Below are 230,686 nucleotides of genomic sequence, written 5' to 3' on the forward strand. Positions count from 1 at the left end.
CACACCAGCAGACCGCCACTCTCTCCCGCGGCCTGGGAACGTGAAAGCCGCCAGCCCCCCACGAGCCACGGCCAACCGTGCACGAGGTCGTTAGAGTGAGGAAACTCGCGAGACTCGGGGGACCGGGGGTGTGGCGCCCGTTGTGCAAGCCCGTCGCTTCAGCGACGGGTAGGTGACACGGAACTCGTCGACCGGCCGGTGCTCGCAGCCGCTGCCCGGAACTCCTGCTGAGGATCGGCGGTGGCCGCCCGGGGCCCCGACAGCGCGTACGTCAGCGCGAAGCCCACGCCCACCACCACCGCTCCCCCGGCCGCGTCGAGGACCCAGTGGTTGCCGGTCGCCACGATCGAGCAGGCGGTGAACAGCGGGTGCAGCAGTCCCAGGGCCCTGATCCACCAGCGGCGCGCCAGCACGGCGATCACGACGCCGCACCACAGCGACCAGCCGAAGTGCAGGGACGGCATCGCCGCGTACTGGTTGGTCAGGGCGGTGAGCGTGCCGTAGTCGGGCCGGGAGAAGTCCTGGACGCCGTGGACGGTGTCGATGAAGCCGAGCGCCGGCATCAGGCGGGGCGGGGCCAGCGGGTAGAGCCAGAAGCCGACCAGGGCGAGCAGGGTGGCGATGCCCAGGGCGGAACGGGCCCAGCGGTAGTCGGCGGGGCGGCGCCAGTAGAGGAGGGCGAGGACGATCAGCGGGGCGGCGAAGTGGAACGACTCGTAGTAGAAGTCGAAGAAGTTCCGCAGCCAGTCGACCTCGACGACGGCGTGGTTGGCCCAGTGCTCGATGTCGAGGTGCAGGGCGCGTTCCAGGCCGAGGATCTGCCGGCCGTTCTCCTCGGCCTCGGCCCGGTCGGCCGAGATGCTGCCCCCGGTGGCGGCGAGCCGGACCTGGGAGTATGCGGCGTAGGTGACCCGGATGAGGAGGAGCTCCAGGAGGAGGTTCGGTCTGGTGAGGACCCGGCGCAGGAAGGGCACGAGCGGCACGTGCTCGAAGCGGGCCGGGACGGTGGGGGCGTACTCGGTCGGTCTCGGCGACCGGTAGTGCGGGGAGGTGCGGGAGAGGAAGGGCACGGCCGTGGCGACGGCGAGGGCGGCCAGCAGGACGAGGTTGGTGCGCAGCGGGTCCAGCGACGGCATGTCCGGCAGCATCATCCTGGCCGGCAGGGTCATGACCAGGACGACGGCGACCGGCCAGACGTAGCGGTCCGAGGTGCGCCTGCCGACCCGGCCGACGACCGCGAGCAGCACCCACAGCAGCTGGTGCTGCCAGGCCGTGGGCGAGACGACGATCGCGGCGCAGCCGGTGATCGCGACGGCGAGGAGGAGCTGGCCGTCGTCGAAGTAGCGCACGGCGCGGCGCAGGGCCAGGACGGCGACGACCGCGCCGAGCGTCAGGAAGAGCGCGACCTCCAGGGGGCCGCTCAGGCCGAGCCGCAGCAGGGCGCCGTGCAGGGACTGGTTGCCGAGGTCGTCGGCCCGGCCGCCGAGGCCGACGCCGGCCATGTGGTGGACCCAGTAGGTGTAGGTGTCGTGCGGCATCGCCGCCCAGGCGAGCGCGGTGCAGGCGGCGAAGGTGACGCCGGTGGAGAGCGCGGCGCGTCTGCGTCCGGTGAACCACAGCAGGGGCGTGAAGAGCAGCAGGGTGGGCTGGAGCGCGGCCGCGACGCCGATGAGCAGGCCGCTGGTCCGCCGGCCGTGGGCGACGAAGCAGCCCAGCAGGACGAGCAGGACCGGGATGATGCTGGTCTGGCCGAGCCACAGGGTGTTGCGGACCGGCAGGGACAGCATGAGCAGGCCGATGGCGACGGGGGCGGCCGTCAGGGCCGTGCGGCGGCCGATGGGCTGGGGCAGGGCGCGCGCGGCGATCAGGCCGAGGGCGACGACCAGCAGCAGCGTGCCGAAGGTCCAGCCCCAGCCGAGGGCCTGTTCGGCCGAACGGGTGAGGGGCTTGAGGACGAGCCCGCCGAAGGGGGTGCCGGTGAAGCGGGTGGAGTCGTAGAGCGAGCCGGTCACGTGCAGCACGCCGTTCGGCCCGAGCCAGGTCTCCAGGTCCGTCAGCCGTTCGCCACGTGGGCTGCCGAGGACGACGGCCACCTGCCGCGCGGCGAGGGCCGCGACGACCAGCCACAGTCCGAGGCAGGCCACGCGCAGGCGTGTGTGCCCGCCGACGGCTTTCGCTCCGAAGGCTTCCGTCGGTCGCCCGCTGCGTTCCGCGTCCGTCACGCCCCGTCGGCCTCCCGCCCCGTACAACCCCGGACGTACGTCCCCCTTTGTCTCTTTTATCCGGATGACGATAGTGCGGAGCGCGTGCGGTCGCCTCTCATGAACGCGAGAAGGATCACATCAAGATCGCGTGGGAACCACTCCCGGCCGGGCAGATGTGCCTGCACAGCCAGGATTTAGATGCACCCTGCAGCGAAATGTGCACTGCCCGTAAACGGCCTTTATCCACCTATCGTCGCTTTTCGGCCCGTACGACAGCGCCGCCGCGCGGACCGCGTCCCTGTCACCGTCGAAAGGTAGGCGAGCGAGTCTTGTCGACTGTCTCAGTCGTCGTCCCCGCGTCCGGCCTGAAGAGCCGCGCAGCGAAAGCCCCCGACACCACCGTCACCGACCCCGCGCTCGTCAAGCGCGCCGTGAAGGCGGCCGCGCTGGGCAACGCGATGGAATGGTTCGACTTCGGCGTCTACAGCTACATCGCTGTCACGCTGGGCAAGGTCTTCTTCCCTTCGGGCAACCCCACCGCGCAGCTGCTCTCCACGTTCGGTGCCTTCGCCGCGGCCTTCCTGGTCCGCCCCCTCGGCGGCATGGTCTTCGGCCCACTCGGCGACCGCGTCGGCCGCCAGAAGGTCCTCGCGCTCACCATGATCATGATGGCCGCGGGCACCTTCGCGATCGGCCTGATCCCGTCGTACGCGACGCTCGGCGTCGGCGCGCCGATCCTGCTCCTGGCCGCCCGCCTCGTGCAGGGCTTCTCCACCGGCGGCGAGTACGCGGGCGCCTCCACGTTCATCGCCGAGTACGCCCCCGACAAGCGGCGCGGCTTCCTCGGCAGCTGGCTGGAGTTCGGCACCCTCGCCGGCTACATCGCCGGTGCCGGCCTGGTCACGCTGATGACCGCCCTGCTCTCCGCCGACGACCTGACCTCCTGGGGCTGGCGCATCCCGTTCCTGATCGCGGGCCCGATGGGCATCATCGGCCTCTACCTGCGGCTGCGCCTGGAGGAGACCCCGGCGTTCGCGGCCGAGCTCGAGAAGGCCGAGACCAACCGCCCCAAGGTGCCGCTGCGCGAGATGATCACCGGCCAGTGGCGTGCGCTGCTGCTCTGCGTCGGCCTGGTGCTGGTCTTCAACGTCACCGACTACATGCTGCTGTCGTACATGCCGAGCTACCTGACCGGTCAGCTCCACTACGACGAGACGCACGGCCTGCTCGTCGTCCTCGGCGTGATGGCCCTGATGATGATCGTCCAGCCGTTCGCCGGAGCGCTGACCGACCGGATCGGCCGCCGCCCGGTGATCGCCACCGGCTGCGCGGGCTTCCTGCTGCTGTCCGTCCCGGCCCTGCTGCTGATCCGCGAGGGCAGCCTGCTCGCGGTCGCGCTCGGCATGGGCGCCCTCGGCCTGCTGCTGGTCTGCTTCACGGCGGCCATGCCCTCGGCGCTCCCGGCGCTGTTCCCGACGAAGGTCCGCTACGGCTCCCTGTCCATCGGCTTCAACGTCTCCGTGTCCCTGTTCGGCGGCACGACGCCGCTGGTGGTCACGGCCCTGATCGGCGCGACCGGGAACATGATGATGCCCGCGTACTACATGATGGCCGCGGCCGTCATCGGCGGTTTCGCGGTGTGGCGCATGGCGGAATCGGCCGGGCGCCCGCTGCCGGGTTCGGCGCCGTCCGTGGCCGGCTGAGACACGCCGGGGGGAAATCCCCCTGACAGTGCACCGGTGCACCACGTATCTTCGTCACGCCAGTAGTTAGGGATGCTAACTATGCGTACGAAAGGTAGAGGTGCATGAGCGAGTCGCACGTCTGGGACGAGGTCGACGCCTACTTCACCGACCGCCTCGCCCCGGACGACGAAGCCCTGGCGGCCGCCCTGCGGGACAGCGACGCCGCCGGGCTTCCGCACATCAACGTCGCGGGCAACCAGGGCAAGCTCCTCCAGCTCCTGGCCCAGATCCAGGGCGCCCGCCACATCCTGGAGATCGGCACGCTCGGCGGCTACAGCACCATCTGGCTGGGCCGCGCCCTGCCCGCCGACGGGCGGCTGGTCTCCCTGGAGTACGACCCCAAGCACGCCGAGGTCGCCGTCCGCAACATCGCCCGCGCCGGCCTGGACAAGCTCGTCGAGGTCCGGGTGGGCCCGGCCCTGGAGTCGCTGCCCAAGCTGGCCGACGAGAACCCGCCCCCCTTCGACCTGGTCTTCATCGACGCCGACAAGGCCAACAACCCGCACTACGTGGAGTGGGCCCTGAAGCTCACCAGCACGGGCAGCCTGATCGTCCTCGACAACGTCGTCCGCGGCGGCCGCGTGACCGACGCGGCGACCACGGCCCCGGACGTGACGGGCATCCGCGCCGCGATCGAACTGATCGGCAGCCATCCGCGGTTGAGCGGTACGGCGATCCAGACGGTCGGCATGAAGGGATACGACGGGTTCGCGCTGGCACGGGTGCTGGCGTGAGCCCCAGGGCCTGTCGTTCGGATCAGGTCCTGGCTGTCACACCTCGTGGTAGAAGCCCACGTTGACGCTGCGCGGGGCGGTGCGGTCCTGGACGATGACCTCGCCGCTGCCGCCCCTGGGCAGCGGGACGGTGCCGCCGTAGACGAGAGGCTGGGCGTACTCCCCCACCGTGAGCCGGACTTCGGAGGACGGGTCGGGCTGGGAGCCGCGCAGCCACGTCAGCTGCCAGGTCCCGTCGGGCCCGCACAGGAACTCCAGGTGGACGCGGGAGACGAACAGCCAGTCGTCCGGCGTGGAGAGCCGGCACACCGACTTGTCGCGGCCCACCCGCAGCACGGCACCCGGCTCGCTGGGCGCGTCGGCCATGAGCATGCCGGCCGTGGCACCCTCCTCCGCCGCGGACACGGCGGCCATGGTGAGTTCGAGCACGTGCGCTCCTCCTGAGACGTCCTGGTGGGTCTGCAAGCCCGCCGCATGATAGAACGCCCGGCTGCGCGGTGTCCGGCACAATGGGTTCATGACCGAGCGAAAGCCACCTGGCGTCGACTTCGAGTCCTGGGTCGACAAGCAGATCCGTGACGCGGGGACACGCGGCGAGTTCGAGCGGCTGCCGGGGGCGGGCAAGCCGCTGCCGGCCGATGTGGACGCCGCCTACGACGAACTGTGGTGGGTCAAGCGGAAGATGGCCCGCGAGGGCGTCTCGGTCCTGCCGCCGACGCTGGCGCTGCGCAAGGAGGCGGAGGACGCGCTGTCGGCCGCGTACGCGGCTCCGTCGGAGCAGGCCGTCAGGAAGATCATCGGCGAGATCAACGACAAGATCCGCGACATGATGTTCAAGCCGCCGCCCGGCCCCCCGCTCGGTAAGAAGCCGTACGACGTCGAGGACGTCGTACGGCAGTGGCGGGAGCGCCGGGCGGATCGGTGACCGGGTGACCGGTAACCGGGTGGTTCACCCGGCTCACACGTGGAGCAGCCGTTCCGCCAGCTCCCGGTAGTCCTTCATCGCCAGACGGAGCTGCTCGGTGTCGCCGCTCGACACGGGCTTGCCCGCGCCGCCCTCCACCGACTGCCAGGAGTGGCGCAGGGTGCGGCGGCGCTGTGTCACGGCCTCGGTGAACCGGGCCGCGATCTCCTCCAGCACGTGGTCGGCCTCCTCGACGGCGGCCCGGGGCGCGTCGACGAACTCGGCGACCGCGTGGTGCAACTGGGAGACGAGTTTGTCGGACTCGTCGTGGGGGAGCAGGTGCGTGTCGTGTGTTTCAGGGGTCCCGGAGGCCCTGGGGGTTCCGAGGGCCCCAGAGGTTCCGGAAGTCCCGGAGGTTCCGGGGGTCCCAAATCCCTCGGGGGTCCCAGAGGCCTCGGCGGCCCGGGAGGTTTCAGGAGTCCCCTGTCCGGTGGCGCGGTCCGTCGGGCCGTCGATGCCGTGCGGCGTCGTGCCGTGGCCGGTGCCCAGGGCGGTCTCACCTCGGGCGTCGGGGCCTGCGGAGCCGCGGGCGTCAGGGGTGTCGTCGCCTGGCGGTCGGGTCATGCTGGACATCGAATCTCAACTCTCCTTCGCCTGACGTCGGTGGAGCGCCCACGGCATGTGCCCACCGCGGGCGGCCGGAGCCTTGCGGCCGCCGTTCAGCCCGGCCTTGTGCCGTCCGCCGTCATGGCGTCCGCCAAGGTGCGGGCCGGCGGCGTGGCCTCCGCCGTCGTGGCGGGCCGGCCGCACCAGCTCCTCGAACAGGGCGCGGGCCGCCACCATGGCCTCACGCATGTCTTCCGTACCGGTGCCGCCGTCCCGGGCGTCGTCCGCGCGCAGGTGCGCCGCGCGGTGCACGCGCCGGTAGCCGTCCACGTGGTGGGCGTGGTGCACGGACAGCGCGGCGAGCTGTTCCTCGTACTGCCCGCCGTCCGGGAAGCCCCGGGCGTCGGCGAGCTCCGCGAGCAGTCGGTCCGCCTCGGCGACCGCCTCCCGCGGCGAGTCGACGAACCGCTCCTGGGCGGCCGTCCAGCGCGCCTCGTACTGCTCGCGCTGCGCCGGCTCCAGCGCTCGTTCGCGCAGGTCGCCGTGGCGCTCCACGCGCTCGGCAAGCTCGCGCTCGGCGGCCTTGGCGTCGCCGTCGTGCCGGGCGACGGCCAGGTCGTACTCGGGTCCGAAGCGCCGCTTCAGGTTCGGGCCGCGCCGAGGCCCGCGGGCGCGCAGGGTCATGGCGGCCGCGATGATGACGACGACCGCCGCGATCACGATCAGAGCAATGATCAGGCCAGTGGACATGAATGCCTTCCGGGTTCTCGGCCCAACCGGCTCTCCTGTCGAGCCGGTTCGCCGACCGGGTAGCCCGGAAGCAGGCCCCCAAACGGCGCCCGGGCCGTACTCGGGGCGCGGACGCCCCTGGGTTATTCGGTTGCGGACCCGGTACGGCACCCGCCGAGAATGCCGGTCATGACCTGGACCGTGGCCCCGGAACCGTACGACTCCCCCGTCGCCGCCGCCCTGTGGCGGTCGTACTACACCGAGGTCAGCGACCGCTGGTACCTGCTGCACGAGGGCCGCCGGACCGACCCGGACGAGCTGGAGCGGGAGATCGCCGCACAGCCGGGCACCGAACTCGCGCCGCCGCGCGGGCAGTTGCTGGTCGCCCGGTACGGCGGTGAGCCCGCAGGCACCGCGGGCGTACGGCTGCTGGACGGCACGACCGCCGAGCTCAAGCGGGTCTTCGTGCACGAGTCGATGCGCGGCAAGGGCGGCGCCGCGCTCCTGGTCGGGGCCGCCGAGAACGCCGCCCGCGCGCTCGGCGCCGGACGGATCGTCCTCGACACCCGCGGCGACCTCGTCGAGGCCCGCGCCCTCTACGCCCGGCTCGGCTACGCGGAGACCGAGCCGTACAACGACGACACGTACGCCGAGCACTGGTTCGCCAAGCACCTCACCTGACCGCCCCGCCGACGGCGCCTCAGACGAGGCGCTCCACCGGACGCGCCTCGGACGGACGCTCCCGCCGCGAGCCGCACAGTCCGCCGTTCAGCTCCCGTACGAGCTGCACCAGATCGGTCGGCCGGTCCGGCCCCCACCAGTCCCCGAGCAGCTCGGCGAGGGACTCCTCACGGGCCTGTGCCAGCCGCTCGGCGACCTCGCGTCCCTGGTCGGTCAGCACCATGTCGAGGCCCGTGCGCACGGCGAGCCTGCGCTCCTCGACCTGGCGTACGGCCGCCATGATCACGGGCAGTGACACGGGCACCCGCTCGGCCAGCACGGCCGGCTCCACCGAGCCGTACCGCCTGATCCGCAGCAGCAGCCAGCTCGCCGCGGGCAGCATGTCGTAGCCCGCCCGGGCGGTGATCTTCCGGTAGATCTCGCGCCGCCCCGCGCGGGTGCCGAGCACCGACAGCGCACGGCACACCTCGTCGTACGAGGAGCGCTGGACGGGGTTGCTGGCCAGGGTCTCCGTGACGTCGGGCGCGGTGACGGAGCCGCGCAGCCGGTCCTCCTTAAGGAACCAGGCCAGCACGAAGCCGAGGAGCGCGACGGGGGCGGCGTACAGGAAGACGTCCGTGATGGACACGGCGTAGGCGTGCAGGGCGGGCGGGCGCAGGCCGGGCGGCAGGGCGGCGATGCCGCGCGGATCGGCCTCCAGCGCGGCCACGGAGACGCCGGGCGGCAGCTGGGCTCCCCGGAAGGCGTCCGTGAGCTGGTCGCCGAGCCGGTTCGCGAAGAGCGTGCCGAAGACGGCCACGCCGAACGAGGCGCCGATGGAGCGGAAGAAGGTGGCGCCGGAGGTGGCGACGCCCAGGTCCTCGTACGGGACGGCGTTCTGCACGATGAGCACGAGGACCTGCATCACCAGACCGAGTCCGAGTCCGAAGACGAAGAAGAAACCGCTCAGCTCGGCGGTGGAGCTGTGCTCGTCGAGCTGGTGGAGCAGGAGCAGCCCGAGGGTGGTGACGCCGGTGCCGGCGATCGGGAACACCTTCCAGCGGCCGGTCCGGCTGACGATCTGCCCGGAGGCCGTCGAGGCCAGCAGCAGGCCCAGCACCATGGGCAGCATGTGCACGCCGGACATGGTCGGGCTGATGCCCTGCACGACCTGGAGGAAGGTCGGCAGGTAGACCATCGCGCCGAACATGGCGAAGCCGACGACGAAACTGATCACGGCCGCGAGCGTGAAGGTGCGGACGCGGAAGAGCTTCAGCGGCAGGACGGGTTCGGCGGCCCGCCGCTCGACGGCCACGAAGACGACGGCGAGGCCGACGCCCAGGACCGCGAGCCCGACGATCTGCGCGGACCCCCATCCCCAGGTCGTCCCCCCGAGGGAGGCGACGAGCACCAGGCAGGTGGCGACGGCCGCGATGAGGAAGGTGCCGAGGTAGTCGATGACGTGCCGCTGCGCCCGGCGCGGGATGTGCAGCACGGCCGCGATCACGACGAGCGCCACGATCCCGACGGGCAGGTTGACGTAGAACACCCAGCGCCAGCTCGCATGCTGGGTGAACAGCCCCCCGAGCAGCGGCCCGAGCACACTGGTCGCTCCGAACACGGCCCCGAACAGCCCCTGGTAGCGCCCCCGCTCCCGGGGCGGGACGAGATCGCCCACGATGGCCATCGACAGCACCATCAGCCCGCCGCCGCCGAGCCCCTGCACGGCCCGGAACGCGATGAGCTGGGTCATGTCCTGCGCCGTGCCGCACAGCGCGGAGCCGACGAGGAAGATCACGATCGCCGTCTGGAACAGCCGCTTGCGCCCGTACTGGTCGCCGAGTTTGCCCCACAGCGGGGTCGCGGCGGTCGCGGCCAGCAGGTAGGCGGTGACCACCCAGGACAGGTGATCCATGCCGCCGAGCTCGCTGACGATGGTGGGCAGCGCGGTCGACACGATGGTCTGGTCGAGGGCGGCGAGCAGCATCCCGAGGAGCAGTGCGCCGATGGAGACCAGTACGTTCCCGGACACCTGCTCCTGGTCGGCGGCGCCCTGGTCCGGCGCTTTCGTGGCGCGCGCATGCCCGGCCATGAGACCTCCCGAGGTCCTGTGACATTTTCCATCGTGACCGGTGTGACGTGGTATGGCCCGTCGAGTCCTTTTGGAAGCTTTCATTCCGGGGCTCGTCGAACGCACTGTGGAGAAGATCTGGATAATCTCTGGAGTTCGCGAGGGGAGGGACGAACGCGTGGAACAGCCGAACGACCACCCGTGCCCGGAGTGCGGCACGCCCAGACAGCCGGACAACACCCCGTCCTGCACCTGCACCCACCGCACCGCAGAGGCCCTCCGCACCGCCCGCACGACCCAGGCGGCAGCAGCGGAGGACTTCGACCCGCTCCGGATCCGCCCCTACGTCGAACTCACGCCCGACATGCCCACGCAGCCCCCTGAGGACGAGGGCGCCCCACGACGCCCCTCTGCGAGCGGCCCGGCCACGCCCTCACAGGCGGAGGCCTTACACACCGAGCCCCCCGGGCGGGCATCCGAAGGCGTCCGGGGACGGTCCCCGGCCCACTCGCCCGCCGACACTCCCGCCCGGGCAGCCGAAGGCGCACCGCGGCAAACCCGCCCGGACGGCCCGGCCTCGCCCTCGCGCGCGACGGCCTCGGGCCCCGAGCGGCCCACACGGCCGTCCGGCACCCCGCGACCGGGCCGGGCCCACCCTGCGGAGCCCCCGCATGCCGACGGCCCCCCGCGGGCGGCCGAAGGCGCCCAGCGGCAGCCCGTGACGACCCCCGGGCAAGCCCCGCGCGCCGAAGGTGCCGCGCCACCGCCCTCCCCCGCCGAGGCGACCATGCCCCTGCGCCCGGTCGACCCGGACGCGACCACCGTGCTGCCGACAACGCCGGCCACCTCCGTGCTGCCGACCTCGTCGGCCACCGCCGCGCTCCCGACACCCCTGGCCCCGGCGGCGACCGAGCCCAGCGTCACCGACCTGCGGCTTTTCGACGGCACGGGGGGACCGGACCGGGGCCTGCCGGAACCGGGCGAGGCCGGGCGGAGGCCCCGGCGCCGGCGGCGTAACGCGCTGCTCTCCGCGGCCGCCGGGGCCTGTGTCGCCGTGGTGGCCGCGGCCGGGTACGCGAGCGGGCTGTTCTCCTACGAGGCGCCGTCCCGGAACACCGCGCTGCCGGACGACCTCCGGGCGAGCGTGCCGGACGCCCCGTCGAGCAGCGCGGCGTCCACGCCACCGGTGGAGAGCGCCCAGGCCGCGCCGTCAGCCCCCGCGGCACCGCCGCCGTCGGCCACCCGGAGCCCGTCGGCCTCCCCGTCGCCGTCCGCGTCGAGCGCCTCGCCGAGTCCGTCGCAGTCGGCCTCCCCGTCGGCGCCCCGGACGTCCGCCACGGCCACCGGCCCCGGGAACGCGCCCCCGGACAACTCCCGCCAGAACGGCGGTCCCACCGTCCTGCGTCTCGGCGACCGCGGCCCGGAGGTCACCGAACTCCAGCTCCGGCTGCGCCAGTTGCATCTCTACGACGAGGACACCGACGGCGATTACGACAGCCGGCTCGAGGAGGCCGTCCGCACCTACCAGTGGTCACGCGGCATCCAGACCGACGATCTCGGCGTCTACGACCCGGAGACGCGGACGAAGCTGGAGGCGGAAACCAAGGAGCCGTGACCGGCCCGACCGCCCTACTGTGACGCCGTGACCACTCAGGTGATCGTCCTCAACGGCGGTTCGAGCTCCGGCAAGTCCGGAATCGTACGGTGCCTGCAAGAGGTGCTGCCGGACCCGTGGCTGGCCTTCGGCGTCGACTCGTTCGTCGAAGCGCTGCCCGCGAAGACGCGGGGCTCGGACGGCGGGATCAGCTTCGCGGCGGACGGCGGGGTGAGCGTGGGCGCGGAGTTCCGCGCACTGGACGCGGCCTGGACCGAGGGCATCGCCGCGATGGCCAGGGCCGGCGCGAGGATCATCGTCGACGACGTCTTCCTCGGCGGACCGCACTCCCGGCAGCGCTGGCAGAAGGCCCTGGACGGGCTCGACGTGCTGTGGGTCGGCGTCAGGTGCGACAGCGCGGTCGCCGCCGGGCGTGAGATCGCCCGAGGCGACCGGGTCCGGGGCATGGCCGCGTCACAGGCACACCTGGTGCACGAGGGCGTGCGCTACGACCTGGAGGTGGACACCACACACACCGAGTCCCTGGTGTGTGCGCGCACCATCGCCGCCCACGTCTGACCGACCCCGACGACGCCCCCGAGCGTTCGTCACCCGGCGTAGCGTTCGTCACCCGACGTGCAGACGGATCGTCCCGTCTCCCACGACCTCCACGCGCACCCGCGTGAGGTCGTCCACCACCACGTCCGGCGCGTGGAACGCGGCCCGGGACCCGACCCCGACCACTGTCATCCCGGCGGCGCGCCCCGCCTCTATCCCGGCTCCGGAGTCCTCGAACACGACACAGTCCGCTGGCGCCACACCCAGCTCGGCGGCGCCCTTCAGAAAGCCCTCGGGGTCGGGCTTGCTCGCGCCGACGGACTCCGCGGTCACCCGCACCTCGGGCAGTTCCAGCCCGGCCGCGGCCATCCGCGCCGTCGAGAGCGGAACGTCTGCGGAGGTCACGAGCGCGTGCGGCAGCCCCCGCAGCGAGGCGAGGAACTCCGGCGCCCCGGGGATCGGGACGACACCCTCGGTGTCGGCCGTCTCCTCGGCGAGCATCCGGGCGTTGTCCGCGTAGTTCTGCTCCATCGGCCGGTCGGGCAGGAGCAGCGCCATCGACGCGTATCCCTGCCGTCCGTGGACGACCTTCATGACCTCGCCCCCGTCGAGCCCGTGCCGCTCGGACCAGCGCCGCCAGACGCGTTCGACCGAGGCGTCGGAGTTGACGAGGGTGCCGTCCATGTCCAGCAGGAGGGCGCGGGCGGTGAGCACGGCGGTGGCCGTCATCGGCAGCTCCAAGGCGCGGGGCACGGACGAGGGCACGCGACAGCCCCCGGAGGGACAAGGCGGCCCCGCCCGCCGGTCAGGGAAAACGGGCGAGGGCCACTTTGTTTCTCCACGGTACAAAACAATCCCGGTTTCGCGCCAGGGCCTCCCGCGGACGTTCACCCACCGTTCAGCTCGCGCCGGGTCAGCCGGTCACGGCCTCCCACAGGCTCCACACCCCGAGAGCCAGCATCACCAGCGCCGCGATCTGCGTGATCAGCCGCAGCGGCACCTTCTTCATCAGCGCCTTTCCGCCGACGATGCCGATCCCGGCCACCGCCCACAGCGCGAGCACCGCACCCAGGCCGACGGAGAGCGGGTCGTCGTAGCGGGCGGCCAGGTTCGCGGTCATGATCTGGGTGAGATCCCCGAACTCGGCGACCAGGATGAGCATGAAGCCCGCGCCCGACACCTTCCAGAAGGACTGGTTCTCCGGCCGGCGGACCTCCGCGTCGTCCTCGCCCTTCTTCAGCAGCAGCATCGCGGCCCCGCCCAGGAAGAGCACACCCGTGAGCGCGTGCACGAGCTGCTGCGGCAGCAGCGTCAGCACGCTGCCGGCCGCGACGGCGAGCGCGACATGCAGCGCGAACGCGGCGGCGACACCGGCGAAGACGTAGGAGGCGCGGTAGCGGGTGCCGAGGACGAGGCCGGCCAGGGCGGTCTTGTCCGGCAGTTCGGCGAGAAAGACGACGCCGAAGACGACGGCCGTCACGGTCAGGCTGATCAAGGGTTCCTCAATCGGTCGGGGCTGCCCCACCGAGAGTGCTGGACCTTCGCGCATGACACCTCGGCACGGCAGCACACTCGGCACCCGTGCCGTGGGGCACGGGCGTGCACTGCTTGCCGAAGGTCTCGCTGGCGGGTCTCTGGACGGACCAGTAGGACCTGCCTCCGGGCGCCGGCTCAGACGAGCTGAGCAGTATGTCGACGGTCCGGCGAAGAGCTACTCCCCTTCTGCGCCGTCCATGGTACGCGACACCCCTGGAGCGAAAAGTTCCGCCTCGAACCTTGTCATGTCATGACCGCGTCACTAACTTCTCACCGGGCGCACACCTCCCCGCAACAGGACGCGACGAGCATTCCCTCGCTCGCAGCCCAACGCCCCCACCCCACAAGGGAGTTCGCATGCCGAAGTTCTACGCGCGTCGACGGCTCAGCATACTCGCGGGCCTCACCGGTCTCATAGCCTCGGCCGGCCTTCTCAACGGCCCGGCCGCCTCCGCCGCCCTGCCCACCCCCGTCAGCGGGGCCACCGCCCGCTCCTACCTCGCCTCGCTCACGGTGGCCACCGAGGACCGCACCGGCTACAACCGCGACCTCTTCCCGCACTGGATCACCCAGTCCGGCTCCTGCAACACCCGCGAGGTCGTCCTCAAGCGTGACGGCTCGAACGTCCAGCAGGACTCCTCCTGCGCCGCCACCAGCGGCAGCTGGTACTCCCCCTACGACGGCGCGACCTGGTCCGCCGCCTCCGACGTCGACATCGACCACCTGGTCCCGCTGGCCGAGGCCTGGGACTCCGGCGCCGACTCCTGGACGACCTCCCGCCGCCAGTCCTTCGCCAACGACCTGACCCGCCCGCAGCTCATCGCGGTCACCGACAACGTCAACCAGGCCAAGGGCGACCAGGACCCGGCCACCTGGATGCCCTCCCGGACGGCGTACCGCTGCACCTACGTCCGCGCCTGGGTCCAGGTGAAGTACTACTACGGCCTCTCGGTCGACTCCGCCGAGAAGTCCGCGCTCCAGAACCACCTCGCGAACTGCTGACACGCGCGATTTTGTGTCGGGGCCTCCCCGCTGACCTCCGTCGTTCCGTACCGTACGGGGCGACGGAGAGGGGTTCACGATGGCCGGACTGCGGCTCGGACCGCTGCTGAGGTACACCGACGGCTCGTCCGCGACCGTATGGGTCGAGACGAGCCGTCCGTGCACGGCCGCGGTGCGCTGCGCCGACGGCGCCGGCGGCACGGCTCCGACCTTCCAGGTCGCGGGCCACCACTACGCGCTGATCCCGGTGACCGGCCTCACGGCCGGTACGTCCACGACGTACGAGGTCCTCCTCGACGACACACCCGTGTGGCCGCTTCCCGACTCCCCCTTCCCGCCCTCGGCGATCCACGCACCGGGCGACGAGGGCGGCCTCCGCGTCGCCTTCGGCTCCTGCCGCTGGGCCGCCCCTCCGGCCGGCGGGCACGACCCCGTGGGCCCGGATGCCCTGGACGCGCTGGCCACCCGGCTCGTGGCCGACCCGGAGGGCGAGCGGCCCGACGTCCTGCTCCTGCTCGGCGACCAGGTGTACGCCGACGAGACCTCCGACAGCACCCAGCGCTGGCTGTCGGCCCGCCGGGACCTGAGCGACCCGCCGGGCAGCGGGGTCGCGGACTACGAGGAATACACGCACCTCTACTACGAGTCGTGGCTCGACCCCCGCATCCGCTGGCTGCTGTCCACGGTGCCCAGTTTCATGATCTTCGACGATCACGACGTCATCGACGACTGGAACACCTCCGCCGCCTGGCTCGCCGACATGCGGGCCACCGACTGGTGGCGGGAGCGGCTGCTGAGCGGCCTGATGTCGTACTGGGTCCACCAGCACCTGGGGAACCTCTCACTGGAGGAGCTGGCGGCCGACCCGGTGTACGAGGGCGTCCGCAAGGTCCACGACGGCACCGACGTACTGCGCACCTTCGCCGCCCGGGCCGACGCCGACCCGGCCACGGCCCGCTGGAGCTACCGGCGCGACTTCGGGCGCGTGCGCCTGCTGATGGTGGACAGCCGGGCTGCCCGCGTCCTCGACGAGGGCAGCCGCGCGATGCTCGTCCCGGGCGAGGACGCCTGGCTGCGCGAGCAGGTGCTGGACGGCCCCGGGGCGTACGACCACCTCCTCTTCGGCACCTCGCTGCCGTGGCTGCTGCCGCATCTGGTGCACGACGCCGAGGGCTGGAACGCGGCGCTGTGCCGGGGCGAACGCGGCGAACGCTGGGCGCGGGTCGGGGAGAAGGTGCGGCGGGCCGCCGACCTGGAGCACTGGTCGGCGTTCCCGGAGTCCTTCGCCGGGCTGGCGGAGCTGATCGCCGAGGCCGGCTCGGGGCGGGACGCCCCGGCGACGGTGTGCGTGCTGTCCGGTGACGTGCACCACGCCTACATCGCCGAGCCCTCGTGGCCCGGCCCGGGGCCCGACGCCCGGGTGGTGCAGCTCGTCTGCTCGCCCGTCCACAACTCCGTCCCCATGTCGATCCGGATGGCCTTCCGCGTCGGCTGGAGCGGGGTGGCGCGCGCGTTCGGCCGCTGCCTGGCCCGGCACGGACGCCTCCCCCGGCCGCCGGTCGGCTGGCGCAAGACGGGCGGCCCCTGGTTCGGCAACCAGCTGATGACTCTGACCCTGCGCGGCCGTTCGGCACGGCTGCGACTGGAGCAGGCACGGGCGCGGGAAGGAAAGGGCCCAAGCCTGACGACGCTCCTGGACTCCGAGCTCGCCCCATAACAGAACCGTTCCGCCCGTTTGTTGCCGCTGTGACCCGTGATGCTCGTGACGCATCCCACAGCGGGCCTCAATCCTTGGCCAGGGACCTCGGTTCCCCCTCCCGGCGACGGCATGATGAGGCGGACCGTCCGCTTCCCCACCGACGGACCACCGCACGCGCCCCACACGCCCGGGAGTCCCACCCTTGTCTGCGTCGACCGAGGAATCCGTACCGACCGAGGAACCCGCACCGTTCTCCGTCGCCCTGGTCGGCGCCGGCCCGCGCGGCACCAGCGTCCTGGAACGCCTCTGCGCCTCCGCCCCGGAGCTCCTCCCGCCCGGGGCCCGGCTGACGGTCCACGTGATCGACCCGGATCCGCCGGGTCCCGGTCGCGTCTGGCGTACCGACCAGTCGCCCGAGCTGCTGATGAACACCGTGGCCTGCCAGGTGACCCTGTTCACCGACGACACCGTGGACTGCTCGGGCCCGATCCGCCCGGGCCCGAGCCTGTACGAGTGGGCGCGCGGCACGCTCGGCCCGGACGAGTACCCGACCCGGGCCGACTACGGCCGTTACCTGGAGTGCGTGTTCGCACAGGTCGTACGGGACGCGCCGACGGCCGTCCGCGTCGAGACGCACCGGGCACGCGCGGTACGGCTCGACGACACCCCCGGCGGCCACCAGGCCCTCGCCCTCGACGACGGCCGCACCCTGACCGGCCTGTCCGCCGTGGTCCTGGCCCAGGGGCACCTGCCGACGACCGCGGACCCGGTCCAGCGGCGCCTCGCGGCCCACGCCGCACACCACGGCCTGCGCCACGTCCCGCCCGCCAACCCGGCCGACGTCGACCTGTCCTCCGTACCGCCCGGCGAACCCGTACTGCTGCGCGGTCTCGGCCTCAACTTCTTCGACCACACGGCCCTGTTGACGACCGGCCGCGGCGGCCGTTTCGTGCGGGACGCCCAGGGTCTGCGCTATCTCCCCTCCGGCCGCGAACCGCGGCTGTACGCCGGTTCCCGGCGCGGCATCCCGTACCAGGCCCGCGGTGACAACGCGAAGGGGGCGTACGGGCGGCACGTCCCGCTGGTCCTCACACCGGATGTGATCGCGGGCTTCCGCAAGCGCGCCGACTCCGGGGAGGCGCCCGACTTCCTGGCGGAGATATGGCCGTTGGTCGCGAAGGAGGTGGAGACGGTGTACTGCACCGCGCTGCTCCGGCGGGCAGGAGCCTCCGCGCGACGCTGTCAGGAGTTCACCGATCACTTCCTGTCCGTACCGCACGGGGATCCCGAAGAGGCGGTACTGCTGGGCGAGTTCGGCGTGGCGGACGCCGACCGCTGGTGCTGGGAGCGGATCTCCCGGCCGTATGCCGGACGGGACTTCGCGCACCCCGGCGAGTGGCGCGACTGGCTGCTGTCGTACCTGCGCGAGGACGCCGCACAGGCCGCCCTGGGCAATGTGCGCGGCCCGCTGAAGGCAGCCCTGGACGTGCTGCGCGACCTGCGCAACGAGCTCCGGCTGGTCGTCGACCACGGCGGCCTCCCCGGCGCCTCCCGCCGGGACCACCTGGACCGCTGGTACACCCCGCTCAACGCCTTCCTGTCCATCGGCCCGCCCCGGCGCCGCGTCGAGGAGCTGGCGGCCCTGGTGGAGGCGGGGGTGGTGCGCGTGCTCGGGCCGCGCCTGAAGGTGACGGAGGTGGACGGAGCCTGGGCGGCGCACTCCCCCGACGTGCCGGGTTCGGTCGTCCGTGTGAGAACCCTCATAGAGGCCCGGCTGCCGGAAACCGATCTGCGAAAAACAACCGACGGACTCCTCACGGAGCTGCTGCGGACCGGACAGTGCCGTCCGCACACCGTCGACGGTTATGAGACAGGCGGGTTGGATGTGACACCACGCCCTTATCATCTGATAGACCGTCAAGGATCGCCGCACGCCAGGCGGTTCGCTTTCGGGGTGCCGACGGAGGGCGTGCACTGGGTGACGGCCGCGGGGGCTCGCCCGGGTGTGGATTCGGTCATGTTTTCGGACGCGGATGCGGTGGCGAGAGCGGCTCTACGTGCGGTTGCGGCTGAAAGTGGGCCCCAGCCGGAGGTAAATCGGTGGCCAAATGTTGAACTTGCAAGCATCTATTAGGCAGACCTAACGTGGGTTACTGATCGGTTCTGTCCCCCGACCGGCCCTCCCCTGGCCGGCCGACCGAAGGAGACCCCCACATGACCGCACGCCTCAATGGCGCGCAGCCGTACGCTCTCGGACTGTTCCGGATCGTCATCGGCCTCCTCTTCGCCTGCCACGGCGCCGTCGCGCTCTTCGGTGTCCTCGGAGGCGTGGACGGCAAGGGCGGCACGGCGGCGACCGGTGCCTGGCCGAACTGGTACGCGGCCGTCATCGAACTCGTCGGCGGCATCCTGGTGCTGCTGGGTCTGGGCACCCGCGCCGCTGCGTTCATATCCTCCGGAGCGATGGCGTACGCGTACTTCAAGGTCCACCAGCCGCAGGGACTGTGGCCGATCGAGAACAGCGGCGAGGGCGCGGCCATGTACTGCTGGTCCATGTTCCTGCTGATCTTCACGGGTTCCGGTGCGTTCGGAGTGGACCGGCTGCTGGCCAAGCGCACATCGTCGCAGGGACGGCAGTCCACCGACCAGACGCCGGTGGCGGCCTGAGCCGCCGCCCGGACAGCGTTGCGCAGAGCGGCGCCTTCCCTCGCATGAGGGAGGGCGCCGTTCCGGTATATGGGGGGGGCCGCTCCTGTGCAGTGCGGGGCGGGTGCCGTTCGGTGCGGGTGACGACTCGGGACGAGTTGAACAGTCGGTACCGAACATACGAGCCCCCCGTGAATCACCCGTCACACCCCAGGCGTACGCTGTACGGCTGTCATCGGCCACTCCTGCCGCTCCGCCGCGACACCGCGGCACGGTCTGGCCCACGGGGGACCAACGGGGAGTTGCGGTGCTGGAGCATGTGGGGTCGCTGTTCGGCAGCCCATGGATCTACGCGGTGGTGGCCCTGTCGGTCCTGCTCGACGTGTTCCTGCCGGTGCTGCCCAGCGGCGTCCTGGTGATCACGGCGGCGACGGCGACGGCCGCGGGTTCGGCGGCCGACGTGCCCGACATCCTGGTGCTGACCCTCTGCGCGGCCACCGCCTCCGTCCTGGGCGACCTGGCCGCCTGGCGCCTCGCCTGGCGCGGCGGCGACCGTCTGGACCGGGCGATCTCCCGCTCCCGGCGCCTGACCACCGCGCAGGAACGTCTCGGCGCGGCCCTCGCGCGGGGCGGCGGCGCCCTCGTCGTCCTCGCCCGCTTCGCGCCCGCCGGCCGCTCGGTCGTCTCCCTCGGCGCCGGCGCCGCCCACCGCCGCGCCCGCGACTTCCTCCCCTGGTCGGCCCTGGCGGGTCTCACCTGGGCCACGTACAGCGTCGCCCTCGGCTACTTCGGCGCCCACTGGCTGGGCGCGAGCTGGCTGGGGACGGCGGTGTCGGTCGGGGCGCTGTTCGGGGCCGGGGCGGGGGCGGCGTACCTGATGCGCAGGGAGCCGCGGGCGGCGGGGGTGTCGTAGCGCCAAGGCGTTCCGAGGTGCCCTGAGCGTCAGCCGGCGCCGACTGCCCGCTGGGCCCCGGCGCCACGGATCTCCAGCCCGTCCAGCAACTCGGCCGTGGCCTGCGCGACGGCCTCCACGGCGCGTTCGAACACCTCCTGGTTGTGAGCGGCGGGGGCGCGGAAGCCCGAAACCTTCCGCACGTACTGCAACGCGGCAGCCCGAATGTCCGCCTCCGTGGCCTCTTCGGGCATCGCGGGCGGACGAAGGGTCTTGATACTCCGGCACATGCTCCCAGTCTGACCCCTGCGCCCATCTGCGGGGAACGAAGCAGGAACACTCGTTCGCATGAACCACGGGAACGAACTCGCCCGCTCAATTCGAACAGGCGTATCATTGGGCCGTGGCAACGACCTATGACTTTCCGAGTGACCTCCTCGCCGGTCAGGAGGAACTCCATCAGGTCCGGGCCGAACTGTCGGCCCTGCTGAAGCGACTCCCCTGGTCGGTGGAACCACTGGACGGCTTCAGCGACGACAACGGCTGGCGCAAGGTGGAGCGCCCCGCCTCCCCCGGCTGGACAGCCGACGAACAGGCCGAAGTGGAGAAGCTCCGGCAGCGTGAACACGAGCTCGCGGTGTTCGTCAGCACGCACCGCTACTGGTCCGAACTATCCGGCCCCGAGCGGGTGGTGGCCCGCTCGGAGCTGAAGCACGCACACGAGGCCCCGCCGGAGGAGACCGACGGCGCCTCGTAGCGACTGAACGTCAGCCGTTCTTCCCGAGGAGCTTGTTCATCTCGCTGATCTCGGCGTTCTGAGCGGTGACGATGTCGTCGGCCATGGCCTTGGCGGGGCCGTAGCGGCCCTTGCTCTTCTCGGTGGTGGCCATCTCCACCGCACCCTCGTGGTGCTCCACCATCAGGGTCAGGAACTTCGTGTCGAAGGCCTTGCCCGAGGACTTCTCCAGTCCGGCCATGTCCTCGTCGCCCATCATCCCGGGCATCCCGGAGTGCCCCGAGGCCGAGTGGTCCATGCCGCCCCCGGCCTCGGGAACGTCCTCGCCCCAGGCCTTCAGCCAGCCGGTCATGGTCCTGATCTCCGGATCCTGCGCCTTCTCGATCCGCGCCGCGAGGTCCTTGACCGCACCGGAGGCGGCCCGGCCGTCGGCCAGTCGCGCCATCTCCAGCGCCTGCTGGTGGTGCGGGATCATGCCCTGCGCGAAGGAGACGTCCTGGGCGTTGTGGGCACCGGCGGTGGTACCGGCTTCGTCACCGGCAGACGGGGAGGCGGAGGCGTGCGCCTCGTGCCCGCTGCCACTACCGCTGCTGTCACCACCGTTCCCGCCACAGGCGACGAGAACGGCTCCGGCGCCGACGGTCGCCGCGACGAGGACGACCCGGCGGGTGAGGGTCCGAACACTGCTCATAGGTGAACTCCGGCTTCTGCTGCTTGTGTTACTGACGGACTCCGGACACGGCGACGCACCGCACCGGCGCTGACGCCGACACGGCACGTGCGAGGTGTCTAAATCCGCAGAAGCTGGAGTTCGGCGAGGGAGGGCGGGGCGCGCGCACTGTCCGGTTCCACAACCCCGCACGCCCGTACGACGGCCTCCGGCCCACACCCGGAAACCGGGTCGGCGACAAGCGAGGGCAACACCGGCCCGCCCCCGACGGCGCCGGAGGCACAGGTCGCGTCGGCATGCTGGGCATGCCCACCACCACAGTGCCCGTCCTGCGCCTCGGAACCGTGCGGGCTGACCTGTCCGTGCCCGCACGCCATGGCCTGGACATGCGTCATGGCCTGGACATGCGTCTGCTGCGTACGCGCCTGGAGCATGTGCTCCTGCTGCGGAACACCACCCCCGGGCGCCAGCCCGTGCATCCCGAGCAGCCCCACGAACAGCCCCAGCACACACAGCACACGCCACCGCGGGGCGGCTGCTCGCAGGGTGCGCCGTAGGGAGCTGTTCACGACGCCCATCGTAGGGCCCGATGTGGGCCCGGGCGCTTCTGACCATCCGGTACCCCGGACGCGTATGCGGGCCCCCGCCAGGCGTGCGGCGACCCGCGCCCCGATCGAGTGAACTCGTTCGGGCTTCTACAACTGCACTTCTCCTGCACAGGTCGTACGTCCGCACGCCGCGAATGATCTCGAGGGGAACCCATGAGCCAGCAGTACCCGCAGCAGCCGAACCAGCCCCACCCGCCCCAGCAGCCGGGGTACGGGGCGCCGGCGCCCCAGCCGCCGAAGAAGCGCAGCGCCGGCAAGATCGCAGGCCTCGGCTGTGCGGGCATCATCGCCCTCTTCGTCATCGCCGGCGTCGCCACGGGCGGCGGAGGCGCCGACAGCCCGCCGACACGTTCGACTGGAGTCGCCGCCTGCGGGCCGATCCTCCCCGGGCCGGGTCCCGTAGGTGACGACGAGCCTGTGTCAGGCGCGCGGTGGGGAGCCGCGCCGTCCTCGTCGTCTCTGGGAAGCGTAGATCTCACGCCCCGACGATCAGGTCGCCCGATCGGTGATGGAGAAACATGATCGTTTGGGGTTGTGGACTCTATGTGGACTTCGATCACGGGAAAGGCCCCCAGGGTAGTCCCTGGGGGCCTCTGACCTGCTACTCAGTACCGTGGGCGCGGACGGTTTCGAACCGCCGACATCCTGCTTGTAAGGCAGGCGCTCTACCCCTGAGCTACGCACCCGGCTCCCGGGCCATACGCCCAGGACGAGTCGACAGCCTACATTGCCTGGGGCACGGTCCCGCAAACCCGTATCCGTGGGTCGGGCCGGGGGCTAACCCCACCTTCGATCCGGGAGTGACCCGGATCCCCCGGCGGGCCCTGGGTCCATACGGTCGTAGAGCGCCCGAGAGCGCGCTCGTCGTCCGTCCAGGGGGAGATCGTCATGGCCCGCAGCACGCGCACCACTGGCACCACTGGCACCACCCGCACAGTCTCTGCCCGCGCGGTCGCCGTCGCCGGTGCCGTCGTGGTGCTGGTCGCCGGTCTCAGCGCCTGCGGCGCGTCCGCCGGGGACGACAAGGACCCTGATCGCCGGTCCTTCGACCTCCAGAGCCGCACGCTCACCGTCGACTCCGACGACTCGGCCCTCGAGATCGTCGCCGCCGACTCGAACCCGTCGGGCCGGATCGAAGTCACCCGGTGGTTCCAGGGGTCGGTCGTCGTCGGCAAGGATCCCAAGGCCACCTGGTCCATGCGGGACGACCGGCTGGTGCTGCGGCTGAAGTGCTCCGGCGTCGTCGTCGACTGCTCGGGCAAGCACCGCATCGAGGTACCACGGGGCGTCACCGTGAAGGTCCAGGACGACGACGGCAGCGTGCGCGCCCGCGGCTTCCGGGACCCGCTGAGCATCCGCACGGGCGCCGGATCGGTCCGCGTCACCGACACCACCGGCCCCCTGGAGCTGCGCACCGGCGACGGATCCATTCGCGTCACCGACACCACCGGCCCGCTGCGGATGCGCACCGGTGACGGATCCATCCGGGCGGACGTCTCCTCCCGTGACGTCCGCACCCGCACCGGCGACGGCTCGGTCCGTCTGGAGCTCGGCGCCGTACCGGACCGCGTGCAGTCCCGCAGCGGCGACGGTTCCGTGACCATCGCACTCCCCAAGGCCACCTACCGCGTGACCACCGCCACCGGTGACGGCGGCGTGAATGTGTCTGTCCCCCGCGACGAGAGCAGCTCCCATGTGGTGTCCGCCCACACCGGCGACGGCAAAGTGACGGTCCGAACGGCGAACTAACCGGCCCGTGTGTTCGTCCTTAACCGGTGGGAGAATGACACCGGGCAGGGTGGACCACAGCACGGGAGAGGGATGTGACGGCGACTCCAGCGCAGCCGTACTCGCCGTCGGTGCCGCGCGCTCACCGCCCGCGCCGCCGCCTCCCTCGTACCCCCGGCCCGCTCCGTGACGCTCTCACCCTGATGGGACTGCCCCTGCTGGCCGCGCTGTCGCTGCCCGCCGCCTTCGCGGGCGGGGGGACCCGGCGCTGGTTCGGCGGCCGTGCCGAGAGCCAGCGGGCCGAGGCACAGGCCGCGAAGGACGCCGCCGCGGCCGCCTTCTACGAGCTCGACACCGCGCAACGCGACCTGCGCATCTCGATCGAGACGATCACCGCGGTCGACGATTCCCCCGCCGCCCGGCGCGCCGTCACCGACTTCGACGCGCTCGGCCGGCGCATCGACGAAGCCAGCCACCAGTACATCAGCGCGGTCGACGCCCATGACCTCGACCGCGACGACCTGGAGGCCTCGGCTGCCTCCCGCGCCCGCGCCGAGCTGACCGCCGCCAAGGAGGAACTCGGCCGGGTCAAGCAGGAGCTGGACCGCTTCACCGACGGCCTGGGCCCGCTGCTCGGCAAGGCCGAGACCCAGCTGGCCCGCCTCGCCCCCGCGGTCGAACGCGCCCGCCAGGCCCTGCTCGCCGCCTCCAACGCCCTCGACTCGGTACGGGCGACAGGGCTGAAGGCCGACGACCTCGCCGCCCGTCTCGCCGCCCTGTCCCCCGAGCTCACCAAGCTGAATCAGGGCGCCGGGCAGCACGGCGTGCCGCAGACCCTGGAGCGGGCCGAGCGGGTCACGCGCGGGGCCGAAGCGGTCCGCGTGGAGGCCGAGCGGCTGCCGGAGCGCGCCGCCGAGATCGATCACCGGCTCGTCTCCCTGCGCACCCGCGCCCAGGCCCTCACCACCCGCTCCGAGCAGGTCGAGCCGATTCTGAGCGAACTGCGCCGCCGTTTCACCATGGCCTGCTGGCAGGACCTGCAACGCGTGCCCGGCGTCGCCGCCGAGAACGTACGCCAGGCCGAGACGAAGCTGGCCGAGGCCCACACCGCCCGCGAGGAACAGCGCTGGGCCGATGCCACGGCCCTGCTGTCGACGGTACGAGCCCTCCTGAACACCACCGACGAGGCCGTCTCGGCCGCCGGCGACCGCCTGCACCGCCTGAACGCCGTGCAGAAGGACCCCCAGCAGGAGATCGACCGCACCCGTTTCGCCATCCGCGACGCCCAGCGTCTCGCCATGGCCGGCCGCAACACCCCGGACCCGCGCCACGCCCGCCCTCTGGACGACGCGGTGTCCCGCCTGGAACGCGCCATCGCCACCCTCGACGGCCGCCACCCCGACTACTGGCACTTCCTCACGGAAACGGAGACGGTACGCCGGGCGGTGTCCCACGTGGTCTCCCAGATCCGCGAGGAGCGCGGGTCCGCCGGCCATTGACCGCGCCGGTTAACCTGTGCGCATGCCTCGCTACGAGTACCGCTGCCGGACCTGCGGCGACACCTTCGAACTCAGCCGTCCCATGGCGGAGTCCTCCGCTCCCGCGGCATGCCCCTCGGGTCACGACGACACGGTGAAGCTCCTGTCCACCGTCGCGGTGGGCGGCTCGGCCTCCGCCCCGGCACCGGCACCCCGCGCGGGCGGTGGAAGCAGTGGCGGCGGCTGCTGCGGTGGCGGCTGCTGCGGCTGACGCCTCTCCTCAGGAGGTCTTCAGCTTCGGTTTCCTAGCCTGGCGGCATGACAGCCATCACCGCGGACGCCGGACCGCAGTGGGTCAACGACCTCATGGACGCGCTGGGCGCGCCGGGTGCCGGTCTCGCCATCGCCCTGGAGAACCTGTTCCCGCCCCTGCCCAGCGAGGTGATCCTGCCGCTCGCCGGGTTCGCCGCGAGCAGCGGGCGGATGAGCCTGCTCGCCGTCCTGCTGTGGACGACGGCCGGCTCGGTGCTGGGCGCGCTCGCGTTGTACGGAGTCGGTGCGCTGCTCGGCCGTGACCGGACGGTGGCGGTGGCGGCCCGGCTGCCGTTGGTGAAGGTCTCCGACATCGAGCGGACGGAGGCGTGGTTCCTGCGGCACGGCACCAAGGCGGTGTTCTTCGGCCGGATGATCCCGATCTTCCGCAGCCTGATCTCCGTGCCGGCGGGCGTCGAGCGCATGCGCCTGCCGGTGTTCCTCGGGCTGACCACGCTGGGCAGCGCGATCTGGAACACGGCGTTCGTCCTCGCGGGCTACTTCCTCGGCGCGAACTGGCACCAGGTGACGACCGTCGTCTCGACGTATTCGAAGGTGGTCCTTGTTCTAGCCGGGCTGGCAGCGCTGGCACTTGTCGGGGTGCGGTTGCTGGGGCGCCCCGAAAGGGGCGCGGGGCTGTGTCGATCTGCGGCTCCGCCGCGGGGCGCGACCAGCCACGGCGAAGCCGCACCCGCGCGATCACCGCACCCCCCGAGCTCCTAGGCGAACCGGCCAGGCCCAGCGGCAGCGAGGAGCTCCCGCAGGATCCGCTCCCCCGCAAGGACGCCCCGCTCGGGAAGCGCCCTGAGCGCGGGGGCCGTCCAGCCGGTGTCGGCCAGCTCGCCGTGGCCGGGGCGCCAGCCCTGGTCGGCCGCGAGGAGCAGGTCGGCGTCGAGCAGGGAGTCACCGGCGGCGAGGGTGAGATCGGCCCCGGTCCGGCGGGCGACCTCGCGCATCGCCGCGCTCTTGGTGAGCGGCTTGGGCACGGCGTAGATCTTGCGGCCCTGGAGGGACACGGTCCAGCCGCGGTTCTCCGCCCAGACCGCCAGTTCCTTCACCCAGTCCTCGTTCAGCAGTTCACGCTCGACGACGAGGTAGGCGAAGAGGTCGTCGGCGACGCGGTGCTTGCGCACCCAGACCGGGTCGGCGGCCCTCAGCAGGTGCTCCTGCACCTCGGCCAGGGGCGCGCACTGGTCGGCCAGCCGCGCGGTGACCTGCGCGTGCCAGTCGGGGTCGGACACGCCGTCCACCAGGATGTGTCCGCCGTTCGCGCAGATCGCGTATGTGGGCTCCGGGCCCGGCAGGTTGATGCGCTGGTACTGCTTGCGCGTGCGGGTCGTCGTCGGCACGAACACGGCCGCGTCGCCCAGGTCGGTGAGGAGCTGGGCCGCCGTCTCCGTCATGTACGACAGCGGCTTGCTCTCGTGCACCTCCACGCACAGCAGCCGGGGCGCCCGTGCGTCCGGCATGGTCAGCGCCAGGGCGGCAGAGGAGTAGATCAGGGTGCGATCGAGGTCGCTCGCGACGAGTGCGGGCATCAGACCGTCACCGCCTTGCCGTCGGCGCCGGTCGCGCCCCGGGTGTACTTGGGGTGGATCAGGCCGACGCAGGTGTAGGGCAGTCCGTCGACCTCCTCGACGGGTACGCCGCGTTGCTCGGCCAGCAGGCGTACGTGGTCGAGGTCGCTGCCCGCCCCGGCGCGTGCCAGGACCTTCCAGGGCACGCGGCGCAGCATCACCCGGGTGGTCTCGCCGACGCCGGGCTTGACGAGGTTCACGTCGTGGATGCCGTACTCCTCACTGATGCGCTCGACGGCGGCCCAGCCCTCCCAGCTGGGCGAGCGGTCGGCGGCGAGCAGTTCCTTGGCCTGGGCACAGGCCGCGTCAGCGACCTCGGGGAAGCGGGCGGACACGGCGTCCAGGAAGGTCACCGAGACGTCGGTGCCTGCGAGTTCGCGGTAGAACTTCGCGCCGTGGAAGTCGTGCGGTCCGACCAGGTCCGCCCGCAGGACGGTCCGCGAGATCAGGCCGGACACGGTCGAGTTGAGGCAGGCGGAGGGGATGAGGAAGTCCTCGCGGGTGCCGTAGGTCCGTACGCAGGAGCCCGGGTCGGCCAGGACCGCGATCTCGGGGCTGAAGCCGGTGATGCCGTCGGACTTCTCGAACTCCTTCAGGGCCTGGGCGAGTTCGCGGGTGATGGCGCCCTTGCCGGTCCAGCCGTCGACGAAGACGACGTCCCGGGGGTCGTGGTGCCGGGCGAGCCAGCGCAGGGCGTTGGCGTCGATGCCGCGGCCACGGACGATCGACACGGCGTAGTGCGGCAGGTCGAGGCCGTGCCGGTGCTGGGCCCAGCGGCGCATCAGGATGCCGACGGGGGTCCCCGCACGGGCCAGGGAGACCAGGACGGGGCGGGGGCCCCGCTCCGCCAGGACCGTCTCGGTGACCACGCCCACCGCCTGGGCGATACGGGCCGCCGACTCCTCCAGCGCGGTGTGGAACAGCTTCTGGTACTGCTCGCTCGGCTGGTATTCCACGGGCAGCGACTCCGCGTAGTGCGCGCCGCCGCTCTGGATCGCCTCCTCGCGCTCCTCGGTCGGCGCCTCCAGCGTCACGTCCGAGAGGTCCTGGAGCAGCCAGCCGACCTCCTCGGGCGCGTACGAGGAGAAGGCGGGGCCACGGAGGGGCTCGGGCAGCATGGAGGGCCTTTCGGAAGGCTGCGGGGTCTCGCGGACGGGCGCGGTCTCGGGGGCGTACGACGGCACGACGGCGAGGAGAACCAGCGGCGTGTGCGCGGCGAGCCGGGCCAGCAGGCCGTCGGGCGCGTGCAGCGAGGGCGTGTCCGCAGCCGAGTCGACGACGGCGATCACCGCGTCGAAGCCGGCACCCGCGACGTTGTAGGCATACCGCTGGCCCGGGCCGTCGGCGGGGTCGTCGTGGGCGGGGAAGACCAGGCGGGTGCGTATCGCGTAACCGGGGTCGTCGACGGCGAGGACGGGCGAGCGGGTGGTGGTGGAGTAGCGCACGTCGGCGCGGACCGCCTGTTCCAGCTCCCGGGCCAGCCTCAGCGGGGCGTACATCAGCTCCTCGAAGCCGAGGACGAGCACGCGGCGGGCATCGGCGGGCAGTGCCTCGGCGAGCCGGGCGGCCATGGCGGGCAGGGCGGCCTCCAGGCGCTCCCGGTGCGCGGGGGTGAAACCGTGCCGGCCCCCGTCGGGCAGACCCTCGGGCCAGCGCAGGTCTATGCGGGTGACGTGGGGGTCGGTGCGCTCGCCTTCCGGGTGCAGGCCGGTGAGGGCTGTTCGCGCGGTTCCCCGAGCCTCTAGGGGCTCGGCAGCCGACGTACGACCCTCCGCGGCACTCTCGGACTCGTACCGCGCCACCAACTCCTGCCCCTTCTCCAGCACCCCCTCGGGCAGCCGCACGGTCCCCGAGGCCGCCGCCACCAGGTCGACCCGGGCGCCGATCTCCCGGGCGAATTCCGCGAGGCGGCTCGCGTCGGCCACCGACCGCATGTCCACCAGCGCCACCACGACATACCGCCGCCGCGGGTACCGCTCATGAAGATCGCGGATGGTGTTCAGCACCGTGTTCCCCGTGGAGAACTCGTCGTCGACCAGGACCAGCGGCCCGTCGCCGGTGAGCAGCGCGGGATCCTCCGGCAGCAGCAGATGCGAGGTCGCGTGCGAGTGGGATTCCTCGAAGCCGCCGGCCGGGACGAGACCGGCGACGGGGCGGCGGGTGGAGTGCAGGTAGGGGGCGAGGCCCAGGCCGTCGGCGACGGAGTGGCCGAGGCCGGTCGCGGTCTCCGCGTAGCCGAGGACGACCGCGCGGCGCGCCTCGTCGGCGCCCAGCAGTTCACGCACGCGGCGGCCCAGCTCGAAGCCGTAGCCGTAGACCGCGGACGGCGACTGCGGGACGTGCTTGCCGAGCACGTTGGACACCAGCAGGTGTGCCCGCTTGGGGTTGCGGCGCAGGGCCAGTCCCAGCAAGTCGGTCAGCCCGTCGTCGCCGACGAGCTCGACGCCGAGCCGCTCGGCGACCCAGCTGCCCGACCAGACGCCGTCGGCACCGCCGACCGTCCCGGCCCGCACCCCGTCGCGCACCTGGTGGTGCACCCGCTCGTTCACTGCCTTCTCCATGAATTCCCTGCGTCGAAGTCGCCGTTCTCTCCGGCGAGCCTGCGTTCCTCGGATGCCGTGCGTTCAGTCGCGCAAGCCGGCCGCGAGCAGTTCCACGAAGCCGATGTCCTCGTTCGCCACGCCGAAAACCTCGGCACGCAGCAGCGTCCGCTCGGCCCAGGCCCGATGCGGCTTCACCTCGTTCATCTTGTTCGTGTACGCCGACCTCAGCACACCCCCGCCGCCGCGCTCGGGGCGCAGGATGTCCTGGGCGTCCGAGAACTCCTCGTGGCTGACGACCGACAGGGCGTGCACGGGCAGCACGTGCGAGGGGTGGATGCAGGTCTTGCCCAGCAGTCCGTTGGCGTGGTCCAGGGAGATCTCCCTGAGCAGGCCGTCCATGGCGTGCTCAATCAGCTTCTCGCGCAGTTCCGCGGCCTGCACCTCAAGGAAGGGGCTCTGCCGCAGCAACGGCTTGAACATGCGCTCCTGGACCCGGAAGTACTCCCACACCGGCCCGGTCACGGTGAAGCCGGTCCCGTCGGCGCGGCCCAGCATGTTCACCACGTCGGCGATCACGGAGGCGACGATCTGTACGTCGTAGGCCGTCATGTCGGGGCCTCTGCGCAGCCCGTACGAGGAGCAGAAGTCCGTCACGCCGAGGCGCAGGGCGAGCACGCGGTCGCGGTACTTGTCGACCGCCCGGGAGATGCCCTCCAGGGTCGACACGCGCGACTCGCGGTAGAGCAGCTCCGGCGACTCCAGCACCGGCATGGCGAAAAGGCGGCGGCCGCTTTCGGCCTCGGCCCTCGCCAGCGCCTCCAGGAAGGGGATGCCGCGTTCCTCGGTGAACTTGGGCAGTACGAATCCGGACAGCAGCCGGGCGGCGGACCCGAGGCGTCGTACCAGGTCGGGGATCTGCTCGGGGACGCGGACCCGGATGAAGAGCAGCGGCAGGTCCGCGCCCGGGCGGTCGGCGAGGGCCGTGAGCTGGCGGACGAGGTTCTCCTCGCCCGGGCCTACGTCCGCGTCGTCGATCGAGTCCTCCAGGCACAGGACCATGGAGACCACGCCGCGACCGGCCTGCTTGAGGATGTCGTCGGCGAGGCGTTCCCGGGTGGCCGGGCTGTAGAGCGTGGCACCGAGGGCGGCCGAGAGCAGCCGGCCCGGCGAATCCGCGGTGAACGTGCACGGCTCGCGATAGAAGAGACGCTTCCGCACCTCAGGGGCGACGTGCCCGAAATGACGCATGGAACTCCCCCGTGTGGTTGTGCGACCTGCGAATCGTCGAAAGCTGGCCGGTAATAGTACGTAGAAGTCCTAGCAGAGGTTCCCGTCAGGCATGAATTTCAGGTAACGCGGGCAAACACAGCCGGACCCGGTCATGACGACGGTAGTCCGCGAGGGCCGTCGGCGCCCCTCGTGGCACCGCGGGCCCCGCGTTGTCGTGAGCAGGACCGAGAAGGCAGGATGACCGCATGACGCACGCGATGCTGAAGGGGTCGAACGTCCCGCTGGAAGTCACCACGGTGCGCGCCGTGCTGCGCTGGACATCCGGGCAGGGGGTTCCGGACGTCGACGCATCCGCGCTGCTCCTCGGCCCCGACGGTCGCGTGCGCTCCGACGAGGACTTCGTCTTCTACAACCAGCCCCGGCATCCTTCCGGGAAGGTGTGGCGGCTCGGCAAGAAGCGGGTCGCCGAGGGCCTGACCGACACGATCCAGACCGATCTCGCCGGTGTCGAGTCGGGAGTCAGCCGGATTCTGCTGGTCGCTTCGGCGGACGGCGTCACGTTCGACCGCGTACAGGCCCTGCGCATTCTGCTGTACGACGCGGCGGGCACCGGCGCGGAAGCGCTGGCGTACTTCGACGTCAAGCCGGAGACGGGTGAGGAGACCGCGCTGATCTGCGGCGAGCTGTACCGGCGCGGGGAGGGCTGGAAGTTCCGGGCGCTGGGCGAGGGCTATTCGAACGGGCTTCAGGGGCTCGCGACCGACTACGGCATCTCGGTGGACGAGTCGGAGGCGATCGAGGAGACGGCCGGGCAACCGACCACCGCCGGCGCGGCCCAGCCCGCGACCACCGGCTCCGCACAGCCCGCGACCACCGACCCGGCACAGCCCACGACCTCCGCCCCCATCCAGCAGCCCCCGGCCCCGGCCTCCCCCGAGGTGTCCCGGCCGCTGCCGCCGGAGCAGCCGACCGTGGTGCCCCCGCAGCCCGCGTACGGCTACCCGACCCAGCAGCCCCCGGCGACCCAGCCGGCGTACGGCTACCCGCATCCCACCAGCCAGCCCGCGTACGGCTACCCCCAGGCGCCGGCGACGGCGGGCGTCACGGGGGCGCAGTCCGGCTACGGCTACCCGCAGCCGGTCGCCGCCGCGGCCCTCGACCCGGACTTCCGCCTGCCCCCGCAGGGCCCGCAGTTCATCGGGCGCTAGGCGGAACCAGGGCCGGCACCCGCAAGGGCCCGGCCCGCAGCCCGGCCCTCAGCGCTCGACCTTCGTCTTGTAGCCCCGGCCCCACTGGAGCCCCCACCCGTACAACCGGTCCAGCTCGGCCTGGAATCCGTAGACGAACTTCGCCTCGCGGCGCACGATGATCTCGTCCTTGACCTTTTCGATCATGACGACGGCGCAGGAGCGGGCCTGGGGCTGGCGTTCGTCGAGGTGGATCTCGATGCGGGGACCGTTGCTCGGGTAGAGGGTGACGATGGCGTGGGCGCGGTCGAAGGCGGGTGTCGCGTCGTAGATGTAGACGAAGACCAGGAGCCGCTTGATGTTGTCGCGGTGGTCGAGGTTGATGTACATCGTCTCGCCGGACGCGGAGCCGAAGCGGTCGTCGCCGCTGAGTTTTACGTACGGCGGGGCGTTGACGTCGCCGAAGTAGCCGCCGAGGGGCTGGACGACGCCCTTGCTGCCGTCCTGGAGTTCGTACAGGCAGCCCAGGTCGAGGTCGACGTTGACCACGCTCTGGCTGTGGCCGATGACCTCCGGCGGTTTGAGGGCCCTGAAGGGGTGCCGCAGCAGACTCTCGCGCTGCGGGCCGCCGATGTCGGAGGTGCGCATCCGCCAGCTCAGGTTGACCCGGAGATGGCCGGTGGCCGCGCCCTGTTTGGTGAGTGATATCTGCGCGTGCCGCTTGGTCAGTTCGATCGCGTTGGTTGCCGCGTGGCCCGAGTCGAACTGCACATCGCGCCCACGCCGGAGTCCGTCGAACAGGCCCATTCCGCCCCCACGTTGACTTGGAGACCGCGGGTCCTCGCCGTACCCACGGCCCTTGACGACCGACGGGGCGGCCGCCGAGGACTCGCCTCGGTGGCCGCCCCGCACAGAGCGTTCCTCACCCGGAGGGGTGTCACACCCCGGACGAGACCTCGGTCTTGTCGTCCGAGCCCGCCGCTTTCCCCTCTGCCGCTGCCAGGGCGCGGTTGCGGCGGACGGAGGACCAGAAGGACCAGGCGATCAGGATGACGCCGACCGAGCCGGTGATGAACTCGTTGATCTCGTACCGGATGGTGACGAGCAGGATCATGGCGAGCGCGCCGATCGCGTAGTGCGCGCCGTGCTCCAGGTAGACGTAGTCGTCGAGGGTGCCCTCGCGGACCAGGTAGACCGTGAGCGACCGGACGTACATGGCGCCGATGCCGAGGCCGAGGGCCATCAGGACGATGTCGTTGGTGATGGCGAAGGCGCCGATCACACCGTCGAAGGAGAAGGACGCGTCCAGGACCTCGAGGTAGAGGAACATGAAGAACGCGGCCTTGCCGGCCACGACGACCGCGGAGCGCGGTTTGCCGGCGCGGGCTGCCTCTTCCTCCTGCTCGTTTTCGCGTTCCTCCTCCTCTTCGAGCTTGTCCTCGAAGTAGCCGGAGAGACCGCCGACGATCATGTAGGTGATCAGGCCGCCGATACCGGAGAGCAGAACCGTCTCCGCCTTGTCGACGTGCGTGCCGCCGTGCTGGTGGGCGTGGGTCGCGAAGGTGATCGCCGAGATCAGCAGGATGATCAGCGCGATGCAGACCGACAGCATGTCGACCTTGCCGAGCTTGGCCAGCGGGCGCTCCAGCCAGCCGAGCCACTTGATGTCCCGGTCCTCGAAGATGAAGTCAAGGAAGATCATCAACAGGAACATGCCACCGAACGCGGCGATCGCCGGGTGCGCGTCGGTGACGAGCTCCTGGTAACGGTCCTTGTCGGTGAGCGCGAGGTCGACGGCCTCGATCGGCCCGAGCTGTGCGCTGAGAGCGACGATCACGACGGGGAAGACCAGCCGCATGCCGAACACGGCGATCAGGATGCCGATCGTGAGGAAGATTTTCTGCCAGAAGGCACTCATCTTCTTCAGGATTCCGGCGTTGACCACCGCGTTGTCGAAGGACAGCGAGATCTCGAGGACGGACAGGATCGCTACGAGCCCGAGGGCGGCCCACCCTCCGTAGAGGACCGCTGCGACCAGGCCGAGCGCGGTGACCGCGAACGACCACCCGAAGGTTTTCAGAAGCACTGGCTACCCAATCGTGTGTGTACGGGTCTCTCCCGTGCCGTACCCGGCTTTACGAACTTTTGAAGCCGAAGTCTAGTCGGCCCCCCTTCGCACCCCACCGGGCCCCGGGTTTTGCTCATATCGCGTTACGAGACGCTGACCCCGAAGTCCAGTGCGATGCCTCGCAGCCCCGACGCGTACCCCTGTCCGACGGCCCTGAACTTCCATTCGCTCTGGTGGCGATAGACCTCGCCGAAGATCATCGCGGTCTCCGTCGAGGCGTCCTCGCTGAGGTCGTAGCGGGCGAGTTCCTGGCCGTCCGCCTGGTTCACCACGCGGATGAAGGCATTGCTGACCTGGCCGAAGGTCTGGCCTCGTTCGTCGGCCATGTGGATGGAGACGGGAAAGACGATCTTGTCGCACTGGGGCGGCACCTTGGAGAGGTCGATCAGGAGCGACTCGTCGTCGCCGTCGCCCTCGCCGGTGAGGTTGTCACCGGTGTGCTCCACGGAACCGTCCGGGCTCTTGAGCTGGTTGTAGAACACGAACCACTCGTCCCCGAGCACGCGCCCGCCGCTGCACATCAGCGCGCTGGCGTCGAGGTCGAACGGGGCTCCGGTGGTCGAGCGTGCGTCCCAGCCGAGCCCGATCATCACCTGAGTGAGGTTCGGTGCGGCCTTGGACAGGGAGACGTTGCCTCCCTTGGCGAGCGTGACGCCCATGATTCCCTCCCCGGGTGGTGTTTCTCAGGTGGGTCCTGCACGTCCGGCGCCGCACGTAAACCGTGCGGCGCCGGACAGAGGGACCTTTGAGTGGCTCAGACGTTCACGCCGAAGTCCTGCGCGATGCCGCGCAGGCCCGAGGCGTAGCCCTGGCCGATGGCGCGGAACTTCCACTCCGCGCCGTGCCGGTAGAGCTCACCGAAGACCATGGCGGTCTCGGTGGAGGCGTCCTCGCTCAGGTCGTAGCGGGCGATCTCCGTGCCGCCGGCCTGGTTCACGACGCGGATGAACGCGTTGCGCACCTGGCCGAAGGACTGCTGGCGGGTCTCGGCGTCGTAGATCGAGACCGGGAAGACGATCTTCTCGACGTCGGCCGGGACACCGGCGAGGTCGATCTTGATCTGCTCGTCGTCGCCCTCGCCCTCGCCGGTGAGGTTGTCACCGGTGTGCTCGACCGAGCCGTCGGGGCTCTTGAGGTTGTTGAAGAAGATGAAGTGCGCGTCACTGGCGACCTTGCCGGAAGAGTTCAGCAGCAGCGCGCTGGCGTCCAGGTCGAAGTCGGTGCCGGTCGTGGTGCGGATGTCCCACCCCAGACCCACGATGACCGCGGTCAGGCCCGGGGCCTCCTTGGTCAGCGATACGTTGCCGCCCTTGCTGAGGCTGACTCCCACGAGTCCTCCATAGGTGTTCAGGGGCGGGATGCCCCGTGTTGCTCGGATGTCGGATCAACGAGTCGATCCTAGTGACGGGTTCCCGTCCCTCGCAGGCCCTGGAGCCGACAAATCAGCGGGTGTCGAGCGCATGACGCCCGACCGGCGTCACAGGGTGTCGAGCGCCTTCACGTAGTCGTTCAGGTCGCGCGCGTCCGGCAGGCCGTTGACGACGGTCCAGCGCACGACGCCCTCCTTGTCGATGACGAAGGTGCCGCGCACGGCGCAGCCCTTGTCCTCGTCGAAGACGCCGTAGGCGCGTGAGACGTTGCCGTGCGGCCAGAAGTCCGACAGCAGCGGGTACTCCAGGCCCTCCTGCTCGGCGAAGACGCGCAGCGTGTGGATGGAGTCGTTGGAGACGGCGAGCAGCTGGGTGTCGCGGTCGGAGAACTGCGGCAGGTTGTCCCGCAGCTCGCACAGCTCGCCCGTGCACACGCCGGTGAAGGCGAAGGGATAGAAGAGCAGCACCACGTTCTTCCGACCGCGGAAGTCGGACAGCTTCACGCTCGCGCCGTGGTTGTCCTTGAGCTCGAAGTCGGGGGCCTTCTCGCCGACCTGGATCGCCATCGTTGTGGGTGTCCCTTCATGGGGCTTCTCGAATGGGCCCCACCCTACGCAGGGACCGGCGCAGACCGGTGGGCGGGCCGACGATGCCGGCCCGCCCCTTCCGTACGACCGGCGCGTGAAAGCGCCGTACGGCTAACGCTTGGACTTGGCCGCTTTGGGCGTCGCCAGCCGGCTGCCGCTCCAGTCCTTGCCGACGCTGACGCTCTTCGACGCCGTCAGGCCCGCCGTGGTGGCGGCTTCCGAGATGTCGCTCGGCTCCACATAGCCCGAACGGCCCGTCTTCGGCGTGAGGAGCAGGATCGCCCCGCCCTCTTCGATGTACGTGGTGGCATCGACCAGCGCATCCGTCAGGTCGCCGTCGTCGTCACGGAACCACAGCACAACGGCGTCGGCCACGTCGTCGTAGTCCTCGTCCACCAGGTCGCCCTCGACGATGCCCTCAATGGCCTCGCGGAGTTCCTGGTCCACGTCGTCGTCGTAGCCGATCTCCTGGACCACCTGCCCGGGCTGGAACCCCAGCCTGGCGGCAGGGTTCGTCCGCTCCTCCGCGTGGTCCGCGGTCGCGCTCACGGGGTGCCTCCTGATCATGTCTTGGGAAATATCTCAGCCACGCGCGTGCGCGAAGCATTGGCCGTAGTCCACACGGGCGGGACGGATCGCGCAAGTACCCGGCCGTTGAGACCGCCGAAACGGTGACGATCCTGGCGGTGTCACCGCAACTCCAGGCACACCATCATGGACCTAGGTGACGCACACCACACCTTTCTGCCCTGTTTGGGCGTTTGGGAATCGTCTATGGGTACGAGACTCGAAGGTATTCACCCCATACGTCACGGAGTCGGTCCCACGCCCGGGTTACCGCTGGGTAGAGATGACGTTTACGGCCCCGAGGTGGACCATGGGGAGCGGCGCGGCCAAAGCGACACGCCCAGCGACCACAGCGAAACAGCGGCCCTCGCAGGCCCTCTGACAGGTAAGGAACAGCGTGGCTTCCGCATCCGATCGCAACCCGATCATCATTGGCGGCCTTCCGAGTCAGGTTCCTGACTTCGATCCCGAAGAGACACAGGAGTGGCTCGACTCCCTCGACGCCGCCGTCGACGAGCGCGGCCGCGAGCGCGCCCGCTACCTGATGCTGCGACTGATCGAGCGGGCCCGCGAGAAGCGCGTGGCCGTGCCGGAGATGCGCAGCACGGACTACGTCAACACCATCCCCACCAAGAGCGAGCCGTTCTTCCCGGGCAACGAGGAGATCGAGCGGAAGATCCTCAACGCGACCCGCTGGAACGCGGCCGTGATGGTCTCGCGCGCCCAGCGCCCCGGCATCGGCGTCGGCGGCCACATCGCCACGTTCGCGTCCTCCGCCTCGCTCTACGACGTCGGCTTCAACCACTTCTTCCGCGGCAAGGACGAGGGCGACGGCGGCGACCAGGTCTTCTTCCAGGGGCACGCCTCGCCGGGCATCTACGCCCGCGCCTTCCTGCTGGACCGGCTCAGCGAGCCGCACCTGGACGGCTTCCGCCAGGAGAAGTCCAAGGCGCCGTACGGCCTGTCGTCGTACCCGCACCCCCGCCTCATGCCGGACTTCTGGGAGTTCCCGACGGTGTCGATGGGCCTCGGCCCGATCGGCGCGATCTACCAGGCGCGGATGAACCGCTACATGCACGCGCGCGGGATCGCCGACACCTCGAAGTCGCACGTGTGGGCGTTCCTCGGCGACGGCGAGATGGACGAGCCGGAGTCGCTGGGCCAGCTGTCCATCGCCGCCCGCGAGGGTCTGGACAACCTCACGTTCGTGGTCAACTGCAACCTCCAGCGCCTCGACGGGCCGGTGCGCGGCAACGGCAAGATCATCCAGGAGCTGGAGTCGATCTTCCGCGGTGCCGGCTGGAACGTGATCAAGCTGGTCTGGGACCGCACCTGGGACCCGCTGCTCGCCCAGGACCGCGACGGCGTACTGGTCAACAAGATGAACACCACGCCGGACGGACAGTTCCAGACGTACGCCACGGAGACCGGCGCGTACATCCGCGATCACTTCTTCGGTGACGACCACCGCCTCCGCGCGATGGTCGAGGGCATGACCGACGACCAGATCCTGCACCTGGGGCGCGGCGGTCACGACCACAAGAAGATCTTCGCGGCGTACAAGGCGGCCGTGGAGCACAAGGGCCAGCCGACGGTGATCCTCGCCAAGACGATCAAGGGCTGGACGCTGGGCCCGAACTTCGAGGGCCGCAACGCCACGCACCAGATGAAGAAGCTGACGGTCGACGACCTCAAGCGCTTCCGCGACCGTCTCCACCTGCCGATCTCCGACAAGGAGCTGGAGTCCGGCGTGCCGCCGTACTACCACCCCGGCGGGGACTCGGAGGAGATCCAGTACATGCACGACCGCCGCAGGTCGCTCGGCGGTTACGTCCCCACGCGCGTCGTACGGTCCAAGCCGCTGTCCCTGCCCGAGGACAAGACGTACGCGACCGTGAAGAAGGGTTCGGGCCAGCAGTCGATCGCCACGACGATGGCCTTCGTACGCCTGCTCAAGGACCTCATGCGGGACAAGGAGATCGGCAAGCGGTTCGTGCTGATCGCGCCGGACGAGTACCGCACCTTCGGTATGGACTCGTTCTTCCCGAGCGCGAAGATCTACAATCCGCTCGGCCAGCAGTACGAGTCGGTCGACCGTGACCTGCTGCTCGCCTACAAGGAGTCGCCGAACGGCCAGATGCTGCACGACGGCATCTCGGAGGCGGGCTGCACGGCGTCCCTGATCGCCGCCGGCTCGGCCTACGCGACCCACGGCGAGCCGCTGATCCCGGTCTACGTCTTCTACTCGATGTTCGGTTTCCAGCGCACCGGCGACCAGTTCTGGCAGATGTCCGACCAGCTGGCGCGCGGCTTCGTCCTGGGCGCGACCGCCGGCCGTACGACCCTGACCGGCGAGGGCCTCCAGCACGCCGACGGCCACTCCCAGCTGCTGGCCTCCACCAACCCCGGCTGCGTGGCGTACGACCCGGCGTTCGGCTTCGAGATCGCGCACATCGTGAAGGACGGCCTGCGCCGGATGTACGGCGGCTCCGAGGAGCACCCGCACGGTGAGGACGTCTTCTACTACCTGACCGTCTACAACGAGCCGATCCAGCACCCGGCCGAGCCCGAGAACGTGGACGTCGAGGGCATCCTCAAGGGCGTCTACCGCTTCAGCGAGGGCACGGCCGGCTCGATCCCGGCGCAGATCATGGCGTCGGGTGTCGCGGTGCCGTGGGCGGTCGAGGCGCAGAAGATCCTCGCGGAGGACTGGAACGTCAAGGCCGACGTCTGGTCGGCGACCTCCTGGAACGAGCTGCGGCGCGAGGCCGTGGCCTGCGAGGAGCACAACCTGCTGCACCCCGAGGAGGAGCAGCGGGTGCCGTACGTGACGCGGAAGCTGGCCGACGCGCAGGGCCCGGTCGTGGCCGTGTCCGACTGGATGCGATCGGTTCCGGACCAGATCGCGCGCTGGGTGCCGCAGACGTACCAGTCGCTCGGCGCGGACGGCTTCGGCTTCGCCGACACGCGGGGTGCGGCCCGGCGCTTCTTCCACATCGACGCGCAGTCGATCGTGGTGGGAGTGCTGACCGAGCTGGCCCGTGAGGGCAAGGTCGACCGGTCGGTGCTCAAGCAGGCCATCGACCGGTACCAGCTGCTCGACGTGTCGGCGGCCGACCCGGGGGTTGCGGGCGGCGACGCATAACGCGCGGGCCCTCAAGGGGTGGTGAGCCTCACGGGTACACCGTGGGCACACCACCCCTTCACCTTTTCTACGATTCGGCCATGCAACAGCAGTCGGCCCAACTCCGTTGGGAACAGCACACGCAGCGGCCCCTCTTCGGCCTGGCCCTGGTTTTCGCCGTCGCCTATGCCGTGCCGATCGTCCGGCCGGACGCGAGCCGGGGCGTGGTGGACGTGTGCACGGCCGTCGAGTGGGTGGTGTGGGGCGCGTTCGCGCTCGACTACGCCATACGGCTCGCGCTCGCCGAGCAGCGGCTGGTGTTCGTACGGACGCACTGGCTCGACCTGGGCGCGGTGTTGCTGCCGATGCTTCAGCCGTTGCGGTTGCTGCGGCTGGTGTCGACGCTGCTGCTGGTCGGGCAGCGGGCGCGAATGGCCTCGCAGATAAGGCTCACGACGTATGTCGTCGGGGCGGTGGTCGGGCTGCTGATGTTCGGGTCGCTGGCGGTGCTGTCGGTGGAGCGGGGCTCGCCGGACGGGAACATCCGGACGCTGGGTGACGCGGTGTGGTGGTCGTTCACGACGATGACGACCGTGGGGTACGGGGATCATGCGCCGACGACCGGGTTGGGGCGGATGCTCGCGGTGGGGCTGATGCTGTCCGGGATCGCTCTGCTGGGTGTGGTGACGGCGAACATCGCGGCGTGGTTCATCGCGCGGTTCGAGAAGGACGATGTGGAGGAGCGGCGGCAGACGGAGGCGATTCGGGAGCTGACGGAGGAGGTTCGGGCGTTGCGGGGGGAGGTGGCGGCGTTGAAGGGGACGCCGGCTGAGTAGCACTGTCCTCTGCGGCTGAGCTCGGGGCGTTGCGCAACCCGGCGGAGCGGGGTGCCTCCCCGCAAGCTCTTCGAGCAGGGGGTACCCCCTGCGCCCACCCGTGCCGCCCTGGGGGCACCTCCCAGGCCCTTGAGGCGCTGGGGGGAGGCACGACTTGCCCGCAGCTGAGGCGGTTCGCGCCTGCGCGCAGCTGAGATGGAGCACAAAGGTGGGCCCCCGGCCTGTGGCCAGGGGCCCTTCCCTCAGTTCCCCGGGTCAGAACAGCATGCCGTTGCCCGGAGTTGTTGCTCCGGCCAGCCAGATGATGGCCAGGAGCGTGTCGATGGCGCCCAGGACCAGGGCGACCACGGCCGTGGCCGGGCGGGAGCCCGACCAGGTGCGGCCCATGGCGAGCCAGCCGCAGACGATCGCCACGGGGCCGAGGATGATCCCCAGCACGAAGAATCCGGCAATCGCGCAGATGACACCGATGATTCCGAGCGTCGCGCGATCCGGCCCGGTCCGTGACCACGTCCGGCCACGTGAGCGGGGGTGCCTGCGCGTACCGTGTCCGAAGCTCGCCATCATCAACTCCCGTAAACCCTCGATCGGTTGGGGTTCGGTTCGGGTACGACATGGCGAGTACCCCCAAAACGGGCCTCAATCCCGCTGCTTGCGCGCTGCCCCCCTCCAGCAGCGCGCCGCAGCGTCCAGCCTCCATGCCCTGCGGAGGACGTCACCCACTGTGACCTGCGATGCCCGCCGGAGGGGAGGGGTCGGCGGTCTTGTTCACCCTGATAGGCGAACACCCGGGAAAGACCGTCAGATGTGCGCCGCGCCCGCGCCGGCGCCCGCGTTCTCACCGCGCTTGGTGAGGAACGCCACCAGCACCGCGACCACGGCGACGCCGGCAGCGACGAGGGACGCCGCGCTCATGCCGGAGATGAACGTGTCGTGCGCGACGCCCGCGATCTTCGCGGCGATCGCGTCCGGCGTGCCCGGCGCCACCGGCGGGACACCGACCTGGACGGCCTCGGACGCCTGGTGCTCCTGCTCCGGCGTCAGCGGCGGAAGGCCCGCCTTCGTCCAGTTGCCCGCGAGATCGCTGTTGACCTTGGAGGCCATCACCGCGCCCAGCACGGCCGTACCGAGGCTGCCGCCGATCTGCATGGCGGCCTGCTGGAGACCGCCCGCCACGCCCGACAGCTCCATCGGGGCGTTGCCGACGATGACTTCGGTCGCACCGACCATGACCGGCGCGAGGCCGAGGCCCAGCAGGGCGAACCAGAGCGACATGACGCCGCTGCCGGTGTCCGTCTCCAGGGTCGACATCCCGTACATGGCGATCGCGGTGAGCGCCATACCGCCCGCGAGCGGGACACGGGGACCGACCTTGGTGATCATCGCGCCGGCCAGCGGCGAGCCGACGATCATCATGCCGGTGAGCGGCAGCAGGTGCAGACCCGCGTCGATCGGGCTCATGCCGTGCACGTTCTGGAGGTAGAAGGTCACGAAGAACAGGCCGCCCATGAACGCGATGGCCATCAGCACCATCAGCACGACACCGGCGGACAGCGCCACGGAGCGGAACAGCGCGAGCGGGATCAGCGGCTCCTTCACCTTCGTCTCCCAGAAGGCGAACAGCGCGAAGCCCAGCACGGAGGCACCGAGGAACGCCAGCGTCTTGGCGTCGCCCCAGCCCCACTCGGACGGCGGGGCCTTGATGAGCGCCCACACCAGGCAGAACACGGAGGTCGACAGCAGGGCGATGCCCAGGATGTCGAAGGAGCGCGGGGCGTTCTCGGCGCGGTGGTCGAGGAGGATCCAGACGCCGAGGACGACGGCGAGGACACCGACCGGCACGTTGATGAAGAACACCGACTGCCAGTTGACGTGCTCGACGAGCACGCCGCCGAGGATCGGGCCGCCCGCGGTGGACGCGCCGATGACCATGCCCCAGATGCCGATCGCCATGTTGAGCTTCTCGGCCGGGAAGGTGGCCCGCAGCAGGCCGAGCGCGGCCGGCATCAGCAGCGCGCCGAACAGGCCCTGCAGGACGCGGAAGACGACGACGAAGGCGATGCTGTCGGACAGGCCGATGGCGCCCGAGGCGGCGGCGAAGCCGACGACGCCGATGAGGAAGGTCTGCCGGTGACCGAAGCGGTCACCGAGCTTGCCCGCGGTGATCAGGGAGACCGCGAGGGCGAGGAAGTACCCGTTGGTGATCCACTGGACCTCGGCGAACGTGGCGCCGAGGTCCTTCTGTATGGCCGGGTTGGCAATGGCCACGATGGTGCCGTCGAGGGCCACCATCATGACCCCCACAGCGACGGTGATGAGGGTGAGCCAGGGGTGCCCTCGCAGCCCCTTGCCCGGCGTCGCGCCCGACGGCGACGCCGGTGTCCTGCCCCCCGACCCCGTCGTGTCGATGGTGGTCTGACTAGTCATGCCGCGAGGCTAATGACAGCCACTGACAATTGACAAACCAATTCACTAGTCGGTAACTGACACGACACCGTCCCTATAGCCTGAACAGGGCAAACCCTTCAGAGAAAGGCACCTCTTGAACCTGCGCGAACGCAAGAAACGGCGCACCCGGGACGCGCTGCTGCGGGCCGCCCTGGAACTGTTCGCCACGCGCGGGTACGAGGAGACGACCGTCGACGACATCGCCGCCGCCGTCGACGTCTCGCAGCGCACCTTCTTCCGCTACTTCGCCGGCAAGGAGGAGACGGCGTTCTACGTGACGCGGCTCGCGGAGACGCAGGTCGTCGAGGCCGTACGGGCCCGCCCACCGGGCGAGGCCCCGCTGGAGGCGCTGCGCCGGGCCCTGCTGGAGAGCTGGGACGCGATCAACGAGACGATCGAGGAGATCGTGCCGGTCGACCTCCACATGCGCGTCTACCGGGTGATCGAGTCGACTCCCGCACTGCTCGCCGCCCATCTGCGGCGGGCGGCGGAACTGGAGGAGGAGCTCGCGCGCATCATCGCCGAGCGAGAGGGCCTCGACGTGGACGCGGATCCGCGGCCCAGGATCATCGTGGCACTCTTCGGCGGGGTGATTCGCGTCACCGAGCGACTGTGGTCCGCGGGGGACGACCTCAGCCTCGAGGGAATGCGCCAACTGACCGCCACCTACCTCGATCAGGTGGGCCCCGCCCTGGCCGGGAACTGGCGTACGGAGCAGTCCCCTTAGCACATACACCGAAACGTGATCCCGGTCACTTGGTTAACGCGAGACCCCTTCGTTCTCCTAGTGTGTCCTTTCAGTGACTTCCTTCGACACCACCCCGCAGCTGAACGTCTGGCGCGCACTGCTCGCTCTGGCCGTCGTGTTCGTGATGCTGGCGACCACCGGCTGGACCGCCCTGCGCAACCAACGGGGCGACACACCGCTCCAAGCCTCGCTCTCCGCCTGGGAGCACGGGCGCATCGGCGGTCACCGGCTGCCGGACCCGCAGTCACAGCCGACGAAGCTGGCCCGTTTCTTCTCCTCGCTCACCGAGCGGGACCGCGCGAGCCTGGTCCGCGAGTACCCGCTCGCGGTCGGCAACATGAACGGCGCACCGGTCGAACTGCGCTACCGCGCCAATCGCATCGCGCTCGGCCAGGCACGCGAGGTCGAGCGGGAACGCCTGCACGACAGCCGTCTCACCGCGGCCGGGAAGCACGAGGCGAGCCGCCGGATGCACCGCTTCGACGACCTCACGGAGAAGGGCCGCCACATCCTCGCCTTCGATCCCGAGGGCTCGGGGCGGGTGGCGGAGGTCTTCGGCGACCTGCGCGAGGCGGACCGGGTCTCGGTCGTCGTGCCCGGCGTGGACACGGACCTGCTCACCTTCCAGCGCACCCGCCGCAAGTACTCGGCGCCCGTCGGCATGGCCGAGTCCCTGTACGCGGCCGAGCGGACGGCGAGCCCCTCGACCCGTACGGCCGTGATCGCCTGGGCCGACTACACGGCGCCCAGCGGACTCGGCATCGACTCGGCCACGGCGATGCGCGCCGAGGAGGGAGCCGTACGGCTGAACGCGTTGGTGCGGGCGCTGCCGGGCAGCTCTCCGGTCTCGCTGTTCTGCCACAGCTACGGCTCCGTGGTGTGCGGGGTCGCCGCTCACTCGCTGCCGGACCGGGTGTCCGACATCGCGGTGGCCGGCAGCCCCGGCATGCGCGTCGAGAAGGCCGCCCAACTGCACACCACCGCCCGGGTGTGGGCGATGCGGGACGCCGACGACTGGATCCAGGACGTGCCGTACCTGGAGGTCGGCGGGCTGGGTCACGGGGCCGACCCGGTGTCCATCGGGTTCGGTGCGCGGGTGCTGTCGGCGCAGGGTGCGAAGGGTCACGCCGGCTACTTCGAGCCGGGCACGGCAAGTCTGATGAATTTCGCAGAGATCGGCGTTGGCGCATACCGCTCGGTGCACTGCGCGCACGAAGACGGCGTCTGCCGGACCGGTTTGTCCGGCACGGCGGCGGCCTGACGCGCGTAGAGGCGAAGGAACTGCGGTCTGCTCGGGAGGGGGACGGAGGAGCGCGTGCCGCATACGATGAGCCGCATGGGTGACGTACTGGCCGGAATTCATGCCGCCTGGGAGTTCGAGTCCGACTCCATGCTCATCCGTTACGAGCGGGGGATACGAACACCCAAGCTCTTCCAGGCGCTGGGGGAACGTCGTGTGCCTCTGGAGGCGATCGCCGGGGTGACACTGACACGCGGGAAACGCGGCACGGTGGTGCTGCGCGTCGAGCCGCGGCCCGGTGCGGACCCGTTGATGGAGGCGGCCGCCGGGCAGCTCAAGGACAACGGCGATCCCTACCGGCTGGTGCTTCCCGCCGAGCGGGAGGTCCTCGCGGAGTACTACGCCGAGGAGCTGCAAGCCCTGCTGACGGAGTCCGGGCCGGCCGAGCGGTTCCTCGTGGAGCCGCCCGAGGGGCCGTTGTCGTTCAAGGCGTACGACGGGAAGGCCTCGTTCGACGGGCGGACCGTGAACTTCCGGTGGTTCTGGACGGGGGCGTCGTCGGCGAAGTGGAAGGCCGGGGACCAGAGCTTCTCCGTCGGGGAACTGAACGGAGTGGAGTGGCGGTCGCCCGAGGTCTTCGAGGGGCATCTGCGGTTGTTGCGGCGCGACGAGACCGGGGCAGCTGCGCAGGCTGACCAGGATCCCGCCGCGGTGGTGTTCGGGCTGGGGTACGGGCCTGTGCACGAGTCACTGCCGTTCGCTGCGGCGGTGTTGGCGGCGGTGCGGGCGTCGAGTCCGGTGGCTGCCGTGTCCGCGGCTGGGCCGCGCCGGGATCCTGCGGATATCGCCGAGCGGATTCGGCACCTTGGGGAACTGCATCAGGCTGGATTGGTGACCGACGAGGAGTTCTCGGTGAAGAAGGCGGAGTTGCTGGCGGAGCTGTAGCTTACGCCGGGTTCCGTGAGTGGGCGGGCGCGGGTTGTGCGTGGTTGTTCGCGCACACGCGGCGGAGCCGCAGATCGTCACTGCCCCGCGCCCCCAAAAACCTCTACTCCCTGCCCGCCGAAGTGAACGCCATGTCCGCGTAGCGGTTGCCCGCCACCTGGGCCGCGATGCCGTCCAGCAGATCCAGTTGCTCGTCCGTCAGGACGATCCTGGTCGCCGCCGTGTTCTCCTCCACCCTGGACGGCTTGCGGGTGCCCGGGATCGGGATGACCGGGAGGTCGTGGACCGTCGCCTGCTGGTGGGCCCAGGCCAGGGCGATTTGGCCGAGGGAGGCGTCGTGGGCCTTGGCCACCGAGCGGATCAGTTCCAGCAAGGCCGCGTTCGACGTCGCGTTCTCGCCGGTGAAGCGGGGCTGCTGGCGGCGGAAGTCGTCGGAGGACAGGTCCTCGGCCTTGGCGAAGGAGCCCGTGAGGAAGCCGCGGCCGAGCGGGGAGTAGGGGACCAGGGCCACGCCCAGGTCACGGGCCGCGGGGACGACCTTCGGCTCGATGTCACGGCTGAACAGCGACCACTCCGACTGCACGGCCGCGATCGGGTGCACCGCGTGGGCGGCGCGGAGTTCGTCCGCCGTCACCTCGCTCAGGCCCAGGTGCTTGACCTTGCCCTCGCGGACCAGGTCGGCCATGGTGCCGACGCTCTCCTCGATCGGCACGTTCACATCGCGCCGGTGCATGTAGTAGAGGTCGATGACGTCGACGTCGAGGCGCTTCAGGCTCGCCTCGACGGCCTGGCGGATGTAGGGCGGGTCGTTGCGGATGACGCGTCGCGTCGGGTCGTCCGGGGGGATCGACAGGGCGAACTTGGTCGCGATGACGACCTCGTCGCGGTGTGCCTTGAAGAACGGCGAAAGGAACCGCTCGTTCTCGCCGGCGCCGTACGCGTCGGCCGTGTCGTAGAAGGTGACGCCCAGTTCGAGCGCTCGTTCAAGGGTGGTTCGGGACGCGTCCGCGTCCGAGGGGCCGTAGCCGAAGCTCATGCCCATGCAGCCGAGGCCCTGGACGCCCACCTCGGGACCGTGGTCGCCGAGCTTCGCCGTCGTGATCCTGCCGTCCGTCATCGGGACCTCTCCGACGCCAGGGCACGCCCGGCGTCCGCGTAGAAACTGATTTTCCGGTCGAGCACGGCGAGCGTGCCCCGGAGTTCGTCGATCCTGGCCAGCACGTCCTCGCGGGTCGTCTTCAACAGCTCGAAGCGCTCGCTGTAGGTGTGATCGCCCTCACGCACCAGTTCCGCGTACCGGACCATGTCGGCGACCGGCATGCCCGTCAGGCGGAGCTTGCCCACGAGGTCGAGCCAGTCGAGGTCGCGGTTGGTGTAGCGTCGCTGGCCGGTGTGGGACCGGTCGATGTGCGGCATCAGGCCGATGCGCTCGTACCAGCGCAGGGTGTGCGCCGTCAGGCCCGTCAGGGCGACGACCTCGCTGATCGTGTAGCGGTCCTCGCCGTCCGGACGCCGGTTCTGCTGGGGCGGGCCGGCGCAGCTGTCGGTCCTGGTGCCCGTGGTCTCCATCACCGTCATGACCCCAACGCTAGAACCTTGGAGTGCACTCCAAGCAAGCGCGGACGGTAAGGAATCGGCAGGACGGTTCTTGATCCGGCTGGTTAGCGTAGGGCGTCATGAGTGCCGTACGCCGCGCCCTGCCCGAGGACGCCGAGGAAGTCCTCCGCCTGCGCCAGATCATGATCGACTCGTTGTTCGGTGACCCCTCCGCCGTCTGGCACGGGGAGTCGCTCCCCACACTGAGGGCCAAACTGGGCGCATCGGACGGGGACTTCACGGCGTTCGTGGTGGATCACCCCGAACGGCCGGGGACGCTGGCCTCGCTGGTGGCCGGGACGATCGACTACCGCATCGGCAAGCCGGGCGATCCGCGGGGCATGGTGGGCTTCGTCTTCAGTGTCGCCACCGACCCGTCCGCCCGACGCCGTGGGTACGCGCGCGCGTGCATGACCACGCTGCTGGAGTGGTTCCGCGAGCGCGGCGCCCGGCGCGTGCAGCTCACCGCCTCCCCGGAGGCCCAGCCGCTGTACGTCTCCCTCGGCTTCCGCCCCAAGCCCGACCCCTTGCTGGAGCTGACGCTCTGAGCGCATAGGCTCGAACGCATGTCGCTGAAGAGCCTCGCGCTGATCGAGAACTGGCCAGTTCCCACCGCCGCGGCGGGTGCCGTACGGGCGGACGGCACCGTCCTCGGCACCCACGGACCGGCCGGACAGCGGTTCCCGCTCGCGTCGGTGACCAAGCCGCTCGCCGCCTACGCGGTCCTCGTCGCGTACGAGGAGGGGGCCGTCGAACTCGACGAGCCCGCCGGTCCGGCCGGCTCGACGGTCCGGCACCTGCTCGCGCACACCTCGGGCCTCGCCTTCGACGAGCACAAGGTCACCGCCCCGCCCGGGGAACGGCGGCTGTACTCCAACGCCGGCTTCGAGCAGCTCGGCGACCATGTCGCGACGGCGACCGACATCCCGTTCGCGGAGTACCTGCGGCAGGCCGTGCTGGAGCCGCTGGGCATGGCCTCGACGACCCTGGACGGCTCTCCCGCCAAGGACGGCGTGTCCACGGTCGAGGACCTGCTGCGGTTCGCGGCAGAAGTGCAGGCCCCGCGGCTGCTGGACCCCCGTACGGTCGCCGAGGCGATGACCGTGCACTACCCGGGTACGAAGGGCGTCCTGCCGGGGTACGGGCACCAGAACCCCAACGACTGGGGGCTCGGCTTCGAGATCCGCGACTCCAAGTCCCCGCACTGGACGGGCTCCTCGTCCTCGCCGCGCACGTTCGGGCACTTCGGGCAGTCCGGAACGTTCCTGTGGATCGACCCCGACGCGCGGGCCGCGTGTGTCGCGCTGACGGACCGGGCGTTCGGGCCGTGGGCGATCGAGGCGTGGCCGGCGTTCACGGACGCGGTACTGGCCGACCTCTAGGACATCTCCCGGACCAGCGACTCGGCGTCTAGGACATCTCCCAGACCAGCAACTCGGCGTCGGTCACGCCCTCGGCCTCCAGGCCCTTGGCGTCGGTGATCCGGGCCGCGTCGCCGGCGCCCAGCGTCTCGCCGTCCAGGCGTACATCACCGCGCACGACGTGCACGTACGCGAACGCCGCGTCCGGTACGGCCGTCCGCTCCCCCACCACCAGGCGCCGGACGTGCAGCATCGCTCCGGCCTCCGGGACGGCGTAGGGCGTCGAGTCGGCGATGCCGTGGACGACCTCGTAGTACGGGTCGCCGCCAGGTCGGAGCGGGGCCAGCCACATCTGGACGAAGGTGAGTGGACCGGGGCCGTCGTTGCGCTCCACGTGGCGCACCCCGCCCGCCGAGCTCAGCCGCTGCACGTCTCCATGGCGCACCACCGACTCGTGCCCGGTGGAGTCCCGGTGCGTCAGCTCGCCCTCCACCACCCACGTCACGATCTCGGTGTGGCTGTGCGGATGCTCGTCGAAGCCGGCGCCGGGCGCCAAGTGCTCCTCGTTGCAGGCGATCACCGAGCCGAAACGGAGGTTGTCCGGGTCGTAGTGGGGGCCGAAGGAGAAGGCGTGCCGGCTCTCGATTCCGGCCGCCGGGTCACCGCCCTGGTAGCGCTGATCAGCGCGCCGAATGTCCATCACGGAGTCCACCGTAGACCCGGCGACGCACCTTCCCGTCCGGATAAGGCAGTCTTGTCCCCGTGCCCGAACCCGAAACCGGCAAGAACGAAGCCGCAGCCCACGACGTCCACCCGCATGCCGCCACGCTGAAGCGGCTGGAGAAGTCGTCCGGATCGCTCGCCGCGCAGGCCATCGCGCGGATGGACGAGACGCTGCCCTGGTACCGGGCCATGCCCCCTGAGAACCGTTCCTGGATCGGTCTGGTCGCGCAGGCGGGTATCGCCGCCTTCACCGAGTGGTTCCGCCATCCGGACGCCCCGCAGGCCATCTCCACCGACGTGTTCGGAACCGCGCCACGAGAGCTGACCCGGGCGATCACGCTGCGGCAGACCGTGGAGATGGTGCGCACCACCATCGAGGTCATGGAGAGCGCGATCGACGAGGTCGCGGCACCGGGCGACGAGAACGTGCTGCGCGAGGCCCTGCTCGTGTACGCCCGGGAGATCGCCTTCGCCACCGCCCAGGTGTACGCGCAGGCCGCCGAGGCGCGCGGTGCCTGGGACGCCCGGCTCGAGTCCCTGGTCGTGAACGCCGTGCTCAGCGGTGAGGCCGACGAGGGTGCCGTGTCGCGGGCCGCCGCCCTCGGGTGGAACTCGCCCGAGCATGTGTGCGTGGTGCTCGGGACGGCGCCCGACGGGGACAGCGAGTTGACCGTCGAGGCCATACGGCGCGCGGCCCGGCACGCCAAGCTCCAGGTGCTCACCGGGGTGCTCGGCGAGCGGCTGGTCGTCATCGCGGGCGGCAGCGACAACCCGCTGGCCGTCGCCAAGTCGCTCATCGGCCCCTTCGCGGCCGGGCCGGTCGTGGCGGGCCCGGTGGTGCCGGATCTGCAGGCCGCGACCCGGTCCGCGCAGGCCGCCGCGGCGGGGCTGAAGGCGTGTTCCGCCTGGCAGGACGCCCCGCGTCCGGTGCTGGCGGACGACCTGCTGCCGGAGCGGGCGATGGCAGGCGACCCCTCGGCCCGTGAGCAACTGGTGGAGGAGATCTACAGACCGTTGGAGGAGGCCGGGGCCGCGCTCCTGGAGACCCTCAGCGTCTATCTCGAACAGGCGAGCAGTCTCGAAGGCGCCGCCCGGATGCTTTTCGTCCATCCCAACACCGTCCGCTACCGGCTTCGACGTGTGACTGACGTCACCGGCTGGTCACCCTCCGATGTACGCTCTGCCTTCACGCTGCGGATCGCGCTGATCCTGGGGCGTCTGGTCGATGGAGATCTCCAGCCCTAAGGTTTTGTGGAAGCTCGACAAAACCCCCTCGTGTTCTTCGTCCCTGTCCTCACGGGCGGCCGTGCCCGTACCCAAGAGAGAGTGTGAGAGTGCTCGTACTCGTCGCTCCCGGCCAGGGCGCCCAGACGCCCGGCTTCCTGACTGCATGGCTCGACTTCCCCGGTGTCCGCGGTGCCCTCGAGGCCTGGTCCGACGCCGTGGGACTCGACCTGATCCGTTACGGCACCGAGGCAGACGCGGAGGAGATCCGCGACACCGCGGTGGCGCAGCCGCTGCTGGTCGCGGCCGGCATGGCGTCCGCGGCCATGCTGTTCGATGACCCGGTCGACGGCCGGCGGAAGATCGGCGCCATCGCCGGGCACAGCGTCGGCGAGTTCACCGCCGCCTCGATCGCCGGGGTCCTCCCCCACGAGGAGGCCCTCCGTCTGGTCCGCACCCGCGGGCTCGCCATGGCCGAGGCCGCCGCCGTCACCGAGACCGGCATGGCCGCCCTCCTCGGCGGCGACCCCGAAGTGACGGTTCCGCACCTGGAGAAGCTGGGCCTGACCCCGGCGAACATCAACGGCGCGGGGCAGATCGTCGCGGCCGGCACCAAGGAGCAGCTCGCCGCTCTGGAGGCGGACAAGCCCGAGGGCGTGCGCAAGGTCGTCGCGCTGAAGGTGGCCGGTGCCTTCCACACCCACCACATGGCCCCCGCGGTCGAGACGCTGGCGAAGGCCGCCGCCGAGGCCCGGGGCACCGGTGACCCGAACATCACCTACGTGTCGAACAAGGACGGGCAGACCGTCGCCACCGGCACCGAGGTGCTCAACCGTCTGGTCGGCCAGGTCGCCAACCCGGTCCGGTGGGACCTGTGCATGGAGACCTTCAAGGAACTCGGCGTCACGGCCCTGATCGAGGTGTGCCCCGGCGGGACCCTCACCGGCCTGGCCAAGCGTGCCCTGCCCGGTGTGAAGACGCTGGCTCTGAAGTCCCCCGCCGACCTCGACGCGGCTCGCGAGCTCATCGTCGAGCACAGTGCCTGACAAGGAGCCCGAGAGCATGGCGAAGATCAAACCCAGCAAGGGCGCCCCGTACGCGCGCATCCTCGGTGTCGGCGGCTACCGCCCGACCCGGGTCGTGCCGAACGAGGTGATCCTGGAGACGATCGAGTCGTCCGACGAGTGGATCCGCTCGCGCTCCGGCATCGAGACGCGGCACTGGGCCTCCGACGAGGAGACCGTCGCCGCGATGTCGCTGGAGGCCTCCGGGAAGGCCGTCGCGGACGCGGGCATCTCCGTCGAGCAGATCGGCGGCGTGATCGTCTCGACTGTCTCGCACTTCAAGCAGACCCCGGCAGTCGCCACCGAGATCGCCGACAAGCTGGGCACCGACAAGGCCGCCGCCTTCGACATCTCGGCGGGCTGCGCCGGCTTCGGCTACGCCCTCACGCTCGCCAAGGGCATGATCGTCGAGGGCTCGGCGGAGTACGTCCTGGTGATCGGCGTCGAGCGGCTGAGCGACCTGACCGACCTGGAGGACCGGGCGACGGCCTTCCTGTTCGGCGACGGTGCCGGCGCGGTCGTGGTCGGCCCGTCCCAGGAGCCCGCGATCGGCCCCACGGTCTGGGGTTCGGAGGGCGACAAGTCCGACACCATCAAGCAGACCGTGCCGTGGACGGACTACCGCGACGGCACGGTCGAGAAGTTCCCCGCGATCACCCAGGAAGGCCAGGCGGTGTTCCGCTGGGCCGTGTTCGAGATGGCGAAGGTCGCCCAGCAGGCGCTGGACGCGGCCGGGATCACCGTGGACGACCTGGATGTCTTCATCCCGCACCAGGCCAACGTGCGGATCATCGACTCGATGGTGAAGACGCTGAAACTGCCGGAGCACGTCACGGTCGCCCGTGACATCCGCACCACCGGCAACACCTCGGCCGCCTCGATCCCGCTCGCGATGGAGCGGCTCCTGGCGACCGGCGAGGCGAAGAGCGGCGACACCGCGCTCGTCATCGGCTTCGGGGCGGGTCTCGTCTACGCCGCGACTGTCGTTACCCTCCCCTAGGCACTCTGTGCCGGATCATGCGATCCGGCACAGGAGAAACACCTGCCACACCCTCTGGAACATCTACGAAGGAGCGCCGACATGGCCGCCACTCAGGAAGAGATCGTCGCCGGTCTCGCCGAGATCGTGAACGAGATCGCCGGCATCCCGGTTGAGGACGTCCAGCTGGACAAGTCCTTCACCGACGACCTGGACGTCGACTCGCTGTCCATGGTCGAGGTCGTCGTCGCCGCCGAAGAGCGCTTCGACGTCAAGATCCCGGACGAGGACGTCAAGAACCTCAAGACCGTCGGCGACGCGACCGACTACATCCTCAAGCACCAGGGCTGATCGACCGATCAGGCCTTTGGGCTGACTGCCCCGCCACCCGGCGGTGGCGCCGCTTAATCCTCGTATCCGTTGGAGAAAGAATTCCCGTGAGCTCGACCAATCGCACCGTGGTCGTCACCGGTATCGGCGCAACCACACCGCTGGGTGGCGACGTAGCCTCTACTTGGGAGGGCCTGATCGCCGGACGTTCCGGCGTCAAGCCACTGGAGCAGGAATGGGCCGCCGAGCAGGCGGTCCGGATCGCTGCCTCGGTCGCCGTGGAGCCGACCGAGGTCATCCCCCGGCCGCAGGCCCGCCGACTGGACCGCTCTGCGCAGTTCGCGCTGGTCGCGGCCAAGGAGGCCTGGGCGGACGCCGGTTTCGAGGCGAAGGCCGGCGAGGACCCGGCCGTCGACCCGGACCGGCTCGGCGCGGTCATCGCCTCCGGCATCGGCGGCGTGACGACGCTGCTCGACCAGTACGACGTGCTCAAGGAGAAGGGCGTCCGCCGCGTCTCCCCGCACACCGTGCCCATGCTGATGCCCAACGGCCCGTCGGCCAACGTGGGGTTGGCCGTGGGTGCCCGGGCAGGCGTGCACACCCCGGTCTCCGCCTGCGCCTCGGGCGCCGAGGCCATCGGCTACGCCATCGAGATGATCCGCACCGGCCGTGCCGACATCGTCGTCGCGGGTGGTACGGAGGCGGCGATCCACCCGCTGCCCATCGCCGCGTTCGGCAACATGATGGCGATGTCCAAGAACAACGACGACCCGCAGGGTGCGTCGCGTCCCTACGACGTGGCCCGTGACGGCTTCGTCCTCGGCGAGGGCGCCGGTGTCGTCGTCCTGGAGTCCGCCGAGCACGCCGCCAAGCGCGGTGCCCGGGTGTACGCCGAGGCCGTCGGGCAGGGCATCTCCGCCGACAGCCACGACATCGTGCAGCCGGAGCCGGAGGGGCGGGGCATCTCGCACGCCCTGCAGCACCTGCTGGAGCGCACCGACCTGGACCCGGCGGAAATCGTGCACGTCAACGCGCACGCGACGTCGACGCCGGCCGGTGACATCGCCGAGTTGAAGGCGCTGCGGAAGGTGTTCGGTGACGACACCGACCACTTCGCGGTGTCCGCGACGAAGTCGATGACCGGGCATCTGCTGGGTGGTGCGGGTGGTGTGGAGACGGTGGCGACCGTGCTCGCGCTGTACCACCGGGTGGCTCCGCCGACGATCAACGTGGACAACCTCGACCCCGAGGCCGAGGCGAACGCGGATGTGGTGCGTGGTGAGGCCCGGAAGCTGCCGGTCGACGGGCGTATCGCCGCGTTGAACGACTCGTTCGGCTTCGGTGGGCACAACGTGGTGCTGGCGTTCCGGACGATTTGAGAAGGCCTGCTCTCCACCCGTACGACGTGAAGGGCCCTCACCGAGCGGTGAGGGCCCTTCACGCATTCCGAGAGGAAATCACACCACCTGGTGGAGCCAGCGGACCGGGGCGCCTTCGCCTGCGTAGCGGAAGGATTCCAGCTCGTCGTCCCAGGGCTTGCCCAGGAGTTTGTTGAGCTCGGCCTCCAGGTCCGTTTCCCCGCGCTGGCTGCGTTGCAGGGCTGCGCGCAGGCGGTCCTCGGGGATGAGGATGTCGCCGTGGATGCCGGTGACGGCGTGGAAGATGCCCAGGTCGGGCGTGCAGCTGTAGCGCTCGCCCTCCGCGGTGGGGCAGGGTTCCGCGGTGACCTCGAAGCGGAGCAGGTGCCAGCCGCGCAGCGCGGAGGCCAGCTTGGACGCCGTGCCGGCCTGGCCCTGCCAGGAGAACTCCGAGCGCCAGGTGCCCGGGGCGGCGGGCTGACGGATCCAGTCCAGGCTGACGCGCGTACCGAGCACCCCGGCGACGGCCCACTCGACGTGCGGGCACAGCGCGCGCGGCGCCGAGTGCACGTACAGAACTCCACGTGTCGTCACCGGAACCTCCGGGCAGAGCGGGACATCTTGGAAACGGGCGGAACGGCTGTGACCGGGCGGGTCACGTTGATGGCGAGGCTACCGTGCGGTGACGCAAGGAGTGTGACGTACGGTCGGTCCCGGTGCCGGGAAACGCCCGCCATTCACCCGGGGGGACGCTTGTACGGGTGTGAGCCGTTGCACCTGATCGGTCGGGAACCCTCGTGCGTTCTTATTGGTTGGGGAGACAGGCACGGCGCGGCGAGGGGATGGACCAGGGATGCGGAAGCGAAGCCACCGCTCATGGGTCGTTGTTGCCGTGGCCGTGGCGGCTGCCCTGGGGGTCGCCGGATGTGACGCCGTCGGGGGCGACTCCCCCGCCCCGTCCCGTACCGCCAAGCCGTCCCCCAAGCCCACGCCCCTCTGGGACCGCAGCCCGAGTTCCGTCGCGGCTGTGGGCGACTCCATCACCCGTGGGTTCGACGCCTGTGACGTGCTGTCGGACTGCCCGGAGGCGTCCTGGGCGACCGGTGCGAGCCCCGAGGTGGACTCCCTCGCCGTACGGCTGCTGGGGCGGGCCGGGGCCGCGGAGCGGAGCTGGAACTACGCCGTGACCGGGGCGCGGATGGCGGACCTGCCCGGGCAGGTCGCCCAGGCGGTGCGGCGGAAGCCGCAGCTGGTGACGGTGATGGTGGGGGCGAACGACGCCTGCCGGGCCACCCCCTCGGCGATGACCCCGGTCACCGAGTTCCGCGCCGACTTCGAGGACTCCCTGCGCAGCCTGCGCAAGGCGCTGCCCAAGGCCCAGGTGTTCGTGGCGAGCGTGCCGAACCTGAAGCGGCTGTGGTCCGAGGGCCGCACCAGCCCGATGGGCAAGCAGATCTGGCAGCTGGGCATCTGCCCGTCGATGCTGGGTGACGCGGATGCCCTGGACTCGGCGGCGAACCTGCGGCGGAACACGGTGCAGAAGCGGGTGGAGGACTACAACAAGGTCCTGAAGGAGGTCTGCGCCGAGGACAAGCGGTGCCGCTACGACGGGGGCGCGGTGTACGACTACCGCTTCGGCACCGCCCAGTTGAGCCGCTGGGACTACTTCCACCCGAGCGTGAACGGACAGGCCCGGTTGGCGGAGATCGCGTACCGGACCGTCACGGCGGAGCGACCCTGACCCGAGGCCTGACTTAGAGTTCCGCACATGAACGAACTCTTCGGCACACTTTCCGACGGCACTCCGGTGCACCGCTGGACCCTGGAGCGGGCGGGCGTCCGGGTGCGGATCCTGTCGTACGGCGGGATCGTTCAGTCCGTCGAGGTGCCGGACCGGGACCAGCGGGCCGGGAATGTGGTGCTGGGGTTCCCCGGCCTCGACGGCTATCTCACTCATCCGGATCCGTACCTCGGCGCCCTGGTCGGGCGGTACGCCAACCGGATCGCCGGTGCTCGATTCCCGCTGGACGGGCGGACGTACGCGCTCGAACCGAACAACGGGCCGAACGCGCTGCACGGTGGAGTGCGCGGCTTCGACAAGCGGGTGTGGGAAGGGACGCCCGTCGAGCACGGTGTGCGGCTCGCGCGGGTCAGTCCGCACGGGGAGGAGGGTTTCCCGGGGCGGCTGGAGGTCTCGGCGACGTACACGCTCCAGGAGAGCGGGGCGCTGCGGATCGTGTACGAGGCGGTGACGGACGCGCCGACCGTGGTGAACCTGACGAACCACAGCTACTTCAACCTGGCCGGTTCCGGTGACGCGGGCGGTCACGAGCTGCGGCTGGCCGCCTCCCGGTACACGCCGGTGGACGCGGACCTGATCCCGACCGGCGACCTGGACGACGTGACCGGCACCCGCTTCGACTTCCGTGAGGCCCGCAAGGTCGGCGCCGGCTACGACCACAACTTCGTGCTCGACAAGGGTGCGACGGACGTACCGGCGCAGGTCGCGGAGCTGCACGACCCGGCGTCCGGGCGGGTGCTGACGGTGGCGACCACCGAGCCCGGACTCCAGCTGTACACCGCCGACCATCTGGGCGAGCCCTTCGCGCCCGGCGACGGCATCGCGCTGGAGACCCAGCACTTCCCCGACTCCCCGAACCGGCCGGAGTTCCCGAGCACGGTGCTGCGGCCGGGTGAGGTGTACCGCTCGGAGACGGTGTACGGGTTCGGCACCCGCTAGGGGCCGGGCAGGGACGAGCCCCGGTCCAGGGGTCAGGTCCCGGACCGGGGCTGCTCGGTGGGGAACTTGTCCCGGATCAGACGTTAATCGTCGCGGTGATCCTGCGGTCCATGATCGAGCGCCCCACCTGGATCTCGTACGAACCCTTCACAAACGACCACGACATGGTCGTCTCGTCCCAGATCTCGAAGGCCCGGCGCGGCAGTTCGACCCTCGCTTCGGCGCTTTCGCCGGGTCCGGCGTCCACGCCCGCGAAGCCGGCCAGCCAGCGTGCCGGGCGGGTGGGGTCGGGCTCGCTCGGGGCGAGGTAGAGCTGGACGACCTCGTGGCCGGGGCGGTCGCCGGTGTTGCGGAGGCGGACCTTCGCGGTGGTTGCGCCGGCGGCCCCTTCGACCTCGACCGACTCGTAGGTCCAGTCGGTGTAGCCGAGGCCGTGGCCGAAGGGGTAGGCGGGGGTGCGGCCCTGCTTCTCCCAGGCGCGGTAACCGATGAAGACGTCCTCGTCGTACGGGAGTTCGCCGTTGTCCGGGACGACCCGGGTGACCGGGGCGTCGGTCAGGGAGCCCCAGGTGGTGGGCAGGCGGCCGCCGGGCTCGTGGGCGCCGGTGAGCACGTCCGCGAGGGCCGCACCGCCCTCCTGGCCGGGGAACCAGGTGAGGAGCACGGCGGCGACGTCGTCGCGCCACGGCATTTCCACCGGGGAGCCGGAGTTGACGACCACGACGGTATGGGGGTTGGCGGCGGCGACGGCGCGGACCAGGTCGTCCTGGCGGCCGGGGAGGCGCAGGTCCGTGCGGTCGAAGCCCTCCGACTCGACGCGGTCGGTGGTGGCGACCACGACGACAGCCGTGTCGGCGGCCCGGGCGGCCGTGGCGGCCTCGGCGATGAGCTCGTCGGGGTCGCGCTGCGGGTCCTGGTGGGCGAGGGTGAAGCCGATGGTCCGCATGGGGTGGTCGCTGGTCGGCGGGACGGTGTAGGTCAGGGAGACCTCGACCGGTTCGCCCGTGGTCAGGTCGACCCGGGCGTGGGGCACCGGGGACCCGAAGAACGCCGCGAAGGGGTCGCCGTCCTCGGCGGGGCGCTGGACGTCGTCGAAGTACGTGGTGCCCGCGACGGTCAGCCGGAAGGGGCCGAGGCCCTTGATGCCGAAGGTGTGCGTGCCGGTCTCGCGCGGGGTGAAGGTGCCCGTCAGCTCGACGGTCGTCAGGGTTTCGTGGGTGACGCCGTCCGGGAGGTCGTCGCCCATCCACTGGATGTGGCCGCCGGCGGCCGAGCGGGTGCCGAGGACGGTGCCCGCGCTGTCGCGGCAGACGGCGCGCAGGTCGAAGCCCTGGTCGGCGACGGGGAGTTCGGTGTTCGGGTCGGCGCCGAGGGCGTAGGTGAGGCTGCCGTCGGGGAGGGCGGCGGTGAGGCCGTCGAACGGGGAGACGGTCCGGGCGGGGAAGACGGTGGCGGAGCCACCGCCGAGGACGCGGGCATCGCGGGCGGCGGCGCCGATCAGCGCGATCCTGCCGGGCTTCAGCGGCAGCGCGCCGTTCTCGTTGCGGACGAGGACGAAGGAGCGGCGGGCGATCTCACGGGCGAGCGACTCGCCGTGGACGGGCGCGGGCAGGTCGGTGACGGCCGGTTCGGCGCCCTCCAGGATGCCGACGCGGGCGGCGAGGCGCAGTACGCGGCGGACCGCCTGGTCGACCCGGGCCTCGTCGGCCTCACCGTCCCGTACGGCCTGCGCGAGGGCCTCGCCGTAGACGGTCCCCGGGCCGGGCATGGCGATGTCGAGGCCGCCGGCGAGGGCGCCGGTGGTGGAGCGGGCGGCGGTCCAGTCGGAGACGTTGATCCCGTCGAAGCCCCACTCGCCGCGCAGGACCTCGTTGACCAGGTGGTGGTGCTCGGTCATCGTCGTGCCGTTGACCGTGTTGTAGGCGGTCATGATGCCCCAGGGGTGGGCGTTCTCGACGATCGCCTCGAAGGGGGCCAGGTACAGCTCGCGCAGGGCGCGTTCGCCGACGAGGTTGTTCACCGTGAGGCGGTCGGTCTCGGCGTCGTTGGCGACGAAGTGCTTGACGGTGGTGCCGACGCCGCCGGACTGGACGCCCCGGACGTATTCGGTGCCGATCCGCCCGGTGAGGTAGGGGTCTTCGCTGTAGGCCTCGAAGTGGCGGCCGCCGAGCGGGGAGCGGTGCAGGTTGACCGTGGGGGCGAGCAGGACGTGGACGCCCTTGCGGCGGGCCTCCTGGGCCAGCAGCACACCGGCCCGGTGGGCGAGCCCCGGGTCCCAGGTGGCGGCGAGGGCGGTCGGTGAGGGCAGGGCGACGGACGGGTCGTCGGCGCTCCAGTGCACTCCGCGGACGCCGATCGGGCCGTCGGACATGACCAGTGAGGCCAGCCCGGCCTCCGGCAGCGCGGGCAGGCTCCACATGTCCTGGCCGGCCAGCAGCCGCGTCTTGGCGTCCAGGTCGAGTTTGCCGAGGGCCGCCTCGACGGCCGCCTCGCGTCGTACGTCTGCTGTCTCCGCCACGTCGCCACCTCCACGTCGAGAGTCGCTGGATGCCGACATCGTGCCCGCGTTACCTGTAATGCGGTAGGTTTCGTTATCTTCTCGCAATAATTCGGCGTTCGTCATGTCGTACGGTGACGCCATGACGGCCAGGACCAGAAGCGAGGAACGGCGCGCGGAGATCGTGCGGGCCGCTCTGGAGGTGATCGCCGAGCGCGGTTACCGGGGAACGAGCCTGGCAGCGGTCGCCGAGCGGGTCGGACTCACCCAGCAGGGGCTGCTGCACCACTTCCCGGCCAAGGAAGCGCTCCTGGTCGCGGTGCTCCAGGACCGGGACCGCTGGGACGCGATGCCCGCCGGCCGGCTGCGGCTGGACCTGCTGGCCTCGCTCGTCGAGTACAACGCGATGCGGCCCGCCATCATCCAGACCTTCTCGGCACTGCTCGGCGAGAGTGTCACGGAGGGCCATCCGGCGCGCGCGTACTTCACGGAGCGCTACACCGACGTCCGCGCCGCCATGGCCGAGGTGCTGCGCGCCGAGTACGGCGACCGCCTGCCGAGCGGCCTCACCCCCGAGCGGGCCGCACCCCTGCTCGTGGCGATCCTGGACGGCCTTCAGTACCAGTGGCTGCTGGACCCGGAGTCGGTGGACATGGCGTCCGCGTTCCGGGACTTCCTGACGCTGCTGGGCGAGAGCACCGACTGAACTCGCCACGCGGGTCCCGCCCATGGCGTGGGCCCCGCCCGTCACGCGATACTGCGGCCTTCCGGCACCTCGCCACCGCAGACCCCACCGCGACGGAAGGCCTGAACCCCCTTGAATTCCATACGCGTTCGCCTCGGCGTCCTCGGCCTCGCCCTGCTGACCGGCTTCGCCACCCCGACGGCCGCCGGCGCCGCCGAGGCGGCCCCCTCCCCCACCGTCGAGGAGCAGCGGCTCGGCAGAGCCGTCCCGCAGGAGGTCCTGCGCCGTTCCGGATTCGACACCGTCGCCCCGCGGTTGGCCCGGGCACTCGATGCGGCCCGCTCCTACGGGGAGGCCCGCCGGGCCGTGACCCGCGAGGGAACGGAGCTGTGGCGGCGGGCCGTCGACAGGGCGCAGGGGCGTGGTCCGGCGGGCGGGGACCTCAGCCGGGACGACGACCGGCCGCTGTACTGGGCGCGGCTCGGCATGACGCGTGACGTGCGCACCTGGGAGCCGGAGTTCGGCCTGACGGGTGGTCAGCGCGCCGCGCTGCTGGATGAACTGGAGCGCACCTCGCGCGGCCAGACGGCCCTGAGCTACCCGCACGGCAAGGGCCTGAAGCGGATCCTGGTCACCGGCTTCGACCCGTTCACCCTGGACCGGGACATCCGTATCTCCAACCCGTCCGGCGCCACGGCGCTCGCCCTCGACGGCACGGTGGTCGAGACGGCGGACGGCCCGGCCCGGATCGAGACGGCGGTCTTCCCGGTGCGCTGGCAGGACTTCACGGAAGGCACGGTGGAGCGGACGCTGCGGCCGTACCTGCCGAGGGTCGACCTGTTCGCGACCGTGAGCCAGGGGCGGGTCGGGCGGTTCGACGTGGAGCGGACCAACGGGGCCTGGCGGGGCGGCTTCGCCGACAACGACGACATCGGCCGCACGGAGACCGTCCCCGTCACCGACCCGGCCTCGCAGCCGCAGTGGACGACGACCACGCTGCCGTACCGGGCGATCGTCGCCGCGGACACCGGCCGTTTCCCCGTGTACGACAACACCGGTGTCACCGAGATCCCGGCGGGCGGCACCGGGCCCGTCGTCCGCCCGGACGGGCCGACCCCCGGCTCGACCGCCCGGCAAGGCGGCGGCGGTGACTACCTCTCCAACGAGATCGCCTACCGGGCGACGCTGCTGCGGGACCGGCTGGGGCTGCACGGCGTCCTGCCGGGCGGGCATGTGCACACGCCCGTGCTCCAGTTCGGCGCCGGGAACACCACTGAGGTCACCGACCCGGAGTTCGTGCGGAACCGGCTGGACATCATCAGGCAGGTGAGGACGATCCTGAAGGTGGCCGCTGAAGAGTCGTGACGGACTGATCGTCCTCCTCGCCACCCTCTTGGATCTCCTCGCCCAGCAGGTCCCGCGCCATGAGGGTGGCGCCGGCGACCGCGCCGGGCATCAGGAACACCGCGACGAACGGGACCAGGAAGGCCACGGCCAGCGGCGTGCCGAAGCCCCAGACCAGGGTCTTGCGGGAGCGCAGCAGGCCCAGGCGGGTGCGCAGTTCGACGCTGCGGCGCTGGAGGGCGACGGCGGTCAGTTCCTCGGTGAGGAAGAACCCGGTGACGAAGAACCCGATCACCGGTACGACCGTCTGGCCGACGACGGGGATGAAACCGCACGCGAACAGCAGCACGCCCCACAGGGCGGCCCGTACGACGATCCGGAGGCTGTCCCGGGCCGAGATCCACAACTCGCGCCAGAGCGGCAGGCCCGACTCGGGGGCGTAGCCGTCCGGGGACACGTCCCGGTCGACCTTCTCGGAGAGGTTCTCGTAGAAGGGCTGCCCGACCAGCAGCGTCACCGCGGTGAACGTCACGACGGCGAGGAGCAGGGCGAGGGCGAACAGCACGGCGGTCAGGAAGCCGCGGAAGAGCCCGAGCCATGGGCTCGACCAGTCGTCTGCGAACGGAGTCGCCCAGGCGACGGCGTCCTCGCCCCACAGGGCCAGCCCGACGAGCGCCGCCGCGTACAGGACGAGGGTGATCAGGCCCGGGAGCAGCCCGAAGCCGTAACTCTTGCCGTGCCGGGCCACCCATCGCTGGCCCTTCAGCAGGTACCGGAAACCCACCCTGAGATCGCGCATGGGAAAACCCTATCGGTGCTGGTGTCGCACCCTTGACGCGTTCCGGTCACACCGAGGTCACAGGCCGCCCGGGAGGGGCCATCCGGGTCACCGGTGACACCAAGGCGGCCTTGTTGCCGTTGAGTCGAACCGGTACACCTCGCCGTACCGATCTCAGGAAGCCCCGGAGGAGGTACGCGTGCGCACCACGAGAACCGTTCCTGCGAGACCTGTACTGATCGTCACCCTCACGCTCGCCACGGCGGGTTCACTTCTGCTGGGCCCCGACGCCGCCGGCGCGGACCCGAAGCCCGTCACCCGCGAGGGCGCCGCCGTGGACGACCACGCGGCCCAGGCTCCGGCGAGCGCGGCCCGGCGCGCACTGGCCGCGGAGACACCCGCCGGGGCCTCCACCGCGGCGCCCGCCCGCGGCTACCCCCGCCGCCAGATCCTCTCCCCCGACCCGCGGAACCCCGGCGACAAGTCCCTGAAGCTGGGACTCACTCCGTACCACGCGATCGCCCCGAAGCTGAACTCTCTGCAACGCCTCGGCGACCGGGTCAGCGTGGAGGTGACCGGCCGCTCGTCCGGCGGCCACCGCCTCTACCTCGTCACCGTCACCGCCCCGGAGACCACCCGTCAGGCCCGCGCCCAGGAGCGCATGCGCGAACTGATCGAGAACGCGCCCGCGGCGGCCGCCAAGTCCCCTGAGATCAAGCGCGCTTACAAGACCCCGGTCTTCGTCAACAGCAACATCCACGGCAACGAGTGGGAGGGCACGGACGCCTCCCTGAAGCTCGTCGAGCAGCTCGCGACGGCGAAGGACGCCAAGACCCGCGACCTGCTGGCGCACAGCCGCCTGTACTTCAACATCACGGCCAACCCGGACGGTCGTATCGCGGGCACTCGCGCGAACGCCAACGGCTTCGATCTGAACCGGGACTTCGTCACCGCCTCCCAGCCCGAGACCCGCGCGATGCGGCGGATCGAACTGGACAAGCAGCCGGCCGTCCTGCTCGACCTGCATGGCTACGTCAACGGCACCCTCATCGAGCCCACCACTCCCCCGCACGGCGAGAACTACGAGTACGACCTGTTCCTGAAGAACAGCTACGCCAACGCCCTCGACATGGAGTCCGCCGTCAACGCCCTCGGCTACACACCCGCGAAGGACGGCGTCGAACCGGCCCAGATCCCGTTCCGCGACCAGGAGGAGGGCTGGGACGACTGGCCGCCGATCTTCACCCCGCAGTACGCGGCCTTCCACGGCACGGTCGCCGCGCACACGGTGGAGATCCCGCTGGCCGTGAACAACGAGGAGTACGACGAACTCCCCGTCGCGGAACTGCGCCGCCGCTCGGCGGTCAACACGGCCGTGGCGGGCGCGGCGATCCGCGCGACCCTGGACCACGTCCGGGAGCACCGCAGCTCGCTCATCGCCGACCAGATCGAGGTCTTCCGCCGCGGCGCGGCCGGCGTCCCGCAGGTACCGGTGTCACCGGAGACGGTCCCCGGCGTCCCCGGCATCGGCCCGGAGGACGTCTACACGACCACCTTCCCGCGCGCCTACGTCATCCCGCCCGGCGACTCCCGCACCCAGCGCTCGGCCCCGGCCGCGGCGCGCCTCGTCGACCACCTCCTCGCCAACGACGTCCGCGTCACCCGCGCCACCCGCCCCTTCCGGTTCGCCGGACGGACGTATCCCCGGGGCTCGTACGTCGTCGACATGCGCCAGCCCAAGCGCGGCATGGCGAACGTCCTGCTGGCCGACGGCCGGGACATCAGCGACAAGGTGTCGGTGATGTACGACATCTCCGGCTGGAGCCTGGGCCGCCTGTGGGGCGCCACGGTCGAGCAGGTGCCGTCGGGCAGCCTGCGGGGCGCGCCCCTGCGCCCGGTCACCGAGGCCACACCGGTCGCCCATGTGCCCGCTCACGGCAACCTCCGCCTGCGCCTGACCGACCCGCGCGAGGTCGCGGCCCTCAACTCCCTCCTCCAGCAGCGCGTTCCGGTACGCCAGGCACCGGACGGCAGCGCGATCGTCCCGGCCTCGGCCCGCCGCGAGGCGGTCGCGGCCGCCCGCACGCACGACGTCTCCTTCACGGCGACGCGGCTCAACGGCGGCACGCCTCTGCACCGCCTCCGGGTCGCCGCCGCCGTCACGCCGGGCGAGCTCTTCGCCCTGCGGGAGATGAACTTCGACGTCACACCGGTCTCGACGGCCGTCCTGAACGCGGGCTTCGACTGGTCCGGCACGGATGTGCTGTTCGTGTCCGCCGGCCTGGACCACTCCGCCCTGACCGCCCCCGCACGCAGGGCCCTGGACGCCTTCCTCGACGACCACGGCCTGGTCGGCCGGGGCGCGAGGGGAGCGGCGCTGAACGCGGCGGCGGACCGGCTGCCCGTCAAGCCTGTCGAGGGCAACACGGACGCGAACGGCGTCGTACGAACGGAGAACACCGGCCGCCTCACGCACGACGCTCCCGCGCACGCCTTCGTCTACGCCCCGTTGTGGTTCACCGACCTCGGCCCCGGCGTGCGAGTGGAGCAGTCGTACGCGACCGGGAATCCGCTCGTCTCCGGACACTGGCGCCCGCTCCGGGACGGCACCGGCGGCCCCGCGGCGGCAGCGGGACAGGCCTCGGTGGTCAGCGGTGGCCGGACGGTCCTGTTCGGCACCGAACCCCTCTTCCGACACCACCCCAAGGGGGAATTCCCGCAGGTGGCGAGGGCATTGTTCACAGTGGCACACAGCGGTTCAGTTGAGGAGAGCGGATGACGCAGGAGATCCACGGCACGGTAGCCGACGGCTTCCAGGGGGTGCGCGAGGAGTTCGCCGCGTTCGTGGCCGGGGAGCGCCCCGACTACGAGGGCCAGCTGTGCGCCTACGTCCATGGCCGCAAGGTGGTCGACCTGTGGGCGGGGACCGACGCGGACGCCCTCTACGGCGTGTTCTCGTCCACCAAGGGAGCCGCCCACCTGGTCGTCGCCCTCCTCGTCCAGGACGGCACGCTCGAACTGGACCGCAAGGTGACGTACTACTGGCCGGAGTTCGCGGCCGAGGGCAAGGGCGCCCTGACCCTGCGCGATCTGCTCGCGCACCGGGCGGGCGTGGTCGGCACGGACACCGGCTTCACCCTCGCGGAGCTGGCCGACGACCGCCAGCTCGCCGAACGCCTCGCCGACCAGCGGCCGTTCTGGCGCCCCGGCACGGCGTTCGGCTATCACGCGCTGGTCAGCGGGGCGCTGGTGGGCGAGGTCGTACGCCGGGCCACGGGCCGCACGCTCCAGGAGGTCTACCAGGAGCGGATCAGGGCCCCGTACGCCCTGGACTTCCACCTCGGCCTGCCCGCACCGCACGAGCCCCGCTTCCGCAGCACCCAGCCGATGGCTCCGACCCCGGACCAGCAGGCCCTCCTCGACGCCACGCCCACGGGTCCGCACACGCTCGCCTCGATCGCCTTCAACCGCAACGCCACGGAACCGACCGACCTCGCCTCGCTCCCCAACATGCCGCTGATCCGCGCCAAGGGCCCGGCGTCGGTGGGCGGAGTGGCGTCCGCGCGGGGCCTGGCCGGGATGTACGCGGCGGCGATCAGCGAGGTGGGCCAGCAGGCGCCGCTGCTGAAGCCGGACACGGTGGCGGAGTTCGGCCAGTTCCACTCGGTCGGCTACGACCTGGTGGCACGTGCCCACAAGTCGTTCGGCCTCGGCTTCCAGACCACGTCCGACGTGGCGCACCCGTTCCTCGGCGCCGGGACGATCGGGCACAGCGGCGCGAGCGGCTCGCAGGCCTTCGCGGACCCGTGGAGCGGCCTGGCGTACGGCTACACGCGCCGCCGTTTCGCCTTCCCGGGCGGCGCGGCCCCGGAGAACGACCGCCTGGCGCAGGCGATACACAGGGCGGCGCTCGCCCTCTGACGCCCGGGCACGGGCGGAGGCCGCACCCCACGTCCAAGGGTGCGGCCTCCGGTTACGCAACGACTGCGGTCAGACCAGCGTCACGGTGATGTTCCCGCGGGTCGCCTTCGAGTACGGGCACACCTCGTGGGCCTTCTCGATCAGCGACCGGGCGGTCCCCCGGCCCACCTTGGGAATGTCGGCGGAGATCTCGACGATGATCCCGAACCCGTCCCCGTTCTTACCGAGGCCGACCTTCGCGGTCACGGTCGAACCGGTGAGGTCGGCGCCCTCCTGACGGGCGACGACACCGAGCGCGCCCTGGAAACAGGCGCTGTAGCCGGCGGCGAACAGCTGCTCCGGATTGGTCCCGGCGCCGCTCCCGCCCATCTCCTTCGGCGGGTTGACGACGACGTCGAGCTGACCGTCATCGGTGGCGACCCGGCCGTCGCGCCCGTTCTCGGCGGTGGCGACGGCGGTGTACAGGACGTCGGACTGCTGGATCGGCATGCGGTTGTGTTCCTTCGGTCGTCCGCCGCGACTCGCGCCCGGGCCGGGACGGATTCGGAAATAAGTTACCGCATGCCGGAATCCTGAAGGAAGGCGTCAGAGCTTGACGATCATCTTCCCGGTGTTGTCGCCGCGCAGAACGCCCAGGAACGCCTCCAGGTTGTTCTCGATGCCCTCGACGACGGTCTCCCGGTACTTGAGCTCACCGGAGGCGACCCAGGGGGCGACCTCGCGCACGAACTCCGGCTGGAGGTCGTAGTGGTCCCCGACCAGGAAGCCCTCGATACGGCCGCGGGTCTGGATCAGGCGGGCGAGGTTCCTCGGGCCCGGGGCGGGCTCGGTGTTGTTGTAAACGGAGATCATCCCGCAGACGGCGATCCGACCGCCCTCGTTGAGGGACCCGATGGCGGCCTCCAGGTGATCACCACCGACATTGTCGAAGTACACGTCGATCCCGTCGGGAGCGGCGGCGCGGAGCTGCTTGCTCACGGGCCCGTCCTTGTAGTTGAAGGCGGCATCGAAGCCGTACTCCTCGACGAGCAGCTTCACCTTCTCCGCCGACCCCGCGGACCCGATGACCCGCGAGGCGCCCTTCAGCTTGGCGAGCTGCCCGACCTGGCCGCCCACGGCGCCGGCGGCACCGGACACGAAGACGGTGTCGCCCTCCTTGAAGGCGGCTGTGCGCAGCAGCCCCGCGTAGGCGGTGAGCCCGGTCATGCCCAGTACACCGAGGTACGTCGACAGCGGCGCGGCGTCCGGGTCCACCTTGACGGCGTTCTTCGCGGCCACGACGGCGTACTCGCGCCACCCGAGGAAGTGCAGCACGTGGTCGCCCACGGCCAGCCCCTCCGCGTTGGAGGCCACGACCTCGCCGACGGCACCGCCCTGCATGGCCTTGCCGAGTTCGAACGGGGCGATGTAGGACTTCGCGTCGCTCATACGGCCACGCATGTACGGGTCCACGGAGAGGTACTTGTTCCGCACGAGGACCTGCCCCTCACCCGGCTGCGGGACCTCCGCCTCGACGAAGGCGAAGTCCTCGGGCTTCGGCCAGCCGACGGGGCGGCTGGCCAGGTGCCATTCGCGGCTGACGGCGGGAAGGGTGGGCGTGTCGGTCATGGTGCGCCTTTCCACTGACTCGGTTGACTCGGTACAAATGTTTCAGCACCTGAAACAACCATGCTCCTGAAAATTTCAGCTTGTCAAATAACCGGGTACCCTCGATTCATGGCCTCCACCACATCCACCCCCCGGAACAGTCACCGCCACCGCCCCGATCCGCTGACGCTTGAGGTCGTCGAGCTCATCGGGGAGGTCGTGGCGCGGTTCCATGAGGACTACGAGGAGGCGGCGGCGGAACATGCGCTGACCGGGGCGCAGGCGCGGTTGCTGAGCCTGCTGTGCCTTGAGCCGCTGCCGATGCGGAGGCTTGCCAAGCGGTTGAAGTGTGAGCCGTCGAACGTCACGGGGATCGTGGATCGGCTGGAGGCGCGGGGGCTGGTGGAGCGGCGGCCGGATCCTGCGGACCGGAGGGTGAAGGTGGCGGCGGCGACGGATGAGGGGCGGCGGGTGGCTCGGAGTCTGCGGGAGTCGTTGCGGTTCGCCCGGGAGCCGCTGGCTGGGCTTTCCGAGGGGGAGAGGGTGGCTCTGCGAGATGCGCTGCGGGGGATGTTGGAGTGAGGCCGGGTGGGTCCGCAGCCCGGCGGAACGGAGTGCCTCCCCCAAGGCGGCTGAGCGGGACCACCACGTGCCCACAGGTGCCGACGCACGGAAGGGGCCATGTCGGGGGCTGTCCGCCCGCGGCGCGGTTGGCGCGTCACCCTACGGTTGGTCGGTCACCCACCCCATCGCGCCGTTCCGAGTACGGACACCCCCCGGCGCGGCCCCGCCCCACAGCCACGTCGTAGGCGCTACGTGCACCACCACAGGAAGCGGTTGCAGGTCTCAGAGGGGGACGGTTCCGGTTTCGGGGGCGGGGTCGTCGGGTCCGTGGTTCGCGTCGGAGCCGGGGCCGGCTCCGGTGGGGCGGCCGTAGGGGCCGGTGCCGGGCGGGTGGGGGACGTGTCCGCCGGCGTCGCGTCGGAGCCCTTCGGCGTCTCGCCGTCCTTCGCGTCCTTGGACTTCTCGGCCTTCGGGGACTCAGAAGCCGACGGCGAGTCAGACACGCCGGGCGAAGGGGAAGCTGACGCCCTCTCAGCCCCGGAACCCTCGCCCTGGCCGCCTGTCCCGCCCGCCTCCGTCGACGCGTCGCCGTCCGCCGACTCACCCCCCGCCGCCGCCGGCTTCGGCGACGACTTCGGCGCGTCCATGCCGAGCTCCGCGAGGCTCAGCCCACCCGCCGCCAGCACGAATCCCGCCGCCACGAACAGCGTCCGGCGCCGCCGCCGACGATGCGCCGCGGCCTTCCGGTCCCGCCGGCTCGTCCCCCCGCCCGGGCCATCGGCGACCGGCCCGTGCTCGCGCCCACGCCCACGTCCACGCCGTCGAGCAGCACGCCCCGACGGCTCACCGTCGTCGCCGTGTTCACCATCGGACCCGTCGGGCTCATCGGGCCCATCCGACCCGTCGTGCACGCCCTGCCCGCCCTCAGGAACGGCGTCGTGTCCGCCGTACTCCGGCTCACGCCAGCGCAGCGCATCGGCTGAGGTGCCACACCCCGGGCAGGCGAGCGCGCCGTTGAGGTGCCGTCGGCACGGGTCGCAGTAGTCCATGACGCGGGAAGATTAAGTTCCGCGCCGGTCACGTTCCTAGATCCAGCTGTGAAGGTTCTGTAGGGACACGCCGCCCCCATGGTTTCGAAACTGTCGAAACCGTTATGCGCGCGACCCATTGACACTCGCACCGCCCCGTCCTTACTGTCACGCCAGCATTTCGAACGTGTGCCGAAATCTCGAACACGTCGAACTGAATGACTGACGGAACTGAGCCGACGAAGCTGCGAGGGACAACCGCCGTGCGCATCACCGGAATCAGCACACACGTGGTCGGGACGCCGTGGCGCAACCTGACGTACGTCCAGGTGCACACCGACGAGGGCATCACCGGAGTCGGCGAGACCCGGATGCTGGGACACACCGACGCCCTTCTTGGTTATTTGAAGGAAGCCGAGGTCAATCACATTCTCGGCTCCGACCCGTTCGCTGTCGAGGACCTCGTCAAGCGGATGAAGTACGGCGACTACGGCCGTGCCGGCGAGATCGTGATGTCCGGTATCGCCGTGATCGAGATGGCCTGCTGGGACATCAAGGGCAAGGCCCTCGGCGTCCCCGTCTGGCAGCTTCTGGGCGGCAAGGTCACCGACAAGGTCAAGGCGTACGCCAACGGCTGGTACACCACGGAGCGCACCCCGGAGGCGTACCACAAGGCCGCTCAGGGCGTCATGGAGCGCGGCTACCGGGCGCTCAAGATCGACCCCTTCGGCACCGGCCACTTCGAGCTGGACCACAAGGAGACCCTGTACGCCGTCTCCCTGATCGAGGCCGTCCGGGACGCCATCGGCCCCGAGGCCGAGCTGATGCTGGAGATGCACGGCCGCTTCTCCCCCGCCACGGCCGTACGCCTGGCCAAGGAGCTCGCGCCGTTCAAGCCGGCGTGGCTGGAGGAGCCGGTCCCGCCGGAGAACCTCAAGGCCCTGGAGAAGGTCGCCGCCAAGGTCGACATGCCGGTCGCCACCGGCGAGCGCATCCACGACCGGATCGAGTTCCGCGAGCTGTTCGAGAGCCAGGCCGTGGACATCATCCAGCCGGACGTCGGCCATATCGGTGGAATCTGGGAGACCAGGAAGCTCGCGGCGACGGCCGAGACCCACTACATGCTGGTGGCCCCGCACAACGTCGGCGGCCCGGTGCTGACCGCCGCCTCGCTCCAGGTCGGCTTCACCTCCCCGAACTTCAAGATCCTCGAACACTTCAACGACTTCGCGGACGCGGAGATCAAGAAGGTCGTCAAGGGCGCGCCGCAGGTGAACCCGGAGGACGGCTGCTTCCACCTCTCCGACGCCCCGGGTCTCGGCGTGGAGCTGGACGTCGACGCCGCCGCCGAGTTCCCACAGCAGCAGGCCCGCTTCGACCTGTGGGCGGAGGGCTGGGAGCAGCGCAAGCCCAAGGGCGCCCAGTGACCGTCCGGCCCCCGGAAACCCGGAACCGGCAACCGAAAGCTTCGAAACTCCCAGGAGCGACGTGAGCACCGCCGTAGTGATCGACGCCCCGGGCGAGCACCGTCTCGTCCCGCACGAGCCCCGGCAGCCCGAGGCCGGCGAAGCGCTCGTCCGTGTCCACGCCTCCGGCATCTGCGGCAGCGACCGCGAGGTCTACCAGGGCAACCGCCCCGAGGGCTACGTGCGCTACCCGCTCACCCCGGGCCACGAGTGGTCCGGGACGGTCGAGGCCGTGGGCGCCGGTGTCCCCGGGTCCCTCGTCGGCCGCAAGGTCGTCGGTGAGGGCTTCCGCAACTGCCAGGTCTGCGACCGCTGCCACGCGGGCGACACGACCCTGTGCACTGCCGGCTACGAGGAGACCGGGTTCACCCAGCCGGGCGCGATGGCGACCACGCTGACGCTCCCCGCCCGCCTCCTGCACGCCCTCCCGGACGACTGCGACCTCACGGCCGCGGCCCTCCTGGAGCCGGCCGCGTGCATCGCGGCGGCCGCGCTGAAGGGGAACGCACAGCCCGGCGAGCGCGTCGCCGTGGTCGGCACCGGCACGCTCGGCATGTTCGCCGTGCAGTTCCTGAAGGCGAACTCGCCGGGCGAGCTGCTGGTCGTCGGCACCCGCCGGGACCGGGAGGCGCTGTCGCGGCAGTACGGCGCGACGGACTTCCGGACGAAGGACCAGGAGCTCCCGGACGACTTCGACGTGGTGATCGAGACGGCCGGGTCCGCGGACGCCGCCCGGATCTCCGCCGCCCTGCTCCGGCGCGGCGGCCGGCTGGTCCTGACCGGCATCCCGGCACCGGGAGCCGACGGTCTGGACCCGACCGACCTCGTCGTGCGGCAGCTGGAGGTGCACACCGTCTTCGGTGCTCCGCCGGACGCCTGGGCGCACACGGTGCGGGTGTTCGCCGCCGGTCTGCTCGATCCGCTGCCGCTGGTGACGCACGAGCTGCCGCTCACCGAGTTCTCGCAGGCCATCGAGCTGGTGGGAGCCGGTGATCCGAAGGTGGGCAAGGTGTTGCTCCGCCCCTAGACGTACGCCGGTACGGGGGCAACCTGACGGCTCCCGTACCGGCGTACACCCAGCCTTGCCGTAAGTCCTGGCGTCACATTCCCGCCCGCCTGCCGGGCGGACGACGGGAATGTGACGCCAGGACCTACCCAGAGCCGCGAACCTCGTCCGAAATATCGAACCGAAGGACATTCCTGTGACCGACGCTTCCGCCACGGCAGCCCGCAGGCCCGGTGAGCAGGCGCTCACCACGCTGGGCCTGAACGCGCCCGCCCTCGACCCCGCCGACACCTCGCCGCACTCCTTCCCCGGCGGCGGCCGCTGGCGCACCGAGATCCCCTCGTGCGAGGGCCCCGAGGCACTGGCGGTGGTGCTGAAGGAGGCCTCGCGGCTGGACGTGCCGATCCACCGGATCAGCCAGGGCAGCGGCATCTGGATGCTGACCGACGCCGAGATCACCGAGATGGTCGAGGCGACCGGCGAGCGCGACATCGAGCTCTGCCTGTTCACCGGCCCGCGCGGCACATGGGACATCGGCGGATCGACGCGCACCGACTCGCGGGGGGCCGGCCTGCGCGCCCGCGGCCACGACGCCGTCGCCGGGTGTGTCGAAGACGCCGTGCGCGCCACCGAGTTGGGCGTCAAGTGCCTGCTCGTCGCCGACGAGGGCGTGCTGTGGACGCTGCACCGGGCGAGAGCCGCCGGCATCATCCCGGCCGACACGACCCTCAAGGTGAGTGCGCTCATCGGGCCGGTCAACCCGGCGGCGTACGCGGTGTACGAGCGGCTCGGCGCCGACTCCGTCAACGTGCCGAGCGACCTGACGCTCGATCACCTCACCGAGATCCGCCGGGTTTCCGGCGCTCCGATGGACATGTACATCGAGGCCCCCGACGACCTCGGCGGCTACGTCCGGATGTACGAGGTCGCCGAGCTCATCCGGCGCGGCGCACCGCTCTACCTTAAGTTCGGCCTGTCGAAGGCGCCCGGAATCTACCCCTACGGGCACCACATGCGGGAGCTGACCCTGGCCACGGCCAAGGAACGCGTGCGGCGCGGCCGGCTCGCTCTGGATCTTCTGGCCCGCCACGGGGCCGACGGTGACATGGCGCCGCTCGGTTCGCGGCTGCCGGGCGATCTACAACGGTTCGAAATCTCGTCATAACGTTCCGGATACTCGCCTTCACAAAAGAAGACACAGCCGACCACAATCCGACACATCTCTTCTCGGTCTTTCCGGCCCGACCCCCCGGAGCGACTTCGCGCCCCCAGACCGAGCCCTGCACACACATCAAGGATGATGATCATGCGTAACCGCAGAGCCGCCCTCGCCGCCATAGCCGGAGCCGCGTCCCTCGCCCTGACCCTGTCCGCCTGCGGGCAGAACAGCGAGGGTGGCAGCGAGGAGAGCGGGGACAGCGCCAAGGGCGGCACCATCGGCATCGCGATGCCGACGAAGTCCTCCGAGCGCTGGATCGCCGACGGCAACAACGTCAAGAAGGACCTGGAGTCCAAGGGCTACAAGACCCAGCTGGTCTACGGCGAGGACGACCCGGACCAGCAGGTCTCGCAGATCGAGAACCTGATCACCCAGGGTGTGAAGGCGCTGATCGTCGCGGCCATCGACAACAAGTCGATGAACAACGTGCTCCAGCAGGCCAAGGACGCCGACATCCCGGTCATCTCCTACGACCGCCTGATCCTCGGCTCGCCGAACGTCGACTACTACGCCTCCTTCGACAACGAGAAGGTCGGCGAGCTCCAGGGCAACTACATCGTCGAGAAGCTCGGCCTGAAGGACGGCTCCAAGAAGGGCCCGTTCAACATCGAGCTGTTCGCCGGCTCCAACGACGACAACAACACCCGCTACTTCTTCCAGGGCGCGATGAACGTCCTCCAGCCCTACATCGACAAGAAGCAGCTCGTCGTCCGCTCCAAGCAGACCAAGCTGAACCAGGTCACCACCCTGCGCTGGGACGGCGGCACCGCCCAGAAGCGCATGGACGACATCCTGACCTCGGCCTACAAGCGCGACCGGGTCGACGCGGTCCTCTCCCCCTACGACGGCATCTCCATCGGCATCCTCTCGGCGCTGAAGTCGGACGACTACGGCTCCAAGAGCAAGCCGCTGCCGATCGTCACCGGCCAGGACGCCGAGCTCGCCTCGGTGAAGTCGATCATCGCCGACCAGCAGTCGATGACCGTCTACAAGGACACCCGCCAGCTCGCCAAGGTCGCCTCGAACATGGTCGACGCGCTTCTGAACGACAAGAAGCCCGAGGTCAACGACACCAAGACCTACGACAACGGCTCGAAGGTCGTCCCGGCCTACCTGCTCGAGCCGGTCGCCGTCGACAAGACCAACTACCAGAAGGAAGTCGTCGACTCCGGCTACATCAAGGCAAGCGACCTCTAGAAACCGCCGGCACACTCTGATTGGAAGGCACGACCATGGCGGGACCCGTCCTGGAAATGCGCTCGATCGTCAAGACCTTTCCCGGCGTCAAGGCGCTGTCGGACGTCACGCTGACCGTCCAGCAGGGCGAGGTCCACGCCATCTGCGGGGAGAACGGCGCCGGCAAGTCGACCTTGATGAAGGTCCTCTCCGGCGTCCACCCGCACGGCACCTACGAGGGGGACATCCTCTTCGAGGGTGAGGTCTGTGAGTTCAAGGACATCCGGGCGAGCGAGCAGCGCGGCATCGTCATCATCCACCAGGAGCTGGCGCTTTCGCCGTACCTCTCCCTCGCGGAGAACATCTTCCTCGGCAACGAGCACGCCAAGGGCGGGTTCATCGACTGGAGGGAGACCCTGCGGCACGCCACCGAGCTGCTGCGGCGGGTCGGGCTCAACGACCACCCCGACACCCGCGTCGCCGACATCGGCGTGGGCAAGCAGCAGCTCGTGGAGATCGCCAAGGCCCTGTCGAAGAAGGTGAAGCTGCTCATCCTGGATGAGCCGACCGCGGCCCTGAACGACGAGGACAGCGACAAACTCCTGGATCTCATCCTGGAGTTGAAGAAGCAGGGCATCACCTCGATCATCATCTCCCACAAGCTCAACGAGATCCGCAAGGTCGCCGACTCGGTGACGATCCTCCGGGACGGCCGGACCATCGAGACCCTCGATGTGAAGGCCCCGGAGACCACCGAGGACCGGATCATCAGCGGCATGGTCGGCCGCGACCTGGAGCACCGCTTCCCGGAGCGGTCGCCGCACGAGCCCGAGGAGGGCGTGGCGCCCGCCCTGGAGATCCGGGGCTGGACCGTGTTCCACCCGATCGACCAGCAGCGCAAGGTCGTCGACGATGTGTCCCTCCAGGTGCGGCGCGGCGAGATCGTCGGCATCGCGGGCCTGATGGGCGCCGGCCGCACCGAACTCGCGATGAGCGTCTTCGGGCGGACGTACGGCCGGTACGCCGACGGCACGGTCCTCAAGGACGGCAAGGAGATCCGTACGAAGTCCGTCCCCGAGGCGGTCAAGCACGGGATCGCGTACGTCACCGAGGACCGCAAGCACTACGGCCTCAACCTCATCGACACCATCAACCGGAACATCTCGCTGACCGCCCTCGGCAAGGTCGCCAAGCGCGGTGTGGTCGACGAGCACGAGGAGCGGCAGGTCGCCGAGGGCTTCCGCAAGTCGATGAACATCAAGGCGCCGACCGTGTTCGAGCCGGTGGGCAAGCTGTCCGGCGGCAACCAGCAGAAGGTCGTCCTCAGCAAGTGGATCTTCTCGGGTCCGGAGGTGCTGATCCTGGACGAGCCGACGCGCGGGATCGACGTCGGCGCCAAGTACGAGATCTACACGGTCATCGACCAGCTGGCCGCCCAGGGCAAGGCGGTCGTCTTCATCTCCTCCGAGCTGCCCGAACTGCTCGGCATGTGCGACCGCATCTACACGATGGCCGCGGGGCGGCTGACCGGTGAGTTCTCGCGGGCCGAGGCCTCACAGGAATCGCTGATGCGTCAGATGACGAAGGACAAAGAGGTAACCCGATGAGCACGGACGTGACCGCCAAGACGCCGGCCCCCGCGCCGCCCGGCAAGGGAAAGGCGGCCACCGGCGACGGACTCCTGCAGCTGGTGCTGGACGGCATGCGACGCAACATGCGCCAGTACGGCATGTTGATCGCGCTCGGCCTGATCGTGGCGCTGTTCGCCGTGTGGACCGACGGCGACCTCCTGCTGCCGCGCAACGTCTCCAACCTGGTCCTCCAGAACAGCTACATCCTGATCCTCGCGATCGGCATGATGCTGGTCATCATCGCGGGCCACATCGACCTGTCCGTCGGCTCGCTGACGGCGTTCGTCGGGTCGATGGCCGCCGTGTTCATGGTCAAACAGGACATACCCTGGCCCCTGGCCGTGGTGCTGTGTCTGGCGGTGGGCGCGGCCGCGGGTGCCGTCCAAGGGTTCTTCATCGCGTACGGCGGCATACCGTCGTTCATCGTGACCCTGGCGGGCATGCTGATCTTCCGCGGTCTGACCGAGATCTTCCTGGAGGGCCAGACCCTCGGCCCCTTCCCGGAGGGTCTCCAGAAGGCCGCCAACGGCTTCCTGCCCGAGGTCGGCCCGAACACCAACTACCACAACCTCACGCTGCTGCTGGGCTTCGCGATGATCGCTCTGGTGATCTTCCAGGAGGTCCGTGACCGCAGGCGGCAGCAGGAGTTCAACCTGGACGTCCCGCCCGCCAAGCTGTTCCTGCTGAAGCTGGTCGCGATCTCCGCCGCCGTGCTGACGCTGACCATGCTGCTGGCCAGCTACAAGGGCGCCCCGATCGTGCTGCTCGTCCTGGGCGTGCTGCTCGTCGGCTTCGGCTACGTGATGCGCAACGCGATCATCGGCCGCCACATCTACGCGATCGGCGGCAACCTCCCGGCGGCCAAGCTGTCGGGTGTGAAGGACAAGAAGGTCACCTTCCTGGTCTTCCTGAACATGGGCATGCTCGCGGCCCTGGCGGGTCTGGTCTTCGCCGCCCGCTTCAACGCGGCCTCTCCCAAGGCCGGCCTCAACTTCGAGCTGGAGGCGATCGCGGCCTCGTTCATCGGCGGCGCGTCGATGAGCGGCGGTGTCGGCACCGTCCTCGGCGCGATCATCGGTGGCCTGGTCCTGGGCGTGCTGAACAACGGTATGAACCTCGTCGGCATCGGCACCGACTGGCAGCAGGTCATCAAGGGCCTGGTCCTGCTGGCGGCGGTCGGGTTCGACGTGTGGAACAAGCGCAAGGTCGGTTCGTAAGTCAGCTCGGGGCCCCGCCGGAAGGCGGGGCCCTCTCCTTATGCGGGAGCCGCACACATGGAACTGAACAGACGCACGATCATCGCCGGAGCCGCGGCGGCGGGCATAGCCGCCACCACGCTCGGCGGCACGGCGCACGCCACGGGAGGCAGGAAGCCGGTGAAGACGCTCTTCGGCAAGCTCGCCGACGGCACCAAGGTCTACAGCTGGTCGCTGGAGAACGGTGGCACCCGCCTGAAGGTCCTCTCCTACGGCGGCATCGTCCAGTCGCTGGAGATCCCCGACCGCCGCGGCCGCTACGCCAACGTCTCCGCGGGCTTCGACAACATCGACGACTACGTCGCCAAGAGCCCGTACTTCGGCGCCCTGATCGGCCGCTACGGCAACCGCATCGGCAAGGGCAAGTTCACCCTCGACGGCAAGGACTACCAGCTCTCCGTCAACGACGGCGAGCAGAGCCTGCACGGCGGCGCCAAGGGCTTCGACAAGCGCGTGTGGGACATCGAGCCGTTCACCAAGGGCTCCGACGTCGGCCTGTACCTGTACTACACGAGCGTCGACGGCGAGATGGGCTACCCGGGCACGCTCAAGACGAAGGTGACGTACACGCTCACCCGGCACGGCGACTGGCGCATCGACTACGAGGCCACCACGGACAAGGCCACCGTCGTCAACCTCACCAGCCACGTCTACTGGAACCTGGCCGGCGAGGGCAGCGGCACGATCGAGGACCACGAGCTCCGGATCGCGGCCTCCCGCTACACGCCCACCGACTCGGGCCTGATCCCCACCGGCGAGCTGGCCAAGGTCGCGGGCACCCCCTTCGACTTCCGCAAGGCCAAGCCGATCGGCCGGGACATCCGCGTCTCCCACCCGCAGCTGGTGACCGCCAAGGGCTTCGACCACAACTGGGTCCTCGACAAGGGCATCACCTCCCGCCCCGAGCACATCGCCACCCTGCGTGACCCGGCCTCCGGCCGCACGATGAAGATCGCCACGAACGAGCCGGGCCTGCAGTTCTACTCCGGCAACTTCCTCGACGGCACGCTGACCGGCCCCTCCGGCCGCACCTACCGGCAGGGCGACGCGCTCTGCCTGGAGACGCAGCACTTCCCGGACTCGCCGAACAAGCCGTCGTTCCCGTCGACCGTGCTGCGGCCCGGGCAGACGTACCGGACGACGACGATCCACACGTTCGGCTGCTGACCGGCTCCTGACCGGCTCCTGATCCTGGGGCCACTGACAAGCCTTCACAGATAGGACACAAGTTCTGGCCGGTTTCACGACGGTTGAACGGTGTCACTGTGGCCTCCGTATCTAAGGGCGGCCCGCGCTCCCCCGCGCGGGCCGCCCTTAAACGTCGGGTCCGGCCGTCCCCAACGGGCCCGCCCTATACGGAGGTTCCATGGCCGACAACGTCACGTCGCTGTTCCGCAGCACCGCGGCGCACAGCCCGTCGATGGCGGCGTTGACACGTGAGGGCGGCGACGGCGCCGGGCCGGTGGACTTCTGCATCCCCTGCAACCCGTACTTCCCCACCCCGGCCATGTTCGACGACATGTCGGCCAGACTGCGCGACATCATCACGTACTACCCGAGCAGCGCCGACACCATCACGGCCGAGCTGTGCAGCCTGCTCCAGCTGCCGCCGCAGTGCGTGGCGATGGGCAACGGCTCCACCGAGCTCATCACCTGGATCGACCACCTGCTCGTCCGCGAGTCCCTCGCCGTCCCCGTCCCCACCTTCGGCCGCTGGACGGACCAGCCCATGGAGACCGGCAAGCGGGTCGACATGTTCCCGCTCCAGGAGTCCAGCGGCTTCGCCCTCGACCTCGCGCAGTACGCCGAGTTCATCCGCGCCCGAGGCACGCGCGTCGCTGTCATCTGCAACCCCAACAACCCCGACGGCGGTTTCCTGCACAAGCACGCCATCGTCCAGTTCATGGACGCGATGGCCGACCTCGACCTGGTCGTCATCGACGAGTCGTTCCTGGAGTTCGCGGACGCCGAGGCCGAACCGTCCGTCGTCCAGGAGGCGATGCTGCGGCCCAACGTCATCGTGCTGCGCAGCCTCGGCAAGAACTTCGGCCTGCACGGCATCCGCTTCGGCTACCTGGTCGCCAACCCGGCCCTCGCGGGCCGTATCCGCTCGATGCTCCCCAAGTGGAACCTCAACTCCTTCGCCGAGCATGTCGTCTTCATGCTCAAGGAGCACGGCGCCGAATACGCGCAGAGCCTCCAGCAGGTGCGGCGCGACCGCCTCGACATGGCGAGCCAGCTGTCCTCCCTGCCGGGGCTGACGGTCTACCCGTCGCAGGGCAACTTCCTCTTCGTGCGCCTCCCCGTGGGCGCCGAGGGCACCGTGGTCCGGGACCGGATGCTCACCGAGCACCGGATCCTGGTCCGCGAGTGCGGCAACAAGATCGGTTCGTCCAGCCGCTTCCTGCGTCTCGTCGTGCGCCCCCAGGTGGACGTGCGTCGCCTGGTGTCCGGCCTGGAACAGGTGCTCTACGGGACGTCCAGGAGGGGAGCCGCCGTACCCGAGCTGGGCAACGGGACCAGCTACAGCTCGGGTACGGCGGCAGTGGACCGTCTGGTGAGCGAGACCAACGGATCCGGCATGCGAGGCCTTGCCGCTCAGGCCGTCGGTGCGGGTGGCCCGGGGCCCTCGGCCCCGGGCACCGGTACCGGCATGCCGCTCCCCGCCGCCGCGTCCGCCGTGCCGGCGGGTGCGGGTGCCGTGCCCGCCGGGCCGGGCGGTGGGATGCCGATGCCGGCGGCGGCGCAGGTTGGGCAGATGGGCCATGTTGGCCAGATGGGCCAGATGGGCCAGATGGGGCAGCAGCAGATGCCTCAGTCCGTGCCCCAGTCCGTCCCTCAGCCTGCGCCGCAGCCCGTGCCGCAGCCGGCGCCTCAGCCCATGGCCGCGCCGGCGCCGCCGCTGGCGCCTGTGGCGCAGGCGCCGTTCCCGGCTCCGGCACCTGCACCGGCTCCCGTGCCGACCGCCACCGGGCCCACCCCGCCGGGGGTTCCCGCGCGGGGTGGGTTGACCGCCGCGCAGGTCAGGGGGACGAACGGGTTGTCGCCTGCGCCGGCGACCGGGTGGCCGGGGGCGCAGGCGTGGCCCAACGCGGCGGGGATGGGGCAGGCCGGGTAGTGCCCTCTCGCCGTAGGTGGATTCCGCAAGTGGGTGGGTGCGGGTCTGTTGTGGTTGATCGCGCAGTTCCCCGCACCCCTGAAAGGCCGATCAGACTAAACCGGGTTCAACCTCCACTGTTGGCAAGCGTTGTTGAGCCATGACCACTGGCGTACGTCCGCGCTGTCTGTCGTCGAGCAGTTGGCCACGTCGGCTACTTTGCCCGTGGCCTTGTTGACGATGCGGACGTAGCCGCCGTCCGTGGCGACGAACTGGAACCGCTGGCAGGTGTTGTTCAGCCACGACCACTGGCGTAGGTCGGCGCCGTCGGCGGTCGAGCAGTCTGCCGTGTCGAGGACCTTGCCGGTGGCGGCGTTCACCAGGCGGTGGGTGTCGTCGCCCAGGTCCTCCAGGCGCCAGCGCTGGTTGGTCCCGCCGTTGCAGGTGTACTGCACGACGCCCGCGCCGTCGGCCGACGAGCTGCCGGCGGCGTCCAGGCACTTGCCGCTGTTGCGGTTGGAGACGGTGTAGGTCGTCGAGGCGGACGCCGGTTCGCCGGACGGCCCGGGCATGCTCGCCCCGAGTCGGACCGGTGTGCCGAAGTTCGGGGTGCCGTCGGAGTTCCAGGTGAACTTCTGGGCCCGGGTCGTACGGCCGTTGTCGCAGCCGTCGGAGGCGGAGTCGTTGGCGTGGTAGACGATCCAGTTCTCGCGGCCGTCCGGGGAGGTGAAGAAGCCGTTGTGGCCGGGTCCGTACACCCCGCCCGCGTCACTGCGCTGGAAGACGGGCGTGGACTTCTTCGTCCAGGAGGAGGCGGACAGCGGGTTGGAGCCGGTGAGCTCCAGTTGCCCGAGTTTGTAGTCGGGCGTCCAGCAGCCGCTCGCCGAGTAGATCAGGAAGGTCCGGCCGCCGCGTTGCAACACCTCCGCGCCCTCGTTGACGGTGCCGCCCTGCCGCTCCCAGGCGTGCGTCGGCGTCGAGATCGTCGAGTAGGAGCCGCTGACGGTGTACGGGTTGGACATCGGCGCGATGACGAGGTTCTGCGTGCCGCCCGTGACCGCGCTGCCCAGCATGTACAGCCGGCCGCCCACGTTCATCAGGCTCGGGTCCAGCATCCAGGTGGAGTTGAGCTGCCCCTTGTAGGTATAGGGGCCCATGGGGTCGGACCCGGCGCTCTCCAGCACATGGCTGCGCTGCGTGGGGTTGTAGTCGGACACGTTCTGCCCGGCGACGTAGTACAGGTACCAGCGGCCGTTGACGAAGTGCAGCTCGGGTGCCCAGATGTTGCAGCACCGGGAGGCGGCGTCGCCCTTCCACACCTGGACGCTGGGGGCGGTGGAGAGCCCGGCGAGGGTGGCGGACTTGCGGATGGTGATGACGTCGGTCCAACTGGTCGTCACCAGGTAGTAGTTGCCGTCGTGGTACGAGATCCAGGGATCGGCGCCCTTGACGGACTTGACCGGGTTGGCGAACGAGGCGGCGCTCGCGGTGGGCTGGCCGAGGCTGAGCGCGAGCAGCAGTACGGCCAGCAGGGTCAGTAGGCGACGGGCCATCCGCTGCTCCAGTTCAGGAGGTTGACGCCGAGCTTGGGCGTGCCGTTGGCGTTGCCGTCGTAGTAGTGGTAGACGATCAGGTCCCCGTCGGAGTCCTTGGTGATCGACTGCCCGCCCGGGCCGATGACGTTGCCGTGCGACTCGAGCACGGGCGTGCCACCGTTCTTCATCAGGTCGACGCCGTTCTTGTCGCGGTACGGCCCGGTGATGCTGGAGGCGCGCCCGACCTTGACCTTGTACGTCGAGCTCGTGCCGCTGCAGCAGGTGTCGTACGAGGCGAAGAGGTAGTAGTACCCGTTCCGCTTCACGATGAAGGGCGCCTCGACGGCCTTGGTCCCGGTCGGCCGGGAGGCGAGCGAGTACCGGGTGGTGTTGGAGGAGAGCTGCTTCCCGGTGGACGGATTGATCTGGATCATCTTGATCCCGGTCCACCAACTGCCGAAGGACAGCCACCACTTGCCGTCGTCGTTCACGAAGAGGTTCGGGTCGATGGCGTTGAAGTCGCTGGAGGAGTTCGACGTGTAGACCGTCCCCTGGTCGGTCCAGCTGCCCGGCTGGCCGGTGCTGGAGGTCGCGAGGCCGATGGCGGACGTGTTCGAGCCGAACTTCGAGACGGAGTAGTACATCAGGTACTTGCCGCCGTGGTACGAGATGTCCGGCGCCCAGGCCTCCGGGACGGAGGAGTAGTTCCGCCACCAGCCGGGCCTGCCGGCGAAGGCGTCGCCGCCGTTCCGGAAGGCCGTGCGGTCGCTGGACGTCTTGTTGGCGATGCCGCCGCCGGTCGCGTAGAGCAGGTACTGACCGGACGAGGTGCGGATCACCGACGGGTCGTGGGTGACGACGTCGCCGGTGACCCGGCCGGGGTTGGGGTACGCGGACGCCGTGCTCGGTACGAGGGCGAGCAGGGCGGCGGCGGGGAGGGCTAGCAGGGCGGTTTTCCTGCGGAGGATGGAGCGGCTCATCTGGTCCTCCTTGCGGTGGGGGTGACGGTGCCGACCGATGTCTTCGAAATGACCGATATATCGAACAGCGCTCGCAAGTTCGAACGGAACCTAGAATCGAACAACGTGCGCGTCAATGGTCCGCGCAGCACCAGTCCTCACACCGCCCCGCCGCCCGTCCGGCTCCCCACCGGACGGGCGTTGCCGCCTACAGCACGCGCAGGGCCTGGTCGGCGTCACGTTCGCGCCTGGCCAGCGCATGCAGCACAGCCTGATCGCCATGCCGGTCACGGGCAGCCGCGACGAGAACGTCGACCGCGATGGCGAGTGCGGCGTCGGGCGCCTGGCATCGAAGGCCCACGCTCAAGGCCAAGTCGTCGAGGTGGACCGCCAGTTCGACACAGCGGGTCTGCAGATAGCCGTCGAGCAGCATTTCCTCTCCCGGCCGGTGGAGGACGGCCACCCGCCGATCGGCCGGCTCCTCGTCCAGCCGCTGCGCCAGCCGCCGCCACGCAGCCTGCGCCTGTTCGGCCACGACGGCGGGACCGGCCGCGGCCGTCTCCTCGCTCCGCGCCCGCACGCCGACGTTGAGCGCCGAGTCGGGCACGGACGTGCCGACGAGCCTGGCGTAGTAGCGCACCGGGGACACCGGCTCCGCGCCGACCACCTCACCGTCGAGGAACCACTCGACCTGCAGAACGCTGCGCGCAAGGTGTCCAGCCAGTCCGCCCACCGACATCCCCGGCAGCACGGACTCGTCCCCCCAGCAGCGCGCCACCTCTTCCGTCGCCAGAAGTTGCACACCCCGTTCGGCAGCCAGGAGGTATGCCTGCCGTATCTCCGTAGTCATGCCGACATCTTGCCCGTACGAAGATCACGCCAGACGGTGTGTCCATATAGTGAACCGGAAGCCCACTATATGGACCCCTCGCCACCGGTCAGCGCCCGCTGGAGAGTTCGCCTCCGAAGCCGACGTCGTGCTGATCGGAAGCGGGGTGAAGACGCGAGACGTGGTCGCCGACGCCGGCTGACCTCCCGGCTGCCGCTCGGCCCTTCACGGGCCGCTCGTCACCGCCGTCCGCCGAACTCCCAAGCATGCGCCTCGATATCGTCGTACCTCTCCTGGCTCAGCACGGCACGCGCCGTCTCCGAGTCCGGGGCCCGGACCAGCGCCGCCGTGCCCAACCACACAGCACCGTCGTCGGACAGCAGCGGCCCGTACGCGATCAGTTCGTCCCGGTCGGCCGACACGTCGAGGTCGGCGGCGGGCCCAGAGCCGAGGCCCAGCACGAGGTAGCGGTTCCCGCTCGTCCGTCCGCCGGGAAAGTCCCACATGGCCCGCCCCAGCAGATTGCGCCACCGCCGCAACAGCACATCCCGGTACACCCCGGCCTGGTAGTTGGGCTCGTCGAAGGCGAAGGCCCGGGCGGCGGCGGCATCCGGCAGGTCGACGATGTGCACGCTGCCGGTCGGCGTTTCCCCGTCACTGCCGAGGGTGGGCCCACGGGCGATCAACTCCGCGGCGTACTGGTCCATATAGGCCCATGGCGCATCCATCCCGGGTAGCCGATCTCGCCTCTCCCGTTCGTCGCTGCGCCCCCCATGACGCGGGGCGCAGCACGTGGCGGGACGACGTCAGTTGCAGGAGCCCACAGTGAGGATGTTGTCGACGACGACCTTGCTCCCGGACTTCATGTAGGAGTACGCCTCGCCGCAGTAGCCGCGCTTCTGATAGACGGGCCCGGCGTAGGTGCTGAACGTGCCGAAGTCCTCGGTGTGAGGCGTGTCGGTGTAGTTGTCCTTCAGCCGGATGCCCATGTAGTGCGCGGAGCCGGTGTCGTTGAAGAACACGGCGCAGATCGGCTTGTCGTAGTACCGGTCGCCCGTGGTGGTGCCGTTGGTCCACGTATAGGTGGTGCCGTAGGTGCCATAGCGGGCAGCGCCGGTCGAGATGGTGTAGCCGGATCCACACACGTTGGCGGCGGCTGCGGCAACTCCCACGTTGGCCTCGACGATGCGCCGCGTCTCGGCTGATGCCTCCTTGGCGACCTTGACGCCCTTGACGTCCACGGTCTCGATCGCCGTGCCGCCCTTCAGATCGGGCTGGTCAGCCGCCGACGCGGCGGGCGCGATCATCGTCGCGGTCAACAGGGCGGCACAGACGCCCCCCAGGCGCATCACGTTCTTCACTTTCTCCCCTTAAAGTGACAGTCAGGTGATCCTGACGCACTGACCGTATCCCATCGAACGTGTAAGCGGTCAGGGTTTTGAATCTCACGGACAGTGAGGGGCTCACGCGACCGCGTGGACCTTGCGAGGAGAAACCGGCGGTGCGCCGCCGCCCGAACGCAGCACCCCAGGGGCAGGAATCGGCCAACGTACGGAACTGCCCTCTCCAGTCGACCCCGCTCTACCTCCACAAGAAAACCACAGCTCAGGAGGCGGGGGCACACTCCTCCCCGACGCTTCGTCCCCATGACTTGTTTTTGCCATGTCCCCGACCAGTGCTTATTTCTGATGGTGCCTCGTGTCTACAGTGACCCGGCACTCAGACGACCTGGTCTCACCACCCGGGTCTCTGTGTGTCGCTCGGGGGGAGCATGTGCTGCTGATGCAGCACCACATACGACCGCGTTCCTCCCGTCGCGTCGAGACGGGGGAGGCGGGAATGTGACACCTGCAACGAAGGTACCGGCGCTGCGGCCTGAGCCATTTCGGCCATCGAGCCCGCCGCACATCACATGAGCCGATGCTGTTCCGCGTAGCGGGGCCTGCGGACCATCGTCGTCCGCGTCTCCGCGACAGCGCAGGAGCTGCCCGCGTTGCTGCTCGCGGTCGGCGGCAACAGCCCCTGCACTGCCTTGTTTTCCGGTCTCACCACCGCACCGGCATCCACGCGTGCGAGTGACCGGTCGGCCTTCTCTTCCGGAGCGTTCCCATCCGCTCCATCGACGCATTCACCCTCGTGCGGAGGCTCCGCTGTGCCGCAGCACGAGCATTTCCTCACCGTTTACTCAAGGAGACCAGCGCTTTGAGACGTGTCAGCAGACACACGTACGCGCGTGTTCCCATAAGCTGCGCCATCGCCACCGCGATAGCGTTCGGAACCGCGACCCAGGCGCAATCCGTCCCGGAGGCGCCGACGCCACCCCCGAACGCCGCCGAAGGCTGGTCCGACGCCGCCGCACCCGGTGTGAAGGCCGACAAGGACGGCAACAAGGACCGCGTGCCCGCCAAGAAGCGCGGCAAGGTGCTCGGCAGCGGCTACACCAAGTCCTCCGACACCGCGTGGACCACCATCGGTGACGCCACCGGCTTCCACCTCATGACCGCCGACGAGGCCGACGGCTACCGCTGGAAGACCGCGGCGTCCCTCGTCGAACCCGGGTTCTCCGACACCGACACCTGGATCGGCAACGCCTGTGTCACCGCCTCCGGTGACCGCGCCCTGGTCGCCTACGCGCCGCGCACCTTCACCAACAAGCCCAATCTCATGGCCCGGGGCGCGTTCACGGCTGCCGTGGATCTGAACTCGGGCGAGGTCACGAAGCTGCCGTTCCAGGCGAGCCTCGCCTACTTCTCGCCCGGCTGCGGCGACGGCGAGCAGGCGGTTCTGTCGCAGTTCACCGACGAGAACACGTCGGACAGGAACGAGACCCGCCTGATCACCGTCGATGCCCGTACGGGCAAGACGAAGAAGAAGACCACGGTGAAGGGCCAGGTCACCTCCGCGGTCCCGACCCGCAACGGCATCGTCGCCGCGCAGGGCAACGCGATCGTCCGGATTACCGGGAGCGGGAAGTCCGAGCTGGTCACGCGCACGGACAACACGCCCTTCAGCCTGTCCGTCACCAAGGACGGCGGCATCGCCTTCCTGGACCGCACGCACGACGCGCGGGCCGCGAAGAAGGTGCTGGCCCACGCCGCCGACGCGAAGCCCGCCGAGGTCGCGTCCGCCGGCAACACGTCCCAGGTCAAGTACCTGACCGGCGGGCAGCTCAAGGGCAAGGCCGTCAAGGCCCGGACGGTCGCCGAGGGCGATCTGACCGGCATGGACCTCACCCGCGCCGCCGACGGGACCGCGGTCGTCACCGGCGCGGCGAAGACCGTCGGCACCCTGCCCAAGGACGTGCGGAACCCCGGCGGGATCGACAAGGACGCCACCGCCTCCACCAAGGCACGCGCCGTCGTGAACGCCGCATGGGCCGACGGCAAGGACAGCCGTATCCGCCCCTCCGAATACGAGACGGCGCGCACGGCCCGCATCGAGATGAAGCACCTGCCCACCGGCAGCAAGCCCGTGTTCGAGGCCAACCCGGCCGCGTCCCCGGTCAATCCGGACCGGGCCGAGGGCGAGGGCCGCTCCCCGGCACTCGGCACCGCACCCTCCGGAAGCGGTGGCACCGTGGGCGGCAAGAAGACGCCCCTGCTGAACATCGCCGAGCCGGAGTCCGAGCGCACCTGCGCCGTGGAGCGGGGCAACCCGCAGAAGCAGGCCTTCCAGCCGAAGCCGCGGCAGATCGAGTGGGCTGTCAACCGGTCCATCGAAGGCACCCTGGACAAGCACGTGTCCCGGGCCGCCAACTGGAAGAACATGGGCATGGGCGCCTACTCGCCGCAGGCCCTCATCGGCGGCCTCACCCCGCTGTCCGGCGGCGGGCGCATCCCGGCCCAGGTGTTCCTCGGCATCACCGCCCAGGAGTCCAACATGTGGCAGGCCACCCGCTTCGCCGCACCGGGCACCACGGCCAACAGCCTCATCGGCAACTACTACGGCCTCGTCCACGACGAGCACGGCCAGGTCAACGACCCGTGGGCCATCAACTGGCCCGCCGCGGACTGCGGTTACGGCATCACGCAGGTCACCGACGGCATGCGGCTGCCCGGCAAGCCGTACCCGAACGGCGAGGTCCGGGCGGCCAAGCCGCGCGCGTACCAGGAGGCCGTCGCGCTGGACTACACCGCGAACGTCGCGGCCGGCGTGAACATCCTCGCCGAGAAGTGGAACCAGACCCGCAACGCCGGCCTCACCGTGAACAACGGTGACCCGAAGGGCATCGAGAACTGGTTCTTCGCCCTGTGGGCCTACAACTCCGGGTTCTACCAGCAGTCGGCCGCGGGCCAGAACGGTGGCAAGTGGGGCGTGGGCTGGGCCAACAACCCGGCCAACCCGACCTACAAGCCCAACCGCACTCCGTTCCTGGAGAACGACAGCGGCGGCGACGACTACTCCCACGCCGCGAAGCCGCAGTTCTGGCCGTACCCGGAGAAGGTCATCGGGTGGGCCGCGCGCCCGCTGGAGGCCCTGGAGGCGCCGGGGACCCTCGTCCACGGCTTCCGGCCGGCCTGGTGGACCGAGCCCATGTTCCGCACCCTGGCCAAGCCGCCGGTCGCACTGTTCTGTGACGGCTCCAACGAGTGCGACCCGAACAAGATCAAGGAAGGCGCGTCGAACGACTCGCCCTCGTCGGGTCCCTGCCAGCGTACGGACTTCAAGTGCTGGTGGAACAAGAAGGTGGAGTGGAAGAACTGCCCATCCGGTGCCTGTGGCAATGAGATCTTCCGCTTCAACAACACCTACCCGGAAGAGGCGGACGGCAACTCCCACCCGCCTCGGTGTGAAGCCGGAATCCCGGGCACTACGCACATCGTCGACAACGTGAACTCCGGTCAGCGGATCGCGGGCAAGGACGGCAGACGCTGCTTCGACACCGGCAAGTCGGCCGGATCGTTCAAGTTCAACTTCGCCACACCCTCGGCGAAGATGGACACCCATCAGCTCGGTGTGGGATACGGGAACCACATCTGGTTCTCCACCACCCGTAAGGCCAGTTCCCCGGGGACGGATCAGCGGCTGAAGGCCACCGGCACCTGGACCGGCCCCAGCGCCGTCAAGGGCTGGACCCGAGTCCTGGTCCACATGCCGAACGTGGCCGCACGGTCCCAGCAGGCGACGTACTCGGTGTCGGGCACCGACTCCAAGTCTCCGCACCGTGTCGCCCCGCAGCGCATCCGCAGCAACGAGTGGCGGTCGCTCGGCGTCTTCAACTTCACCGGAACCCCGTCGGTGGCCCTGTCCAACATCACCGATGAGGCTCCGGGCGTCGACATCGCCTGGGACGCCGTCGCCTTCCAGACGCTCGGCGCCAACCCCACGCACGTGGTCGGCATGGGCGACTCCTTCGCCTCCGGCGAAGGCGCCGACAACGAGGGCGGCAAGGACTACTTCCGGGAGACGGACTACAAGGAGGACCTCGGCAACAGCGAGGTCGTCAACAAGTGCCACCGCTCCAAGCAGGCCTGGATCCGGCAGGCGACCCTGCCCGGCAGGTCCGAGTCCATCGGCAAGATCTCCGACGACTACGGCAATGTCGACCTGAGCTTCATCGCCTGCTCGGGCGCCCGCACCTACCACATCTGGACGGGCGGCAAGGTACAGCAGAACTCGCTGCCGCAGATGGACCTCGGTTACCTCGACCAGAACACGGACATCGTGACCATCGCCATCGGCGGTAACGACTCCATGTTCTCGGACGTGTTCCAGGAATGCGTCCTGTTTTCCAACCTGCAGGTCTGCCAGAACGACGATATCGACAAGCGGAACCCGGACACGGGCGACAAGACCGGCGAGTCGACCGGTCCGCTCAAGGACTTCATGCCGGGTTGGATCACCAATGAGGTCAAGCCGAGGATCGTCAAGGTGCTCAACCAGATCAAGGCCCGTGCGCCGCAGGCCAAGATCTACCTCGTGGGCTACCCCCCGCTTCTGTCCAGAAACGGCCAGTGCATGCCGGGTATCGGCACCGAGGAGGCACCGTGGCTGAACAACGAAATCGCTCCGAAGCTGACCCAGGAGATGAAGGCCGCCGCAACGTCGACGGGAGTCACGTTCGTCGACCCCACGTCCGACTTCAAGGACAAGGCGATCTGCGGTGACCCCGAATCCATCCACGGTATCGTCAACGACGGTCGGTCCGAGGCGGACGCCGAATTGCCCAACCCGTCGATGAAGTCGTTCCACCCGAAGATCTCCGGCGCCCGGCTCTATGCCAACGCCCTGGAGCGCGCCCTGTAGTAAGTGAGGGACAGGCCACCTGGTCGGTCTCCGTCCGCACACACCGTGGGCCCTGACGCACCCGCGTTGGGGCCCATCGGCCTGCCGAGAACGAGGATTCCCGCCATGGGGTACGTACGATTCGTCAAAGGCGCGGTCACCGTCGTCGCCGCCACCGCGGCCTGCCACGCCCTCATGTCCGCCGGTTTCGCGTCGGCACGCGAGAGCGCCGACGCGAGCGACGACGAGCCGTTCGCCGGCGCCTTCGAGTTCATACTCACCACGGCCGCTTCCTGGATCCTCATGCCCCTCCTGCTGTGGGCCGGAATGCGGGTGATGAGCGAGACCGGCAACGCATTACTCGTGCTCATCGGTGGGCTGGTCTGGTTGGGGTTGTCCGGGTACTTCACCGACGACATCGACCGCGCGGGCGGGCACATGCCGATCCCCGCCCTCGTTGTATTCGTTCTTCTCGGTACAGTGCTGGCCGGAGCCGACACAAGCCGCCGCAGCTGAGCCCCGGGCCATGTCCGCGCTCTGGGAGATCATTTGCCTTCTTGGTCTCGACCAGCCAGGACACGTTCGTCTTGACCGAGTGCGGGGCGTCGAAAGGTGACGACGCCTGGACGGGCTCGGTGGCGGCGCGGTGCCGGTCGGCCAACTGCGCGCCGGCCGCCCAGTCCAGGGCGTCACCGGGTCTTCGAAGTCGGGCGGGTAGAGGCGTCGACCGTCCTGGCTGACCACGCGCCCGATCTGTCCACCGCGCTGGAGCGGGCTGCCGCGGCCGCCGGCCCGAACGGCGCCGAGCTTCGGTGGTCTGGGAAACACGAGCATCACAGCGCGAACGCGCAGGTCGTCTCGGCCCCGGACGGCTGGCCACTGTGGGTCTCCCCGGTCCGGCCGGGCCACGAGCACGACACCAACGCGCTCGCGCCCACGGCCTGGTCGACACCCTGAACCGGCCGGCCGCCACCCTGGGCATCCTCACCCTGGCCGACCTCGGCTACGGCGTCCATCCCGTCGCCGAACGCGCCAACGCCCTGCTGAAGGTCACCTCCACCAGGGCCCTCACCGAGGCCGGGGTGTCCGTCGCCGCGATTCCCGACTGCGGACACAACCTCGTGCTGGACAACCCGGAGGCGTTCGTGAAGGCGACCGCTGCGGCGCTCGCAGAGCGGTAGCCGAGCGCGGCCCACGGCACCGGTGGGCCGCCCCCGTTCACTGTCAGGACTTCCCCGGGCACTCCTTCCACGCCATGTGGTACACCGTGCTGATGTCCCCGTCCGTCGAGTCCATCGTCATGAAGCTGACCTTGTCGGCCGACTGCGTGCCGGCGTTGACCCGGAGTTCGGTGTTGATGTTGAAGTTGCGCTGGACTCCGCAGGGGGCGTAGACCAGTTGGGCCCAGTCCGTCTCGTCGGTGGCCTGCCAGTTGTCGTTGTAGGGACCGCTGAAGGGATGGTTCCTGGACACCGTGCTCGAGGAGCCCTGGAAGTAGTACGAGGCTCGCTGGGAGCCGCTGGCGCCACGCTGGAGTGAGGCGAAGCCTCGGTAGTCGGCGCTGGCGATGGCGTACGTGAAGCCCTGGGGCACGTGGACGATCAGACTGAGCTGGCAGTTTCTGCGGAACGCGGTCGGGTCGGAGCCCCCGCCGGCCTGAGCGAGGTAGTCGCTGTAGGTGACCGTGAACGCCGTGTTGTCCTCGGAGACGGCGACCGCTGCCGTGCCCTGCGGACAGCCGGAGCCGTTCACCGTGGCGACCTTGATGACGATCTTGTCCGGGGGCGGGTCGACGAACCCGGAGGACGGGGATTGTGCGGGGAGTGCGCTGGTGAGGAGCGCGGCGATCGCGCCGCTCAGAAGCAGGCCACCGGCCATGGTTCTCCCATCCGTTCGTGGGGGGTGGAGCTTGGAATGGACATGAGCATGTCAAGACGACAGCGCATGTACGCCCGACCTGTGACCATTTCATGAAGGAGCCGTGAAGGCCGGGAGCGGTCGCATCGTACGCAGGGCGGAAGGAGTCGGCCAGGGCGGTCTCCGGCCATTCACAGTGGCGGGATCACACCAGCGGAGGGGCGCGGGGCCCGTCCACGAGGGCCCCGTCGGCACCAGCAGTACCGGCGGGCGCATATGGTGCGTTAGCAGTGCGTCAGACCAGGACACCCCGAGGACGCGATGAGGACCACCCACCGACTCCCCCGCGGACGCGGCCCGTCACGGGTTCTCCCAGGCCGCCGGTTCCGCCGCCAGCCGCTCCACCGGCTCGGGCAGCGTGCCGGCCGCGAGGTCGGCGATCGTCACGCCCTCCAGGATCCTGCGCACATTGGCCCGCAGGGCGATCCACAGCGGCAGCAGCGGCTCGGCGGTGCCGGAGTAGGCGAGGCCGGTCGGGCGCTCGCCGCGCACCGAGACGATCGGTCCGTCCACGGCCCGGATCACGTCCGCGATCGTGATCTCCGCGGCCTCCCGGGCCAGCCGGTAGCCGCCGCCCCCGCCGCGCCGGCTGCCGACGACACCGCCGCGCCGCAGATCGCCGAGGATCCCTTCCAGGAACTTGTGGGGGATGTCCTGCGCGGTGGCGACGGCCTCCGCCTTGACCGGCCCTTCGCCCTGCCGGACGGCCAGCTCCACAACCGCTCGTACCGCGTAGTCCGCACGTGCCGAGATCCTCATACGGCCATTGTCGCGGTCGGCCTGTGGACAATGACGCACCAGCACCACGTAAGCACCACGTACGGCACGGCAGCACAACAGGAGGCGCTCCCTTGGAGCTCAGCAGGCGTACCTTCCACGCTCTCGCCGGCACGGCGGCGCTCGGCTTCGCGCTGACCGGCAGCGGGTCGCCGACCTCCGCCAACCCGGCACGGAGCGTGCCCACGGGCCCGCCCCCACCGGTGCCGGGCGCGGACGGCAGGCGGCACGAGGTCGGCTTCGACCGGTACTCGCTGCTGGTCGACGGCCGCCGCCTGGTGCTCTGGTCGGGCGAGATGCACCCCTTCCGGCTGCCGAGCCCGTCCCTGTGGCGGGACATGCTGGAGAAGATGCGCGCCCACGGCTACAACGCGGTCAGCGTCTACGTGGCCTGGAACTACCATTCCGCCGCCCCCGGCCGGTACGACTTCACCGGTGTGCGCGACCTGGACCTGTTCCTGCGCATGGCCGCCGAGACCGGTCTGTACGTGATCCTGCGGCCCGGCCCGTACATCAACGCGGAGGTCGACGCCGGCGGCTTCCCCGGCTGGCTGACCGCGACCGAGGGCACGGCCCGGACCTCCGACCCGACGTATCTGCGCTACGTCGACGAGTGGCTGTCCGCCGTCAACGCCATCGTCGCGCGACGCCTGTTCACCCGGGGCACGGGCACGGTCCTGCTGTACCAGATCGAGAACGAGTACGACGCCCACGTCGACGAGCCGACCGGGCGCGCCTACATGTCCTACCTGTACGAGAAGGCCCGCGCCGACGGCATCGACGTGCCGCTGTTCCACAACGACAAGGGGCGGAACGGGGACTGGGCCCCGGGGTCGTTCGCCACCGGCGGGGAGAAGGGGCGCTGGCTGTACGGATTCGACGGGTATCCGGAGCCGGACGAGGTGCCGCCCGACTGGGGGCACTTCGGGACCGGCGGGGCGAAGGGCGGGGCCACGGCCAGTCCGCGGACCCCCGGGTTCGTGCCCGAGTTCGGCGGTGGCTGGTTCGACCCGTGGGGCGGGTCCTGGTTCGGCGGGAAGGGGTACGCCGAGTCGCGCCGGACCCGGGACGCGGCGTACGAGCGGCGCTTCTACCTCACCAACCTCGCCAACGGCATCACGCTGCACAACGTCTACATGACGTTCGGCGGCACCTCCTGGGGCTGGCTGCCCGCGCCGGTCGTCTACACGTCGTACGACTACGGCGCGGCCTTCGACGAGGCCCGCAACGCCACGCCCAAGCTCGCCCCGATGCACCAGATCGGGCAGTTGCTGCGCCACGTGCCGGACCTCGCCAAGCTGAACCGGGCGAAGGCCGTACGGGCCGCCGACGAGCGGATCAAGGTGTACCACCTGGTCAACCCCGACACCGGCGCCCACTTCTACGTCCTGCGCAACGACTCCGAGGAGGCAGTCACCTCGACGCTGCCCGACGCCGGGATCGACGTGCCGGTCACGGTCCCGGCGCGGGACGCCAAGCTGATCGCCGCCGGGCTGAGACTCGGGAAGCGGACGCTGGTGCACGCCACCGTGCAGCCCATGCTGAGCCTGACCGCCGGGCGGCAGGACATCGCCGTGTTCGCGGGCCGGCGGGGTGATCTGGCGCAGGTCGTGCTGGACTCCCCGGACGAACCGACGCCCATGCGGCTGGACGCGGAACCCGCCTGGGCCTACAACCTCGGCAAGCTGTACATCACAGCCCCGCTCGGCGCCGGCGGGCTGAGCCGCGTGCGGGTCGAGGGCGACGGCGTGGACACGCCGATGCTGCTGCTGTTCGCCGACGACGCGACGGCCCTGCGGCTGTGGCCGTACGAGACACCGTCCGGCCCGCTCCTCGTCTACGGCCCGGCGCTGCTGCGCTCGGCCACCCTGCGTGGCTCCACGGTCCACCTCACCGGCGACACCACCGGCGAGACCGGCCTGGAGGTGTGGGGGCCGCGCGGGATCACCCATGTCACGTGGAACGGGCGCCCGGTGCCCACCCGGATCAGCGCCTCCGGCAGTCTGCTGGCGCTCCGCCCGCTCGCCGGCGTGACCGCGCCGGCCCTGCCCGCCCTCGACGGCTGGCGGCGGCGGACCGAGAACCCGGAGGCCGAGCGCGGCTTCGACGACTCCGGCTGGACGGCGGCCGACAAGAAGACGTCGTTCAGCACGACGCCCGTGCCGGACGGGCAGCCCGTCCTGTTCGCCGACGACTACGGCTTCCACTACGGCGACGTCTGGTACCGGGGCGAGTGGACGGACGCGAGCGGCCCGGAATCCGTCTCCCTCGACTACAGCACGGGCACGCAGGGCCTGCTGATGGCCTGGCTGGACGGCGAGCCCCTGGGCACACACCGGATGCCGGTGCCGGACAAGGACCGGGCGCGGCAGGGCACTTGGACCGCCAAGGCCACCTTCGCCCTGCCGAAGGAACTGCGGAAGAGGTTCCGTGAGGACCGCCGTGAGCGTGGTGACCGGCACGTCCTGTCCGTGCTCGTCCGGCGGATGCAGCACGACATGGACGGCACAGCGCTCGACACGCACAAAGCGGCGCGCGGGCTGACCGCCGTCACCTTCGAGGGTGCCTCCCCGAAGGTGACCTGGCGGATCCAGGGCGCGTCGGCGCCCGATCCCGTGCGCGGGCCCATGAACAACGGCGGGCTGTACGGGGAGCGCGAGGGCTGGCATCTGCCGGAGTACGACGACCGGGACTGGCAGGACGCGGAACTGCCGCGTGCCGACCGGCGGCAGGGCGTCACCTGGTACCGGACGGACTTCCGGCTCGATGTCGAACCCGGTGTCGATCCCTCCATCGGGCTCGTCCTCGACGACGACCCGAAGCGGGCCTACCGCGTCCAGATCTTCCTCAACGGCTGGAACATGGGCCAGTACATCAACGACGTAGGGCCGCAGCACACGTTCGTGCTGCCGAACGGGATCCTCCGCACACGTGGTGCCAACACACTGGCGTTGGCGGTGTTGTCCGACGGGACCACACCCTCGGGGCCGGGGGATGTGCGACTCACCGTGCTGGGCGCGGCGGCGGGAGGGGTGCCGGTCAAACCGGTGTGACCGGATCGAGCCGTCCGTGTGCATTGCCTTCTCGGGCAGGCTGGTTCACGGTGTTGGCCCTTCAGGGCTGCCGACAGGGAGGGGAACCTCGTGCGAAGACGGCGTTTCATCGGTGGATTGGGCGGACTGGTCGGGGCCGGGCTCGGGCTCTCCTCGATGCGGGGCGGAACGGCCTGGGCGGCTCCCGGTCTCCTGGGTGAGGCCCGCGAGTGGCAGGCCGTCCCCGTCCCGGAGGCCACCCCGGCCGCGCAGTTGCTCGATGTGGCGGCAGCGGGTCCGGACCTCGCCTGGGCCGTGGGCGAGGAGGACCGCGGCGGCAGTGCCCGGGGCACGGCGCTGGCCCTCGTGTGGGACGGCACCGCCTGGCAGCGCACCGACCCCGGCTTCGGCGGCTATCTGGGCTCCGTCGCCGCCGCGTCCGACGGCCGCGCCTGGGCCGTCGGCACCGACACCTCCGGCACCGCCCGGCTGCTCGCCTGGGACGGACAGACGTGGCGGGAGGCCGACTTCCCCGGGCGCGGGGCGCCCGGCACGTCCCTCGCCGCCGTCACGACCGGCCCCCGGGGCCACGTCTGGGTCTCCGGCCGGAACAGCGACGGCTCGGTGCTGCTGCACGGCCACCGGGGCAAGTGGGCCTGGCTGGAGGCACCCCCGGCCACGACCACCATCCCGCCCTACGGCATCCACCGCGCGCCCTGCGGCGACGTCTGGGTCTACGGCAGCGAGCTCGTCGCCCGCTGGGACGGAGCGGCCTGGACCATGCTGCCGGCGCCCGGCGGGGTCCGTGCCGGCTTCACCGGGCTGCTCCCGGTCGCCCGCGACGACATCTGGATGACCGGCTACGACTACGGCATCGGCGGCCCGCCAGGCAAGCCCCCCGCCGTCCGGCTGCTGCACGGGGACGGCACCGGCTGGGAGTACGTCACGGCACCGTTCGGCGTGGGAGTGCTGACCGGCATCGTGGGCGACGCCCAGGGGCGTCCCGACCGTATCTCCGGGTGGGACTTCTGGGACCAGACCCGGGCCCACTACCTGCGCTGGGACGGCACGGCGTGGGTGAGCGAGCGGGGGCCGGTGGCCACGACCCCCGTCGTCGTGAACGCCCTTGCGACGGTGCCGGGCTCGGACGGCTACTGGGCGGTCGGCACCACGTCGCCTCCGCCGTCCTCGACCGCCCGGCTGCGCATCGAACGCTGACGCGTCGGACCGGCTGTCAGGCCAGCCGGATCACGTTCCAGGACAGCGGCTCCAGGACGGTGCTCAGCGTGCCGTCCTGGAGGGCCGTGCCGTCGGCCGGGTGCGGGGCGACCCGCTCGGGGGCGTCGAGGGTGTTGCGGGCGTCGGGGTCGGCGTCCGCGAGAACGCTGTGCTCGGCGACCCGGGTGAGGTCGAGGCCGTTCAGGGCGACGTCGAGCGGGAGGGCTTCGGTGCGGCTGCGGTTGACCGCGAAGACCGTGACCGTGCCGTCCTCGGCGCGTACGGCGGTGGCGTGCAGCAGGTCGGTCTCGCCGTACTTCTTCGTCTCGTGCGTCGGCGAGTCCACGCGGACGTCGAGGACCTGGCCGCGGCCGTACCGGGCGGCCTGGGCGAAGGGGAAGAACGTCGTCTGCCGCCAGGCCGGGCCGCCCGGCTCGGTCATGATCGGCGCGATGACGTTGACGAGCTGGGCGAGGCAGGCGACCGTGACGCGGTCGGCGTGCCGGAGCAGGGCTATGAGGAGCGAGCCGAAGACGACGGCGTCGGTGACGCTGTAGTTGTCCTCCAGGAGGCGAGGGGCCTCGGGCCAGTCATCCTGCTCGAATTCCTTCGCGCGCGCCTCCCACTCGGGCAGGTACCAGACGTTCCACTCGTCGAAGGAGAGGTTGATCCGCTTCTTCGACTTGAGGCGCGCGCCCACGTGGTCGGCGGTCGCGACGACGTTGTCGATGAAGGACTCCATGTCGACGGCGGAGGCCAGGAAGGAGTCGATGTCGCCGTTCTCGGGCCAGTAGTAGGCGTGCAGCGAGATGTAGTCGACGAGGTCGTACGTCTCCTCGAGGACGGTCGCCTCCCACTCGGCGAACGTCGGCATGGACTGGCTGGAGGAACCGCAGGCGACGAGTTCGACGCCGGGGTCCATCTGGCGCATGGCCCGGGCCGTCTCGGCGGCGACCCGGCCGTACTCCTCGGCGGTCTTGTGGCCGGTCTGCCAGGGGCCGTCCATCTCGTTTCCGAGGCACCACAGCTTGATGCCGAAGGGGTCCTTGTCGCCGTGGGTGACGCGAAGGTCGGACAGGGCGGTGCCCTCGGTGTGGTTGGCGTACTCCTGGAGTTCGAGGGCTTCCGCGACGCCTCGGGTGCCGAGGTTGACGGCCATCATGGGCTCGGCCTGGGGGCCGATCTTGCGGAGGAAGTCGATGTACTCGGAGAGGCCGAAGCGGTTTGACTCCGTCGAGTGCCAGGCGAGGTCGAGGCGGCGTGGGCGTTCTTCGGCCTGGCCCACCGAGTCCTCCCACTTGTAGCCGGAGACGAAGTTGCCGCCGGGATAGCGGACGGCGGTGACGCCGAGTTCGCGGACGAGGTCCAGGACGTCCTGGCGCAGGCCCTTGTCGTCGGCCGTGGGGTGGTCGGGTTCGAAGATGCCGGTGTAGACGCAGCGGCCGAGGTGTTCCACGAAGGAGCCGAAGAGGCGAGGGTTGACCTCGCCGACGGTGAAGGCTGGGTCGAGGGTGAAGCGGGCCTTGTGCATTTTCGCCTTTCGGGGTGGGTGGTTCTTTGTTGCCGGCGACTGCGGGTTCGTGGGGGTTGTTCGCGCAGTTCCTCGCGCCCCTTTCAGGTCCGTTACTGCCCGGCCAAGCCCGTGTGGGCCACGCCCGCCACTATCTGCCTCTGGAAGAAGACGAAGACGATGATCAGGGGCAGACCCGCCATCAGGCCGCCGGCCATGAGCTGGGCCCACTGGATGCCGTAGGAGTTCATGACGGTCGCGATGCCGTTCGGCATGGTCATCAGGTCGGGGTTGTTGGTCACCATGTACGGCCAGAGGAAGTTGTTCCACGAGGCGATGAACGTGAAGATGCCGACGGCGGCGAGGGAGGGGCGGGAGAGCGGGAGGACGATGGTGAAGAAGACGCGCCAGCGGCCCGCGCCGTCGATGAAGGCGGCCTCCTCCAGTTCGCGCGGGATGCCCTGGAAGAACTTGTAGAGGATGTAGACCATCGCGGCGGGTGCGCACTGCGGCAGGATCATGCCCCAGTAGGTGTCGACCATGCCCATCTGCTGCACGGTGGTGAAGAGCGGCACGCCGAGGACGGCGGGCGAGATCATCAGGCCGGCCATGACCAGGCCCATCAGGGGCTTCTTGCCGCGGAACTCGGTGCGGGCGAAGCCGTATCCGGCCAGTGCGCTCACGAGCAGCACCACGGACGTCACACAGACGGAGACGACCACGGAGTTGACGAACCAGTTGGTGATGTTGCCGGTCTCGAAGAGGGCCTTCCAGGCCTGGCCCGTCCAGTCCTGCGGGAGCCAGTGCGGCGGGACCTCCACCGCCTCGGTCTCCGACTTGAGGGAGGTGAACAGCGCCCAGGCGAAGGGGGCCAGGAAGGCGGCCGAGACGGCGGTGCCGAGGAGGGTCAGGACGATCTGGCTGGGGGTCCACGGCTTACGGGGCTTCACCGGTACGGCGGTGGTCATCGGGCGTTCTCCTCACGGGTGCGCAGCAGCCACATCCGCGCGAGGGCGACGGCCGCGATGATCACGAAGAAGATGACGGAGATCGCGGAGGCGTAGCCCACGCGGTAGCTGGTGAAGCCCTCTTCGAGGGTGTACTGCACGAAGGTGCGGGTCGATCCCTCGGGCCCGGGGAGGAAGTCCATCATCACGACGGCCTGGTCGAAGACCTGGAGCGAGGCGAGGATCTGGAGGGCGACGACGAGGCCGGTGATGTTGCGCAGCATCGGCAGGGTGATGTGGACCATGCGGTGCCAGGCGTTCGCGCCGTCCAGTTTGGCGGCCTCGTAGAGGTGGCCGGGGATGCCCTGGAGCGCGGCCAGGTAGAGCAGGAAGCTGAAGCCGACCGTCCACCACAGGGTCTGGATGACGATGGCGAGCATCGCGTACGACTTGTCGGTCAGCCACGGCGTCTCGCTGCCGAAGACGTAGTTGATCATTCCTGTGCCGGGGTTGAAGAGCCACTGCCACAGGTTGGCCGCGACGGTGGACGGCAGCAGGAACGGGGCGAAGAAGCACAGCCGCCACAGCCACTTGCCGCGCTCGATGTGGTGGGCGAGCATCGCGAGGAGGAAGGCGAGGACCGTGATGCAGGGGACGACCAGGAGCGTGAAGTACGTGCTGTGGCCGAGGGAGTCCCACACCAGCGGGTCGTCGATGGCCTCGCGGTAGTTGTCGAGGCCGATGAAACTCGCGCCCTCGCCCGAGATGTTGGCGTCCGTGAAGCTGAGGTAGACGCCGCGCAGCAGCGGCCAGATCACGAAGAGCGTGAACAGGAGGAGGAACGGGGCCACGAACCAGCCGCCGTGCTGGAAGCCCTGCCCGCGGCGGAGTCCGGCGCTGTCGGCGACGGTCCTGGCGCGGGCGGGTGCGGCGATGGTCTGGGCGCTGGTCGCCATCATGCGGTCGCACCTCCTTCTGCGGCTGTCCTGCCGTCCATGGGGTTCTTCATGGCGAGCAGTTGGGTGAGTGCGCCCTGCATCCGGCGGGCGGCGGTCTCCGGCTTGGCGGAGCCCATCGTCGAGGCGACGACGATCGGGCCGACTCGCTGGGCGAGGATGCCGGTGGAGCCCGCGAACCACACCTTCGGCTCGGTGGCCTGGTGTTCCATGGCGGAGACGTACTCGCTCTGCGGGTTCAGCGCCTTGTACGCGGCCGTGGAGAGGGTCGGCGTGTAAGCCGGGATGTGGCCGCCGGCGGCCCACTGCCGGGCGTGCCGGACGACGTAGGCGGCGAGCCGGTGGGCCGCCTCGTTGGTGGCGCCGCCGCGGTCGGACTGGTGCGGCAGGACGAAGGCGTGCGACTCGGCGTGGGTGGCCGGCTTGCCGAAGACGGGCGGCAGCGGGGTCGCGCCGTAGTCGACCTCGGCCCCGGAGTAGACCGGCACCGACCAGTTGCCCTCCCAGACGAAGGGAGAGCCGTTGACGAACTGTTCGGCGCCGGCGAGGCCCGCGAAGCGCGGGTTGGAGTACCCGTCGGTGATGTGCCGGCGCAGGAACTCCAGGACCTGGGTGGCCTTGCCGGTGTCGAAGGTGACCTCGGTGTTGGCCGCGTTGAACCAGGTGCCGCCGAGCTGGGTGTAGAAGGCGACGAAGAACCACCACTGGAAGTTCTGGTCGGTGGACCACATGCCGATGGTCTGGAGCCCCTTCTTCGTGGCCTTCTTCGCCTCCTTCAGCACGTCGAACCACTCGTCGGCGGAGGTGACGGGCACGATGCGGCCGTCGTCGCCGAGCAGCCCCGCCTTCTTCAGCACGTCCTTGCGGTAGAAGCAGAGCTGAACGTGGATGTCGAGCGGGAGGGCGTAGAGCTTGCCGTCGATGACGGCGCGCTTCCACAGCGCGGGGTTGAAGTCCACTTCCCGTACGCCGTACTTGGCGAGCAGGTCCAGGTCCCAGGGGTCCAGGAAGCGGCCGGGTGAGAAGCCGGTGACCCGGCCGAGGTGCATGACGCCGAGGTCGGGTGCGCGGTTGCCCGCGGCGGCCATGGCGAGTTTGGTGTAGAAGGGGCTGCCCCACTGGAGGGTGGAGTCCTTCACCGCGATGTCGGGGTTGGCCTTACGGAAGGCGTCCAGCATCGCGATCATGTTGTATCCGTCGCCGCCGCTGAAGAGGTTCCAGTAGCGCACGCGGGTGTCGGCGTCGGCGGCGAGTGCGTCGGCGCCCGTGCCGAGCGCGGCGAAACCGAAGCTGCTCGCGACGAAGAGTCCTCCGAGCCCGCCGAGAAGCTGCCTGCGATTCAGGTCAGGTCGTCCCATGCCCTGCCCTTGCTGTCGTGTTCGATATATCGGTAGGTGCTCGTGACTTCGAACGGGACCGTAGGTTCGAAGCGCTTGCGCGTCAATGGTCGGCTCGGAACTTCGGTCACGACTTTCGGGCAGGAACGGTCGTTCCCCGTTGAACTACGGGCGCCGGATCTCATGACGCGAACACTTTCGGGCGCGTAGTCTCGGACGCGCGGCCAAGCCGTCGGCCGGCGGTGAGAAGGGGGAGCGATGGACATCGCGGGCGCGCGGACCAGGGCCCTTGTCGCCGCCGCGCTCAGGTGGTCGCGGACTGGGCCCGCCATGCGAGGCCTGGCCGCCGAGCTCGCCGCCGCGGTCCGGGCGCGGGAGCAGGTCCCGGACGGCGTACGGTCGTTGTGCCGGGCGCTGTGCGAGGAGATGAGCGCGCGGCGGGGCGGGCGTCCCGTCGAGCTGCGTTTTGAACGGTTTCCGGACGAGATCGAAGTGACCGGGCTGTGGGTGGAGTTCCAGGACTTCGACCTGGTCATCGTCGAGGAACGGGCCGAGGCGGTGCAGCAACTGGTCATCCTCGGGCATGAGTTGTGGCATCTGCACGCGGGGCACGGGCACCACCATGTCGCCGGTGCGGCGGCGGCCCGGGCCCTGGACCGCGAGCCCGGCTGGAAGTCCGTGGTGCTGGCCGTGGCGGCCCGGGACGGCTCGCGCGAGCGGGACGAGGCCGAGGCCGACGAGTTCGGGCACCGGCTGGCGGCCGTGTTCCGCACCTTCGCGGACAGCACTGTCCCGGACGATCCGGATGCCGCGCTCGACCCGGTGCGGCGGTCGATGGGCTACCGCGGACGCCGAGGCGGCGCGCGATGACCCACGCGCGGGACGGCCTCGACGCCTTGTCCGTCTCCTTCTGGCTGCCGATCGGGGCGCTGACGATCGCCCTGGTCATGAAACTGCCCAGCCTGGTGAGGATGTGGCGGGACCCGATGCTGCGGGCCGTCGGCGGACTGCTGCTGTTCGCCTGTGCCGTGTTCGTCTTCGCGTCCCCGTCGGTCATCGGCTGGACCAACCGCGTCACCGGCGTGCCGAACATCGCGGCCCCGCTGGTGTACTCGCTGCTCACCGCGCTGTGTGCGTCCTGGCTGCTGCTGATCGTCGCCTGGCGCAACGGCCTGTCCGACCGCTCGGCCTCGACCCGCCGCGCCGCCCGCTGGGTGGTCTTCGCCTACGCGGGCGTGGTCGTCGCCCTGTGGATGCTGTTCTGGCTCGCGGACGTCCCCGTGGAACGCCGCCGGGACCTGGACACGTACTACGCCAACACGCCCTTCATGCGCGAGGAGATCCTGCTCTACCTGCTCGCGCACACCGTGGCCTGCTCGGTCACGGCCCGGCTGATCTGGAACTGGGTCCGCACGGACGGCCTCGACGCCTGGCTGCGCTGGGGCCTCAGGTTCCTCGGCGTCGGCTACGCGACGAACCTGCTCTTCGACGTCGCCAAACTCACCGCCGTCACAGCCCGGATGACCGGCCACGACCTGGACTGGCTGAGCACCTACCTGGCGCCCTCGGCCGCCTGCCTGTCGGCCACCACGGTCGCGATCGGCTTCATCATCCCGCACGGCGGCCAGTACCTGCACGAGCGCTGGCGCATCCGGCTCGCCCACCGGCAGCTGCGCCCGCTCTACCTGCTGCTGCGCACCGTGAACGGCGGCGGGGCCCCCTTCACCCCGCGCGCCACCGGCGAACTGCGCCTGATCCGCCGCGAGACGTACATCCGCGACGTGCTCCTCCAGCTCTCCCGGCACCTCGACGAGGACCTGCGGGAACGCTCCCACGACGCCGCCCTGGGCCTCGGGTTCGAGCCCGGCCGGGCGAAGGCCCTGGCCGCCGCCGTCACGATCCTGGACGCCGTCGCCGCTCGGGAGCGGGCCCCGCAGACCGACAGCGCCGCCTCCCCGTCCGGTCCCGACACCGCCTACCTGCTCCAGGAGATCCAGGCCGTGTCCCTGGCCCTGCGTCACCGCGACCACATCGAGGCGGTACGCTCACGCGCGGCCGCCCCCGGGAGAGAGAACGCCCGCGCATGACTGACCGTCCCACCCCCGCCAGAACCGCCGTCGTCCTGGGGGGGTCCCACTCCGGCATGCTCGCGGCCCGCGCCCTGGCCGACGTCGCCGACCGGGTCGTCGTCGTGGAGCGCGACGCACTGCCCACCGCCCCCGGCCCCCGCAAGGGACTGCCGCAGGCCCGGCACGCGCACATGCTCTGGTCGGGCGGTGCGCAGGCCATGGAGGAACTGCTGCCGGGGATCACCGGGGTGCTCCGGGAGGCCGGGGCGAACCGGCGGCCGGTCACGACGGACGTCGTCGCCCTGGGGACGCGCGGCTGGTTCCGGCGCTGGGCCGAGTCCCACCACGTGATCCTCGCCGGCCGGGACCTGCTGGACGCGACGGTCCGCGCCCGGGTCCTGGCCGACCGGCGGATCGAGGTCGTCGAGCGGGCGGAGGCGGTCGGCCTCACCGGCACGGACGCGGCCGTCACAGGCGTACGGATCCGGCCGAGCGAAGGCCCCGAGCAGACCCTCTCCGCCGACCTGGTCGTCGACACCTCGGGCCGCGGCTCCCAGGCCGCCCGGTGGCTGACCGCCCTCGGCCTGCCCCCGGCGGAGCGACGCGAGGTCGACGCGGGCCTGGCGTACGCCAGCCGCCTCTACCTCGCCCCCGAGCAGGCCCGCGACGGCTTTCCCGTCATCAACGTGCAGCCCGACCGGCGGGACGGCGGACCGGGCCGGGCGGGCTTCCTGCTGCCCATCGAGGAAGGCCGCTGGATCGTCACCCTGTGCGGCACCCGGGGCGGCCGGCCCTCCCCGGAGAACGACGACTTCGTCCGCTTCGCCCGCGAGGAACTGCTGCACCCCGTCATCGGCGAACTCCTCGAACGGGCCGAGCCGCTGTCCGACGTGGCGTTCACTCGCACCACCGTCAACCGCCGGTACTTCTACGAGCGGATGCCGGTGTGGCCCGCGAACTTCGCCGTCCTCGGCGATTCCCTCGCCGCGTTCAACCCGGTCTACGGGCACGGCCTGGCCGTCGCAGCGCAGAGCGCCCTCCTCATGCGGGACACGGTACGGCGGCACGGCTGGGCGGCTCCCGGGCTGTCCCGGCTGATCCAGAAGGCGGTGTCCCGCCCGGTCGGCGCGGCCTGGGACCTGGCGATCGGGCAGGACGTCTTCTACCCGGGCGCGACGGAGCAGGGCCCCACGCTCCGGGACCGACTCGTGACGGCGTACGTCGACCGGCTGATGTACACGGCGACGGGCAACGGCCGCATCGCCCGCCGGGTGACGGACGTGACGTCGCTGGAGCGGGGAGCGGGGGTGTTGCTGACGCCTTCGGTGATGGTGGCGGCGGTGGTGGGGCCGCTGAAGCCGGCGCTGACGGCTCCGCCGCTGACGCCCGAGGAGCGGAAGGCCGTCGGGTTGGTCTAGGCGGGTGCGCAATCCGGCGCTGCGAGGTGCCTAGCCGGCGAACGCGGGCTGCACCAGCCCCTTCCCGGCCCCCGGCACCACGAACACCGACCCCGCCAACGCGGGCGGCTCCGTCAGCCCCGTCCTGGCCGTAGTGATGTACAGATCACTCAGCCCGGCTCCACCGAACGCACAAGCCGTAACCAAGGGCACAGGCAACTCGATCACCCGATCCAGCTGTCCCTCCGGCGTGTACCGCCGTACCGCCGCCCCCTGCCACAGTGCCACCCACACACAACCGTCGGCATCCACGGTCAGCCCGTCGGGCAACCCCGCGCCGTCCTCGATCTCGGCGAGGGTCCGCCGCCCGGACAGCCGCCCGTCCGCGTGGTCGAAGACGTCGACCCGCCGGGTAGGAGAGTCGATGTAGTACATGAGCCGACCGTCGGGGCTCCACCCCGTGCCGTTGCTCACCGCCACGTCGTCGCGGACCAGCTCGACCGAGCCGTCACCGGTGATCCGGGACAGCGTGCCACCCCCGGGTGCCTCGTCGTAGCGCATCGTGCCGGCCCACAGCGAGCCGTCCGGCGCGACGGCGGCGTCGTTGGCGCGGCGGCCGGGCACGGGCTCGTGGTGCAGCCAGCGGAAGCCGCCGTGGGAGTCGCCGTCGGGGTCGCCGTCGGGGTCGAGAAGGCCGACCCCGTCGCGCAGGTTCAGCACCAGTCCCCCGCCGGTGCGCGGCTTGACGGCTCCCACGTGCTGTTCCGTCCGGCGGACCGTGCGGCGCCCGGTGACGGGGTCGTACGTGTGCACCCGGCAGCCGAGGATGTCGATCCAGAGGAGCCGGCCGGCCGCCGCGTCCCAGGTCGGCCCCTCGCCGAGCTCGGCCTCGGCCCGTACGGCGACCTCGTACGGCGTCGTCGTCATGCCACGCTCCGGTGACCGAGGTGCTCGGACAGCTCGGCGGCGCCCTTCACGGCGAGCTGCTCCAGCTCGGCGCGGCGCTCCTCGCTCCAGCGGATCATGGGCACGGAGATCGACAGGGCGGCGACGACCTGGCCGGTGCGGTCGCGGACCGGCGCGGCCACGCAGCTCACGTCCGGGTTGGACTCGCGGTTCTCGACCGCGAGGCCCCGCTGACGGATCTCCGTCAGGGTCTCGCGCAGGGCGGCCGGGTCGGTGATGCTGTTGGGGGTCATCGCGACCAGCTCGGCGTCGTCGGGGAACCGCGCGGCGAGCTCGTGCTCGGGAAGGGAGGCCAGCAGCATCTTGCCGACGGAGGTGCAGTGGGCGGGCAGCCTGCGCCCGGCCGCCGACACCATCCGCACGGCGTGTGTGGAGTCGACCTTGGCGATGTAGATGACGTCCGTGTCCTCGAGGATCGCCACGTGCACCGTCTCGTCACAGGTCTCGGCGACGGACCGGGCGACCTGCTGCCCCTCGGCGGCGAGGTCGAGCTGCTCGGCGTAGCGGGCGCCGAGCTGGTACGGGCGTACGCCGAGCCGGTAGCGTCCGGGCTGGCCGGGCACGGGGACGATGTACTTCCGGGCGGCGAGCGTGGTCACCAGCTCGTGCACGGTCGTGCGCGGCAGTTGGAGCTTGCGCACGATGTCGGGGGCGGAGAGCGTCCCGTCCCCGTCGAGAAAGAGCTCGAGAATGTCGAGAGCCCGGGTCACGGCTGGTACGAGGCGTCCCACGACCGGCCCCCTCCCTATATGTCTCAGGCGCCTGTGTTCGCGATATCAACGTTCGAGATATCAACAGGCGATCGGCATGACGAACACAGGCTAGCCATAGAGGTTTGCCCGGGCAATGGGCAGAGACCTGGCGGGCGGAAACCCACGAGCACACCACCGGCACGTTCAGTGCACATTAAAGTGCCCTGTGTGCGACACGTCACAGGTGTCGCAAGGGTGGGGGGATCTCTGTGCGCGATATGACCATGGGCTCGAACGTGTCTCTGACGGCCCTGAGCGAGAACATCGAATCCGCGATCGTCAGTCTGGGCTGGTCCAGCCCGACCGGTGAGGGCGACGCCGACGTGTCCGTCCTGCTGCTGAACGCGGACGGCAAGGTACGCAGCGACGCCGACTTCTACTTCTACAACAACCCGGTGGCCGCCGACGGCAGCGTGCAGCTCCTCGGCAAAGAGCCGACGGGAGACGGCAGCGAGGACCGGATCAGCTTCGACCTGACCGCGGTCCCGGCCGAGGTGGAGCGGATCGTCGTGGCCGCGAGCCGGTACGAGGGGGCGCGCTTCGGCGAGCTGGACGACCTGAAGGTGACGCTGGCGGACGCCGGCGGCGAAAGCCTCCTCCGGTTCGTCATCGAGGACGCCGGACCGGTGAGCGCGATCATCTTCGGCGAGCTGTACCGGCGCGGTGAGGAGTGGAAGTTCCGGGCCGTCGGGCAGGGGTACGAGAGCGGGCTGGCGGGGCTGGCGACGGACTTCGGCGTCGACATCGAGGACGACGAAGCGGAGTCCGCGGAGGCCGTCGAGGAGGAATCATCCGCCGTCGTCCCTCCCGCCGCCGAGCCGCGGACGACGCTGGAGGCCGTGCCGGCACCGCGCCCGCCGGCCGACGAGGAAGCCGCCCCGAAGAAGCGGACGGCCCGGCCCCGGACCGCGAAGAAGAAGGTCACGCCGCCCAGGGCGCCCGTGAAGAGCCTGGCGGAGAACGAGTCCTGGAAGCAGGCCCGGCTCTTTCCGGTGTCGGCGCTCAAGAGCGACCGGGACCGGGAGATGCGCTCCACCTCGGTGCTGTTGTCGGTGATGGCCCAGGTGCCTCGGTTCGGCAGGCGGATCACCGCTCCCTTCGGTGCGCCGTCCGGCCGTATGGAGACCTTCACCGAGGTGTCCCTGCCGCACGGCGACACACCTCGGCGCCCCGACGGAGTGATCCGCGTGGAGCGCGCCGGGAAGCTGTGGACGGCGCTCGTGGAGACCAAGACCAACGGCAATCCCCTGAAGTCCGATCAGGTGCAGGCCTACATGGACATCGCGGCCCGCCGCGGCTACGAGGCCGTGATCACGCTGTCGAACGACGTCGCGCTGGAGGGCAGCCCGCTGGTCGACGTGAAGATCGACCGGCGGCGCAAGCATCAGGTGGCTCTCTGGCACCTGTCGTGGGCCGAAGTGGCCCATCAGGCCCAGATGCTGATCCGTCACGAGGGTGTCGGGAACGCGGCGCGCACCTGGCTGCTCCAGGATCTTCTGCACTACCTCCAGCACGAGAACTCCGGTTGCCACGGGTTCCAGAACATGGGCTCGGCCTGGGTGCCGGTCCGCAACGGCATCAGTGACGAGACGCTCTGCCAGGGCGACCCCCGAGCCCTGGAGGTCGTCGAGAGCTGGGAGCGGCTCATCCGCCAGGTGTGCCTGCGGCTCGGCGGTGAGCTCGGGCAGAAGGTACTGCCCGCCCAGCGCACCAGGCGCGGAATCGATCCCGGGGCCCGCCGCGCCCGCCTGGCCGACCAGTTGTGCGTGGAGGGCAGGCTCCAGGCGGAGCTGCGCGTCGAGGGCGCGCCCGGCCTGCTCACCGTCAGCGCGGATCTGCGGACCGCCAAGCTGCGTGCGTCCGTGGAGATCCCGGCACCCGAGCAGGGCTACCCCCTGACCTGGGCCAAGCGTCTGGTCCGGCGCCTCGCCGAGGCGCCGGCGGATCTGCACGTCGAGACGCTCGTGGAAGGCGGGGCAGGCGGCCCCCGGGGCACGCTGGAGCGGCTGCGGCCCGAACCGGCGGACCTGCTCCCGAAGGACAGCGCCACCCGCATCACCGGTTTCCGCCTGTCCCTCTTCAAGGGCATGGGCAGCGGGCGCGGCAACGCCGAGTCCGGCTTCGTCCGCAGCGTCGACGACGCCGTGCACCGGTTCTACACCTCGGTGGTGGCCCATCTGGACGCTCCGGCATCCGGGCGGGCCACGGCGAAGGAGCGGGCCGCGGTGTGACACCAGGGCGGCGGTGATCATCGCCGGGTGCGCAGCCCGGCTCACCGCCGCGGACGCACTGCCCCCAACTCCCCCCGCAGCCGCTGCGCCCGCAGCACCAGTTCCAGTTCGAAGCGCCGGTCGGGGTCGTCGATCTCGTCGCCCCACAGTTCCCGGATCTGGCGGAGCCGGTAGCGGACGGTCTGGGGGTGGACGCCGAGCCGGGCCGCGACCTCGGGCGCTCCGCCCCGGGTCTCCAGCCAGGCCAGGAGGGTTTCCGCGAGGCGGCGGCCGTGGGTGGGGCCGCAGTGGGTGAGGGGGGCCAGGCACCTGAGGGCAAGGTCGTCGATGAGTTCCTCGGGCTGGAGGAGGACCAGCGCCTCGGTGTGCTCGGTGCAGTGGAGGACCTCGCCCGAAGGGAGCAGGTCCCGTTCCATGAGGCGTACGGCGGCCTCGGCCCAGCGCAGCGACTTCGCCGCGTCGGTGAGCGGCACGGGCGGGCCGATCGCGCCGGACCAGCCGGCCAGGGCCCGGTGCAGGAGCTCGGGGCGGCCTGCGGCGTCCGGCTCGGGCACGACCATGCGGGGCTGCTCGTACTCCATGTCGAGCAGCACGCCCTGGCCGACCGCGGGCGCCATGGCCTCCCGGGCGGGGCGCAGCAGGACGCCGACCGCGACCTTCGCGGGTAAGGGCCAGCCGATCCGGGCGGCCCGTTCGGTCAGGGCCTCGACGGGGTCGCCGCGATGGTGCTCGGCCAGGAGCAGTTCCATCAGGCGGCGTTGCAGGCGCAGGCGTTCGCCGGCCTGGCGGGCCGCGGCCTCGGCGTAGCCGCGTACGGACTGGTCGACCAGTCCGTCCAGGTACTCGTAGCCCGCGTCGACGAGTTCGTACATCGCCGGGGGCGGGATCTCCACGCGCTGGCCGATGTCGGCGAAGCGGCGCCAGGCCAGGCGTACGCCCATGCGGTAGATGGCCTGGAGGGAGTCGAGCGAGCGGCCGTTCAGGCCCTCGCCGCGGCCGAAGTCCTGGAAGACACCGGGCGGGACGGTGGGCCGGCCCTCCGAGTGCTCCAGGTGCTGCACGAAGACCTCGATGGCGCGGCGGATGCCGACCAGGGCCATGGGCTCGCCGGAATCGTCGAGGACGACGGGCAGATGGGGGTACTCGCGCTGGATCTCGCAGAGGATCTCCTCGGCGAGCGCGGGCGCCTCGGCCATGGCGATCGCCGCGAACCGGCGCACCTGGAAGCGCGGTACGTCGTGCCAGGCGGAGCGCGTGGTGACGGTTCCGGTGCGGGCGGCCGTCACCGTCAACTCCCCTGCCCGGTCTGCTCGTAGGTGATCAGGGGGGTGTTCGGCTGGTCGGGTGTGGCTTCGAGCAGCGCGACGACGCCCAGCGCGGCGCACACGGCAAGGGCGGCGGCGAGCGCGACGGTCAGCGCGGCAGCGAGCAGTCTCGACATCGCAGGGTCAGCCTCTCTGTCCGGATTCGCCCGGAGATCGTCCGGAGGTTGCCCCACCCCGGCACCCCGTCCCTGCCTGTCGCGCCCCAGTCTCGACAAGCATTGACACCCCGTCAAGAGCCGCCTACGGTTCCCGGCCCAGCCGCACGCGCTGTTTTCTCCGCCGTGCCGGCCCTCTCGTACGTCGAGCCGTCCCAAGCCACTGGAGTGCCCGGATGCGCCGTACAACCTCTCCTTTTTCCCTGATCCTGCTGGGTCTCGGCACGTTCCTCCTGGTGCTGGCGCCACTGCTCGCCTGGTACGTGCAGCCGCGTGCCGCGGTGAACCCGATCGACATCGACACGACCGCCGTCTACACCGGCCGGGGCAGCGTCTTCGACACTGACCGGATCGAGACGGTGCCCGACCGGAAGATCACGGTGACCCAGCGGGTACGGGGCAACGTCGAGGACAGCGAACGCAGCGGCAAAGCCGTCTGGGACGTGACGACCACGGTCGACACCGACAAGTCGCTGCCGGCCGCCGACCCGCACGACGCGCTGGACTTCACGCCGCACCGCTGGGTGATGGACCGGAAGACCACCCGGCCCGTGCACTGCTGCGGGGAGAAGCCCTACATCGAGGGCGAGGCCTATCTGAAGTTCCCCTTCGACGTGCGGAAACGCTCGTACCAGTGGTGGGACAACACCCTCGGCGACACGGTCGTGCTGCGCTACCGGGGCACCGAGAAGGTCCAGGGCTACACGGGCTACAAGTTCACCGGCTCCGTGCCGCCGACGAGGACCGGCACGCGGATGGTGCCCGGCAGCCTCGTCGACCAGCCGGGGCGACCGCAGGTGCTGGCCGAGGAGTGGTACTCCAACCACGGCTTCGAGCTGGTCGTCGACCAGGCCACCGGCCGGGTGATCTACGCGCAGACCGGGCCCAAGCGGACCCTGCGGGCGCCGGGCGGGAAGAAGGACGCGGCGGTGCTGCTGGACAGCCGGAAGGTCTCGTTCACGGCCGAGACGCAGAGGGAGGCGGTGCGGCAGGCCAAGCGGGACAGCGGTCAACTGCGCCTGGTGGGAACGACGTTGCCGATCGGGGCCGGTGTGGCGGGTGCGCTGCTCGCGGTGGCGGGTGGCGTTCTGGTGGCGCGTGGGCGGAAGGAGCCGGAGCAGCCCACTCCATCCGATACGTCCAGTACGCCCCAGCCCACCCTCACGATGTGATGTGACGTCAGCTCTAACAAAGCCCGAAATTGTCACGCCGGTGAGTAGCCGTGGAGAACGTCCGGGCGAAAACTGTCCAACCCCACCCCAGCACAAGCCGTCCACACTCCCCTCCCAGGAAGGGCTCAGGCCCCCCACAGCAAGACCCCCCAGAGCCAGACCTGCCCCCACGCTGAGTTCCGCACCCCGAGACGAGTTGGAGCACCCATGCCCCAGCACGTGCCGTCCCAGCTGCGCGCCGCGTCCCCCAGCGCGCCGCAGCACCTTCCGGCGCTTCCCCCACATCCGCGCCGGATCGTCTTCCTCGCCCATCGCGATCTGGACAATCCGTCCGCCGGCGGCTCCGAGCTGCTGGTCGACAAACTCGCCGACGGCCTGACCCGGCTCGGCCACCAGGTGACCCTGCTGTGCGGGGGCCCTGCGGCCTTCCGGGACTACCGGGTCGTGTCGGCGGGCGGCCCGTACGGGCACTACCTGCGCGCCCGGTCGGCCTTCGCCCGCCAGGTCGGCGACTGCGATCTGCTGGTCGAGGTGTGCAACGGCATGCCGTACCTGGCGCCGTTGTGGCACTCCGGGCCCACGCTGTGCCTGGTCAACCACGTCCACACCGACCTGTGGAAGATGCGCTTCGGCGGGCCGCTGGCGCCGGCCGCGCGGATCGGCCGAAGACTCGAACACTGGGCCCTGACCGGGGCGCAGCAGCGCAGTCTGCTGGTCGCGGTCTCCTCCTCCACCGCCCACGCGCTGCGCGCGATCGGCGTCGAGCGGGACCGTATCCGGGTCGTGCACAACGGCGTCGAGGAGCCGGCGCCGCGGGCCGAGCGCTCCCCCGAGCCGTTGTTCGTCGCCATCGGCCGGCTGGTCGAGTACAAGCGGATCGATCTGCTGCTGCGGTTGTGGGAGCGGGTGCGGCCGGTCACCGGCGGGCGGCTCGTCATCGTCGGGGACGGACCCGAGCGAGCAAGACTGGAGCAACTCGCCGGGCCCGGTGTGGAGTTCACCGGCTATGTCTCGGAGGCCGAAAAGCATCGGCTGCTGTGCGCGGCCTGGTTGTTGCTGCATCCCTCCGCCGTGGAGGGGTGGGGTCTGGTCGTGACGGAGGCCGCGGCGCGGGAGACGCCGACCGTGGCCTTCGACGTGCCGGGGCTCAAGGACTCCGTGGTGGATGGTGAGACCGGAGTCCTCGCGCGCGGTGAGTCCTCGTTCGCCGCCGCGTGGTGTGCGCTCGGCCTGTCCGGGTCGCGGCGGGAGTTGATGGGCAAGGCGGCCCGGGAGCGGGCGGCGCAGTTCCGGTGGGACCGGACTGTGCGGCAGTTTCGGGCGGTGGCCGCGGAGGCGGTGAGGGGCTGGGCCCCGTGATACCGCCCAAGCGCCCACGCGGCGGAGCCGCCCATGCCACAGCCGCGCGCCCCCATGGGAGCGACCCCTCCTTGCGCCGGTCTCTCGCCCTGTTCCGTGCCTTCCTCCACGAACAGGACGATCCCGAGAGCTGCTACTCGCTGCTCGCCCGGGACGCCGCCGATCAGGTCGAGGCCTACGACGGTCCCGTCGCCGGGCGTACCGTCATCGACGTCGGCGGCGGCAACGGTTACTTCACCGAGGAGTTCCGGCGACGCGGAGCGCACGCGTTCCTCTTCGAGCCGGACATGGCCGAACTCGGCGAGAAGCCCCCCGACTCGGCCGTCGTCGCCGACGGATACCTGCTGCCCCTGCGGGACGGCGTCGCGGACGTCACGTTCTCCTCCAACGTGCTGGAGCACGTGGCCGACCCGGAGACGTTCCTGAGTGAGCTGGCCCGGGTGACACGGCCGGGCGGGCTGATCTACGTGTCGTTCACCAACTGGCTGTCGCCGTGGGGCGGGCACGAGTGGGCCCCGTGGCACTACTTCGGTGCCGAGCGGGCCCGGGCCCGCTATCTGCGGCGGACCGGCAGGCCCGCCAAGCACACGCTCGGCGAGAACCTGTTCGCGGTGCACATCGGATCCACCCTGCGGCAGGTGCGTGCCCGGGACGACGTCACGGTCGTCTCGGCGCGCTCCCGCTACTGGCCGTTCCTCGCGGAGGCCGTCGTCAAGGCGCCCGGCATCCGCGAGTTCGCCACCTGGAACCTCCTCCTCATCCTGCGGCGGTGTCCTACATGACAACCACGGTCCAGGCTCCTCCACCGGCAGCCGTCCCCACCACCGCGACCGCGGCGGGCCCGCCCGAGGGCCCGCGGTCGCGGCGCTGGCTGCTGGGTTTCTGGGCCGTGGTGTTCGTGCTGTTCCTGGCGGTGCAGCCGGGACGGCAGACGTTCGACACCAAGCTCGGTGTGACGGTCGACCCGGGTCAGTTCCTCGCCGACCTGGGGCAGTTGTGGCACGACCGGGCCGGGTTCGGTGGGATCCAGGACCAGTACGTCGGTTATCTGTGGCCGATGCTGCCGTTCTACTGGCTGTGCGACCTCGTGCAGTTGCCGGTGTGGCTGGCGGAGCGGCTGTGGCTTTCGATCGTCGTGTCGGTCGCCTTCTGGGGTGCGCTGCGGCTGGCCGAGCGGCTGCGGGTGGGAAGCGGGGCGTCCCGGTTGCTGGGTGCCGTGGCGTACGCGCTGTGGCCGGTGTTCACCACCGTCATCGGGTCGACGTCGGCTGCCGCGCTGCCCGGCGCGTTCCTGCCGTGGGTGCTGCTGCCGCTGACGAACGAGCGGTACGCGGCCCGGGTCGCGGCCCTACGGTCGGCGCTGCTGGTGCCGTTCATGGGCGGCGTGAACGCCTCGGCGACGCTGGCGTCCCTGCTGCCGGCCGGGCTGTATCTGCTGTCCCGGCCGCCCGGGCCACGGCAGCGCAAGCTGATCGCCTGGTGGGCCCCGGCCGTGATCGTCGTGACGGCCTGGTGGTGGGTGCCGCTGCTGCTGCTCGGGGTCTACGGCGAGAACTTCCTGCCGTACATAGAGACTTCGCAGACGACGACGGACACCATGTCGGCGACCGAGGCGCTGCGCGGCGCCGGGAACTGGGTCGCCTATCTGCACTTCGGTGAGGCGTGGCTGCCCGCGGGGTGGGCCGTGGCCTCGTCGGTCGTCGTGATCGTGTGCTCGGCCCTGGCAGCCGGGCTCGGTCTTGCCGGGCTCGCCCGGCGGGACATGCCCGAGCGGCGGTGGCTCGTGCTGACGGTGCTCGTCGCGGCGCTGGTGCTGCTCGCCGGGTACGGCGGGGCGTTCGGGGCGCCGTTCCACGGGGTCGTGCAGGGCTGGCTGGACGGGTGGCTGTCGCCGTTCCGGAACATCTACAAGTTCCAGACCGGCCTGGCGCTGGCGTTCGTGCTGGGCCTCGCCCATCTGGTGGGTGTGGCCGCCGAGCCGCGCGGGGCCCGCCCGGTACGCGGCCGGCGCTTCGCCCCGCTGGTCGTGGCGGTGCTGATGCTGCCGGGGCTGCTGTGGCCGTACCTCAACGGCTCGATCCTCAACCCGGGTTCCTTCCAGAAACTCCCCACCTACTGGCAGGCCACGGCCGACTGGCTGGAGAAGTACTCGCCCGACTCACGCGCCCTGGTCGTCCCGGCGACCGCCCACGGCGTCTACACCTGGGGCTCGCCCATCGACCAGCCGCTCGACGTGCTCGCCGAATCGCGGTGGGCGCAGCGCGACTACGTCCCGTTCGGCACGCCCGGCAACCGGCGCGCGATGGACGCCGTCGAGCAGGCGCTGATGTCGGGTGCCGAAGTCCCGGGTCTCGCCGACTACTTGAGCCGGGCCGGGCTGTACTACGTCGTCGTACGCAATGATCTCGATCCCGACCAGATCGGCTACGTGCCGACCGCGACCGTCAAGCGCACCCTCGAACAGTCGGGGTACGAGCGGGTGACGGGGCTGGGGCCGGTGATGACCGGTGGCCGGATCGCGCGGGACGCCCCGCTCCAGGTCGAGGGACTGTACCCGCGGCAGCGGGCGGTGGAGATCTACCGGCCGGCCGGGGACGACGTGCTCCGGCCCGGGCAGGCGGGACTCATGCCGGTCTCCGACACGGCCGTGGTGTCCGGCGGCCCGGAGGCGCTGCTGCCGCTGGCATCGCGACTGCGCGGGCGGGCGACCGTCCTGACCGGCGACAACCACCCGGGGCTCGGCACCCCGGCGGTGCAGGTGGTGGGCGACGGCATGCGGCGCGCCGACACCCGGTTCGGCGTGGTCAACGCCGGTACGTCGTACACGTACACGCGGGACGAGCGCAACGCGCCCGACGCCCAGCAGGACCCGGGCGAGAAGCCGCGCCAGATCCTGCCGACCGAGGGCGCGGACCACCAGACGGTGGCCGAACTGCGCGGCGCCCGCTCGGTGACGGCCTCCTCGTACGGCAACTGGCTTTTCCATCTGCCGCAGTTCGAGCCGGTGAACGCCTTCGACGGCAACCCGGACACCGCGTGGACGGAGGGCTCGCCGGACACGCCGGACGGGCAGTGGCTGCGCATCGGCTTCACCGGCTCCTACGACATGCCGTCGTCCTTCAAGGTCACGCCGCTGCCGCAGGAGGGCGTGCGGGCGGCCGCGACGAAGGTGCGGGTGGAGACTGAGAAGGGCGAGCGGACGAGCTTCCTCCGGCCGAACGGCACGGCGCAGAGCGTCAAGGCGCCAGAGGGCGGCACGCGGTGGATGAAGCTGACGATCGTGGACTCGGTGGAGCGCCGGGCCGGACTCACGGGCGCGGGCTTCTCCGAGATCGACCTGCCGGACGTCCAGGTGACGCGGCTGCTGCGGCTCCCGACGGACGCGGAGGACGCGACGTCGGACGCCACGGTCGTCTCCCTGCACCGGGCCTCCGACCCGACCGGCCTCTCCGCGGCCGGCACCGAGGCCGGACTGCACCGCCGCTTCACGACACCGGCCGCCGGGACGTACGAGGTGACGGCGAGCGCGGTGCCGGTGCCGGGCGAGGAACTCGACCGGCTGCTGTACGAGGCCGCGCCCGAGCAGCAGTCCCGGATCGTCGCCACCGCCGACTCCACGGCGGGCCTCGGCGCGGGCCTCGCGGCACGCAACCTCACCGACGGCGACCTGACGACGGCGTGGATCGCGGGCGACCGGCCGACGATCCACCTGCGCTGGGAGGGCAAGCAGCCGGTCGGCGAGCTGGTCCTGGCCCCCGCGGGGGGCCTGTCCACCCGCGCCTCCCAGGTGCACATCAGCTCCCCGGACGGCGCGACGATCGCCGGCGTCGACGAGAACGGCTGGGTCCGCTTCCCGCCGATCACCACGGACCGCCTCGACATCACGATCACCGAGACGGCCCCGCTGACCCTGCACAACCCGGTCGCCGACGAGGATCTGCGGCTGCCCGTGGGCCTGACGGAGGCGTACCTCCCGGCCCTCGACCAGTACCGCACCCCGCAGCCGGACGGCACTCGGAAGTTCTCCCTGCCGTGCGGCAAGGGCCCCGACGTGGCGCTGGACGGCGAGCTGTACCAGACGGGCGCGAAGGGCACCGTGCGTGACCTGGTGGAACGGCGGTCCGTCGAGGTGACGCTCTGCCGGCAGGGCCGGAACGACAGCGAGGTACAGCTGTCCTCGGGCGACCACCGGCTGGAGGGCGGCGACGCCGGTCCCCTCGCGCTGACGGACGTCACCCTGACCCGCGGGACGGTGCCGGAGGCCGCCGCGGTCGGACGTGAGCTGCGGGTCCGGGACTGGCTGGGCGACCGGCGCGAGGTGGCGGTCGGCTCGGGCGCGGCCTCCTACCTGACGACGTACGAGAACTACAACGACGGCTGGAAGGCCACCCTCAACGGCAAGGAACTCACCCCGCTGCGGCTGGACGGCTGGCAGCAGGGCTGGCGGATCCCGGCCGGGGCGGGCGGCACGGTCAAGCTGTCGTACGAACCGGCCACCACGTACGACGCCGGTCTGATCGGCAGCGGCGCCGGCATCGCGGTGCTGCTGGGCCTGGCGCTCTGGCGCCGCCGCGCCCCCAACCCCGACGCACCGCAACCGGCACCGCCGCTGCCCGGCCTGTGGCTCGGCACGGTGGCGCTGACGCTGGTCGGAGCGGTGATCGCGGGCTGGCTGGCGCTACTGGTCCCGGCGCTGGCGTTGCTCGCGGCCAGGCGACACACGCTGCTGGTGCCGATCGCGTTCGTGGCGCTGGCGGGAGCGGGGGTCGTTGCCGCGATCGGGGCCGGGGAGCCGGTGGGCGCGGGCGAGGGCACGTTCGGCCGTACGGCCCAACTGCTGGCCTTGATCGGCCTGTTCGCGGGACCGGTGAGCCTGCGAGAGGGGCCCTCCTCCGAGGCACCGACGCAGCAGCTGCCCAGGACGGCGGACACGGGGAAGGGCGAGCCCGTATGACGGCACCGGTACGCATCCCGTTCCCGGTGGTGGACGAGGTGTCCCGACACTGCCTCCAGGAGCAGGAACCGGAAACGGTCCACATCGAGGTCCACCTCCCCGGCCCCGTCGACCAGACCCGTCTGCGCAAGGCGTTCACGGAGGCCCTGCACCGGCATCCGCGCATTCTGATGCGGGAGGCGAAAGGGCCGTGGTACCGGCGGCGGTACGAGTGGGAGCTGACGCCGGAGCCCGACGTGGAGGTGGTGACCTTCGCCCCGCCGGGGCCGCGGGCGCTCCAGGACGCCAGGGCCCGGGCCCTGGCGGAGGCACCTCCGCTGTCGGTGTCCCCGCCGATACGGCTCGAAGTGGTGGACTCGGTCCTCTTCCTCACCATCAACCACACCGCCCTCGACGGCCCGGCCTGCCTCCGCGTCCTGGCCACGGCCGCTGAACTCTACGGAGGCAGGGACAACGCTCCCGCGGCACCCCCGGTCAGACCCGCGGAGCCCCGCCACGACCCCTCGGACACCCCGACCAGCTGGTCACCCCCCGCACGGGTGGCGCCAGGCACTCCGGCCCCCTCCCCCGGCAACGGCATGCTGGTGACGGAGCTCCCCCTCCCCCACCGTCCCAAGGGCTCCCCCTACACCGTCAACGACCAGCTCATGGTCACCACAGCCCTGACCATCGCCCACTGGAACAGGGAGCACGGCGCACGCCCCCGCCCCCTCCGCATCACCATGCCCGTGGACGACCGCCCCCGCGACACCACGATGCCCATCGGCAACGGCACCCGCCTGGTGGAAGTCCCCTTCGCACCGGCCGAGTTGGACCAGCCGGAGATGTCCGCCCTCCTCCGGCGCACCGCGGAGCGGACCCGGACGCTGAAGGCCCTCCCCCGCCCCCAACTGGGACACGGCGCCGCCCTCCTCACCGCACCCTGGGCCCCGGTCGCCGCCCGCGCCGCCCTCACCCGCGCCCTGCGCCGGGCCGCCGCGCCCTGGACGTCGACGACCCTGCTCAGCAACATCGGCCGTATCCCGTACCCCCTGGACTTCGGGGAGGAGACGGGCCGCGCGCACGCGGTCTGGTTCTCGGCACCGGCCCGGATGCCGCGCGGCCTCACCGTGACCACCGCCTCCACCGCCGGCCGTCTCCACCTGGCCCTGCGCTGGTCCCGGGCCCTGCTCGGCCACGGCGACGGCGCTCACCTCCGCGACCTGTTCGAGCACTATCTGCACACCACGGAGGTGACCTCGTGACGACGACCACCCCGGCGCCCCCGCCCCGCGACCTGCGCGACTTCTACGAGAACCCCGCCGTCCCCGTCGCCTCCGGCACCCCGCGCAGCGTCCGCCAGGCCCGCATGCTGGCCGGGGCACTCGGCCCGGCGGACCCCAAGCCGCAGACGATCCTCGACATCGGCTGCGGCGACGGCACGGCCGCCGCCACCGCCGCGCCCTTCCTCCCGGGCCACCGCCTCATCGGCGTCGACTGGTCCCAGGACGCCCTGAGGCGCGCCCGCACCCGCATCCCCTACGCGGTCCGCGGCGAACTCACCGGCGGCGGACTGCCGTTCGCACCGGAATCGGCCGACGCCGTGCTGTTCAGCGAGGTGATCGAGCATCTCGTCGACCCGGACGCGGCGCTCGACGAGATCCGCAGGATCCTGCGGCCCGGCGGGCATCTGATGCTGTCCACGCCGAACCTGGCCGCCTGGTACAACCGCGCGTTGCTGCTCGCCGGCGTCCAGCCCGTCTTCTCGGAGGTCAGCCTGCGCGGCATCCACGGCCGCCCGGGCCAGGAGGTCGTAGGGCATCTGCGCCTCTACACCGCCCGCGCGCTGCGGGAGTTCGTCGCCGCGTCCGGGTTCACGGTCGTACGGCTCGAAGGCGCCCCCTTCCACGGCGTACCGCGCCCGCTGCGGCCGCTGGACCGGCTGGCCTGTGCCCGGCCGCAGATCGCGTCGATCCTGCTGCTGCACGCCAGGAGGACGTAGCCCATGTGGTGGGGAGTGGCCGCGGCCCTGCTGGCGAACACCCTGTACAGCCTGGGCTTCGTGCTGGAGAAACGGGCGCTCACCTCGCTGCCCGAGGTGAGCATCCGGCAGCCGGCCCGTCTGCTGCGCCTCGTCCTCGGCAGCCCCCTGTGGATCGGTGGCTCCCTCGCCCTCGCCGCCGGTTTCGGCGCCCAGCTCGTCGTCTACCGCACCCTCCCGATCGCCGCCGCGCAGGGCATCTTCGTCTCCGGCCTGGTGCTGCTCGTGCTGCTGTCGGCCCGGCTGCTCGGCGAGGAGACGAGCGGCCGGGAGCGGTACGCGCTGGGTGCGATCCTGCTCGCGCTGCTGATGGTGGTGCTGTCGCTGCGCGAGGGCTCGGACACCGTCAGCCAGGACGCGCCGTACCAGCTGATCCTGCTGGTGTGCGTGCCGTCGCTGGCGGCCGGGTTGTGGCTGTACGGCTCCGCCGAGCGGCGGGCCCGCAACCGGCACCGGCGGCCGACGACCGGCGTCGAGTACGGCGTGGCGGTGGGCCTGCTGTACGGCGTCAGTTCGCTGGCCATCAAGGGCGTGTCCAGCCATCTGACGACCAGCGGGATCGGCGGCGCGGTCCTGGACCTGCTGAGCTCCCCCTATCCGTATCTGCTGCTGTTCACCGGTGTGTTCGGCCTGGTGATGTCGCAGGCCGCGCTCCAGCGCTGCCGGGCCTCGCTGATCGTGCCGGTGTGCACGACCGTGACGTCCCTGTTCACGGCGGTGCTCGGCACGCTGTCGTTCGGCGAGGCCCTGCCGGACGACCCGCTGCGGCTCACGCTGCGGGTGGCGGGCACGGCCCTGGCTGTGGCCGTGCTGCTGACCATGCCGAAACACGACCCCGCTCCCCAACCTCCCGCACCAGCCAAGGAGTTGGCATCACCATGAAGCCCGACGACCCGCTGCTGAAGATTCTGGCGTGCCCGCTCGACAAGGGCCCTCTGCATCTGCTGGCCGAAGCGGCCGAGCAGGAGGAGGCGCTGTACAACCCGCGGCTGCGCCGCCGCTATCCGATCGTCGACGGCATTCCGCAGCTGCTGCCGGCCTCGGGTGAGCAGGTCTCGGACGACGAGCACGAGGAACTTCTCCAGAGGATGACCCCATGACCAGCCTGGCCGCCCGCCTCGCTCCCTTCCTGCCCACCCGCCTGGTGGCCGCGACGGCCCGGGCGCTCTACCCCCGGTTCGAACCGGAGCTGGCCCGGCTCGCCGACCTGTGCCCGTCGGACTGCGGCACGGCGGTGGACGTCGGCGGCTGGTACGGGCCCTGGACGCACCGGCTGTCCAGCCGCGCCGAGCACGTCGTGACGATCGAACCGGTGCCCCATCTGGCCCGCCTGCTGGCCGCCGCCGTCCCGCCGAACGTACGGGTGATCCGCGCCGCCGCCTCGGACCACCCGGGCATCGCCCGCCTGTGGCTGCCGTCGGACGACTCGGGCGACCGGGGCGTGTCGTCGCTGGTGCGGCGCGACATCCACGGCCGGGCGCTGGACGTCCCCTGCGTCACGCTGGACGAGCTGGGCCTGCGGAACGTCGGCTTCATCAAGATCGACGTGGACGGCAACGAGCCGGCGGTCCTGCGGGGCGCGACGGGCCTGCTGGCCCGCGACCGCCCTGCCCTGTTCGTGGAGCTGGAGTCCCGTATCCAGCCGATCGCCCCGGTGGTGACCTACCTGTCCCTGCTGGGCTACGACGGCTGGGTCCTGCCCGGCGACACCTGGGTGCCGCTGGCGAAGTTCCCGCTGGAGGACCACCAGGCGGACGCCTCCTACGTGGTCTCGCACGGCCTGCTCCGCCGCGTCCTGCCGTACGACGTCCTGCGGGGCCCGCGCTACGTCAACTCGGTGCTCTTCCTGCCGGACGGCCGCCGCCCGGGCACCGCGCCGGTGGGCGACGATGGTTACCATGCCCTCCGGAAAGCGCCCCGCTAGCCCCTTCACACCGCTCGACTTCCAGCTGGTACTGCTGCGCCGCATGGCCGACCACAACCCCGGCCCGGTGGAGGACGCCCGTCACGAGCTGGGGGTGTCCCTCGCGGACATGCGCGAGGCCAACAAGCGCTGGCAGGCGATGGTTCGCTCCCCGCGATCCCGGGCGTCCCTCTCCCGCTACCGCTCGATCCTCGGCGACCCCGAGTCCCGTACGCCCCGCCGGATCGGCGACCTCGACTGCGAGGCCTGGCTCTGGCCCGTTCCCCTCTGGCCCGACCTGCGCTTCGAGGTGCTGACCGCCCCGAACGGCGCCGTGTGGAACGAGTGGCTGGTCCGCGCCCCGGGCGCCGAGGGGCCCGGCCTGCGCACGCTCGACGACCTCACTCCCTGGTCCTGCACGGTCGACGAGGCGGCCCGCGCCTTCGCCCCGGCCCGTCCCCTGGAAGGCACGGCCCCGACCCGCTGGGGGCTGGCGTTCACCGCGCCGGACGCGCGGGGGGCGTGGTGGGAGGTCGTCGCGGAGTTCACCTGGGGGCTGTTGCAGCGGGTGTCCGTCACCGGCCGTCAGGGCTGAGGCGGTCCGACCCGGTCGAGGGCCGGGAGGAACTGGGCGTCGCCCCTGCGCCGGCGGCGCCCGGCATGGTCAGCCGGCGGCGGCCAGGACCGCCTCGACCACCCGCGGCACGGACTCCGGGTGCAGCCACAGGAACAGGTTCGGCTCGATCAGCTCCAGTTCCATCACGCACGGCTCCCCGTCCGGCCCGGTGACGAGGTCCACGCGCGCGTACAGCAGCTCCGGCTGCCCGGGTACGGCGGCCAGTGCCCGCTCGGCCACGTCGAGTTCGGCGGCGGTCGGCTCCCAGGGCCGCAGCTCGGGGTGGGCGACCTTCTCGGCGTCGTACGGTGTGCCGGGCGCGAGGACCGCGCCCTTGCGGCTGGCGTGCAGCAGGCGTCCGCCGATGAACTGGAGGGCCCGCTCGCCGTGCGTGTCGATGCCGGTGAGATACGGCTGCACCATCACGGTGAACCCCTCGGCGTGCATCCGCTCAGCCTGGCGCAGGGCGCAGTCGCGTTCCCCGGCCGGGTAGCGGGCCGCGTACCGGGCCCCTCCCCCTGACGTGGGCTTCACGACGTACTCGCGGTCGGCGGGCAGTTCGACGGGCTCGCCGGGCGCGAAGTAGCGGGTCGGCACGGCGGGCACCCCGGCCTCCGCGAGCCGGCCCAGATACCTCTTGTCGGCGTTCCACCGCACGATGTCCACCGGGTTGGCCAGCCGCGTCACCTTCCCGCACCGCTCGGCCCACGCCGCGAACTCCTCGGCCCGCCAGCTGTAGTCCCAGGTGGAGCGTATGAGGGCCAGGTCGAAGCCGGCCCAGTCGACCGACGGGTCGTCCCAGTGGACGGCGGCGGCCTCGGCCCCGGCCTCCCGGAGCGCGTCCGCCAGCACCGGCAGGTCCCGGTCCTTGCTCTCCGCGTCACCCGGGTCGTAGGTGACGAGCGCTATGCGCGGGGTGCCGGCCACGGCGACTCCATCCTCGGACGAACGATCGATTCCGGCCGCAGGCTAACAATCCCGCCCGGAACCGCGACACCCTGTTTGACCTTCACCTTTGGTGAAGCCCCAGCATCGGTGGCGGAACGAGGGAGCGCGAGGAACGCGCGGAGCGCAGGGGATCGCATGGACATATCGCACGGCAATCGCATGGACATGCTCACGATCGGCGCGTTCGCGAAGGCGTGCCGGCTCTCGCCGAAGGCACTGCGCCTGTACGACGAGCTGGACCTGCTGCGGCCCGCCCGGGTGGACCCGGACACCGGATACCGGTACTACGCGGTCGGGCAGTTGGAGCAGGCCCGGCTGGTGGCGTGGCTGCGGCGGCTGGGCATGCCGCTGGCCGAGATCCGCCAGGTGTGCCGGCTCTACGACCGCGACTCCACGGCCGCCGCCCGGGAGATCCGCGCCTACTGGGCGCGTGTCGAGGCGGAGACGGCGGTACGGCGGGACCTCGCCGCGTTCCTGGTCGATCACCTGACAGCGGACTCGCGAGAGTCCGGAAAGGACACCGCCATGCTGGAACTGCGTTACTCAGCCCACTCGGACACCGGTCGCGTCCGCCCCGCCAACCAGGACACGGCGTACGCGGGCACCCGGCTGCTCGCCGTCGCCGACGGCTTCGGACCGGCGGGCGCACCGGCGAGCAGCGCCGCCGTGGAGGCACTGCGCTTCCTGGACACGGACGAGCTCCCGGCCGGCGGGGTCCTCAACCTCCTGGAGGACGCCGTACGGGGCGCGGCCCAGGCCGTCCAGGACGTGGCCGACGGCGCCGACGGCGCCGACGACATCGGAACGACCCTGACCGCCCTGCTGTGGACGGGCTCGCGGCTGGCCCTGGTGCACATCGGCGACTGCCGCGCCTACCTGCTGCGCGACGGCGAACTCTTCCTCATCACCCACGACCACACGGTCGTCCAGTCGATGATCGACGAGGGTCGCCTGACGCCCGAGGAGGCCGTCTCCCACCCCCAGCGGGCCTTCCTCCTCAAGGCCCTGACAGGCGACGGCACGCCCGCGATCCCGGACCTCCGCCTGCACGACGCCCACCCGGGCGACCGCTACCTGCTGTGCTCCGACGGCCTGTCGAGCGTGGTCCCCGAGGACCGGATCCGGGAGCTCCTCGCCCCGCCCACCGCCCCCGACGAGACGGTCCGGGCCCTGGTCACGGCGGCGAACGAGGCCGGCGGTCCGGACAACATCAGCTGTGTGGTGGCGGACGTGGTGCAGAGGGGAGAGCGCGCGGACGACAGCGCCTAGGACTCCTCCGGCTCCCAGTCCAGCAACCGCACCTTCGCCACCGTGCGGACATGGCGCCGCATGGCCGTGGCCGCCTGGCGGGGCTGCTGTGCGGCGATCGCGTCGAGGATGGCCTGGTGCTGGGAGAGGGAGCGGGACGGGCGGCCGGGCTGGCGGAGGGACTCGGTGCGGCTCTCGGCGATCTGCTCGGCGATGGAGCGCATGAACTCCGCGAGCAGACCGCTGTGGGCCGCCGCCGTCACGGCCGCGTGGAACAGCCGGTCGCCCTCGACGCCGTGACCGCCCGCCGCGATCTCCTCCGCCATGTGCGCGAGCGCCGAACGCATCGCGGCCAGGTCCTCCTCCGAGCGCCGCTCCGCGGCCAGTTCGGCGAGCTTCGTCTCCAGCGCCTCCCGGGCCTCCAGTACGTCGGGCAGGCGCCGGCGGCGCTCCACCATCCGCTCGACCGGTTCGGTGTCGAGGCTGTCCCGCACGAGGTACGTGCCACCGCCGTGCCGGGCCTCCACCAGGCCCTGGACCTCCAGCACCACGATCGCCTGCTTCACCGAGGCGCGGCTCACCCCGAGCCGCTGGGCCAGATCGCGCTCGGGCGGCAGCCGGTCGCCGGCCCGCAGGCCGCCCTCGGCGACGTACTGGCGCAGCCGCTCCAGCACCTGTTCGTAGAGGCGCTGTTTCGTCATGGGGCGCAGGGCGTCGGTCACGGGGTCCCCCTCTCGCCGGGAGCGTAACACCGGCGCCTCTCAGTGGCGGAGTGGCTGAACCAATTCTCGCGCGACCCCTTGACGGGCGGCAGGGCCGGACCCACGCTGTTCAGCCAACGCACCTCAAGTGGCTCAGCCACTCGGCCACTCTCCTGGGTGCTCCCAGCCGCTCCGGGGCCCAACGACGGGAGCCCGTATGTCCCCCGAACTCATCTCGATCCTCGTCCTCGTCGTGGTGTTCGTCATCGCCACCACCCGTTCCGTCAACATGGGCGCGCTCGCCTTCGCCGCCGCCTTCGGGGTCGGCGGGCTCGTCGCCGGTCTCGACGCGGACGGCATCTTCGCCGGCTTTCCCGGCGACCTGTTCGTCGTCCTGGTCGGCGTCACGTACCTCTTCGCGATCGCCCGCGCCAACGGCACCACCGACTGGCTGGTGCACGCCGCCGTCCGGCTCGTGCGGGGGCGGGTGGCGCTCATCCCCTGGGTGATGTTCGCGCTGACCGGCGCCCTCACGGCGATCGGCGCGGTCAGCCCGGCCGCGGTGGCGATCGTCGCGCCGATCGCGCTGAGCTTCGCCGCCCGGTACGGGATCAGCCCCCTGCTGATGGGCGCGATGGTGGTACACGGCGCCCAGGCCGGCGGCTTCTCCCCGATCAGCATCTACGGCTCGATCGTCAACGGCATCGTGGAACGCGAGAACCTCCCGGGCAACGAGGTGGTGCTGTTCCTGTCGTCCCTCGCGGCGAACCTGGTGATCGCGGGGGTGGTGTTCGTCGTCTGCGGCGGCTTGAAGCTGTGGGCCCAAGGGGCGGTGGACGAACGGGACGACGGCGCGGCGGACGGCGGCGGCCGCCCCGACCCCGCTGCGGGCAGTCGTGCCGCTGGGGCGATGGGGGTCCCCCCTGCTCGAGCGAAGTCGAGAGTTTGGGGGAAGGTGGGCGCTGGGGGTACCCCCTGCTCGAAGAGCTTGGGGGAGGCACCCGGCTCCGCCGGGCTGCGGACCGACCCCACCTCGGCAGTCGGCACGCTGAGCCCGGAAACGACCACCCTCACCCCGGCCCGCATAGCCACCCTCACCTCCCTCCTCGCCCTGGTGGTCGCCGTCCTCGTCCTCGACCTCGACGCCGGCCTGACCGCCATCACCCTCGCCGTCATCCTCAGCACGCTGTGGCCCGACGACAGCCGCAAGGCCGTAGGCGAGATCGCCTGGCCGACAGTCCTCCTCATCTGCGGCGTCCTCACCTACGTAGGCGTCCTCGACGAGATGGGCACCATCACCTGGGCAGGCGAGGGCGTGGGAAACATCGGCGTCCCTCTGCTGGCAGCAGTCCTGCTCTGCTACATCGGCGCACTCGTCTCCGCGTTCGCCTCGTCCGTGGGAATCATGGGCGCCCTGATCCCCCTGGCCGTGCCGTTCCTGGAACGGGGCGAGATCGGCGCGATCGGCATGGTCGCCGCACTGGCCGTGTCGGCGACGGTCGTGGACGTGAGCCCGTTCTCCACGAACGGCGCGCTGGTCCTCGCCGCCGCCCCGGACGTCGACCGCGAGCGTTTCTTCCGGCAGTTGATGGTGTACGGAGGGATCGTGGTGGCGGTTGTACCGGCTGCGGCCTGGCTGGTGATGGTCGTCCCCGGCTGGGGATAGCCGGCCGCTGACCGGTCCGACAGAAAACAGCTAAGGAGATGTGACGCGTGACCCCCCTCTTCCCGGCCCTGACCGAAACCCCGGCCGACCTCCCCGCCCTCCGCTTCGGCGAGCGCTCCCTGACCTACGCGCAGCTCGCCGCCGCGGCCGGTGCGACGGCCGGACGCATCCAGGAGGCCCGCCGGGTCGCCGTCTGGGCGACGCCCACGATGGAGACCGCCGTCGCCGTCGTCGCCGCGCTGCTGGCCGGCGTGCCCGCCGTGCCGCTCAACCCGAAGTCGGGCGAGAAGGAGCTCGGGCACATCCTGTCCGACAGCGCGCCCGACCTGGTGCTCACGGCGCCGGACGACCAACTCCCCGCCCCCGTACGGGACCTGCCCCGCCTCGACGTCGACGTGCGCGGCACCGGGCCGGTCCCCGAGGAGCACGCCGACGAGTCCGCCCCGGCGCTGATCGTCTACACCTCCGGCACCACCGGTCCGCCCAAGGGTGCCGTCATCCCGCGCCGGGCGATCGCCTCGACCCTGGACGCGCTGGCCGACGCGTGGCGGTGGACCGGCGACGACGTACTCGTCCACGGACTGCCGCTGTTCCATGTGCACGGCCTGGTCCTGGGCACCCTCGGCCCGCTGCGGCGCGGCGGCTCGGTGCGGCACCTGGGCCGCTTCAGCACGCAGGGCGTCGCCCGGGAGCTGAACACCGGGGCGACCATGCTGTTCGGCGTGCCGACGATGTACCACCGGATCGCGGAGGCGGTGACCGGCGACCCGGAGCTGGTGAAGGCGCTGACCGGGGCGCGGCTGCTGGTGTCCGGTTCCGCCGCGCTGCCCGTGCACGACCACGGGCGGATCGCGACGGCGACCGGGCGGCGGGTGATCGAGCGGTACGGCATGACGGAGACGCTGATGAACACCAGCGTCCGTGCCGACGGCGAGGCCCGCCCGGGCACGGTCGGTGTGCCGCTGCCGGGCGTGGAGCTGCGGCTGGTCGAGGAGGACGGCTCGGAGGTCACCGCGTACGACGGTGAGACCGTCGGCGAGATCCAGGTGCGCGGCCCGAACCTGTTCACCGAGTATCTGAACCGGCCCGACGCCACCGCCGCCGCCTTCACCGCCGACGGCTGGTTCCGCACCGGCGACATGGCGGTGCGCGACCCCGACGGCTATGTCCGGATCGTCGGCCGCAAGGCCACCGACCTGATCAAGAGCGGCGGTTACAAGATCGGGGCGGGTGAGATCGAGAACGCGCTCCTGGAACACCCGGGAGTGCGGGAGGCCGCCGTCACCGGGGAGCCGGACGCCGATCTGGGCGAGCGGATCGTGGCGTGGATCGTCCCGGCGGAGCACCGGTCCCCGCCGTCGCTCGACGAGTTGGCGGATCACGTGGCCCAGCGTCTCGCCCCGCACAAGCGCCCGCGGGTCGTCCACCACCTCGACGCCCTGCCCCGCAACGACATGGGGAAGATCATGAAGCGGGCGCTGCCCCATGACTGAGCGCCTCTCCGCCCGCGCGGTCGTCGACGCCATCGCCGACGACTCCACCTTCGCCGAACTGCCCAGCACCATAAGGGAGTCCAAGCCGGACGGCCCGCTCGCCTGGCCCGGCTACGACGCCTTGCGCGCCCGTGCCGCCGAACGCACCGGCGAGCAGGAGTCCGTGGTCTGCGGCACCGCCCGTGTCGGCGGCACCCGGGCCGTGCTGATCGCGTTCGAGTTCGGCTTCCTCGGCGGCTCGCTCGGCGAGCGCACCGGCGACCGGCTGGAGGCGGCGTACGCCTACGCCCGTGAGCACCGCCTGCCGGTCGTGCCGCTGGTCGCCACCGGCGGCAGCCGGATGCAGGAGGGCATGCTCGCCCTGAGCCAACTACAGCGCGTGGCCCGCGAGTCGGCACTCACCAGGGAGGCGGGACTCGCGCAGGTCGCCGTGGTGCGCGATCCGACCACCGGGGGCGGCTGGGCCACCCTGGGCGCGGGCGCCGACGTGGTCCTCGCGCTGCCCGGGGCCCAGGTCGGCTTCGCCGGCTCCCGGGTGCGGCCGGCGGACGCGGACCCGGCGGCGTACACGGCCGAGGCGCAGGTCGAGGCCGGGGCGGCGGACGCGGTCGTACGGCCGGAGGAACTGCGGGAGACGCTGGGCCGGTGGCTGCGGCTGCTGACGTGCCCGTCCCGCACGCCGGCCCCGCCGCCCGAACCGCTCGGCGACGACGCGGGCCTGCCCGCCACCGGCTGGGACGCCGTCCGGCGTGCCCGCTCGCCCCGGCGCCCGCGCGCCGCCGCCTACTTGGACGCCTACTTCACCCACCGGGCCGCGATCAGCGGCGATCGCTGCGGCGGCACGGACCCGGACGGCATGCTGTGCGGCTTCGGCACGCACGAGGGCCGTACGGTCGCGTACGCCGCGCAGACCGGAACCGCGACGCGCCCCGCCGGCTACCGCACCGCCGCCCGTCTGATCCGCCTCGCGGACCGGCTGGACATCCCGGTGCTGACCCTCGTCGACACCCCGGGCGCCGCCAACGACGCGGAGGCGGAGCGGCAGGGCGCGGGCGCCGCGATCGCCGACCTGTTCGGTGCGGTGGCGGGCGCCCGCACCCCGGTGACCACGCTGGTGATCGGCGAGGGCGGCTCCGGCGGCGCGCTGGCGCTGGCCGCGCCCGGCAACACCTGGGCCACCCCGGACAGTTACTTCTCGGTGATCGCGCCGGAGCTCGCGGCTGCCATCCTCAAGCGGCCGCCGCGCGAGGCGGAGGCGACGGCGGACCGGCTCCGCATCCGGCCGCAGGATCTGGTGGAGCTGGGAGTGATCCGGGGGACCGTGGGACCGTGAGTTCGGTGGATGCCCCACTCAACATCAAGTACCTTCCGTAACAATGGAAATGCTCAGTGCGGTGGGACGACGGGGGTGCCGTGGACGGGTTGGTCGAATTCAGGACCGGTGACGGTGCCGTGGTCGCGGTCGAGGCGGTGGAGGAGCGGTCCGGCTCCCGCCTGGTCTCCCGCGGCGACGGTACGGTCCAGGCGACCCGCACGTTCGAGGGCGCCCTGGACGGGGTGCGCTCGGCGGCGGAGTCCGCGTTGCGGGTGTTCCGGGACGGTTCGCTGAAGCCCGACGGCGTGGAGATCGAGTTCGGGGTGAAACTGTCCGCGGAGACGGGCGCGTTCATCGCCAAGGGCACCGCCGAGGGCCATCTGGTGGTCAAGCTGTCCTGGTCGCCGTCCGCACAGCCACCGTCCACACCGGGGGCCCCGTCCGCCCCGGAGGCCCCGTCCGCCCCGGAGGCCGGCGCCGCGTCATGAACAGCGCCGTGGACAGCGCACTGGTGAGCGCCCTGAACAGCGCCGAGTGGCACGCCCGGATCGAGTTGCGGGGCCGGGTGGCCGGAGCGGGTTTCCTGGTCGCGCCCGGCACGGTGCTGACGTGCGCCCACGTCGTGGGTGACGGCGAGGGACTGACCGTGACCTTCACCGAGCGTCCCGGCTCCCCGCCCGTGCCGGCCCGGGTGGTCGCCCACGGCGGCTGGAACGGCTCCAGCACCGACCTGGGCGACCTCGCCGTGCTGGAACTCGACCAGGAGGTGCCCATCGCCCCGGCCGCGCTGGCCCCGGTCGACGCCGCGCACGGCACGGCACCACGCAAGCTCGTCGTCTACGGCTTCCCGGCCGGCTTCGACGAGGGCACCCTCGCCGAATATCGCGTCACCGCACCCCAGTTGATCAAACGGGAGTGGATCCAGCTGGAGGCCTGGCACCCGGGCGGCCAGCCCCTGGCCCCCGGTTTCAGCGGGGCCGCCGTCACCCTGGCCGACACCGGCGAGGTCGTCGGCATGGCCACGGCCGCGGCCGGCACCCGGGAGGTGCGCAACGGCCGGATGATGCCCACCCAGGTCATGGCCCGCTACTGGCCCGGGCTCCAGAGCCTGGTCCCCACCTCGGACCACACCAGCGCCGACCGGGCCCGGCTGCGTGCCCTGGTCGAGAAGGCGGCCCGCGCCGGCGTGGACTGCGACCCGGTACGGCTCTACACCGCGGCGGCCGACCCGTTCGACCCGCCACCGCCCGAGGAGGGGTTCGACTCGCTGTGGTCGGCGGCCCTGTTCGTACTGTGCGAACTGGACGGCCCGGGCGCCGCGCGGACGGTGTCCCGGTTCGCCGACCGGCTTCAGGCCCTGCTGCACACCCCGGCCGTGGAGCCGTCGGCGCCCGACTGGTCACCCATCCTCGTCGAACTCGGGCACAGCGGCGCGGGCGACGGCCTGGTCCGCGTCGAGGTGTCCGCGTACAGCGAGGGGCGGCGGCACCCGGTGGACTCCGGCACGGTCGAGCAGCACCGGCTGCGCGCGTACGTCCAGGACCGTATCGAGGCGGCCTTCCGGTATCTGACGCCCGGCGCCGACGAGTTGGTCGCCTTCGCGCTGCCCCGGGACTGGCTGGACTGGCCCGTCGACCGCTGGGAGAGCGCCCCCGACGACGCCACCCCGCTCGGCTGCGTCTACCCGCTGGTCGTCACCGACCACGCCCGGCGCAAGGCCAGCACCCGGCATGTCCTGACCCGGGCCTGGAAGCGCCTGGACTCCTTGCCGGGCGCGCGGATGCACCGCGTGGAGTGCGGCGGCCCGGAGGAGCCCGGGCGGCTGCGGATGCGCCTGCGGCGGCCCGACGCCTGCCTCGCCGGGTTCGGCACCGCCCCGGCCGCCTCCCGCACGCGGCCGCACTTCGACACCTCGCTCACCGCGCCGGCCCCGGTGATCGTGTGGTCGCGCGACGGCTGCGGCTCGGGGCAGGAGGACTGCTCCGGCACGGACGGCTGCACCGGCAAGGCCTTCCTCGACGCGCTCGACGCCTGCCTGTCGGCCGTACCGCCCGCCGAACTGCCCCGCCAGGTCCTGGCCCTGCGCGAGGAGGCCGACGCCGAGGAGGACCACTGGGCCCACGGCATCCAGCTGCTGTGGGACGACCCGCGCGTCTTCACCGACCCGCACGCCGTCGCCGCGGCCCACGCCCGGACCCCGGTGGCCTGACCCACCGCGGACACGGCCCGGCGCGCCTGAGAAACACCAGCTCGAAAACGGAGAGCGGAGACCATCCCCCATGCCGCACTGGTCCGTCTACACCGGCGAGAACGAGCCGCACGACGGCATCGACCACCTCCCCGCCCCACCGCCCTGGCGTGCCTTCGACGGCGGGCCCGCCCTGCCGCCGCCGCACGACGGCGACGACGCGACGGCCGTCTCCCCCGACCGCGTACACCGGGCGAAGTCGTACGTGGCCACCCCGGAGAGCGTCCGGCTCGTCAACGCCGCGCTCTGCCTGCGCCGCCCCCTGCTCGTCACCGGCCCGCCCGGCACCGGCAAGTCCTCGCTCGCGTATGCGGTGGCGCGCGAGCTGCGCCTCGGCCCGGTGCTGCGCTGGAACATCACCAGCCGCAGCACCCTCGCCGACGGCCTCTACCAGTACGACCCGCTGTCCCGGCTGTACGCGGCCCGGGAGCGGCAGGACCGGCCCGGCCGTTCCGCCGGTGACGTCGAGGACCACCTCCGCCTCGGCCCGCTCGGCACGGCCCTGCTCCCCTACGAGCGGCCCCGCGCCCTGCTCGTCGACGAGATAGACAAGAGCGACCTCGACCTGCCGAACGACCTGCTGAACGTCCTGGAGGAGGGCCAGTACGAGATCCCGGAACTGGTCCGTGCCGCCCGCCACTCCGGCGACGGCGCGGTCGAGGTCCTCACGGACGGCACGGACACCCCGGCCACCGTCCACCGCGGGCGGGTCCGCTGCCGGGCCTTCCCGTTCGTCGTGCTGACCAGCAACGGCGAACGCGAGTTCCCGCCCGCCTTCCTGCGCCGCTGCGTCCGGCTGAAGCTGCGCCGCCCCGACCGGGACCAGCTCACCGACATCGTCCGCGCCCACCTGGACACCCCGGACGGTCACGCGGACCGTCTGATCACCCGCTTCCTGGAGCGGGCGGGCGGCGGCGAACTCGCCACCGACCAGCTGCTGAACGCCCTCTACCTCACGGGAGTCGCGGGCCTCGACGCCGAGTCCCGCGACGACCTCGCCGAGCAGCTGATGCCGTACCTCAGCGCGACGGCCGACGGCGATGGCTTCTGACCACGGCACCGGGCCGTCCCCGGTCGCCCGGCTGGCCGCGGCCCTGTCCGCGGCCGGCGCGTCGCCGACACCGCGGGAGCTGGCCGAACTGCTGTGGATGGCCGCCCAGTTGGACCCGGACCGGCAGGAGGAGGAGCCTCCGGGAGAGCCCGGCGACGGCACCGCCCCGTCGTCCACCGTGCCCGCACCCGAGGAAAGCGCCCCCAAGGAGTCGGACACTCCCGCCCCCGTCCCCCCACAAACGGAGCCGGTCCGCCCCACCCCCGACCGCGTCCCGCTGACCCTGCCCGCCCCCCGCTCCCCGCACCACCGGCACGACTCCCCGGGCGGCGGCGGATCCCCCCTCCTCGCCCCCGCGCCCCCGATGCTGCCCCACCCCCTCGCACTCCAGCGCGCCCTGCGCCCGCTGAAGCGCAAGGTGCCCTCCCCGCACGTCCGGGTGCTGGACGAGCGGGCGACGGCCGACCGCATCGCCCGGCTCGGCGCCCACCCCGACGTGTGGTTCCCGGTCCTGCGCCCGGCCCCCGACCGCTGGCTGCGCCTGAACCTCGTGCACGACACCGGCCCCACCATGCCGGTCTGGCGCCCCCTGGTGAGCGAACTGCACACCGCGCTCGCCCAGTCGGGCATCTTCCGTACGGTCACCCTGCACCCGGCGACCCCGGACGGCCGGGCCCGTCACGTCCCCGTCCTCGGCGACGGCCGCACCGTCACCCTGGTCGTCAGCGACTGCATGGGCCCGCAGTGGCGTCCGGGCGAGGCGGGCGACCGCTGGTACCGCACCCTGCGCCGCTGGGCCCGCCACATGCCCCTCGCCGTGGTCCAGCCCCTCCCGGAACACCTCTGGCCCACCACCGCACTCCCCGCCGAACCGGGCCTGCTGACCTCCCCGTCCACGGCGGCCCCCTCGGCGACCCTCGCCTTCACCCCCTACGAAGCCGCACCACCCCCCGGCCAGGCCCTCCCCATCCCGGTCCTGGAACCGGGCGCCCCCTGGCTCGCCCACTGGGCGGCCCTGGTCGCCGACCCGGGCGGCGCCCGCACCCCTGGCGCGGCGGCATGGCTGCCGCCCTCCCCCGCGCCGCCCGCCGAACCGACCCCCGACATCGCCTCGTCCTCCCCGGAGGACCTGGTCCTGCGCTTCCGCGCGACCGCGTCCCCGGAGGCCTTCCGTCTCGCCGGGCACCTCGCACTGGCGGTCCCCTCCGTCCCGGTGATGCGCCTCGTCCAGCGCACCGTGGGCCGCGACCCGCGCCCCCAGCACCTGGCCGAGGTGATCCTCAGCGGCATGCTCACCTCCGTCCCCGGCCCACCCGGCTCCTACGAGTTCCGCCCCGGCGTACGAGAGCTGCTCCTGCGCTCCCTCCCCCGCACGACCCGGGGCCGCACCCGCGAGTTCCTCGAACAGGTCGGAGGGCTGATCGACGAACGGGCGGGACTCGCGGCCGGCGAGTTCCGCGCCGAGACGACGGACGAACGTGGCGGCTCGGGCAGGGCGTTCGCGACGGTGAGCGAGGAGACGGTACGACGGCTCGGCCACCGCACCCGCCCCACGATCCTCTTCGAGGCCGACGAACTCACCGGCCACCCCGAGGCCCGTATCACCCTCGAATACGCGGTGCACGAGATGCTCTCCCGCGGCGCCCTCACCGCTTCCCAGTTCGACGTGAGGGTCCGCGGCAACGGCTACGTCGTCCACACCGAACCCGGCACCTATGTGCTCCCCGTGCTGGTCGCGGTCCTGCGCGGGCTGCCCGAGGTGCTCACCGGGCTGGTGGACCCGCCGCGTCTGACGGTGACGTTCTGGGACCGGCCCACCCCGCCGCCGGAGGCACCGCCCGTGCCCGCCGACATCCAGGTGGTCGTCTCCCCGGACGTCTACGAGCAGTTCGCCGACAGCTCGGCGGCGCAGGGGCCGCAGCGCTTCCAGCCCCTCTACCGGGGCGGCGCCACGGACACCCCGCCCGTCGCCTGGTACTGCCCGCTGTCCCCTGCCACGGCCGCCGACGAACCCGAGGCCCGCGACCTGGTGCGGGGCCCCTTCATCACGCACGACCTGCGCCGGCTCGGCATACCGGCCCCGGGCCGCACGGCCATCGTCCACACCCAGCCCGACGGCCCGCTCACCCTCCTCAACCCCGCCCAGCCGCACGGCGACCGGCCGCCGCGGCTCGAGACGTACTACGAGGTGGACCTCACCACCCACCAGTCCCACCACTGGGTCTCCCTGCCGAGCTCCGGCAAGGGCGCCTTCACCGCCGCGGTCGAGCTGTCCTGGCGGGTGGACGACCCGGTCGCCTTCGTGCGCGCCGAGGTCACCCGGGTGTCCGAGCCGCTGCTCGGCCATCTGCTGGAGGAGGCGGCCCGTATCACCCGCCGCCATCCACTGCGCCGGGCGGGCGCGGCCCAGCGCGCGGTCAACGCCGGGCTGCGCAGGTGGCCGGTGCCGGGGCTGTCGGTGGCGGCGTCGGTGCAGCTGGCCCGGGAGGGGGCGCCCCCGCCCGGCATGCCGCAGCAGGTCCCGGCCCGGTCGGCACGTCCGCTGTCCGGGCTCTTCGGCGAGGCCGAGACCGTGCTGCTCGGCTTCGACGGCCCCATGGCCCGCCTGTTCTCGGCGACCGCCGCCCGCGAGGCCGCGCTCGACCTGCTCGCCCTCGTCACCGAGCATCGCGACCCGCAGGACGCCCTGACGGGCCGGCCCCTGGCCGTCGCCGCGGCGCGAGAGACGTTCGTGCATCCGCTCGACGTCCTGCGGGCCTTCGCCCAGGACCGGCTCGGTCCCCTGCTCCGCGAACGTCTCGACACGCTCGAACTGCGCGCGGTCCCCGACGCGCCGACGACCCACAACTCCGTGCCGCTGGTCCGGGCCCTGCACGACTCCGGCCGCCGTGTCAGCGTGGTCACGGACGTCAGCGCACCGGCCGTACACCGCTACGTCGAGCCCTACGGCCTCCCCCTGGCCGGCATCCACGCCCGCGGCGAGGACCTCACCCTGCTGACCCCGCACCCCGACTGCCTCCTGCGCGCGATGCACTCCTTGGGCGGCGCCGCCGCGACCGGCGTACTGATCGGCTCCACGGTCGCCGAACTCACCGCCGCCCAGCAGGCCGGAGTGCGCTTCGTCGGCCTCGCCCGCAACACCACCGCCGCCAGGCAGCTCGACGAGGCGGGCTGCGAAACCACCGTCACCTCCCTGGCACCGCTCCTGGAGGCCGCGCGCTCCCTCTAGGTCCCCTCAGCTCGAACAGGGGGACCTCACTTGGGGGAGCGCGTGCCAGGCGCCGAGGTCGAGTCCCCCGTTCGGCGGCACCCCGCCCGGCCCCCTCAGAAAGGCGCCCCCATCCCCTCCCGCGCACGATGCGAAGGGAGGCCCGCCGCCTGGCGGCCCCACGTCTGCGAGGCCCGCCGCCTGGCGGCCTCCCACGGTCTGTGCTCTCGGGAGGACCTGCCATGACCGCCAGTCTGGAGCAGTTGCGCCGCTGCCACTTCGCCGTCGACCTGGGGGCGGCCCGCACACGCGTCTACGTCAAGGGCGCCGGGCTCGTCGTCGACCAGCCGTCCGTCGCCGCCGTGAACACCCGCACCGGCGCGCTGATCGCGGTCGGCGAGTTCGCGGAGAAGATGATGGGCCGCACACCGGACTTCATCCGGGTGGTACGGCCGGTTTCCGGCGGCACCGTCGTCGACATCGAGATGGCGCAGCGCATGCTGCGGCACCTGCTCGGCGACAAGATGCGCCGCAGCCTGCGCCGCAAGCCGATCCTGCGCGCCGCGGCCTGCACCCCGCACGACGCCGATCCGCTCGCCCAGCGCGCCGCCGTCGAGACGCTGGTCGGTCTCGGGGTTCGCCGCGTGGAGCTGGTCGACACGCTGATCGCCGCCGCCGTGGGCTGCGGACTGCCCGTGGAGCAGCCCGAGGCCACGATGGTCATGGTGTGCGGTGCCGCGGCGACGCAGGTGGCGGTGCTGTCCCTCGGCTCGATCGTCACCGCCGAGCGCATCCCGGTGGGCGGCGAGGCCGTCGACCACGCGATCGTGCAGCACCTGCGGCACGAGCACGAGCTGATGCTGCCCAGCCAGTCGGTACGGCCGTTGCAGCTCGCGTTGTCCGGCAACGGCCTCACCTCGCAGGGCCCGGCCTCGACGGAGATCCACGGGCGGGACGTCGCCACCGGCCTGGCCCGCTCCGTCCAGGTCGACACCGCCGCCGTACGGGACGCCATCCAGGCGCCGCTCACCGCCGTCCTGGACGGCATCGGCAAGGTTCTGCGGGCCTGCCCGCCCGATCTGGTCGCCGACCTCGTCGACCGGGGGATCATGATGGTCGGCGGCAGTGCGCTGCTGCCGGGCCTGGACCAGATGCTGCGTCAGGCGACGGGTATGCCCGTGCACATCGCCGAGCGGCCGGACGTGTGCGCCGTGCAGGGCCTCGGCGCGATGCTGGAGGGCAGGCTCGAACCGCTGGCGCTGGATCCGCTGGGTTCCTGAGCCGCCGGAGTGCGAGGCCCTCGGCGGGTCTCAGCGGGCGAACCAGCAGCGCACGGCCGTCCCGCCGTCTCCCCTGTGCACCCGCACCAGGTCGGCGATGAGATTCACCAGCAGCAGCCCGCGCCCGCCGCGCTGGTCGCGGGGCACGGGCCGACGCCCGGCCAGCGGGTCCGTGAGCCGCCCTTCGTCGCGCACCTCGCAGACCACGTACTCGTTCTCGGCCCACACCCGCAGCGCCCCGGAACCGCCGCCGTGCACCACGCTGTTGGTGGTGAGCTCGGCCGTGGCGAGGGCCAGGTCGTCCAGCTTGACGCCGGTGAGTCCGAGCCGCGCGCCCTCCCCGACGGCCACGTGCCGGGCCTGGGAGAGCGAGCCGGAGTCGAAGGCGAACGTCAGCGCGTCCGGCACGGGCGGCAGCGCCTCGTTGTAGCGGGTGACGACCTCCCCGGGGGCGTACGCGTCGCTGCCCTGCTCCAGCCGGGAGCCGGAGGGGATGACGGTCGGGTGGGTGGCGTAGGCGTCGGCGAGGACGTGCTCGGGGAGCTGCCCGACGTCGTACGGACACAGGATGGTCGCCGTACGGCCCTGGAAGGCGGCGTTGATGAGCGCCTCGTGCTGGACGCAGGCGGGGTACTCGGTGTCGGAGCGCCCGGCCCAGATGGGCTCGCCGATGATCCGCACCCGGCGTCCGGGCGGCTGGGCGTCGGCGAACGCGCGTAGCACGCCGGGGATGATCCGCCCGGGGTTGCGGCCGGCCTCGCGCATGTCCAGGAGCCGCACCGCCTCGGCGGCCTCGCCCAGGGCGTCCCGGATCAGCGCGAGGTTCTTGCCGGGCACCGCGACGGCCACGGGGTCGCCGGCCGCCAGGCCCTCGCGCACGAAGGACACGGTGACGTCGAGGTACTCCTCCTCGTCGCGGTAGAAGAGCGCGGGATGGACGAAGGGCTCCAGGGGGCCGAAGGGGTCGGCCACGGCAGCGGTCATGACCCCGATACCTCGATCCCGGCATGGTCGGGCCACAGCAGGTCCAGCGTCCGCCGCAGGGCCGGCGGCGGCCGCCGCACGACGAACCGCCGGCCGTCCCCGAGCTGTCCGGCCGCGGCCGCCAGCGCACCCGCTCCCGCGACGTCGACGAACGTCACGTCGGACAACTCCAGGTAGTACACGTCCTCATCCTCGCGAACGGCCTGCTCCAGTACGCCTTCCCAGATCGCACGTGTCGTCAGGACGACCTCGCCCGCCGCCCGGACACCCTGCCGTCCGGACAACGGGAACACCGCCAGGCCCGGCACGGGTCCACGAGACCCCGCCGCCGGCACCCGATACTGAGTGTTCAAGCCCCTCTCCCCACACTTGTGGACCACAGCGCTCGTACCCGTCCGGGAGAAGCTCATTCCCCGCAGTTGTGTGTAGTACGCCGTACGGGGGGCAGGCGCACCTCACACCGACGTCGACGGGGGCGAGTGACGTCGTGCGGTTCCTGCAAGGAGGAACACGACCGACGAGGACCGAGAAGGCGGTGACATGACGTCAGCGGCATCACCACATCGCACAGGAGGGCTGGACACACTGGTCATCAGTGGCCGCGTGGGCGCGGACCGGGCTGAGCTCACCCCGTGCGGTGAGCTGGTTCACGGCTGCGCGGACATACTGGCCAGGACCCTGGCCGAGCTGCCGCCCACGATCACGCGGGTGGACCTGGACATGGAGGGCGTGCACTTCATGGACACGGCGGGCCTGCAGTTCCTCGAGGTGCTGAGCGACTTCGCCCGGCAGCGATTCGTGACGGTCACGACCACGAACTGGAACGGCCAGCCGCGCCGGATCCTGGAACTGGCGGGCCTGGACCCGACCGACCCCCTGCGCGCCACGCCCCACCCCGACCCGGAGCCTGTCCAGCCGTCGGCCCCGGCCCCGTCCGCGGTCGCACTGGAACGCACGGAGCGTCTGCACGTCCTCCAGGAGGAGGTCGAGCAGCTGCGCCAGGCCATCGCCTCGCGCCCGGTCATCGACCAGGCCCGAGGCATCCTCATGGCCACGCACGGCTGCACGTCCGACGAGGCCTGGCACATCCTCCGCGAGACCTCACAGCTCTCCAACACCAAGCTCCGCGACGTGGCCGCCGCCGTGACGGCCGGCGCGAAGTCCGACGGCCCCCGCCCGTCCCCCGCCCTCCGCGAGGCCTTGCAGCGAGCCCTCACCCGCCGCCGCCGAGCCTGAGACCGAGCCCGAGGACTTCCCCCGGGCCGCCCGGGCCCCACCCCTGGCGGCCCCGGCGGCCGACGCGCACCCGCCCCACCGACCCCTCCCGACCGACCACCTGCCTCCCTCAGCCGACCACCTGTCTCCCTGGACCGACCGGGTACCGGCCAGGGCCGACCGACGGGTCCTCCCACCCCGACCGGCTGTCGATCCGCGCCGCGACGGCCCCTACCGGGCCGCCCCGGACCAATCGGCCATCACCTCACAGCCGGCATGACGGCCTCCGCTGTCGCTGACCCGCTCCCCGCCGGTCACAGCGCTCGTCTTCCCACCCGCGCGGGGCCGGGCCCTGGCCCGCCTCCACCCGGGCCGCTCGCCCCGGCCACGGTGCTCCGCAGCCCACCGGGGTACTCGGCCGGCCACGGCCGGAGCGCAGCGCACGGCCGCCCCGGTCCCACCGGCACCGGCAGGAGGCATCCCGATGAGCGATCACACCCCGTCCCAGGCCGAGGGCGACCGCGACGACCAGCAGGACACGCCCGACCGCACCGCGCCACCGCACCCCACGCCGTCCCAGGCCGAGGGCGACCGCGACGACACGGCCACCGAGGACGACGAGACCGGTTCCTAGCGGCACCCCGACCCACATGCACTAGCCCACTCGCCCGTCGCACAACCTGGACGTGCCGTCCTCGTTGTGAGCGATGTGCCTCGCGCGAACACACGACCGGCAGACCGACGAGCGACCACCGCACGGGCGGTGATCAACGACGATCCGGCGCTGCGGGCGGCCTACGGGCTGTGCCGGCGCCGGACCAGGGAGCAGGACCCGGCGGAGTACGCGCTGATCCAGCTGGTGCCCGCTGCGCTGCGCCCGGCCTGCTGGGCCCTGTGGGCGGCGGCCAACGCGCTCGACGACCTGGGCGACGACCGCACCGCGCCCGCCGCCGAACGGGCCGCCCGGGTCGAGGAGTGGATCACCGCCCTGCACCGCGAACTGCCCGCCGGCTCCAGCCCGGACCCGGTCCGCCACGCCCTGGTCGACACCGCGGCGCGCTGGCGCCTGGACCTGTCCGAACTGCACGGCGCCATGGTCCAGGTCCAGGACGACACCTCCGGCAGACACTTCACCGACTGGGCCGCGTGGCGTACCTGGGGCCGGGACAACCTGCTGCCCTGGTTCGGCCAGGTCCGCACCCTCTTCGACCGGGCCGGCGTCCCCGTGGCGCTCCGTCTGGACACCCGGGAGACCTACGAGGAGTTCCTCGACGGCGTCCGGCTCACGGACATCCTCACCGACCTGTCCGCCGACCTCGCCCAGGGCGACCTCCTCCTGCCCGACGAGGCCGTGCGGCCCTTCCCCGGGGCCGCGGACGACCTGGCGCACCGGCGCTGGAGCCCCGCCGTCGCCGCCCTGGTCACGCAGCTGACCGGCCTGGCCCGCCAGTGGGTGAGCCAGGAGGGCCTGAGCCGCGGCATGCACCCCGGGCCCGCCACCGTCCTGCACACCATGGCCGCCCTGCTGCGCGCCCAGCTCGACACGATCGGCTCCGCCGGCCCGGCCCTCCTGCGGCACCCGCCCCGGCCCCCGCTCCGCACCCGGGCCCGCATCCTCGTCCCCGCCCGGTCCCGCGCCGCCCTGGCCTGGAGCCTGACTCCGCTGACGGTGCCCCCCGCACCGCCCGCCGGGCACGGCAGCCCGCCCCCGGCCGACCGGACGTCACGCACCCGTGGCTTCCGGCCCCCGCCACCGCACCCCGACGGCCATCGGCCCCCGGACGTCCCGCCGGGCCGGCTCCCCGCCCACGTCGCCGTGATCATGGATGGCAACGGCCGCTGGGCCCAGCAGCGCGGCCTGCCCCGGCACGAGGGGCACCGGGCCGGCGCCGCCGCCGTCCGCGAGGTGGTGCACGGCGCCCTGGACATCGGCCTGCGGCACCTGACGCTCTACACCTTCTCCACCGAGAACTGGCACCGCGATCCGGAGGAGGTCGACGCGATCCTCGACCTCCTGCGCCGCGAGGTCGTCGACGACCCCTTCCGCGACCTCGACGTCCGGCTGCGCTGGCACGGCCGCACCGGCCGCCTGCCGCCCGACCTGGCCGACCTCCTCGACCTGCGGGAGCGCGGCACCCGCACCCGCACCGGCCTGACGCTGACGATGTGCATCGACTACGGCGGCCGCGACGAGCTCACCCGCACCGCCGCCGCCCTCGCCCGCCGGGCCCGGGCCGGCCATCTCGATCCCGACCTGATCGGCGAGGAGGACTTCGCGCGGTACCTGCCCCGTCCGGACATGCCGGACGTCGACCTGCTCTGGCGCACCGGCAACGAGCAGCGCATCTCCAACTTCCTGCCCTGGCACACGGCCTACGCCGAGCTGCACTTCACGCCGGACCTCTGGCCCGACACCGACCGCCGCCACCTGTGGCGGGCGATCACCACGTACACCCACCGCCAACGCCGCCACGGCACCGCTCCGGTGGGCACTCAGGGCGATGCGCAGGTCCGGGGTCTTACGGAGCGACCGGGTCGGTGAAGCCCTGGTCGCTCAGCGCCTTGTCGATGCGGGCACGGTGGTTCGCCTCCCAGGCGTCGAGGGATTCCTCGGCCTCCTTGGCCAGTTTCGCCCGAGCCGCCGCGAGGATCTCCTCCCGTCGGGCGGCGGGCGTGACGACGATGCCTTCCTCGTCGGCGACCACGATGTCACCGGGGTGCACGAGCACGCCGCCGACGCGGGCCGGCTCACCGAGCGCACCGACCTCCTTCTTGGTTCCGGGGATCGGGATGACACCGCGCGAGAAGACGGGAAAGCCCGCCTCGCGCACCTCGCCGAGATCACGGATGACACCGTCGACCACGAAGGCCGCGACACCGCGGCGCTGGGCGACGGCGCACACATTGCCGCCGGCCAGCGCGTAGTCCACGTCGCCCGATTCCACGACGATGACGGAGCCGGGCTCGGCGCGGTAGATCGCGGCGTGCAGCATCAGGTTGTCGCCGGGCACGCACCGCACGGTGTACGCGGGACCCGCGATGCGGGGCGAGTTCCACAGCGGACGGATGCCGGTGTCCATGACCTGTGCACGGCCCAGCAGGTCGGCGAGGGTGGTGGGAGGAACGTCCTTGAACGGAGAAGTCACACCGGGAATCCAAGCAACAAGGCACCAGCCCACGCCACTTGGTTCCAGCCAGTGATCACGGCAGGCCGGGCCGGAGTAGTACGCCTGCGGGGTACGGTGGCGACGTCGTACCAAGGGGGAGCGGAATGCGCTACATCTTCATCGGGTCCGGGGCGGTCGGCGGTTCGATCGGGGGGCGGTTGCACGAAAGCGGCCGGTCCGTCGTCCTGGTCGCCCGCGGCGCGCACTTCGAGGCGCTGCGCGACGACGGGCTGCGGCTGAAGGTCCCCACCGGCACGCTCACCCTCGACGTGCCCGCCGTGGCACGGCCGGAGGACGTCGAACTGCGTGAGGACGACGTGCTCGTACTCGCCGTCAAGACCCAGGACAGCGTGGCCGCCTTGGACACCTGGGCCGCGCGGCCGGTGGCGGGCGGCGGCACGGCGGGCGAACGCCTGCCTCTGGTGTGCGCCCAGAACGGAGTGGAGAACGAGCGCCTGGCGCTGCGCCGCTTCCACGAGGTGTACGGCATGTGCGTCATCCTGCCCAGCACCTACCTGAACCCGGGTGAGGTCGTCGCGCCCTGCGGCCCGTACACCGGCGCCCTGGTCATCGGCCGGTACGGGACGGGCTCGGACGAGACCGCCCGGCGGATCGCGGACGACCTGGAGAAGGCCCACTTGCTGGCTCCGGTGGTGACGGACGTGATGCGCTGGAAGTACGGCAAACTCCTCGCCAACGTGGTCGAGGCCGTGTGCGGCTCCGCCTCGGACGCCACGGCGCGGGATCTGATCGTCCGGGCGAAGGCCGAGGGCGCCGCGGTCCTCGACGCCGCGGGCATCGCCTACGCGAGCGAGTCCGAGATCACCGAGCTGCGCAGCGGGACGGTCGACCCGCAGCCGATCGCCGGCGAACGCACTCGCGGCTCGTCCTGGCAGAGCCTGGCGCGAGGCGCGGGATCGATCGAGACGGACTACCTCAACGGGGAGATCGTGCTGCTCGGCCGGGAGCACGGCGTGCCCACCCCGGTGAACGCGGCCCTGCAGCACGCCGCCCGGGAGAGCGTTGGCCGGAGCCGGGAGCCGGGCAGCGTGACGGCCGAGGAACTGAGCAGGCACATCGAAGCCGTATGAAAACGGCTCTGCGCGTGTAGCGCCTGGTGGGGCGGGTGGAACTCGAACCCACGGCCGACGGATCATGAGTCCTTTTCAGCTCTTCCGATCCGTCCCCAAGCTTGCCTCGATCTTCCTGTAACCGCAGGTCAGATGCTCTTTGCCGTTCTGGCTCTGCGCCAGCCTTCCTGATCCTTCCGGGCCCTTCCGTCCCCTGCGTGTCCCCTGGCGGTCCGCAGAGCCCTCCTGTGAGGAGAACGTCCGACGGGGAGAGCCGGCCCTGCTTCCGCCTGTGTTTCAGTTCCATCCGCAGGTCGGCGAGAAAGAGGGTGAACGCGTCCTCGGTCCCCAGCGCGCGATGGCAGTCACGGGCAGCCTGGAGCAGCCGTGCCAGGTGCTCGTAGGCGCGGTCACCCGTCGGCTCCTTCGACCGCTCGATCAGCCGCAGGTACACGCCGAGCGCCTCGGGGTCGTGGCGGGCGGCCAGCAGTCCGGCCAGGACGCGGCGTTGGACGTCGTAGAGCACATCGCCCGTCCCGCTGACGTAAGCATCCTCGTCCCCGGCGACCCGCCGCAGCACGCCGTGGCGCAGCAGCAGCCGTACGACGGCGGCGAGGTCCAGTCGCTCGTCGCGCCGCTCCAGCCTGAACGCGATCCCTGTCGCGGCCAGTTGCGGGTCGGCGGCCTCCAGCACCACCTGTTCGGCGAGACGGCCGAGCGCGATCTGCGCCTCCCCGCGCTCCAGTACGGCGAGCGCCAGGCACAGCAGCACATAGCGGCGGCGGGTGAACGGCGCACCGGCGCGGGACGCCTCGCGGGCCCGGTGGGTGGCGTCGGCGGGGGCGCCAGGTGCCTTGCGCAACCGGGCGACCTCCGCGTCCACGCGCAGCGACCAGCCGGTGTTGCGCAAGCAGCGCGTCGATCAGCACGGGACCGCCATACCGGCCGCCGCGCTCACGGCGGGCGTCCTCCCTCAGGACGGCCAGGCCCGGCCACACGCTCGGCCTCCAGCACTGCGCCGCCTGAGCCGCAGAGCGCAGCTGCCGGTAGGCGGCCAGAGACCGCCGGTGTCCACGATCAGTCGTTCCACGGATCGTCCAGGGTCAGCAGATCACGGGTGGCCAGCACATACCCCGAAGGCGTCGTCGAGGGTCGACGTAGGGCAGGACGGATTCCCCCCGTTGGGACCGAGAGGCGGTCCAACACCTCGGAAAGCGAGGCGAGTTCGGGCAAGCCGATGTCCCCGCGGTGGCCGTGCGGGACGTCATTCAGGGAGGAAGGCGCGCGAACGCGACCCCTATTTTGATCAACGTCTTCGAGAGGTCGCGTTCGTCACATCCAGAGACGGACAAGCGGGCTATCAGCGCATGTCCGCAGGCGAGTTGCCCATATCGCCAGGTGAGAGCGCACGAGCCCCGGACGGAAACCCCGAATCGTCTCACCCAGGGGGCGTGTGGTTAGATGGCAACTGCACGGACACCTGGATCCGCCGCGCGGTGAATTAGGAGCTTGGCCCTTCGATGTGGAAGGCTGCATTCGTCTCCCATTGAGTTGCCTGAGCGTTGTTGTGGGAGCGCATGGAAGTTCCGGAAGTCGTCCGTGCCGGATGACGTGCACGATATACCGCAATTCTTCCGCGAATCGATCGGGGTGAAGCTCTGCCGCCCGCAGCGTGGTCGGCGGAGTCTCTTGCAGACTCCTGCGGAGTCTGCGCGCGACAGGCAGATACGACTCGATGACGAGCGATCTGGTCAGTCGATCGTTGTTACGGTCCAATTCCGTACCGTCATTCCAGGTCAGCAGCGCCCAACCCACCGCTGACCGGCTGAGGTTGTGGCAGGAAGTGCCTCTGGCGCGCCACACCAGCAATGCTGTGTGGTGACTCATCCGGCATGAAAATGTGAGACGCAGCGTAGGAGTGGAATGTCTGACATCACTGGCGTGTCCGCACGCGAAATCGTCGATAGCCGTGGCAATCCCACTGTCGAGGTGGACGTTCGCCTGGCCGACGGCTCCCTGGGCAGGGCCGCGGTGCCCTCCGGCGCCTCGACTGGTACCCGGGAAGCGGTCGAACTCCGCGACTCCGACCCCTCCCGTTTCCGGGGAAAGGGTGTCACGCGGGCGGTTGCTGCAGTAAACGGAGAAATCGCGGAGGCGGTGCACGGGCTTCCGGCTGAAGCACAGTCCACTGTGGACCGGCTGATGATCGAGCTCGACGGGACGGAAAACAAGGGGCGCCTCGGGGCCAACGCTACGCTGGGCGTCTCGCTCGCGGTCGCCAAGGCAGCGGCCGCGTCGCACGAAATGCCCCTGTACCGCTATGTCGGCGGCACTTTCGCTCATGTTCTCCCGACCCCGATGATCAATATCATCAACGGTGGCGTCCACGCCGACAATGCGCTTGATTTCCAGGAATTCATGATCGCGCCGGTGGGTGCGACCTCGATGGCCGAGGCCGTCCGTATCGGCTCCGAGGTCTTCCACACCCTGCGGAGCCTTCTCCGCGCTGCCGGACACAACACCAATGTCGGCGACGAGGGCGGGTTCGCGCCCGACCTGGCTACGGCGGACGAGGCACTCGAGTTCATCGTCAAGGCCATCGAAAAGAGCGGATTCCGGCCCGGCCACGACGTCGCGTTGCTGCTGGACCCCGCATCCTCCGAGTTCTACCGCGACGGGGCCTACCACTACGCGGGCGAGAACCGCGTCCGGTCGGTCACCGAGCACGCCGACTACCTCACCGACCTGACGTCCCGATTCCCGATCGTGTCGATCGAGGACGGCATGGCCCAGGACGACTTCGAGGGCTGGAAGTACCTCACCGACGCCATCGGCTCCACCTGCCAGCTGGTCGGCGACGACGTCTTCTGCACCAACGTCCGCCTGCTCCAGGACGGCATTGACCGGGGCATCGCCAACTCGATCCTGGTCAAGGTGAACCAGATCGGCACCCTGACGGAAATGCTGGACACAGCGAACACAGCCTTCCGCGCCGGCTACTCCGTGGTGATGTCGCACCGCTCGGGCGAGACCGAGGACACGACCATCGCCGATCTCGCGGTCGCCCTCAACTGCGGTCAGATCAAAACGGGTTCGCTGTCGCGGGCCGACCGAACGGCCAAGTACAACCAGCTGATCCGGATCGAGGAGGAGCTGGGATCCGAGTCGGTCTACGGCGGAGTGAAGTTCTTCAACGGCATCAGCTGAACATGGGAGCCACGGCCGCGGTCGTCGTGCCCGGAAAGAAATGTAGAGATTGAGCATCCTCTTACTCCACAAATCCAACGCCAGCCGTCGCGGCCACCTGGCGAAAGCCGCAGAGTACGCGAAGAAGAACGGTGACCGGCTTCTTGTCGTCGTGAAGGATCCGACCTGGGAGAAGGAGTTCGCCGACGTCGTGGTGTCGGTGGACACCTCGGACATCGAGGCCTCGGTCGCCGCGGTACGCGCGCTCGCGGCGACGGAGCAGGAACCCATCCGGGCGGTCGCGGCGTTAGTCGGGCACAGCGTGCCCGCCGCCGCCGCGGTCGCCGCCGACCTGGGACTTCCCTTCGTCGGCGAACAGGCGGCGCGCACGGTGCGCGACAAGTACGCCATGCGCGAGGCCTTCGCCTCGGGGAACGTGCCGCAGCCGGCCTACGGACTGGCCCGGACGCTGGACGAGGCCGTGACGCAGGCCGCCCGCATCGGCTTCCCGCTGGTGCTGAAGCCGCTCATCGACAACGACAGCGGCTACTTCCGGCGGGTGGATGACGTCGCCGAACTCACCGAGCACTTCCCGGTGGTGCAGCGCGGCGCCTGGTCCGGAATCGCGCACAATCCGCTGTACGCCTGGATGGTAGAAACTTATGACTCGGCCATCCTGCTGGAGGAGTACCTACCGGGCGCGGAGGTCAGCGTCGAGTCGATGGTCGTCGATGGCCGGGCCCACGTGGTCGCCATCCATGACAAGCCCCTCGCCATGGAGGGCCCCTACTTCGTCGACGTCCACTACGCGACCCCCAGCCGGCTGCCGGCGGAGGTGCAAGAGCGGATCGTCGAGCTCACCGCTGCCTCGCACCGGGCCGTCGGCATCCAGACGGGAGCCGTTCACACGGAGTTCCGGGTCCAGAGAGATGGCACGCCGAAGATCCTGGAGACGGCGGCGCGACTCGGGGGCGGGCCGGTCTACCAGTCGGTTCTGTTGAGCACCGGGGTCGACATGGTCGCGGCGGTGCTCGATGTAGCGTCTGGCCGAACACCGGATCTCACTCCCAAACCCAAGCCCACGCCTGCCGGTTTCTACCTGTTCTTCGCGGAGAAGGCCGGGCGGATCAGTGGGATCAGCGGGGTGGAAGAAGCCTGCCGCAATCCCCGCGTGCATGAGCTCTCGCTCTACCGGAAGGTGGGGGACTTTGTCGATGTTCCGCCGCGCGTCTGGCAGTCGCATGGCCATGTGATCTTTACCGCTGACAGTGACAACGGACTCGTTGAGACCTTCGACGAGCTTGTGAAGTCCCTCAGGATCGAGATCGAATAATGCTTTCGACGAGGGTCCGGGCGTGTCACCTGAGGAGTTATCAGTGAAAATCAGGAACGAACTGGCGCCGTATCTTGCGGGCTATGAGGACAAATTCACGAGCAAGGGCGAGATCCGCTGGCTCCCGCATCTTCTCTTCTTCCACCCACAATCGCATCGTTCGGACGTGGTAAACACCGACTCGATCGGTTTCCGGTACGCCACGGACGGCGACCGCAGCTATTCGGTGGCCGACCAGGGGGACGCCGAGTCGGTACGGCTCCTGGCCGGCAGTTCCACCGTCTTCGGCATCGGTGCCAGCTCCGACGCCTGGACGCTGCCCTCGCGGCTGAACGCCCACGACGACCGGCCCGGTACCTGGCTCAACTTCGGCGGCCGCAGCTTCAACTCGACACAGGAGCTCCTCCTGCTCACGCTCTATCGCCACCTGCTGCCGAAGGTGGACGAGATCGTGCTGTTCTCCGGGTTCAACAACCTGAGCCTGGCCCGCATGCCGCAGATGCGGGAGGAGGACCACGGCACCTTCTTCCAGTACACGACGTACCAGGACATCTTCGCTCAGCACGCGAAGACGAAGTCCTCGATGCGCAGTCTGCTGCGTCGGGAGAAGGAAGCGCCCGCGCCGGCCGCGCCGAGCATCGACGAGCAGATCACCTACGCCGCCGACCTCACGCTGCGGCACCTGAGCGGCTGGAAGGCCCTGGCCTCCACCTGGGGCGCGAAGATCACCTACATCCTTCAGCCGCTGTCGGGCTGGGTGCGCGACAAGGGGAGTCGGGAAGAGGAACTCATCTTCGACGAGCTTGAGCAGCACGGCGGTTTCGCCGCGATGTACGGCGACATTCTGAGCCGCGAGGTGAACATCGAATACGCGGCGATGCTGGAGCAGGGCGCGAAGGAAATGGGCATCGACTTCGTCAACTTCAGTCCCATCCTGGCCGATTCCGCCCAGCAGGACCAGTGGCTCTTTATCGACCGGATCCACCTGACCGACCACGGTCATGATTTCGTTGCCAGCAAGATCTTGGAAAACATCTAACCCTGGAGCCCGCATGTCGTTCATCAAATCCTTGATCGGCCGCATTTTTCGCCGGAAGAAGTCCAAGAAGCCGGACGCATCCATTTACCCGATGTTCTGAGGCCGGTCGAGCACAGCAAGAGAGCACCCAATGTGGCGTGAGACGTACCGCCGGTGTGTCGACCCGGAGATCTTTCTGGGCACCACCGTGATCCAGACACTCATGGCCGAGGTCGCGTCTGTTGATCCCGAGACCGATCCTCCGAACCTGTCCGTCACGCTCGACGAGGCCTCCTCGTGGCGGAACGAACAGGGCAGCGCCTATCGAGAGTTAACAGACTCTGCCGACCGGACCGAGGCATCAAGAACCCTGGCGCACGCGCTGCTCCGCCAGTCCGGGCCCCTCGCCTCGACGCTCGGGGCGTGGCTGCAGGGCATGAGCGCACCCGGGGTCTTCGAGGACGAGGTCCACCTCAGGATCCTGGCCCTATTAGCCGACGACATCGGCGTCGGCGGGCCGCGCTCGTCGCGCTACGACGCCTTCAAAGCCCTCGCGACGCAGTACGGCCGTCCCGAACTGGCTGTGGACGCCGACGAACTGGCCGCCGAGCGGCCGGTCCGGGACCACATGTTCGCACTGCCCGCGGCCTTGTTCGCGATCAGCCGACGCAGCGACGAGTTCGCGCCTCTGATCGTCGGCATCGATGTAGTGCTGCGTTCCATCGGCATGCTCCCCTGCTGGGAGGCGCTCCGCGCCAGCGATGGCGCCCCGGCCGAGTGGGCGCGCCTGGACCTGGCGCAGTCCACGGGGGCCACCGACATCACGGCGCCCCAGGACCTCTCGCGTGGCGTGGCCGAGAAGTTCTGCGCGACCGGCGAGGCCGCGCGCCGCCAGGTCGCGTTCGGCGCGGCCTGGATGCTCGACGCCCTGCGGTCGTGGAACGAGCTGCTGCTCGACGAGGCCCGCGCCGCGCTGCACCCGCAGCGTGCGATGGAACAACTGATCCGGGAGCGGGCCCGAGAAGGCGCCGTCTACCACCAGAACTTCCGGATGGGCGACGGAGACTCGCTTTCCGAGCTGCTGGAGCGGGCTAAGACCGACCCAGGTCCGCTGCTGAAGAAGCTGGCCGCGACCCGCATGGTCAAGCCGGGCAACGCCGAGCGCAGCTCGCTGGTCAACGGCCTGATCGGCCCGAAGGGCCCGATGTTCCGGGTCTTCTCGGCCGACGACGTCGAGGTGATCTCGAAGTGGATCGACTCGCTGGCCGACTCCGAGCCGGAGCCCGCGCCGCCGTCGGCCGCGCGGGTCCCGAGCGCGCCGGCCCCCGGCCTCCTCGACCGGACGGCCGAGGCGGGCGTGGTGCCGACCGATGTCCGCGAGGCGTACTTCGTGCTGCAGGGACGCGTGCTGGCCCCGGGCACCCGCGACTTCGCCCTCCGGTACGTGAACCGCTGGCTGGCCCGGGCGAAGCGGTCGCTGGGCCGCACGGACCGTTCGCTGCCCGAGCGGTGGACGTCCGCCGGACTGCGTCCCTGGCTGCTGGACATGCACGACAAGCACGGCGTCGAGTTCGAGACCGGCAGGTTGGGCGACATGCCGACCCGCGAGCAGGTCATCGACGAGACCCTGCAGCTGGCGCCGCTGACGCTGATCGACGGTTCGTGGCTGCAGGGCTTCACCGACGCGGGGCTCGCCACCACCCGGTACGGTTTCCCGCTGTTCGAGACGTACTGGGACGAGCTGGGCAACGGCGACATCGAGCTCAACCACCCCAAGATCTACCGCGACGTGCTGCGGGAGATGGGCATAGAGCTCGCGCCCACCGGCAGCCGGGAGTTCGCCTACGACACCCGGTTCCGCGAGGAGTCGCTGGAGCGGCCGGTCTACTGGCTGTGCCTGGGTAAGCTGCCGCACACCTTCATGCCGGAGATCCTCGGCATGAACCTGGCGATGGAACTCTCCGGCGTCGGCGGCAGCTATCGCACCGCCCGGCGCTTCCTGAAGCACTACGGCTTCTCCACGCACTTCGTCGATCTGCACAACACGATCGACAACGTGTCCACCGGCCACTCGGCCTGGGCCGCCGACGCCATCGACACCCACATGCGCACGGTGTCGAAGCTGTCGACCCCGGCGGAGTCCGCCACCGAATGGGAGCGGATCCGCATCGGCTATGAGTCGCTTGCCCCGCTGCCGTCGTCCACGGTCGCCGATCGGATCAGCGACCGATTCCTTACAACTCCGTGGAAACCTCGATCGCAAGGCGGGTCGCTGTTCCACCACGCACCGGTGGGGGTGTCCTGATGTCCATGTATACGCTGGGAATTTCGGCCTACTATCACGACAGCGCGGCCGCGTTGGTACGCGACGGCGTTGTAGCCGCCGCCGCGCAGCAGGAGCGTTTCAGCAGGGTCCGACACGATTCCGCGTTCCCGACGGACGCGATCGCGTACTGCCTGGACCACGCAGGGATATCCCTGGCAGAACTCGACGCCGTCATCTACTACGAGGACCCGAACCTGAAGTACGGGCGGGTGCTGTCCTCGTTCGCCAGCGCCGGCCCGCGTGGCCTCCGACCGTTCTCGGCCGTCCTGCCGGAATGGCTGCGCTGGAAGCGCGACGTCCTGAAGCTCGTGGACGCCGAGCTCGTGGCGATGGGCCGCGGCACTGCGCCGCGGGCCGTCGCCTCGCAGCACCACCGCTCACACGCCGCATCGGCGTTCTTCCCGTCGCCGTTCGAGAACGCGGCGGTGCTCACGATCGACGGCGTCGGCGAATGGCAGACCACCACGATCTGGCACGGCCGCGGCAACTCCCTGGAACTGGTCAACTCGGTCTCCTATCCGCACTCGGTGGGAATGCTCTACTCGGCGTTCACCTACTACTGCGGCTTCAAGGTCGACTCCGGCGAGTACAAGCTGATGGGCCTGGCGCCCTACGGCGAGCCGCGGTACGCGGACGTCATCCGCCGGGAACTGGTGCACATCCGCCCCGACGGCTCGTTCACGCTGAACATGAGGTACTTCGAGTTCCACCAGGGCCGCCGCATGGTCGGGCGCGCCTTCGAGGAGCTGTTCGGCGCGCCGATCCGGGACGCGGAGAGCGAACTGGAGCAGCGCCACTGCGACCTGGCGGCCTCCGTCCAGGTGGTCACCGAGGAGATCGTGCTGGGCCTGGCACGGGCGGCGGTCGAGCAGACCGGCGAACGCGCGCTCGTCATGGCCGGCGGCGTCGCCCTGAACTGCGTCGCCAACGGCGTGCTCAGCCGCTCCGGCATCGTCGACGACCTGTGGATCCAGCCGGCGGCCGGCGACGCGGGCTGCGCGCTGGGCGCCGCACTCGACCACTCGGTTCCGGCGCACGGCCGACCGCACCTGACCGGCGGCGGCGACGGCATGTCCGGCGCGCTGCTCGGGCCGAGCTTCTCCGACGGCGAGATCGAGAAGTTCTTGCAGGAGAACGGCTACGTCTTCACCACGTTCCCGCCGGACAAGCTGTACGACGAGGTGGCCGGCCACCTGGCCGACGGCGCCGTGGTGGGCTGGTTCCAGGGACGCATGGAATTCGGCCCCCGAGCCCTGGGCGCCCGGTCGATCATCGGCGACCCGCGCGACCAGTCCATGCAGAAGCGCATGAACCTCAAGATCAAGTTCCGCGAGTCGTTCCGGCCGTTCGCGCCGGCCGTCCTCGCCGAGGACGCCAAGGACTACTTCGGTCTGGTCGGCGACAGCCCGTACATGCTGGTGGTCGCCGAGGTCGCGGACCGGATCAAGACCGAGGCCTCGCTGAAGCCCGGCGGGCCGAGCCGCGGCCTGGGCAGCATCAACGAGGCCCGTTCCGAGCTGCCCGCCATTACGCACGTGGACCTCTCTGCCCGGGTGCAGACCGTTGCCGAGCGCGACAACGCCCCGTACGCCCGGCTCCTGAGCGCCTTCAAGGCGGCGACCGGCTGCCCGGTCCTGGTGAACACGTCGTTCAACGTGCGCGGCGAGCCCATCGTGCACACCCCCGAGGACGCCTACCGCTGCTTCATGCGCACCGGGATGGACGTGCTCGTCCTCGGCAGCCACGTACTGCACAAGGACGACCAGCCGCCGTTCGCCGAATCCGTCGACTGGCGCGACGAGATCCCGCTCGACTGACTAGGAATGGTCTCCATGCGTTTTGCAGCATCCGCGGTGTTCGTCGCGGTGTTCGTTCCGATTTCACTGTACCGACGACTGCGGGGATCGAGCCGTTTCGGTCCGCGCTTCCACCAGGGTTCCTCGGCCTGGGACCTGCCGCGCGCGATGAATCCGCGCTGACGGCGCTCACTCACGGAATTTTCCGAGAAGCAGGGAATGATGTTCACCAGTAGAGAACCGTTACGGCTCCGTTGGGCCGCGGTCATGGACCACACACGGCGCGACCGCGCCATCGAGCCGTCGGCATGGCGGACGCGGTGCATTCGCGCGGGTGAGGTGCACGAGTTCATCAACGTGGGCCCCGGCCCCAGTTACCCCGTCGACCACGTCGAGTACTACGGATTCGCCACCTTCGAGACGTCGGGCGTCCTCGCGGTCGGCGACGCCCTGGTCAGCGAGGGGCGCACGCTCGGCACCATCAGCGGTTTCGACGAAACCCACATGCCGAACCACTACAACATTCTCGTCGAGGGCGCGGACCTCCGAAACGGCCACGCACTCGGACTGAAGGTCGGAATGGCCGTTGCCACGTGCCCGCGAGAAGACAAGGATTCCGGGGGGTCCTGATGTTTGACTACCAGAAGCTCTACGCGAACCACCTGCCGGACGACCGTCCCGTCTTCCTCTGCCTCGACTGCGAGAAGGAGACGGACGACAGGACGCACCGATGTCCCTCCTGCAAGGGCGCGATCGAGGTCCTGTACCCGCTCGACCGGGCCGAGATCGGGTTGTTCGACTCGAACCCCAACCCGCTGCGGCGCTACAAGGACGTCCTGCCCGTGGCCGAAGAGGACGACATCACCTGGCTGGGCGAGGGCAACACCCCCTGCACCGACGTGCCCGCGCTGGCCCGCCTCCTCGGCGTCCGTTCGGTGTACATCAAGGACGAGACGCGCAACCCGACACGATCGACCAAGGACCGCATCGCGTCGGCCAGCCTGAGCCGCTTCAAGGGCCTCGGCGTCAATGAGTTCGTCATGGCCTCCACGGGCAACAGCTCCATGGCCTATGCGAACTCGATGAGCCTCGTGCAGGGCTTCAAGCTCCACATCTTCGTGGGGGAACGGTTCGCCTACCGTCTGAACTACGCGGACCACCCCCAGATCGACACGCATGCCGTCGCCGGCACGTTCGTCGGTGCGGGCGCGGCCGCCCAGAAGTTCGCCAAGGAGAACGGGTACTTCTGGGAGGGCGGCTTCTTCAACTATGCCCGCCGCGAGGGCCTCAAGATGTCCTACATCGAGGCCTACCAGCAGATGCCGTCGGCGCCGACCCACGTCTTCCAGGCCATCAGCAGCGGCATGGGCCTGCTCGGCGGCTACAAGGGCGCCGTGGAGATGAACCACCTCGGCCTCCTGGAGAGCCTGCCGGCTTTCGTCGGCGTGCAGGAGGACAGCTGCGCCCCCATGGTCAGCGCGTGGAACGCGGGCCGCGCCGCGATCGCGGAGGAGGACATCGTCGAGAATCCCGAGGGACTGGCCCACGCCATCCAGCGGGGCGACCCGACGAACACCTACCCCTACCTGCGCTCGATGGCCCTCAACACGGGCGGCGCCCTGGTGGCTGCCCAGACGCAGGACATGCACATGGCCAAGGGGCTGCTGAAGTCACTTGGCTTCGACGCCTGCTACGCGGCCGCCGCGTGCCTCGCGGGCGCGATGCGGATGGCGCAGGAAGGCTCCCTCGAGAAGGACAGCGACCTGCTCATCATCCTCACCGGTGCGGATCGGCCCATGCTGCCCACGCCGACGAACATCCTGGCCGTGGCCTCATGACCACGGTCGCGGACGAGATCGCCCGCAGGCTGGCGGAGCGCGGCGTCTCCCGGGTCTTCGGATACCCCGGCGAGACCTCGCTCTCGCTGTACGCCGCCTTCCAGCGGAACGACGAGCTCACCCACGTCGTCGGCCGGTGCCCCAGGGGAGCGGCCTACGCGGCCGAGGCGTACGCCCGGATCAGCGGGGGCGTCGCGGTCTGCGACGCCCCGGGAGGAATCGGTTCTCCCTACGCCACCCCGGCCCTCCTGGAGGCCTACAACAGCGGCACGCCGCTGGTGCTGATCACCTCGGGGCCCAGCAAGAGCACCCCGCGGCCGTGGGCAACAGGACAGGTCGAGCACGCGCGGCTCTTCGACAGCGTCGCGAAGCACATCTACGTGGTCCGTGAGCAGCGGGGCGCACTGGGCGTCATCGACGCCGCGCTCACCCTCGCGGAGCGGCCCCGCCGCGGCCCGGTCGTCGTGGAGATCGCCCCCGACGTCCTGGAGGCCGAGGCCGACCCGACGCTGCTGGATGCGCCGTCCGCCGCGGCAGGCGCGACGGCGCCCGCGGACTCGGCCGCCACGGCCGACGGCGCGGTCGCGCGGGCCGCCGAAGCGGTCGGGCGCGGTGCGAGCGTCGCCCTGATCGCCGGTGGCGGCTGCCACGCGGCGGGCGCCGCCGAGGCCCTCCGGGAGTTCGTCGACCGGTTCGGCATCCCGGTGTTCACCACGCTCAACGGCAAGGGCGTCCTCTCCGAGGTCGGCAGCGACCTTCCCCGGGTGGTCGGGTCGAAGGGCGACACGCCCGCCAACGAGTACATCAGCGGCTGCGAGGTCGTCCTCTACGCGGGCTCCAAGATGGGCGACAAGTCGACCAACCAGTATGCGTGGCCGTCGCCCGACCAGTTCCTCGTCCGGATCGACGACGACCCGGCGATCGAGGACGCCGACCCGCTGCGCGGCTGCGTGCTACGCGAGGACATCGCCGACGGCCTCAAGCTACTCACCGACGAGCTGGGAGAGTGGTCCTACAGCGGCCCCCGTCCGTCGACCACCACCGCCGGCAACTGGTCGAAGACCGGCACCGCCTCCCTGGTGGCAACGGTCGACGCGGAGCTGTCCGGCCGGGACGTCTGCGTCGGCGAGGCCAGCGTCGCGAGCGGCTGGTTCGGCGCGCTGCTGCGCCTGACGCCACCGCAGCGACTCATCACCCCGCGCGGGACCGGAAGCCTCGGCTATGCGATCCCCGCGTCCGTCGGTGCGGCCGTGGCACGCCCCGACGCGACGGTGTGGACCCTGGTCGGCGACGGCGGACTCACCATGTCCATCGGCGAGTTGGAGACCATCGAGCGCCTCGGTCTCAACGTGAAGATCACCGTCCTCGACAACGGACGGCTCAATCTGATTGACCAACACGCCATCCACCATCACGGAGCCGCCGCGGTCAGCCGTGATTTCCACCGGATCGATTGGCCCACCATCTGTGCGGCGATCGGCCTGCCTGTGATGGCCTGCGACGACCCGGACCGCGACGCCTCGGAGATCGCGTCCTTCTTCTCCCGACAGGGCCCGGCCGTCCTCGTGCTCGACACGTCGGTCGACGAAGTCTCGCCGGACATGGCAATAGCAATTCGAAAGGTGCGCTGAAATGACCCTGATGATCCTGCACACCCGCAACGCGAGCCGCCGCAAGCACCTCGCCAAAGCGGCGGAAACCGCCCACGCGCTGGGCCACCGGGCGATCGTCGTCGTGGAGCAGCCCAGCTGGGAGCACGAGTACGTCGACGCGGTCTACGCCGCGCCCACCGGCGACCTCGATGCCACCGTCGCCCGGTGTGTGGAGATCGCCAAGGAAGAGTCCGAGCCCATAGCGGGCGTGATCGCGTTCGTTGAGCACAGTGTGCCGGCCGCGGCCGCGGTCGCCGCAGAACTCGGCCTTCCGTACATCTCTCCTGAGACGGCCGCGAAGAGCCGTGACAAGCTGAGCATGCGCAGCGCCTTCGAGACCGTGGGTATCTCGCAGCCGCGCTTCGCGCTCGCGTCCTCGGTCGAGGAGGCCCAGGAGGCCGCCCAGTCCATCAAGTACCCCCTGGTCATGAAGCCCATCATCGGGGGCGGCAGCATGTTCGTCCGCCGAGTCGACAGCCCGGAGGAGCTGGCCGAGCATTTCGAGGAGATCCGACAGGGCGCCTGGGCCGGGTTTGACTACGACCCGCTGTTTTTCCTCAAGTCGCGGTACTCAGAAGGGATTCTCCTCGAAGAGTTCCTCACCGGTGATGAGATCAGCGTCGAGAGCTATGTACAGAACGGCGAGACGACCGTTGTCGCTGTTCACGACAAGCCGGCGCCGATGGACGGCCCCTTCTTCGAGGAGACGTTCTACGCGACTCCGACCGTGCTGACGGGCGAGACGCTGGAGAAGGTGAAGAAGTTCACGGCGCTGGCCCACGAGGGGCTCGGCATCACTCAGGGCGCCACACACACCGAGTTCCGGGTCTCGCCGGAAGGTGAGCCCTACATTCTGGAGACCGGCGCACGCCTGGGCGGCGGCCCGGTGTACCAGAGTGTGCTGCTGTCGACCGGCGTCGACATGGTCGAGGTCCTCACCAAGGTTTCGCTGGGCGCGGACGCCGATGTCGTCGTGGACAGCGAGAACTTCCGGCACGTCGGCTTCTCGCTGCATTTCGCGGAGGAGCCCGGTGAGCTCGTCGCTGTCGACGGAGTCGAAAGTCTGGAAGCCAGTGACAGCGTCTCGGAGGTCATGATCTACCGCCAGCTCGGCGAGCACGTCGATGTGCCGCCGCGGGTCTGGCAGGCCCACGGACACGTGATCTTCACGGGGGAATCCCGTGAGGACATTCTCGAGAAGCAGCGGAACATCAATCAGACTCTCCGGTTCCATGTTCGGTAACTAATACGCAAGATTGTGTAGCCACCTATGTCTCCACTACTTCCCGACACCAGGCCACGCCGCGTTCTGGCGCTTGCGACGCTGGTCGGCACCATCGGAAAGGGAATATTCCTCACCGCGGGTGTGTTGTATTTCACGAGGTCGGCACATCTTCCCGTTAAACAAGTGGGCATCGGGCTCAGCGTTGCTGGTTTCATATCGGTGGCTATCGGGGTCTTTGCTGGTTATCTGGCCGACCGTCGCGGGGCCCGGGGCATCTATGTGGCAAGCCTGGTGCTCGGCGGCCTCGCGACTGCGGGCTTCTGCCTGGTGAGCAGCTTCTGGCCATTCCTCGTGGTGGCGAGTCTGGCCGCCGCCGCTCAGGGAGCGGGCCTCATCGCACGTGGCCCGCTCATCCGCCGCTACGGAGGCCGGCGACCGCAGGAGTTCCGCGCCTACATTCAATCCGTCACCAATGTCGGGATCTCCGTGGGTGCCGCGGTGGCAGGATGGGCCGCCCAGGCCGATACGCGCAGCGCCTATCTCCTCATCGTCGTCGGCAACGCGGTCCTACTCCTGGCCTCCGCCGCGATCATGCTCTACCTTCCGCCGGTACCACCGGAAGTTCCGACGGAAGGACCACGCTGGCTGGCTCTGAGGGATCGCCCCTATATCGCCCTGTCTCTGCTGGACGGCATTCTGTCCATCCAGTACCGGGTGCTGACGGTGGCCATTCCGCTGTGGCTGGTCAGTCAGACCTCCGCACCGCGCTGGCTCATATCGGCCATCGTCATCGCCAATACCGCCATTGTCGTGCTCTTTCAGGTGCGCGCCAGCAAAGGCGTCGGCAGCCCCCGGGCGGCAGGACTCGCCCTGCGCCGGTCCGGGGTCGCCTTCCTCATCTCGTGCGTGGCCATTGCCTGGTCCGCCGGGGTCCCCACGTGGGTTGCCGTCATCATGCTGGTCATCGCCACCGTCGTGCACAGCGTCGGCGAGTTGTGGCAGGCCGCCGGCGGATTCGAGATTTCCTTCGAGCTGGCGCCGAGCCACTCTCAGGGGCAGTATCTCGGCGTGTTCGGCATCGGGCTCGGTCTGGCTGAAAGCTTCGGTCCCGCCCTGCTCACTTCCCTGTGCATCGGACTGGGGAAACCGGGCTGGTACATCGTGGGCCTGCTCTTTCTGGTGGCGGGACTTGTCCAGCCGGCGACCGTGCGCTGGGCCGAGCGCACCCGGCACATCTATCGAGAGCAGGCGACCTCGAAAGCACCGGGGGATCCCCTGGAAAATTCTTCCACAGTGGCCTGACGGCCAGCTGATCCGTCTGGTTTCCACGTAGCCATCACACCGATTTCGCAAGGAGTTCCCCGAGTGAGCCCTGAACCTCCCGCCGCCGCATACCGTGGCGGGGAAAACGTCGCCGAGCTCGTCCGTTCCGGTTTCGTCGAGAGTTTCCACCGCGGCTCCGTCGCGGTCGTCGATCCCGCGGGCGTACTGGTTAAGTCGGTCGGTGACGCGGCCTCTCCGGTCTTCCCGCGCTCGGCCGTCAAGCCGGTGCTCGCCGTCGCGATGCTGCGCGCGGGGTGGAAGCCCGGCAGCGCCGCCGAACTGGCGGTCGCCGCGGCCAGCCACCGGGGCGAGCCGATGCACGTGGCGCAGGTCGAGGCGATCCTGTCGGGCGCGGGGCTCGGCGGGGACGCGCTCCAGTGCCCGGCGGACCTGCCCGGCGACCCGGCCGCCCACCGGGCGCTGATCGCCGCCGGAGCCGGGCCGCGGCAGGTGTACATGGCTTGTTCGGGCAAGCACGCGGCGATGCTCGCGGCGTGTGCGGCCAACGGCTGGGACACCGAGACCTACCGGGAGCTCGACCACCCGCTGCAGCAGCTGGCCGCGTCCGTGGTCGAGGAGCTGTCGAGCGAGCCGGTCACCGCGACCGGTATCGACGGGTGCGGTGTGCCGATCTTCGCCGTGAGCCTGACCGGCCTGGCGCGCGCGATGGCCCGTCTGGTCGAGGCCCCCAAGGGCACCCAGGAGCGGGAGGTTGCCGACGCGATGCGCGCCCACCCGCAGTTGGTCGAGGGCACCGACCAGATCGACGCTCGGGCGATGACGGCTGTTCCGGGCCTGCTGGTGAAGCTGGGGGCCGAGGGCCTGCACCTGCTGGCCTCGCCGCGAGCCGGGGCGGTGGCGGTGAAGATCGACGACGGCGCGAGCCGCGCCTCCATGCCGGTGGCGCTGCGTGCGTTCACCGAGTTCGCCGGGCTGCCAGTGCCCGCCTCGGCCAGGAGCACCGTCGAGGAGCTTCTCTCGCCACAGCTGTGGGGTGGCGGCCGGCCGGTCGCCCACCTGCGCACGCTGCTGTAAGGGCTCACCACCACCGGACAACGGACACCGCTGTCCGTCAAGACGTCCCGGGTGCCCCAGCGGGCCCGCGGCCAGCTCTGATGTCCTGTGTCCGTCCCACGCACCGCGCCGCCCACCGGGCCGGCACCCGCTTTCCCGCTCACTCTCGAAAAGGAACCGACCCGCCATGAGCGTCCTGATCCTGCACACCAGCACTCCCAACCGCAAGCCGCACTTCGCCCGTGCCCGGCAGCGCGGTGAGCGGCTGCTCCTGATCGTCAATGGCCCCACGTGGGAGCCGGAGTTCGTGGACCGCGTGGTGGACGCGGACACCAGCAGCATCGCGGAGACGGTGGCCGCGGCCCGGGAGCTGGCGGCCTCGGAGAGCGAGCCGATCGAGGCGGTCGTGTCCTTCGTCGAGCACAGCGTGCCCGCCGCCGCGGCGGTCGCCGCCGCGCTCGATCTGCCGTACATCACCGAACGGACCGCGCACATCGCCCGTAACAAGTTCGAGATGCGTACCGAGTTCGCCCGGCACGGCTCCGTCCCCGGCCCGGGGTTCGGCCTCGCGCACACCCTGGACGAGGCCCGCCGGCTGGGGTCGGACATCGGCTATCCGCTCGTGATGAAGCCGCTGATCGGCGGCGGCAGCATGTATGTGCGCCGCGTCGACAGCGAGGCCGAACTCGATGAGCACTTCGACATGATCCGGGGCGGGGCCTGGGACGGCTTCGACTACGACCCGCTGCACCAGGCGGACCGTGCGAAGTACGGCGCGGCACTGCTGCTGGAAGGCTATGTCGAGGGCAGCGAGGTCAGTGTCGAGTCCGTTGTGCGTGACGGGGAGACCCAGGTCGTGGCGATCCACGACAAGCCGCTGCCGATGCAGGGCCCCTTCTTCCAGGAGGTCTTCTTCCGCACGCCCTCCCAGCTCTCCCCTGAGATCCAGGCCCGAATCGTGGAGTTGACGGCCCATGCGCACGAGGCGCTGGGCATCCGCACCGGTGTCACGCACACCGAGTTCCGCATCCCCGCGAACGGCGAGCCGGTCATCCTGGAGACCGCCGCACGGCTCGGCGGCCTCCAGGTATACACCTCGGTGCTCACCAGCACCGGCGTCGACATGGTGGACGTCATCCTGGACGTCGCGCTGAACCGCGAGCCCGACTTGAAGGGGACCGGCGCCGCCCGGCCGACCGGCTTCTTCGGCTTCTTCGCCGAGAAGGCCGGCGTGATCACCGCCATCCACGGTGTGGAGGAGGCCCGCGCGACCGAGGGCGTCGTCGAGGTCGAGGTGTACAAGAGCGTGGGCGATATCGTCCAGGAGTCTTCGCACGTCGGGCAGGCGCACGGCCACGTGATCTTCACCGCCGACGACCCCGCGGGCCTCGACGCCCGCTTCAACGAACTGCGTGCCATGCTGCGGATCGACGTGGCGGCTCAGTGAACGTCCAGGCTACCGCCGGGCCGCTGCGGCCGTTCCGGGCACTGCGGTACACGACGGCGGCCGGTGGCTGCCCCGGCGACCTGCTCTCCCCTTCCGGCGACATGATCGGCGCCGAGCAGGCCGCGAGGCTCGCCGCACACCAGCACGCCTTCCTCCGCCTGATGCGTCCCGATCTCCTCGCACCGGACGAGGCCGAGGCCTCGGTGCGCGCGTGGACGTCCGACGGGATCCTTGAGAGCGCGACCCTGCTCCGTCGCTGTACGTCGTGGGGCAGCGCACCACCGATGGGGTTCAGCGAGCGGTGACGGGTGTGACGGACCTGGCTCATCCACGCGCGCGTGGAGTCGGCCACATGAGTCCGTCGACCCGCTGCGGGGTACGGGTCCAGGCCGAGCGCCGCCGGACGGCGGGCGCCGATCTGGAACCGGTGTTGCTGTGCTTCGACGGTGACACCTCGTCCGCTGCCCTGGCCGGCGCGGCCTGCCTCGAGGAGATCGTGGCCGAGAACTCTCCTCCCAGGGCGGCGGCATCCGCCGATGGCGGGTCACTGAAGCCGATCAACTCGCGGTGTCACAGCCCGGCGCAACGGGACGGTGGTGACGGGCACGCCGGTCGGCGCGGGCGCGCGGAACGTTGGTGATGAGATCGCGGCACACATCGAGTCCGTAGGAACCCTCAGCAACCCGGTCGTGGAGTCACCCCACTGACCATCTGGACACACTTCACCAGCCGGCTCCAGGGAAAGACAGGATCCTTGACTGCATCCATGCTCTTGTCCGCGCCGCCTGAGGCCACCGCCCAGGCGTCCGCCGCGTCGCGCACGGGGTGCCCGCGCGCCGGTGAGATCCACCTGCCCAGCCAGGTGAGCAGGGCGCCGGTCGGCGCGACGGGCACCGATGCCTGGGGATTCGTCAGGGATGCCGCAGGTACGCCGGCGGGCCTGCTCCTCGACGACGCCGGGCCGGGTGGCACCGCCTTCTGGCGGCCCACTGGCAGAGTGGGGTCATCGGGGGCGGCGGCCCCGTGGATACTTGCGGCCCGACATCGGCTCGAAGCCCGCCAGGGCGAACAGGCACCGGCGAGGCAGGTGCCTGTTGCAGACTGAATCAGAAGGACGCGCTGCCGGCTCGTCCTCGTCCGGCGGCATGAACACGATGGCCAGATCGGCCGCGCGCTCCGGCACGGTCCGGCTGCCCGATCGGACAGCCGGACCCGCCGGGGTTCTGCTGGACATGGACGACACTCTCGTCGACTTCAGCAGGGCGAGTCCTGCGGCTCTGGCCGAAGTTCTGGGCCCGGAGGCCGATCTCACGACGTGGATGACGCTGACCGACCACTGGTATCCACGATTCACCTCCGGACAGCTGAGCTATCAGGCCCTGGAGCGGAACCGTCTCGCCGAGATGCTCACCATGCTCGGCCGCCCTGTTCCTGACACCGCCGGTCTCGACGAGCTTGACGCGCGACGCAAGCAGGCTGTGGAATCCCGGCTTCGGCTCTACCCTGACGTCCTTCCTTTCGTTCGGCGCGTGCGCGCCGCCGGATACCGGATTGGGGTCCTCTCCAACTCCGACGGGCGCCAGCAGCGACGCCGCATCACCCGGTTGGGCCTGCGCCCGTGGCTTGACGCGATCACCGTCTCGGGCGAGTCAGGTCTGGCGAAACCTTCCCCGGAGTCCTTCGCCCTAGCCTGTGATCGGCTCGGCACCCTGCCCGAGCGCACGATGCACATCGGCGACAGCCTGGACAACGACGCCGTCGGTGCTCATCGTGCCGGTCTGACGGCGGTTTGGCTGCGCAGGAATGCCCCCGCCGAAGCACCCGCCCCCGCAGGTATCGCGGTAGTCACGAGCCTGGCCGCCATCACTCACTGAACCTTGGTACTTCGCGGCCGGCTTCATCGCCTGCGTCGGCGTGTACCGGTCCTGCTCCGCGTGCAGCAGATACCCGCGCGGCCGGTCGTCCCCAACATGGACTCCACCGGGAAGCCGCGTCCCGCCACGGTGAACGCCGTCATGTCCGCGTTATGTCCGCGTTCTCGTGGCACTTGGTCGCCGGATCCACGGCCACCGCGCCCCGCTGAGGGTCAGGTGCCCTCCACGTCCTCGAGTAGCTCCCCGGACAGCTCCTGCCGTCCCAGCCGGGTGCCGGCGTACTCCTCCAGCTCCTCACGGACCGCAGTCCGCCGCCCCGGCGACGGCGCGCAACTGCCGGTAGGCGGCCAGGGACCGCTCGAGACGGAGCCGGTCCCGGCGCACCGCGACCGCGTCGACCGCCCACCCCGTCTGCGCGTACCGCACACACGTAGTCAACCAGACGGCCGTCGATGTACGTCTGGGCGGCGCACGCCCACAGTCCGCGCTCCGCCCAGGCAAGCGCCTCGTCCGCCGGTCCCGCCGACTCCAGCTCCTCGGCGATGAGCAGATGGGTTGCACCGGTCGGGCCGAGGTCCTGCGCATGCAGGGCGACCAACGCGTCGACGTCACCCTCTGCCTTGATCAGACGCTCCATCAGATACCGCTCCGCCCAGCCGGACGGCCTGCGCCTGAGCGCCTCGGTCGCCAGCTGCCGTATACGGGCCAGCCCGCTCGGCCCCAGCACGTCGGCGTAGTCCAGCGGATCCAGGTCCGTCACGTCGTTGCTGCCGTCGAGCACCGCGCCGACCAGCCACTCGGCCAGCCGAGCCGGATCGGGGCGTGCGGCTCCGCAAGCCTCCAGACGGGCCTCGGCCACCGCGGCGGCGGCCTCTCCGACCACACCGTCGGAGTCGTCGATCTCCCCGTCAAACCGCGGAAGGCGGGGCGGGGAGTCCCGAAGATCTCGCACCGGTCCCGAAGCGCGCATGACGCTGAGCCCGACGCCACCCCAGAACCGCAGCAGCCCAGTACGCGAGACGAGAACACACACGCTGCGGTTCGAGATCCGCACCGTCGAGGCAAGCTGCCCTCGATGCCAGCCTGCGCGCCAAGGCGAACCGCCCGACGCTCTCCACCTCTGCCAGGAGGATCAGTGCGGTGGTGAGCGCCCCCACGCCAGGCAGCGCCGAACGCCCTGCCCTCGGGCCCGCGCCGGGCATCTCACCAGCGACCTGACGCGCCCCCTGTTCGCCTCCGCCACAGCAGACCCGCACGAGGCCGACCGGCCACGGAACGAGGCCCACCGCCGAGGACAGCGCGACCAAGCCGCACTACCGTTCCCGAACCTCGCGTCCCCTGCGTGTCCCCTGGCCACTGCAGGCAACCCCAGCCCCCAGGACTCACCGCAGTAACGGCCAACGGAGTGGAATCCGTCGCCCCAGAGTCCCGAATCCGGCCACCCGGAGAAACGTTTGCGCAGGTCAGAACGCTTCTCTGGCCTGCGAGTGGTGGGGCGGGTGGGACTCGAACCCACGGCCGACGGATTATGAGTCCGCTGCTCTAACCGGCTGAGCTACCGCCCCATAGCGGCGTGTCGCGTACATGTGTGCGCGCCGTCTGCCGCAGCATAGCCGCTCATACGATCTCCTGCTTCGGATGGTCGGCTTCGCACGGCCTTCGTGACCATGAGGACTGCGACCAGCCCCGCGCGGTTCCCAGGAGATCGGAACGGACATGAAAAAGGACCCCTGTGGGGGTCCTCTTTCACCATGCTCCCCCGACTGGACTCGAACCAGTAACCTGCCGGTTAACAGCCGGCTGCTCTGCCAATTGAGCTACGGAGGACCGAGCTCCCCGGACTGGACTCGAACCAGTAACCTGCCGGTTAACAGCCGGCTGCTCTGCCAATTGAGCTACCGAGGAAGGTCTCGTTTGCATCGAACGTACCTACCTGGGTATTCGCCAGGGGGCGCGCGCTCGCTGCGACACATACATTAGCGCAAGCAGGGGGGTGCTTCGCCAATCGGCACTCCCCGGCGCCCCACGCCGCACCGGAGACCCACGCAAGGGAAGGGTGACCGCCATGCGTTACCGGCTCACATTCGTCGCCGGAGTCGTCCTTGGTTACGTGCTGGGCACGAGGGCCGGACGCGAGCGCTACGAACAGCTGAAGAAGTCGGCCCGCCAGTTCGCGCAGAACCCCGCCGTCCGCAACACCGCGGAGTCGGCGGCCCAGCAGGGCCGCGAGTTCGCGGGCAAGGCGTACCACGTGGTGAGCGACAAGGTCGGCGACCGCGTCCCCGACTCGGTGGCCGACCGAGTCCGCCACCTCCGCGACCGAGCCACCCACAACGGCGGCGAGGACGACTGGGGCACAAGCAATACGTAACAGTTCTTTCTCAGGCACCGAGCACGCCCACGCCCCCAAGGGGCGCGAAGAACTGTGCGACCAGCCAGGAAGCACTCGCATCCGACACCCGGCGACGCGCCCCCACGGCGGCCACGGCTCGACTCAGCGCAGCGGTACGGCAGAATTTTGGCCATGGGGATAGTCGCCGGGTTGGACAGTTCACCCGATTTCACTCGTATCGTCGTCTGTGACACGGACACCGGAGCCGTGCTCAGGCAGGGATATGCGCCGCATCCGGTGGAGAGCCCCGACGCAGGCGGCCGGCCGTCCGACGTCGACCCGCAGGCCTGGCTGCTGTCCTTGGGCGAGGCCGCGGGCGGCGGATTGCTGGAGGGCGTGCAGGCCATCGGCGTCTCGTCGCAGCAGAACGCCGTCGTGCCGCTGGACGCGCAGGGCAACACCGTGCGGCCGGCGATGGTCGGCGGCGACAAGCGGACGCAGGTCGCCGCGGCCGACCTGATCGACGCGCTCGGCGGGCGCGAGGCGTGGGCCCAGGCGGTGGGGTGTGTGCCGCAGGCCGCGCAGCCGGTGACGAAGCTGCGCTGGCTGGCCCGGACGGAGCCCGAGAACGCGCAGCGCACCGCGATCCTCCTGCAGGCGCACGACTGGCTGGTGTGGCAGTTGCTGGGCCGCCCGATCCGCAGGACCACCGACCGGGGCGGAGCGTCCAGTACGGGGTACTGGTCGGCGGCGACCGGCGCCTACCGGCCCGAGCTCGTCGAGCTGGCGCTCGGGCACCAGGCCATGCTGCCGGAGGTGATCGGCCCGGCGGACGCGGCCGGTACGACGCCGGAGGGGCTGCTGATCTCCGTCGGGACCGGCGAGACCATGGCGGCGGCGTTCGGGCTCGGCATCGGCCTCGGGGACGCGGTCGTGTCGCTGGGCGCGTCCGGGTCCGTGATGGCCGTGCACCCCGAGGCGCTGGTCGACGGCTCCGGGATGATCACCGCCCTCGCCGACGCGACCGGCATGCACCTGCCCGTCGTCACCACGCTGAACGCCGTACGGACGCTGCGCGGGACCGCCGAGCTGCTGGGGCTGCCCGATCTGGAGAGCCTGTCCGAGCTGGCGATGAAGTCGACGCCGGGGGCGCACGGGCTGGTGCTGCTGCCCTACCTGGAGGGTGAGCGGACGCCGAACCTGCCGCACACCGCCGGGACCCTGGCGGGGCTCAGGCGCGAGTCGATGAAGGCGGAGCATCTGGCGCGGGCCGCGTTCGAGGGCATGCTGTGCGGACTCGCGGACGCGCTGGACGTGCTGCGCGCCCGGGGCGTGGAGGTGCGGCGGGTGTTCCTGCTCGGTCCGGCCGCCGAACTGCCCGCTGTGCAGGCGGCCGCGCCCTCGCTGTTCGGGACGCAGGTCGTGGTGCCGCAGCCGGCGGACTACGCGGCGATCGGCGCCGCCCGGCAGGCGGCCTGGGCGCTCGGGACGTCCCAGGGCACGCTCGACGCGCGGACCCCACCGGCCTGGCAGGGCGCGGTGGCGCAGGTGCTGGAGCCCGGGGAGGAGCTGGCCGTGGGGCAGGCGGTGCGGCAGCAGTTCGTGTCGGTGCGGGAGCAGACCCATCCGGGGGCGCTGCGGCCCTAGCGATCGGCTTCGGAGATCCGGTGAATCCCGGGGCGTTTTGACCGCCTGTTGGGTTAATTCGGTTGAGGTAACGCGGGTGGAGTGTTCGACGATAGGGGCCAGGGGCAACCAACCGCCCCGTCGTCCACTCCGAGAGAAGCAGCGTGCTCATACGACTTCTGCGGACCTGTCTCAGGCCCTACAAGAGACCCATCACCCTGCTGGTGCTGCTGCAGTTCCTCCAGACCTGCGCGACGCTCTATCTCCCCACGCTGAACGCGGACATCATCGACAGAGGTGTCGTGAACGGCGACACCGGCTACATCCTGGGGTACGGCGCCCTGATGATCGGCATCTCGCTGGTCCAGGTCGTGTGCAACATCGGTGCCGTCTACTACGGCGCCCGTACGGCGTCGGCACTCGGGCGGGACATGCGCGGGGCCGTGTTCGACCGGGTGCAGTCGTTCTCCGCGCGTGAGGTGGGTCACTTCGGGGCGCCGTCGCTGATCACCCGTACGACGAACGACGTCCAGCAGGTGCAGATGCTGGCGCTGATGACGTTCACGCTGATGGTGTCGGCCCCGATCATGTGCGTGGGCGGCATCGTGCTGGCGCTCGGTCTTGACGTGCCGCTGTCCGGGGTGCTGGTGGCGGTCGTGCCGGTGCTGGGCATCTGCGTGACGCTGATCGTGCGGCGGCTGCGGCCGCTGTTCCGGTCGATGCAGGAGCGGCTGGACACGGTGAACCGGGTGCTGCGCGAGCAGATCACCGGCAACCGCGTCATCCGTGCCTTCGTCCGGGACGAGTACGAGCAGCAGCGCTTCCGCAAGGCCAACACCGATCTCACGGACTTCGCGCTGGGCACCGGCAACCTGCTCGCGCTGATGTTCCCGATCGTCATGACGGTGGTGAACCTGTCGTCGATCGCCGTGGTGTGGTTCGGCGCGCACCGGATCGACAGCGGCGGGATGCAGATCGGTGACCTGACGGCGTTCCTCGCCTATCTGATGCAGATCGTCATGTCCGTGATGATGGCCACCTTCATGTTCATGATGGTGCCGCGCGCGGAGGTGTGTGCCGAGCGCATCCAGGAGGTGCTGGACACCTCGTCGAGCGTCGTGCCGCCGTCGGCGCCCGTGCGGGAGCTGCGCCGGCACGGTCATCTGGAGCTCCGCGGGGCGGGCTTCCGCTATCCGGGTGCCGAGGAGCCGGTGCTGCGGGCCGTCGACCTGGTCGCCCGGCCGGGCGAGACCACCGCTGTCATCGGCTCGACCGGCAGCGGCAAGTCCACGCTGCTCGGGCTGGTCCCGCGGCTGTTCGACGCGACCGACGGGCAGGTGCTCGTGGACGGTGTCGAGGTGGCGGAGATCGACCCGGAGCTGCTCGCGAAGACCGTCGGGATGGTGCCGCAGAAGCCGTATCTGTTCGCGGGCACGGTGGCGACCAACCTGCGCTACGGCAATCCGGACGCCACCGACGAGGAACTCTGGCACGCGCTGGAGGTGGCGCAGGCCAAGGACTTCGTGGAGCGGTTGGAGGGCGGGCTGGACGCGCCGATCGCGCAGGGCGGGACGAACGTCTCGGGCGGTCAGCGGCAGCGGCTCGCCATCGCCCGGACCCTCGTGCAGCGCCCGGAGATCTACCTCTTCGACGACTCCTTCTCCGCGCTCGACTACGCAACGGACGCCGCGCTGCGGGCCGCGCTCGCGCAGGAGACCGCGGAGGCGACCGTCGTGATCGTCGCCCAGCGCGTGGCGACCATCCGGGACGCCGACCGGATCGTCGTCCTCGACGAAGGGCGGGTCGTCGGCACCGGGCGGCACCACGAGCTGATGGCGGACAACGAGACCTATCGGGAGATCGTGCTCTCCCAGCTCACGGAAGCGGAGGCTGCCTGATGGCGGGGCCCATGGGGCGGATGATGGCCGGGGGCGGCCCCGACCAGCGCTCGTTGGACTTCAAGGGGTCGGGCAAACGGCTCGTCGCCCAGTTCCGGCCGGAGCGCATCACCATCTACGTGCTCCTGCTGTGCGTGGTGCTCAGCGTCGGCCTCAACGTCGTCGGGCCGAAGATCCTCGGCCAGGCCACCGACCTGGTCTTCGCGGGCATCGTCGGGCGGGACATGCCGGAGGGGGCGAGCAAGGAGCAGGTCCTCGACTCGATGCGGCAGCGCGGGGACGGTGACGTCGCCGACATGCTGCGCAGCACCGACTTCACCCCGGGCCAGGGCATCGACTTCACCGCCGTCGGGCACGTGCTGCTGCTCGCGGTGGGTGTGTTCACGGTGGCCGGGCTGCTGATGGCGGTGGCGACGCGGCTGGTGAACCGGGCCGTGAACCGGACCATGTTCCGGATGCGCGAGGACGTGCAGACGAAGCTGTCGCGGCTGCCGCTGTCGTATTTCGACAAGCGCCAGCGCGGTGAGGTGCTCTCCCGGGCGACGAACGACATCGACAACATCGGGCAGACGCTCCAGCAGTCGATGGGGCAGCTCATCAACTCGGTGCTGACCATCATCGGCGTCCTCGCGATGATGATCTACGTCTCCTGGATCCTGGCGCTGGTCGCGCTGGTGACGGTGCCGCTGTCGTTCGTCGTCGCCACGCGCGTGGGCAAGCGGTCGCAGCCGCACTTCGTGCAGCAGTGGCGCTCCACGGGCAAGTTGAACGCGCACATCGAGGAGATGTACACCGGGCACACGCTCGTGAAGGTGTTCGGGCGGCAGGAGGAGTCGGCGCAGCAGTTCGCCGAGCAGAACGAGGCGCTGTACGAGGCCGGGTTCCGGGCGCAGTTCAACAGCGGCGTCATGCAGCCGCTGATGTTCTTCGTGTCGAACCTCAACTACGTGCTGGTCGCGGTCGTCGGCGGGCTGCGGGTCGCCTCGGGCTCGCTGTCCATCGGTGATGTGCAGGCCTTCGTCCAGTACTCGCGGCAGTTCTCCATGCCGCTGACGCAGGTCGCGTCCATGGCGAACCTGGTGCAGTCGGGTGTCGCCTCGGCGGAGCGGGTCTTCGAGCTGCTGGACGCGGAGGAGCAGAGTGCCGATCCGGTGCCGGGCGTGCGGCCCGAGGAGCTGCGCGGGCAGGTGGCACTGGAGCACCTGTCGTTCCGCTACGACCCCGAGAAGCCGCTGATCGAGGACCTGTCGCTGAAGGTCGAGCCCGGGCAGACGGTGGCCATCGTCGGCCCGACGGGCGCGGGCAAGACCACGCTGGTGAACCTGCTGATGCGGTTCTACGACGTCACCGGCGGGCGCATCACCCTCGACGGGGTCGACATCGCGCGGATGTCCCGGGACGAACTGCGCGCCGGGATCGGCATGGTGCTCCAGGACACGTGGCTGTTCGGCGGCACGATCGCGGAGAACATCGCGTACGGGGCCGCCCGGGGCGTCACGCGCGGGGAGATCGAGGAGGCGGCCCGGGCCGCGCACGCGGACCGGTTCATCCGGACGCTGCCGGACGGGTACGACACGGTGATCGACGACGAGGGGACGGGGGTCAGCGCGGGTGAGAAGCAGCTGATCACCATCGCTCGGGCGTTTCTGTCCGACCCGGTGATCCTGGTGCTCGACGAGGCCACCAGCTCGGTCGACACCCGCACGGAGGTGCTCATCCAGAAGGCGATGGCCAAACTGGCACACGGACGTACCTCGTTCGTCATCGCGCACCGGCTGTCGACGATCCGGGACGCGGACGCCATTCTGGTGATGGAGAACGGGGCGATCGTGGAGCAGGGCGCGCACGAGGAGCTGCTGGCGGCGGACGGGGCCTACGCCCGGCTGTACAAGGCGCAGTTCGCGCAGGCGGTGGCGGAAGTCGACTAGGTCGGCGGAAGCCGGCTGGATGGGCGGGGGCCGCCGGGACAGGCGGCCTCCCTCTCAGTCCAGGTAGCCCCTCAGCTGGTCCGCGAAGGTGTGGTCGCGGAGCTTGTTCAGGGTCTTCGACTCGATCTGCCGTATGCGTTCCCTGGTGACGCCGAAGATGCGGCCGATCTCCTCCAGCGTGCGGGGGCGGCCGTCGGCGAGGCCGTAGCGGAGCTGGACGACCTTGCGCTCCCGCTCCCCCAGGGTCGACAGGACCGCCTCCAGGTGCTCCTTGAGGAGGAGGAACGCGGCGGATTCGACGGGGCTGGTGGCGTCGCCGTCCTCGATGAGGTCGCCGAGGGCGACGTCGTCCTCCTCGCCCACGGGCGCGTGCAACGACACCGGCTCCTGGGCGAGGCGCAGCACTTCGCTGACGCGCTCCGGGGGCAGGTCGAGGTGGGCGGCGACCTCTTCCGGCGTCGGCTCGTAGCCCCGCTCCTGGAGCATGCGGCGCTGGACGCGGACGACCCGGTTGATGAGCTCCACGACGTGCACGGGGACCCGGATGGTGCGGGCCTGGTCGGCCAGGGCGCGGGACATGGCCTGGCGGATCCACCAGGTGGCGTAGGTGGAGAACTTGTAGCCGCGGGCGTAGTCGAACTTCTCGACGGCCCGGATGAGCCCGAGGTTGCCCTCCTGGACGAGGTCGAGCATGGTCAGCCCGCGCCCGACGTAGCGCTTGGCGACGGAGACGACCAGTCGCAGGTTGGCCTCGATGAGCCGGCGCTTGGCCATCCGGCCCATGACGACGAGCCGGTCGAGATCCAGCGCCAACTGGCTGTCCAGGTCGGGGGCGAGCCGCAGCTTCTCCTCGGCGAACAGGCCGGCCTCGACGCGGCGGGCGAGTTCGACCTCCTCGGCGGCGGTCAGCAGGGGGATGCGGCCGATCTCCCGCAGGTACTGGCGGAACAGGTCCGAGGAGGGGCCGCCGGTGTCGGGGCGGACCCGCGGCGGTTCGACGGCTTCGGGAGCCTCGGCCGTCTCGACGGCCTCGGCGGGCGGCTCCTCCGGTTCCGTCTCGGGGCGGAGCACGACGCGGCCCTGCGCCGGGACCGCGGGGAGGACGTCGTCCTCCGCGTCCGGTGCGGCGCCGTCGGCGCCGACGGCGCCGCTGACGTCGGTCTGGGTGAGGGTCTGGGTCTGCACGGGGGCGACCTCCAGGATGATCGCTGCCAAGGCGGGCGGCAGCGGTACTTCGGGGGCGGAGTAGGCGGCCTCGCCGCTGTCCGTCCCGTACGCGATGAGCGGAACCGCGGGGGTCTGGGACCCGTCGGGGACGGATCGGCCGCGCTCCGAGGACTCAGGCACCGGAACCCAGTGTGGGGTAAGACACATCGTCGCCACGAGGGGCGTGCGATGACTTTTTGCTTCCGGTCCGTGACCGCGTGGTGACGTCAGAGCGCGGCGGCGCCGTGTCCCCGGAGGGCCTGGTCGTACTGCTGGAGGACCCAGAGTTCGTTCTGTACGGCGGCCAGCTGGGCCGGGTCGCCGTGGCTGCCGAGGCGGGTGAGCTGGCTCGTGATGTCGCGGATGCGGCGTTCGACGGCGCGACGGCGGACGGTGACCAACTGGGCGCCCGCGTAGGTCTCGTCGACGCCCTTCACGCCCTTGTGCAGCAGGATCGCCTCGACGGCCAGTTCCGTCACCATCGCGCGGACCGCGTCGTCCGGGGCGGCCTCGCGGACCTTGACCAGGTAGTCCTGGGGGTCCGCGACGCCCAGTTCGGCGCCGCCGGCGTCCAGGATGGCCTGGCGTACGGCGGCGTAGGGCGGGGCGGTGAACTCGTCGATGCCGTACGCGTCGAAGGCCGGGGAGACCAACTCGGGGCGCTGGAGGGCGAGTTTGAGGAGTTCGCGTTCGGTGGCGTAGACCGGGTTGCGGAGGTTGAGGGCCGGGCCGCGGGGGGCGGCGGACGGCTGGGCGGCGGCGTACTGCTGCGCCCCGTGCTGGTGCCGGTCCGGGGCCGGGCCCTTGCCGCCGCGGTCGCGGGCCCAGCGGGCCAGCTGGGCCACTCGCTTGACCACGAACTGGGTGTCGAGGATGCCGAGCATGCCGGCGAGCTGGACTGCGACCTCGTGCTGGGCGCCGCTGTTCTTGATGCGGGCGACGATCGGGGCCGCCTCGTCCAGGGCGGCGGCGCGGCCTGCGGGGGTGTCAAGGTCGTAGCGGACGACGATCTGGCGGAGGGCGAACTCGAAGAGCGGCGTGCGGGGTTCGACCAGGTCCGCCACCGCCTCGTCGCCCTTGGCGAGACGCAGGTCGCAGGGGTCCATGCCGTCGGGGGCGATGGCGATGTACGTCTCGGCGGCGAACTTCTGGTCGTCCTCGAAGGCGCGCAGGGCCGCCTTCTGGCCGGCCGCGTCGCCGTCGAAGGTGAAGATGACGCGGGCCGAGCCGTTGTCCATCAGCAGGCGGCGGAGGATCTTGATGTGGTCGCCGCCGAAGGCCGTGCCGCAGGTGGCGATGGCCGTCGTGACGCCGGCGAGGTGGCAGGCCATCACGTCCGTGTAGCCCTCGACGACCACCGCGCGGCTCGTCTTCGCGATCTCCTTCTTCGCCAGGTCGATGCCGTAGAGGACCTGGGACTTCCGGTAGATCGCCGTATCGGGCGTGTTGAGGTACTTGGGGCCGTTGTCCGCCTCGTACAGCTTGCGGGCGCCGAAACCGACGACGTCGCCGCCGATGTCGCGGATGGGCCACATCAGGCGGCCGCGGAAACGGTCGATGGGGCCGCGGCGGCCCTCCTGGGCGAGCCCGGAGAGCAGGATCTCCTTGTCGGTGAAGCCCTTGCCGCGCAGATAGCGCGTCAGATGGTCCCAGCCCTGGGGGCTGTAGCCGACGCCGAAGTGGACGGCTGCGGCCTGGTCGAAACCGCGCTCGGCGAGGAAGACCCGGCCGGTGTCGGCCTCGGCGGAGGTCGCGAGCTGTTCCGCGTACCACTCGGCCGCGATCTTGTGGGCCTCGACCAGGCGGATGCGTTCGCCGCGCTGGTGGGAAGGGTTGTACCCGCCCTCCTCGTAGCGCAGGGTGACGCCCGCCTGGCCGGCCAGGCGCTCGACCGCCTCGGAGAAGGAGAGGTGGTCGATCTTCATCACGAACGTGATGGTGTCGCCGCCCTCCTGGCAGCCGAAGCAGTGGAAGAGTCCCTTGCTCGGGCTGACCTGGAAGGACGGTGACTTCTCGTCGTGGAACGGGCAGAGACCCTTGAGGTTGCCGCCGCCCGCGTTGCGCAGCTGGAGGTACTCGGACACCACGGCGTCGATCGGGACCGCGTCCCGTACCGCCTTCACGTCCTCGTCGTTGATCCGTCCTGCCACGCGTGAATTCTACGGTGGCGGACCGACACCTACGGTGCGAGGTTTTCCAGCGGAACGTGCGGGTCCGCCAGCGACTCCGTGTTCACCCGGGTCTTGGTGCGGATCAGCCGCTGGATCTTGTCTGTGACGTCCCACACGTTCACGTTCATCCCGGCCAGCACCCGGCCCTCCTTCACCCAGAACGCGATGAACTCGCGCTTCCCGGCATCCCCGCGGATCACCACCTGGTCGTACGTCCCCGGGGGCGCCCAGCCGGAGTACTCCATCCCCAGGTCGTACTGGTCGGAGAAGAAGTAGGGCACGCGGTCGTAGGTCACGTCGCGGTCCAGCATGGCGCGCGCGGCCGCCGGACCGCCGTTGAGGGCGTTGGCCCAGTGCTCGACGCGCAGCCGGGTGTCGAAGAGGGCGTGCGGGAAGGAGACGACGTCGCCGGCCGCGTACACGTCCGGGTCGGAGGTGCGCAGCCGCTCGTCGACGACGATGCCGCCGCCGTGGGCGCGCTCGGCGATCTCGAGGCCGGCCGCCTCCGCGAGGTGGGTGCGCGGGGCCGCGCCGATCGCGGCCAGGACGTCGTGCGCGGGGTGCTCCTCGCCGTCGTCGGTGCGGGCCGCGAGGACCATGCCGTCCTGGCCGACGATCTCGGTGAGCCGGGCGCCGAAGTGGAAGCGGACGCCGTGCTCGCGGTGCAGGTCGGCGAAGAGCTGGCCGAGTTCGGGGCCGAGGACCGAGTGCAGCGGGGTCGGTCCTCGGTGGACCACGGTGACCTCCGCACCGTACTCGCGGGCCGCCGCCGCGACCTCCAGGCCGATCCAGCCGGCGCCCGCGATGACCAGGTGGCCGTTGTCGCGGCCGAGGTTGGTCAGGACGTGCTTGAGGCGCTCGGCGTGGGCGAGGCGGCGCAGGTGATGGACACCGGCCAGATCCGTGCCCGGGATGTCGAGGCGGCGGGGCTCGGCGCCGGTCGCCAGGAGCAGCTTGTCGTAGCGGACGACGGTGCCGTCCTCGCCGAAGCGGACCGTCTTCGCCGTGCGGTCGATGGCGTCGACGGTCTGGCCGAGGTGCAGCTCGATGTCGTTCGCCGCGTACCAGGCGGGCTCGTGCACGAAGACGCTGTCGCGCTCTTCCTTGCCGAGGAGGTAGCCCTTGGACAGCGGCGGGCGCTCGTAGGGGTGGTCCCGTTCGTCGCAGATCAGTATCACGCGGCCGGTGAAGCCCTCCGCCCGGAGCGTCTCGGCCGCCTTGGCCCCGGCCAGTCCGCCTCCGACGATGACGAATGTCTGATCCGCGTCGACCACTTGGTGCCTCCTCGTAAGGGTGTCGCCACTTGCGAGCGTCCCGCACGGAGCGTGATGCGGGAAGAGGGAGTGACCCGATCAGGCCACGGAGGGTCACATTCGGGGGTGCTCGCGTCCCGCGTGTCGCGTCAGTCTCATGCCTGCCCCGTCAGACGGGCGTGAAGCGAACGGGCCGACGTGTCGGTGAGGGAGGCGATCTGGTCGACGATCACCCGTTTGCGGGCCCGGTCGTCCGGCGCCCGGTCGTACAGCGCGCGGAACTGCGGGTCCAGGCCGTCCGGGGCGCGGGCGGTGAGCGCCTCGGCCAGTTCGGCGACGACGATGCGCTGGTCGGCGCGCAGGCGTTCCTGCTCGGCGCGCTGCATGACGTAGAGGTCGGCGACGGCCTTGAGGACGGCGCACTCCATCCGGGTCCCGCGCGGGACGACCAGTTCGGCGGCGTACCGGGTGAGCCGTCCGGCGCCGTACGCGGTGCGGGTCGCGCTCTCGGCGGCCAGGCAGAAGCGGCCGATGAGCTGGCTGGTGGCGTCCTTCAGCCGGGCCTGGGCGACGGCGGTGCCGTCGTAGCCGTGCGGCCACCACTCCTGGGCGAGGAGCCGGTCCAGGGCCTCGGCGAGTTCGGCGGGGTCGGTGTCCGCCGGTACGTACCGGCCGCGGGCGACCTGGAAGACGTCCTGCCGTTCGGGTTCCGCGTGCAGGCAGTTCGGGTCGATGTGGCCGGCGTGCAGGCCGTCCTCCACGTCGTGCACCGAGTAGGCCACGTCGTCGGACCAGTCCATGACCTGCGCCTCGAAGCAGGTGCGGGTGCCGGGGGCGTCCTTGCGGACCCAGTCGAAGACCGGGCGGTCGTCCTCGTAGACACCGAACTTGCGGGACGCCGGGTCGGTGGGGTGGGCGCCGCGGGGCCAGGGGTACTTGGTGGCGGCGTCGAGGGCGGCGCGGGTGAGGTTGAGGCCGACGGAGCCTTCGGGGGTGAACCGTTTGGGCTCGATGCGGGTGAGGAGTCTGAGGGACTGGGCGTTGCCCTCGAAACCGCCGCAGTCGGCGGCGAACTCGTTGAGGGCCTGTTCGCCGTTGTGGCCGAAGGGTGGGTGGCCCAGGTCGTGGGAGAGGCAGGCGGCTTCCACGAGGTCCGGGTCACAGCCGAGGGCCGCGCCCAGTTCGCGGCCGACCTGGGCGCATTCGAGGGAGTGGGTGAGGCGGGTGCGGGGGCTGGCGTCCCAGGCCGGGCCCATGGTGCCGGGCGTCACCACTTGGGTTTTGCCGGCGAGGCGTCGTAGGGCGGAGGAGTGGAGGACTCGGGCCCGGTCGCGTTGGAAGGCGGTGCGGCCGGGGCGTTTGTCTGGTTCCGGGGCCCAGCGGTCGACTGACGTCGGGTCGTACGCCGGGGGGGTTTGTGGGGTGCCTGCCATGTGTCGACACTACGGGCATGGGCGTGCCGTGTGCCTGAGCGTTTGCCGGGTTCGGTCGTGTGGCGGGTGCGGGGTGGGGGTGGCTGGTCGCGCCCACGCGGCGGAGCCGCATATCGACACAGCCCCGCGCCCCTTGGGTAAGTGCGGTACCCCGCGTCTTAAGCCGAAGCCAATTGCAGCTGTGTCGCCCCGGTTGCCAGCGCCTCGTCGTAGCGGTGGAGGAGGAGGTGGGCCATGGCCGGGTGAGTGCCGAGGGGGGCCGCGGCGATCCAGGGGGCCGCTTGGGCGCACTCCGTGGCGAAGCGGCCGGGGGCCGTGAAGTAGGAGGCCAGGGCTATGTGGTGGCGGCCCCTGGCGAGCAGGGTGCGGACGGCCGTTTCCACCGTGGGAGTCGCCGCGGAGGCGTAGGCCGGGATGACGGGCACGCCCAGGCGGGCCGCGAGGAGGTGGGCCGTGCGGGTGGTGTCCGTCTTCGCGTCCGGGTCGCGGGAGCCGGCCGCGGCGAGTACGACCGCGCTGGTGCGGCGGGGCGTGCCGCCCCAGCCGGCCTCCGTCAGGCGGGCCTGGAGGGCGTCCACCAGGAAGGGGTGCGGGCCCAGGGGGGCCGCCACGTGGGTGCGGGCCGGGGAGGCCGCGGCCATCTCGGGGATGTCCTGCTTGACGTGGTAGCCGCGGCTGAGGAGGAGGGGGACCAGGACGGCCTCCGTGTCTCCCAGGGCGGCGAGCGTGTCGGGGAGCAGGGGGGCGTTCAGTTCGATGTGCCCGAGGTGCACCGGCACGTCGGGGCGCAGCGCGCGGACGCGGTCCAGGAGCGCGCGTACGGTGCTCAGCGCACGGGGGTCACGGCTGCCGTGGGCCACGACCACGAGGGCGGGCGGGGCCGGGCGGCGCGTGGCGGGCTGCGGGACGAGGCTGAGCTGGCTGGGCATGCAACCGATGGTCGCCGTCGCACGTTGCCTTCCCGTTGCGTGGGCGTCACGGGTGTTTTCCAGCGGTTCACGATGTGGGACAGGCGCGGTGTGAGGCCGCTTGACCTGGGGCTTCCGTGTAACGAGTGAAGCTGGTCACGCATACGCGGATGAACCGGGCGGCCCGAGGGGGCGACCCTGACCGGACAGCAGGCCGGGTCGAGCAGGTGCCGCCATCGAGCGGCGGAACCGGCCAATCTGCCTCTCGCGCCCCCTGCCCCTCGTCATTCCGCTTCACAGGAACTCCACAGGTCAAGTGATGGTGCACTCTCCCTCCGGATGCTCGGGCCAGTGGGGCTGAATTGTTGCCATGTCCCGATCAGCCCTTGTTACGGGTGATCGCCTCGTGTCTACAGTGATCAGGCGCTCGGCGGATTGGGCCTGACCACCCGGTTCCCCGCGCGTCACTTTGGGGGAGGCGTTCGCGTACAGCACCACGCGTTGCCGCGTCCCCCGTCTGGCAAAAAAGGGGGATTCTGTGACGAGGTTGGTGGCGCCCGCCCCAAAGCGCTCGCTGTGGCCGGAACCGTCTGGGCCGGCAGGTCCGCCGCGCGTGACACCGATCGTGCCGGTGCTGGGCCGCACGCATACAGGCCAGGCGCACGCATGACCGCCGGACGGCGCCGGTAACGACGACGTCGCCCTCGCGCGACGCCCCATACACGTCTCCCCCAACCTCTCCTGCCGCCGCGCATTCGGGCGGCCGTCGGCACGCGCCGTAGTGGGGCCGCACCCGTCGGGTCGGTCCGTCGCGCGGAAGTGAGACCACGTCAGCGCCGGCACGCGGATTCGCTCAACCGTCGATGATGCCGTGCCGGAAATGTCACGTTCAGCAGGCTCAGTAACGTGCACGCCCCTTGGTCCTCAAATCCAGCCTTCCAGTGTCTAAGTTCCATAAGTAACCAAAAAGGAGGAATGAAGTGATAAGAAGTCGGCTTTCTGCTGTTCTTCTGGCTGCCGCAACCGGCACCGCGCTCCTGGCCGCCGTCCCGACAGCGTCCGCCGCCCCCACGAAGCGCTGCTACGACCGGATGGCGTGCTTCTACTACAACTCCAATCAGCAGGGGGCCCTCGCCACGATCGGCAACGGCGGCTACAACCTCGACGCCCAGATCTTCAAACCCGACTCCGGCCCCGGCTCTCGGCAGAAGCTTGAAGACCATGCCGCGTCCTGGGACTCCCGCACCCGCAACACCGCGTTCTGCGTCCACCGCGACCGCTGGTGGAAGGGCCCTTACAACTCCCTCAAGCCGCAGGGCCGCAAGAACCTCACCTCTGCGCTGAAGAACAAGAACTCCTCGACGAACTGGTACCCCCGCCATGAGGGCGGCGGCGGCCACTGACCCCGGAAGGACCCCCCATGCGTTTACTCAGGACTGCACCGATAGCCGCCGCCCTCACCGTGGGAGCGCTCGCACTGTCCTCTTGCTCAAGCCAGGGCACCAGCCCTCCCCAGGATCGTGCCGGTGCCACGAAGGTTTCATCGAAGCCCCAGGCCAAGACGGCCGACGAACGTGTCCAGGGCTCTCCCACCCGCGTCGTAGCCGCGATGAGTCTCCCCTTGGACGCCTACCAGCTCAGCCCCGAGGAATACGAGAGAAGTCAGCAGGCCCTGTGGCAGCTGACCACCAGCTGTATGCAGGGCGTCGGCTTCACTTCCTTCAATTTCGCCCCGTCGCCTGGCGCCTCGGAGGAGATCGAGGAGCACGAAGACCTCCGTTACGGCACGTACAACCAGCAAACCGCTGAGCGCCACGGCTACCGCCCCGACTTCGGCCAGCACGCTCGGGTGGCCGCCATCGGCGGCGAAGAGCCTCGCTTCACCTCGGAAGAGGAAGCCGCGCTCGACGGCCTCTCTCCCGAGCGAACCAACGGCGAGCCCAGGAAGGTCCGCACCACCCGCGCAGGGGAGCCCATCCCGGAGGACGGCTGCTATGGGCAGGCCCTCGACAAACTCACCGGTGGGCAGGGCGAGACGTACCTCAACGACACCCTTGTGGAAGAACTGGACGGCCAGTCCTACGAGAAGTCCTTGGAGGACCCGAAAGTAGCGGCGGTGTTCGCTCACTGGTCGGCGTGCATGGCCTCCAAGAGCTTCACCTACAAGTCACCGATCGAGGCGAACAACGACGCCTCCTTCACCGGGGACGCCGCCGGCGCCAAGGAGAAGCAGGTCGCGGTGGCGGACACCCAGTGCAAGAGCAGCACCAACCTGGTGTCCGTGTGGCACGACGCCGAGGCCGCGGTACAGCGCACCCTGATCAACGAACACGGACCGGAACTCGCCAAGATCCGAGCCCTCAACGCGGCGATCCGAGCGAAGAGCGACGCCGTCCTCAGCTGAACGGCCCGGGCAGGCGAACCCGTCCTGCCTGTGCGGTGATCAGGGAGGGCTGTGCCTTCCGCGAGGCCCGTGTGTCACAGCCCCGAGGGTGGCCTCGAATCGGCCGGCCGTCGCAGCACCGTCCCCCCTGGTCCTGCGGCGGTCGGCTCCCAACGACCAGGGGGGCGCCCTTCCGGCCTGCCGGGGGGCCGCTCCGATGGCCGTGTCCTGACCAGACACAGCCCCCCGGCTGTCCTGCGACCGTCAGCGTCCGTGGAAGCGCGGGGGGCGCTTCTCCAGGAACGCCGTCATCCCCTCCTTCTGGTCCTCTGTGGCGAACAGGGCGTGGAACACCCGTCGTTCGAAGCGGAGGCCGTCCCGCAGGCCCGTCTCCAGGGCCCGGTCGACGCACTCGCGGGCCGCCCTGACCGCCGTACGGCCGTACGAGGCGATGGCCGCCGCCGCTTCCAGTGCCTCGGCGAGGACCCGGTCGTCGGGGACCACGCGGGAGACCAAGCCGCAGCGCTCGGCCTCCCGGGCGTCCATCGTGCGGCCGGTGAGCACCAGGTCCATGGCCTTGGCCCGGCCCACGAGGCGGGTCAGCCGCTGGGTGCCGCCGATGCCGGGTATCACGCCCAGCTTGATCTCCGGCTGACCGAAGAGGGCCGACTCGCCCGCGACGACCAGGTCGCACATCATGGCCAGCTCACAACCGCCGCCGAGCGCGTAGCCGGCCACGGCGGCGATCTTCGGGGTGCGCAGGTCCGCGAAGTCCTCCCAGGCCGCGAAGTAGTCCTCGGACATCATGTCCACGGCCGACCTGCCCGCCATCTCTTTGATGTCCGCGCCGGCCGCGAAGACCTTCTCCGAGCCGGTGACGACGAAGCAGCCCACCTCCGGGTCCTGGTCCAGCGGGCCGAGGACGCCGAGGAGTTCGGCGAGCAGCTCGGAGCTGAGCGCGTTCAGGGCGTGCGGGCGGTGCAGGCGGACGGTCACCACGCGGCCGTCCCGTTCGACTTTCAGGTGGTTCATCTTCCCTCCATGGAAGGTCGGTCACGAGTCCCAGATCGCGCCGTACGCCGGAATCCCCCGCCGTTCCAGGCCGTGCACCACCTGCCAGGTCAGCCGCTTGTTGGAGATGCAGATGACCGCCTCCGCACCGAAGTCGCGGTACGCGGCGTGGGCGAGCCGCACCATGTCGGGCTTGCCGTGCCGGGAGGTGTCCCAGACCAGGGCGTGCGGCTGGACGGCGAGGATCTCGTCGACGAGGGCGTCCCCGTAGGTGGCGCGGGGGTCGCGGGTCGCCCAGACCAGGCGCGAGGGGACCTCGGCGGCGAGCAGGTGGGGCAGGCAGGGGCCGATGCCGCTGCCGGTCGCGACGTAGACCACCTTCCTGAACAGGACCTCGATGTTGGCGACTCCGGCCGTGGTGATGCCCTTCACCCACACGCGCGAGGGCATGTCGTCGATGAAGGACCCGGTCCAGTCACCGGCGCGGGAGATGGTGAGCCGGAAGCCGGAGCGGCCGGGGGCGGGGACGTTGGCGAAGGAGTGCCACTCCTTCAGCGGGCTCCGGCTGATCGCGGTCGAGGAGCCGGCGAAGGGGGTCTCGCCGTAGTCGAAGCGGGCCAGCGCCACGTGCGGCGAGGGGCGTTCGACGCGGACGTCCACCTTGCGCAGCCGCAGCCAGGGCAGCGCCACGCTGAACGTGACGACGGCGAGGACCGCGAGCGCCGCCGGTCCCTGACCGGACAGCAGGGTGTGGGTCCAGAAGAGCGCGAGGGCGCTCCAGCCGCCGAAGCGGTGGATCTTCTCGAAGTGGTCGTGGTGGCGGGAGCGGAAGGCCGGCAGCGCGGTGGCGACGATCAGGGCGAGGAGGGTCACTAGGGTCCAGCTCACCGTGATCAGCGGCACGTCCGTTCCGGCGCGTGTCACCGCGACCGTCAGGGCCAGGAACCAGGCCGCCCCGGCCAGCGCCCCGCCCACGTGCAGCCCGCCGAAGTGGTACACCTTGCCGAGCGTCCAGCGGACCTTCAGCGGCCAGCTCACCGGGGCCGAAGTCGCCAGCCGGAACAAGAGGTTGATGACGTACTGCTGGCGTACGAGGACGGCGAGGGCGAGGTTGGCGAGGGCTGCGTGCCCGAGGGTGGGCGTGGCCGGGGGCCCGGCGGCCCACAGGAACGCCGCGTTGGCCAGGAGCACCAGGGCCGCGAGGCGGTTGTGGTGCATCAGGCGGGGGTGCTTGAGCAGGCGGCGGGCGACGGGCAGGAGCGGCGGGAGCTCGCCCGTGTCCTGGTGGGTCCGGGCGGGGGACGTGGTCATCGGGCCACCGCCACGCGCTCGTCGAGCATTCCCAGCAGGGCTTGTTTGTCGACCTTGCCGCGGTCGGTCTCGGGGAGGAACGCGAGGGGCAGGACCCGCTCGGGGACGCAGTAGTAGGGCAGTGCGTCCGCGACCGCGCGGCGGGCCGTGTCCGGGTCGACGTCGGCCGGGCAGACGAAGGACACCAGCGTGCGGGCGTCGCGTTTCAGGGTGACGGCGCGGGTGCAGCCGGCGGCCGTCTCCAGGACGGAAGAGACGGAGTCCAGCTCGACGCGGAAGCCGCGCACCTTGACCTGGTCGTCGGTGCGCCCGAGGTGCTCCAGCTCACCGTCGGGGGTCCAGCGGCCGAGGTCCCGGGTGCGGAACATGCGGCGGCCGCCGCCGAGGAAGGGGTCGGGGGCGTAGCGCTCGGCGTTGAGGGCGTCGTTGCCGAGGTAACCCGCGGAGACGCAGTCGCCGCCCGCCCACATCTCGCCGGCCTCGCCGACGGGCAGGGGGCGCCGGTCGGCGTCGAGGACGTAGACCGTGTTGTTGGGAGTGGGACGGCCGATGGTGAGCAGCGGGGCGGCCGGGTCGTGGCGGCTCATCGTGTTGACGATCGTGGTCTCCGTGGGGCCGCAGCAGTTGTGGAAGGCGGCTTGCCGGGCCCAGCGGTCGGCCAGCGGGCGCGGGCAGGGCTCCCCCGCGACGGCGACCGTGCGCACGCGCGGGCAGGCGGCGGGGTCGAGGCCGGACAGCACGGTCGGCGTGGCGATGAGCACGTCGGCGGTGCGGGCCGCCGCGGCGATGTCCTTGCCGCGGATGACGAGGGTGCCGCCGTGGGCGAGGCAGCCCAGGATCTCCCAGGCGGCCATGTCGAAGGCGATGTTGAGGAGTTGGGCGACCCGGTCGCCGGGGCGGATGCCGAGGCCGCCCGGCTCGGTGAGCAGGAGGTTGGCGACGTTGCGGTGGGTGACCTTCACGCCGTTGGGGCGGCCGGTGGTGCCGGAGGTGAACAGGACGTAGCAGCCGTCGTCGCCGGTGACGCGCGGGCGCGGGGCCGGGGCGTACGGCTGCGGCTCGTCGAGCGCGAGCAGCAGGTGGCCGTCCGGCAGCGGCACGCGGTGGGCGTGCTCGGCGACCGTGAGGACGATTCGGGTCCGGGCGGTGCGGATGACGTGGGTGAGCTGTGCCGGGGGCGCGAGGCCGATGTCCTGCGGGACGTAGGCGGCGCCGGCCTTCAGGATGCCGAGCAGGCCGACGAGCATCGGGATCGAGCGGCGGACGAACAGGCCGACGTGGTCTCCGGGGCGTACGCCCTCGCGGACGAGGCGGGCGGCGAGGGCGTCGGCGTACCGGTCGAGCTCGCCGTAGGTGACGTGCGCGCCCTGGTGTTCGGCGGCCACGGCGTGCGGGGTGGCCGCGGCGTGCCGGGCGACGGCGTGGTGCAGGAGCGGGTCGGGGACGGTGACGGTGGGGCCCCGGCCGTATCGCCGGAACAGCTCTCGGTCCTGGGGGGTCAGATGGCGCAGAGGCATGATCGGTTGGCCTCCTGGCTGTTTCGAGTGTGGGAGTCGAACGCCGTACGGAGTCGTGCGAGCGCTGCGCGTAGCGAGAGCGTAGTGGCGCTGCTTCAACTCTCAACGAGGCCGGATCGGCCAAGAAAGGAGAGCAATGAGCCACATGTGGCGTTGTTCGTCACAAGGGCAACGTCCGTGCCGGTCGGCGGCAACGTGAAGGTGGGCAGGCGTGTGCCTCACGCGGGCGGGGCGGCGGCGGGGAGGTTGCCGTCCCTGCCGCGTAACAGGGAACCGTCCCGGGCGTAACACGGCCGAAGCACGCTGAAGGGTATGCAGACCACCGCCACGCCCACGCACTGCCCGTACTGCGCCTTGCAGTGCGGCATGAACCTGACTCCCGCGCCCGACGGGACCGTCGAGGTGAGCGAGCGTACGGACTTCCCGGTGAACCGGGGCGCGCTGTGCGGCAAGGGCCGTACGGCGCCGGCGGTGCTGGCCTCGAACGTGCGCCTGACCTCACCGCTGGTGCGCGACGGGGGCACGCTGGTGCCGGCCTCCTGGGACGAGGCGCTGGACCGGATCGCCGAGGGGCTGCGCCGGACCCGCGCGGAGTACGGGCCGGACGGGGTCGGGGTGTTCGGCGGCGGCGGTCTGACGAACGAGAAGGCGTACACGCTCGGCAAGTTCGCGCGGGTCGTGCTCGGCACGTCCCAGATCGACTACAACGGCCGTTTCTGCATGTCGTCGGCCGCGGCGGCCGGCATCAAGGCGTTCGGTCTCGACCGTGGGCTGCCGTTCCCGCTGGAGGACATCCCGAAGACCGGCTGCGTGATCCTGGTCGGGTCGAACCTCGCGGAGACCATGCCGCCGTCCCTGCGGTTCTTCAACGAGCTGAAGGAGAACGGCGGCACGCTGATCGTCATCGACCCGCGCCGCACCAAGACCGCCGAGCAGGCGGACCTGCACCTGGCGCCCCGGCCTGGCACGGACCTGGCGCTCGCCCTGGGCCTGCTGCATCTGGTGATCGCCGAGGGGCGGGTGGACGAGGGGTACGTCCAGGAGCGGACCGTGGGCTGGGAGGACGCCAGGGCCGCCGCGATGGCGCACTGGCCGGAGTACGTGGAGCGGATCACGGGGGTGTCCGTCCCCGAACTGCGGGAGACAGTACGGATGTTCTGCGAGCCCGAGTCGGCGATGGTGCTCACGGCACGCGGGCCCGAGCAGCAGTCCAAGGGCACCGACACGGTGGGCGCGTGGATCAACCTGTGCCTGGCGACCGGCCGGGCGGGCCGCCCGCTGTCCGGGTACGGCTGCCTGACCGGGCAGGGCAACGGGCAGGGCGGCCGCGAACACGGCCAGAAGGCCGACCAGTTGCCCGGCTACCGCAAGCTCGACGACCCGGCGGCGCGGCGGCATGTCGCGGAGGTGTGGGGCGTGGACCCGGATGCGCTGCCCGGCCCGGGGCGCAGTGCGTACGAGCTGCTGGACGCGCTGGGCACGGACATCAGGTCCCTGCTGCTGATGGCGTCCAACCCGGTGGTGTCGGCGCCGCGTGCCGCGCACGTCGAGGAGCGCATCAAGTCCCTGGACTTCCTGGCCGTCTGTGACGTGGTCCTGTCGGAGACGGCGGCGCTCGCGGACGTGGTCCTGCCGGTCACCCAGTGGGCCGAGGAGACGGGCACGACGACCAACCTGGAGGGCAGGGTCCTGCTCCGCCGCCAGGCCATCACCCCGCCCGACGGCGTCCGCAGCGACCTGGAGGTCCTGCACGAACTGGCCGCCCGCCTGGGCGTGGAGAAGGGCTTCCCGACCGACCCCGAGGAGATCTTCGAGGAACTCCGCCGAGCGAGCGCGGGCGGCCCCGCGGACTACTCGGGGATCACGTACCGCAGGCTGGTGGAGGAGAACGGGGTGTTCTGGCCGTGCCCGGCGGTGGAGCCGGTGCCGGCAGGGCCGGTGGGTGGCGGCCCGGGCGCGCCTGAGGACGGGGCGGGTGGCCCTGGCAGGCCCCAGGACGGGACAGCCGGCCCGGGCGTGGCCGCAGACCAGGCAAGCGGCCCCAGCGCACCCGAGGACAGGGCAGGCGGCCCGGCCGGGTCCGAAGACGGGGCGGGTGGCCCCGGCGCGCAACGGAGCACGGCGGGTCACCCGGCCTCCACCGGGGACGCGGCGGACCCTGCTGCCCACCCCGGCACCCCCCGCCTCTTCCTCGACCGCTTCGCCACCCCCGACGGGCGCGCCCGCTTCGTCCCCGTCTCGCACCGGGCCATCGCCGAGGAACCGGATGACGAGTACCCGGTGCTGCTCACGACCGGGCGGGTCGTGGCGCAGTACCAGTCCGGGGCGCAGACCCGGCGTGTGGCGGAGCTGAACGCTGCCGCACCCGGGCCGTTCGTGGAGTTGCATCCGCGGCTGGCGGCCCGGCTCGGTGCGGCCGAGGGCGATCCGGTGGCCGTCGTGTCCCGGCGGGGCCGGGCCGTGGCGCCCGCCCGGATCACGGACACCATCCGCCCCGACACCGTCTTCATGCCGTTCCACTGGCCGGGTGAGGGCCGCGCCAACTCCCTCACCAACCCCGCGCTCGACCCCACCTCCCGGATGCCGGAGTTCAAGGCGTGCGCGGTGCGGCTGGAGGCGGTGCGGCCCTAGGTTCGCCCTGTCAGGGCCGAGGAGCCGCCATGCCGGGATCGGGGATGTCGTCCCGGCTGCGCAGGGCCGTCGCCGCCGACAGATGGGCGCGGCGCAGCCGGGACTCCTCGTCGGCGTCCTCCAGGACGCCGGACAGGTACCCGGCGGCGAAGGCGTCGCCCGCGCCGACCGGTTCGACCACCTCGACCGCGGGGGCGGGGGCGAAGGTGACCTCGCCGCCCGCCGCGTACGACGTCGCGCCGTGCTCCGCGTCCTTGACGACGACGAGCGGCGCCGGGGCGAGCAGGCTCGCGATGTCGTCGGGGTGGTGCGTTCCCCACAGGGCCTCGGCCTCGTCGCGTCCTACGAACACGAGGTCCGCGGCCCGGGCCAGGTCGCGCAACGCCGCTGCCGCGTCGGCGTCACGCCCCCTCCACAGGGCGGGGCGGTGGTTGACGTCGAAGGAGACGACCGGCCGGGCCGCTGCCGCGCCCCAGGGCGTGCGGCGCACGACGATCTCCTCCAGCAGGCGGGCGCAGCTGTCGGACAGCGCCGCGGTGATGCCCGACACGTGCGCGATGCGCGGCCCTCGCAGCTCGGGCGCCCGGGCCAGTTCCGGTCCCATGTGGGCCGCGGCCGATCCGCTCCGGTAGTACAGCGGCCGGGTCGCGTCCGGCCCCGGGTCCTTGAAGTACACGCCGGTCGGATGCACCGGATCGATACCGACGGCACCCACCTCGACTCCCCGGGCCGCGAGTTCCGCGCGGACGCGCCGCCCGAACGCGTCGTCGCCCACCCGGCTCAGCCAGGCCGCGCGGTGCCCGAGCGCGGCCAGCCCGCAGGCCACGTTGGACTCGGCACCTCCGACGGAGAGGCGGAGCACGGACTGGTCGGCGAGCGGCCGGTCGTCCGGCGGGCTGAGGACGGCCATGGTCTCGCCCAGGCACACGACGTCCGCCGCGGTGTGCTCGGCGCGGGCGGGTTCGGCGGCCCGGGAACCGGCGGTCGAGTGGGGCAACGTGCTCTCCTGTTCTCCTGACGGGGTGGCCCGGGGGAATCCGTGTGTGCGGTCAGACCGTGACCGGCGTGCCCCCGCCGAGCCGCAGCATCACCTTGCTGCTCGCGCTCGCCGGGTCCGCCGCGACCGCGAGGGCCTGCTCGGCCTGGTCCAGCGGGAAGCGATGGCTGATGACCGGTGAGACGTCCAGGCCGTCGCGCAGGGCGCGCAGGGCGTCGTCGATCTCGTCGACGAAGCGGTAGGAGCCGATCCAGGTGATCTCGCGGGTGACGAGGTCGCCCAGGACGGCGGGCTCGGCCGTCCCCGGCAGGTTGCCGACCTGCACGAGGGTGCCGCCGCGGGCCGTGGCGCACAGGACCGCCCCCAGTGCGGCCGGTGCGCCGGAGGCCTCGAAGACGACGTCGACGTCCCTCGGCAGTTCCTCGCCCCGGGAGATGTCGACGGTCGCGTCCGCGCCCATCTCGCGGGCCACGGCGAGCGACGCGGAGGACAGGTCGGCGGCGCACACCGACCGCGCGCCGAGGTGCTTGGCGGCGGCTACGACCAGCGAGCCGATCGGGCCGGCGCCGTTCACCAGGACCATGCGGCCCCGCAGTCCGGTCGCCCGGCCCACGGCGTGCAGGGCGACCGCCAGTGGCTCCGCCAGGGCGCCCGACTGGGTGTCCACACCGTCGGGCAGCGGCCGGACCTGGACCGCGGGGACCGTACGGAACTCGCTGAACCCGCCGTCGGTGTGCGGGGTGAGGGCCGCCGAGCCGAGGTAGCGGACGTGCGCGTGGAGGTTGGTGCGCCCGGCGAGCCGCTCGGGGAGTTCGCCGACGAGCTGGGCCGGGTGGACGGTGACGGGCTGCCCCTCGGCGAGGCCGGTCACCCCGGGGCCCAGCGCCGCGACCCGGCCGGCGACCTCGTGGCCGAGGACCAGGGGGTGGGCGAGGGCGGCCGTGCCGGAGGCGCCCTTCCTCCAGTACGCGACGTCGGAGCCGCAGATGCCGCCCCACTCCATGGCGAGCAGCACCTCGTCCCGTGCGGGCTCGGGCCGGGGCCGCTCGTCGATCCGGACGTCACCGGCGCCGTGCACGACGACGGCTTTCATGGGGGTCATACGGCGTCCTCCAGCCGGACGAGGTCGCGCCCGCGCGTCTCGGGCGAGAGCAGCGCGCTGACGAGGGTGATGAGGGAGTAGACGACGAGCATCGCCGCGATGGGCCACCAGCTTCCGGTGGCGGCGGTGAGGCTCGCCGCGAGCACCGGCCCGATCGCGGTGGCGAGGACGCCGCCGATCTCCTTGGCCAGCGCGAGCTGGGTGAACCGGGTGCGGGAGCCGAAGAGTTCGGCCATCGTCACGCTCTCCAGCGCGAAGAGCCCGAGGACGCCGATGTTCAGCGCCAGGATCATGCCGAGCATCAGGGCGGGCGTGCTGCCCGAGGTGATCAGCATCAGCAGCGGGAAGGCGGCCACGGCCGTGAGCGCGGTGAGCGCCAGATACATCCTGCGGCGTCCGAAGCGGTCGCCGAGCAGGCCGATGGCCGGCACCGTGAGGAAGCCCAGCAGCGACCCGTACACGATGGCGTCGGTGGGGACGGAGCGCTCGGCCGCGAGTTCGGTCGCGATGTAGCCGACGAGGAACGTCTGGATCAGCCCGGAGTTGCCCGCCTGCCCGAAACGCAGCCCGAGTGCCAGGAAGAACGCCCGGCCCTTGCGCTGCTTCAGGCCCGCCTCCAGCAGTCCAGCGTCGCCGCCCGTCCCCTCCGTGACGGCCGACTCCACTTCACGCCGGCTCATCGCCACGCCGTCCACGACGTCGGGCCGCTCCTCGAAGACCGGGCTCTCCTTGAGGTTGCGCCGCAGCCACACCGCGAACAGCAGCAGGCCGAAGCTCATCAGGAAGGGCAGCCGCCAGCCCCAGGAGAGCAGTTGCTCCTCGCTGAGCACGGCGAGCAGCACCGCCCACAGCCCGGAGGCGGCCAGGGTGCCCGAGTTGGTGCCCAGCGACACCAGCGAGGAGACCAGACCGCGCCGCCGCGTGGGGGCGTACTCGGCGAGCATCACGGTCGCGCCGGCGATCTCCGCGCCCGCGCCGAAGCCCTGCGCCAGCCGCAGGACGACGAGCAGGACGGGCGCCAGGATGCCGATGGTCGCGTAGGTGGGCAGGACGCCGATGAGGGTGGTCGAGGCGCCCATCAGCAGGATGGTGATCGTCAGGACCTTCTTGCGGCCGAGCCGGTCGCCCATTCTGCCGAAGTAGACCGCGCCGGCGAGGCGGGCGACGTAGCCGACGCCGTAGGTGGCCATCGCGGCGATGAGGCCGATGGCGGGGCTGACGTCCGGGAAGAAGATCTTGTTGAAGACGATCGCGGCCGCCAGCGAGTACAGCTGGAAGTCCATGAACTCCATGGCCGTGCCCAGCCAGCCGGACACGGCGGCCTTGGTCAGGTCACTCGTGGTGCGCCGCACGGCACCGTCCGGCTCGGCCGTGGTCTTGGTGTCCTTCATCGTGAACTCCGTTGTTCGGCGGACAGGTTGGGAAGAGGGGAGGCGCTCGGATGGTGCTCAGATGTCCACGTGTCCGGCGCGCAGGGCGGGGAGATGCCGTACGACGGCGGTGACGAGCCCGGAGTCGCCGGCGAGGTCGGGCGCGCCGACGGCGGTGAGGAGCGCGCGGACGACGGCCGTGTCGTCCGCTCCGGTGCGCCAGCAGGCGGTGAGGGCGTCCTGCGCGGGGTCCGGGATGCCGTGGCTCCGGGTGAGGTTCACCCAGCCCGCCAGGGCGAGTTCGAGGACGGGCGTGGCCGCACCGCGCTCGCGCAGGACGCGCAGGGCCGGCAGCCAGCGCTCGGTGATCTTGAGCGAGCCGTCCGAGGCGATCTGCCGCAGCAGGTGCCGCATGGCCGGGTTGCGGAAGCGGGCGACCAGGTCGTCGGCGTACCGGCCGGGGTCCGGGCCGCCGTCCGGCAGCGTGGGGGCGACCTCGGCGCACAGGGCCTTGACGAGCCGCTCGCCCCAGCCGTCGGCCATCGCGTCGGCGACGGTCGTGCAGCCCGCCGCGAGGCCGAGCGCGGCGAGGGCGGAGTGCGAGCCGTTGAGCAGCCGCAGCTTGGTCAGCTGGTAGGGCGCGACATCCGGGACGAGGAGGGCTCCGTCCAGCTCCCACGGGGGGCGTGGGGCGGCGAAGCGGTCCTCCAGCACCCACTGCCGGTACGGCTCACCGCTCACGGGCAGCGCGTCGTGGACACCCAGCCGGGTGGCGGTGTCCGCGAGGTCGGCCGTCGCGGTGGCGGGGACGATCCGGTCCACGACGGTGGCGGGAAAGGCCACGTACCGGTCGATCAGCTCCAGGATCCGCTCCTGGTCCCGCCCTCCCGAGGCGCGCACGGCGTCCTGGACCGCGGTCCGCAGCACGGCGCCGTTGTCCGCCATGTTGTCGCAGGACACGACACTGACCGGGGCGGCACCGGAGCGCATCCGCGCGGCCAGCCCGGCGGCCAGGCGTCCGATCACCGTGTCCGGACCTGCGGTTCGGTAGCCCTTCTCCGTGATGGTGAGCGTCACCACCGTCACCTCGGGGTCGGTGAGCAGGGCATCGACGACCGCCCCGTCCCGCCCGAGCACGTACGCGCCGGTGAGCGCGCCGACGACACGGGGGACGCCGCCCTCGGGACCGCGCTCGGCCACCGAGTACAGGCAGTCCTGCGCACGCAGGGCGTCGACGGTCGCCGCCGACCGGGGAGCGACCGCGGCGGTGCCCCAGGGCTCGCCGGAGGACGCAGCGGCGTTCTCGGTGTAGACGGCCTGGTGCGCCCGGTGGAAGGCCCCGATGCCGAAGTGGACGATCCGGGTGCGGAGTCCGGCGGGGTCGACACGGGGACGCGACCCGGGCGGGAGGGCGCCGAGCGCGGCGCGGTTCAGCCGGTGCACGCCGCTCACCAGTCGTGCACGGAGCCGTCGAGCCGGCGCGCGACGGGGAGATAGCGCCGCTGGTACGGGAAGCGCTCGGCGGCCTTCGCGTCGTACTCGACGCCGAGGCCGGGCTCGTCCGACGGGTGCAGCATGCCGTCGGCGAAGGTGACGCCCGTGCGGAACACCTCCCGGGCCTCGTCCGGATGCCCCATGTGCTCCTGGATGCCGAAGTTCGGCACGGCGATGTCGAGATGCACGGCGGCGGCCATGCTGACCGGGGACAGATCGGTGGCGCCGTGCGAGCCGGTGCGTACGTGGTACAGCGCGGCGAGGTCGAAGATCCGGCGCAGGTGGGTGATGCCGCCCGCGTGGACCACGGTGGTGCGCACGTAGTCGATGAGCTGCTCGGTGATCAGGTGCTGGACGTCCCAGATGGAGTTGAACACCTCGCCGACGGCGATCGGTGTCGTGGTGTGCTGCCGGATGAGCCGGAACGCCTCCTGGTTCTCGGCCGGGGTCGGGTCCTCCATCCAGAACAGCCGGCAGGCCTCGACGCTCTTGCCGAAGCGGGCCGCCTCGATCGGTGTGAGGCGGTGGTGCACGTCGTGCAGGAGGTGGAAGCCGAAGCCGAAGCGCTCCCGTACGGCCTCCAGGTAGGTCGGCGCGAAGCCGAGGTAGGCCTCGGTGTCCCAAGGCTGCTCGTCGGGCAGGTCGGTGGCCGCCGGTTCGTAGAGCTTGCCCTTGCGGACACCGTACGTGCCGCCGACGTCCGGGACCGACGCCTGGGCGCGCACGGCCTTGTAGCCGAGTTCCAGGTGGCGCTCGACGTCGTCGAGGAGCGAGGGGACGTCGGTGCCGCTGGCGTGCGAGTAGACCAGGACGCCGTCCCGGGACCGTCCGCCGAGCAGTTGGTAGACGGGGAGCCCGGCGGTCTTGCCCTTGATGTCCCACAGGGCCGTGTCGACTGCGGCGATGGCCGTCATGGTGACCGGTCCGCGCCGCCAGTAGGCGCCCTTGTAGAGGTACTGCCAGAGGTCCTCGATCCGCGCCGGGTCCCGGCCGGTCAGCAGCGGGGCGACGTGATCGCGCAGGTAGCTCGCCACGGCCAGCTCGCGCCCGTTGAGGGTGGCGTCGCCGAGGCCGGTGACCCCGTCCGTGGTGGTGATGCGCAGGGTGACGAACGTGCGGCCCGGGGAGGCGACGAAGACCTCGACGCGCTCGATCTTGCTCACTGAGGGCTCTCCTTACGGCGGCTGAGAGCGGGCGGGGCCGACGGGAGCGGGCGGCTCCTGTCGTACAGCACTTGTATACAAGCACCTGTCGCACAGGCGAGCAATACCTCTGCTGCGATACGTAGGATGTGCACATGGCCCAGACGAACCGGCGGACCAGCCGGCGCTCCATCTACCTGAAGCTGCGACAGATGGTGCTGACCCTCGAACTTCCCCCGGGCGCCGCCCTGTCGGAGAACGAGCTGGCCGCATCCCTCGGCGTGAGCCGCACCCCGGTGCGGGAGAGCCTGATCCTGTTGGCCCAGGACGGGCTGGTGCAGATCTTCCCCAAGATCGGCTCGTTCGTGTCCCGGGTGGACCCGGCGCAGGTCGCGGACGCGCAGTTCCTGCGGGAGGCCGTCGAGCTGGCCTCGCTGGACGCCCTGCCGTCCGAGCCGGACCACTCGGTGATCGCGGAACTGCGGGACAACCTCGCGCGTCAGCAGCGCCCGAGCCTCGGTCTGGAGGAGTTCTTCGAGCTGGACGAGGCCTTCCACCAGGGCCTGATGCGGCTGAGCGGCCACGGCAACGTGTGGACCACGGTCGCCGCGGCCAAGGGTCACCTGGACCGGGCCCGGCGCCTGGGCCTGCACGAGAACGTCTCCCCCGCGGTCTTCGCCGACCAGCACCGGGAGATCTTCGACGCGGTCGTCGGGGGCGACCTGGCGTCGGCCCGGACCGCCATGCGCACGCACCTGCGCGCCGTCTTCAGCGACATCGAGCGCATCCGGGCCCATTCACCCGAACTCTTCGCGACCGGCTCCTCGTCCGTGCCGGTGCGGCGCAACGTGGTGGTCTGGGAGTAGCGGAGCGGGCGCACCTGCCGGTGCGCCCGCGAGGTCTCGGTGGGGCTCAGCCCACGTCGACCGCGCTCCAGGCCGCCGCCACGGCCTTCTGCTCCGTGCTGCCGCTGCCGTAGAGGTCCTTCGCCGCGTTCAGGGTCGCCGTACGGGCGCCCGCGTAGTCCGTCGAGGACGTCATGTAGACCGTCAGGGCGCGGTACCAGATCTTGCCCAGCTTGGCCCGGCCGATGCCCTGCACCGCGGAGTCGTCGCAGGTCGGGGAGTTGTGGCTGACGCCGTTGATCGTCTTCGCGCCGCTGCCCTCCGCGAGCAGGTACGCGAAGTGGTTGCCGACGCCCGAGGAGTAGTGGACGTCGAGGTCGCCCAGCCCCTTGCTCCAGCAGTCGGCGGACTTCCCGTCCGTCGACGGCTTGTCCATGCGGCGCAGGGCCTCCCGGCCGAGCCCGGAGCGGACGACCTTCTCGCCGATCAGCCAGTCACCCCGGTCCTCGGCGTTGTCCGCGTAGAACTCCACCAGCGTGCCGAAGATGTCCGACGTGGCCTCGTTCAGGCCGCCGGACTCGCCCGAGTACGTCAGCGCCGCCGTCTTCGACGTCACGCCGTGGGACATCTCGTGCCCGGCCACGTCCAGCGACACCAGCGGTCCGAGCTGCTTGCCGTCGCCGTCGCCGTACGTCATGCAGAAGCAGTTGTCGTCCCAGAAGGCGTTGTTGTAGTCCTTGCCGTAGTGGACGCGGTTGTACGAGCCCTTGCCGTCGCCGGCGATGCCGTTGCGGCCGTGCAGGTTCTTGAAGTAGTCCCAGGTGACGTCCGTGCCGTACTGGGCGTCCACCGCGACCGTCGCGCGGTCGGAGTCCGCGCCCGTGGCCCAGTGGTTGTCGGCGTCCGAGAAGACCGTCGCGGGGGCGCGGGTCAGGCAGATGGTCAGCAGGCACTGGTCCGTCTTGTTCGCCGCGTCGCCCGTGTACGTGCCGCCGCGCGTCGCGTCCTTGAGCCGGTACGTCGACCCGGACTTCGTCGTCTCCAGCGGAACGGTGCCGCCGTAGAGGGACTTGCCGTCGCCCGACGCCGACTCCAGGGTGTCCCAGGCGTCGATCCGGTCGCCGGTCGTCGCGTCCGTCAGCACCGTGTGCCCGACCGGGTTGCCGAGCCCGTCGTGCGCCACCGCATCGGTCTGCCAGGCCAGCTTCGGGGCGCCGTGCAGGGCGTCGACGACCAGCCGCGGCTTGGCGGTCAGCTTCTTCAGGGTCTCGCCGAGGTGCGCGGCGCGCAGCAGGCTCGCGGCCAGGTCGGCGGCCTTCGGGGCGCTCACCTTCGGGGTGACGCTCTTGAGGGAGAGCGCCGACTTCGTCGCCCGGCTCGTGCCGCGGTACGTGCCGTCCGGGTTCAGATGGAGTACGAAGTCACCGCCCAGGACCGGGAGTCGGTGGTACGTGCGGTCGTAGCGGACGTGCCGGGTGCCGTCCTCGTCGACGACCACGTCCCGGACCTTCGTCTGCTGGGCCGAGGTGAGGCCCAGTTCCGCGGCCCGGTCGGCGAGGACCGTCTCGGCGCTCTCGATCGCGTCGGACCGGGTCGGCCGGTCCTCCGCCAGGGCGGTGGGTGAGAGCGCGGCGGCCAGCAGGGCGGCGGTGCCGGTGACGGCCACGCCTGTGATGGCGAGACGGGACCCTCGGACGTGACGTATCCGACTCATCGGTCTCCTCATACGGGCGCACCCGGTCGCGTGGGGTCGACCGGGTGCGGCGTTGATGTTGACCGCGAGTTAAGGCGGCCCGGACATGGCATGTCCATAGGCCCCGTGTGCAGGTGTGTGAGGGTGGAGAATCGTTCCTGTGACCCTCCCCTTCTTCGTCTACGGCACCCTCCGCCCCGGCGAGGTCAACCACGACCTCTTCCTGCGCGGCCGCACCCGCTCCGAGGTACCGGGGCGGCTCTCGGGCGCGGTGCTGTACGAGGGGCCGGGCTATCCCTACGCGGTCGAGGAGCCGGGCGGCGGCGGGGTCGTGCGCGGGGAGCTGGTGACCGGACACCCGGAGACATACGGGGAGTTGCTCGCCGAGCTGGACCGGCTGGAGGACTACGTGCCGGGCGACCCGCGCAGCCTGTACGAGCGGGTCGAGCGGAAGGTCGTACGCGACGCGGACGGGGCGGCGGTCCGGGCCTGGGTGTACGTCGCCGCACCCGCCGTCGCCGCACGGCTCCGGACCCGGGGGAGGCCGATCACGGGCGGGGACTGGCGGGCGCGGGGATGAGAGCGAGGCCCGGGCGCGGATGCGGGTGCGGGTGCGGGTGCGGGTTCTTACGGTGCGCGCGGTCGGGAGCCGGGACGGCCGGTAACCGCGAGCGCCCGCCGCGGCGCCCGCGGGGGCCGCGGGCGCCGCGGCGGGCTGCGGCCGGCTGCGGCGCGGCGGTGGGCGGCAGCGGCGCGGCGGTGGGCGGCAGCGCACAGCCGGGCACAACGACGCAGAGCCGGGCTGCGGCGAGCGACGGCGCGAAGCCGGGCTGCCCGGCACCGCCAACACCCGCGAGCAGTTAGCCCGGCGGCCCCGGCACCGCGAACTTCCGCCAGCAGAAGCCCGGCCGCCCAGCACCACCAACACCCGCGAGCAGACACCCGGCCGCCCAGCACCGCGAGCAGAATGCCGGCCGCCCGACACCGCGCCCCCACTCAGTCGCAAGCCCGGGGCTCAGCCCGCGTACGGCGCCTTCGCCCTGGCCTCGCGCAACGCCCTCCCCCACCAGACGAGTTGGTCCAGCATGGTCTTCGCCGCCGCGTCCGGGCCGGACGGGTCGTGCAGGGTGCCCGCGTCGTCGAAGGACGCGCCGGCGTTGTGGAAGGAGACGGTGTCGCGGACCGTCACGGCGTGGAGCTCGGCGAAGACCTGGCGGAGGTGCTCGACGGCGCGCAGGCCGCCGGCCAGTCCGCCGTAGGAGACGAGGGCGACGGGCTTGGCCCGCCACTCGCCGAAGTGCCAGTCGACGAGGTTCTTCAGGCCTGCTGGGAAGGAGTGGTTGTACTCGGGGGTGAGAACCACGAAGGCGTCCGCGCGGGCCAGCTTCGGGGTGACGCCGGACAGCGCGGCGGTCGCCTCGGGGGTCGGTTCGAAGGACATCGGCAGGTCGACATCGGCGACGTCCACGACCTCGGCGACCAGGTCGTCCCGGTCCCGGAGGTGGTCGAGGAGCCAGTCGGCGACGACCGGGCCGAAGCGGCCGTGGCGGTTGCTGCCGACGACGAGGGTCACCCTGAGGGGTTCGGTCGCGGGCTGGGCAGGGGTGGGCGTGTTCGTAACGGCTGTGTTCATGCGGCACAGCCTCATACCTCAACCTTCCTCGAGGTCAAGCCCTGATGGGCACGGCACCCGGGTCACCCGTTCACACGCGCGCCCCGCGCTTTTCCACAACCCGCCCGCCGACCGCCCGTGACCTGCCCAAACGCCTTCGAGGGTCAGCCGGTCCGCCTCACCCTGACACCCATTCACCCCAATTCTGACGCCCCATCAGAAAGCGCGGCCACCCCGCTGCCCGTTACCTCGGAAAGGCAGGTGCACGAACGAACAGCTCGAAGGAGCACCGATGCGACGTACCGCCCGGCCGCTGACCGGCATCGCACTCGCCGTCGCCGCCGCGGCTCTCGCCGCCGCCCCCGTGTACGGCGCACCCGCCGGTGACGTGGAGGTGTACCCGTCCTCGGTCGTCCCGGGCGGACAGGTCACGGTGCGCACGGCGGCCTGCGGCGACGGCGGCACGGCGACGGGGGACGCCAGCGCGGTCGGGGCCGGCTCCCTCGGCCTCGCGCCGGGTCCGCACGATCAGGACGCGACCGGGCGGTTCAGGGTGCCGCCGAGCGCGCAGCCGGGGACGTACGAGATCACGGCGACGTGCACCGGGAGCGGCCGGCGGATCACCGGTGACCTGGTGGTCACGCTGACGTCCGGGCGCCCGCAGGTCCATCCCAGGGGGAGTGTGAAGACGGGGGTCGGCGGCGCCCTGGGCCCCGATCCCGTGCAGACCGCGGCCGGTGTGGCGGCCCTCGCCGTCGCCGCCGCGGGCGGTACCTGGCTCCTGCATCGCCGGGCGAGAGGCGACGGGTTCTGACGGACACCCTCCGCTGTCCGTCGCCGGTACCGCACGTCCCCTCCCCTTCCGGGTCCGACGCCCCTCGCGGCCCGGAGGGGGGCACGGGGCGGCCCCCGGGACAGAGGGTGGGAGGTCGGAAACCGGACGGCTATCGGGGATCAGGAAAGGGTCGGCCATGCGCAGGTTCCCCAGGTACGGCACCAGGTTCGGCAACCCGGCCAACGCCGCCATGGCGGCCGTCACGGTGTTCGCCCTGTGCTCCGGGGCATGGCTGCTGCGCAACGGCGCCGAGACGCACGCCCCGCCGCAGCCCTCCGCCGCGCAGGCCCACGCCGGGCAGGACGGCCGGGCCGGTGAGCGGCCCGCCGTGCCCGCGCTGCCGCCCTCGCCGCCCGGCCGCGTCCGCATCCCGGCGATCCGGGTGAACGCGCCGCTGACGGGGCTCGGCCTGACCAGGACCGGCAGTCTCGACGTACCGCCGGCCGCCCGGAAGAACCTCGCCGGCTGGTACGAGGCCGGCACCACACCCGGCGAGCGGGGCACCGCCATCATCGCCGGCCACGTCGACAACGCCGACGGCCCGGCCGTCTTCTACCGCCTCGGCGCCCTGGCCAAGGGCAGCACGATCGAGGTGGACCGGCGGGACGGCGGCGTCGCGGTGTTCACCGTGGACGCCGTGGTGGTGTACGCGGCGAAGGACTTCCCCGACGAGAAGGTCTACGGCGCCGCCCGCCGCCCAGAACTGCGGGTCATCACCTGCGGCGGCGGCTATTCACGCGGCTCCGGGTACCAGGGGAACGTCGTGGTCTTCGCGCATCTGACCGGCAGCCGGTGATCCTCCCAGGACGTTGGCCCTCCCCCAGGCCCCCAGCGGTTCCAGTGCCTCGTTCAGGGACACGCCCCGGGGTGTCAGCGAGTACTCCACGCGGGGCGGCACCTCGTCGTACGCCTCGCGGTGCACCAGCCCGTCGGCCTCCATCTCCCGCAGATGCGAGGCGAGCACCTTCTCGGTGATCCCGGGCAGCTCGCGGCGCAGCTCGCCGAAGCGGCACGGCCGTTCGTTCAGCGCCCAGAGAATCAGCACCTTCCACTTGCCGCCGATCACGTCCATCGCCGCGTCGATCCCGCAGACGTACACCCCCGGCCGCCGCCCCGTCGTCCCCATGCCGAGCCCTCCCCTTCTCCTGCCTGGACCCTTCCCCCGGGGTAACCACCCACTTCCAAGTGCGTACTTGAGCGGGCGCTCCCCTCGGACGAGCCTAAACGCCATGACCGACAACGCAGTTGCCTCCCGCACCCCTCTCACCCTCCTCGGCACCGGCGACATGGGCACGGCCCTGGCCCGCGCCTGGCTCGCCGCAGGACACCCCGTGACCGTCTGGAACCGCACCGCATCCCGGGCCGAACCCCTCGCCGCCGAGGGCGCCACCGTCGCCCGGACCGCCGCCGAGGCGGTGGCCGCGAACCGGCTCGTGATCGCCTGTCTGCTCGACGACGCCTCCGTGGGCGAGGCCCTCGACGGGGCCTCTCTCGCGGGACGGGACCTGGTGAACCTCACCACGGGCACGCCCGGCGAGGGCCGCAGCCGCGCCGCCTGGGCCGAAGCGCGCGGCGCCCGCTTCCTGGACGGCGGGATCATGGCCGTCCCGCCGATGATCGGGGCCCCGGAGTCCGGCGGGTACGTGTTCTACAGCGGCTCCCCCGAGCTGTTCGAGGAGCACCGGGACACCCTCGCCGTCCCGGCCGGCACCCGGTACGTCGGTGCCGACCCGGGCTTCGCCGCGCTGCACGACGTGGCGCTGCTCAGCGCGATGAACGGCATGTTCGCGGGTGTCACGCACGCCTTCGCGCTGATCCGCCCGGAGGACATCGCGCCGAAGGACTTCGCGCCGCTGCTCGTGGACTGGCTGACCGCGATGGCCCTGGCCGTGCACCAGACCGCCGACCAGCTTCAGAGCGGCGACTACACCAGGAACGTCGTCTCCAACCTCGCCATGCAGGTCGCGGGCAACGCCACGCTGCTGCGCACGGCCGAGGAGCAGCGGGTGAGCCCGGAGCTGCTGACGCCGTACCTGGCCCTGATGGAGCGGCGCTTCGCCCAAGGGCACGGCGACGAGGACGGCACGGGCATCATCGAGCTGCTGGACCTGCGGCCCCAGGGCCTGTCCGGCCGGCCCTAGGCCAGCCACTGCTCGTACGCCAGGTTCGCCACCAGCGCGAACACCACCGTCAGCAGCACGACGCGTACGAAGCCGCTGCCCTGCTTCAGGGCGGTGTGGGCGCCGAGGGTGCCACCGGCCAGGTTGAACACGGCCATCAGGGCGGCCAGTTGCCACAGGACCGCGCCCTGCCAGGCGAACGTGGCGAGGGCGCCCGCGTTGGTGCAGCAGTTGACGATCTTGGCGGTGGCGGAGGCCGTGACGAGGTCGAGGTGGAGCACGGCGGTCAGGGCGAGGACCAGGAACGTCCCGGTGCCGGGGCCGATGAGACCGTCGTAGAAGCCGATGCCGAGGCCCGCGAGGCCGATCGCCGCGAGGATCTGGCGCCGGGTGGCCGGGCCGGTCGCGGGGGCCGTGCCGAAGGCGGGCCGCAGGATCACGAACGCGGCGACCCCGAGCAGCACCACCATGATCACCGGCTTGAGGATGTCGGTGCTCATCCCGGCGGCGAAGAAGGCCCCGGCGGACGATCCGGCGAGCGCGGCCAGCCCGATGCGCACCGCCGTACGGACATCCACCGGGGCCTTGCGGACGTATGTCACCGCCGCGCCCGTCGTGCCCACGATGGCGACCGCCTTGTTGGTACCCAGGGCGTGCGCGGCCGGCGTGTTCGCCGGCAGCCCGAGCAGCAGCACCGGCAGCAGCAGGAGCCCACCGCCGCCGACCACGGCGTCGATCCACCCGGCGGCGAGAGCCGCGACGCAGAGCACGGCGATCATGGTCAGCGATATGTCGGGCATGATCGGGAGCCTATGCGACGGCTGTGCGACGCTGTCCTCACAGCCCGCCGTCGCCGCACCCCAGGAACCCTCACATCCGGCCCCGGCCCCCGCTGAGGGCAGCGTTCCCCGTGGGAAACAGTCGTGATGCTGCCGGGAAACACCGGCACCGCACGCTCAAGGACATGACCTCGAATGAGCGTGTGGTGGTGATCGGCACCGGCCTCGCGGGCGTACGGATCGCCCGGCGGCTCGGTGAGCTCGGCACGCCCGCGTTGCTGATCGGCGAGGAGGAGCACCAGCCGTACAACCGGGTGCTGCTCGCCGAGGTGCTGGCCGGACGTTACAGCCCCGAGGTGATCTCCCTGCCGGCGCCCGCGCGGGCCACGCGCGGCCGGGTCACCGGCATCGACCGCGACGGTCGGACCGTCGAGTGCGCCGACGGCACGGTGATCGCATACGACCGGCTCGTCCTCGCCACCGGATCCAACCCCGTCCTACCGCCCCTGCGCGGCCTGTTCACCCCCGACCACGTGCTGCCCGAGGGCGTCCACGCCTTCCGGACCATGGACGACTGCCTGGGCCTGTCCAAGGCGGTCCGGCCGGGGGCACGGGCGGTCGTCATCGGCGGCGGGCTCCTCGGAGTCTCCGCGGCCCGCGCGCTCGCCCTGCGCGGCGCCCAGGTCGTCCTCGCCCAGCAGTCCGAGCGGCTGATGGAGCGCCAGCTCGACCCGGCCGCGTCGAAGCTCGTCAAGCGGCACCTGACCGACCTGGGCGTCGAGGTGCACACCGAGTGCCGCGTACGGGACGTGCGCTGCGTCGGCGGCGCCGTCCGCTCCGTGGAGATGGCCGACGGGTTCGCCCTCGACGCCGACCTCGTCGTCGTGGCCTGCGGCGTCCGCCCCCGGGTGGGTCTCGCGCAGGCCGCCGGCCTGGACGTCCGCAAGGGCGTCGTCGTCGACGACGAGTTGCGCACCTCCGACCCGTACATCCACGCCATCGGGGACTGCGCCCAGCACGACGGTGTCCTCTACGGCCTCGCCACTCCCGCACTCGAACAGGCCGACGCGCTCGCGGAGCTGCTCGCCGGCAACGCGGACGCCCGCTACACCGGCACCCGCTCCCTGACGCGGCTCACGCTGAACGGGCACGACAGCCCCTTCGACCTCGCCGCGTTCGGCGAGACGGAGGCGCTCCCGGGCGACGACGTCGTCCAGCTCACCGACGCCACCCGCGGCACCTACCGCAAGGTCGTCGTCCGCGACGACCGCCTGGTCGGCGGGGTCCTCGTCGGCGAACTCGGCACCGTCGGCGCGCTCGCGCGCGCCTGGGAGGGAGCAGAGCCGCTCCCCTCCGACGGCGGCCCCCTGCTCCACCTGCTTACCAATGATGGAGGCTCCTGATGTCCACGGACACCCCCACGATCGTGCTCGTCGGCCATGGCATGGTCGGCCAGCGCTTCCTCGAAGCGCTCGCCGAGCGCGGCCTGACCGCCACGCACCGCGTGGTCGTGCTCTGTGAGGAGCCGCGTCCTGCCTACGACCGCGTGCAGCTCACCTCGTACTTCTCGGGCAAGACGCCCGAGGACCTGTCCATGACGGACCTGCGGTTCATCGAGGACCACGGCATCGAGCTGCGCGTCGGTGACCCGGCGGAGACCATCGACCGCGAGGCGCGCAGGGTGACCGCCCGCTCCGGTCTCGTCGTCGACTACGACGTGCTCGTCCTGGCCACCGGCTCGTACCCGTTCGTGCCGCCGGTTCCCAACAAGGACGCCGAGGGCTGCTTCGTCTACCGCACGATCGAGGACCTCCTCGCCATCGAGGAGTACGCCAAGAAGGCGACGACGGGTGCCGTGGTCGGCGGCGGTCTGCTCGGCCTGGAGGCCGCGGGGGCGCTGAAGGGTCTCGGACTCACCTCCCACATCGTGGAGTTCGCGCCCCGCCTGATGCCCGTCCAGGTCGACGAGGGCGGCGGCGCCGCCCTGCTGCGCACCATCGAGGAGATGGGCCTGAGCGTCCACACGGGCGTCGGCACGCAGGAGATCGTCGTCGGCGAGGACGGCGCCGTGACCGGCATGAAGCTGTCCGACGGCTCCGAACTCTCCACCGACCTGGTGGTGTTCTCCGCCGGTGTCCGCCCCCGCGACCAGCTGGCCCGCGACTGCGGCCTGACGGTCGGCGAGCGCGGCGGCATCGCGGTCGACGAACAGTGCCGCACGGTGAACGACCCGCATGTGTTCGCGATCGGCGAGTGCGCGCTGGCCGCCGACGGCCGGGTGTACGGCCTGGTGGCCCCCGGTTACGAGCAGGCCGAGACGGCCGCCGCGACGATCGCGGCGGACGAGGCCGCCTTCACCGGCGCCGACCTGTCCACCAAGCTGAAGCTGCTCGGCGTGGACGTGGCGTCCTTCGGTGACGCGCACGGCACCGCCGAGGACTGCCTGGACGTCGTCTACTCCGACTCCCGCGCGGGCCTGTACAAGAAGCTGGTCATCGGCCGCGACGGCACGCTGCTCGGCGGCATCCTGGTCGGCGACGCGGAGGCGTACGGCACGCTGAAGGCGTTCACCGGCTCGGTCCCGCCGGTCGCGCCCGAGGCCCTCGTCCTGCCCGCCGGCGCGGGCGCCCCGGCGCAGCTCGGCCCGTCCGCGCTGCCGGACGACGCGATCATCTGCTCCTGCCACAACGTCTCCAAGGGCACGATCCGCGGCGCGGTCACCGACCACCAGTGCACGACCGTGCCCGAGGTGAAGAAGTGCACCAAGGCCGGCACCGGCTGCGGCTCCTGCGTCAAGGTCCTCGGCCAGCTCGTCACCGCCGAGCTGGAGGCCAGCGGCGTCGAGGTCGACAAGGGCCTGTGCGGCTGCTTCTCGCAGACCCGCGAGGAGCTGTACGAGATCGTCCTCGCCCTGCGCATCAACAGCTACCAGGACCTGCTGGACCGCCACGGCCGCGAGGAGGCCAGGGGCGGCAGCGGCTGCGAGATCTGCAAGCCGGCCGTCGGCTCGATCATCGCCTCCCTCGCTCCGACGATCGGCGCGAGCGGCTACGTCCTGGACGGTGAGCAGGCCGCCCTCCAGGACACCAACGACCACTTCCTGGCCAACCTCCAGAAGAACGGCTCGTACTCGGTCGTACCGCGCATCCCCGGCGGTGAGATCGCCCCGGAGAAGCTGATCGTGATCGGCGAGATCGCCCGCGACTTCGGCCTATACACGAAGATCACCGGCGGCCAGCGGATCGACATGTTCGGCGCCCGCGTCGAGCAGCTGCCCCTGATCTGGGCCCGCCTGGTCGACGCCGGCTTCGAGTCCGGCCACGCCTACGGCAAGTCGCTGCGCACGGTGAAGTCCTGCGTCGGTCAGACCTGGTGCCGCTACGGCGTCCAGGACTCCGTCCGCATGGCGATCGACCTGGAGCTGCGCTACCGGGGCCTGCGTTCCCCGCACAAGCTGAAGTCGGCCGTCTCCGGCTGCCAGCGCGAGTGCGCCGAGGCCCAGTCGAAGGACTTCGGCGTGATCGCCACCGCCAACGGCTGGAACCTCTACGTCGGCGGCAACGGCGGCGCCACCCCGCGCCACGCGGACCTGCTCGCGCAGGACCTGTCGGACGCCGAACTGGTCCGGCTGATCGACCGGTTCCTGATGTTCTACATCCGTACGGCCGACCGCCTGGAGCGCACCTCGACCTGGCTGGAGCGGATCCCCGGCGGCCTGGACCACGTACGGGACGTCGTCGTCCACGACTCGCTCGGCATCTGCGACGAGCTGGAGAAGCTGATGCAGGCGCACGTCGCGCACTACCGCGACGAATGGGCCGAGACCATCAACGACCCCGAGAAGCTGGCCCGGTTCGTGTCCTTCGTGAACGCGCCGGACACCCCCGACCCGGTCGTCGCGTTCGTGCCCGAGCGCGACCAGATGAAGCCCGACCTGCCGCTGCTGTCCATCGGTATGCGACCCGCCGAAGACGTACTGGAAGGAAGCGCCCAGCGATGACCCTGGCACCCGAGACCACTGATCTGAAGGTCGAACTCGCTCTGGACGGTGACTGGTTCGCGGTCTGCGACCTGAGCATGCTGCTCCCGGGCCGCGGGGTGGCGGCACTGCTGCCGGACGGCCGCCAGGCGGCGATCTTCCGGGACCGCTCCGGTGAGCTGTTCGCCGTCGACAACCGCGACCCGTTCACCGGCGCGGCGGTCCTCTCCCGCGGCCTGACCGGCACCCACCAGGGCCGCCCGTTCGTCGCCTCCCCGCTGCTGAAGCAGCGCTTCGACCTGGAGTCCGGGCAGTGCCTGGACGACGAGGAGGTCCAAGTGACGACGTACAAGGTGCGCACCGCCTGACGGTCCGCCCCAAGAAAGCACCGCGCGCAGGATCCCCGTCGGCCTCCGTGGCCGGGCGGGGGTCCTGCGCGCGCAGGTTTCCGGCCGGGTAAATCGAAGCTTTACGGTTGCTTGGGGCATTGAATTGCTAAGGGCAAGTAATCCCCTTCTAGGGTTGCGGGATGACCGAAACCGCAGCCGTACCCGAGGAGGCGGCCCCGACGTCCCCGCCTGGCGGGCTGACCCACCGGCAGATCCTGACCATTCTCAGTGGTCTGCTGCTGGGGATGTTCCTGGCCGCCCTGGACCAGACGATCGTCAGTACCGCGATCCGCACGATCTCCGACGATCTGCACGGCCTGAGCCAGCAGGCGTGGGCGACCACGGCGTACCTCATCACCTCGACGATCACCACACCGCTGTACGGCAAGCTGTCCGACCTGCACGGCCGCAAGCCGTACTTCCTGACCGCCATCAGCATCTTCGTGGTGGGTTCGGCGGCGTGCTCGTTCGCCACGTCGATGACCGAACTGGCCTGGTTCCGGGCGTTCCAGGGACTCGGCGCGGGCGGCCTGATGTCGCTGGTGCTGGCGATCATCGGTGACATCGTGCCGCCGCGGGAGCGCGCCCGCTACCAGGGCTACCTGCTGGCGACCTTCGCCACCTCCAGCGTGCTCGGCCCGCTCATCGGCGGGTTTCTGTCCGGCCGGGGCAGCATCCTGGGGATCACCGGCTGGCGCTGGGTGTTCCTGGTGAACGTGCCGATCGGCCTGCTGGCGCTGGTCGTGGTCGCCAAGGTGCTCAATGTGCCGCACACCCGGCTCGACCGGCGGATCGACGTCTGGGGCGCGCTGACCATCGCCCTCGGCGTCGTGCCGCTGCTGCTGGTGGCCGAGCAGGGCCGCGACTGGGGCTGGACGTCGACGAAGTCCGTGGTGTGCTACGCGGTGGCGGCGGTCGGCCTGCTGCTGTGGGTCCTCGTGGAGCGGCGGGTGGGCGATGACGCGCTGATCCCGGTCCGGCTGTTCCGCAACGGGATGTTCAGCCTGGTCAGCGTGGTGCTGCTGATCGTCGGCATGGGGATGTTCGGCGGGATGATGATGATCCCGCAGTACCTGCAGATCGTGAAGGGAGCCACCCCGACCACCTCGGGCCTGCAGATGCTGCCGCTGGTCGTCGGCATGATGAGCGCCTCGATCGTCTCCGGCCAGGTCACGTCCAGGACCGGGAGGTACAAGTTCCTCCCGATCGTCGGCACCGCGCTGATGGTCGTGGCCCTGCTGCTGTTCGCCGTACGGGTGGACTGGGACACTCCGCTGCGGGAGACGATGATCTACATGCTCGTCCTGGGCCTCGGGCTCGGCTGCTGCATGCAGACGCTGGTCCTGGCGATGCAGAACGCGGTGCCGCCGCAGGACATGGGCGTGGCGAGCGCGTCGTCCACGTTCTTCCGGCAGATGGGCGGCACGGCCGGCACGGCCGTGTTCACCACCCTGCTGTTCACCCACGTCCCCGGGAAGATCGCGGACGCCTTCACGTCGGTCGGCCGCACCGCTTCCTTCCAGGCGGCCCTGCGGGACCCGGCGGTCCGTGCCGACCCGGCGAACCGGCCGGTGCTGGACATGGTGCAGGGGCACGGCTCGTCCGGCGCCACACAGGTGCTCAGCGACTCGTCGTTCATCCAGAAGCTCGACCCGCGGCTCGCCGCGCCGTTCAAGATGGGCTTCGCCGACTCGATGCACGTGGTGTTCCTGACCGCCGCGGCGGTGCTGGTGCTGGGTTTCCTGCTGGCCCTGTTCATCAAGGAGGTACCGCTGCGTCAGGTGTCCGGCCTGCAGGCCCGCGCCGCCGAGGAGGGCGCGGCGGCCCCGGCCTCGGCCCTGGTCGAGAAGACCCCGGCGGATGTCACGAAGACGCCGGTCGATGTCGAGAAGACGCCGGTCGATGTCACGAGGACTCCGGTCGAGAAGCCCCGGGCCGAGAAGGCCGCGGCCTCCGCGCAGGTGCCCGCGCCGGCCCGATCCGAGGCGGAACCCTCCGCCGGCGGGATCCCGGTGCGCGGCTTCGTCCGCCGGACCGGGAGCGCGCCGGTCCCGCGGGCCGCGGTCACGCTGATCTCCCTCGGCGGACGGCAGTTGGGCCGCGCGGTCGCCCGGGCCGACGGTGCCTACGCCGTGACCGCGCCGGGCACGGGTTCGTACGTCCTGATCGCCTCCGCCGACGGCTTCCAGCCGCAGGCCTCGACGGTCGTCGTGCACGAGGACCCGGTGGCGTACGACATCCTGCTGAGCGGCACCAGTGGTCTGAGCGGTGTCGTGCGGGCCGCCGAGACGTCGCTGCCCGTGAAGGACGCGATGGTGATCGTGACGGACGTGCGCGGTGATCTGCTGGCCACTCAGGCCACCGGCGAACAGGGCGAGTTCTCCTTCGGCGAGGTGGCGGCCGGGACGGTGACCGTCGCGGTGAACGCCGCCGGGTTCCGCCCGCGCGCCCTGCCCGTCGAGATCGGCGGCAGCGGGGCCACCCACATCGAGGTCGACCTCGACTTCGGCGCCCATCTCCAGGGCGTCGTACGGTCCCCGCACGGCCCTCTCGCGGACGCCCGGGTGACACTGGTGGACGCGGCGGGCAATGTGGTCGGCACGGCCGTCACCGAGTCGGACGGCGCCTACGCCTTCACCGACCTGGACAGCGGCGAGTACACGGTCATCGCGACCGGCTACCCCCCGGTGGCCACAGCGCTGACGGTGAGCGGCCGCGGCGTGGACGGCCACGACATGGAACTGTCCCACCCGGCCGAGTAGGCGGAACCCCGGCCGACTTGACCGGTCGTTCCAGAAAATCCTAGGCTCCGTTGCGTGGCCAGGACCAAGGAGTTCGATCCGGACGCCGCGCTGCAGGCAGCTCTTGAGCTGTTCTGGCGGCGCGGCTACGAGGCGACGTCGATGTCCGACCTCATCGAGCACCTCGGCATCGGGCGCGCCAGCATCTACGCGACCTTCGGCAACAAGCACGAGCTGTACCTGAAGGCGTTGGACCGCTACCGGCAGACCTGTGACCCGCAACTGCTGCGGGAGCTGTCCCGGCCGGGGCCGGCCCTGCCCGCCGTACGGGCGGTGGTGCGCCGTTTCGCCGCCGAGTCCGCGGCCGACGAACGCCGCCTGACCGGCTGCTTCGTCGCCAACACAGCCACCGAGCCGGCCCCGCACGACACGGCCGCGTGCCGCCGCGTGGAGCACAGCTGGGGCCAGCTGGAGACCCTGCTGCACTCGGCCCTGCTCCGGGCGCAGGCACAGGGCGAACCGGACGAGGGCCGCGATCCGCGCGCTCTGGCCCGGATGCTGCTCGTCCTGATGCAGGGACTGCGGGTCGTCGGCAAGGCGTCGGCGGACCCGGCCCGGGTCCGGGATGCGGCGGAACAGGCCCTGGCACTGCTCGACTGAGAACCGGGCGCCCGCGAGGGCGCCTTTTTCACGCCCTCATACTGAACCGATCAGTCAAGAATAGGGGAGATCATGACCCACCGTTTCACCGGCAGGACCGCACTCGTCACCGGCGGCGGATCCGGCATCGGACGCGGGATCGCGCTCGCGTTCGCCGCGGAGGGCGCGAACGTCGTCGTAGCCGGGCGCCGTCGCGAACCCCTGGACGAGACGAAGGCCCTGGTCGAGGCGGCAGGCGGCAAGGCCCTGGCCGTCACCGCCGACGTGACGCGCGCCGACGACGTCCAGGCCCTCGTCGACGCCGCCGTGGACCACTTCGGTTCGCTCGATGTAGCGGTGAACAACGCGGGCGTCCTGGAGGCCGGCGGGCAGCCCGTCGCGGACGTCCCCGAGGACGCCTGGCGCCGGATGCTCGACATCAACGTCACCGGTGTCCTGCTCGCCCTGCAGGCCGAGGTGCGCCAGATGCGCACCCAGCCCGCCGGCGGCGCCATCGTCAACATCGCCTCCCGGATCGGCGTCCACGGCCGCATCCCCGGCACCACCGCCTACGGCGCCACCAAGGCGGCCGTGTCGGTCCTCACCCGCGGCGCCGCCCTGGACCACATCGCCGACGGTGTCCGCATCAACGCCGTGTCGCCCGGCGCCACCGCCACGCCCATGTCGCTCAAGCCGGGCGAGACGGAGGCCGAACGCGCGGAGCGTATGCGGACCGCGGTCCCGCTCGGCCGGGTCTCCACGGTCGAGGAGACAGCGGCGGCCGTGCTGTACCTGGCCTCCGACGACGCGGCATCGGTGGTGGGCACGGACCTGGTGGTGGACGGCGGCTCCACGGCCTGAGCACGGAACGGCATCGCGGGCGGCCTGTGCTCCTGGCAGGCTGGGCGCATGGTCACGCAGCCGAACGACGGGCCCGCGCTCACCTGGTTGGGCCCTCCGATCGACGCCCGCGCGCTGTTCGGTCCCGAACTGGAGGCCCTGCTCGGGCTGCTGAGGGGGCTCGGGCCGGCGGAGTGGGCGCGGATCGCCGTGCCGGGGTGGACCGTCCACGACGTCACCGCGCACGTCCTCGGTGACTGCGCCGCCCGCCTCGGCAGCCGCGATCCGGGCGCTCCCGCGCCGGGAGAGACCCTGGAGGCGTTCATCCACCGCGCCAACCAGGAGTGGGTCGAGCGCCACCGGGACGTCGACTCCGCCTCACTCGTCGATGCCCTGGAGCGAGCCGGTGCCGAACTGGCGGACCGCTTCGCCGCCACGGACCCGGCCACGCCGTCGCTCGGCGTGTCCTGGGCCGGGGCCGACCCGGCGCCCATGTGGCTCGACTGCGCCCGGGAGTTCACCGAGTACTGGACGCACCGGCAGCAGATCCGGCACGCGGTCGGGCTGGACACCGACGCCGGTCCGCGGGCCCTGTCCGTCGTCCTGGACACCTTCATGCGGGCCCTGCCGCACACCCTGCGGGACACCCAGGCGCCGGGCGGTACCCAGGTGGAGGTGACGGTCACCGGGCCGGGAGGGGGAGTGTGGACCGTGACGGCCGAGGCGGGCGGCTGGTCCCTGGGCGAGGGACCGCAGGGGCGGCCCGCCTCCGCCGTACAACTGGACGCGGAGACGGCGTGGCGGCTGTGCACGCGCGGCATCGAGCCGGGCCCCGCCCTCGCCCGGGCCCGCGTCCAGGGCGATCGGCGGCTCGCCGAGGCCGTGTGCCGGATCGTGTCCATCGTGCACTGACCCGCACGGGACGCGCGCTGTCGAGTTCCTGTCGAGTTCGCCGACTCGGCGCGCCTCAAGGGCCACTTGGCGTTTCATCGGGTGCGTCGAGTCACGCCCCCACCTTCACGAAAGGCCCGACCATGACCCGGAACCACCCCCGGCCGTCCCGGCGCACCGTGCTCGGCGGGGCCGTCGCCGCGCTCGCGGCGACCGCCGGCACCGGCACGGCACAGGCAGCCCCCGGCACCGCCTGGCCCACCGAGTTCCCGCTGCCCGACGGCTGGCTCCCCGAGGGCATCACCATAGGCAGCGGGCCGTACGCCTACATGGGCTCCCGCGCCGACGGGGCCATCTACCGCACCGACCTGCGCACCGGCAAGGGCGAGGTCCTGCACGAGGGCGCCACCGGTCTCGCGTCCATCGGGCTGAAGCTGGACGGTGACGGCCTGCTCTACGTGGCCGGTGGCGCCGGGGGAACCGCGAGGATCGTCGACTCGCGCAGCGGCGAACTGCTCACCACGTACCGGCTCACCCAGGACGCCGCCCCCTTCATCAACGACGTCGTCCTGCACCGGGACCGCGCCTGGTTCACCGACTCCCGCGACGCGGTCCTCCACGGCGTCCCGCGCGGCCGCGCGGGCGAGGCCCGCGCCCTCGAACTCACCGGCGAGTGGGTGCAGGCGCCGGCCGGGACCAACAGCGCCAACGGCCTGGTCACCACCCCCGACGGCCGCGGGCTGATCGTCGTCAACGCCGGGCAGCTGTACAACGTCGGCCTCGGGACCGGCCACGCCACGAGGATCGCGCTGGAGGGCGGCACCGACGTGACAGGCGGCGACGGCCTGGTCCGTCTCGGCCGCACCCTGTACGTCGTCCAGAATCGCCTGAACAAGATCACCGTCTGGCACCTCGACGAGAAGGCCACTACGGCGACCCTGAGCAGGACGATCACCGACCCGCGCTTCGACGTCCCCGCGACCGCCGCGCGCTTCGGCAACCGCCTCTACCTGGTCAACGCCCGCTTCACCAGCCCGCAGACGCCGGAGACGACGTTCAACGCGGTGGCCGTGTCCCTGTGAGCGTCATGCCTTCAGGGCGTCGTACGTCACCCCGGTGAGCTCCTCGGACGCGGCCCACAGCCGCTGCCCCGCCGTGTCGTTGAGGGTCCAGGGCGCCCGCCAGGACGGTGCGGGCGCCCCGCGCCACATGGCGATGTGCGGGCCGGTGAAGGAGTCGGGCCGTACGCCGGGTGCTGTCGCGGCGTAGAGGATCGGCAGCGCGCCCGCCTCGGCCGGCTGGGCGGCGACCCGGTTGGCGATCCGCACGAGCCGCTCGGCGGCCGGGCGCCCCTCGGCGAGCGGTCCGGTGGTCTGGAGGTTGGTGGCCGCGTACCCGGGGTGGGCCGCGGCCGCCACCAGGTCCGTGCCGTGCGCCGCGGCCCGGCGCGCCAGTTCGTGCGTGAACAGCAGGTTGGCCGTCTTGGAACGGGCGTAGGCGATCCAGCGCCGGTAGCGCCGCTCGCTGTTGAGGTCGTTGATGTCGATGTTGGCGAGGGCGTGCATCCCGCTGGAGACGACCACGACCCGGGCCCCCGGCGCCGCCAGCAGCGCGGGCAGCAGCAGGCCGGTGAGGGCGAAGTGCCCCAGGTGGTTGACCCCGAACTGGCTCTCGAAGCCGTCCACCGTCGTCCCGTACGGCAGCGCCATCACCCCGGCGTTGTCGACGAGCACGTCCAGTCGCTCGTACGGGAAACCTGCCGCGAACTCGCGGACGGAGGCGAGGTCCCCGAGGTCGAGCCGCCCCAGCTCCACCTGGGCCTCGGGCAGTTCCGCACGGAGCCGGTCCACGGCCGCCTCGCCCCGGGCCTCGCTGCGGCACGCGAGCACCACCCGCGCGCCCTTGCGGGCCAGTTCCCGTGCCGTGACGAACCCGATCCCGCTGTTGGCGCCGGTGACGACGGCGACGCGGCCGCTCTGGTCCGGGATGTCCTGTGTGTTCCAGCCTGGCATGGCAGGCTCCCTCCGTCGGTGGCCGCGATCCAGCCTACGAGGAGGCCTGGAGGCGAGGCGGGCCCGGGCCACCGGCTCCCGGCCGCTCCGTCAGCCCACCGGGCTCGACCGCTGGTCGTCCGGGAGGGGCCGGGTGTCGAGGTAGAACCACTCGGCGTCGGCGGTGGGCCAGGGAGAGGGCGGGGCCGGGTCTCCCACGGGTTCGCCCCACGGTTCCTCGGCCATCGCCGCGATGGGCCGTTTGGGCAGCGGTGCCTGGGTGTCTCCGGCGGGCGGTGCAGCGGCCCGGTCGCCGGCCGGTTCCGCCTCCCCCGGCATCAGCAGCTCCACCCGCAGCCCCAGCCCCCGCTGCTGGGCGGTGAACTCCTCGACCTGGTTGCGGCAGGCGTGGTCCAGGTGGGTCACGCCGGTCAGGTCGAGCCGGATCCTCGGCTTCCCGGCCGCGGCGGCGGCCTCCAGCGCCTCGATCACGTTCGGCAGCCGCAGGAACGTCGCGTTGCCGGCCATGACGACCTTCGCCGTGTCGTCCTCGACGTGCTGGCGGATCGCGGTCCGGGACATCCGCAGCGCGGCCAGCACGATCCCCGCGGCGAGGCCGATCAGTACGCCCTCGAGCAGCGCGGTCACCACGATGACCAGTGTGGTCAGCGTCATCACCGCGAACTCGCCCTTGTCCTGCCGCCACATCTTCGGGAACTCGGCGGGCCCGAACAGCTTCCAGCCGCTGTGCACGAGGACACCGGCGAGCACCGAGATCGGGATCAGCGCGAGCACCTGCGGCAGCAGCAGCGCGAAGGCGAGCAGCCACAGGCCGTGCAGGGTGCGGGAGAGCCGGGTCTTGGCCCCCGCCTGGACGTTGGCCGAACTGCGGGCCACGACCGCGGTGATCGGGAGCGCGCCGAGGAGGCCGGCGACGGTGTTCCCGGCGCCCTGGGCGATCAGCTCGGTGTTGTAGCGGGTGCGCGGGCCGCTGTGCATACGGTCCACCGCGGCGGCCGTGAACAGGCTCTCGGCGGACGCGATGACCGTGAAGGTGAGGATGGCGGTGAGGATCGCCCCGTCCGCGAGTCCGGCGAACTGCTCGGGCCCGGGCACCGACACGGACGCGAGCAGGTTGCCCACCTGGAGCGTCTTCACGTCCACGCCGGGCAGCGCGGCGACCACGATGCCGATGCCCACGGCGACCAGCGCGGCCGGGATCTTCCCGGCCGGGCCCGGCACCTTCTTCCACACGAAGCTGAGCACGATCGTGACGACGCCGAGCAGCGTAGCGATCATCGCCTGCGGGTCGGTCAGGATCCCGGCCAGCAGTCCGGGGATGCCGGCCATGTTCTCGATCGCCGTGCCGGGGGCCTTGGCGTCGGCCATCGGATAGGCCTGGCTGAACATCAGCGGCACGCCGATGCCGGCCAGCATGCCCTGGACGACGGCGACGGAGATGGCCTGGAACATCCGGCCGAGCCGCACCAGTCCCAGGATGATCTGGAGAAGGCCGGCGAACAGCACGATCACGCCGAGCATGGCCACGCCGACCTCGGCGACGGTCTCCGCGACGAGCGCGGCGAGACCGGCGGCCGGCCCGCTGACCTGGAGCGTGCTGCCGCGTGCCGCGCCGACGACCAGACCGCCGATCACCCCGGAGATGATCCCGAGCTCGGCGGGCACGCCGGAGGCGACGGCGACACCGATGCACAGCGGCAGGGCGACGAGGAAGACGACGAGCGAGGCGGTGATGTCGGTGACGAGGTCAGCCTTGGCCCGGGCCTTGCCACCCCCGCCGCCCTTGGCACCACCCGCCACACGGCTGATCAGCCCGCCCAGCACACCGACCGCGGCCCCTCCGGCCGAACCGCCGGCCGGTTCGCCGTACGGGCCGGCCGATCGCCGACTCGCACCCCCCACCCGACTGTCCATGAAACCGCCCGCCGGTCCATCCGACCGCCGACGCACAGCACCTCCCGCCGGGTCCCCCGCCAGGCCGTCCCCCGGGCCACCCGACCGGCCGCCCATGAAACCGCCCGGCGGTCCGCCCGACCGCCGACGCACAGCACCCCCCGCCCGGTCCCCGACCAGGCCACCGCCGGGGCCACCCGACCGGCCTCCCATCACACCGCCCGGCGGTCCGCCCGGCGGCCGGCCCCCGGCAGCTTCGGCCGAACCACGCACCGGACCACCCGCCTGCCAGTCCCCCGAGCTCCGCGCGGAGCCGCCGGACTCCCAGTCCGCCGCACCCTCCGCGGAACCGCTCGTCAGCCACTCCGCGGCACCCCCGTCGGAACCAGCGGACCCCCAACCCGCCGCGCCCTCGCCACGACCGCCCGGCCCCCAGTCCCCCGAGCCCTCGACAGAACCGCCCGACCCCCGGCCCGAAGCACCCCCGTCGGAACCAGCCGACCCCCAACCCGCCGCGCCCTCACCGCGACCGCCCGCTCCCAAGTCGCCCGAGCCCCCCGCGAAGCCACCCGCTCCCCAGTCGCCCGAGCCCTCCGCGGAACCGCCCGAGCCCCACTCCGCAGCGCCCCCGTCGGAACCAGCCGTGCCCCAGCCCGCCGCCGCGTCTCCCGCCGGACCGGCCGCCCGGCCACCCCGCGCGGCGCCACCCCGTACCCGCCCCCGCGCATGCGCCCCGCTCACGCGGCATGCACCCGGAAGGCGCCGTCGTCACCGAGTTCGTAGACGAACGCCGTGTCGACCTCGTAGTACCAGCCGTGCAGGCGCAGCCGGCCCGCGTCGAGCCGCTGTCGCACCACCGGGTAACTCCGCAGCGCGGCGAGCTGGTTGACGACGTTGCCCTGGGACACCTCCGGCAGCGACGGGTCGTCCGGTGCGGACTCCAGCACGGGGGCCAGTTCCGGGCGGGCGATGTGGAGCCAGGCGTCCACGCCGGGCAGGGCGGACAGGTCGTCGCCGGACTTCAGCGCGCCCATCGCGCCGCAGTGTGAGTGACCGCACACCACGATGTCCTGAACCCCGAGCACTTCCAGTGCGTACTCGATGGTGGCCGCCTCTCCCGAGGCCCCGGGCCGTCCGTAGGGCGGCACGATATTGCCCGCGTTACGTAGCTCGAATATCTCACCGGGTCGTGCGCCCGTGATGAGTGCGGGTATGACCCGGGAGTCCGAGCAGGTGATGAACAGCGCCTCCGGATATTGCCCTTCGGCCAGTTTCCGGTATTCGCCGCTGTCGAAATCGACGCGCGTCCTGAATGTGCGGGCACGGTCCAGCAATGCCTTCAACTTGGCCTCCTGAGCTGCTATTTCCTTCGATGCGCCCCACCGTAGACGGACGACGTACAGAGGAAGGTTAAGCGAACTCCAGAGCCCGGCCAGGAATTGAACATTCTTTGTCCGGATACCCAGACGAACGGTCATCTTGTAGCGTGTGAACTCCAGGGCGGACCATGCGAATTCACGCTGCCCGGATTCATGCCGGTTTCACGGAGAGACAGGACGTATGGGCCTACGAGTGCTGCTCATCGAAGACGACGAGACGATCGCCGAGCCGCTCACCGAAGGGCTCGGCCACTTCGGGCTGACGGTCGACCACGTCGCCACCGGCGCGGACGGGCTGAGAGGCCCGTACAACGATGTCGTCCTGCTCGACCTGGGACTGCCGGACATGGACGGCATCGACGTCTGCCGCGGTATCCGGCAGGTCTCGGACGTGCCCATCGTCATCCTCAGTGCCCGCGGCGAGGAGGCCGACCGCGTGCTGGGGCTGGAGCTGGGCGCCGACGACTACCTGGCGAAACCGTTCAGCGTGCGGGAACTGGTGGCCCGCGTCCGGGCGGTGACCCGCCGCACGCAGCGCACCCAGCAGCCGTTCCCCGAGACTCCGGGCACACCGAACACACCGGCCGCGCCCGGCACCCCCGAGCCACCGCCGCCTTACGAACCGGCCCCCTCCCCCACGTACGAGCCGGCCCCGGCCCTCTCCTACGACCCCCCTGCCACACCGTCGTACGATCCGGCCCCCGATCCCCCGCACGACCCGGGCCCGCTCGTGGTGGACCGCCGTACCCGCCAGGTCTGGGTCGGCGACTCCCCCGTGCTGCTCACCCCCAAGGAGTTCGACCTGCTGGCGCTCCTCAGCGAGGACCCGGGCGCGGTCTACTCGCGCCAGCAGATCCTCGACCGGGTCTGGGATCCCCACTACGACGGCCCGACCAAGACACTGGACGTCCATGTGGCCGCGCTGCGCCGCAAGTTGGGGCACCCGGCGTGGATCAGGACACTGCGGGGCGTGGGCTTCCGGCTGGCGGTGCACACCGGGCCGAACGCCCCGCAGGTGGCCTCTCCATGACCCGTCGGCTGTTGCTCAGCTACCTCAGTCTCGCCGCGCTGGTGCTGCTCTGCCTGGAGATCCCGCTGGGCTTCGTCTACTCGCGCGGGGAGCGGGAGCAGGTGGTCAACGCGGCGAAGGAGGAGGCCGAGTCGGTTTCCGCGTACGCCGCGCTGTCCCTCGCGGCGGGGCGGGCCGAGCGTGACCTGCCCGCCCGGGTGGAGCACTGCGCGGAGCGCATCGGCGGGAAGGTGGTGATCGTCGGCGCTTCCGGCGTGCCGCTCGCCACCTCGCACCCGATGGACACCTCGGTATCCGGCGCCCTGGCCGACCGGCCGGGCATCGCGGCCGCGCTGCGGGGCACCTCGACGGTGGATGTGCGCACTTCCACGATCGGCGGGGTCGAGTACCTGTCGGTGGCCGCGCCGGTCGGCCAGGAGGCGCGGCCGGTGGGTGCCGTGTGGCTGACGGTGCCCACGCGGACGGTGCACGAGCGGGTCCACCACGTGTGGCTGCTGCTCGCCCTGGGCGGACTGGCGGTGCTGACGGCGGTGGCCGTGGTCGGCTTCGCCTTCGCCCGCTGGGCCGGCCGCCCCATCCGTGAACTGGAGCGGGCGACGCACGAGCTGGCGGAGGGCGGCGGCCGGTTCACCCCGGTGACGATCACGAAGGGCCCACCGGAAGTACGGAGCCTGGCCGCGGCGTTCAACCGCACCGCGGCCCGCTTCGCCCATCTGCTCGCCTCCCAGCGGGCGTTCGCCGGCGAGGCCTCCCACCAGCTGAAGACCCCGCTCGCGGCACTGCGGCTGCGCCTGGAGAACCTTGAGCCGGACGTCGCCGCCCGGGCCCGGGGCAGCCTCACCGCCGCCGTCACGGAGACGGACCGGCTCGCCCGGATGGTCGAGCACCTGCTGGCCATGGCCCGGCTGGAGGAGCACGCGGCGATCCCCGCCACCGTCGACCTGGGCGCGGTCTGCGCGGAACGGCACCGCACCTGGCAGCCGCTGTTCGCCCGGGCGGACGTCTCCCTCGTGCTCTTCGCGGGCAGCGTCGGCCCGGTGCTCGCGGTGCCGGGAGCCGTCGAGCAGATCATGGACAACCTGCTGTCCAACGCCCTGCGGGCGTCCCCGCCCGGCAGCACCGTCACGATCGAGCTGCGGACGCCGGCCCCGCCCCGCCGCGCCCTGCGCGACAGCCGCCCCCGCTGGGTCGACCTGCACGTCACCGACGAGGGCCCCGGCATGACGGAGGAGCAGCGGGCCCGCGCCTTCGACCGTTTCTGGCGCGCCCCGGGCGCTCCCAAGGGCGGCTCGGGACTCGGTCTCGCCCTGGTGCAGCGCCTCTCCCACGCCAGTGGCGGCGAGGCGACCCTGCACGCGGCGGCGACGGGCGGCCTGGACGTGGTGATCCGGCTGCCGTCCGTACGCCCGCCGGCCGAGGGGCACGGACCGGGCACGGACCGGCCGAGGGGCGGCCGGAGACGGGAGGTCCCGGCGCTGCCCGCGTGAGCCTGCCGCCCCACGGCCACGAGTTGTCCATGCCCCGTCAACCCTGCCCGTTTAGCGTCCCTCCCGCCTCCCCCCACGCACAACCCTGCCGTCGACCGGCGGCAGGGCGGTACGGCACCTCTTGGAGTGAGAGTGGAACGTCGTAGCCTCCTGCGTGCGGCCGTCCTCGGCGGCACTTCGGCCGCCCTCGGCGGAACCCTGTGGCGCGGCGCCGCGTACGCGGCCCCGGCCCAGCCCGGCACCGGCCCCTACGGGCCGCTGGGCTCCCCGGACGCCAACGGCGTCAGGCTCCCCAGCGGCTTCACCAGCCGGGTCATCGCCCGGTCGGGCCAGCGGGTCGGGACCACGTCGTACACCTGGCACAACGCCCCGGACGGCGGCGCCTGTTACGCCGACGGCACGGGCTGGATCTATGTCTCCAACTCCGAGATCAACCCGTCGGGCGGCGCGAGCGCGGTGAGGTTCTCCTCGACCGGCGCGATCACCGGCGCGTACCGCATCCTGTCCAACACCCGTCAGAACTGCGCGGGCGGCAAGACGCCGTGGAACACCTGGCTGTCCTGCGAGGAGGTGGACCGGGGCTACGTCTACGAGACGGACCCCTGGGGCGTGAAGGCGGCGGTGCGCCGCGACGCCATGGGCCGCTTCAAGCACGAGGCGGCGGCGGCCGACCCGGTCCGCCAGGTCATCTACCTGACGGAGGACGTGACGGACGGCTGCTTCTACCGCTTCCGCCCGACGACCTGGGGCGACCTGGCCGCCGGCACGCTGGAGGTCCTGGTGGCGGGCAGCGGCACCAGCGGCCCGGTCACCTGGGCCCGGGTTCCCGACCCCTCCGGCGCGACCGCCACCCGCGGCCAGGTCTCCGGCGCCAAGCACTTCAACGGCGGCGAGGGCTGCTACTACGCGGACGACACCTGCTGGTTCACCACGAAGGGCGACAACCGCGTCTGGCAGTACAACGCCGCCGCCCAGACCATCGAACTCGCCTACGACGACTCCCTGGTGACGAGCGGCACGGCCCCCCTCACCGGCGTCGACAACGTCACCGGCTCCGCCTCCGGCGACCTCTTCGTCGCCGAGGACGGCGGAAACATGGAGATCTGCGTCATCACCCCCGCCGACGTGGTGGCCCCGTTCCTCCGCGTCGACGGCCAGTCCGGCTCGGAGATCACGGGCCCGGCCTTCTCCCCGGACGGCACCCGCCTGTACTTCTCCAGCCAGCGCGGCACCAGCGGCAGCTCCTCGGGCGGCATCACCTACGAGGTGAAGGGCCCCTTCCGCTCGTAGCCGCACAACTCTCCTTCACGTGACCATCACAAAATGGTCACCTCTCCCTCATCCGGGGCCGCTCGGACCTACGGTCATCCCCTCACGCACCACCACTGGGGGGATGACCATGACCAATCCGTACACCGGCCCGCACGCCAACCCGTATCCCATGCCGCCCGCGCCGCAGCCCGCACGCCCGGCGCCCCGCTGGGCCCGGAAGCGCTACGTGCTGCCCGCCCTCGGCCTGGCCTGGTTCATCGGCGTCGGCATCGGCGCCTCCGGCGACACGACGGCCGACGCGAAGCCGGCGGCCGCGAAGCCGCAGCCGACCGTCACGGTCACCGCGACCACCACCGCCACCGCGACACCGCTCGCGAAGAAGCCGGAACCCGCTCCCACGGTCACCGCCACCAAGACCGTCAGAGCCACCACCACGGTCACCGCACGACCGGCCACGGGCGGCGGCTCCGACGACAGTGGTTCGGGCAGTTCGGGCGGCTCAGGGGGCTCGGCGGACGTCTACTACGCCAACTGCGACGCCGTCCGTGCCGCCGGCGCCGCCCCCATCCACCGGGGTGAACCCGGCTACGCCTCCCGCTTGGACCGCGACAACGACGGGGTCGCCTGCGACACGTGACACGAGTACGCCGGTGACCATCGGCGCGTCCGGCCGTTCCACCGTTTGGGCAGCTCGTCCCGGGCTGCCCGGCCGACGGAAGGAACATCACCGTGGACACGACCGTGCCCGCCACCGACGTACCGCGCGTGCTGCCGCGTGACGAGTGGGTCAAGACCCTGCCGCAGTCCATCGTCGCGGCGTGCGTGCTGCTCCTCGACGCCGAGGACCGGATCCTGCTGCTGCGCTACGCCGAGGGCCAGCCCGGCGCCGGGCTCTGGGGGCTGCCGGGCGGCATGCTCGACCACGGAGAGGACCCCCTCGGCGCCGCGTGCCGGGAGCTGCACGAGGAGACCGGCATCGTCCTGGACCGGGAGCCCCGGTTCATCGGCTACGACCACCGGGCCGATGTGAAGGGCACGGGCCCGATGATCGACTTCTTCTTCCACGGCGGCCGCCTCGCCCCGGGACAGACCGTCAGGCGCAGCGGCGAGCACGACCAGGACGGCCTGTTCGTCCTCTCCGACCTGGAGTCCACCCCGCTCATGCCCCCGCTGCCGGCCCTCGCCGCCCTGCACAGGGCAGCCCTGACGGGGACCGTCGTCTGCCTGCGGGAAGGGCTGCCCCGGTGACCGCACCCCGCAACCCGTGCGCGCCTGGCCGCCGGGGCCTGTCGTTTGGATCAGGTCGCGGCACAGGGGGCGAAATGGAGTGAGGCGGCACCTCCGCACAAGGTGCCGCCCCTTCTCCCGTGCTCCGGAGCCGCCGCGATCGGTGAGGGTCGGGGACCGCCGACGGCTCCGGGTCCTGAGCGGCCCCGCGCGGGCCACGGTGAGGTGGTCCCGCGCGGGCCACGGTCTACCGGTGGTCGCTGCCCTGCGACTGCACCGCCGCCCGGCCCGCCTCCAGGCGGGCCACCGGGATGCGGAACGGGGAGCAGGAGACGTAGTCGAGTCCCGCCTCGTGGAAGAAGTGGACCGACTCCGGGTCACCGCCGTGCTCGCCGCAGACGCCGAGCTTGAGGTCCGGGCGGGTCTCGCGGCCGGCCTTGGCGGCGAGCTTCACCAGGGAGCCGACGCCGTCCTTGTCGATCGTCTCGAACGGGGAGACGCCGAAGATGCCCTTCTCCAGGTACGCGGTGAAGAAGCTGGCCTCCACGTCGTCCCGGGAGAAGCCCCACACCGTCTGGGTCAGGTCGTTCGTGCCGAAGGAGAAGAACTCGGCCGCCTCGGCGATCTGACCGGCGGTCAGGGCGGCGCGCGGCAGCTCGATCATCGTGCCGATGGACAGCTTGAGCTGCGTGCCCGAGGCCGCCTCGACCTCGGCGATGACCTTGTCGGCCTCCTCGCGCACGATCTCCAGCTCCTGCACCGTGCCGACGAGCGGGATCATGATCTCGGCGCGCGGATCGCCCTTGGCGGCCTTGCGCTCGGCGGCCGCCTCGGCGATCGCCCGGACCTGCATGGTGAACAGGCCCGGGATGACCAGGCCGAGGCGCACCCCGCGCAGACCCAGCATCGGGTTCTGCTCGTGCAGCCGGTGCACGGCCTGGAGCAGGCGCAGTTCGTTCTCGTGCGGCTCCTGGCGGGACTCGGCGAGGGCGACCCGCACCGACAGTTCGGTGATGTCGGGCAGGAACTCGTGCAGCGGCGGGTCCAGGAGGCGGACGGTGACCGGGAGGCCGTCCATCGACTCGAAGAGCTGGACGAAGTCCTGCTTCTGGAGCGGCAGCAGTTCCTTGAGGGACTCCTCGCGCTCGGCCTGGGTGTCGGCCAGGATCAGCCGCTCCACCAGCTCGCGCCGGTCGCCGAGGAACATGTGCTCGGTGCGGCACAGGCCGATGCCCTGGGCGCCGAAGCGGCGGGCGCGCAGCGCGTCCTCGGCGTTGTCCGCGTTGGCCCGCACGCGCAGGCGGCGCTTGCGGTCGGCGAACGCCATGATGCGGTGGACCGCCTCGACCAGCTCGCCGGCGTCCTCGGCACCGGCGTGCATCCGGCCCTCGAAGTACTCCACGACCGGGGACGGCACGACCGGTACCTCACCGAGGTACACCTTGCCCGTCGAGCCGTCGATGGAGACGACGTCGCCCTCCTCGACGACGTGCCCACCCGGCACGGTCATCCGGCGGCGCTTGGTGTCGACCTCCAGCTCCTCCGCGCCGCAGACACAGGTCTTGCCCATGCCGCGCGCGACCACGGCCGCGTGGGAGGTCTTGCCGCCGCGCGAGGTCAGGATGCCCTCGGCGGCGATCATGCCGTCCAGGTCGTCGGGGTTGGTCTCGCGGCGGATCAGGATGACCTTCTCGCCAGAACGCGACCACTTGACCGCCGTGTAGGAGTCGAACACGGCCTTGCCGACCGCCGCGCCCGGGGATGCCGCGATGCCCCGGCCGACCGTCTCGACCTTCGCGCTCTCGTCGAAGCGCGGGAACATCAGCTGCGCGAGCTGGGCGCCGTTGACGCGGGTGAGCGCCTCGGCCTCGTCGATCAGGCCCTGGTCCACCAGCTGGGTCGCGATCCGGAAGGCCGCGCCCGCGGTGCGCTTTCCGACGCGGGTCTGGAGCATCCACAGCACGCCGCGCTCGATGGTGAACTCGATGTCGCAGAGATCCTTGTAGTGGTTCTCCAGCGTCTCCATGATCTGCATCAGCTGGTCGTACGACTTCTTGTCGATCTGCTCCAGCTCCGCGAGCGGGACGGTGTTGCGGATGCCCGCGACCACGTCCTCGCCCTGCGCGTTCTGGAGGTAGTCGCCGTAGACGCCCTGGTGGCCGGAGGCGGGGTCGCGGGTGAAGGCGACACCGGTACCGGAGTCGGGGCCGAGGTTGCCGAAGACCATGGAGCAGACGTTCACGGCCGTGCCCAGGTCGTGCGGGATGCGCTCCTGGCGGCGGTAGAGCTTGGCCCGGTCGGTGTTCCAGGAGTCGAAGACCGCGTGGATGGCGAGGTCCATCTGCTCGCGCGGGTCCTGCGGGAAGTCCCGGCCGGCCTCGGTCTTGACGATCTTCTTGAACTTGGTGACGAGCTTCTTGAGGTCCGCGGCCTCCAGCTCGGTGTCGACCGTGACCTTCTTGGTCTCCTTGGCCTTCTCCAGCGCGTCCTCGAAGAGCTCGCCGTCGACGCCGAGGACGGTCTTGCCGAACATCTGGATGAGGCGGCGGTAGGAGTCCCAGGCGAAGCGGTCGTCACCGGCCTGCTTGGCCAGGCCCTGCACCGACTTGTCGGAGAGGCCGATGTTGAGGACGGTGTCCATCATGCCGGGCATGGAGAACTTGGCGCCCGAACGCACCGACACCAGCAGCGGATCGTCGGCCTGGCCGAGCTTCTTGCCCATGCGCTGCTCCAGCGCGTCGAGGTGCGCACTCACCTCGTCACGCAGTGCCGCCGGCTCCTCGCCGCTGTCCAGGTAGACCTTGCACGCCTCGGTGGTGATCGTGAAGCCGGGCGGGACCGGAAGACCCAGATTCGTCATCTCGGCGAGGTTCGCGCCCTTGCCCCCGAGGAGGTCCTTGAGGTCCTTGTTGCCCTCGGTGAAGTCGTAAACGAACTTCACGCCCTCAACGCTCTTACCGTGCTCAGCTACGTGGGGATCTTTGTTTTCCGACACGGGTCTCGACTCCTCGAGGACGCGGTGGCTGCCCTGACGGCGAGGAACATACCCAGATCAAAGGCGTCTGGGTACGTCCACTCGCGCGTCATACGCCTGTAACCACTCGGCCGCCAGCGGATCGAAAGTCAAGGGTCGGCAAGCGATCACAGCCGCACGTTTTCACTTCTTGAACGCATGAACCCTTCCTGAACCCCGCTGGGCGCTCATATGAGCGAGGTTCGGCACGATTGATTTCGCTCGATGAACGATCAACGGGTGGCACTCAGTGCCACCCTTTGGAGAAGTGCAGCCGCTCAAGATCCGCTCATCTGAGCGGAACCCTTATCAAGGGTGGCGAGAATCACGCTGCCACAGCCGACGGGATTTCACCATGCGGACGCGTCTCAGGACCGAAATGTCCCCGTCATACCCCGAGCGCGCGCAGCCGCTCCTCGACCCGCTCGGGGGCGTAGAGGTGCTCCACGACCATCGCCCCGGCCCCGACCAGCCCGGACCGCTCGCCGAGCCGTGACGTCACGACGTCCAGGTGGGCGGTGGAGCGGGGCAGCGCCCGCTGGTAGAGCAGTTCGCGCACGCCCGTGAGGAAGGGAGTTCCGGCCAGATCCCCGGCGATCATCAGCACCCCGGGGTTGAGCAGGGTCACGACGGTCGCAAGCACGTCCCCGACCCGGCGCCCGGCCTCCCGGGCGAGACCGACCGCCTCGGGATGCCCGGACGCCAGCAGGTCCCGCACGTCCGCGCCGGAGGCCGCCGGCACCCCGGCCTCCACCAGCCGCCGCGCCACCGCGCCACCGCTCGCCACAGCGGCCAGACAGCCGTACGAACCGCACCGGCACAGCGTCTGGGCGCCCTCCGGCACCCGGATGTGCCCGATGTCCCCGGCGCCCCCGTCGATGCCCCGGAACACCGCGCCGTCCACCACGACCCCGGCACCGATGCCGGTGGAGACCTTGACCAGCACGAAGGCGGAGCAGTCGGGGTAGCCGGTGCGCTGTTCGCCGTACGCCATGAGGTTGGCGTCGTTGTCCACCAGCACCGGCACCTCGGCGGCGCCCGTGTGCTCGGTGAGCGCCCGGGCCAGCCGGCTCCGTATGTCGTAGCCGTCCCAGCCGGGCATCATCGGCGGCTGGACGACACGGCCGGTCTCGGTGTCGACCGGGCCGGGCACCGCGAGGCCGACCCCGCACACCGACTCGGCGCCGCGGCCGGTCTTCTCCAGCAACTCGCCGAACCAGCGGCCGAGTTCTCCCAGCACGGCGTCCGGCCCGTCCTCGACGACGAGGGTGCCGGAGTGCTCGGCCAGGATCTCGCCGCTCAGCGACAGCACGGCCGCCCGCGCGTGCCGGGTGTCGAGGTCGGAGGCCAGGACCACCGCGTGCTCGTCGTCGAACTCCAGGGTGATGGAGGGGCGCCCGCCCAGCGGGGAGTCCACCGGCCCCCCGGCGCCCTCGCGCAGCCAGCCCGCGCGGAAGAGCCGGTCGAGCCGCTGCCCGACGGTGGCCCGGGACAGTCCGGTCGCCTGCTGGAGCGCACCCCGGGTCACGGCGCGGCGACTGCGCACCAGTTCGAGCAGTTCGCCGGCGCTCGCCTGGCCGACACCTCGCCCCGTTCTGACGGGCCGTCCGGTCATGCACACCCCCTTGTGTTTCTCAAGCTTGCATTACATAGTGGGTTTTGCGTGTTAAATAGACGTAACCCCACGGTAGCCGCAGCCGAACCGGTCGGCCGGACGTCTTTTCGGAGAGCCCCGAGTGGACAGCACCGCCCAACGCGCCCCTCGTCCCACGGGACGAACCGTTGCATACGATCCGTCCAGTGCCGCGTCACCCCTGCACGTCAGGGCCGCCGCCGTGCTGGAGGCCGGCTGGACGGGCACGTCCACGGTGCCCTCGCGCGGTCTGTATCCGCACCAGTGGTCGTGGGACTCGGCATTCATCGCGATCGGCCTGAGGCACGTGTCGCCGTTACGGGCACAGACGGAGCTGGAGACGCTGCTGGCGGCCCAGTGGGCGGACGGGCGGATCCCGCACATCGTCTTCAACCCCTCCGTCCCGCTCGACGCGTACTTCCCGAGCCCCGACTTCTGGCGCTCCTCGACCGCGGGAAGCACCGCGGGAGCCCCGCGCACCGTACAGACCTCCGGGATCGTGCAGCCACCGGTCCACGCGCTGGCCGCGTGGCTGGTGCACCGCGCCGACCCCGGGCTGTCCCGGGCGCGCGGCTTCCTCACCCGGGTGTATCCCCGGCTCGCGGCCTGGCACCGGTATCTGCTGCACCGGCGCGACCTGGGCGGGGGCGGGCTGGTGTCCGTCGTGCACCCCTGGGAACAGGGCATGGACAACAGCCCCTGCTGGGACCGCCCGCTCTCCCGGGTCACTCCGGCCCCGGCCCGCTCCTTCCGCCGCGCCGACCTCGCCCACGGCTCCCCCGAGGACCGGCCGACGGATCTGGACTACGGGCGGTACGTGCGGCTGGCGGCCGACTACCGGGATCGCGGGTATCAGGACGGACCGGGCGACTTCGCCGTGGAGGACCCGGCGTTCAACGCCCTGCTCATCTCCTCCGAGTACGCCCTGGCCCGGATCGCCCACGAGCTGGGCGCGGCGGGCTCGGCCCGGCAGGACCGCGCCGAGCGCCTCACCGCCGCCCTGGTGGAGCGGCTGTGGGAGCCGACGGCGGGGATGCTCCTGTGCCGGGACGTGCGCGCCGGGGAGCTGATCCCCGAGCGCGGTGTCTCCGGGCTCGTCCCGCTGCTGCTGCCGAGCCTGCCGCAAGACCTCGCGGCCACCCTGGTGCGCACCCTGAGCGGCCCGCACTTCGGGCTCGGCGGCACGACCCGGCTGGTGCCCAGCTACGACCTGCTCGGCGAGGCCTTCGACCCGCACCGCTACTGGCGCGGCCCGGCCTGGTTCAACACCAGCTGGCTGCTGGAGCGCGGGCTGCGGCTGCACGGCGAGCGCGGCCGGGCCGACGCCCTGCGCAAGGGGATCCTGCACACCGCGGGCGCCTCCGACTTCGCGGAGTACGTGGACCCGTACACCGCACAGGCCTGCGGCGCCACCGGCTTCGGCTGGACGGCAGCGCTCACGCTCGACCTGCTGCACGACCGGCCCGCATGGGACAGAAGCGGCGTCACGGCGATCAAGGGAGGGGGCCGGGGATGACGGACCGGCATCATCTGCTCGTGCACGGCGGGACGTTCGCCGCCGTCGGCGACCGCGGCGACATCAGCGGCTACCGGGGCGGCAGCGCCCCGGACGGAATGTTCGTACAGGACGCGAGGCACCTGAGCCGGTGGCAGCTCACCGTCGACGGGGCCGTGCCCGACACACTGACGCCCGTGGCCGACGGGGACACCGCGCGCTGCGTCCTCGTCCCGCGCGGCGGCCGCGACGAGCCGCCCGCGTACACGCTCTTCCGCGAACAGGCCGTCGGAGACGCCTCGTTCGTCGAGTCGCTGCGGGTCAGCAGCAACCGCCCGGCGCCGACGACGGTCCGTCTCGCGGTCACCGCCGACGCCGACTTCACCGACCAGTTCGAACTGCGCTCCGACCACCGCACCTACACGAAGGCCGGCGCCGTCCGCTCCCGCCAGGTCCTCGGGCACGGCGTGGAGTTCACCTACCGACGCGGCGAGTGGCGGTCCGTCACGACCGTGACGGCCGAGCCCCAGCCGGACGCCGTGGAGGAGACCGGCACCGGCGCCCGCCGCCTGGTGTGGACCCTGGACCTCGAACCGCACGGCACGGCCGAACTGGTCCTGCGAGTCATGGCCCGCCCGCACGGCGACAAGCGCGCCCTGCGCGTGCCCCGCTCCCCCGCCGCCCTCCAGGAGCAACTCCTCGCCCGGGAGAGCCGGTTCACGGAGGGCGTGGCCTTCCCGGCCGGCTGGCCGGAGCTGTCCGCGGCCTGCGCCCGGGGCCTCGCCGACCTGGCCGCGCTCCAGGTCCCGGCGACCGGCCCGGACGGCGAGGAACTGCGCGTCCCGGCCGCCGGTGCCCCCTGGTTCCTGACCCTGCTGGGCCGGGACGCCCTGCTGACCTCGCTGTTCGCACTGCCCTACCGGCCGCGGCTGGCCGCCGCCACCCTGCCCGCGCTCGCCGCGACCCAGGCCACGGACGCCGGTGCCAGCGAGGCCGCCCAGCCCGGCAAGATCGTGCACGAGGTGCGGCACGGCGAACTGGCGCACTTCGGCCAGGTCCCCTACGGCCGCTACTACGGCTCGGTCGACGCCACGCCCCTGTTCCTCGTCCTGCTCGGGACGTACACGGAGCAGACCGGCGACACCGGCCTGGCCCGCCGTCTGGAGCGGCATGCCCGCGCGGCCGTCGGCTGGATGCTCGACCACGGCGGCCTGACCTCGCGCGGCTATCTCGCCTACCGCGCCGACCGGGGCGGACTCGCCAACCAGAACTGGAAGGACTCCCCCGGCGCCATCTGCTCCGCCGAAGGCACCCGCCCCAACGGCCCGGTGACGGCCGCGGGTGCCCAGGGCTACGCGTACGACGCGCTGCGCCGCACGGCGTGGCTCGCGCGCACGGTGTGGCAGGACGGGACGTACGCGGACCTGCTGGAGCAGACGGCCGGTGACCTGCGCGACCGTTTCCAGCGGGACTTCTGGATGCCGGAGCACTCCTTCCCGGCACTCGCGCTCGACGGCCGGGGCCGGCAGGTCGACGCGCTCGCCTCCGACGCCGGGCATCTGCTGTGGTCGGGTCTGCTGGACAAGGAGTACGGCGAACAGGTCGGCCGGCGCCTGCTCGAACCGGACTTCTTCTCCGGCTGGGGCGTACGCACCCTGGCCGCCGGCCAGCCCGCCTACCACCCGCTCTCCTACCACCGCGGCTCGGTCTGGCCGCACGACAACGCCCTGATCGCGCTGGGCCTGGCCCGCTACGGGCTGCACGACGAGGCCCGCGCGATCGCCCGCGGCCTGGTCGACGCGGCGAGCGCGACCGGCAACCGGCTGCCGGAGGTCCTCGCGGGCTACGGCCGTGGCACCCACCCCGAGCCGGTGCCGTACCCGCACGCGTGCGTGCGTGAATCCCGGTCGGCGTCGGCCCCGTTGGCGCTGCTCACGGCGGTCGGCGGCGTCTGAGGGGGCTTGCAAGGGCCCCTCCGGGCCGGTTGGCCTGGCGCTGCTTCGTCACTTGGGTGATCGCGCCTGATGGTGGGCGTCTTCCCAGGTATGAGGTTGCGGGAAGCGGAACGGCTCCGGGGTGGAGTTATCGGAGTTCGTTGCCGCGGCGGGCTCGGCGGCGGGGGCGAGTGTTGTCTCCGGGGGTCTGATGCTGGACGGTTGGCGCCAGTGGATCCAGCCGATGGCCGCGCGGCTGCCGGACGGGCACATGCAGGCCCCGCAGCAGTTCGTGAGCCCGTCACCGCGGGATCCGCTGCCGGTGCGGCGGCGGTCTGCCCAGCGGCTGTCCGGGGCGATCATGCCTGGGGTGTGGGTGACCGACGATGTGCCGTCCCCCAGTGCGGCCAGGCGTCGGTCGGGGTGGTCCGCCAGCACTGCGGGGCGGGTCGAGGGATACCGAGGCGAAGGACCCCACGGCCAGGCCTACGGGTTCGCCGTCGTGGCCCAGATGATGTTCATGCTCAGGGCACTGATACGCCAGCCGTCTTCCGCGCGGGTCAGGCCGTAGCGGTACTCGCCGCCAGCGTCCAGGTCGGTCCTCCGAAGCGGTTCGGGAGCAGGTGGGTTGCCTGGAACATCGCGGTGGCGCCGGCGGTGTCCCCGGTCGAGCCGAAGAGGGCGAAGTTGAACAGGAAGCCCACGAGGTTGGCTCCGGAGAATCCGGGGCCGCGGAACAGCCGCCATGGCATGATCAGGTTGTCGGCCCGGCGTTCGCGGAGTGTCAACAGCGTGGCGGCGGCGACCATCAGGGCGTAGGCGGCCAGGACAGGGTCGGCCGTCCAGCCGAGTTGCGGGCCTTCGATCAGAGCGAAGCTCACGGCGGCCAGGGCGACGATCCAGATGATGTGGCCGGGGACGGCGAGCTTGGTGGCGCGGCTGTCCACCGCAGCGATGTAGCGGTAGGTCATGACCATGCCGATGGCACCGATCGGCAGGTTGAGCAGGAAGATGGACTCCCATCCGAAGGCGCTGACCATGAGGCCGCCGACGGTCGGGCCGAGACCCGAGGAGGTGGCCACGATCGCGGACCACAGGCCGAGCATCCTGGTGCGCTGTGAGGGGACGAGGCCAGCCGCCGGGGCCGTCGCGTGGCAGGAACTGGGAAGCGCGAGC

Annotated in this window: 191 protein-coding genes, 4 tRNA genes and 5 pseudogenes (1 of these 200 cut by a window edge); 121 read left to right on the forward strand and 79 right to left on the reverse strand. The window is 71.2% G+C overall.

Annotated elements, in window-relative coordinates; translation table 11 throughout:
- Positions 1-158: 158 nt before the first annotated feature.
- Entirely contained in the window at positions 159-2,222 is a 2,064-nt protein-coding gene (locus tag ACZ6TU_RS11255; protein WP_469547865.1) for a bifunctional glycosyltransferase 87/phosphatase PAP2 family protein, read from the reverse strand.
- 311 nt (positions 2,223-2,533) lie between these two features.
- Here ACZ6TU_RS11255 and proP point away from each other — a divergent pair, with 311 nt between their 5' ends.
- Entirely contained in the window at positions 2,534-3,907 is a 1,374-nt protein-coding gene (gene proP, locus ACZ6TU_RS11260; protein WP_467669048.1) for a glycine betaine/L-proline transporter ProP, read from the forward strand.
- A gap of 104 nt (positions 3,908-4,011) precedes the next feature.
- Complete coding sequence (locus tag ACZ6TU_RS11265; RefSeq protein ID WP_467669046.1) at positions 4,012-4,683, forward strand: O-methyltransferase; 672 nt, start codon at positions 4,012-4,014, stop codon at positions 4,681-4,683.
- A 36-nt stretch (positions 4,684-4,719) separates the two neighbouring features.
- Here the strand turns inward: ACZ6TU_RS11265 and ACZ6TU_RS11270 are convergent, their stop codons facing one another.
- Positions 4,720-5,112 (reverse strand): hypothetical protein, encoded by a 393-nt coding sequence (locus ACZ6TU_RS11270; protein WP_467669044.1) that lies wholly within the window; start codon positions 5,110-5,112, stop codon positions 4,720-4,722.
- Positions 5,113-5,200: 88 nt separating this feature from the next.
- Between ACZ6TU_RS11270 and ACZ6TU_RS11275 the strand changes: the two genes are divergently transcribed.
- A complete protein-coding gene (locus ACZ6TU_RS11275) occupies positions 5,201-5,608 on the forward strand; it encodes a DnaJ family domain-containing protein (protein WP_469547868.1) in 408 nt (135 codons plus the stop codon).
- 33 nt (positions 5,609-5,641) lie between these two features.
- Here the strand turns inward: ACZ6TU_RS11275 and ACZ6TU_RS11280 are convergent, their stop codons facing one another.
- A complete protein-coding gene (locus tag ACZ6TU_RS11280; RefSeq protein ID WP_469547870.1) occupies positions 5,642-6,211 on the reverse strand; it encodes a hypothetical protein in 570 nt (189 codons plus the stop codon).
- A 15-nt stretch (positions 6,212-6,226) separates the two neighbouring features.
- Positions 6,227-6,943 (reverse strand): hypothetical protein, encoded by a 717-nt coding sequence (locus ACZ6TU_RS11285; protein ID WP_469547871.1) that lies wholly within the window; start codon positions 6,941-6,943, stop codon positions 6,227-6,229.
- Positions 6,944-7,111: 168 nt separating this feature from the next.
- Here ACZ6TU_RS11285 and ACZ6TU_RS11290 point away from each other — a divergent pair, with 168 nt between their 5' ends.
- Complete coding sequence (locus tag ACZ6TU_RS11290) at positions 7,112-7,603, forward strand: GNAT family N-acetyltransferase (protein ID WP_467669036.1); 492 nt, start codon at positions 7,112-7,114, stop codon at positions 7,601-7,603.
- 19 nt (positions 7,604-7,622) lie between these two features.
- Here the strand turns inward: ACZ6TU_RS11290 and ACZ6TU_RS11295 are convergent, their stop codons facing one another.
- Entirely contained in the window at positions 7,623-9,674 is a 2,052-nt protein-coding gene (locus ACZ6TU_RS11295) for an MDR family MFS transporter (protein WP_469547873.1), read from the reverse strand.
- Between the two features lie 157 nt (positions 9,675-9,831).
- Between ACZ6TU_RS11295 and ACZ6TU_RS11300 the strand changes: the two genes are divergently transcribed.
- Positions 9,832-11,268 (forward strand): peptidoglycan-binding domain-containing protein, encoded by a 1,437-nt coding sequence (locus tag ACZ6TU_RS11300; RefSeq protein ID WP_469547875.1) that lies wholly within the window; start codon positions 9,832-9,834, stop codon positions 11,266-11,268.
- Between the two features lie 27 nt (positions 11,269-11,295).
- Complete coding sequence (cpt, locus tag ACZ6TU_RS11305; protein WP_467669030.1) at positions 11,296-11,826, forward strand: chloramphenicol phosphotransferase CPT; 531 nt, start codon at positions 11,296-11,298, stop codon at positions 11,824-11,826.
- A gap of 48 nt (positions 11,827-11,874) precedes the next feature.
- Here the strand turns inward: cpt and ACZ6TU_RS11310 are convergent, their stop codons facing one another.
- Both ACZ6TU_RS11310 and ACZ6TU_RS11315 read right to left on the reverse strand, forming a co-directional pair.
- A complete protein-coding gene (locus ACZ6TU_RS11310) occupies positions 11,875-12,534 on the reverse strand; it encodes an HAD family hydrolase (protein ID WP_467669028.1) in 660 nt (219 codons plus the stop codon).
- A 184-nt stretch (positions 12,535-12,718) separates the two neighbouring features.
- Positions 12,719-13,300 carry a TMEM165/GDT1 family protein gene (locus tag ACZ6TU_RS11315; RefSeq protein ID WP_467669026.1) on the reverse strand — a complete coding sequence of 194 codons (582 nt, stop codon included), beginning with the start codon at positions 13,298-13,300 and terminating at the stop codon, positions 12,719-12,721.
- Between the two features lie 398 nt (positions 13,301-13,698).
- Between ACZ6TU_RS11315 and ACZ6TU_RS11320 the strand changes: the two genes are divergently transcribed.
- From ACZ6TU_RS11320 to ACZ6TU_RS11340, 5 genes are all read left to right on the forward strand, one after another.
- Positions 13,699-14,343 (forward strand): HNH endonuclease family protein, encoded by a 645-nt coding sequence (locus tag ACZ6TU_RS11320; protein WP_467669024.1) that lies wholly within the window; start codon positions 13,699-13,701, stop codon positions 14,341-14,343.
- 79 nt (positions 14,344-14,422) lie between these two features.
- Positions 14,423-16,060 carry an alkaline phosphatase D family protein gene (locus ACZ6TU_RS11325; protein ID WP_467669022.1) on the forward strand — a complete coding sequence of 546 codons (1,638 nt, stop codon included), beginning with the start codon at positions 14,423-14,425 and terminating at the stop codon, positions 16,058-16,060.
- Positions 16,061-16,244: 184 nt separating this feature from the next.
- Positions 16,245-18,176, forward strand: a complete 1,932-nt coding sequence (locus tag ACZ6TU_RS11330) for an FAD/NAD(P)-binding protein (protein WP_467669020.1) — start codon at positions 16,245-16,247, stop codon at positions 18,174-18,176.
- Positions 18,177-18,256: 80 nt separating this feature from the next.
- A complete protein-coding gene (locus ACZ6TU_RS11335; protein ID WP_467669018.1) occupies positions 18,257-18,709 on the forward strand; it encodes a DoxX family protein in 453 nt (150 codons plus the stop codon).
- A gap of 286 nt (positions 18,710-18,995) precedes the next feature.
- Entirely contained in the window at positions 18,996-19,601 is a 606-nt protein-coding gene (locus ACZ6TU_RS11340) for a DedA family protein (RefSeq protein WP_469547879.1), read from the forward strand.
- Between the two features lie 29 nt (positions 19,602-19,630).
- On the opposite strand, the gene ACZ6TU_RS11345 is transcribed toward ACZ6TU_RS11340, so the two are convergent.
- Positions 19,631-19,870: a DUF2277 domain-containing protein gene (locus ACZ6TU_RS11345; RefSeq protein ID WP_467669015.1), complete on the reverse strand. Its 240-nt coding sequence runs from the start codon at positions 19,868-19,870 to the stop codon at positions 19,631-19,633.
- Between the two features lie 113 nt (positions 19,871-19,983).
- Between ACZ6TU_RS11345 and ACZ6TU_RS11350 the strand changes: the two genes are divergently transcribed.
- Positions 19,984-20,337 (forward strand): hypothetical protein, encoded by a 354-nt coding sequence (locus ACZ6TU_RS11350; protein WP_467669013.1) that lies wholly within the window; start codon positions 19,984-19,986, stop codon positions 20,335-20,337.
- A 10-nt stretch (positions 20,338-20,347) separates the two neighbouring features.
- Here the strand turns inward: ACZ6TU_RS11350 and ACZ6TU_RS11355 are convergent, their stop codons facing one another.
- The 3 genes from ACZ6TU_RS11355 to ACZ6TU_RS11365 all read right to left on the reverse strand — a co-directional run bounded on the left by ACZ6TU_RS11355 (position 20,348) and on the right by ACZ6TU_RS11365 (position 22,280).
- Entirely contained in the window at positions 20,348-21,007 is a 660-nt protein-coding gene (locus tag ACZ6TU_RS11355) for a DUF305 domain-containing protein (RefSeq protein ID WP_467669011.1), read from the reverse strand.
- A gap of 98 nt (positions 21,008-21,105) precedes the next feature.
- Positions 21,106-21,564, reverse strand: a complete 459-nt coding sequence (locus ACZ6TU_RS11360; RefSeq protein WP_469547880.1) for a DUF6153 family protein — start codon at positions 21,562-21,564, stop codon at positions 21,106-21,108.
- Between the two features lie 644 nt (positions 21,565-22,208).
- Positions 22,209-22,280, reverse strand: a tRNA-Val gene (locus ACZ6TU_RS11365).
- 202 nt (positions 22,281-22,482) lie between these two features.
- On the opposite strand from ACZ6TU_RS11365, the gene ACZ6TU_RS11370 reads away from it, so the two are divergent.
- The 4 genes from ACZ6TU_RS11370 to ACZ6TU_RS11385 all read left to right on the forward strand — a co-directional run bounded on the left by ACZ6TU_RS11370 (position 22,483) and on the right by ACZ6TU_RS11385 (position 25,835).
- The gene (locus tag ACZ6TU_RS11370; protein ID WP_469547882.1) at positions 22,483-23,343 is read left to right on the forward strand and encodes a DUF4097 family beta strand repeat-containing protein; all 861 of its coding nucleotides are present in this window, start codon (positions 22,483-22,485) and stop codon (positions 23,341-23,343) included.
- 74 nt (positions 23,344-23,417) lie between these two features.
- Positions 23,418-24,821 carry a hypothetical protein gene (locus ACZ6TU_RS11375; RefSeq protein WP_467669005.1) on the forward strand — a complete coding sequence of 468 codons (1,404 nt, stop codon included), beginning with the start codon at positions 23,418-23,420 and terminating at the stop codon, positions 24,819-24,821.
- Positions 24,822-24,843: 22 nt separating this feature from the next.
- Positions 24,844-25,071, forward strand: a complete 228-nt coding sequence (locus ACZ6TU_RS11380) for an FmdB family zinc ribbon protein (protein WP_467669003.1) — start codon at positions 24,844-24,846, stop codon at positions 25,069-25,071.
- A gap of 47 nt (positions 25,072-25,118) precedes the next feature.
- Positions 25,119-25,835 (forward strand): DedA family protein, encoded by a 717-nt coding sequence (locus ACZ6TU_RS11385; RefSeq protein WP_467669001.1) that lies wholly within the window; start codon positions 25,119-25,121, stop codon positions 25,833-25,835.
- On the opposite strand, the gene ACZ6TU_RS11390 is transcribed toward ACZ6TU_RS11385, so the two are convergent.
- The 3 genes from ACZ6TU_RS11390 to ACZ6TU_RS11400 all read right to left on the reverse strand — a co-directional run bounded on the left by ACZ6TU_RS11390 (position 25,832) and on the right by ACZ6TU_RS11400 (position 30,480).
- Positions 25,832-26,650, reverse strand: coding sequence for an HAD family hydrolase (locus ACZ6TU_RS11390; protein WP_467668999.1), 819 nt, complete (start codon positions 26,648-26,650; stop codon positions 25,832-25,834). The genes ACZ6TU_RS11385 and ACZ6TU_RS11390 overlap by 4 nt on opposite strands.
- A complete protein-coding gene (locus ACZ6TU_RS11395) occupies positions 26,650-29,250 on the reverse strand; it encodes a phosphoribosyltransferase (RefSeq protein ID WP_469547885.1) in 2,601 nt (866 codons plus the stop codon). Before ACZ6TU_RS11395 ends, ACZ6TU_RS11390 begins: the two co-directional genes overlap by 1 nt.
- A 63-nt stretch (positions 29,251-29,313) precedes the next feature.
- Positions 29,314-30,480, reverse strand: a complete 1,167-nt coding sequence (locus tag ACZ6TU_RS11400; protein WP_467668996.1) for an HpcH/HpaI aldolase/citrate lyase family protein — start codon at positions 30,478-30,480, stop codon at positions 29,314-29,316.
- Between the two features lie 227 nt (positions 30,481-30,707).
- Between ACZ6TU_RS11400 and ACZ6TU_RS11405 the strand changes: the two genes are divergently transcribed.
- Positions 30,708-31,670, forward strand: a complete 963-nt coding sequence (locus ACZ6TU_RS11405; RefSeq protein ID WP_467668994.1) for a TerD family protein — start codon at positions 30,708-30,710, stop codon at positions 31,668-31,670.
- Positions 31,671-31,718: 48 nt separating this feature from the next.
- On the opposite strand, the gene ACZ6TU_RS11410 is transcribed toward ACZ6TU_RS11405, so the two are convergent.
- The 6 genes from ACZ6TU_RS11410 to ACZ6TU_RS11435 all read right to left on the reverse strand — a co-directional run bounded on the left by ACZ6TU_RS11410 (position 31,719) and on the right by ACZ6TU_RS11435 (position 36,283).
- Positions 31,719-32,456, reverse strand: a complete 738-nt coding sequence (locus ACZ6TU_RS11410; RefSeq protein WP_467668992.1) for a TerD family protein — start codon at positions 32,454-32,456, stop codon at positions 31,719-31,721.
- A gap of 130 nt (positions 32,457-32,586) precedes the next feature.
- Positions 32,587-33,735, reverse strand: coding sequence for a DUF475 domain-containing protein (locus tag ACZ6TU_RS11415; RefSeq protein ID WP_467668990.1), 1,149 nt, complete (start codon positions 33,733-33,735; stop codon positions 32,587-32,589).
- Positions 33,736-33,860: 125 nt separating this feature from the next.
- Entirely contained in the window at positions 33,861-34,436 is a 576-nt protein-coding gene (locus ACZ6TU_RS11420) for a TerD family protein (RefSeq protein ID WP_467668988.1), read from the reverse strand.
- Positions 34,437-34,531: 95 nt separating this feature from the next.
- Positions 34,532-35,107 (reverse strand): calcium homeostasis/redox stress adaptation protein, encoded by a 576-nt coding sequence (locus ACZ6TU_RS11425; RefSeq protein ID WP_467668987.1) that lies wholly within the window; start codon positions 35,105-35,107, stop codon positions 34,532-34,534.
- A 147-nt stretch (positions 35,108-35,254) separates the two neighbouring features.
- Entirely contained in the window at positions 35,255-35,713 is a 459-nt protein-coding gene (locus ACZ6TU_RS11430; protein ID WP_010048511.1) for a peroxiredoxin, read from the reverse strand.
- A 132-nt stretch (positions 35,714-35,845) separates the two neighbouring features.
- Positions 35,846-36,283, reverse strand: a complete 438-nt coding sequence (locus tag ACZ6TU_RS11435; protein ID WP_010048512.1) for a DUF3052 domain-containing protein — start codon at positions 36,281-36,283, stop codon at positions 35,846-35,848.
- 415 nt (positions 36,284-36,698) lie between these two features.
- On the opposite strand from ACZ6TU_RS11435, the gene aceE reads away from it, so the two are divergent.
- Positions 36,699-39,446, forward strand: coding sequence for a pyruvate dehydrogenase (acetyl-transferring), homodimeric type (gene aceE, locus ACZ6TU_RS11440; RefSeq protein WP_467668984.1), 2,748 nt, complete (start codon positions 36,699-36,701; stop codon positions 39,444-39,446).
- An 80-nt stretch (positions 39,447-39,526) separates the two neighbouring features.
- Positions 39,527-40,261: a potassium channel family protein gene (locus ACZ6TU_RS11445; protein WP_467668982.1), complete on the forward strand. Its 735-nt coding sequence runs from the start codon at positions 39,527-39,529 to the stop codon at positions 40,259-40,261.
- 255 nt (positions 40,262-40,516) lie between these two features.
- Here ACZ6TU_RS11445 and ACZ6TU_RS11450 read toward each other — a convergent pair whose 3' ends face one another.
- Positions 40,517-40,828, reverse strand: coding sequence for a small hydrophobic protein (locus ACZ6TU_RS11450; protein WP_469547890.1), 312 nt, complete (start codon positions 40,826-40,828; stop codon positions 40,517-40,519).
- Positions 40,829-41,062: 234 nt separating this feature from the next.
- Positions 41,063-42,688, reverse strand: coding sequence for an MFS transporter (locus ACZ6TU_RS11455; protein ID WP_469547892.1), 1,626 nt, complete (start codon positions 42,686-42,688; stop codon positions 41,063-41,065).
- A 115-nt stretch (positions 42,689-42,803) separates the two neighbouring features.
- Between ACZ6TU_RS11455 and ACZ6TU_RS11460 the strand changes: the two genes are divergently transcribed.
- From ACZ6TU_RS11460 to ACZ6TU_RS11470, 3 genes are all read left to right on the forward strand, one after another.
- On the forward strand, positions 42,804-43,436 hold the full coding sequence (locus tag ACZ6TU_RS11460; RefSeq protein WP_469547894.1) for a TetR family transcriptional regulator: 633 nt from the start codon (positions 42,804-42,806) through the stop codon (positions 43,434-43,436).
- A 73-nt stretch (positions 43,437-43,509) separates the two neighbouring features.
- The gene (locus tag ACZ6TU_RS11465) at positions 43,510-44,718 is read left to right on the forward strand and encodes an alpha/beta hydrolase (RefSeq protein WP_469547895.1); all 1,209 of its coding nucleotides are present in this window, start codon (positions 43,510-43,512) and stop codon (positions 44,716-44,718) included.
- A 66-nt stretch (positions 44,719-44,784) separates the two neighbouring features.
- Positions 44,785-45,642: a DUF4429 domain-containing protein gene (locus ACZ6TU_RS11470; protein ID WP_467669107.1), complete on the forward strand. Its 858-nt coding sequence runs from the start codon at positions 44,785-44,787 to the stop codon at positions 45,640-45,642.
- Positions 45,643-45,745: 103 nt separating this feature from the next.
- Here ACZ6TU_RS11470 and ACZ6TU_RS11475 read toward each other — a convergent pair whose 3' ends face one another.
- Positions 45,746-46,759 (reverse strand): aldo/keto reductase, encoded by a 1,014-nt coding sequence (locus ACZ6TU_RS11475; protein ID WP_467668973.1) that lies wholly within the window; start codon positions 46,757-46,759, stop codon positions 45,746-45,748.
- Entirely contained in the window at positions 46,756-47,220 is a 465-nt protein-coding gene (locus ACZ6TU_RS11480) for a MerR family transcriptional regulator (RefSeq protein WP_436728784.1), read from the reverse strand. Before ACZ6TU_RS11480 ends, ACZ6TU_RS11475 begins: the two co-directional genes overlap by 4 nt.
- Positions 47,221-47,318: 98 nt before the next feature.
- Here ACZ6TU_RS11480 and ACZ6TU_RS11485 point away from each other — a divergent pair, with 98 nt between their 5' ends.
- The gene (locus tag ACZ6TU_RS11485; protein WP_467668970.1) at positions 47,319-47,786 is read left to right on the forward strand and encodes a GNAT family N-acetyltransferase; all 468 of its coding nucleotides are present in this window, start codon (positions 47,319-47,321) and stop codon (positions 47,784-47,786) included.
- Between the two features lie 18 nt (positions 47,787-47,804).
- Complete coding sequence (locus ACZ6TU_RS11490) at positions 47,805-48,620, forward strand: serine hydrolase domain-containing protein (RefSeq protein ID WP_467668968.1); 816 nt, start codon at positions 47,805-47,807, stop codon at positions 48,618-48,620.
- Between the two features lie 28 nt (positions 48,621-48,648).
- On the opposite strand, the gene ACZ6TU_RS11495 is transcribed toward ACZ6TU_RS11490, so the two are convergent.
- Entirely contained in the window at positions 48,649-49,299 is a 651-nt protein-coding gene (locus tag ACZ6TU_RS11495; RefSeq protein ID WP_467669105.1) for a pirin family protein, read from the reverse strand.
- A 62-nt stretch (positions 49,300-49,361) separates the two neighbouring features.
- On the opposite strand from ACZ6TU_RS11495, the gene fasR reads away from it, so the two are divergent.
- The 5 genes from fasR (at position 49,362) to fabF (ending at position 54,298) form a co-directional block, all read left to right on the forward strand.
- On the forward strand, positions 49,362-50,567 hold the full coding sequence (gene fasR, locus ACZ6TU_RS11500) for a fatty acid biosynthesis transcriptional regulator FasR (protein WP_467668966.1): 1,206 nt from the start codon (positions 49,362-49,364) through the stop codon (positions 50,565-50,567).
- 89 nt (positions 50,568-50,656) lie between these two features.
- A complete protein-coding gene (locus ACZ6TU_RS11505; RefSeq protein WP_467668964.1) occupies positions 50,657-51,592 on the forward strand; it encodes an ACP S-malonyltransferase in 936 nt (311 codons plus the stop codon).
- Between the two features lie 16 nt (positions 51,593-51,608).
- Positions 51,609-52,610, forward strand: a complete 1,002-nt coding sequence (locus ACZ6TU_RS11510) for a beta-ketoacyl-ACP synthase 3 (protein ID WP_469547898.1) — start codon at positions 51,609-51,611, stop codon at positions 52,608-52,610.
- A gap of 81 nt (positions 52,611-52,691) precedes the next feature.
- Positions 52,692-52,940, forward strand: a complete 249-nt coding sequence (locus ACZ6TU_RS11515) for an acyl carrier protein (RefSeq protein ID WP_003989952.1) — start codon at positions 52,692-52,694, stop codon at positions 52,938-52,940.
- Between the two features lie 86 nt (positions 52,941-53,026).
- On the forward strand, positions 53,027-54,298 hold the full coding sequence (gene fabF, locus ACZ6TU_RS11520; protein ID WP_467668960.1) for a beta-ketoacyl-ACP synthase II: 1,272 nt from the start codon (positions 53,027-53,029) through the stop codon (positions 54,296-54,298).
- A gap of 78 nt (positions 54,299-54,376) precedes the next feature.
- Here fabF and ACZ6TU_RS11525 read toward each other — a convergent pair whose 3' ends face one another.
- Entirely contained in the window at positions 54,377-54,871 is a 495-nt protein-coding gene (locus ACZ6TU_RS11525; protein ID WP_469547901.1) for a DUF3145 domain-containing protein, read from the reverse strand.
- Between the two features lie 259 nt (positions 54,872-55,130).
- Between ACZ6TU_RS11525 and ACZ6TU_RS11530 the strand changes: the two genes are divergently transcribed.
- The gene (locus ACZ6TU_RS11530) at positions 55,131-56,018 is read left to right on the forward strand and encodes an SGNH/GDSL hydrolase family protein (protein ID WP_469547903.1); all 888 of its coding nucleotides are present in this window, start codon (positions 55,131-55,133) and stop codon (positions 56,016-56,018) included.
- A gap of 27 nt (positions 56,019-56,045) precedes the next feature.
- Positions 56,046-57,017 carry an aldose epimerase family protein gene (locus tag ACZ6TU_RS11535; protein WP_467668956.1) on the forward strand — a complete coding sequence of 324 codons (972 nt, stop codon included), beginning with the start codon at positions 56,046-56,048 and terminating at the stop codon, positions 57,015-57,017.
- A gap of 76 nt (positions 57,018-57,093) precedes the next feature.
- Here ACZ6TU_RS11535 and ACZ6TU_RS11540 read toward each other — a convergent pair whose 3' ends face one another.
- Positions 57,094-59,574 (reverse strand): beta-glucosidase H, encoded by a 2,481-nt coding sequence (locus tag ACZ6TU_RS11540; protein WP_469547905.1) that lies wholly within the window; start codon positions 59,572-59,574, stop codon positions 57,094-57,096.
- Positions 59,575-59,638: 64 nt separating this feature from the next.
- On the opposite strand from ACZ6TU_RS11540, the gene ACZ6TU_RS11545 reads away from it, so the two are divergent.
- Both ACZ6TU_RS11545 and ACZ6TU_RS11550 read left to right on the forward strand, forming a co-directional pair.
- On the forward strand, positions 59,639-60,220 hold the full coding sequence (locus ACZ6TU_RS11545) for a TetR/AcrR family transcriptional regulator (protein ID WP_467668952.1): 582 nt from the start codon (positions 59,639-59,641) through the stop codon (positions 60,218-60,220).
- A 111-nt stretch (positions 60,221-60,331) separates the two neighbouring features.
- A complete protein-coding gene (locus ACZ6TU_RS11550) occupies positions 60,332-61,564 on the forward strand; it encodes a pyroglutamyl-peptidase I (RefSeq protein WP_469547908.1) in 1,233 nt (410 codons plus the stop codon).
- Here the strand turns inward: ACZ6TU_RS11550 and ACZ6TU_RS11555 are convergent.
- Entirely contained in the window at positions 61,518-62,342 is an 825-nt protein-coding gene (locus ACZ6TU_RS11555) for an EI24 domain-containing protein (protein ID WP_467668948.1), read from the reverse strand. The genes ACZ6TU_RS11550 and ACZ6TU_RS11555 overlap by 47 nt on opposite strands.
- A gap of 178 nt (positions 62,343-62,520) precedes the next feature.
- Here ACZ6TU_RS11555 and ACZ6TU_RS11560 point away from each other — a divergent pair, with 178 nt between their 5' ends.
- Together ACZ6TU_RS11560 and ACZ6TU_RS11565 are read left to right on the forward strand one after the other, a co-directional pair.
- A complete protein-coding gene (locus ACZ6TU_RS11560) occupies positions 62,521-65,100 on the forward strand; it encodes a M14 family zinc carboxypeptidase (RefSeq protein ID WP_469547910.1) in 2,580 nt (859 codons plus the stop codon).
- Positions 65,097-66,242: a serine hydrolase domain-containing protein gene (locus ACZ6TU_RS11565; RefSeq protein WP_469547912.1), complete on the forward strand. Its 1,146-nt coding sequence runs from the start codon at positions 65,097-65,099 to the stop codon at positions 66,240-66,242. The genes ACZ6TU_RS11560 and ACZ6TU_RS11565 overlap by 4 nt, the downstream gene beginning before the upstream one ends.
- Positions 66,243-66,311: 69 nt before the next feature.
- Here the strand turns inward: ACZ6TU_RS11565 and ACZ6TU_RS11570 are convergent, their stop codons facing one another.
- Together ACZ6TU_RS11570 and ACZ6TU_RS11575 are read right to left on the reverse strand one after the other, a co-directional pair.
- The gene (locus ACZ6TU_RS11570; protein ID WP_467668942.1) at positions 66,312-66,731 is read right to left on the reverse strand and encodes an organic hydroperoxide resistance protein; all 420 of its coding nucleotides are present in this window, start codon (positions 66,729-66,731) and stop codon (positions 66,312-66,314) included.
- 96 nt (positions 66,732-66,827) lie between these two features.
- A complete protein-coding gene (locus ACZ6TU_RS11575; RefSeq protein WP_467668940.1) occupies positions 66,828-67,850 on the reverse strand; it encodes an NADP-dependent oxidoreductase in 1,023 nt (340 codons plus the stop codon).
- Positions 67,851-67,958: 108 nt separating this feature from the next.
- Between ACZ6TU_RS11575 and ACZ6TU_RS11580 the strand changes: the two genes are divergently transcribed.
- Complete coding sequence (locus tag ACZ6TU_RS11580) at positions 67,959-68,411, forward strand: MarR family winged helix-turn-helix transcriptional regulator (RefSeq protein ID WP_467668938.1); 453 nt, start codon at positions 67,959-67,961, stop codon at positions 68,409-68,411.
- A gap of 230 nt (positions 68,412-68,641) precedes the next feature.
- On the opposite strand, the gene ACZ6TU_RS11585 is transcribed toward ACZ6TU_RS11580, so the two are convergent.
- Positions 68,642-69,442 carry an SCO2400 family protein gene (locus tag ACZ6TU_RS11585; protein ID WP_467668936.1) on the reverse strand — a complete coding sequence of 267 codons (801 nt, stop codon included), beginning with the start codon at positions 69,440-69,442 and terminating at the stop codon, positions 68,642-68,644.
- Between the two features lie 242 nt (positions 69,443-69,684).
- Between ACZ6TU_RS11585 and ACZ6TU_RS11590 the strand changes: the two genes are divergently transcribed.
- The 8 genes from ACZ6TU_RS11590 to ACZ6TU_RS11625 all read left to right on the forward strand — a co-directional run bounded on the left by ACZ6TU_RS11590 (position 69,685) and on the right by ACZ6TU_RS11625 (position 80,293).
- Positions 69,685-70,848 carry a mandelate racemase/muconate lactonizing enzyme family protein gene (locus ACZ6TU_RS11590; RefSeq protein WP_467668934.1) on the forward strand — a complete coding sequence of 388 codons (1,164 nt, stop codon included), beginning with the start codon at positions 69,685-69,687 and terminating at the stop codon, positions 70,846-70,848.
- Positions 70,849-70,909: 61 nt separating this feature from the next.
- Positions 70,910-71,914 (forward strand): zinc-dependent alcohol dehydrogenase, encoded by a 1,005-nt coding sequence (locus ACZ6TU_RS11595; RefSeq protein WP_467668932.1) that lies wholly within the window; start codon positions 70,910-70,912, stop codon positions 71,912-71,914.
- 175 nt (positions 71,915-72,089) lie between these two features.
- Positions 72,090-73,058: a glycosyltransferase family protein gene (locus ACZ6TU_RS11600; protein WP_467668930.1), complete on the forward strand. Its 969-nt coding sequence runs from the start codon at positions 72,090-72,092 to the stop codon at positions 73,056-73,058.
- Positions 73,059-73,199: 141 nt separating this feature from the next.
- A complete protein-coding gene (gene chvE, locus ACZ6TU_RS11605; protein ID WP_467668928.1) occupies positions 73,200-74,309 on the forward strand; it encodes a multiple monosaccharide ABC transporter substrate-binding protein in 1,110 nt (369 codons plus the stop codon).
- Between the two features lie 35 nt (positions 74,310-74,344).
- Positions 74,345-75,895 carry a multiple monosaccharide ABC transporter ATP-binding protein gene (gene mmsA / locus ACZ6TU_RS11610; RefSeq protein WP_467668926.1) on the forward strand — a complete coding sequence of 517 codons (1,551 nt, stop codon included), beginning with the start codon at positions 74,345-74,347 and terminating at the stop codon, positions 75,893-75,895.
- On the forward strand, positions 75,892-77,136 hold the full coding sequence (gene mmsB / locus ACZ6TU_RS11615) for a multiple monosaccharide ABC transporter permease (RefSeq protein ID WP_467668924.1): 1,245 nt from the start codon (positions 75,892-75,894) through the stop codon (positions 77,134-77,136). The genes mmsA and mmsB overlap by 4 nt, the downstream gene beginning before the upstream one ends.
- Before the next feature lie 57 nt (positions 77,137-77,193).
- Complete coding sequence (locus ACZ6TU_RS11620) at positions 77,194-78,342, forward strand: aldose epimerase family protein (RefSeq protein WP_469547917.1); 1,149 nt, start codon at positions 77,194-77,196, stop codon at positions 78,340-78,342.
- A gap of 199 nt (positions 78,343-78,541) precedes the next feature.
- On the forward strand, positions 78,542-80,293 hold the full coding sequence (locus ACZ6TU_RS11625; protein ID WP_467668920.1) for a pyridoxal phosphate-dependent aminotransferase: 1,752 nt from the start codon (positions 78,542-78,544) through the stop codon (positions 80,291-80,293).
- Between the two features lie 95 nt (positions 80,294-80,388).
- On the opposite strand, the gene ACZ6TU_RS11630 is transcribed toward ACZ6TU_RS11625, so the two are convergent.
- The 3 genes from ACZ6TU_RS11630 to ACZ6TU_RS11640 all read right to left on the reverse strand — a co-directional run bounded on the left by ACZ6TU_RS11630 (position 80,389) and on the right by ACZ6TU_RS11640 (position 83,616).
- Positions 80,389-81,825 carry a family 43 glycosylhydrolase gene (locus ACZ6TU_RS11630; RefSeq protein WP_467668918.1) on the reverse strand — a complete coding sequence of 479 codons (1,437 nt, stop codon included), beginning with the start codon at positions 81,823-81,825 and terminating at the stop codon, positions 80,389-80,391.
- Positions 81,807-82,787: an arabinan endo-1,5-alpha-L-arabinosidase gene (locus ACZ6TU_RS11635; RefSeq protein ID WP_469547920.1), complete on the reverse strand. Its 981-nt coding sequence runs from the start codon at positions 82,785-82,787 to the stop codon at positions 81,807-81,809. Before ACZ6TU_RS11635 ends, ACZ6TU_RS11630 begins: the two co-directional genes overlap by 19 nt.
- A 187-nt stretch (positions 82,788-82,974) precedes the next feature.
- Entirely contained in the window at positions 82,975-83,616 is a 642-nt protein-coding gene (locus ACZ6TU_RS11640) for a maleylpyruvate isomerase N-terminal domain-containing protein (RefSeq protein ID WP_467668914.1), read from the reverse strand.
- A 71-nt stretch (positions 83,617-83,687) separates the two neighbouring features.
- Here ACZ6TU_RS11640 and ACZ6TU_RS11645 point away from each other — a divergent pair.
- Positions 83,688-83,826, forward strand: a pseudogene (locus ACZ6TU_RS11645) (AraC family transcriptional regulator); the annotation flags it as partial.
- Between the two features lie 8 nt (positions 83,827-83,834).
- On the opposite strand, the pseudogene ACZ6TU_RS11650 reads toward ACZ6TU_RS11645, so the two are convergent.
- Positions 83,835-84,329 (reverse strand): annotated as a pseudogene (locus tag ACZ6TU_RS11650) (YciI family protein); the annotation flags it as partial.
- Positions 84,330-84,401: 72 nt separating this feature from the next.
- Positions 84,402-84,956 (reverse strand): hypothetical protein, encoded by a 555-nt coding sequence (locus ACZ6TU_RS11655; RefSeq protein ID WP_467668912.1) that lies wholly within the window; start codon positions 84,954-84,956, stop codon positions 84,402-84,404.
- Positions 84,957-85,797: 841 nt separating this feature from the next.
- Between ACZ6TU_RS11655 and ACZ6TU_RS11660 the strand changes: the two genes are divergently transcribed.
- The 4 genes and pseudogenes from ACZ6TU_RS11660 (at position 85,798) to ACZ6TU_RS11675 (ending at position 91,001) form a co-directional block, all read left to right on the forward strand.
- Positions 85,798-89,841, forward strand: a complete 4,044-nt coding sequence (locus ACZ6TU_RS11660) for a GDSL-type esterase/lipase family protein (protein ID WP_467668910.1) — start codon at positions 85,798-85,800, stop codon at positions 89,839-89,841.
- Between the two features lie 105 nt (positions 89,842-89,946).
- Complete coding sequence (locus ACZ6TU_RS11665; RefSeq protein ID WP_467668908.1) at positions 89,947-90,336, forward strand: hypothetical protein; 390 nt, start codon at positions 89,947-89,949, stop codon at positions 90,334-90,336.
- Between the two features lie 201 nt (positions 90,337-90,537).
- Positions 90,538-90,750 (forward strand): annotated as a pseudogene (locus ACZ6TU_RS11670) (transposase family protein); the annotation flags it as partial.
- Positions 90,702-91,001, forward strand: a complete 300-nt coding sequence (locus ACZ6TU_RS11675) for a hypothetical protein (RefSeq protein ID WP_469547922.1) — start codon at positions 90,702-90,704, stop codon at positions 90,999-91,001. The pseudogene ACZ6TU_RS11670 and the gene ACZ6TU_RS11675, both read left to right, overlap by 49 nt.
- A gap of 43 nt (positions 91,002-91,044) precedes the next feature.
- Here the strand turns inward: ACZ6TU_RS11675 and ACZ6TU_RS11680 are convergent, their stop codons facing one another.
- Both ACZ6TU_RS11680 and ACZ6TU_RS11685 read right to left on the reverse strand, forming a co-directional pair.
- Positions 91,045-91,698 carry a DUF4360 domain-containing protein gene (locus tag ACZ6TU_RS11680; protein ID WP_467668907.1) on the reverse strand — a complete coding sequence of 218 codons (654 nt, stop codon included), beginning with the start codon at positions 91,696-91,698 and terminating at the stop codon, positions 91,045-91,047.
- Between the two features lie 339 nt (positions 91,699-92,037).
- A complete protein-coding gene (locus tag ACZ6TU_RS11685) occupies positions 92,038-92,496 on the reverse strand; it encodes an RrF2 family transcriptional regulator (protein WP_467668905.1) in 459 nt (152 codons plus the stop codon).
- Positions 92,497-92,588: 92 nt separating this feature from the next.
- Between ACZ6TU_RS11685 and ACZ6TU_RS11690 the strand changes: the two genes are divergently transcribed.
- Both ACZ6TU_RS11690 and ACZ6TU_RS11695 read left to right on the forward strand, forming a co-directional pair.
- Positions 92,589-95,567 (forward strand): glycoside hydrolase family 35 protein, encoded by a 2,979-nt coding sequence (locus ACZ6TU_RS11690; RefSeq protein ID WP_469547924.1) that lies wholly within the window; start codon positions 92,589-92,591, stop codon positions 95,565-95,567.
- Positions 95,568-95,657: 90 nt separating this feature from the next.
- Positions 95,658-96,764: a hypothetical protein gene (locus ACZ6TU_RS11695; protein WP_467668901.1), complete on the forward strand. Its 1,107-nt coding sequence runs from the start codon at positions 95,658-95,660 to the stop codon at positions 96,762-96,764.
- A 16-nt stretch (positions 96,765-96,780) separates the two neighbouring features.
- On the opposite strand, the gene arfA is transcribed toward ACZ6TU_RS11695, so the two are convergent.
- From arfA to ACZ6TU_RS11715, 4 genes are all read right to left on the reverse strand, one after another.
- The gene (arfA, locus tag ACZ6TU_RS11700; RefSeq protein WP_467668899.1) at positions 96,781-98,295 is read right to left on the reverse strand and encodes an arabinosylfuranosidase ArfA; all 1,515 of its coding nucleotides are present in this window, start codon (positions 98,293-98,295) and stop codon (positions 96,781-96,783) included.
- Between the two features lie 92 nt (positions 98,296-98,387).
- Positions 98,388-99,242, reverse strand: coding sequence for a carbohydrate ABC transporter permease (locus ACZ6TU_RS11705; protein ID WP_451104701.1), 855 nt, complete (start codon positions 99,240-99,242; stop codon positions 98,388-98,390).
- Entirely contained in the window at positions 99,239-100,180 is a 942-nt protein-coding gene (locus ACZ6TU_RS11710; protein ID WP_467668897.1) for a carbohydrate ABC transporter permease, read from the reverse strand. Before ACZ6TU_RS11710 ends, ACZ6TU_RS11705 begins: the two co-directional genes overlap by 4 nt.
- Positions 100,177-101,535 (reverse strand): extracellular solute-binding protein, encoded by a 1,359-nt coding sequence (locus tag ACZ6TU_RS11715; RefSeq protein ID WP_467668895.1) that lies wholly within the window; start codon positions 101,533-101,535, stop codon positions 100,177-100,179. Before ACZ6TU_RS11715 ends, ACZ6TU_RS11710 begins: the two co-directional genes overlap by 4 nt.
- A gap of 237 nt (positions 101,536-101,772) precedes the next feature.
- Here ACZ6TU_RS11715 and ACZ6TU_RS11720 point away from each other — a divergent pair, with 237 nt between their 5' ends.
- The 3 genes from ACZ6TU_RS11720 to ACZ6TU_RS11730 are packed head-to-tail and all read left to right on the forward strand — an operon-like array spanning position 101,773 to position 105,001.
- Complete coding sequence (locus ACZ6TU_RS11720; RefSeq protein ID WP_467668893.1) at positions 101,773-102,384, forward strand: toxin-antitoxin system, toxin component family protein; 612 nt, start codon at positions 101,773-101,775, stop codon at positions 102,382-102,384.
- A complete protein-coding gene (locus ACZ6TU_RS11725; protein ID WP_467668891.1) occupies positions 102,381-103,601 on the forward strand; it encodes an MAB_1171c family putative transporter in 1,221 nt (406 codons plus the stop codon). The genes ACZ6TU_RS11720 and ACZ6TU_RS11725 overlap by 4 nt, the downstream gene beginning before the upstream one ends.
- Entirely contained in the window at positions 103,598-105,001 is a 1,404-nt protein-coding gene (locus tag ACZ6TU_RS11730; RefSeq protein WP_469547929.1) for an NAD(P)/FAD-dependent oxidoreductase, read from the forward strand. Before ACZ6TU_RS11725 ends, ACZ6TU_RS11730 begins: the two co-directional genes overlap by 4 nt.
- A 30-nt stretch (positions 105,002-105,031) precedes the next feature.
- Here ACZ6TU_RS11730 and ACZ6TU_RS11735 read toward each other — a convergent pair whose 3' ends face one another.
- Together ACZ6TU_RS11735 and ACZ6TU_RS11740 are read right to left on the reverse strand one after the other, a co-directional pair.
- Positions 105,032-105,907: an SMP-30/gluconolactonase/LRE family protein gene (locus ACZ6TU_RS11735; protein WP_467668887.1), complete on the reverse strand. Its 876-nt coding sequence runs from the start codon at positions 105,905-105,907 to the stop codon at positions 105,032-105,034.
- Positions 105,904-106,677, reverse strand: coding sequence for an IclR family transcriptional regulator (locus ACZ6TU_RS11740; protein ID WP_467668885.1), 774 nt, complete (start codon positions 106,675-106,677; stop codon positions 105,904-105,906). The genes ACZ6TU_RS11735 and ACZ6TU_RS11740 overlap by 4 nt, the downstream gene beginning before the upstream one ends.
- A gap of 239 nt (positions 106,678-106,916) precedes the next feature.
- On the opposite strand from ACZ6TU_RS11740, the gene ACZ6TU_RS11745 reads away from it, so the two are divergent.
- Complete coding sequence (locus tag ACZ6TU_RS11745; protein WP_467669103.1) at positions 106,917-108,929, forward strand: TerD family protein; 2,013 nt, start codon at positions 106,917-106,919, stop codon at positions 108,927-108,929.
- 41 nt (positions 108,930-108,970) lie between these two features.
- On the opposite strand, the gene ACZ6TU_RS11750 is transcribed toward ACZ6TU_RS11745, so the two are convergent.
- Together ACZ6TU_RS11750 and ACZ6TU_RS11755 are read right to left on the reverse strand one after the other, a co-directional pair.
- Complete coding sequence (locus ACZ6TU_RS11750; RefSeq protein WP_467668883.1) at positions 108,971-110,215, reverse strand: PucR-like N-terminal domain-containing protein; 1,245 nt, start codon at positions 110,213-110,215, stop codon at positions 108,971-108,973.
- A gap of 2 nt (positions 110,216-110,217) precedes the next feature.
- On the reverse strand, positions 110,218-110,370 hold the full coding sequence (locus tag ACZ6TU_RS11755) for a hypothetical protein (RefSeq protein WP_467668881.1): 153 nt from the start codon (positions 110,368-110,370) through the stop codon (positions 110,218-110,220).
- A gap of 215 nt (positions 110,371-110,585) precedes the next feature.
- Here ACZ6TU_RS11755 and pgfA point away from each other — a divergent pair, with 215 nt between their 5' ends.
- The 10 genes from pgfA (at position 110,586) to ACZ6TU_RS11805 (ending at position 122,412) form a co-directional block, all read left to right on the forward strand.
- A complete protein-coding gene (gene pgfA / locus ACZ6TU_RS11760; protein WP_469547932.1) occupies positions 110,586-111,581 on the forward strand; it encodes a cell envelope lipid trafficking protein PgfA in 996 nt (331 codons plus the stop codon).
- A 207-nt stretch (positions 111,582-111,788) separates the two neighbouring features.
- On the forward strand, positions 111,789-112,940 hold the full coding sequence (locus ACZ6TU_RS11765) for a glycosyltransferase family 4 protein (protein WP_467668877.1): 1,152 nt from the start codon (positions 111,789-111,791) through the stop codon (positions 112,938-112,940).
- Positions 112,941-113,011: 71 nt separating this feature from the next.
- The gene (locus tag ACZ6TU_RS11770) at positions 113,012-113,722 is read left to right on the forward strand and encodes a class I SAM-dependent methyltransferase (protein WP_469547935.1); all 711 of its coding nucleotides are present in this window, start codon (positions 113,012-113,014) and stop codon (positions 113,720-113,722) included.
- The gene (locus ACZ6TU_RS11775) at positions 113,719-117,894 is read left to right on the forward strand and encodes a DUF3367 domain-containing protein (RefSeq protein WP_469547937.1); all 4,176 of its coding nucleotides are present in this window, start codon (positions 113,719-113,721) and stop codon (positions 117,892-117,894) included. Before ACZ6TU_RS11770 ends, ACZ6TU_RS11775 begins: the two co-directional genes overlap by 4 nt.
- The gene (locus ACZ6TU_RS11780) at positions 117,891-119,138 is read left to right on the forward strand and encodes a condensation protein (RefSeq protein WP_467668871.1); all 1,248 of its coding nucleotides are present in this window, start codon (positions 117,891-117,893) and stop codon (positions 119,136-119,138) included. The genes ACZ6TU_RS11775 and ACZ6TU_RS11780 overlap by 4 nt, the downstream gene beginning before the upstream one ends.
- Complete coding sequence (locus tag ACZ6TU_RS11785) at positions 119,135-119,875, forward strand: class I SAM-dependent methyltransferase (protein ID WP_467668869.1); 741 nt, start codon at positions 119,135-119,137, stop codon at positions 119,873-119,875. The genes ACZ6TU_RS11780 and ACZ6TU_RS11785 overlap by 4 nt, the downstream gene beginning before the upstream one ends.
- Positions 119,876-119,890: 15 nt before the next feature.
- A complete protein-coding gene (locus tag ACZ6TU_RS11790) occupies positions 119,891-120,796 on the forward strand; it encodes a hypothetical protein (protein WP_467669102.1) in 906 nt (301 codons plus the stop codon).
- Positions 120,793-121,014, forward strand: a complete 222-nt coding sequence (locus ACZ6TU_RS11795) for a Trm112 family protein (protein ID WP_469547939.1) — start codon at positions 120,793-120,795, stop codon at positions 121,012-121,014. Before ACZ6TU_RS11790 ends, ACZ6TU_RS11795 begins: the two co-directional genes overlap by 4 nt.
- Positions 121,011-121,838 (forward strand): FkbM family methyltransferase, encoded by an 828-nt coding sequence (locus ACZ6TU_RS11800; RefSeq protein ID WP_469547941.1) that lies wholly within the window; start codon positions 121,011-121,013, stop codon positions 121,836-121,838. The genes ACZ6TU_RS11795 and ACZ6TU_RS11800 overlap by 4 nt, the downstream gene beginning before the upstream one ends.
- Positions 121,804-122,412 (forward strand): hypothetical protein, encoded by a 609-nt coding sequence (locus tag ACZ6TU_RS11805; RefSeq protein WP_469547942.1) that lies wholly within the window; start codon positions 121,804-121,806, stop codon positions 122,410-122,412. Before ACZ6TU_RS11800 ends, ACZ6TU_RS11805 begins: the two co-directional genes overlap by 35 nt.
- 69 nt (positions 122,413-122,481) lie before the next feature.
- Here the strand turns inward: ACZ6TU_RS11805 and ACZ6TU_RS11810 are convergent, their stop codons facing one another.
- Positions 122,482-123,360: an ATP-grasp domain-containing protein gene (locus ACZ6TU_RS11810; RefSeq protein ID WP_467668861.1), complete on the reverse strand. Its 879-nt coding sequence runs from the start codon at positions 123,358-123,360 to the stop codon at positions 122,482-122,484.
- Positions 123,361-123,540: 180 nt separating this feature from the next.
- Between ACZ6TU_RS11810 and ACZ6TU_RS11815 the strand changes: the two genes are divergently transcribed.
- Entirely contained in the window at positions 123,541-124,650 is a 1,110-nt protein-coding gene (locus tag ACZ6TU_RS11815) for a MerR family transcriptional regulator (protein WP_469548437.1), read from the forward strand.
- Here the strand turns inward: ACZ6TU_RS11815 and ACZ6TU_RS11820 are convergent.
- Entirely contained in the window at positions 124,647-125,351 is a 705-nt protein-coding gene (locus ACZ6TU_RS11820; RefSeq protein ID WP_467668857.1) for a FadR/GntR family transcriptional regulator, read from the reverse strand. The genes ACZ6TU_RS11815 and ACZ6TU_RS11820 overlap by 4 nt on opposite strands.
- Positions 125,352-125,547: 196 nt before the next feature.
- Here ACZ6TU_RS11820 and ACZ6TU_RS11825 point away from each other — a divergent pair, with 196 nt between their 5' ends.
- From ACZ6TU_RS11825 to ACZ6TU_RS11860, 8 genes are all read left to right on the forward strand, one after another.
- The gene (locus ACZ6TU_RS11825) at positions 125,548-126,996 is read left to right on the forward strand and encodes an SLC13 family permease (protein ID WP_469547945.1); all 1,449 of its coding nucleotides are present in this window, start codon (positions 125,548-125,550) and stop codon (positions 126,994-126,996) included.
- Between the two features lie 47 nt (positions 126,997-127,043).
- The gene (locus ACZ6TU_RS11830) at positions 127,044-128,489 is read left to right on the forward strand and encodes an acyl-CoA synthetase (protein WP_467668853.1); all 1,446 of its coding nucleotides are present in this window, start codon (positions 127,044-127,046) and stop codon (positions 128,487-128,489) included.
- Complete coding sequence (locus ACZ6TU_RS11835) at positions 128,482-129,822, forward strand: carboxyl transferase domain-containing protein (protein WP_467668851.1); 1,341 nt, start codon at positions 128,482-128,484, stop codon at positions 129,820-129,822. Before ACZ6TU_RS11830 ends, ACZ6TU_RS11835 begins: the two co-directional genes overlap by 8 nt.
- Before the next feature lie 80 nt (positions 129,823-129,902).
- Positions 129,903-130,292 (forward strand): CU044_2847 family protein, encoded by a 390-nt coding sequence (locus tag ACZ6TU_RS11840; protein ID WP_469548439.1) that lies wholly within the window; start codon positions 129,903-129,905, stop codon positions 130,290-130,292.
- A complete protein-coding gene (locus ACZ6TU_RS11845) occupies positions 130,289-132,013 on the forward strand; it encodes a VMAP-C domain-containing protein (protein ID WP_469547947.1) in 1,725 nt (574 codons plus the stop codon). The genes ACZ6TU_RS11840 and ACZ6TU_RS11845 overlap by 4 nt, the downstream gene beginning before the upstream one ends.
- A gap of 70 nt (positions 132,014-132,083) precedes the next feature.
- On the forward strand, positions 132,084-133,103 hold the full coding sequence (locus tag ACZ6TU_RS11850) for an AAA family ATPase (RefSeq protein ID WP_469547949.1): 1,020 nt from the start codon (positions 132,084-132,086) through the stop codon (positions 133,101-133,103).
- A complete protein-coding gene (locus ACZ6TU_RS11855; RefSeq protein WP_467668845.1) occupies positions 133,093-136,332 on the forward strand; it encodes an SAV_2336 N-terminal domain-related protein in 3,240 nt (1,079 codons plus the stop codon). The genes ACZ6TU_RS11850 and ACZ6TU_RS11855 overlap by 11 nt, the downstream gene beginning before the upstream one ends.
- 221 nt (positions 136,333-136,553) lie before the next feature.
- A complete protein-coding gene (locus ACZ6TU_RS11860; protein ID WP_469547951.1) occupies positions 136,554-137,591 on the forward strand; it encodes a rod shape-determining protein in 1,038 nt (345 codons plus the stop codon).
- A gap of 30 nt (positions 137,592-137,621) precedes the next feature.
- Here ACZ6TU_RS11860 and ACZ6TU_RS11865 read toward each other — a convergent pair whose 3' ends face one another.
- Positions 137,622-138,575 carry an anti-sigma factor RsbA family regulatory protein gene (locus ACZ6TU_RS11865; protein ID WP_469547953.1) on the reverse strand — a complete coding sequence of 318 codons (954 nt, stop codon included), beginning with the start codon at positions 138,573-138,575 and terminating at the stop codon, positions 137,622-137,624.
- Positions 138,572-138,928, reverse strand: a complete 357-nt coding sequence (locus tag ACZ6TU_RS11870) for an STAS domain-containing protein (protein WP_467668839.1) — start codon at positions 138,926-138,928, stop codon at positions 138,572-138,574. The genes ACZ6TU_RS11865 and ACZ6TU_RS11870 overlap by 4 nt, the downstream gene beginning before the upstream one ends.
- A 187-nt stretch (positions 138,929-139,115) precedes the next feature.
- Between ACZ6TU_RS11870 and ACZ6TU_RS11875 the strand changes: the two genes are divergently transcribed.
- The 3 genes from ACZ6TU_RS11875 to uppS all read left to right on the forward strand — a co-directional run bounded on the left by ACZ6TU_RS11875 (position 139,116) and on the right by uppS (position 142,332).
- Positions 139,116-139,811, forward strand: a complete 696-nt coding sequence (locus ACZ6TU_RS11875; protein WP_467668836.1) for an ANTAR domain-containing response regulator — start codon at positions 139,116-139,118, stop codon at positions 139,809-139,811.
- Positions 139,812-140,274: 463 nt separating this feature from the next.
- Positions 140,275-140,424 (forward strand): hypothetical protein, encoded by a 150-nt coding sequence (locus ACZ6TU_RS11880; RefSeq protein WP_467668834.1) that lies wholly within the window; start codon positions 140,275-140,277, stop codon positions 140,422-140,424.
- A 129-nt stretch (positions 140,425-140,553) separates the two neighbouring features.
- Positions 140,554-142,332, forward strand: coding sequence for a polyprenyl diphosphate synthase (uppS, locus tag ACZ6TU_RS11885; RefSeq protein ID WP_469547956.1), 1,779 nt, complete (start codon positions 140,554-140,556; stop codon positions 142,330-142,332).
- Here the strand turns inward: uppS and ACZ6TU_RS11890 are convergent.
- Positions 142,310-142,936: an RraA family protein gene (locus tag ACZ6TU_RS11890; protein WP_469547958.1), complete on the reverse strand. Its 627-nt coding sequence runs from the start codon at positions 142,934-142,936 to the stop codon at positions 142,310-142,312. The genes uppS and ACZ6TU_RS11890 overlap by 23 nt on opposite strands.
- A gap of 125 nt (positions 142,937-143,061) precedes the next feature.
- On the opposite strand from ACZ6TU_RS11890, the gene ACZ6TU_RS11895 reads away from it, so the two are divergent.
- Complete coding sequence (locus ACZ6TU_RS11895; protein ID WP_469547960.1) at positions 143,062-144,048, forward strand: ketopantoate reductase family protein; 987 nt, start codon at positions 143,062-143,064, stop codon at positions 144,046-144,048.
- A gap of 358 nt (positions 144,049-144,406) precedes the next feature.
- On the opposite strand, the pseudogene ACZ6TU_RS11900 reads toward ACZ6TU_RS11895, so the two are convergent.
- Positions 144,407-144,937: pseudogene (locus ACZ6TU_RS11900) on the reverse strand (TIGR02678 family protein); the annotation flags it as partial.
- A 1,013-nt stretch (positions 144,938-145,950) separates the two neighbouring features.
- Here ACZ6TU_RS11900 and eno point away from each other — a divergent pair.
- The 15 genes from eno (at position 145,951) to ACZ6TU_RS11975 (ending at position 164,059) form a co-directional block, all read left to right on the forward strand.
- Positions 145,951-147,234 carry a phosphopyruvate hydratase gene (gene eno, locus ACZ6TU_RS11905; RefSeq protein WP_467668827.1) on the forward strand — a complete coding sequence of 428 codons (1,284 nt, stop codon included), beginning with the start codon at positions 145,951-145,953 and terminating at the stop codon, positions 147,232-147,234.
- 49 nt (positions 147,235-147,283) lie between these two features.
- Positions 147,284-148,546 carry an ATP-grasp domain-containing protein gene (locus ACZ6TU_RS11910; RefSeq protein ID WP_469547962.1) on the forward strand — a complete coding sequence of 421 codons (1,263 nt, stop codon included), beginning with the start codon at positions 147,284-147,286 and terminating at the stop codon, positions 148,544-148,546.
- Positions 148,547-148,589: 43 nt separating this feature from the next.
- Entirely contained in the window at positions 148,590-149,585 is a 996-nt protein-coding gene (locus ACZ6TU_RS11915; protein ID WP_467668823.1) for an SGNH/GDSL hydrolase family protein, read from the forward strand.
- Positions 149,586-149,715: 130 nt separating this feature from the next.
- Complete coding sequence (locus ACZ6TU_RS11920) at positions 149,716-151,869, forward strand: iron-containing redox enzyme family protein (protein ID WP_467668821.1); 2,154 nt, start codon at positions 149,716-149,718, stop codon at positions 151,867-151,869.
- Complete coding sequence (locus tag ACZ6TU_RS11925; protein ID WP_469547965.1) at positions 151,869-153,707, forward strand: carbamoyltransferase family protein; 1,839 nt, start codon at positions 151,869-151,871, stop codon at positions 153,705-153,707. The genes ACZ6TU_RS11920 and ACZ6TU_RS11925 overlap by 1 nt, the downstream gene beginning before the upstream one ends.
- A 201-nt stretch (positions 153,708-153,908) precedes the next feature.
- Positions 153,909-154,316, forward strand: coding sequence for a DUF6917 domain-containing protein (locus ACZ6TU_RS11930; protein WP_469548442.1), 408 nt, complete (start codon positions 153,909-153,911; stop codon positions 154,314-154,316).
- Positions 154,316-155,524 carry a threonine synthase gene (locus ACZ6TU_RS11935; RefSeq protein WP_469547967.1) on the forward strand — a complete coding sequence of 403 codons (1,209 nt, stop codon included), beginning with the start codon at positions 154,316-154,318 and terminating at the stop codon, positions 155,522-155,524. Before ACZ6TU_RS11930 ends, ACZ6TU_RS11935 begins: the two co-directional genes overlap by 1 nt.
- Positions 155,521-157,155 carry a thiamine pyrophosphate-binding protein gene (locus tag ACZ6TU_RS11940; RefSeq protein WP_467668813.1) on the forward strand — a complete coding sequence of 545 codons (1,635 nt, stop codon included), beginning with the start codon at positions 155,521-155,523 and terminating at the stop codon, positions 157,153-157,155. Before ACZ6TU_RS11935 ends, ACZ6TU_RS11940 begins: the two co-directional genes overlap by 4 nt.
- Position 157,156: 1 nt before the next feature.
- Positions 157,157-158,419, forward strand: coding sequence for an ATP-grasp domain-containing protein (locus tag ACZ6TU_RS11945; RefSeq protein WP_467668811.1), 1,263 nt, complete (start codon positions 157,157-157,159; stop codon positions 158,417-158,419).
- 27 nt (positions 158,420-158,446) lie between these two features.
- Positions 158,447-159,703, forward strand: a complete 1,257-nt coding sequence (locus ACZ6TU_RS11950) for an MFS transporter (protein ID WP_469547969.1) — start codon at positions 158,447-158,449, stop codon at positions 159,701-159,703.
- A gap of 63 nt (positions 159,704-159,766) precedes the next feature.
- Entirely contained in the window at positions 159,767-160,759 is a 993-nt protein-coding gene (locus tag ACZ6TU_RS11955; protein WP_469547971.1) for an asparaginase, read from the forward strand.
- A 166-nt stretch (positions 160,760-160,925) separates the two neighbouring features.
- Entirely contained in the window at positions 160,926-162,185 is a 1,260-nt protein-coding gene (locus ACZ6TU_RS11960) for an ATP-grasp domain-containing protein (protein ID WP_467668805.1), read from the forward strand.
- Positions 162,182-162,490, forward strand: a complete 309-nt coding sequence (locus ACZ6TU_RS11965) for a hypothetical protein (RefSeq protein ID WP_467668803.1) — start codon at positions 162,182-162,184, stop codon at positions 162,488-162,490. The genes ACZ6TU_RS11960 and ACZ6TU_RS11965 overlap by 4 nt, the downstream gene beginning before the upstream one ends.
- Before the next feature lie 47 nt (positions 162,491-162,537).
- Positions 162,538-162,825: a hypothetical protein gene (locus ACZ6TU_RS11970; protein WP_469547974.1), complete on the forward strand. Its 288-nt coding sequence runs from the start codon at positions 162,538-162,540 to the stop codon at positions 162,823-162,825.
- Between the two features lie 505 nt (positions 162,826-163,330).
- Positions 163,331-164,059 (forward strand): HAD family hydrolase, encoded by a 729-nt coding sequence (locus ACZ6TU_RS11975; RefSeq protein WP_469547976.1) that lies wholly within the window; start codon positions 163,331-163,333, stop codon positions 164,057-164,059.
- 139 nt (positions 164,060-164,198) lie between these two features.
- On the opposite strand, the gene ACZ6TU_RS11980 is transcribed toward ACZ6TU_RS11975, so the two are convergent.
- The 4 genes from ACZ6TU_RS11980 to ACZ6TU_RS11995 all read right to left on the reverse strand — a co-directional run bounded on the left by ACZ6TU_RS11980 (position 164,199) and on the right by ACZ6TU_RS11995 (position 165,964).
- A complete protein-coding gene (locus tag ACZ6TU_RS11980) occupies positions 164,199-165,029 on the reverse strand; it encodes a hypothetical protein (protein WP_469547977.1) in 831 nt (276 codons plus the stop codon).
- A gap of 518 nt (positions 165,030-165,547) precedes the next feature.
- Positions 165,548-165,624, reverse strand: a tRNA-Ile gene (locus tag ACZ6TU_RS11985).
- A 189-nt stretch (positions 165,625-165,813) separates the two neighbouring features.
- Positions 165,814-165,886, reverse strand: a tRNA-Asn gene (locus tag ACZ6TU_RS11990).
- Between the two features lie 5 nt (positions 165,887-165,891).
- A tRNA-Asn gene (locus ACZ6TU_RS11995) sits at positions 165,892-165,964 on the reverse strand.
- A gap of 160 nt (positions 165,965-166,124) precedes the next feature.
- Here ACZ6TU_RS11995 and ACZ6TU_RS12000 point away from each other — a divergent pair.
- From ACZ6TU_RS12000 to ACZ6TU_RS12015, 4 genes are all read left to right on the forward strand, one after another.
- Positions 166,125-166,430, forward strand: coding sequence for a YtxH domain-containing protein (locus ACZ6TU_RS12000; RefSeq protein WP_467668795.1), 306 nt, complete (start codon positions 166,125-166,127; stop codon positions 166,428-166,430).
- Between the two features lie 153 nt (positions 166,431-166,583).
- Entirely contained in the window at positions 166,584-168,038 is a 1,455-nt protein-coding gene (locus ACZ6TU_RS12005; protein ID WP_467668793.1) for an FGGY family carbohydrate kinase, read from the forward strand.
- 143 nt (positions 168,039-168,181) lie between these two features.
- Positions 168,182-169,915 (forward strand): ABC transporter ATP-binding protein, encoded by a 1,734-nt coding sequence (locus ACZ6TU_RS12010; RefSeq protein ID WP_467668791.1) that lies wholly within the window; start codon positions 168,182-168,184, stop codon positions 169,913-169,915.
- Complete coding sequence (locus ACZ6TU_RS12015) at positions 169,915-171,843, forward strand: ABC transporter ATP-binding protein (protein ID WP_467668789.1); 1,929 nt, start codon at positions 169,915-169,917, stop codon at positions 171,841-171,843. Before ACZ6TU_RS12010 ends, ACZ6TU_RS12015 begins: the two co-directional genes overlap by 1 nt.
- Before the next feature lie 54 nt (positions 171,844-171,897).
- Here ACZ6TU_RS12015 and ACZ6TU_RS12020 read toward each other — a convergent pair whose 3' ends face one another.
- The 5 genes from ACZ6TU_RS12020 to ACZ6TU_RS12040 form a co-directional block, all read right to left on the reverse strand.
- Complete coding sequence (locus ACZ6TU_RS12020) at positions 171,898-173,190, reverse strand: RNA polymerase sigma factor (protein WP_467668787.1); 1,293 nt, start codon at positions 173,188-173,190, stop codon at positions 171,898-171,900.
- An 86-nt stretch (positions 173,191-173,276) separates the two neighbouring features.
- The gene (gene dnaG / locus ACZ6TU_RS12025) at positions 173,277-175,199 is read right to left on the reverse strand and encodes a DNA primase (protein WP_469547981.1); all 1,923 of its coding nucleotides are present in this window, start codon (positions 175,197-175,199) and stop codon (positions 173,277-173,279) included.
- A 29-nt stretch (positions 175,200-175,228) separates the two neighbouring features.
- Entirely contained in the window at positions 175,229-176,494 is a 1,266-nt protein-coding gene (locus tag ACZ6TU_RS12030; RefSeq protein ID WP_467668783.1) for an NAD(P)/FAD-dependent oxidoreductase, read from the reverse strand.
- 134 nt (positions 176,495-176,628) lie between these two features.
- A complete protein-coding gene (locus tag ACZ6TU_RS12035; protein WP_467668781.1) occupies positions 176,629-177,906 on the reverse strand; it encodes a deoxyguanosinetriphosphate triphosphohydrolase in 1,278 nt (425 codons plus the stop codon).
- Positions 177,907-178,064: 158 nt separating this feature from the next.
- Positions 178,065-178,835 (reverse strand): sirohydrochlorin chelatase, encoded by a 771-nt coding sequence (locus tag ACZ6TU_RS12040; protein WP_467668779.1) that lies wholly within the window; start codon positions 178,833-178,835, stop codon positions 178,065-178,067.
- A 959-nt stretch (positions 178,836-179,794) separates the two neighbouring features.
- Here ACZ6TU_RS12040 and ACZ6TU_RS12045 point away from each other — a divergent pair.
- Together ACZ6TU_RS12045 and ACZ6TU_RS12050 are read left to right on the forward strand one after the other, a co-directional pair.
- The gene (locus ACZ6TU_RS12045; protein ID WP_467668777.1) at positions 179,795-180,217 is read left to right on the forward strand and encodes a hypothetical protein; all 423 of its coding nucleotides are present in this window, start codon (positions 179,795-179,797) and stop codon (positions 180,215-180,217) included.
- A 206-nt stretch (positions 180,218-180,423) separates the two neighbouring features.
- Positions 180,424-181,218, forward strand: a complete 795-nt coding sequence (locus tag ACZ6TU_RS12050; protein WP_469547986.1) for a hypothetical protein — start codon at positions 180,424-180,426, stop codon at positions 181,216-181,218.
- A gap of 243 nt (positions 181,219-181,461) precedes the next feature.
- On the opposite strand, the gene ACZ6TU_RS12055 is transcribed toward ACZ6TU_RS12050, so the two are convergent.
- From ACZ6TU_RS12055 to ACZ6TU_RS12065, 3 genes are read right to left on the reverse strand one after another with little or no spacing between them, the layout of a single operon-like run.
- Positions 181,462-182,229 (reverse strand): enoyl-CoA hydratase-related protein, encoded by a 768-nt coding sequence (locus ACZ6TU_RS12055; RefSeq protein WP_467668773.1) that lies wholly within the window; start codon positions 182,227-182,229, stop codon positions 181,462-181,464.
- Positions 182,230-182,250: 21 nt separating this feature from the next.
- The gene (locus ACZ6TU_RS12060; RefSeq protein WP_469547988.1) at positions 182,251-183,519 is read right to left on the reverse strand and encodes a ferredoxin reductase domain-containing protein; all 1,269 of its coding nucleotides are present in this window, start codon (positions 183,517-183,519) and stop codon (positions 182,251-182,253) included.
- Positions 183,516-185,036 carry an amino acid adenylation domain-containing protein gene (locus ACZ6TU_RS12065; RefSeq protein ID WP_469547990.1) on the reverse strand — a complete coding sequence of 507 codons (1,521 nt, stop codon included), beginning with the start codon at positions 185,034-185,036 and terminating at the stop codon, positions 183,516-183,518. The genes ACZ6TU_RS12060 and ACZ6TU_RS12065 overlap by 4 nt, the downstream gene beginning before the upstream one ends.
- 312 nt (positions 185,037-185,348) lie before the next feature.
- On the opposite strand from ACZ6TU_RS12065, the gene ACZ6TU_RS12070 reads away from it, so the two are divergent.
- The gene (locus ACZ6TU_RS12070; protein ID WP_467668767.1) at positions 185,349-187,667 is read left to right on the forward strand and encodes a molybdopterin oxidoreductase family protein; all 2,319 of its coding nucleotides are present in this window, start codon (positions 185,349-185,351) and stop codon (positions 187,665-187,667) included.
- Positions 187,668-187,677: 10 nt separating this feature from the next.
- On the opposite strand, the gene ACZ6TU_RS12075 is transcribed toward ACZ6TU_RS12070, so the two are convergent.
- The 5 genes from ACZ6TU_RS12075 to manD are packed head-to-tail and all read right to left on the reverse strand — an operon-like array spanning position 187,678 to position 193,793.
- Entirely contained in the window at positions 187,678-188,664 is a 987-nt protein-coding gene (locus tag ACZ6TU_RS12075) for a sugar kinase (RefSeq protein ID WP_467668765.1), read from the reverse strand.
- A gap of 52 nt (positions 188,665-188,716) precedes the next feature.
- Complete coding sequence (locus tag ACZ6TU_RS12080; protein WP_469547992.1) at positions 188,717-189,766, reverse strand: L-idonate 5-dehydrogenase; 1,050 nt, start codon at positions 189,764-189,766, stop codon at positions 188,717-188,719.
- A complete protein-coding gene (locus ACZ6TU_RS12085; RefSeq protein WP_467668761.1) occupies positions 189,763-191,157 on the reverse strand; it encodes an MFS transporter in 1,395 nt (464 codons plus the stop codon). Before ACZ6TU_RS12085 ends, ACZ6TU_RS12080 begins: the two co-directional genes overlap by 4 nt.
- 57 nt (positions 191,158-191,214) lie before the next feature.
- A complete protein-coding gene (locus tag ACZ6TU_RS12090) occupies positions 191,215-192,579 on the reverse strand; it encodes a mannitol dehydrogenase family protein (protein ID WP_469547995.1) in 1,365 nt (454 codons plus the stop codon).
- 5 nt (positions 192,580-192,584) lie between these two features.
- Positions 192,585-193,793: a D-mannonate dehydratase ManD gene (gene manD, locus ACZ6TU_RS12095; RefSeq protein ID WP_467668757.1), complete on the reverse strand. Its 1,209-nt coding sequence runs from the start codon at positions 193,791-193,793 to the stop codon at positions 192,585-192,587.
- A gap of 134 nt (positions 193,794-193,927) precedes the next feature.
- Between manD and ACZ6TU_RS12100 the strand changes: the two genes are divergently transcribed.
- The gene (locus tag ACZ6TU_RS12100) at positions 193,928-194,638 is read left to right on the forward strand and encodes a GntR family transcriptional regulator (protein ID WP_467668755.1); all 711 of its coding nucleotides are present in this window, start codon (positions 193,928-193,930) and stop codon (positions 194,636-194,638) included.
- Positions 194,639-194,684: 46 nt separating this feature from the next.
- On the opposite strand, the gene ACZ6TU_RS12105 is transcribed toward ACZ6TU_RS12100, so the two are convergent.
- Complete coding sequence (locus ACZ6TU_RS12105) at positions 194,685-196,331, reverse strand: M4 family metallopeptidase (RefSeq protein WP_467668753.1); 1,647 nt, start codon at positions 196,329-196,331, stop codon at positions 194,685-194,687.
- A 139-nt stretch (positions 196,332-196,470) separates the two neighbouring features.
- On the opposite strand from ACZ6TU_RS12105, the gene ACZ6TU_RS12110 reads away from it, so the two are divergent.
- Complete coding sequence (locus ACZ6TU_RS12110; protein WP_467668751.1) at positions 196,471-196,890, forward strand: gamma-glutamylcyclotransferase family protein; 420 nt, start codon at positions 196,471-196,473, stop codon at positions 196,888-196,890.
- 435 nt (positions 196,891-197,325) lie between these two features.
- On the opposite strand, the gene ACZ6TU_RS12115 is transcribed toward ACZ6TU_RS12110, so the two are convergent.
- On the reverse strand, positions 197,326-197,943 hold the full coding sequence (locus tag ACZ6TU_RS12115; protein ID WP_467668749.1) for an NADPH-dependent FMN reductase: 618 nt from the start codon (positions 197,941-197,943) through the stop codon (positions 197,326-197,328).
- A gap of 271 nt (positions 197,944-198,214) precedes the next feature.
- Between ACZ6TU_RS12115 and ACZ6TU_RS12120 the strand changes: the two genes are divergently transcribed.
- A complete protein-coding gene (locus ACZ6TU_RS12120; RefSeq protein ID WP_467668747.1) occupies positions 198,215-198,736 on the forward strand; it encodes a hypothetical protein in 522 nt (173 codons plus the stop codon).
- A 157-nt stretch (positions 198,737-198,893) separates the two neighbouring features.
- On the forward strand, positions 198,894-199,553 hold the full coding sequence (locus tag ACZ6TU_RS12125; protein ID WP_467668745.1) for a class F sortase: 660 nt from the start codon (positions 198,894-198,896) through the stop codon (positions 199,551-199,553).
- Here ACZ6TU_RS12125 and ACZ6TU_RS12130 read toward each other — a convergent pair.
- On the reverse strand, positions 199,491-199,883 hold the full coding sequence (locus ACZ6TU_RS12130) for a winged helix-turn-helix transcriptional regulator (protein WP_469548000.1): 393 nt from the start codon (positions 199,881-199,883) through the stop codon (positions 199,491-199,493). The two genes, ACZ6TU_RS12125 and ACZ6TU_RS12130, sit on opposite strands and share 63 nt — an antisense overlap.
- A 103-nt stretch (positions 199,884-199,986) precedes the next feature.
- On the opposite strand from ACZ6TU_RS12130, the gene ACZ6TU_RS12135 reads away from it, so the two are divergent.
- Positions 199,987-200,898: an NAD(P)-dependent oxidoreductase gene (locus ACZ6TU_RS12135; RefSeq protein WP_469548002.1), complete on the forward strand. Its 912-nt coding sequence runs from the start codon at positions 199,987-199,989 to the stop codon at positions 200,896-200,898.
- Here the strand turns inward: ACZ6TU_RS12135 and ACZ6TU_RS12140 are convergent.
- Entirely contained in the window at positions 200,895-201,677 is a 783-nt protein-coding gene (locus ACZ6TU_RS12140) for a sulfite exporter TauE/SafE family protein (protein ID WP_469548004.1), read from the reverse strand. The genes ACZ6TU_RS12135 and ACZ6TU_RS12140 overlap by 4 nt on opposite strands.
- A gap of 164 nt (positions 201,678-201,841) precedes the next feature.
- Here ACZ6TU_RS12140 and ACZ6TU_RS12145 point away from each other — a divergent pair, with 164 nt between their 5' ends.
- The 8 genes from ACZ6TU_RS12145 (at position 201,842) to ACZ6TU_RS12180 (ending at position 212,217) form a co-directional block, all read left to right on the forward strand.
- Positions 201,842-203,059 carry an NAD(P)/FAD-dependent oxidoreductase gene (locus tag ACZ6TU_RS12145; RefSeq protein WP_469548006.1) on the forward strand — a complete coding sequence of 406 codons (1,218 nt, stop codon included), beginning with the start codon at positions 201,842-201,844 and terminating at the stop codon, positions 203,057-203,059.
- A complete protein-coding gene (gene nirB / locus ACZ6TU_RS12150) occupies positions 203,059-205,656 on the forward strand; it encodes a nitrite reductase large subunit NirB (RefSeq protein WP_469548008.1) in 2,598 nt (865 codons plus the stop codon). The genes ACZ6TU_RS12145 and nirB overlap by 1 nt, the downstream gene beginning before the upstream one ends.
- A complete protein-coding gene (nirD, locus tag ACZ6TU_RS12155; protein WP_467668733.1) occupies positions 205,653-206,003 on the forward strand; it encodes a nitrite reductase small subunit NirD in 351 nt (116 codons plus the stop codon). The genes nirB and nirD overlap by 4 nt, the downstream gene beginning before the upstream one ends.
- A gap of 161 nt (positions 206,004-206,164) precedes the next feature.
- Complete coding sequence (locus tag ACZ6TU_RS12160; RefSeq protein WP_469548010.1) at positions 206,165-208,786, forward strand: MFS transporter; 2,622 nt, start codon at positions 206,165-206,167, stop codon at positions 208,784-208,786.
- A 54-nt stretch (positions 208,787-208,840) separates the two neighbouring features.
- Entirely contained in the window at positions 208,841-209,425 is a 585-nt protein-coding gene (locus ACZ6TU_RS12165) for a TetR/AcrR family transcriptional regulator (protein ID WP_469548012.1), read from the forward strand.
- Between the two features lie 72 nt (positions 209,426-209,497).
- Positions 209,498-210,265 (forward strand): SDR family NAD(P)-dependent oxidoreductase, encoded by a 768-nt coding sequence (locus tag ACZ6TU_RS12170; protein WP_467668727.1) that lies wholly within the window; start codon positions 209,498-209,500, stop codon positions 210,263-210,265.
- Between the two features lie 48 nt (positions 210,266-210,313).
- Positions 210,314-211,156 carry a maleylpyruvate isomerase family mycothiol-dependent enzyme gene (locus ACZ6TU_RS12175; protein WP_469548014.1) on the forward strand — a complete coding sequence of 281 codons (843 nt, stop codon included), beginning with the start codon at positions 210,314-210,316 and terminating at the stop codon, positions 211,154-211,156.
- Between the two features lie 122 nt (positions 211,157-211,278).
- Positions 211,279-212,217: an SMP-30/gluconolactonase/LRE family protein gene (locus ACZ6TU_RS12180; protein WP_469548016.1), complete on the forward strand. Its 939-nt coding sequence runs from the start codon at positions 211,279-211,281 to the stop codon at positions 212,215-212,217.
- Positions 212,218-212,220: 3 nt separating this feature from the next.
- Here the strand turns inward: ACZ6TU_RS12180 and ACZ6TU_RS12185 are convergent, their stop codons facing one another.
- The 3 genes from ACZ6TU_RS12185 to ACZ6TU_RS12195 all read right to left on the reverse strand — a co-directional run bounded on the left by ACZ6TU_RS12185 (position 212,221) and on the right by ACZ6TU_RS12195 (position 216,383).
- Positions 212,221-213,147: an oxidoreductase gene (locus tag ACZ6TU_RS12185; protein ID WP_467668721.1), complete on the reverse strand. Its 927-nt coding sequence runs from the start codon at positions 213,145-213,147 to the stop codon at positions 212,221-212,223.
- 90 nt (positions 213,148-213,237) lie between these two features.
- A complete protein-coding gene (locus ACZ6TU_RS12190) occupies positions 213,238-215,061 on the reverse strand; it encodes a SulP family inorganic anion transporter (RefSeq protein WP_467668719.1) in 1,824 nt (607 codons plus the stop codon).
- A gap of 716 nt (positions 215,062-215,777) precedes the next feature.
- Entirely contained in the window at positions 215,778-216,383 is a 606-nt protein-coding gene (locus ACZ6TU_RS12195) for a carbonic anhydrase (protein WP_467669098.1), read from the reverse strand.
- 217 nt (positions 216,384-216,600) lie between these two features.
- On the opposite strand from ACZ6TU_RS12195, the gene ACZ6TU_RS12200 reads away from it, so the two are divergent.
- From ACZ6TU_RS12200 to ACZ6TU_RS12220, 5 genes are all read left to right on the forward strand, one after another.
- The gene (locus ACZ6TU_RS12200; RefSeq protein WP_467668717.1) at positions 216,601-217,449 is read left to right on the forward strand and encodes a response regulator transcription factor; all 849 of its coding nucleotides are present in this window, start codon (positions 216,601-216,603) and stop codon (positions 217,447-217,449) included.
- Positions 217,446-218,936 carry a sensor histidine kinase gene (locus tag ACZ6TU_RS12205; RefSeq protein ID WP_469548019.1) on the forward strand — a complete coding sequence of 497 codons (1,491 nt, stop codon included), beginning with the start codon at positions 217,446-217,448 and terminating at the stop codon, positions 218,934-218,936. Before ACZ6TU_RS12200 ends, ACZ6TU_RS12205 begins: the two co-directional genes overlap by 4 nt.
- 132 nt (positions 218,937-219,068) lie before the next feature.
- Complete coding sequence (locus ACZ6TU_RS12210; RefSeq protein ID WP_467668713.1) at positions 219,069-220,226, forward strand: alkaline phosphatase PhoX; 1,158 nt, start codon at positions 219,069-219,071, stop codon at positions 220,224-220,226.
- Positions 220,227-220,335: 109 nt separating this feature from the next.
- The gene (locus tag ACZ6TU_RS12215) at positions 220,336-220,845 is read left to right on the forward strand and encodes an excalibur calcium-binding domain-containing protein (RefSeq protein WP_469548022.1); all 510 of its coding nucleotides are present in this window, start codon (positions 220,336-220,338) and stop codon (positions 220,843-220,845) included.
- A 92-nt stretch (positions 220,846-220,937) separates the two neighbouring features.
- A complete protein-coding gene (locus tag ACZ6TU_RS12220) occupies positions 220,938-221,456 on the forward strand; it encodes an NUDIX hydrolase (protein ID WP_467668709.1) in 519 nt (172 codons plus the stop codon).
- Between the two features lie 226 nt (positions 221,457-221,682).
- On the opposite strand, the gene ppdK is transcribed toward ACZ6TU_RS12220, so the two are convergent.
- Both ppdK and ACZ6TU_RS12230 read right to left on the reverse strand, forming a co-directional pair.
- On the reverse strand, positions 221,683-224,430 hold the full coding sequence (ppdK, locus tag ACZ6TU_RS12225; protein ID WP_469548024.1) for a pyruvate, phosphate dikinase: 2,748 nt from the start codon (positions 224,428-224,430) through the stop codon (positions 221,683-221,685).
- A gap of 406 nt (positions 224,431-224,836) precedes the next feature.
- Entirely contained in the window at positions 224,837-226,063 is a 1,227-nt protein-coding gene (locus ACZ6TU_RS12230) for an ROK family protein (protein WP_467668705.1), read from the reverse strand.
- A 121-nt stretch (positions 226,064-226,184) separates the two neighbouring features.
- On the opposite strand from ACZ6TU_RS12230, the gene ACZ6TU_RS12235 reads away from it, so the two are divergent.
- From ACZ6TU_RS12235 to ACZ6TU_RS12245, 3 genes and pseudogenes are all read left to right on the forward strand, one after another.
- Positions 226,185-227,597, forward strand: a complete 1,413-nt coding sequence (locus tag ACZ6TU_RS12235; RefSeq protein ID WP_469548026.1) for an MGH1-like glycoside hydrolase domain-containing protein — start codon at positions 226,185-226,187, stop codon at positions 227,595-227,597.
- The gene (locus ACZ6TU_RS12240; RefSeq protein ID WP_469548028.1) at positions 227,594-229,531 is read left to right on the forward strand and encodes an amylo-alpha-1,6-glucosidase; all 1,938 of its coding nucleotides are present in this window, start codon (positions 227,594-227,596) and stop codon (positions 229,529-229,531) included. Before ACZ6TU_RS12235 ends, ACZ6TU_RS12240 begins: the two co-directional genes overlap by 4 nt.
- Before the next feature lie 90 nt (positions 229,532-229,621).
- A pseudogene (locus tag ACZ6TU_RS12245) lies at positions 229,622-229,957 on the forward strand (transposase); the annotation flags it as partial.
- A gap of 113 nt (positions 229,958-230,070) precedes the next feature.
- Here the strand turns inward: ACZ6TU_RS12245 and ACZ6TU_RS12250 are convergent.
- Positions 230,071-230,686, reverse strand: the 3' portion of a protein-coding gene (locus tag ACZ6TU_RS12250) for an MFS transporter (RefSeq protein ID WP_469548445.1). Its footprint extends 47 nt past the window's final position; only the last 616 of its 663 coding nucleotides appear in the window; its start codon lies off the right edge, out of view — the gene reads right to left on this strand; it ends in the stop codon at positions 230,071-230,073.

Source organism: Streptomyces sp. NPDC052064, from assembly GCF_055585925.1.

Bases quoted from the DNA above. Each gene is read 5' to 3' on its own strand.
- ACZ6TU_RS11265 (WP_467669046.1), top strand. From the start codon at position 4,012: ATGAGCGAGTCGCACGTCTGGGACGAGGTCGACGCCTACTTCACCGAC.
- ACZ6TU_RS11275 (WP_469547868.1), top strand. From the start codon at position 5,201: ATGACCGAGCGAAAGCCACCTGGCGTCGACTTCGAGTCCTGGGTCGAC.
- ACZ6TU_RS11280 (WP_469547870.1), bottom strand. From the start codon at position 6,211: ATGACCCGACCGCCAGGCGACGACACCCCTGACGCCCGCGGCTCCGCA.
- ACZ6TU_RS11285 (WP_469547871.1), bottom strand. From the start codon at position 6,943: ATGTCCACTGGCCTGATCATTGCTCTGATCGTGATCGCGGCGGTCGTC.
- ACZ6TU_RS11290 (WP_467669036.1), top strand. From the start codon at position 7,112: ATGACCTGGACCGTGGCCCCGGAACCGTACGACTCCCCCGTCGCCGCC.
- ACZ6TU_RS11295 (WP_469547873.1), bottom strand. From the start codon at position 9,674: ATGGCCGGGCATGCGCGCGCCACGAAAGCGCCGGACCAGGGCGCCGCC.
- ACZ6TU_RS11310 (WP_467669028.1), bottom strand. From the start codon at position 12,534: ATGACGGCCACCGCCGTGCTCACCGCCCGCGCCCTCCTGCTGGACATG.
- ACZ6TU_RS11320 (WP_467669024.1), top strand. From the start codon at position 13,699: ATGCCGAAGTTCTACGCGCGTCGACGGCTCAGCATACTCGCGGGCCTC.
- ACZ6TU_RS11325 (WP_467669022.1), top strand. From the start codon at position 14,423: ATGGCCGGACTGCGGCTCGGACCGCTGCTGAGGTACACCGACGGCTCG.
- ACZ6TU_RS11335 (WP_467669018.1), top strand. From the start codon at position 18,257: ATGACCGCACGCCTCAATGGCGCGCAGCCGTACGCTCTCGGACTGTTC.
- ACZ6TU_RS11345 (WP_467669015.1), bottom strand. From the start codon at position 19,870: ATGTGCCGGAGTATCAAGACCCTTCGTCCGCCCGCGATGCCCGAAGAG.
- ACZ6TU_RS11355 (WP_467669011.1), bottom strand. From the start codon at position 21,007: ATGAGCAGTGTTCGGACCCTCACCCGCCGGGTCGTCCTCGTCGCGGCG.
- ACZ6TU_RS11360 (WP_469547880.1), bottom strand. From the start codon at position 21,564: ATGGGCGTCGTGAACAGCTCCCTACGGCGCACCCTGCGAGCAGCCGCC.
- ACZ6TU_RS11370 (WP_469547882.1), top strand. From the start codon at position 22,483: ATGGCCCGCAGCACGCGCACCACTGGCACCACTGGCACCACCCGCACA.
- ACZ6TU_RS11380 (WP_467669003.1), top strand. From the start codon at position 24,844: ATGCCTCGCTACGAGTACCGCTGCCGGACCTGCGGCGACACCTTCGAA.
- ACZ6TU_RS11385 (WP_467669001.1), top strand. From the start codon at position 25,119: ATGACAGCCATCACCGCGGACGCCGGACCGCAGTGGGTCAACGACCTC.
- ACZ6TU_RS11390 (WP_467668999.1), bottom strand. From the start codon at position 26,650: ATGCCCGCACTCGTCGCGAGCGACCTCGATCGCACCCTGATCTACTCC.
- ACZ6TU_RS11395 (WP_469547885.1), bottom strand. From the start codon at position 29,250: ATGGAGAAGGCAGTGAACGAGCGGGTGCACCACCAGGTGCGCGACGGG.
- ACZ6TU_RS11400 (WP_467668996.1), bottom strand. From the start codon at position 30,480: ATGCGTCATTTCGGGCACGTCGCCCCTGAGGTGCGGAAGCGTCTCTTC.
- ACZ6TU_RS11405 (WP_467668994.1), top strand. From the start codon at position 30,708: ATGACGCACGCGATGCTGAAGGGGTCGAACGTCCCGCTGGAAGTCACC.
- ACZ6TU_RS11410 (WP_467668992.1), bottom strand. From the start codon at position 32,456: ATGGGCCTGTTCGACGGACTCCGGCGTGGGCGCGATGTGCAGTTCGAC.
- ACZ6TU_RS11420 (WP_467668988.1), bottom strand. From the start codon at position 34,436: ATGGGCGTCACGCTCGCCAAGGGAGGCAACGTCTCCCTGTCCAAGGCC.
- ACZ6TU_RS11430 (WP_010048511.1), bottom strand. From the start codon at position 35,713: ATGGCGATCCAGGTCGGCGAGAAGGCCCCCGACTTCGAGCTCAAGGAC.
- ACZ6TU_RS11445 (WP_467668982.1), top strand. From the start codon at position 39,527: ATGCAACAGCAGTCGGCCCAACTCCGTTGGGAACAGCACACGCAGCGG.
- ACZ6TU_RS11450 (WP_469547890.1), bottom strand. From the start codon at position 40,828: ATGATGGCGAGCTTCGGACACGGTACGCGCAGGCACCCCCGCTCACGT.
- ACZ6TU_RS11455 (WP_469547892.1), bottom strand. From the start codon at position 42,688: ATGACTAGTCAGACCACCATCGACACGACGGGGTCGGGGGGCAGGACA.
- ACZ6TU_RS11470 (WP_467669107.1), top strand. From the start codon at position 44,785: ATGAGCCGCATGGGTGACGTACTGGCCGGAATTCATGCCGCCTGGGAG.
- ACZ6TU_RS11475 (WP_467668973.1), bottom strand. From the start codon at position 46,759: ATGACGGACGGCAGGATCACGACGGCGAAGCTCGGCGACCACGGTCCC.
- ACZ6TU_RS11480 (WP_436728784.1), bottom strand. From the start codon at position 47,220: ATGACGGTGATGGAGACCACGGGCACCAGGACCGACAGCTGCGCCGGC.
- ACZ6TU_RS11485 (WP_467668970.1), top strand. From the start codon at position 47,319: ATGAGTGCCGTACGCCGCGCCCTGCCCGAGGACGCCGAGGAAGTCCTC.
- ACZ6TU_RS11490 (WP_467668968.1), top strand. From the start codon at position 47,805: ATGTCGCTGAAGAGCCTCGCGCTGATCGAGAACTGGCCAGTTCCCACC.
- ACZ6TU_RS11495 (WP_467669105.1), bottom strand. From the start codon at position 49,299: ATGGACATTCGGCGCGCTGATCAGCGCTACCAGGGCGGTGACCCGGCG.
- ACZ6TU_RS11510 (WP_469547898.1), top strand. From the start codon at position 51,609: ATGGCGAAGATCAAACCCAGCAAGGGCGCCCCGTACGCGCGCATCCTC.
- ACZ6TU_RS11515 (WP_003989952.1), top strand. From the start codon at position 52,692: ATGGCCGCCACTCAGGAAGAGATCGTCGCCGGTCTCGCCGAGATCGTG.
- ACZ6TU_RS11530 (WP_469547903.1), top strand. From the start codon at position 55,131: ATGCGGAAGCGAAGCCACCGCTCATGGGTCGTTGTTGCCGTGGCCGTG.
- ACZ6TU_RS11535 (WP_467668956.1), top strand. From the start codon at position 56,046: ATGAACGAACTCTTCGGCACACTTTCCGACGGCACTCCGGTGCACCGC.
- ACZ6TU_RS11540 (WP_469547905.1), bottom strand. From the start codon at position 59,574: ATGTCGGCATCCAGCGACTCTCGACGTGGAGGTGGCGACGTGGCGGAG.
- ACZ6TU_RS11545 (WP_467668952.1), top strand. From the start codon at position 59,639: ATGTCGTACGGTGACGCCATGACGGCCAGGACCAGAAGCGAGGAACGG.
- ACZ6TU_RS11555 (WP_467668948.1), bottom strand. From the start codon at position 62,342: ATGCGCGATCTCAGGGTGGGTTTCCGGTACCTGCTGAAGGGCCAGCGA.
- ACZ6TU_RS11565 (WP_469547912.1), top strand. From the start codon at position 65,097: ATGACGCAGGAGATCCACGGCACGGTAGCCGACGGCTTCCAGGGGGTG.
- ACZ6TU_RS11570 (WP_467668942.1), bottom strand. From the start codon at position 66,731: ATGCCGATCCAGCAGTCCGACGTCCTGTACACCGCCGTCGCCACCGCC.
- ACZ6TU_RS11575 (WP_467668940.1), bottom strand. From the start codon at position 67,850: ATGACCGACACGCCCACCCTTCCCGCCGTCAGCCGCGAATGGCACCTG.
- ACZ6TU_RS11580 (WP_467668938.1), top strand. From the start codon at position 67,959: ATGGCCTCCACCACATCCACCCCCCGGAACAGTCACCGCCACCGCCCC.
- ACZ6TU_RS11585 (WP_467668936.1), bottom strand. From the start codon at position 69,442: ATGGACTACTGCGACCCGTGCCGACGGCACCTCAACGGCGCGCTCGCC.
- chvE (WP_467668928.1), top strand. From the start codon at position 73,200: ATGCGTAACCGCAGAGCCGCCCTCGCCGCCATAGCCGGAGCCGCGTCC.
- mmsA (WP_467668926.1), top strand. From the start codon at position 74,345: ATGGCGGGACCCGTCCTGGAAATGCGCTCGATCGTCAAGACCTTTCCC.
- mmsB (WP_467668924.1), top strand. From the start codon at position 75,892: ATGAGCACGGACGTGACCGCCAAGACGCCGGCCCCCGCGCCGCCCGGC.
- ACZ6TU_RS11620 (WP_469547917.1), top strand. From the start codon at position 77,194: ATGGAACTGAACAGACGCACGATCATCGCCGGAGCCGCGGCGGCGGGC.
- ACZ6TU_RS11625 (WP_467668920.1), top strand. From the start codon at position 78,542: ATGGCCGACAACGTCACGTCGCTGTTCCGCAGCACCGCGGCGCACAGC.
- ACZ6TU_RS11630 (WP_467668918.1), bottom strand. From the start codon at position 81,825: ATGGCCCGTCGCCTACTGACCCTGCTGGCCGTACTGCTGCTCGCGCTC.
- ACZ6TU_RS11635 (WP_469547920.1), bottom strand. From the start codon at position 82,787: ATGAGCCGCTCCATCCTCCGCAGGAAAACCGCCCTGCTAGCCCTCCCC.
- ACZ6TU_RS11640 (WP_467668914.1), bottom strand. From the start codon at position 83,616: ATGACTACGGAGATACGGCAGGCATACCTCCTGGCTGCCGAACGGGGT.
- ACZ6TU_RS11665 (WP_467668908.1), top strand. From the start codon at position 89,947: ATGGGGTACGTACGATTCGTCAAAGGCGCGGTCACCGTCGTCGCCGCC.
- ACZ6TU_RS11680 (WP_467668907.1), bottom strand. From the start codon at position 91,698: ATGGCCGGTGGCCTGCTTCTGAGCGGCGCGATCGCCGCGCTCCTCACC.
- ACZ6TU_RS11685 (WP_467668905.1), bottom strand. From the start codon at position 92,496: ATGAGGATCTCGGCACGTGCGGACTACGCGGTACGAGCGGTTGTGGAG.
- arfA (WP_467668899.1), bottom strand. From the start codon at position 98,295: ATGCACAAGGCCCGCTTCACCCTCGACCCAGCCTTCACCGTCGGCGAG.
- ACZ6TU_RS11705 (WP_451104701.1), bottom strand. From the start codon at position 99,242: ATGACCACCGCCGTACCGGTGAAGCCCCGTAAGCCGTGGACCCCCAGC.
- ACZ6TU_RS11710 (WP_467668897.1), bottom strand. From the start codon at position 100,180: ATGATGGCGACCAGCGCCCAGACCATCGCCGCACCCGCCCGCGCCAGG.
- ACZ6TU_RS11715 (WP_467668895.1), bottom strand. From the start codon at position 101,535: ATGGGACGACCTGACCTGAATCGCAGGCAGCTTCTCGGCGGGCTCGGA.
- ACZ6TU_RS11720 (WP_467668893.1), top strand. From the start codon at position 101,773: ATGGACATCGCGGGCGCGCGGACCAGGGCCCTTGTCGCCGCCGCGCTC.
- ACZ6TU_RS11725 (WP_467668891.1), top strand. From the start codon at position 102,381: ATGACCCACGCGCGGGACGGCCTCGACGCCTTGTCCGTCTCCTTCTGG.
- ACZ6TU_RS11730 (WP_469547929.1), top strand. From the start codon at position 103,598: ATGACTGACCGTCCCACCCCCGCCAGAACCGCCGTCGTCCTGGGGGGG.
- ACZ6TU_RS11735 (WP_467668887.1), bottom strand. From the start codon at position 105,907: ATGACGACGACGCCGTACGAGGTCGCCGTACGGGCCGAGGCCGAGCTC.
- ACZ6TU_RS11745 (WP_467669103.1), top strand. From the start codon at position 106,917: ATGACCATGGGCTCGAACGTGTCTCTGACGGCCCTGAGCGAGAACATC.
- ACZ6TU_RS11755 (WP_467668881.1), bottom strand. From the start codon at position 110,370: ATGTCGAGACTGCTCGCTGCCGCGCTGACCGTCGCGCTCGCCGCCGCC.
- pgfA (WP_469547932.1), top strand. From the start codon at position 110,586: ATGCGCCGTACAACCTCTCCTTTTTCCCTGATCCTGCTGGGTCTCGGC.
- ACZ6TU_RS11765 (WP_467668877.1), top strand. From the start codon at position 111,789: ATGCCCCAGCACGTGCCGTCCCAGCTGCGCGCCGCGTCCCCCAGCGCG.
- ACZ6TU_RS11775 (WP_469547937.1), top strand. From the start codon at position 113,719: ATGACAACCACGGTCCAGGCTCCTCCACCGGCAGCCGTCCCCACCACC.
- ACZ6TU_RS11780 (WP_467668871.1), top strand. From the start codon at position 117,891: ATGACGGCACCGGTACGCATCCCGTTCCCGGTGGTGGACGAGGTGTCC.
- ACZ6TU_RS11795 (WP_469547939.1), top strand. From the start codon at position 120,793: ATGAAGCCCGACGACCCGCTGCTGAAGATTCTGGCGTGCCCGCTCGAC.
- ACZ6TU_RS11800 (WP_469547941.1), top strand. From the start codon at position 121,011: ATGACCAGCCTGGCCGCCCGCCTCGCTCCCTTCCTGCCCACCCGCCTG.
- ACZ6TU_RS11805 (WP_469547942.1), top strand. From the start codon at position 121,804: ATGGTTACCATGCCCTCCGGAAAGCGCCCCGCTAGCCCCTTCACACCG.
- ACZ6TU_RS11815 (WP_469548437.1), top strand. From the start codon at position 123,541: ATGGACATGCTCACGATCGGCGCGTTCGCGAAGGCGTGCCGGCTCTCG.
- ACZ6TU_RS11825 (WP_469547945.1), top strand. From the start codon at position 125,548: ATGTCCCCCGAACTCATCTCGATCCTCGTCCTCGTCGTGGTGTTCGTC.
- ACZ6TU_RS11835 (WP_467668851.1), top strand. From the start codon at position 128,482: ATGACTGAGCGCCTCTCCGCCCGCGCGGTCGTCGACGCCATCGCCGAC.
- ACZ6TU_RS11845 (WP_469547947.1), top strand. From the start codon at position 130,289: ATGAACAGCGCCGTGGACAGCGCACTGGTGAGCGCCCTGAACAGCGCC.
- ACZ6TU_RS11850 (WP_469547949.1), top strand. From the start codon at position 132,084: ATGCCGCACTGGTCCGTCTACACCGGCGAGAACGAGCCGCACGACGGC.
- ACZ6TU_RS11855 (WP_467668845.1), top strand. From the start codon at position 133,093: ATGGCTTCTGACCACGGCACCGGGCCGTCCCCGGTCGCCCGGCTGGCC.
- ACZ6TU_RS11860 (WP_469547951.1), top strand. From the start codon at position 136,554: ATGACCGCCAGTCTGGAGCAGTTGCGCCGCTGCCACTTCGCCGTCGAC.
- ACZ6TU_RS11865 (WP_469547953.1), bottom strand. From the start codon at position 138,575: ATGACCGCTGCCGTGGCCGACCCCTTCGGCCCCCTGGAGCCCTTCGTC.
- ACZ6TU_RS11875 (WP_467668836.1), top strand. From the start codon at position 139,116: ATGACGTCAGCGGCATCACCACATCGCACAGGAGGGCTGGACACACTG.
- ACZ6TU_RS11880 (WP_467668834.1), top strand. From the start codon at position 140,275: ATGAGCGATCACACCCCGTCCCAGGCCGAGGGCGACCGCGACGACCAG.
- ACZ6TU_RS11895 (WP_469547960.1), top strand. From the start codon at position 143,062: ATGCGCTACATCTTCATCGGGTCCGGGGCGGTCGGCGGTTCGATCGGG.
- eno (WP_467668827.1), top strand. From the start codon at position 145,951: ATGTCTGACATCACTGGCGTGTCCGCACGCGAAATCGTCGATAGCCGT.
- ACZ6TU_RS11920 (WP_467668821.1), top strand. From the start codon at position 149,716: ATGTGGCGTGAGACGTACCGCCGGTGTGTCGACCCGGAGATCTTTCTG.
- ACZ6TU_RS11925 (WP_469547965.1), top strand. From the start codon at position 151,869: ATGTCCATGTATACGCTGGGAATTTCGGCCTACTATCACGACAGCGCG.
- ACZ6TU_RS11930 (WP_469548442.1), top strand. From the start codon at position 153,909: ATGTTCACCAGTAGAGAACCGTTACGGCTCCGTTGGGCCGCGGTCATG.
- ACZ6TU_RS11935 (WP_469547967.1), top strand. From the start codon at position 154,316: ATGTTTGACTACCAGAAGCTCTACGCGAACCACCTGCCGGACGACCGT.
- ACZ6TU_RS11940 (WP_467668813.1), top strand. From the start codon at position 155,521: ATGACCACGGTCGCGGACGAGATCGCCCGCAGGCTGGCGGAGCGCGGC.
- ACZ6TU_RS11945 (WP_467668811.1), top strand. From the start codon at position 157,157: ATGACCCTGATGATCCTGCACACCCGCAACGCGAGCCGCCGCAAGCAC.
- ACZ6TU_RS11950 (WP_469547969.1), top strand. From the start codon at position 158,447: ATGTCTCCACTACTTCCCGACACCAGGCCACGCCGCGTTCTGGCGCTT.
- ACZ6TU_RS11960 (WP_467668805.1), top strand. From the start codon at position 160,926: ATGAGCGTCCTGATCCTGCACACCAGCACTCCCAACCGCAAGCCGCAC.
- ACZ6TU_RS11970 (WP_469547974.1), top strand. From the start codon at position 162,538: ATGAGTCCGTCGACCCGCTGCGGGGTACGGGTCCAGGCCGAGCGCCGC.
- ACZ6TU_RS11975 (WP_469547976.1), top strand. From the start codon at position 163,331: ATGAACACGATGGCCAGATCGGCCGCGCGCTCCGGCACGGTCCGGCTG.
- ACZ6TU_RS11980 (WP_469547977.1), bottom strand. From the start codon at position 165,029: ATGCGCGCTTCGGGACCGGTGCGAGATCTTCGGGACTCCCCGCCCCGC.
- ACZ6TU_RS12000 (WP_467668795.1), top strand. From the start codon at position 166,125: ATGCGTTACCGGCTCACATTCGTCGCCGGAGTCGTCCTTGGTTACGTG.
- ACZ6TU_RS12005 (WP_467668793.1), top strand. From the start codon at position 166,584: ATGGGGATAGTCGCCGGGTTGGACAGTTCACCCGATTTCACTCGTATC.
- ACZ6TU_RS12015 (WP_467668789.1), top strand. From the start codon at position 169,915: ATGGCGGGGCCCATGGGGCGGATGATGGCCGGGGGCGGCCCCGACCAG.
- ACZ6TU_RS12035 (WP_467668781.1), bottom strand. From the start codon at position 177,906: ATGGCAGGCACCCCACAAACCCCCCCGGCGTACGACCCGACGTCAGTC.
- ACZ6TU_RS12040 (WP_467668779.1), bottom strand. From the start codon at position 178,835: ATGCCCAGCCAGCTCAGCCTCGTCCCGCAGCCCGCCACGCGCCGCCCG.
- ACZ6TU_RS12050 (WP_469547986.1), top strand. From the start codon at position 180,424: ATGAGTCTCCCCTTGGACGCCTACCAGCTCAGCCCCGAGGAATACGAG.
- ACZ6TU_RS12055 (WP_467668773.1), bottom strand. From the start codon at position 182,229: ATGAACCACCTGAAAGTCGAACGGGACGGCCGCGTGGTGACCGTCCGC.
- ACZ6TU_RS12060 (WP_469547988.1), bottom strand. From the start codon at position 183,519: ATGACCACGTCCCCCGCCCGGACCCACCAGGACACGGGCGAGCTCCCG.
- ACZ6TU_RS12065 (WP_469547990.1), bottom strand. From the start codon at position 185,036: ATGCCTCTGCGCCATCTGACCCCCCAGGACCGAGAGCTGTTCCGGCGA.
- ACZ6TU_RS12070 (WP_467668767.1), top strand. From the start codon at position 185,349: ATGCAGACCACCGCCACGCCCACGCACTGCCCGTACTGCGCCTTGCAG.
- ACZ6TU_RS12080 (WP_469547992.1), bottom strand. From the start codon at position 189,766: ATGACCCCCATGAAAGCCGTCGTCGTGCACGGCGCCGGTGACGTCCGG.
- ACZ6TU_RS12085 (WP_467668761.1), bottom strand. From the start codon at position 191,157: ATGAAGGACACCAAGACCACGGCCGAGCCGGACGGTGCCGTGCGGCGC.
- ACZ6TU_RS12100 (WP_467668755.1), top strand. From the start codon at position 193,928: ATGGCCCAGACGAACCGGCGGACCAGCCGGCGCTCCATCTACCTGAAG.
- ACZ6TU_RS12105 (WP_467668753.1), bottom strand. From the start codon at position 196,331: ATGAGTCGGATACGTCACGTCCGAGGGTCCCGTCTCGCCATCACAGGC.
- ACZ6TU_RS12115 (WP_467668749.1), bottom strand. From the start codon at position 197,943: ATGAACACAGCCGTTACGAACACGCCCACCCCTGCCCAGCCCGCGACC.
- ACZ6TU_RS12120 (WP_467668747.1), top strand. From the start codon at position 198,215: ATGCGACGTACCGCCCGGCCGCTGACCGGCATCGCACTCGCCGTCGCC.
- ACZ6TU_RS12125 (WP_467668745.1), top strand. From the start codon at position 198,894: ATGCGCAGGTTCCCCAGGTACGGCACCAGGTTCGGCAACCCGGCCAAC.
- ACZ6TU_RS12130 (WP_469548000.1), bottom strand. From the start codon at position 199,883: ATGGGGACGACGGGGCGGCGGCCGGGGGTGTACGTCTGCGGGATCGAC.
- ACZ6TU_RS12135 (WP_469548002.1), top strand. From the start codon at position 199,987: ATGACCGACAACGCAGTTGCCTCCCGCACCCCTCTCACCCTCCTCGGC.
- ACZ6TU_RS12140 (WP_469548004.1), bottom strand. From the start codon at position 201,677: ATGCCCGACATATCGCTGACCATGATCGCCGTGCTCTGCGTCGCGGCT.
- ACZ6TU_RS12145 (WP_469548006.1), top strand. From the start codon at position 201,842: ATGACCTCGAATGAGCGTGTGGTGGTGATCGGCACCGGCCTCGCGGGC.
- nirB (WP_469548008.1), top strand. From the start codon at position 203,059: ATGTCCACGGACACCCCCACGATCGTGCTCGTCGGCCATGGCATGGTC.
- nirD (WP_467668733.1), top strand. From the start codon at position 205,653: ATGACCCTGGCACCCGAGACCACTGATCTGAAGGTCGAACTCGCTCTG.
- ACZ6TU_RS12160 (WP_469548010.1), top strand. From the start codon at position 206,165: ATGACCGAAACCGCAGCCGTACCCGAGGAGGCGGCCCCGACGTCCCCG.
- ACZ6TU_RS12170 (WP_467668727.1), top strand. From the start codon at position 209,498: ATGACCCACCGTTTCACCGGCAGGACCGCACTCGTCACCGGCGGCGGA.
- ACZ6TU_RS12175 (WP_469548014.1), top strand. From the start codon at position 210,314: ATGGTCACGCAGCCGAACGACGGGCCCGCGCTCACCTGGTTGGGCCCT.
- ACZ6TU_RS12180 (WP_469548016.1), top strand. From the start codon at position 211,279: ATGACCCGGAACCACCCCCGGCCGTCCCGGCGCACCGTGCTCGGCGGG.
- ACZ6TU_RS12185 (WP_467668721.1), bottom strand. From the start codon at position 213,147: ATGCCAGGCTGGAACACACAGGACATCCCGGACCAGAGCGGCCGCGTC.
- ACZ6TU_RS12190 (WP_467668719.1), bottom strand. From the start codon at position 215,061: ATGGACAGTCGGGTGGGGGGTGCGAGTCGGCGATCGGCCGGCCCGTAC.
- ACZ6TU_RS12200 (WP_467668717.1), top strand. From the start codon at position 216,601: ATGGGCCTACGAGTGCTGCTCATCGAAGACGACGAGACGATCGCCGAG.
- ACZ6TU_RS12205 (WP_469548019.1), top strand. From the start codon at position 217,446: ATGACCCGTCGGCTGTTGCTCAGCTACCTCAGTCTCGCCGCGCTGGTG.
- ACZ6TU_RS12215 (WP_469548022.1), top strand. From the start codon at position 220,336: ATGACCAATCCGTACACCGGCCCGCACGCCAACCCGTATCCCATGCCG.
- ACZ6TU_RS12230 (WP_467668705.1), bottom strand. From the start codon at position 226,063: ATGACCGGACGGCCCGTCAGAACGGGGCGAGGTGTCGGCCAGGCGAGC.
- ACZ6TU_RS12240 (WP_469548028.1), top strand. From the start codon at position 227,594: ATGACGGACCGGCATCATCTGCTCGTGCACGGCGGGACGTTCGCCGCC.